The sequence below is a fragment of the Nonomuraea sp. NPDC049480 genome (assembly GCF_044465905.1).
In the GTDB taxonomy this organism is placed as follows: Bacteria; Actinomycetota; Actinomycetes; order Streptosporangiales; family Streptosporangiaceae; genus Nonomuraea.
Window position 1 is genome coordinate 359,740 of the sequence record NZ_JBITMD010000001.1, and the last position, 226,171, is coordinate 585,910.

208 protein-coding genes, 1 tRNA gene, 3 pseudogenes and 1 riboswitch (1 of these 213 cut by a window edge) are annotated in these 226,171 nt (G+C 69.8%); of the genes and pseudogenes, 113 read left to right on the top strand and 99 right to left on the bottom strand.

The window, feature by feature from the left end; genetic code table 11:
* Positions 1–323 precede the first annotated feature (323 nt).
* From ACIBX3_RS01700 to ACIBX3_RS01730, 7 genes are all read left to right on the top strand, one after another.
* Positions 324–1,214, top strand: a complete 891-nt coding sequence (locus tag ACIBX3_RS01700) for a serine/threonine-protein kinase (protein WP_397111983.1) — start codon at positions 324–326, stop codon at positions 1,212–1,214.
* A gap of 349 nt (positions 1,215–1,563) precedes the next feature.
* The gene (locus ACIBX3_RS01705) at positions 1,564–2,847 is read left to right on the top strand and encodes an ABC transporter substrate-binding protein (RefSeq protein ID WP_397111985.1); all 1,284 of its coding nucleotides are present in this window, start codon (positions 1,564–1,566) and stop codon (positions 2,845–2,847) included.
* Entirely contained in the window at positions 2,844–3,806 is a 963-nt protein-coding gene (locus ACIBX3_RS01710) for a carbohydrate ABC transporter permease (RefSeq protein ID WP_397111987.1), read from the top strand. Before ACIBX3_RS01705 ends, ACIBX3_RS01710 begins: the two co-directional genes overlap by 4 nt.
* Entirely contained in the window at positions 3,803–4,606 is an 804-nt protein-coding gene (locus ACIBX3_RS01715; RefSeq protein WP_397111989.1) for a carbohydrate ABC transporter permease, read from the top strand. The genes ACIBX3_RS01710 and ACIBX3_RS01715 overlap by 4 nt, the downstream gene beginning before the upstream one ends.
* Positions 4,603–5,964: a GH1 family beta-glucosidase gene (locus ACIBX3_RS01720; protein ID WP_397111991.1), complete on the top strand. Its 1,362-nt coding sequence runs from the start codon at positions 4,603–4,605 to the stop codon at positions 5,962–5,964. Before ACIBX3_RS01715 ends, ACIBX3_RS01720 begins: the two co-directional genes overlap by 4 nt.
* 32 nt (positions 5,965–5,996) lie before the next feature.
* Positions 5,997–6,992: a LacI family DNA-binding transcriptional regulator gene (locus tag ACIBX3_RS01725; protein ID WP_397111993.1), complete on the top strand. Its 996-nt coding sequence runs from the start codon at positions 5,997–5,999 to the stop codon at positions 6,990–6,992.
* A 141-nt stretch (positions 6,993–7,133) separates the two neighbouring features.
* Positions 7,134–8,027 carry a helix-turn-helix domain-containing protein gene (locus ACIBX3_RS01730; RefSeq protein WP_397111995.1) on the top strand — a complete coding sequence of 298 codons (894 nt, stop codon included), beginning with the start codon at positions 7,134–7,136 and terminating at the stop codon, positions 8,025–8,027.
* A gap of 1 nt (position 8,028) precedes the next feature.
* Here ACIBX3_RS01730 and ACIBX3_RS01735 read toward each other — a convergent pair whose 3' ends face one another.
* The gene (locus tag ACIBX3_RS01735) at positions 8,029–8,214 is read right to left on the bottom strand and encodes a DUF397 domain-containing protein (RefSeq protein ID WP_397111997.1); all 186 of its coding nucleotides are present in this window, start codon (positions 8,212–8,214) and stop codon (positions 8,029–8,031) included.
* Positions 8,215–8,631: 417 nt separating this feature from the next.
* Here ACIBX3_RS01735 and ACIBX3_RS01740 point away from each other — a divergent pair, with 417 nt between their 5' ends.
* Both ACIBX3_RS01740 and ACIBX3_RS01745 read left to right on the top strand, forming a co-directional pair.
* Positions 8,632–8,925, top strand: coding sequence for a hypothetical protein (locus ACIBX3_RS01740; RefSeq protein WP_397111999.1), 294 nt, complete (start codon positions 8,632–8,634; stop codon positions 8,923–8,925).
* 23 nt (positions 8,926–8,948) lie between these two features.
* Positions 8,949–9,614: a Crp/Fnr family transcriptional regulator gene (locus tag ACIBX3_RS01745; protein ID WP_397112000.1), complete on the top strand. Its 666-nt coding sequence runs from the start codon at positions 8,949–8,951 to the stop codon at positions 9,612–9,614.
* A 267-nt stretch (positions 9,615–9,881) separates the two neighbouring features.
* On the opposite strand, the gene ACIBX3_RS01750 is transcribed toward ACIBX3_RS01745, so the two are convergent.
* Positions 9,882–10,643: an SDR family oxidoreductase gene (locus ACIBX3_RS01750; protein WP_397112002.1), complete on the bottom strand. Its 762-nt coding sequence runs from the start codon at positions 10,641–10,643 to the stop codon at positions 9,882–9,884.
* Positions 10,644–10,727: 84 nt separating this feature from the next.
* On the opposite strand from ACIBX3_RS01750, the gene ACIBX3_RS01755 reads away from it, so the two are divergent.
* On the top strand, positions 10,728–11,612 hold the full coding sequence (locus tag ACIBX3_RS01755) for a LysR family transcriptional regulator (protein WP_397112004.1): 885 nt from the start codon (positions 10,728–10,730) through the stop codon (positions 11,610–11,612).
* 98 nt (positions 11,613–11,710) lie between these two features.
* On the opposite strand, the gene ACIBX3_RS01760 is transcribed toward ACIBX3_RS01755, so the two are convergent.
* From ACIBX3_RS01760 to ACIBX3_RS01780, 5 genes are all read right to left on the bottom strand, one after another.
* The gene (locus ACIBX3_RS01760; RefSeq protein WP_397112006.1) at positions 11,711–13,219 is read right to left on the bottom strand and encodes a glycoside hydrolase family 13 protein; all 1,509 of its coding nucleotides are present in this window, start codon (positions 13,217–13,219) and stop codon (positions 11,711–11,713) included.
* 4 nt (positions 13,220–13,223) lie between these two features.
* The gene (locus ACIBX3_RS01765) at positions 13,224–14,093 is read right to left on the bottom strand and encodes a carbohydrate ABC transporter permease (RefSeq protein ID WP_397112008.1); all 870 of its coding nucleotides are present in this window, start codon (positions 14,091–14,093) and stop codon (positions 13,224–13,226) included.
* Positions 14,094–14,113: 20 nt separating this feature from the next.
* Positions 14,114–14,980 (bottom strand): carbohydrate ABC transporter permease, encoded by an 867-nt coding sequence (locus ACIBX3_RS01770; RefSeq protein ID WP_397112010.1) that lies wholly within the window; start codon positions 14,978–14,980, stop codon positions 14,114–14,116.
* A gap of 5 nt (positions 14,981–14,985) precedes the next feature.
* The gene (locus ACIBX3_RS01775) at positions 14,986–16,230 is read right to left on the bottom strand and encodes an extracellular solute-binding protein (RefSeq protein ID WP_397112012.1); all 1,245 of its coding nucleotides are present in this window, start codon (positions 16,228–16,230) and stop codon (positions 14,986–14,988) included.
* Positions 16,231–16,419: 189 nt separating this feature from the next.
* Positions 16,420–17,439: a LacI family DNA-binding transcriptional regulator gene (locus ACIBX3_RS01780; RefSeq protein ID WP_397112014.1), complete on the bottom strand. Its 1,020-nt coding sequence runs from the start codon at positions 17,437–17,439 to the stop codon at positions 16,420–16,422.
* A gap of 202 nt (positions 17,440–17,641) precedes the next feature.
* Between ACIBX3_RS01780 and ACIBX3_RS01785 the strand changes: the two genes are divergently transcribed.
* Positions 17,642–20,893: a discoidin domain-containing protein gene (locus tag ACIBX3_RS01785; protein WP_397112016.1), complete on the top strand. Its 3,252-nt coding sequence runs from the start codon at positions 17,642–17,644 to the stop codon at positions 20,891–20,893.
* Here ACIBX3_RS01785 and ACIBX3_RS01790 read toward each other — a convergent pair.
* Entirely contained in the window at positions 20,890–21,762 is an 873-nt protein-coding gene (locus tag ACIBX3_RS01790; protein WP_397112018.1) for a sugar kinase, read from the bottom strand. The two genes, ACIBX3_RS01785 and ACIBX3_RS01790, sit on opposite strands and share 4 nt — an antisense overlap.
* Before the next feature lie 235 nt (positions 21,763–21,997).
* Between ACIBX3_RS01790 and ACIBX3_RS01795 the strand changes: the two genes are divergently transcribed.
* The 4 genes from ACIBX3_RS01795 (at position 21,998) to ACIBX3_RS01810 (ending at position 24,606) form a co-directional block, all read left to right on the top strand.
* Positions 21,998–22,684 carry a hypothetical protein gene (locus ACIBX3_RS01795; RefSeq protein ID WP_397112020.1) on the top strand — a complete coding sequence of 229 codons (687 nt, stop codon included), beginning with the start codon at positions 21,998–22,000 and terminating at the stop codon, positions 22,682–22,684.
* A gap of 140 nt (positions 22,685–22,824) precedes the next feature.
* The gene (locus ACIBX3_RS01800) at positions 22,825–23,511 is read left to right on the top strand and encodes a DUF4344 domain-containing metallopeptidase (RefSeq protein WP_397112022.1); all 687 of its coding nucleotides are present in this window, start codon (positions 22,825–22,827) and stop codon (positions 23,509–23,511) included.
* A 119-nt stretch (positions 23,512–23,630) separates the two neighbouring features.
* Positions 23,631–24,335 (top strand): maleylpyruvate isomerase family mycothiol-dependent enzyme, encoded by a 705-nt coding sequence (locus ACIBX3_RS01805; RefSeq protein WP_397112024.1) that lies wholly within the window; start codon positions 23,631–23,633, stop codon positions 24,333–24,335.
* Between the two features lie 13 nt (positions 24,336–24,348).
* Positions 24,349–24,606: a DUF6343 family protein gene (locus tag ACIBX3_RS01810; RefSeq protein WP_397112026.1), complete on the top strand. Its 258-nt coding sequence runs from the start codon at positions 24,349–24,351 to the stop codon at positions 24,604–24,606.
* Here ACIBX3_RS01810 and ACIBX3_RS01815 read toward each other — a convergent pair.
* Positions 24,577–24,816 (bottom strand): DUF3040 domain-containing protein, encoded by a 240-nt coding sequence (locus tag ACIBX3_RS01815; RefSeq protein ID WP_397112028.1) that lies wholly within the window; start codon positions 24,814–24,816, stop codon positions 24,577–24,579. The two genes, ACIBX3_RS01810 and ACIBX3_RS01815, sit on opposite strands and share 30 nt — an antisense overlap.
* Before the next feature lie 199 nt (positions 24,817–25,015).
* Between ACIBX3_RS01815 and ACIBX3_RS01820 the strand changes: the two genes are divergently transcribed.
* Positions 25,016–25,696 (top strand): TetR/AcrR family transcriptional regulator, encoded by a 681-nt coding sequence (locus ACIBX3_RS01820; RefSeq protein ID WP_397112030.1) that lies wholly within the window; start codon positions 25,016–25,018, stop codon positions 25,694–25,696.
* Here ACIBX3_RS01820 and ACIBX3_RS01825 read toward each other — a convergent pair.
* The 3 genes from ACIBX3_RS01825 to ACIBX3_RS01835 are packed head-to-tail and all read right to left on the bottom strand — an operon-like array spanning position 25,693 to position 27,727.
* A complete protein-coding gene (locus ACIBX3_RS01825) occupies positions 25,693–26,640 on the bottom strand; it encodes a DUF1152 domain-containing protein (RefSeq protein WP_397112032.1) in 948 nt (315 codons plus the stop codon). The two genes, ACIBX3_RS01820 and ACIBX3_RS01825, sit on opposite strands and share 4 nt — an antisense overlap.
* Before the next feature lie 30 nt (positions 26,641–26,670).
* Positions 26,671–26,937 (bottom strand): type B 50S ribosomal protein L31, encoded by a 267-nt coding sequence (locus ACIBX3_RS01830; RefSeq protein WP_397112034.1) that lies wholly within the window; start codon positions 26,935–26,937, stop codon positions 26,671–26,673.
* A 28-nt stretch (positions 26,938–26,965) separates the two neighbouring features.
* Entirely contained in the window at positions 26,966–27,727 is a 762-nt protein-coding gene (locus tag ACIBX3_RS01835) for an SDR family NAD(P)-dependent oxidoreductase (RefSeq protein WP_397112036.1), read from the bottom strand.
* A 162-nt stretch (positions 27,728–27,889) separates the two neighbouring features.
* On the opposite strand from ACIBX3_RS01835, the gene ACIBX3_RS01840 reads away from it, so the two are divergent.
* From ACIBX3_RS01840 to ACIBX3_RS01850, 3 genes are all read left to right on the top strand, one after another.
* A complete protein-coding gene (locus ACIBX3_RS01840) occupies positions 27,890–29,047 on the top strand; it encodes an MFS transporter (RefSeq protein WP_397112038.1) in 1,158 nt (385 codons plus the stop codon).
* Positions 29,048–29,148: 101 nt separating this feature from the next.
* On the top strand, positions 29,149–30,963 hold the full coding sequence (gene recQ, locus ACIBX3_RS01845) for a DNA helicase RecQ (protein WP_397112040.1): 1,815 nt from the start codon (positions 29,149–29,151) through the stop codon (positions 30,961–30,963).
* Positions 30,964–30,965: 2 nt separating this feature from the next.
* Positions 30,966–31,625, top strand: coding sequence for a hypothetical protein (locus ACIBX3_RS01850; RefSeq protein ID WP_397112042.1), 660 nt, complete (start codon positions 30,966–30,968; stop codon positions 31,623–31,625).
* A 293-nt stretch (positions 31,626–31,918) separates the two neighbouring features.
* Here the strand turns inward: ACIBX3_RS01850 and ACIBX3_RS01855 are convergent, their stop codons facing one another.
* Entirely contained in the window at positions 31,919–32,545 is a 627-nt protein-coding gene (locus ACIBX3_RS01855; RefSeq protein ID WP_397112044.1) for a TIGR03086 family metal-binding protein, read from the bottom strand.
* A 514-nt stretch (positions 32,546–33,059) separates the two neighbouring features.
* Here ACIBX3_RS01855 and ACIBX3_RS01860 point away from each other — a divergent pair.
* Positions 33,060–33,398 carry a hypothetical protein gene (locus tag ACIBX3_RS01860; RefSeq protein WP_397112046.1) on the top strand — a complete coding sequence of 113 codons (339 nt, stop codon included), beginning with the start codon at positions 33,060–33,062 and terminating at the stop codon, positions 33,396–33,398.
* Here ACIBX3_RS01860 and ACIBX3_RS01865 read toward each other — a convergent pair.
* Positions 33,369–34,196: a lysophospholipase gene (locus tag ACIBX3_RS01865; protein WP_397112047.1), complete on the bottom strand. Its 828-nt coding sequence runs from the start codon at positions 34,194–34,196 to the stop codon at positions 33,369–33,371. The genes ACIBX3_RS01860 and ACIBX3_RS01865 overlap by 30 nt on opposite strands.
* Positions 34,197–34,251: 55 nt before the next feature.
* Here ACIBX3_RS01865 and ACIBX3_RS01870 point away from each other — a divergent pair, with 55 nt between their 5' ends.
* The gene (locus tag ACIBX3_RS01870; protein WP_397112049.1) at positions 34,252–34,893 is read left to right on the top strand and encodes an alpha-ketoglutarate-dependent dioxygenase AlkB family protein; all 642 of its coding nucleotides are present in this window, start codon (positions 34,252–34,254) and stop codon (positions 34,891–34,893) included.
* Here ACIBX3_RS01870 and ACIBX3_RS01875 read toward each other — a convergent pair.
* Entirely contained in the window at positions 34,877–35,578 is a 702-nt protein-coding gene (locus ACIBX3_RS01875) for a helix-turn-helix domain-containing protein (protein WP_397112051.1), read from the bottom strand. The genes ACIBX3_RS01870 and ACIBX3_RS01875 overlap by 17 nt on opposite strands.
* A gap of 251 nt (positions 35,579–35,829) precedes the next feature.
* Here ACIBX3_RS01875 and ACIBX3_RS01880 point away from each other — a divergent pair, with 251 nt between their 5' ends.
* Positions 35,830–35,994: a hypothetical protein gene (locus tag ACIBX3_RS01880; protein ID WP_397112053.1), complete on the top strand. Its 165-nt coding sequence runs from the start codon at positions 35,830–35,832 to the stop codon at positions 35,992–35,994.
* A 242-nt stretch (positions 35,995–36,236) separates the two neighbouring features.
* Here the strand turns inward: ACIBX3_RS01880 and ACIBX3_RS01885 are convergent, their stop codons facing one another.
* Positions 36,237–37,451, bottom strand: coding sequence for an amidohydrolase family protein (locus ACIBX3_RS01885; RefSeq protein WP_397112055.1), 1,215 nt, complete (start codon positions 37,449–37,451; stop codon positions 36,237–36,239).
* Positions 37,452–37,544: 93 nt separating this feature from the next.
* Between ACIBX3_RS01885 and ACIBX3_RS01890 the strand changes: the two genes are divergently transcribed.
* Entirely contained in the window at positions 37,545–37,973 is a 429-nt protein-coding gene (locus tag ACIBX3_RS01890; RefSeq protein ID WP_397112057.1) for an SRPBCC domain-containing protein, read from the top strand.
* On the opposite strand, the gene ACIBX3_RS01895 is transcribed toward ACIBX3_RS01890, so the two are convergent.
* Positions 37,960–41,148 carry a BTAD domain-containing putative transcriptional regulator gene (locus tag ACIBX3_RS01895; RefSeq protein WP_397112059.1) on the bottom strand — a complete coding sequence of 1,063 codons (3,189 nt, stop codon included), beginning with the start codon at positions 41,146–41,148 and terminating at the stop codon, positions 37,960–37,962. The genes ACIBX3_RS01890 and ACIBX3_RS01895 overlap by 14 nt on opposite strands.
* 90 nt (positions 41,149–41,238) lie before the next feature.
* On the opposite strand from ACIBX3_RS01895, the gene ACIBX3_RS01900 reads away from it, so the two are divergent.
* Positions 41,239–42,726 (top strand): MFS transporter, encoded by a 1,488-nt coding sequence (locus ACIBX3_RS01900; protein WP_397112061.1) that lies wholly within the window; start codon positions 41,239–41,241, stop codon positions 42,724–42,726.
* 49 nt (positions 42,727–42,775) lie between these two features.
* Here ACIBX3_RS01900 and ACIBX3_RS01905 read toward each other — a convergent pair whose 3' ends face one another.
* Entirely contained in the window at positions 42,776–43,135 is a 360-nt protein-coding gene (locus tag ACIBX3_RS01905; RefSeq protein ID WP_397112063.1) for a nucleotide pyrophosphohydrolase, read from the bottom strand.
* Positions 43,136–43,307: 172 nt separating this feature from the next.
* Here ACIBX3_RS01905 and ACIBX3_RS01910 point away from each other — a divergent pair, with 172 nt between their 5' ends.
* Both ACIBX3_RS01910 and ACIBX3_RS01915 read left to right on the top strand, forming a co-directional pair.
* Positions 43,308–45,002, top strand: coding sequence for a protein kinase (locus tag ACIBX3_RS01910; RefSeq protein WP_397112065.1), 1,695 nt, complete (start codon positions 43,308–43,310; stop codon positions 45,000–45,002).
* A 122-nt stretch (positions 45,003–45,124) separates the two neighbouring features.
* A complete protein-coding gene (locus ACIBX3_RS01915) occupies positions 45,125–45,265 on the top strand; it encodes a hypothetical protein (RefSeq protein ID WP_397112067.1) in 141 nt (46 codons plus the stop codon).
* A gap of 12 nt (positions 45,266–45,277) precedes the next feature.
* On the opposite strand, the gene ACIBX3_RS01920 is transcribed toward ACIBX3_RS01915, so the two are convergent.
* Positions 45,278–46,468 (bottom strand): FAD-dependent monooxygenase, encoded by a 1,191-nt coding sequence (locus ACIBX3_RS01920; protein ID WP_397112069.1) that lies wholly within the window; start codon positions 46,466–46,468, stop codon positions 45,278–45,280.
* A gap of 101 nt (positions 46,469–46,569) precedes the next feature.
* Positions 46,570–47,580, bottom strand: coding sequence for a LacI family DNA-binding transcriptional regulator (locus ACIBX3_RS01925; RefSeq protein WP_397112071.1), 1,011 nt, complete (start codon positions 47,578–47,580; stop codon positions 46,570–46,572).
* 143 nt (positions 47,581–47,723) lie between these two features.
* Between ACIBX3_RS01925 and ACIBX3_RS01930 the strand changes: the two genes are divergently transcribed.
* The 16 genes from ACIBX3_RS01930 to ACIBX3_RS02005 all read left to right on the top strand — a co-directional run bounded on the left by ACIBX3_RS01930 (position 47,724) and on the right by ACIBX3_RS02005 (position 64,468).
* Positions 47,724–49,013, top strand: coding sequence for an extracellular solute-binding protein (locus ACIBX3_RS01930; RefSeq protein WP_397112073.1), 1,290 nt, complete (start codon positions 47,724–47,726; stop codon positions 49,011–49,013).
* Entirely contained in the window at positions 49,010–49,969 is a 960-nt protein-coding gene (locus tag ACIBX3_RS01935; RefSeq protein WP_397112075.1) for a carbohydrate ABC transporter permease, read from the top strand. Before ACIBX3_RS01930 ends, ACIBX3_RS01935 begins: the two co-directional genes overlap by 4 nt.
* A complete protein-coding gene (locus ACIBX3_RS01940; protein WP_397113359.1) occupies positions 49,969–50,808 on the top strand; it encodes a carbohydrate ABC transporter permease in 840 nt (279 codons plus the stop codon). The genes ACIBX3_RS01935 and ACIBX3_RS01940 overlap by 1 nt, the downstream gene beginning before the upstream one ends.
* Before the next feature lie 8 nt (positions 50,809–50,816).
* On the top strand, positions 50,817–52,184 hold the full coding sequence (locus tag ACIBX3_RS01945; protein WP_397112077.1) for a glycoside hydrolase family 5 protein: 1,368 nt from the start codon (positions 50,817–50,819) through the stop codon (positions 52,182–52,184).
* Between the two features lie 111 nt (positions 52,185–52,295).
* Positions 52,296–53,129, top strand: coding sequence for an iron uptake transporter permease EfeU (gene efeU / locus ACIBX3_RS01950; protein WP_397112079.1), 834 nt, complete (start codon positions 52,296–52,298; stop codon positions 53,127–53,129).
* A gap of 11 nt (positions 53,130–53,140) precedes the next feature.
* On the top strand, positions 53,141–54,280 hold the full coding sequence (gene efeO, locus ACIBX3_RS01955; RefSeq protein WP_397112081.1) for an iron uptake system protein EfeO: 1,140 nt from the start codon (positions 53,141–53,143) through the stop codon (positions 54,278–54,280).
* Between the two features lie 183 nt (positions 54,281–54,463).
* Entirely contained in the window at positions 54,464–55,705 is a 1,242-nt protein-coding gene (gene efeB, locus ACIBX3_RS01960) for an iron uptake transporter deferrochelatase/peroxidase subunit (protein WP_397112083.1), read from the top strand.
* A gap of 95 nt (positions 55,706–55,800) precedes the next feature.
* Positions 55,801–56,679, top strand: a complete 879-nt coding sequence (locus ACIBX3_RS01965) for a hypothetical protein (protein WP_397112085.1) — start codon at positions 55,801–55,803, stop codon at positions 56,677–56,679.
* A gap of 114 nt (positions 56,680–56,793) precedes the next feature.
* Complete coding sequence (locus tag ACIBX3_RS01970; protein ID WP_397112087.1) at positions 56,794–57,753, top strand: STM4015 family protein; 960 nt, start codon at positions 56,794–56,796, stop codon at positions 57,751–57,753.
* The gene (locus tag ACIBX3_RS01975; RefSeq protein WP_397112089.1) at positions 57,753–58,736 is read left to right on the top strand and encodes an STM4015 family protein; all 984 of its coding nucleotides are present in this window, start codon (positions 57,753–57,755) and stop codon (positions 58,734–58,736) included. The genes ACIBX3_RS01970 and ACIBX3_RS01975 overlap by 1 nt, the downstream gene beginning before the upstream one ends.
* A 40-nt stretch (positions 58,737–58,776) precedes the next feature.
* Complete coding sequence (locus ACIBX3_RS01980; protein WP_397112091.1) at positions 58,777–59,820, top strand: STM4014 family protein; 1,044 nt, start codon at positions 58,777–58,779, stop codon at positions 59,818–59,820.
* Positions 59,821–59,822: 2 nt separating this feature from the next.
* Positions 59,823–60,608, top strand: a complete 786-nt coding sequence (locus ACIBX3_RS01985; protein WP_397112093.1) for an STM4013/SEN3800 family hydrolase — start codon at positions 59,823–59,825, stop codon at positions 60,606–60,608.
* The gene (locus tag ACIBX3_RS01990; protein WP_397112095.1) at positions 60,595–61,860 is read left to right on the top strand and encodes an STM4012 family radical SAM protein; all 1,266 of its coding nucleotides are present in this window, start codon (positions 60,595–60,597) and stop codon (positions 61,858–61,860) included. The genes ACIBX3_RS01985 and ACIBX3_RS01990 overlap by 14 nt, the downstream gene beginning before the upstream one ends.
* A complete protein-coding gene (locus tag ACIBX3_RS01995; RefSeq protein WP_397112097.1) occupies positions 61,854–62,687 on the top strand; it encodes an STM4011 family radical SAM protein in 834 nt (277 codons plus the stop codon). The genes ACIBX3_RS01990 and ACIBX3_RS01995 overlap by 7 nt, the downstream gene beginning before the upstream one ends.
* Positions 62,688–62,738: 51 nt before the next feature.
* Positions 62,739–63,257 (top strand): SigE family RNA polymerase sigma factor, encoded by a 519-nt coding sequence (locus ACIBX3_RS02000; RefSeq protein ID WP_397112098.1) that lies wholly within the window; start codon positions 62,739–62,741, stop codon positions 63,255–63,257.
* Entirely contained in the window at positions 63,254–64,468 is a 1,215-nt protein-coding gene (locus ACIBX3_RS02005) for a hypothetical protein (RefSeq protein ID WP_397112100.1), read from the top strand. Before ACIBX3_RS02000 ends, ACIBX3_RS02005 begins: the two co-directional genes overlap by 4 nt.
* Positions 64,469–64,477: 9 nt before the next feature.
* On the opposite strand, the gene ACIBX3_RS02010 is transcribed toward ACIBX3_RS02005, so the two are convergent.
* The 5 genes from ACIBX3_RS02010 to ACIBX3_RS02030 all read right to left on the bottom strand — a co-directional run bounded on the left by ACIBX3_RS02010 (position 64,478) and on the right by ACIBX3_RS02030 (position 67,384).
* Positions 64,478–65,524, bottom strand: coding sequence for a DUF6745 domain-containing protein (locus tag ACIBX3_RS02010; protein WP_397112102.1), 1,047 nt, complete (start codon positions 65,522–65,524; stop codon positions 64,478–64,480).
* Positions 65,524–65,820, bottom strand: a complete 297-nt coding sequence (locus ACIBX3_RS02015) for a hypothetical protein (protein ID WP_397112104.1) — start codon at positions 65,818–65,820, stop codon at positions 65,524–65,526. Before ACIBX3_RS02015 ends, ACIBX3_RS02010 begins: the two co-directional genes overlap by 1 nt.
* 82 nt (positions 65,821–65,902) lie before the next feature.
* A complete protein-coding gene (locus ACIBX3_RS02020; RefSeq protein WP_397112106.1) occupies positions 65,903–66,247 on the bottom strand; it encodes a hypothetical protein in 345 nt (114 codons plus the stop codon).
* Positions 66,247–66,708 (bottom strand): hypothetical protein, encoded by a 462-nt coding sequence (locus ACIBX3_RS02025; protein ID WP_397112108.1) that lies wholly within the window; start codon positions 66,706–66,708, stop codon positions 66,247–66,249. Before ACIBX3_RS02025 ends, ACIBX3_RS02020 begins: the two co-directional genes overlap by 1 nt.
* Positions 66,709–66,742: 34 nt before the next feature.
* A complete protein-coding gene (locus tag ACIBX3_RS02030) occupies positions 66,743–67,384 on the bottom strand; it encodes a CGNR zinc finger domain-containing protein (protein ID WP_397112110.1) in 642 nt (213 codons plus the stop codon).
* Positions 67,385–67,412: 28 nt separating this feature from the next.
* Between ACIBX3_RS02030 and ACIBX3_RS02035 the strand changes: the two genes are divergently transcribed.
* Entirely contained in the window at positions 67,413–68,294 is an 882-nt protein-coding gene (locus ACIBX3_RS02035) for an arginase family protein (protein WP_397112112.1), read from the top strand.
* Between the two features lie 91 nt (positions 68,295–68,385).
* Here the strand turns inward: ACIBX3_RS02035 and ACIBX3_RS02040 are convergent, their stop codons facing one another.
* The gene (locus tag ACIBX3_RS02040) at positions 68,386–69,939 is read right to left on the bottom strand and encodes a DUF4434 domain-containing protein (protein ID WP_397112114.1); all 1,554 of its coding nucleotides are present in this window, start codon (positions 69,937–69,939) and stop codon (positions 68,386–68,388) included.
* Positions 69,940–70,194: 255 nt separating this feature from the next.
* Between ACIBX3_RS02040 and ACIBX3_RS02045 the strand changes: the two genes are divergently transcribed.
* The 6 genes from ACIBX3_RS02045 to ACIBX3_RS02070 all read left to right on the top strand — a co-directional run bounded on the left by ACIBX3_RS02045 (position 70,195) and on the right by ACIBX3_RS02070 (position 76,253).
* Complete coding sequence (locus ACIBX3_RS02045; protein WP_397112116.1) at positions 70,195–71,322, top strand: ABC transporter ATP-binding protein; 1,128 nt, start codon at positions 70,195–70,197, stop codon at positions 71,320–71,322.
* Complete coding sequence (locus ACIBX3_RS02050; RefSeq protein WP_397112118.1) at positions 71,315–72,409, top strand: ABC transporter ATP-binding protein; 1,095 nt, start codon at positions 71,315–71,317, stop codon at positions 72,407–72,409. The genes ACIBX3_RS02045 and ACIBX3_RS02050 overlap by 8 nt, the downstream gene beginning before the upstream one ends.
* Positions 72,406–73,359, top strand: a complete 954-nt coding sequence (locus tag ACIBX3_RS02055) for a carbohydrate ABC transporter permease (protein ID WP_397112120.1) — start codon at positions 72,406–72,408, stop codon at positions 73,357–73,359. The genes ACIBX3_RS02050 and ACIBX3_RS02055 overlap by 4 nt, the downstream gene beginning before the upstream one ends.
* A gap of 74 nt (positions 73,360–73,433) precedes the next feature.
* Entirely contained in the window at positions 73,434–74,186 is a 753-nt protein-coding gene (locus ACIBX3_RS02060) for a carbohydrate ABC transporter permease (protein WP_397113361.1), read from the top strand.
* A 3-nt stretch (positions 74,187–74,189) separates the two neighbouring features.
* Positions 74,190–74,465, top strand: coding sequence for a DUF2160 domain-containing protein (locus ACIBX3_RS02065; protein WP_397112122.1), 276 nt, complete (start codon positions 74,190–74,192; stop codon positions 74,463–74,465).
* An 18-nt stretch (positions 74,466–74,483) separates the two neighbouring features.
* Positions 74,484–76,253, top strand: coding sequence for an ABC transporter substrate-binding protein (locus ACIBX3_RS02070; protein ID WP_397112124.1), 1,770 nt, complete (start codon positions 74,484–74,486; stop codon positions 76,251–76,253).
* A gap of 54 nt (positions 76,254–76,307) precedes the next feature.
* On the opposite strand, the gene ACIBX3_RS02075 is transcribed toward ACIBX3_RS02070, so the two are convergent.
* From ACIBX3_RS02075 to ACIBX3_RS02100, 6 genes are all read right to left on the bottom strand, one after another.
* Positions 76,308–77,405 (bottom strand): dienelactone hydrolase family protein, encoded by a 1,098-nt coding sequence (locus ACIBX3_RS02075; RefSeq protein ID WP_397112126.1) that lies wholly within the window; start codon positions 77,403–77,405, stop codon positions 76,308–76,310.
* Positions 77,395–78,675, bottom strand: a complete 1,281-nt coding sequence (locus tag ACIBX3_RS02080) for a Gfo/Idh/MocA family protein (protein ID WP_397112128.1) — start codon at positions 78,673–78,675, stop codon at positions 77,395–77,397. Before ACIBX3_RS02080 ends, ACIBX3_RS02075 begins: the two co-directional genes overlap by 11 nt.
* A gap of 10 nt (positions 78,676–78,685) precedes the next feature.
* Positions 78,686–79,975: an ABC transporter substrate-binding protein gene (locus ACIBX3_RS02085; RefSeq protein WP_397112130.1), complete on the bottom strand. Its 1,290-nt coding sequence runs from the start codon at positions 79,973–79,975 to the stop codon at positions 78,686–78,688.
* A gap of 46 nt (positions 79,976–80,021) precedes the next feature.
* A complete protein-coding gene (locus tag ACIBX3_RS02090) occupies positions 80,022–80,792 on the bottom strand; it encodes a carbohydrate ABC transporter permease (protein WP_397113363.1) in 771 nt (256 codons plus the stop codon).
* Positions 80,793–80,871: 79 nt separating this feature from the next.
* Positions 80,872–81,831 (bottom strand): carbohydrate ABC transporter permease, encoded by a 960-nt coding sequence (locus ACIBX3_RS02095; RefSeq protein WP_397112132.1) that lies wholly within the window; start codon positions 81,829–81,831, stop codon positions 80,872–80,874.
* Between the two features lie 213 nt (positions 81,832–82,044).
* Positions 82,045–82,998, bottom strand: coding sequence for a LacI family DNA-binding transcriptional regulator (locus tag ACIBX3_RS02100; RefSeq protein WP_397112134.1), 954 nt, complete (start codon positions 82,996–82,998; stop codon positions 82,045–82,047).
* A gap of 192 nt (positions 82,999–83,190) precedes the next feature.
* Here ACIBX3_RS02100 and ACIBX3_RS02105 point away from each other — a divergent pair, with 192 nt between their 5' ends.
* From ACIBX3_RS02105 to ACIBX3_RS02130, 6 genes are all read left to right on the top strand, one after another.
* The gene (locus ACIBX3_RS02105; RefSeq protein WP_397112136.1) at positions 83,191–84,078 is read left to right on the top strand and encodes an NAD-dependent epimerase/dehydratase family protein; all 888 of its coding nucleotides are present in this window, start codon (positions 83,191–83,193) and stop codon (positions 84,076–84,078) included.
* On the top strand, positions 84,078–84,950 hold the full coding sequence (locus ACIBX3_RS02110; protein ID WP_397113365.1) for a 5-dehydro-4-deoxyglucarate dehydratase: 873 nt from the start codon (positions 84,078–84,080) through the stop codon (positions 84,948–84,950). The genes ACIBX3_RS02105 and ACIBX3_RS02110 overlap by 1 nt, the downstream gene beginning before the upstream one ends.
* Entirely contained in the window at positions 84,947–85,999 is a 1,053-nt protein-coding gene (locus ACIBX3_RS02115) for a mandelate racemase/muconate lactonizing enzyme family protein (protein WP_397112138.1), read from the top strand. The genes ACIBX3_RS02110 and ACIBX3_RS02115 overlap by 4 nt, the downstream gene beginning before the upstream one ends.
* 3 nt (positions 86,000–86,002) lie before the next feature.
* Complete coding sequence (locus tag ACIBX3_RS02120) at positions 86,003–87,907, top strand: DUF6807 family protein (RefSeq protein ID WP_397112140.1); 1,905 nt, start codon at positions 86,003–86,005, stop codon at positions 87,905–87,907.
* Positions 87,908–88,044: 137 nt separating this feature from the next.
* Positions 88,045–89,268: an acyl-CoA dehydrogenase family protein gene (locus ACIBX3_RS02125; protein WP_397112142.1), complete on the top strand. Its 1,224-nt coding sequence runs from the start codon at positions 88,045–88,047 to the stop codon at positions 89,266–89,268.
* A 117-nt stretch (positions 89,269–89,385) separates the two neighbouring features.
* Positions 89,386–90,354, top strand: a complete 969-nt coding sequence (locus ACIBX3_RS02130) for an NAD(P)-dependent alcohol dehydrogenase (protein WP_397112144.1) — start codon at positions 89,386–89,388, stop codon at positions 90,352–90,354.
* A 2-nt stretch (positions 90,355–90,356) separates the two neighbouring features.
* Here the strand turns inward: ACIBX3_RS02130 and ACIBX3_RS02135 are convergent, their stop codons facing one another.
* From ACIBX3_RS02135 to ACIBX3_RS02160, 6 genes are all read right to left on the bottom strand, one after another.
* Entirely contained in the window at positions 90,357–91,280 is a 924-nt protein-coding gene (locus ACIBX3_RS02135; RefSeq protein ID WP_397112146.1) for a DUF6891 domain-containing protein, read from the bottom strand.
* Positions 91,281–91,302: 22 nt separating this feature from the next.
* Positions 91,303–92,094 (bottom strand): polyphosphate polymerase domain-containing protein, encoded by a 792-nt coding sequence (locus tag ACIBX3_RS02140; protein ID WP_397112148.1) that lies wholly within the window; start codon positions 92,092–92,094, stop codon positions 91,303–91,305.
* A gap of 8 nt (positions 92,095–92,102) precedes the next feature.
* Positions 92,103–92,642, bottom strand: coding sequence for a DUF4956 domain-containing protein (locus tag ACIBX3_RS02145; protein ID WP_397113367.1), 540 nt, complete (start codon positions 92,640–92,642; stop codon positions 92,103–92,105).
* Between the two features lie 88 nt (positions 92,643–92,730).
* Entirely contained in the window at positions 92,731–93,393 is a 663-nt protein-coding gene (locus ACIBX3_RS02150) for a response regulator transcription factor (RefSeq protein ID WP_397112150.1), read from the bottom strand.
* On the bottom strand, positions 93,390–94,775 hold the full coding sequence (locus ACIBX3_RS02155; RefSeq protein WP_397112152.1) for an ATP-binding protein: 1,386 nt from the start codon (positions 94,773–94,775) through the stop codon (positions 93,390–93,392). Before ACIBX3_RS02155 ends, ACIBX3_RS02150 begins: the two co-directional genes overlap by 4 nt.
* Positions 94,776–94,787: 12 nt before the next feature.
* Positions 94,788–95,177, bottom strand: a complete 390-nt coding sequence (locus ACIBX3_RS02160) for a hypothetical protein (RefSeq protein WP_397112154.1) — start codon at positions 95,175–95,177, stop codon at positions 94,788–94,790.
* Positions 95,178–95,304: 127 nt separating this feature from the next.
* Between ACIBX3_RS02160 and ACIBX3_RS02165 the strand changes: the two genes are divergently transcribed.
* The 3 genes from ACIBX3_RS02165 to ACIBX3_RS02175 all read left to right on the top strand — a co-directional run bounded on the left by ACIBX3_RS02165 (position 95,305) and on the right by ACIBX3_RS02175 (position 97,719).
* The gene (locus ACIBX3_RS02165; protein WP_397112156.1) at positions 95,305–96,090 is read left to right on the top strand and encodes an SDR family oxidoreductase; all 786 of its coding nucleotides are present in this window, start codon (positions 95,305–95,307) and stop codon (positions 96,088–96,090) included.
* A gap of 7 nt (positions 96,091–96,097) precedes the next feature.
* Positions 96,098–96,925 carry a hypothetical protein gene (locus ACIBX3_RS02170; RefSeq protein WP_397112158.1) on the top strand — a complete coding sequence of 276 codons (828 nt, stop codon included), beginning with the start codon at positions 96,098–96,100 and terminating at the stop codon, positions 96,923–96,925.
* 254 nt (positions 96,926–97,179) lie between these two features.
* Entirely contained in the window at positions 97,180–97,719 is a 540-nt protein-coding gene (locus tag ACIBX3_RS02175; RefSeq protein ID WP_397112159.1) for an HdeD family acid-resistance protein, read from the top strand.
* A 188-nt stretch (positions 97,720–97,907) separates the two neighbouring features.
* On the opposite strand, the gene thiC is transcribed toward ACIBX3_RS02175, so the two are convergent.
* Positions 97,908–99,452 carry a phosphomethylpyrimidine synthase ThiC gene (gene thiC / locus ACIBX3_RS02180; protein ID WP_397112161.1) on the bottom strand — a complete coding sequence of 515 codons (1,545 nt, stop codon included), beginning with the start codon at positions 99,450–99,452 and terminating at the stop codon, positions 97,908–97,910.
* Positions 99,445–99,557: riboswitch (TPP riboswitch) on the bottom strand. (Overlaps the previous gene by 8 nt.)
* A gap of 51 nt (positions 99,558–99,608) precedes the next feature.
* Between thiC and ACIBX3_RS02185 the strand changes: the two genes are divergently transcribed.
* The 4 genes from ACIBX3_RS02185 (at position 99,609) to ACIBX3_RS02200 (ending at position 102,602) form a co-directional block, all read left to right on the top strand.
* On the top strand, positions 99,609–100,220 hold the full coding sequence (locus ACIBX3_RS02185; protein WP_397112163.1) for a class I SAM-dependent methyltransferase: 612 nt from the start codon (positions 99,609–99,611) through the stop codon (positions 100,218–100,220).
* 38 nt (positions 100,221–100,258) lie between these two features.
* Positions 100,259–100,612: a hypothetical protein gene (locus tag ACIBX3_RS02190; protein WP_397112165.1), complete on the top strand. Its 354-nt coding sequence runs from the start codon at positions 100,259–100,261 to the stop codon at positions 100,610–100,612.
* The gene (locus ACIBX3_RS02195) at positions 100,609–101,433 is read left to right on the top strand and encodes a universal stress protein (RefSeq protein ID WP_397112167.1); all 825 of its coding nucleotides are present in this window, start codon (positions 100,609–100,611) and stop codon (positions 101,431–101,433) included. Before ACIBX3_RS02190 ends, ACIBX3_RS02195 begins: the two co-directional genes overlap by 4 nt.
* Before the next feature lie 137 nt (positions 101,434–101,570).
* Positions 101,571–102,602 (top strand): cellulose binding domain-containing protein, encoded by a 1,032-nt coding sequence (locus ACIBX3_RS02200; RefSeq protein ID WP_397112169.1) that lies wholly within the window; start codon positions 101,571–101,573, stop codon positions 102,600–102,602.
* Here ACIBX3_RS02200 and ACIBX3_RS02205 read toward each other — a convergent pair.
* From ACIBX3_RS02205 to ACIBX3_RS02220, 4 genes are all read right to left on the bottom strand, one after another.
* A complete protein-coding gene (locus tag ACIBX3_RS02205) occupies positions 102,599–103,099 on the bottom strand; it encodes a YbaK/prolyl-tRNA synthetase associated domain-containing protein (RefSeq protein WP_397112171.1) in 501 nt (166 codons plus the stop codon). The two genes, ACIBX3_RS02200 and ACIBX3_RS02205, sit on opposite strands and share 4 nt — an antisense overlap.
* Before the next feature lie 91 nt (positions 103,100–103,190).
* Entirely contained in the window at positions 103,191–103,856 is a 666-nt protein-coding gene (locus tag ACIBX3_RS02210; RefSeq protein ID WP_397112173.1) for an AIM24 family protein, read from the bottom strand.
* Positions 103,857–103,970: 114 nt separating this feature from the next.
* Positions 103,971–104,606, bottom strand: coding sequence for a tetratricopeptide repeat protein (locus tag ACIBX3_RS02215; protein WP_397112175.1), 636 nt, complete (start codon positions 104,604–104,606; stop codon positions 103,971–103,973).
* Positions 104,607–104,671: 65 nt separating this feature from the next.
* Complete coding sequence (locus ACIBX3_RS02220; RefSeq protein WP_397112177.1) at positions 104,672–105,064, bottom strand: response regulator transcription factor; 393 nt, start codon at positions 105,062–105,064, stop codon at positions 104,672–104,674.
* Between the two features lie 116 nt (positions 105,065–105,180).
* Between ACIBX3_RS02220 and ACIBX3_RS02225 the strand changes: the two genes are divergently transcribed.
* The 3 genes from ACIBX3_RS02225 to ACIBX3_RS02235 all read left to right on the top strand — a co-directional run bounded on the left by ACIBX3_RS02225 (position 105,181) and on the right by ACIBX3_RS02235 (position 106,283).
* Positions 105,181–105,252: transfer RNA gene (locus ACIBX3_RS02225), tRNA-Arg, on the top strand.
* A gap of 263 nt (positions 105,253–105,515) precedes the next feature.
* Positions 105,516–105,788: a hypothetical protein gene (locus tag ACIBX3_RS02230; protein ID WP_397112179.1), complete on the top strand. Its 273-nt coding sequence runs from the start codon at positions 105,516–105,518 to the stop codon at positions 105,786–105,788.
* A gap of 150 nt (positions 105,789–105,938) precedes the next feature.
* Positions 105,939–106,283, top strand: a complete 345-nt coding sequence (locus tag ACIBX3_RS02235; RefSeq protein WP_397112181.1) for a YbaB/EbfC family nucleoid-associated protein — start codon at positions 105,939–105,941, stop codon at positions 106,281–106,283.
* Positions 106,284–106,321: 38 nt separating this feature from the next.
* Here the strand turns inward: ACIBX3_RS02235 and ACIBX3_RS02240 are convergent, their stop codons facing one another.
* The 3 genes from ACIBX3_RS02240 to ACIBX3_RS02250 all read right to left on the bottom strand — a co-directional run bounded on the left by ACIBX3_RS02240 (position 106,322) and on the right by ACIBX3_RS02250 (position 111,845).
* On the bottom strand, positions 106,322–107,275 hold the full coding sequence (locus ACIBX3_RS02240) for a hypothetical protein (protein ID WP_397112183.1): 954 nt from the start codon (positions 107,273–107,275) through the stop codon (positions 106,322–106,324).
* Positions 107,276–107,288: 13 nt separating this feature from the next.
* Complete coding sequence (locus ACIBX3_RS02245) at positions 107,289–107,717, bottom strand: hypothetical protein (RefSeq protein ID WP_397112185.1); 429 nt, start codon at positions 107,715–107,717, stop codon at positions 107,289–107,291.
* Positions 107,718–108,140: 423 nt separating this feature from the next.
* A complete protein-coding gene (locus tag ACIBX3_RS02250) occupies positions 108,141–111,845 on the bottom strand; it encodes a hypothetical protein (protein WP_397112187.1) in 3,705 nt (1,234 codons plus the stop codon).
* Between the two features lie 215 nt (positions 111,846–112,060).
* Between ACIBX3_RS02250 and ACIBX3_RS02255 the strand changes: the two genes are divergently transcribed.
* Positions 112,061–115,501 (top strand): family 16 glycoside hydrolase, encoded by a 3,441-nt coding sequence (locus tag ACIBX3_RS02255; RefSeq protein WP_397112189.1) that lies wholly within the window; start codon positions 112,061–112,063, stop codon positions 115,499–115,501.
* An 86-nt stretch (positions 115,502–115,587) separates the two neighbouring features.
* Here the strand turns inward: ACIBX3_RS02255 and ACIBX3_RS02260 are convergent, their stop codons facing one another.
* The gene (locus ACIBX3_RS02260; protein WP_397112191.1) at positions 115,588–116,145 is read right to left on the bottom strand and encodes a CGNR zinc finger domain-containing protein; all 558 of its coding nucleotides are present in this window, start codon (positions 116,143–116,145) and stop codon (positions 115,588–115,590) included.
* Positions 116,146–116,313: 168 nt separating this feature from the next.
* Here ACIBX3_RS02260 and ACIBX3_RS02265 point away from each other — a divergent pair, with 168 nt between their 5' ends.
* The 5 genes from ACIBX3_RS02265 to ACIBX3_RS02285 all read left to right on the top strand — a co-directional run bounded on the left by ACIBX3_RS02265 (position 116,314) and on the right by ACIBX3_RS02285 (position 118,821).
* Positions 116,314–116,691, top strand: a complete 378-nt coding sequence (locus tag ACIBX3_RS02265) for an ATP-binding protein (protein WP_397112193.1) — start codon at positions 116,314–116,316, stop codon at positions 116,689–116,691.
* Positions 116,692–116,995: 304 nt separating this feature from the next.
* Positions 116,996–117,862, top strand: coding sequence for a bile acid:sodium symporter family protein (locus ACIBX3_RS02270; protein ID WP_397113369.1), 867 nt, complete (start codon positions 116,996–116,998; stop codon positions 117,860–117,862).
* A 107-nt stretch (positions 117,863–117,969) separates the two neighbouring features.
* Positions 117,970–118,107, top strand: a complete 138-nt coding sequence (locus ACIBX3_RS02275; protein ID WP_397112195.1) for a hypothetical protein — start codon at positions 117,970–117,972, stop codon at positions 118,105–118,107.
* A 124-nt stretch (positions 118,108–118,231) separates the two neighbouring features.
* A complete protein-coding gene (locus ACIBX3_RS02280) occupies positions 118,232–118,684 on the top strand; it encodes a hypothetical protein (protein ID WP_397113404.1) in 453 nt (150 codons plus the stop codon).
* A 5-nt stretch (positions 118,685–118,689) separates the two neighbouring features.
* The gene (locus tag ACIBX3_RS02285) at positions 118,690–118,821 is read left to right on the top strand and encodes a hypothetical protein (protein ID WP_397113405.1); all 132 of its coding nucleotides are present in this window, start codon (positions 118,690–118,692) and stop codon (positions 118,819–118,821) included.
* Here the strand turns inward: ACIBX3_RS02285 and ACIBX3_RS02290 are convergent.
* Positions 118,792–119,082 (bottom strand): annotated as a pseudogene (locus ACIBX3_RS02290) (MBL fold metallo-hydrolase); the annotation flags it as partial. The gene ACIBX3_RS02285 and the pseudogene ACIBX3_RS02290 sit on opposite strands and share 30 nt — an antisense overlap.
* 289 nt (positions 119,083–119,371) lie before the next feature.
* On the opposite strand from ACIBX3_RS02290, the gene ACIBX3_RS02295 reads away from it, so the two are divergent.
* Positions 119,372–119,710 (top strand): MiAMP1 family antimicrobial peptide, encoded by a 339-nt coding sequence (locus ACIBX3_RS02295; protein ID WP_397112197.1) that lies wholly within the window; start codon positions 119,372–119,374, stop codon positions 119,708–119,710.
* Positions 119,711–120,043: 333 nt separating this feature from the next.
* Here the strand turns inward: ACIBX3_RS02295 and ACIBX3_RS02300 are convergent, their stop codons facing one another.
* Positions 120,044–121,117 carry a GlxA family transcriptional regulator gene (locus ACIBX3_RS02300; protein WP_397112199.1) on the bottom strand — a complete coding sequence of 358 codons (1,074 nt, stop codon included), beginning with the start codon at positions 121,115–121,117 and terminating at the stop codon, positions 120,044–120,046.
* Between the two features lie 164 nt (positions 121,118–121,281).
* Positions 121,282–124,785 (bottom strand): tetratricopeptide repeat protein, encoded by a 3,504-nt coding sequence (locus tag ACIBX3_RS02305; RefSeq protein ID WP_397112201.1) that lies wholly within the window; start codon positions 124,783–124,785, stop codon positions 121,282–121,284.
* Between the two features lie 212 nt (positions 124,786–124,997).
* Here ACIBX3_RS02305 and ACIBX3_RS02310 point away from each other — a divergent pair, with 212 nt between their 5' ends.
* The 4 genes from ACIBX3_RS02310 to ACIBX3_RS02325 all read left to right on the top strand — a co-directional run bounded on the left by ACIBX3_RS02310 (position 124,998) and on the right by ACIBX3_RS02325 (position 129,642).
* Positions 124,998–126,086: a DUF5937 family protein gene (locus tag ACIBX3_RS02310; protein ID WP_397112203.1), complete on the top strand. Its 1,089-nt coding sequence runs from the start codon at positions 124,998–125,000 to the stop codon at positions 126,084–126,086.
* Between the two features lie 27 nt (positions 126,087–126,113).
* Positions 126,114–126,416, top strand: a complete 303-nt coding sequence (locus ACIBX3_RS02315; RefSeq protein ID WP_397112205.1) for a hypothetical protein — start codon at positions 126,114–126,116, stop codon at positions 126,414–126,416.
* Between the two features lie 638 nt (positions 126,417–127,054).
* Positions 127,055–127,999 carry an ADP-ribosylglycohydrolase family protein gene (locus tag ACIBX3_RS02320; RefSeq protein WP_397112207.1) on the top strand — a complete coding sequence of 315 codons (945 nt, stop codon included), beginning with the start codon at positions 127,055–127,057 and terminating at the stop codon, positions 127,997–127,999.
* 431 nt (positions 128,000–128,430) lie between these two features.
* Positions 128,431–129,642 (top strand): MFS transporter, encoded by a 1,212-nt coding sequence (locus ACIBX3_RS02325; RefSeq protein WP_397112209.1) that lies wholly within the window; start codon positions 128,431–128,433, stop codon positions 129,640–129,642.
* A 42-nt stretch (positions 129,643–129,684) separates the two neighbouring features.
* On the opposite strand, the gene ACIBX3_RS02330 is transcribed toward ACIBX3_RS02325, so the two are convergent.
* The 4 genes from ACIBX3_RS02330 to ACIBX3_RS02345 all read right to left on the bottom strand — a co-directional run bounded on the left by ACIBX3_RS02330 (position 129,685) and on the right by ACIBX3_RS02345 (position 133,284).
* Complete coding sequence (locus ACIBX3_RS02330) at positions 129,685–130,017, bottom strand: transposase (protein WP_397112211.1); 333 nt, start codon at positions 130,015–130,017, stop codon at positions 129,685–129,687.
* Positions 130,018–130,280: 263 nt separating this feature from the next.
* Complete coding sequence (locus ACIBX3_RS02335) at positions 130,281–131,837, bottom strand: carbohydrate-binding protein (protein WP_397112213.1); 1,557 nt, start codon at positions 131,835–131,837, stop codon at positions 130,281–130,283.
* A 311-nt stretch (positions 131,838–132,148) separates the two neighbouring features.
* The gene (locus ACIBX3_RS02340; RefSeq protein WP_397112215.1) at positions 132,149–132,988 is read right to left on the bottom strand and encodes a phosphatase PAP2 family protein; all 840 of its coding nucleotides are present in this window, start codon (positions 132,986–132,988) and stop codon (positions 132,149–132,151) included.
* A complete protein-coding gene (locus ACIBX3_RS02345; protein WP_397112217.1) occupies positions 132,985–133,284 on the bottom strand; it encodes a hypothetical protein in 300 nt (99 codons plus the stop codon). Before ACIBX3_RS02345 ends, ACIBX3_RS02340 begins: the two co-directional genes overlap by 4 nt.
* Before the next feature lie 194 nt (positions 133,285–133,478).
* Here ACIBX3_RS02345 and ACIBX3_RS02350 point away from each other — a divergent pair, with 194 nt between their 5' ends.
* On the top strand, positions 133,479–133,691 hold the full coding sequence (locus tag ACIBX3_RS02350; RefSeq protein ID WP_397112219.1) for a hypothetical protein: 213 nt from the start codon (positions 133,479–133,481) through the stop codon (positions 133,689–133,691).
* Positions 133,692–134,013: 322 nt separating this feature from the next.
* Positions 134,014–134,295 carry a prolipoprotein diacylglyceryl transferase family protein gene (locus ACIBX3_RS02355; protein ID WP_397113371.1) on the top strand — a complete coding sequence of 94 codons (282 nt, stop codon included), beginning with the start codon at positions 134,014–134,016 and terminating at the stop codon, positions 134,293–134,295.
* 27 nt (positions 134,296–134,322) lie between these two features.
* Here ACIBX3_RS02355 and ACIBX3_RS02360 read toward each other — a convergent pair whose 3' ends face one another.
* Positions 134,323–135,663, bottom strand: coding sequence for an alpha/beta fold hydrolase (locus tag ACIBX3_RS02360; RefSeq protein WP_397112221.1), 1,341 nt, complete (start codon positions 135,661–135,663; stop codon positions 134,323–134,325).
* A gap of 129 nt (positions 135,664–135,792) precedes the next feature.
* The gene (locus ACIBX3_RS02365; protein WP_397112223.1) at positions 135,793–136,938 is read right to left on the bottom strand and encodes an epoxide hydrolase family protein; all 1,146 of its coding nucleotides are present in this window, start codon (positions 136,936–136,938) and stop codon (positions 135,793–135,795) included.
* 63 nt (positions 136,939–137,001) lie between these two features.
* Between ACIBX3_RS02365 and ACIBX3_RS02370 the strand changes: the two genes are divergently transcribed.
* Positions 137,002–138,015, top strand: coding sequence for a helix-turn-helix transcriptional regulator (locus ACIBX3_RS02370; protein ID WP_397112225.1), 1,014 nt, complete (start codon positions 137,002–137,004; stop codon positions 138,013–138,015).
* Positions 138,016–138,063: 48 nt separating this feature from the next.
* On the opposite strand, the gene ACIBX3_RS02375 is transcribed toward ACIBX3_RS02370, so the two are convergent.
* From ACIBX3_RS02375 to ACIBX3_RS02385, 3 genes are all read right to left on the bottom strand, one after another.
* The gene (locus ACIBX3_RS02375; protein WP_397112226.1) at positions 138,064–138,867 is read right to left on the bottom strand and encodes an alpha/beta fold hydrolase; all 804 of its coding nucleotides are present in this window, start codon (positions 138,865–138,867) and stop codon (positions 138,064–138,066) included.
* An 85-nt stretch (positions 138,868–138,952) separates the two neighbouring features.
* Positions 138,953–139,867 carry an RNA polymerase sigma factor SigJ gene (gene sigJ / locus ACIBX3_RS02380; protein ID WP_397112228.1) on the bottom strand — a complete coding sequence of 305 codons (915 nt, stop codon included), beginning with the start codon at positions 139,865–139,867 and terminating at the stop codon, positions 138,953–138,955.
* A 399-nt stretch (positions 139,868–140,266) separates the two neighbouring features.
* The gene (locus ACIBX3_RS02385) at positions 140,267–140,677 is read right to left on the bottom strand and encodes a hypothetical protein (RefSeq protein WP_397112230.1); all 411 of its coding nucleotides are present in this window, start codon (positions 140,675–140,677) and stop codon (positions 140,267–140,269) included.
* Between the two features lie 252 nt (positions 140,678–140,929).
* On the opposite strand from ACIBX3_RS02385, the gene ACIBX3_RS02390 reads away from it, so the two are divergent.
* The 5 genes from ACIBX3_RS02390 to ACIBX3_RS02410 all read left to right on the top strand — a co-directional run bounded on the left by ACIBX3_RS02390 (position 140,930) and on the right by ACIBX3_RS02410 (position 145,453).
* Entirely contained in the window at positions 140,930–141,991 is a 1,062-nt protein-coding gene (locus ACIBX3_RS02390; RefSeq protein ID WP_397112232.1) for a hypothetical protein, read from the top strand.
* Positions 141,992–142,215: 224 nt separating this feature from the next.
* Positions 142,216–142,353, top strand: coding sequence for a hypothetical protein (locus ACIBX3_RS02395; protein ID WP_397112234.1), 138 nt, complete (start codon positions 142,216–142,218; stop codon positions 142,351–142,353).
* A gap of 53 nt (positions 142,354–142,406) precedes the next feature.
* Positions 142,407–143,750, top strand: coding sequence for a ricin-type beta-trefoil lectin domain protein (locus ACIBX3_RS02400; RefSeq protein ID WP_397112236.1), 1,344 nt, complete (start codon positions 142,407–142,409; stop codon positions 143,748–143,750).
* A 355-nt stretch (positions 143,751–144,105) separates the two neighbouring features.
* A complete protein-coding gene (locus ACIBX3_RS02405; RefSeq protein ID WP_397112238.1) occupies positions 144,106–144,522 on the top strand; it encodes a VOC family protein in 417 nt (138 codons plus the stop codon).
* Between the two features lie 136 nt (positions 144,523–144,658).
* Positions 144,659–145,453: a DUF2637 domain-containing protein gene (locus tag ACIBX3_RS02410; RefSeq protein ID WP_397112240.1), complete on the top strand. Its 795-nt coding sequence runs from the start codon at positions 144,659–144,661 to the stop codon at positions 145,451–145,453.
* A gap of 131 nt (positions 145,454–145,584) precedes the next feature.
* Here the strand turns inward: ACIBX3_RS02410 and ACIBX3_RS02415 are convergent, their stop codons facing one another.
* The 7 genes from ACIBX3_RS02415 to ACIBX3_RS02445 all read right to left on the bottom strand — a co-directional run bounded on the left by ACIBX3_RS02415 (position 145,585) and on the right by ACIBX3_RS02445 (position 156,406).
* A complete protein-coding gene (locus tag ACIBX3_RS02415; RefSeq protein ID WP_397112242.1) occupies positions 145,585–146,052 on the bottom strand; it encodes a dihydrofolate reductase family protein in 468 nt (155 codons plus the stop codon).
* Positions 146,053–146,135: 83 nt separating this feature from the next.
* On the bottom strand, positions 146,136–147,536 hold the full coding sequence (locus ACIBX3_RS02420) for an FAD-binding oxidoreductase (protein ID WP_397112244.1): 1,401 nt from the start codon (positions 147,534–147,536) through the stop codon (positions 146,136–146,138).
* 296 nt (positions 147,537–147,832) lie between these two features.
* Positions 147,833–150,517 (bottom strand): AAA family ATPase, encoded by a 2,685-nt coding sequence (locus ACIBX3_RS02425; protein ID WP_397112246.1) that lies wholly within the window; start codon positions 150,515–150,517, stop codon positions 147,833–147,835.
* A 192-nt stretch (positions 150,518–150,709) separates the two neighbouring features.
* Positions 150,710–151,636 (bottom strand): esterase/lipase family protein, encoded by a 927-nt coding sequence (locus tag ACIBX3_RS02430; protein ID WP_397112248.1) that lies wholly within the window; start codon positions 151,634–151,636, stop codon positions 150,710–150,712.
* Between the two features lie 86 nt (positions 151,637–151,722).
* The gene (locus ACIBX3_RS02435) at positions 151,723–154,374 is read right to left on the bottom strand and encodes a LuxR C-terminal-related transcriptional regulator (protein WP_397112249.1); all 2,652 of its coding nucleotides are present in this window, start codon (positions 154,372–154,374) and stop codon (positions 151,723–151,725) included.
* A gap of 105 nt (positions 154,375–154,479) precedes the next feature.
* Positions 154,480–155,907, bottom strand: a complete 1,428-nt coding sequence (locus ACIBX3_RS02440; RefSeq protein ID WP_397112250.1) for a serine hydrolase — start codon at positions 155,905–155,907, stop codon at positions 154,480–154,482.
* Between the two features lie 265 nt (positions 155,908–156,172).
* Entirely contained in the window at positions 156,173–156,406 is a 234-nt protein-coding gene (locus tag ACIBX3_RS02445; protein WP_397112251.1) for a heavy-metal-associated domain-containing protein, read from the bottom strand.
* 186 nt (positions 156,407–156,592) lie between these two features.
* Here ACIBX3_RS02445 and ACIBX3_RS02450 point away from each other — a divergent pair, with 186 nt between their 5' ends.
* Entirely contained in the window at positions 156,593–157,576 is a 984-nt protein-coding gene (locus ACIBX3_RS02450; RefSeq protein WP_397112253.1) for a LuxR C-terminal-related transcriptional regulator, read from the top strand.
* A gap of 157 nt (positions 157,577–157,733) precedes the next feature.
* On the opposite strand, the gene ACIBX3_RS02455 is transcribed toward ACIBX3_RS02450, so the two are convergent.
* From ACIBX3_RS02455 to ACIBX3_RS02465, 3 genes are all read right to left on the bottom strand, one after another.
* On the bottom strand, positions 157,734–159,761 hold the full coding sequence (locus ACIBX3_RS02455; RefSeq protein ID WP_397113373.1) for a WD40 repeat domain-containing serine/threonine protein kinase: 2,028 nt from the start codon (positions 159,759–159,761) through the stop codon (positions 157,734–157,736).
* Positions 159,762–160,105: 344 nt separating this feature from the next.
* Positions 160,106–161,437 (bottom strand): jacalin-like lectin, encoded by a 1,332-nt coding sequence (locus ACIBX3_RS02460; RefSeq protein WP_397112255.1) that lies wholly within the window; start codon positions 161,435–161,437, stop codon positions 160,106–160,108.
* Positions 161,438–161,537: 100 nt separating this feature from the next.
* Positions 161,538–162,761, bottom strand: a complete 1,224-nt coding sequence (locus ACIBX3_RS02465; protein ID WP_397112257.1) for a YncE family protein — start codon at positions 162,759–162,761, stop codon at positions 161,538–161,540.
* Positions 162,762–163,070: 309 nt separating this feature from the next.
* Here ACIBX3_RS02465 and ACIBX3_RS02470 point away from each other — a divergent pair, with 309 nt between their 5' ends.
* A complete protein-coding gene (locus tag ACIBX3_RS02470; RefSeq protein WP_397112259.1) occupies positions 163,071–166,283 on the top strand; it encodes a penicillin acylase family protein in 3,213 nt (1,070 codons plus the stop codon).
* An 85-nt stretch (positions 166,284–166,368) separates the two neighbouring features.
* On the opposite strand, the gene katG is transcribed toward ACIBX3_RS02470, so the two are convergent.
* Positions 166,369–168,600: a catalase/peroxidase HPI gene (gene katG / locus ACIBX3_RS02475; protein WP_397112261.1), complete on the bottom strand. Its 2,232-nt coding sequence runs from the start codon at positions 168,598–168,600 to the stop codon at positions 166,369–166,371.
* A 33-nt stretch (positions 168,601–168,633) separates the two neighbouring features.
* Entirely contained in the window at positions 168,634–169,071 is a 438-nt protein-coding gene (locus ACIBX3_RS02480) for a Fur family transcriptional regulator (RefSeq protein WP_397112263.1), read from the bottom strand.
* 157 nt (positions 169,072–169,228) lie between these two features.
* On the opposite strand from ACIBX3_RS02480, the gene ACIBX3_RS02485 reads away from it, so the two are divergent.
* A complete protein-coding gene (locus ACIBX3_RS02485; protein WP_397112265.1) occupies positions 169,229–169,972 on the top strand; it encodes a class I SAM-dependent DNA methyltransferase in 744 nt (247 codons plus the stop codon).
* Positions 169,973–170,057: 85 nt separating this feature from the next.
* On the opposite strand, the gene ACIBX3_RS02490 is transcribed toward ACIBX3_RS02485, so the two are convergent.
* Together ACIBX3_RS02490 and ACIBX3_RS02495 are read right to left on the bottom strand one after the other, a co-directional pair.
* Positions 170,058–170,849, bottom strand: a complete 792-nt coding sequence (locus ACIBX3_RS02490; protein WP_397112267.1) for a hypothetical protein — start codon at positions 170,847–170,849, stop codon at positions 170,058–170,060.
* Positions 170,850–170,975: 126 nt separating this feature from the next.
* The gene (locus tag ACIBX3_RS02495; protein ID WP_397112269.1) at positions 170,976–173,498 is read right to left on the bottom strand and encodes an ATP-binding protein; all 2,523 of its coding nucleotides are present in this window, start codon (positions 173,496–173,498) and stop codon (positions 170,976–170,978) included.
* Positions 173,499–173,795: 297 nt separating this feature from the next.
* Between ACIBX3_RS02495 and ACIBX3_RS02500 the strand changes: the two genes are divergently transcribed.
* The gene (locus ACIBX3_RS02500) at positions 173,796–174,737 is read left to right on the top strand and encodes a GTP cyclohydrolase, FolE2/MptA family (RefSeq protein WP_397112271.1); all 942 of its coding nucleotides are present in this window, start codon (positions 173,796–173,798) and stop codon (positions 174,735–174,737) included.
* 236 nt (positions 174,738–174,973) lie between these two features.
* Here the strand turns inward: ACIBX3_RS02500 and ACIBX3_RS02505 are convergent, their stop codons facing one another.
* Positions 174,974–175,165 carry a hypothetical protein gene (locus tag ACIBX3_RS02505; protein WP_397112273.1) on the bottom strand — a complete coding sequence of 64 codons (192 nt, stop codon included), beginning with the start codon at positions 175,163–175,165 and terminating at the stop codon, positions 174,974–174,976.
* A 219-nt stretch (positions 175,166–175,384) separates the two neighbouring features.
* On the opposite strand from ACIBX3_RS02505, the gene ACIBX3_RS02510 reads away from it, so the two are divergent.
* Positions 175,385–176,647, top strand: coding sequence for a ferritin-like protein (locus tag ACIBX3_RS02510; protein WP_397112275.1), 1,263 nt, complete (start codon positions 175,385–175,387; stop codon positions 176,645–176,647).
* Positions 176,648–176,860: 213 nt separating this feature from the next.
* On the opposite strand, the gene ACIBX3_RS02515 is transcribed toward ACIBX3_RS02510, so the two are convergent.
* Both ACIBX3_RS02515 and ACIBX3_RS02520 read right to left on the bottom strand, forming a co-directional pair.
* Positions 176,861–177,232, bottom strand: a complete 372-nt coding sequence (locus ACIBX3_RS02515) for a hypothetical protein (RefSeq protein WP_397112277.1) — start codon at positions 177,230–177,232, stop codon at positions 176,861–176,863.
* Between the two features lie 39 nt (positions 177,233–177,271).
* Positions 177,272–178,570 carry an FG-GAP-like repeat-containing protein gene (locus ACIBX3_RS02520; RefSeq protein WP_397112279.1) on the bottom strand — a complete coding sequence of 433 codons (1,299 nt, stop codon included), beginning with the start codon at positions 178,568–178,570 and terminating at the stop codon, positions 177,272–177,274.
* A 155-nt stretch (positions 178,571–178,725) separates the two neighbouring features.
* Here ACIBX3_RS02520 and ACIBX3_RS02525 point away from each other — a divergent pair, with 155 nt between their 5' ends.
* The gene (locus tag ACIBX3_RS02525) at positions 178,726–179,436 is read left to right on the top strand and encodes an alpha/beta fold hydrolase (protein ID WP_397112281.1); all 711 of its coding nucleotides are present in this window, start codon (positions 178,726–178,728) and stop codon (positions 179,434–179,436) included.
* A gap of 247 nt (positions 179,437–179,683) precedes the next feature.
* The gene (locus tag ACIBX3_RS02530; RefSeq protein WP_397112283.1) at positions 179,684–180,187 is read left to right on the top strand and encodes a DoxX family protein; all 504 of its coding nucleotides are present in this window, start codon (positions 179,684–179,686) and stop codon (positions 180,185–180,187) included.
* Here ACIBX3_RS02530 and ACIBX3_RS02535 read toward each other — a convergent pair.
* Positions 180,184–181,413, bottom strand: a complete 1,230-nt coding sequence (locus tag ACIBX3_RS02535) for a cysteine desulfurase family protein (RefSeq protein ID WP_397112285.1) — start codon at positions 181,411–181,413, stop codon at positions 180,184–180,186. The genes ACIBX3_RS02530 and ACIBX3_RS02535 overlap by 4 nt on opposite strands.
* A 154-nt stretch (positions 181,414–181,567) precedes the next feature.
* Between ACIBX3_RS02535 and ACIBX3_RS02540 the strand changes: the two genes are divergently transcribed.
* Positions 181,568–181,810 carry a hypothetical protein gene (locus tag ACIBX3_RS02540; RefSeq protein ID WP_397112287.1) on the top strand — a complete coding sequence of 81 codons (243 nt, stop codon included), beginning with the start codon at positions 181,568–181,570 and terminating at the stop codon, positions 181,808–181,810.
* Here the strand turns inward: ACIBX3_RS02540 and ACIBX3_RS02545 are convergent.
* Together ACIBX3_RS02545 and ACIBX3_RS02550 are read right to left on the bottom strand one after the other, a co-directional pair.
* Positions 181,794–182,495, bottom strand: a complete 702-nt coding sequence (locus tag ACIBX3_RS02545; RefSeq protein ID WP_397113375.1) for a methyltransferase domain-containing protein — start codon at positions 182,493–182,495, stop codon at positions 181,794–181,796. The two genes, ACIBX3_RS02540 and ACIBX3_RS02545, sit on opposite strands and share 17 nt — an antisense overlap.
* Positions 182,496–182,577: 82 nt before the next feature.
* Positions 182,578–182,922: pseudogene (locus ACIBX3_RS02550) on the bottom strand (AAA family ATPase); the annotation flags it as partial.
* A gap of 167 nt (positions 182,923–183,089) precedes the next feature.
* Between ACIBX3_RS02550 and ACIBX3_RS02555 the strand changes: the two are divergent.
* On the top strand, positions 183,090–183,386 hold the full coding sequence (locus ACIBX3_RS02555; RefSeq protein ID WP_397113376.1) for a hypothetical protein: 297 nt from the start codon (positions 183,090–183,092) through the stop codon (positions 183,384–183,386).
* The gene (locus ACIBX3_RS02560) at positions 183,386–184,486 is read left to right on the top strand and encodes an NlpC/P60 family protein (protein ID WP_397112289.1); all 1,101 of its coding nucleotides are present in this window, start codon (positions 183,386–183,388) and stop codon (positions 184,484–184,486) included. Before ACIBX3_RS02555 ends, ACIBX3_RS02560 begins: the two co-directional genes overlap by 1 nt.
* Before the next feature lie 22 nt (positions 184,487–184,508).
* Here the strand turns inward: ACIBX3_RS02560 and ACIBX3_RS02565 are convergent, their stop codons facing one another.
* Positions 184,509–185,117, bottom strand: a complete 609-nt coding sequence (locus tag ACIBX3_RS02565) for a TetR/AcrR family transcriptional regulator (protein ID WP_397112291.1) — start codon at positions 185,115–185,117, stop codon at positions 184,509–184,511.
* Positions 185,118–185,263: 146 nt separating this feature from the next.
* Here ACIBX3_RS02565 and ACIBX3_RS02570 point away from each other — a divergent pair.
* The 3 genes and pseudogenes from ACIBX3_RS02570 to ACIBX3_RS02580 form a co-directional block, all read left to right on the top strand.
* Positions 185,264–185,659, top strand: a pseudogene (locus ACIBX3_RS02570) (M14 family zinc carboxypeptidase); the annotation flags it as partial.
* A 124-nt stretch (positions 185,660–185,783) separates the two neighbouring features.
* Positions 185,784–186,455 (top strand): hypothetical protein, encoded by a 672-nt coding sequence (locus ACIBX3_RS02575; protein ID WP_397113407.1) that lies wholly within the window; start codon positions 185,784–185,786, stop codon positions 186,453–186,455.
* A 432-nt stretch (positions 186,456–186,887) separates the two neighbouring features.
* Positions 186,888–187,238 carry a DoxX family protein gene (locus tag ACIBX3_RS02580; protein WP_397112293.1) on the top strand — a complete coding sequence of 117 codons (351 nt, stop codon included), beginning with the start codon at positions 186,888–186,890 and terminating at the stop codon, positions 187,236–187,238.
* A 178-nt stretch (positions 187,239–187,416) separates the two neighbouring features.
* On the opposite strand, the gene ACIBX3_RS02585 is transcribed toward ACIBX3_RS02580, so the two are convergent.
* Both ACIBX3_RS02585 and ACIBX3_RS02590 read right to left on the bottom strand, forming a co-directional pair.
* Complete coding sequence (locus ACIBX3_RS02585; RefSeq protein WP_397112294.1) at positions 187,417–188,073, bottom strand: response regulator; 657 nt, start codon at positions 188,071–188,073, stop codon at positions 187,417–187,419.
* Positions 188,063–190,120 (bottom strand): sensor histidine kinase, encoded by a 2,058-nt coding sequence (locus ACIBX3_RS02590; RefSeq protein ID WP_397112296.1) that lies wholly within the window; start codon positions 190,118–190,120, stop codon positions 188,063–188,065. Before ACIBX3_RS02590 ends, ACIBX3_RS02585 begins: the two co-directional genes overlap by 11 nt.
* 159 nt (positions 190,121–190,279) lie before the next feature.
* Between ACIBX3_RS02590 and ACIBX3_RS02595 the strand changes: the two genes are divergently transcribed.
* The 3 genes from ACIBX3_RS02595 to ACIBX3_RS02605 are packed head-to-tail and all read left to right on the top strand — an operon-like array spanning position 190,280 to position 195,525.
* Positions 190,280–190,951, top strand: a complete 672-nt coding sequence (locus ACIBX3_RS02595) for a hypothetical protein (RefSeq protein ID WP_397112298.1) — start codon at positions 190,280–190,282, stop codon at positions 190,949–190,951.
* Positions 190,952–191,005: 54 nt separating this feature from the next.
* Positions 191,006–192,724, top strand: a complete 1,719-nt coding sequence (locus tag ACIBX3_RS02600) for an RNA ligase family protein (RefSeq protein WP_397112300.1) — start codon at positions 191,006–191,008, stop codon at positions 192,722–192,724.
* A complete protein-coding gene (locus ACIBX3_RS02605; protein ID WP_397112302.1) occupies positions 192,724–195,525 on the top strand; it encodes a poly(A) polymerase in 2,802 nt (933 codons plus the stop codon). Before ACIBX3_RS02600 ends, ACIBX3_RS02605 begins: the two co-directional genes overlap by 1 nt.
* Before the next feature lie 3 nt (positions 195,526–195,528).
* Here the strand turns inward: ACIBX3_RS02605 and ACIBX3_RS02610 are convergent, their stop codons facing one another.
* Entirely contained in the window at positions 195,529–196,629 is a 1,101-nt protein-coding gene (locus tag ACIBX3_RS02610; RefSeq protein WP_397112304.1) for a sensor histidine kinase, read from the bottom strand.
* Positions 196,630–196,762: 133 nt separating this feature from the next.
* On the opposite strand from ACIBX3_RS02610, the gene ACIBX3_RS02615 reads away from it, so the two are divergent.
* Positions 196,763–197,095 (top strand): hypothetical protein, encoded by a 333-nt coding sequence (locus ACIBX3_RS02615; protein ID WP_397112306.1) that lies wholly within the window; start codon positions 196,763–196,765, stop codon positions 197,093–197,095.
* 49 nt (positions 197,096–197,144) lie between these two features.
* Here the strand turns inward: ACIBX3_RS02615 and ACIBX3_RS02620 are convergent, their stop codons facing one another.
* On the bottom strand, positions 197,145–198,074 hold the full coding sequence (locus tag ACIBX3_RS02620) for a CHRD domain-containing protein (RefSeq protein ID WP_397112308.1): 930 nt from the start codon (positions 198,072–198,074) through the stop codon (positions 197,145–197,147).
* A 227-nt stretch (positions 198,075–198,301) separates the two neighbouring features.
* On the bottom strand, positions 198,302–199,105 hold the full coding sequence (locus ACIBX3_RS02625; protein WP_397112310.1) for a class I SAM-dependent methyltransferase: 804 nt from the start codon (positions 199,103–199,105) through the stop codon (positions 198,302–198,304).
* A 250-nt stretch (positions 199,106–199,355) separates the two neighbouring features.
* Between ACIBX3_RS02625 and ACIBX3_RS02630 the strand changes: the two genes are divergently transcribed.
* From ACIBX3_RS02630 to ACIBX3_RS02645, 4 genes are all read left to right on the top strand, one after another.
* Entirely contained in the window at positions 199,356–200,210 is an 855-nt protein-coding gene (locus ACIBX3_RS02630; RefSeq protein WP_397112312.1) for an SMP-30/gluconolactonase/LRE family protein, read from the top strand.
* Between the two features lie 146 nt (positions 200,211–200,356).
* Positions 200,357–200,764 (top strand): hypothetical protein, encoded by a 408-nt coding sequence (locus ACIBX3_RS02635; RefSeq protein ID WP_397112314.1) that lies wholly within the window; start codon positions 200,357–200,359, stop codon positions 200,762–200,764.
* 67 nt (positions 200,765–200,831) lie between these two features.
* A complete protein-coding gene (locus tag ACIBX3_RS02640) occupies positions 200,832–201,500 on the top strand; it encodes a transcriptional regulator (protein WP_397112316.1) in 669 nt (222 codons plus the stop codon).
* Complete coding sequence (locus ACIBX3_RS02645) at positions 201,497–202,465, top strand: threo-3-hydroxy-L-aspartate ammonia-lyase (protein ID WP_397112318.1); 969 nt, start codon at positions 201,497–201,499, stop codon at positions 202,463–202,465. Before ACIBX3_RS02640 ends, ACIBX3_RS02645 begins: the two co-directional genes overlap by 4 nt.
* Positions 202,466–202,576: 111 nt before the next feature.
* Here the strand turns inward: ACIBX3_RS02645 and ACIBX3_RS02650 are convergent, their stop codons facing one another.
* On the bottom strand, positions 202,577–203,830 hold the full coding sequence (locus ACIBX3_RS02650) for an erythromycin esterase family protein (RefSeq protein WP_397112320.1): 1,254 nt from the start codon (positions 203,828–203,830) through the stop codon (positions 202,577–202,579).
* Positions 203,831–203,974: 144 nt separating this feature from the next.
* Between ACIBX3_RS02650 and ACIBX3_RS02655 the strand changes: the two genes are divergently transcribed.
* The 3 genes from ACIBX3_RS02655 to ACIBX3_RS02665 all read left to right on the top strand — a co-directional run bounded on the left by ACIBX3_RS02655 (position 203,975) and on the right by ACIBX3_RS02665 (position 206,097).
* On the top strand, positions 203,975–204,679 hold the full coding sequence (locus ACIBX3_RS02655; protein ID WP_397112322.1) for a hypothetical protein: 705 nt from the start codon (positions 203,975–203,977) through the stop codon (positions 204,677–204,679).
* Positions 204,680–204,775: 96 nt separating this feature from the next.
* Positions 204,776–205,150 carry a BlaI/MecI/CopY family transcriptional regulator gene (locus ACIBX3_RS02660; RefSeq protein ID WP_397112324.1) on the top strand — a complete coding sequence of 125 codons (375 nt, stop codon included), beginning with the start codon at positions 204,776–204,778 and terminating at the stop codon, positions 205,148–205,150.
* Complete coding sequence (locus tag ACIBX3_RS02665; RefSeq protein WP_397112326.1) at positions 205,147–206,097, top strand: M56 family metallopeptidase; 951 nt, start codon at positions 205,147–205,149, stop codon at positions 206,095–206,097. Before ACIBX3_RS02660 ends, ACIBX3_RS02665 begins: the two co-directional genes overlap by 4 nt.
* 6 nt (positions 206,098–206,103) lie before the next feature.
* Here the strand turns inward: ACIBX3_RS02665 and ACIBX3_RS02670 are convergent, their stop codons facing one another.
* From ACIBX3_RS02670 to ACIBX3_RS02700, 7 genes are all read right to left on the bottom strand, one after another.
* Positions 206,104–208,404, bottom strand: a complete 2,301-nt coding sequence (locus ACIBX3_RS02670) for a xanthine dehydrogenase family protein molybdopterin-binding subunit (RefSeq protein ID WP_397112328.1) — start codon at positions 208,402–208,404, stop codon at positions 206,104–206,106.
* The gene (locus ACIBX3_RS02675) at positions 208,401–209,366 is read right to left on the bottom strand and encodes an FAD binding domain-containing protein (RefSeq protein ID WP_397112330.1); all 966 of its coding nucleotides are present in this window, start codon (positions 209,364–209,366) and stop codon (positions 208,401–208,403) included. The genes ACIBX3_RS02670 and ACIBX3_RS02675 overlap by 4 nt, the downstream gene beginning before the upstream one ends.
* Entirely contained in the window at positions 209,363–209,818 is a 456-nt protein-coding gene (locus ACIBX3_RS02680) for a (2Fe-2S)-binding protein (protein ID WP_397112332.1), read from the bottom strand. The genes ACIBX3_RS02675 and ACIBX3_RS02680 overlap by 4 nt, the downstream gene beginning before the upstream one ends.
* Before the next feature lie 166 nt (positions 209,819–209,984).
* Positions 209,985–210,611 carry a dihydrofolate reductase family protein gene (locus tag ACIBX3_RS02685; RefSeq protein WP_397112334.1) on the bottom strand — a complete coding sequence of 209 codons (627 nt, stop codon included), beginning with the start codon at positions 210,609–210,611 and terminating at the stop codon, positions 209,985–209,987.
* Between the two features lie 64 nt (positions 210,612–210,675).
* Positions 210,676–211,956 carry a BtrH N-terminal domain-containing protein gene (locus ACIBX3_RS02690; protein WP_397112336.1) on the bottom strand — a complete coding sequence of 427 codons (1,281 nt, stop codon included), beginning with the start codon at positions 211,954–211,956 and terminating at the stop codon, positions 210,676–210,678.
* 290 nt (positions 211,957–212,246) lie between these two features.
* Positions 212,247–213,467 (bottom strand): RNA polymerase sigma factor, encoded by a 1,221-nt coding sequence (locus ACIBX3_RS02695; RefSeq protein WP_397112338.1) that lies wholly within the window; start codon positions 213,465–213,467, stop codon positions 212,247–212,249.
* A gap of 2 nt (positions 213,468–213,469) precedes the next feature.
* Positions 213,470–213,829, bottom strand: a complete 360-nt coding sequence (locus ACIBX3_RS02700; protein WP_397112340.1) for a YciI family protein — start codon at positions 213,827–213,829, stop codon at positions 213,470–213,472.
* Positions 213,830–214,137: 308 nt separating this feature from the next.
* Here ACIBX3_RS02700 and ACIBX3_RS02705 point away from each other — a divergent pair, with 308 nt between their 5' ends.
* On the top strand, positions 214,138–214,512 hold the full coding sequence (locus ACIBX3_RS02705; protein WP_397112342.1) for a hypothetical protein: 375 nt from the start codon (positions 214,138–214,140) through the stop codon (positions 214,510–214,512).
* A 10-nt stretch (positions 214,513–214,522) separates the two neighbouring features.
* Here ACIBX3_RS02705 and ACIBX3_RS02710 read toward each other — a convergent pair whose 3' ends face one another.
* The gene (locus ACIBX3_RS02710; RefSeq protein WP_397112344.1) at positions 214,523–214,921 is read right to left on the bottom strand and encodes a hypothetical protein; all 399 of its coding nucleotides are present in this window, start codon (positions 214,919–214,921) and stop codon (positions 214,523–214,525) included.
* A 16-nt stretch (positions 214,922–214,937) separates the two neighbouring features.
* Complete coding sequence (locus tag ACIBX3_RS02715) at positions 214,938–217,106, bottom strand: hypothetical protein (RefSeq protein ID WP_397112346.1); 2,169 nt, start codon at positions 217,104–217,106, stop codon at positions 214,938–214,940.
* Between the two features lie 181 nt (positions 217,107–217,287).
* Here ACIBX3_RS02715 and ACIBX3_RS02720 point away from each other — a divergent pair, with 181 nt between their 5' ends.
* Entirely contained in the window at positions 217,288–218,475 is a 1,188-nt protein-coding gene (locus ACIBX3_RS02720; RefSeq protein WP_397112348.1) for a hypothetical protein, read from the top strand.
* Here ACIBX3_RS02720 and ACIBX3_RS02725 read toward each other — a convergent pair.
* Together ACIBX3_RS02725 and ACIBX3_RS02730 are read right to left on the bottom strand one after the other, a co-directional pair.
* Positions 218,465–219,415 (bottom strand): helix-turn-helix domain-containing protein, encoded by a 951-nt coding sequence (locus ACIBX3_RS02725; RefSeq protein WP_397112350.1) that lies wholly within the window; start codon positions 219,413–219,415, stop codon positions 218,465–218,467. The genes ACIBX3_RS02720 and ACIBX3_RS02725 overlap by 11 nt on opposite strands.
* Positions 219,416–219,516: 101 nt before the next feature.
* Complete coding sequence (locus ACIBX3_RS02730; protein ID WP_397112352.1) at positions 219,517–220,059, bottom strand: hypothetical protein; 543 nt, start codon at positions 220,057–220,059, stop codon at positions 219,517–219,519.
* 207 nt (positions 220,060–220,266) lie between these two features.
* Between ACIBX3_RS02730 and otnK the strand changes: the two genes are divergently transcribed.
* Complete coding sequence (gene otnK, locus ACIBX3_RS02735) at positions 220,267–221,493, top strand: 3-oxo-tetronate kinase (protein ID WP_397112354.1); 1,227 nt, start codon at positions 220,267–220,269, stop codon at positions 221,491–221,493.
* 46 nt (positions 221,494–221,539) lie between these two features.
* On the opposite strand, the gene ACIBX3_RS02740 is transcribed toward otnK, so the two are convergent.
* On the bottom strand, positions 221,540–224,308 hold the full coding sequence (locus ACIBX3_RS02740; protein ID WP_397112356.1) for an AAA family ATPase: 2,769 nt from the start codon (positions 224,306–224,308) through the stop codon (positions 221,540–221,542).
* A 101-nt stretch (positions 224,309–224,409) separates the two neighbouring features.
* On the opposite strand from ACIBX3_RS02740, the gene ACIBX3_RS02745 reads away from it, so the two are divergent.
* Both ACIBX3_RS02745 and ACIBX3_RS02750 read left to right on the top strand, forming a co-directional pair.
* Positions 224,410–225,024, top strand: coding sequence for a LysE family translocator (locus ACIBX3_RS02745; protein ID WP_397112358.1), 615 nt, complete (start codon positions 224,410–224,412; stop codon positions 225,022–225,024).
* A 5-nt stretch (positions 225,025–225,029) separates the two neighbouring features.
* The gene (locus ACIBX3_RS02750) at positions 225,030–225,569 is read left to right on the top strand and encodes a TetR/AcrR family transcriptional regulator (RefSeq protein WP_397112359.1); all 540 of its coding nucleotides are present in this window, start codon (positions 225,030–225,032) and stop codon (positions 225,567–225,569) included.
* Here the strand turns inward: ACIBX3_RS02750 and ACIBX3_RS02755 are convergent.
* Positions 225,566–226,171, bottom strand: partial view of a flavin-containing monooxygenase gene (locus tag ACIBX3_RS02755; RefSeq protein WP_397112361.1) — the final stretch only. 849 nt of this gene lie beyond the right edge of the window; the window shows 606 of its 1,455 coding nt (coding positions 850–1,455); the start codon falls outside the window, past its right edge — the gene reads right to left on this strand; its stop codon occupies positions 225,566–225,568. The genes ACIBX3_RS02750 and ACIBX3_RS02755 overlap by 4 nt on opposite strands.

Below are 226,171 nucleotides of genomic sequence, written 5' to 3' on the forward strand. Positions count from 1 at the left end.
TGCTCATGGCCTCACTCCGTGAGGCGGCTCGGTCGCCATACGCCGCCGCCTGCTCATGGCCTCACTCCGTGAGGCGGCTCGGTCGCCATACGCCGGCGCCTGCTCATGGCCTCACTCCGTGAGGCGGCTCGGTCGCCATACGCCGCCGCCTGCTCATGGCCTCACTCCGTGAGGCGGCTCGGTCGCCATACGCCGCCGCCTTCCCCCGCTCTGGTCGCTCCGCTCCCGCCGCTCCTCCAGACGACGGCACTCCCTCGCCGTCCTAACACGGTAGTTTTTTCCGGATGTAGTAATTTCCCTTGAAAGACTGCGGGGAGGGGCGAATGGTCATCGGCGACCGCTATGAGCTCGACGACCTCCCCCTCGGGCAGGGCGGCATGGGCGCGGTCTACGCCGGTCACGATCGCCACCTGGACCGCCGGGTGGCGGTGAAGCTGCTGAGGCTGCCCAGCGGCCCGGATCATGAGCTGGAGCGCCGGTTCATTCGCGAGGCCCGCATCCTGGCCAGGCTGGAGCATCCGGGCGCGCCGGTCCTGTACGACTTCGGCACCCACGAGCAGCGGCTCTACCAGGTGATGCAGTTCATCGAGGGCGTCACGGTGGCCGACGTGGTGAGCGAGCACGGCCCGCTGCCGGTGCCGTGGGCCGCCGCCATCGCGGCCCAGGCGTGCGCGGTGCTGTCGGCGGCGCACACGCTGTCGATCTGCCATCGCGACCTCAAGCCGACGAATCTCATGCTCTGCCCGGACGGCAGCGTGAAGGTGCTCGACTTCGGCCTGGCCATGCTGCGTGACGCGGACGTCACCACGTTCACGAGGATCGGGCAGATCCTGGGGACGCCGGCGTACATGGCTCCCGAGCAGATCCAGCACGGCGTCGCAGAGCCGCGCAGCGATCTCTACTCCCTCGGGTGCGTGCTGCACGAGATGCTGACCGGCCGCCAGCTCTTCACCGGGCCGACCGACTACGTGGTCTTCGAGAAGCAGGTCAAGGAGCGCCCGCCGGCCGTTCCCGGCATTCCCGCGGAGCTGGGCGCGCTGCTGTCGCAGTTGCTGGAGAAGACGCCCGACGACCGGCCCGCGGACGCGAACGAGCTGTACGGGCGGCTCGACCCGTTCGCGGTCGAGTTGCCCATGCTGCCCGGCTTCCTGACCAAGGCCCCGAGCCCGGGCCGAATGTACGCCCGCATGGCGGGCCGGGCCCTCAGCGGCTGAGGCGACGAGAGAGCGGGTGGGGGGTGGTGGGGGTGGCCCCCCACCCGCGAGCAACTCCATGAAGGCCCGTATTACGCGGTGCCGCTCGCCGCGGCGTTGACCGCCTCGACCTTGCGGACCGCGATCTCCATGCGGACCTCCTCCCGCGGAGTAGACGGATCAAATGTGGTCCCCGGCCCCATAAATTCGCCATACGCGCGCCATACGCGAGTCTCCACATGCGAGAACGCGCTCTCTCGATAACAATGATCGTTATTTAACACCCGTTGACAGGCCCGCGTTAGCTCCATGAATCTCTTGAGAGAGCGCTCTCTCACCCTATCCTCACGCTGCAACCCAGGAGGGTTCCATGACCCCTCGGATCCGGCTCGCCGTACCCCTGCTCGCCGCGGCCCTGCTCACGGCCGCGTGCGGGAGCGGAGGGAACACGGCCACCCCCGCGAGTGCCAAGCCGGGAGAGAAGATCAAGCTGACCGTCGGCCTCTTCGGCGACTTCGGCTTCAAGCCGCTCTACGAGGAATACAAGAAGACCCACCCGAACATCGAGATCGTCGAGAACGTCACGCAGTTCAACGACCACCACAGCAACCTGGTCAAGCGCCTGGCCACGAACGCGGGCGCCGGGGACGTCGAGGCGGTCGAGGTCGGCTACATCAGCACGTTCACGGCGCAGCCAGGCAGGTTCGCCGACCTCAAGCAGTACGGGCTCGACAAGCGTCAGGCCGACTACCTGGACTGGAAGTGGCAGCAGGGCCTCAGCAAGGACGGCACACAGGTTCTCGGGCTCGGCACGGACGTCGGCGGGCTGGCCATGTGCTACCGCAAGGACCTGTTCAAGAAGGCCGGGCTGCCGACCGACCGGACCGAGGTGGCGGCGCTCTGGCCGACATGGGAGCAGTACATCGAGACCGGCAAGAAGTTCGCGGCGGGCGACGTGGCCGGCGCCAAGTTCGTGGACTCCCCCGGCGAGATCTTCCGCGCCATGGTCAACCAGGCGCCGGTCGGCCTGTACGACGCCCAGGACAACATCATCGTCGCCTCCAACCCCGACGTGAAGAAGGCCTGGGACCTGTCCAACAAGCTCACCCAGGAGGACCTGACGGCCAAACTGGCGGCCTTCTCGCCGCCGTGGAACACCGGCTTCGCCAAGGGCTCGTTCGCCACGATCATCTGCCCGGCGTGGATGACCGGCTTCATCCAGGAGCAGGCCAAGGACGCCTCCGGCAAGTGGGACATCGCGACCGTGCCCGGCGGCTCCGGCAACAGCGGCGGCTCGCACCTGATGGTGCCCAAGCAGAGCAAGCACCCGAAGGAGGCCGCCGAGCTGATCGACTTCCTGACCTCGAAGGAGAACCAGGCCAAGGTGTTCAAGGAGGAGGGCACCTTCCCGTCGATCCCCGCCCTCTATGACGACCCGTCGATCCAGAACTTCACCAAGCCGTTCTTCGGCGACGCCCCCATCGGCAAGATCTACTCCGAGGCCGCCAAGGCGCTCAAGCCGCAGCACCTCGGTCCCAAGGAGGGCGACGTCCGCGTGGCCATCGGCAACGGCCTCGGCCGCGTCGAGCAGGGCAAGCAGACGCCGGACGAGGCGTGGGCGCAGGTGCTCGAGGACGTCAAGAAAATCAAATGAGCACCCTTCACCTCGCGATCACGCGACGGCGTAGGCGCAGCGTGCGGCACACCCTCGACGTGAGGGTGTCGCCGTACGCCTACGTGGCGCCGTTCTTCCTGCTGTTCTGCGCTTTCGGGCTGTTTCCGCTGGTCTACACGGCCTGGGTGAGCCTGCACGAATGGACGCTGCTGTCGGAGACGCAGGAGTTCGTCGGGCTGGGCAACTTCGCGACGCTGCTGGCCGACGAGTACTTCTGGAACGCCACGGTCAACACACTGTCCATCGGCGTGCTGTCGACCGTGCCGCAACTGGTGCTGGCCATCTGGCTGGCGCATCTGCTCAACCGGCGGCTGCGGTTCCAGACGCTGTTCCGGGTCTCGCTGCTGCTGCCGAACGTCACCAGCGTGGTGGCGGTGGTCGTGATCTTCAGTCAGCTGTTCGGCCGGGACTTCGGAATGATCAACTGGGTCCTGTCGTGGTTCGGGGCCGGGAACATCGACTGGGCGGCCGGCACCGCGACCTCGCACATCGCCCTGTCAGTGATGATCATGTGGCGCTGGACCGGCTACAACGCGCTGATCTTCCTGGCCGCCATGCAGGCCGTCCCGCGCGAGCTGTACGAGGCCGCCACCCTCGACGGCGCGAGCACCCTCAAACAGCTGCGCAGCATCACGATCCCGATGATCCGGCCGACGATCGTCTTCGTGGTGATCGTCTCCACGATCGGCGCCATGCAGATCATCGCCGAGCCCATGCTGTTCGGCCAGAGCAGCGGCGGCGGGGGCGGCATCGCCACCGGCGGCCCCGACCGTCAGTTCCAGACGCTGGCGCTGTTCGTGTACGAGCAGGGCTTCGCGAACTCGACGTTCGACTTCGGCTACGCCTCGGCGGCGTCCTGGCTGATGTTCCTGGCCGTGGTGATCGTGGCCGGGATCAACTTCCTGATCACCCGCAGGATGAAGGGCGGGCTGGTGTGAGGCTGCGCTATCTGACCCTGACCGCGGTGGCGTTCTTCTCGGCGTTCCCGCTCTACTACAGCGTCGTGGTGGCCTCCCGGCACAACTCGGCGCTGGCCCAGGTGCCGCCGCCGCTGGTCCCCGGCGGGAACTTCTTCGCCAACGTCGCCCGCGTCTTCGACACCGTTCCGTTCGGGCTCGCGCTGGTCAACTCGGTCATCGTGGCCGGGTCGATCTCGATCGCGGTGATGTTCTTCTCGACGCTGGCCGGGTTCGCCTTCGCCAAGCTGAAGTTCCGGGGCAGGAACGCCATGCTCGTGATCACGGTCGCGACCATGATGGTGCCGGCGCAGCTCGGCATCATCCCGCTCTACATGCTGATGGTGAAGCTGGAGTGGACCGGCACCAACTACGCGCTGATCGTGCCCGCGCTGGTCAACGCGTTCGGCGTGTTCTTCATGACGCAGTACCTGTCCCGCGCCCTGCCCACCGAACTGCTGGAGGCGGGGCGGGTGGACGGCTGTTCGACGTGGGGGCTGTTCTGGCACGTCGTCCTGCCCGCCGCCCGGCCGGCCGCGGCCGTGCTCGGCATGCTGACGTTCATGTCGGCCTGGAACGACTACTTCTGGCCGCTGGTCGTGCTGAGCCCGGACAACCCGACGGTTCAGGTGGCGCTGTCGACGCTGGCCAGCGGGTACGTCAACGACTACGTGCTGGGCCTGGCGGGAACGGCGATCGGCACGTTGCCGCTCGTGGCGGTCTTCGCCCTGTTCGGCAAGCACATCATCGGCGGAATCATGCAAGGAGCCGTGAAGGGATGATCTTTCCCGAGGACTTCGTCTGGGGCGCCGCCACGGCCTCCTACCAGATCGAAGGGGCGGTCAAGGAGGACAGGCGCGGCCAATCGATCTGGGACACCTTCTCCCATACTCCCGGGAACGTGGCGGACGGCGACACCGGAGACGTGGCCTGCGACCATTACCACCGCTACCGGGACGACGTCCGGCTGATGCGGGAGCTGCGGCTGGCGGCCTACCGGTTCTCGATCGCGTGGCCGCGCGTCCAGCCCGACGGCGCGGGGGCGGCCAATCCGCGTGGGCTGGCGTTCTACGACCGGCTCGTGGACGAGCTACTCGCCGCCGAAATATCCCCTTATGTCACCCTTTACCACTGGGATCTTCCCCAGGCGCTCGAAGACCGTGGCGGGTGGACGAACCGGGACACGGCCTACCTGTTCGCCGACTACGCGCAGGCCGTACACGACCGGCTCGGCGACCGCGTCCGCAACTGGGCGACGCTGAACGAGCCGTGGGTGGCCGCGTACCTCGGCTACGGCAACGGCGTGCACGCGCCGGGCCGCCGTGACCCCGCCGACGCCCTGCGCTCGGCTCACCATCTGCTGCTCGGCCACGGGCTGGCGGCGCGGCGGCTACGTCCCGGCAGCGTCATGCTGGTGGTCAACTCCTCGCCGGTCCTCACCCCCGCCCAGGTCAACGACCCGTCGGCGGTGGCCGGCGACGCCGACGCGGCCGCCGTGCACCGCATTCACGCGCTGCTGACCAGGCAGTTCCTTGACCCGGCCGTGTACGGCACGTACCCGCCGGAGGTTCTGGCGGCGGCCGAGCGGAACGGCGGGACGGGCCACATCCGGGACGGCGACCTGGCGCTGATCAACGCACCGATCGACCTGATCGGGATCAATTACTACAACCCGTGCATCGTCGAGTCCGGCCCCGGCCTGCCCGCGGACGCCGCCTGGCCGGGGTCGGAGGACGTCCGGTTCGCCGCGGCGGACGCGCCCACGACCGCGATGGGCTGGCCGATCGTGCCAGACGGCCTGTCGCGGCTCCTCGTCCGCCTCTCGCAGGACTATCCGCAGGTCGGCCTGATGGTCACGGAGAACGGCGCGGCCTTCGACGACGTGGTCGAGAATGGGCGGGTGCACGACGGGGACCGTGTGTCGTACCTGGACGGGCACCTGCGCGAGGTGTGGCGGGCCGTCGAGGCGGGCGCGGACCTGCGCGGCTACCTGGTCTGGTCGCTGCTGGACAACTTCGAGTGGGCCGAGGGCTACCGGCGGCGGTTCGGCATCGTCCACGTGGACTACGCGACGCAGACCAGGGTGCCCAAAGACAGCGCACTCTGGTTCCGCGACGTCATCGGCAGGAACGGCCTGTAGATTTTCTCCGTGCTCTCCTTTCTGGTGCCGTCATGAGACGTCCGACCTTGGAGGCGGTCGCCGCGAGGGCAGGGGTCTCGCGGGCCACCGCCTCCCGCGTCGTCAACGGGCAGACGACCGTGGCGCCCCACATCCGCGACGCCGTGCAGCGCGCGATCGACGAGCTGGGCTACGTACCCAACTCGGCCGCGCGCAGCCTGGTCACCCAGCGCACCGACTCGATCGCGCTCGTCATCAGCGAGCCCGGCACCAGGGTCTTCTCCGACGATCCGTGGTTCTCCATGGCGATCAGGTCGGCGTCGATGGAGCTGGAGGAGGCCAACAAGCAGGTCGTGCTGATGATGGCGGCCAACGCCAGGAGCCACGCCCGGGTGGAGCGCTACATCGCGGGCGGGCACGTGGACGGGGTCATGCTGATCTCCATGCACGGCGCCGACCCGCTGCCGGCCGCGCTGTCCCGGCTGAGCGTCCCCGTGGTCTCGTACGGGCGGCCGGCCGTCCCCGTGGACATCCCGTACGTCGACAACGACAACGTGGGCGGCGCGGAGGCCGGGGTCCGGCACCTGGTGGAGACGGGGCGGCGCAGGATCGCCACGATCGCCGGCCCGCAGGACATGATCGCCGGCCAGGACCGGCTGGCCGGCTACCGCAACGTGCTGCGCGACTCCGACCTCCGCTCGATCGTCGCGGTCGGCGACTTCACCCGTGAGTCGGGCGCGATCGCGATGCGCCAGCTGCTCGGCGACGACCCGTCCCTGGACGCCGTCTTCGTCGCCAACGACCTGATGGCGGTCGGCGCCCTGCAGTCCCTCCGGCAGGCCGGGCGGCGGGTGCCCGACGACGTGGCCGTGGTGGGCTTCGACGACATCGAGGCCGCCAAATACACCGAGCCGCCGCTGACGACGCTCCGGCATCCGGTGATCGAGCAGGCGGCCGCCATGGTGCGGCTGCTGCTGGGTCTGTTCGAGGGTGAGCCGGCGGAGCCGGTGATCCTGCCGACGGAGCTGGTCATCCGCGAGTCCGCCTGACCCGTCATGCTCATTCGGCCCTGCGCGAGGTCAACTTTTCGATGAAGTGGCGTGCGAGTCACTCACCGGTCTGCTAGTTGTCACCTAACGTCTTTACACAGCGCCTCCTGTCAGCCATCGACCGACTCCACGAGAGCCACTATGTCTACCGGTGCCCCATCTCCTGGCTTTGCGCTCTACGGGCCTCGCCTTAGGAAACAACTGCGGATGTTGCGGCGTCAGGCCGACCTCACGCAGGAGGAGGTCGCCCGGGACATGGATTGGTCGACTTCCAAAGTCATTCGCATCGAGGGCGGCGACGTCCGCATTTCCGTGACGGATCTGAGAGCACTTCTCGCGCTTTACCACATAACCGATAAAGGTCAGGTCGAAGCGCTTGTGCACATGGCGAGACAGGCCAGGAGCAGACCCTGGTGGAACTCTTATCGGGGCATCATCGATCAGCCCTACATGGAGTACATCGCCTACGAGGACAGCGCGACCAGCATTCAGACTTTCGAGCCGCTGGTGATTCCAGGGCTGCTGCAGACCCGAGAGTACGCTGAATCCGTTGTGCAGGAACTCAACAGCCCGCGCGTGCCGGCGAACGTCGCCAACATGACCGAAATAAGAATGGAGCGGCAGAAGATTCTGCAGAAAGGGCCGTCCGCGCCCCGCCTGACGTGCGTGATAGACGAATCGGTGATTCGCCGGGACACCACGGAACCTCAGGCGATGGCGCGGCAGCTCAAGGCCATTCTCGAACTCACACAGCAGATCGATCTCACCGTTCGCGTGACCCCGTTCACAGCCGGGTTCCATCCCGGTCTGTCAGGCCCGTTCATCATTCTTGGACTGCCCGGCGATCATGAAGATGTGCTCTTCAGAGAAACCTGGAAGGGAATGGAACAGAAGGATCACTTCACCGGAGAAGACGACCCGAACCCGCACGTGATCGAGCACAAGCAGATCTTCGCCGAAATACTCGAGATAGCTCTTCCCGCAGAGGCGACAAGAGACCTCTTCGAGAAGAGAATAGCAGCGATAGAGGCCTGAATCATGGCCTCTTTATCTGACGCAGTAGATCACTCCACTCCGCGCGGGTAAAGGCCAGCACCGGCCCGTTCCGATCCCGGGAGTTCCTGACCAGCACATGATCGGCCGTAGCCGATACCTCGACACAATTTACATCTGCGCTTTTACTGCTTTTGCGCCAGGCTATGAGCGGCCTGTGGTGTTCCATGCGGCTGGTCCCTCCGACCCGCGATGACGTGTGAGGAGAGGTTATAGCAGAGAGCGCGTTCCTGGCGAGCACTCCAGTGGTATGTCGTTTCGAAGGCGGTCAGCCTGCCAGGAAGCCGGCCGGATGATGGCCGACGGCCAGGACTCAACATGCCACCTGGCAGATTTCGTCCGGGCGGGTCGACAGCTTGCCTCCGGCCTCCTGTCCAGGTGCTTGCACACAGAGCGCTACGCACCAAATCACGGAGATTCCCTTTATTTGCAGGACAAGACGTTTCCGCCAGCGATCCTGCGTAGTAGGTCCACGACGGGGACCATGCCTCTTTCTCCAGCTAGCGGCCTTCTTCGCATGCCTGGCCGACTTCTCCTCCGATAATCGACACCTGACATCCTGCCAGGTGGCAAAGAATGCACGACCGTGCAATACCTTCTCTCCACGATGACGGCGGGTTACCTTTCTATTAATCGGCACACACACGAACACGGCAAGATCGTACAAGCGGAGGGGCGGGGTGACCCGAAGATGCAGGAGACGACGTTTCTGGCGATAGTCGTCGCAGCCATTGTCGCTCTCACGGGACTGGTCATCGCGGCCTACGCCATTCGCAAACTAGCAAAAACGGCCCCAGGCAGGCTCGTCGCCGTCCTGGGTGCGCTCACCGCTCTGCTGGGAGCACTCCCCGCCATTTTCCGGGCGCTGCTGGGAGCGTGACCATGCTCTGCCCAGAGGGGATCATGGACAAGCTGAGCGAGCAAGACAGGGCTTTCGTCGAGCGGGCCGGCCACCATCGTCTGCACGCGAGAGGCAGCGCGATCGTGAGCCAGGGCCAAGCGTCGGGACCAGCACTGATCGTCGAGGAGGGCTGGTTGAAGAGCGCTCACGTCTCTGCTCATGGAGCACAAGCGCTGCTTGGCATCATAGGCCCCGGCGCTGTCGTCGGCGCATTGCAGATTTTGACGGATACGCCCCACACCGGCGAGGTCACCGCGCTGACCGACAGCCAGGTACTTCACATCACGAAGCCGCGTTTTCTCCAATTGCTGGCCGAACGCCCCGCCGTGGAACACGCTGTACACCGGTCGTTGTTCTCGCGTGCGAGAGACGCGGAAGGCCACTTGGCCTCTATCTGCTCGCTCCCACCCGAGCAGCGTCTGTGCCGGCTGATTCTGTGTCTCGTCCAGGGGTACGGCGAACGGACCGGATCGGGACTAGAAATATGCATCCCCCTGTCCCAGCTCGACTTCGCGGCGTGGGCCGGGGTCTCGATCGAGACAGTACAGCGAATCCTGCGTACCTGGCGGCGTCGCGGCATCATCAGCACAGGACGGCAAAGGATCACCGTCCTGGATGCCACATCGCTGAGCCGGATCACGTGCGTGAATGGCCGAGCGAGTCGCTGACGTCGCGAGAAAGGATCGCGGAAACCTTTCCGGAAAGATATTTAATGATGAAGCCCTCCCTCTGCGGCCGGCGCGGGTGCCCACGGTGACCGCGCTCGGGCGGCCGCGCCTCACGGAGGTGCTGCGACGACTCCTTGAACCCACGGTCCGACCTGCAGGGGATGTGTACGACGGTCCCGCCGAGCGACTGGAGGGCGATGCGGTACAGGCCCACGGGGACGCGCATCCGAGCAACCCGGGCGTGGCTGCGCGACCCCTGACCGGACGTCAGACGGGCACCACGCCTCCGCTGGGGCCGAGGAAGTAGCCGCCGGTGACGTCCAGGACGTGGCCGGTGATCCAGCGGGAGTCCTCCCTGGCGAGCAGGGCCACCGCGTCGGCGATGTCCTCGGGGCGGCCGATGCGGCCCAGGGCGGTGACCTCGGTGACTCGCCGCTCGGCGGCGCCGTCGTGGTCGTCGCGGAGCCAGGCGTTCATGTCGGTCTCCGTGACGCCCGGCGAGACGGTGTTCACGGTGATGTTTCTGGCGCCGAGGATCGGGGCCAGGCTGAAGCCGAGGGTGTCGAGAGCGCCCTTGGTCATCGAGTAGACGATGTCGGGGAGGGCGATGCGGACGACGGCCGAGGAGATGTTGATGATCCGGCCGCCGTCGTTCAGCAGCGGCAGGGAGCGTTCGATGATGAAGTACGGCGCCCGCACGTTCACGGCGAAGACCTGGTCGAAGCGCTCCTCCGTCACCGTGCCCAGGGTCCCGGCCAGGATGGCCGCGTTGTTCACGACGATGTCCAGCCTCGTGTCCTGGAGGCCCGCGAACAGGGCGTCCACGCCATCCTCGAACTCCGCCCGCACCGCGTACGCCTGCCCGCCCGCCGACTCGATGGCGGCGACCGTCTCCTTGGCCAGGTCGTCGTTACGCGCGTAGTGGACGATCACGCGGGCGCCGTCGGCGGCCAGGCGTTCGGCGATGGCCCGTCCGATGCCGCGCGAGGCTCCGGTGACCAACGCGGTCTTGCCCGACAAATCACTCATGGTTCCGCTCCTCAGATGGTTGGGGCTCCATCGTGGGATGCGGCGCACGTGCTCGTCCAAGACCGGCTGTTATAGCTTCTTGCTATGGATGCCCATATCCGGGATCTGCGGTATTTCGTGGCGGTCGCGGAGGAGCTGAGCTTCACGCGAGCGGCCGCGGAGCGGCTGTTCATCTCGCAGCCCTCGTTGAGCAGGCAGATCAGGCAGCTCGAGCTGTCCATGCGGGCGAAACTGTTCGAGCGCGACCGGCGTACGGTGGCGCTGACCGCGGCGGGGGCGGCGCTCCTGCCGGAGGCGCGGCGGATCATCGAGCAGTGGGAGGGCGCGCAGCGGGCGGTGGCGGCGGCGCGCGAGGATCGCATCCTGGTCGTCGGCTTCCAGACCCGGATCGGGCGCGGGCTGGTGCCGTCCATCACGGCCGCCCTGCCCGAGTGGGATCTGCGATTCCGGCAGGTGCCGTGGAGCGATCCCACTGTGGGGCTGGGTGACGGGCGGGTCGACGTGGCCGTCGCCTGGTTGCCCATGCCCGGCGACGTGGACTGCTCCTGGACGGTGGTGAGCACGGAGGACCGGTGGGTGGCGTTGCCTGCCGCGCACCGGCTGGCGTCGCGTTCCGAGGTGGACTTCGCCGAACTGGCCGAGGAGCCGTTCGTCGCCCTGCCGGCGTCGGCCGGGCCGATGCGCGCCTTCTGGCTGGCCGACGACCAGCGCTCGACCCCCGCCGTGGTGGGCGCCGAGGCCGAGACCGCCGAGGAGGCGTTCGAGCTGGTCGCCTCGGGGCGGGCCGTGGCGCTGGTGTCGGCAGGCAACGCCGACCTCTACCGCCGGGACGACGTGGTCTGCCGGCCGGTCGCGGGGCTGCCGCCGAGCAGGCTGGCCATTGTCTGGCGGCGGGGCGATCGGCGGCAGGCCGTGCGGGTGCTGGTGGAGAAATTCATCAGCTGTATGTGCGGCCAAATGCTTCGGTGAATGGGTGACCGGGAGGTCGATCCCGGGCTCGCCGAGACCTGCTGCACGACAGCGATGCCGATTTCACACGACGCGGGCCGGCCCGTGGAGTGATCGCCTCACGTAAGCCACGCCGTGGTGTCGGCGGGCAGGGCGCCGTCCACCAGGCGACCACTGGCGAGGACGACCTCGCCCGCGGGCAGGCGCACCGGGTCGGCTCCCAGGTTGGCGACGCAGGTCAGGCCGGAGTCGCGGCGGAAGGCCAGGACCTGCTCGCCCATCGGCAGCCAGGTCAGGGCCCCGTCACCCAGGCACTCCCGGCGGAGGCGCAGGGCCGCGCGGTAGAGGTTGAGCATCGACCCCAGGTCCGTGCGCTGGGCCTCGGCCGTCAGCTTGCGCCAGCCCTCGGGTTGCGGAAGCCAGGGCGTGCCGGCGCCGAAGCCGAACGGCGGCTCCTCCCCCGACCACGGCAGCGGGACACGGCAGCCGTCCCTGCCTGGGTTGGTCCCGCCGGATCTGGCGTACATCGGGTCCTGGCGGAGCTCGTCCGGCAGGTCCTCCACCTCCGGAAGGCCCAGCTCCTCCCCCTGGTAGACGTAGACCGACCCGGGCAGCGCCATCGACAGCAGCGCGGCCGCGCGGGCGCGACGGTAGCCGAGCTCCGGGTCGGACGGGGCGCCGTGGAGGCGGCCGCCATGCTCGAACGCGGTGTCCGCGCGGCCGTAGCGGGTGACCGGCCTGGTGACGTCGTGGTTGGACAGCACCCACGTCGGCGGGGCCCCGATGGGGGTGTGGGTGGCCAGGGTCAGGTCGATGACGCGGCGCAGCTCGGCCGGCTCCCACGGGCAGGACAGGAAGTCGAAGTTGAACGCCGTGTGCAGCTCGTCGGGGCGCAGGTAGCGGGCGAAACGCTCCTGGTCGGGCAGCCAGACCTCGCCGATCAGAACGCGCTCGCCGTACTCCCCGGCCACCTGGCGCCACCGGCGGTAGACGTCGTGGACCTCGTCGAGGTCCTCGTAGCCGGTGTCGGACTTGAACAGCAGGGCCGCCGAGTCGATGCGGAAGCCGTCCACGCCGCGCTCGAACCAGAAGCGCAGCACGTCCTCGAACTCCCGGCGCACCTCGGGGTTGGCCCAGTTGAAGTCCGGCTGCTCGGGGGCGAACAGGTGCAGGTACCACTGGCCGTCGGGGACCTGGGTCCACGCCGGGCCACCGAAGATCGACTGCCAGTCGTTCAGCGGCTCGTCGGCGAACCAGAAGCGGTCGCGGGCCGCGGGGTTCGCCAGCGCCTCCTGGAACCAGACGCTCTGTGTGGAGCTGTGGTTCGGGACCACGTCGATGATGACCTTGAGGCCGAGCTCGTGCGCCTCCACGACAAAGTGCTCGGCCTCGGCGAGCGTGCCGAAGACCGGCTCGATGTCCCGGTAGTCGGCCACGTCGTAGCCGCCGTCGGCCATCGGCGACGGATACCACGGGTTGAGCCAGATCGCGTCGATCCCGAGGTCCTTCAGGTACGGCAGGCGGGAGCGCAGCCCGGCGAGGTCGCCCACACCGTCGCCGTTCCCGTCGGCGAAACTCCGTAGGTAGACCTGGTAGATCGCGGCCCCCCGCCACCACGTTTGCGACATGCTCTCATCCCTTGATGCTCCCGGCGGTGAGTCCCGCCATGATGTGCCGTTGGAAGACGAAGAAGACGATGATCATGGGGATGCCGGCGATGACCAGCCCGCCCATGACCTGGTTCTGGGTCACCGCCCCGGCGGTCTGCGACAGGCCCACGCTGATCGTCATCTTCTCGCTGTCGGTCATGACCAGCAGCGGCAGGACGAAGTCCTTGAACGCCGTGACGATCGTGAAGATGGACACCACGCCGAGGATCGGCCGGGAGACCGGCAGCACGACGGACCACAGCACCCGCAGTGGTCCCGCCCCGTCGATCTGCGCCGCCTCGATCAGCTCCCGCGGAATGGAGTCGAAGAACCGCTTGAGCAGGAAGATGTTGAACCCGTTGGCCGCCGCCGGGAACCACAGCCCCCAAGGATTGTTCAACAATCCCAGGTCCACGATCGTGACGTAGAGCGGGATGAGGATCACCATCGGCGGGATCATCAGCGTGGCCAGCATGGCGCCGAGGATCAGGTTGCCGAACATCGGCCGCAGCTTCGACAGTGCGTACGCGGCCGCCACGTCCACCGCCATGGAGAACGCCCAGGCACCCAGCGCGTAGTAGGCGGTGTTGGCCAGCAGCGTGCCGATGTCGAACAGGTCCCACGCCTCGAAGAAGGCGTCCAGCGCCGGGTCGGCGGGGACGAGCGACGGCGGCATCTCGGCGATCTCCTCCGGCGTCTTCATGGCACCGGAGATCATCCAGTAGAGCGGGAAGACGAAGGCCAGGGTGAAGGTCACGACGACCGCGACGAGCACCAGCCAGTAGATCCGCCGCCCCCACCTGCTGTTGAGCTGGTGCGGCGAGACGATGGTGCGGAACTGGACTGTGTTCATGGCCTCACTGCGTGAGGCGATCATGCAGAATCCTCCCGTGTCGTACGGAGCTGGACGGCGGCGAAGACGAGCAGCGCGAGCATGAGCATCATGCCGAGCGCGCCGGCCTGGCCGTAGTTCATCTGCGAGAACGCGAACTGGTACATCAGGTACGCGACGCTCACGGTCGCGTTTTCCGGCCCGCCACCGGTCAGCATGTACGGCTCGATGAACACCTGCATGGTCGCCACGATCTGCAACATGAGCATGAGCAGCAGAATCAGCCGGGTCTGCGGGATCGTGACGTGCCGGATGCGCTTGAGGATGCCGGCCCCGTCGAGCTCGGCGGCCTCGTACAGCTCGGGCGGGATGTTCTGCAGCGCGGCCAGGTAGATCAGGGTCGCGCTGCCCATGTTCATCCAGGTCGAGACGAGGACCAGCGAGATCAGCGCGGTCGAGGAACTGTCCAGCCAGGCCAGCGGCGGCAGGTGGAGGAAGCCGAGTATCTGGTTGAACAGCCCCGGCCCCGGATCGTAGAACCACCGGAACAACAGCACCGCGACGATCGGCGGCAGCATGACCGGCAGGTAGACCACGAACCTGAGGTAGGCCCTGGCGTGGCGCAGCTCGTTCAGCACGAGCGCGACGACGAACGGCACGGCGTAGCCGCACAGCAGCGCGAGCACCGTGAACTCCACGGTGTTCAGCCAGGCCTCCCCGAAGGCCGGGTCCTGGACGGCGGCCGTGAAGTTGTCCAGTCCCACCCAGGTCGGCGGGTTGATCAGGTCGGTCTTCTGGAAGCTCAGGACGAACTCCCTGACCATCGGATACCAGGCGAACACCGCGAAGCAGAACAGCGCCGCGCAGAGGAACCCGTAGGCCGTCAGGTTGCGCCTCACGATCCCCATCCAGGTCAGCCCTTGGCCGCCAGCATCGCGTTGGCCTTGGTCTCGGCGTCGGCCAGCAACTGGTCAATGTTCGCGTCCTGGCGGCTCAACACGCCGGACATGACCACGTCGAGGATGGCGTACAGCTCCTGGGCGTGCGCCGGCTCGGCCTTCGGCGGAATGGCGGCGGCGGCCCGCACGTACGGCTCGTAGTTCGCGACCGGCAGCGAGGCGTTCTTGACCCGCTCCTCCTGGAGGGCCTTGCCCGTGGACGAGTCGCCGTAGACGTCGTTGTCGGGCACACCGACAGGGTTGCCGTTGGCCTTGCCGCGGGCGAAGTCGAACCGGCCCTTGCCGACCGTGTTGAAGCGGAAGTCGATCCACGCCATGCCGGCCTCGACCTGCTCGGGGGTGGCCTTGGGGTTGATCATGTACGCCTCGCCGCCGCTCAGCGACGCCTTGGCCTCGGGGAAGCCGGTGATGCCGTAGTCGGCGACGTTGCCTCTGAACTTGTTGACCACGTCGGTCACCACGTCCGGGGCGCCGAGCATCATGCCGACCTTGCCGCTGCCCATCGCCATCATCAGCGACTCCCAGCCGACCAGGAGCTTGTTGCCCATGCTGTTGTCGACCCAGCGCATGTCGTGCAGGTTCTGCAGCACGGCTTTGCCCTCGGGCGAGTTGAACGCGGCCTTCTTGCCGTCCAGGGTCAGGATGGCGCCGCCGCGGCCGTAGATGGCCTGGGTGAAGTGCCAGCCGCCGGTGTTGCCGCCGGAGTACTCGCCGTAGCCGACGTGGCCGGGGCCGAGCGCGGCGATCTTCTTGGCCGCCTCACGGACCTCGGCCCAGGTCTGGGGCGGGGTGTTGGGGTCGAGGCCGGCCTTGGTGAACAGGGCGCGGTTGTAGACCAGGCCGACGCTGTAGTGGACGTTGGGGACGCCGTAGACCTTGCCGTCCTTGGTGACCAGCTCGCGTACATCAGGGCGCAGGTCGTTCCAGTTCTTGACGGCGCTGGTGTATGGGGTGATGTCGAGAGCCTGGCCCTGGCCGATCACGTCGGCGTAGTTGGTCACCGGCACCACGAAGACGGTCTCCATCTGGCCGCCGGCCAGCTTGGGGCCGAACGTCTTGGGGTCGAAGCACGGCTGCTGGTCCGTGCTCTTGACCGTCACGCCGGGGTGCGCCTTCATGAACGCGGCCACGTCGTCGTCCCAGGCCTGCCGCTCCTTGGGGGCGGACTTGGCGGGCTGGCAGGCCACCGTGATCGTCACGGTGGACGCCGACGACCGGGGGGATTCGGTGGAGCCGCATGCTGCGGCTGAGGCGGCGAGCACGGATGTGAGTAAGAGTCCGGTGGATCTCCGCATGATCTGGCCCTTCTGCTGCGAGGTGCCCACACCATAGGATCGCCAACCGAAGCGCGCAATATTTCGACGGAATAATGCAAGATAACGACTACATCACGTCCGTCGGGCGCGGGCCGTTGAGGCGCGGACCACCAGCTCCGGCTCGAACAGCAGCTCGTCCGCCGGCACCACCGCCTTGTCGATCTGGGCGACGAGCAGCTCGACCACGGCCCTGCCCATGGCGTCGATCGGCTGGCGGACCGTGGTCAGCGGCGGCTCGGTGCAGTTCATCAGCGCGGAGTCGTCGAAGCCGATGACCGAGACGTCGCCGGGCACGGCCAGCCCGGCGCGGCGGGCCGCGCGCACCGTGCCGAGCGCGAGCAGGTCGCTGGCGCAGACCACACCGGTCACCCCCCGTTTGACCAGCCTGGCGGCCGCCGCGTGTCCGCCCTCCAGCGAGAACATCGTGTGCTCGACCAGCTCCTGGTCGCCGCCCTCGGCCAGGAACGTCTCCAGCTTTCGCCGCGAGGGCATGTGGTCCTTCGGCCCGAGCACCATGCCGATCCGCTCGTGCCCGAGCGCCCGCAAGTGGGCGACGGCCATCTCGGCGGCCACCGCGTCGTCGCACGACACTTGCGGGAAGTCGAGGTGCTGAACGGCCGCGTTGACCAGGACCGTGGGCAGCTTGCGCTCGTGCAGCAGTTCGTAGTGCCCGTGCGCGGCGTCTGCCTGGGCGTACAGGCCGCCGGCGAAGACGACGCCGCTGACCTGCTGCTGGAGCAGCAGATCCACGTAGTCGGCCTCGGAGACGCCGCCGACCGTGCGGGTGCACAGGACCGAGGTGAAGCCCTGCTGGGCCAGGGCGCCGCCGACCACCTCCGCGAAGGCGGGGAAGATCGGGTTCTGAAGCTCGGGCAGCACCAGGCCGACCAGCCGGGCGCGGTCGCCGCGCAGCTGGGTGGGGCGCTCGTAGCCGAGCACGTCGAGGGCGGTCAGCACGGCCTCCCGGGTCGCATCGGACACCCCCGGCTTGCCGTTGAGCACGCGACTCACGGTCGCCTCGCTCACCCCGACCTTCCTGGCCACCTCTGCGAGTCGTCGTGTCATGCGCAAACTATACGACCTGGAGCGCAAGCGCTTGCAATGGTTTGCACGGATCGAACGTCATATCTTGCGTTCGCGCCGCGACGGCCTCTTACATGCCTGACCAGCGGGAAAGGCACCAGGAACACTCCTCCATATAGTCAATTCTTTGCGAAATTTCGTCGAAATATTGCCGCTATCTGCTCGACATCCTATGGTTCGGCCATCCGCCTCAGCTGAAGGGCCCACCCCCATGAGAGCAGTTCTCGCCGCCCTTGCGTTAGCCATCGGACTCCTGGCCGCGCCCGCCCAGGCCGCGGCCGACACGAATCTCGCGGCAGGCAAGACCGCCACCGTGAGCAGCCACAACGGCGTCTACTCCGCCGCCAATGTGACCGACGGCGACCAGGCCACCTACTGGGAGTCGGCCAACAACGCCTTCCCGCAGTGGGTCCAGGTCGACCTCGGCGCGAGCGCGAGCATCAACAAGCTCGTGCTCAAGCTGCCCTCCGGCTGGCCGGGCCGCACCCAGACGCTGAGCGTCCAGACCAGTGCCGACGGCTCGGCCTTCACCACTCTTGTCGGCTCCGCCACCTACACCTTCGCCCCAACCGCCACCATCACGCTCGCCACCACCACGGCCCGTCACGTCCGACTGAACATCACCGCCAACACCGGCTGGCCGGCCGGGCAGATCAGCGAGTTCGAGATCTGGGGCCCGGGCGCCACCGGCGGTGCCGACCTGGCCGTCGGCAAGCCGATCACCGGGTCCTCCCACACCCACACGTACGTGGCCGCCAACGCCAACGACAACAACCTGCAGACCTACTGGGAGGGCGGCGCCTACCCGAACACGCTGACCGTGCAGCTCGGCGCGAACGCGGACCTCACCTCGATCACGCTCAAGCTCAACCCCGACCCGGCGTGGGCCAGGCGCACGCAGACGATCCAGGTGCTCGGCCGCGAGCAGAGCGCGACCGGCTTCACCAGCCTCGCCGGCCAGGCCACCTACACCTTCGACCCGGCGACGGGCAACGCGGTGACCATCCCGGTGACCGCAAGAGCCGCCGACGTCCAGCTGCGGATCATCGCCAACTCCGGCGCGCCCGGCGGCCAGGTCGCCGAATTCCAGATCTTCGGCACCGCCGCCCCCAACCCCGACCTGACCGTGGCGAACCTGGCCTCGAACCCGGCCGCCCCGGTCGAGACGGACGCGATCGCGCTGTCGGCCACGGTCAGGAACGCCGGCACCGCGGGCTCTGCCGCGACGTCCGTGAGCTTCTACGCCGGTGACGCCAAGGTGGGCACTGCCGCCGTGGGGGCACTGGCCGCGGGAGCGTCGACCACCGTGTCCGCAAATATAGGGACAAGAGAGGCCGGCACGTACCAGCTCTCCGCCAAGGTCGACGAGGACGACAAGGTCGTCGAGCAGAACGAGACCAACAACACCGCCACGGCCACGCTGACCGTGAAGCCGGTCGACACGGCCGACCTGGTCGCCTCCCCGGTCTCTTGGACGCCCGGCAACCCCGCCGCGGGCGCCACGGTGACGTTCACGGTGGCGATCAAGAACCAGGGCACGGTCGCCTCCGGCGGCGGCACCCACGGCATCACGCTCACGGTCATCAACCAGTCCGGCACCGTGGTCCGCACGCTGACCGGCTCCACAAGCGGCGCGATCGCTCCCGGCGCCACCACGGGCCCGGTGAACCTGGGCACGTGGACGTCCGCCAACGGCAGGTACACGGTCAAGACCGTGCTCGCCGACGACCCGAACGAGCTGCCGGCCAGGCGCGCCAACAACACCAGCGAGCTGCCGCTCTTCGCCGGCCGCGGCGCGAACATGCCCTACGACACGTACGAGGCCGAGGACTCCGTGATCGGCGGCGGCGCGGCCCGCGTCGGCCCGAGCAGGGAGATCGGCACGATCGCCGGCGAGGCCTCCGGCCGGCGCGCGGTGACGCTGAACCAGACCGGTGCGTACGTCGAGTTCACCACGGGGGTGCCCACGAACACCCTGGTCACCCGCTTCTCCCTGCCGGACGCCCCGGGCGGCGGCGGCCTGAACTCCACGCTCAACGTCTACGTCGACGGCACCTTCCTCAAGGCCATCCCGCTGACCTCCCGCTACGCCTGGCTCTACGGACCGGAGGCGAGCCCGGACAACAACCCGGGCTCCGGCCCGCCCAGGCACATCTACGACGAGGCGAACCTGCTGCTCGGCACCACCGTGCCGCGCGGCAGCAAGATCAGGCTGCAGAAGGACGCGGCCAACACCAGCACGTACGCCATCGACTTCGTCGACTTCGAGGAGGCCGCACCGGTCGCCAACCCGGATCCGCAGAAGTACGCCGTACCGGCCGGCTTCACCCACCAGGATGTCCAGAACGCCCTCGACAAGGCCCGCATGGACGCCGCCCTGACCGGCGTCTACCTGCCCGCCGGCGACTACCAGACCTCCTCGAAGTTCCAGGTCTACGGCAAGGCGGTCAAGGTCGTCGGCGCCGGCCCCTGGTTCACCCGCTTCCACGCGCCGTCCGGCCAGGAGAACACCGACGTCGGCTTCCGCGCGGACGCGTCGGCCGACGGCTCGACGTTTGCCGGCTTCGCCTACTTCGGCAACTACACCTCGCGCATCGACGGCCCGGGCAAGGTGTTCGACCTGTCGAACGTGGCGGACATGACGATCGACGACATCTGGGTCGAGCACCAGGTGTGCATGTTCTGGGGCTCGAACACGGACAACATGACGATCAAGAACTCGCGGATCCGCGACGTGTTCGCCGACGGGCTCAACATGACCAACGGAAGCACCGGCAACCACGTCACCAACGTCGAGACCAGGTCCACGGGCGACGACAGCTTCGCGCTGTTCTCGGCCACCGACAACAACCCCGGCGAGCAGCACGGCAACGTCTACGAGAACCTGACCTCGCTGCTCACCTGGCGGGCCGCGGGCGTGGCGGTCTACGGCGGCTACGACAACACCTTCAGGAACATCTACGTGGCCGACACGCTCGTCTACTCCGGTGTCACGATCAGCTCACTCGACTTCGGCTATCCGATGCACGGGTTCGGCGCCGCCCCGCCGACGGTCTTCGACAACATCTCGCTGGTCAGGGCGGGCGGCCACTTCTGGGGGCAGCAGACGTTCCCAGCGATGTGGCTGTTCTCCTCCTCCAAGGTGTTCCAGGGCATCCGGCTCAGCAATTTGGACATCGTGGACCCGACGTACAGCGGAATCATGTTCCAGACCGGCTACTCCGGCACCACGCCGCTGAACCCGATCAAGGACACGGTCTTCACGAACGTGTCGATCAGCGGGGCTCGGAAGAGCGGTGACGCCTTCGACGCCAAGTCGGGCTTCGGGATCTGGGTCAACGAGATGCCCGAGGAGAACCAGGGCCCGGCGGTCGGGTCGGCCACGTTCACCGGTCTCAGGTTCGGCGGCAACGCGCAGAACATCAAGAACACGACCTCGACGTTCACGCTGACGATCAACTAGAGCTCGGCCCTGGTGGGCAGCCCCTGCCAGTCACTGATGCTGGTCACCGCGGCGGCGCTCAGCAGCGCCCCGCGGTGCAGGCGTTCCGGCGGGGTGAGGCCGTCGAGCGCGGCGCTGATGTAGCCCGCCGCGAACGCCTCCCCCGCTCCCGCCGTGTCCACGACCGGCACCTGCCAGCCCTGCACGTCGTAGCGCATGCGGTCGGCGCGCACACTGGCGCCCTTCGCGCCGCGGTCCACCACGACCTCGCGCTCCGGCGTGAGGGCGAGCTTGACCAGGTCGAGCTCGTCCTGGCGGAGGAAGAGCAGGTGCGCCTCGCAGGCCAGCTCGCCGAGCACCTCCTCGGCCTCGCGTACCGACGGCCACAGCTCGGGGACGTACTCGACGGAGAAGGAGATCATCACCTCGGCGTTCTTGGCGGCGCTGATGGCGGCGTACACGGCGTCGAGCGCGTCCCTGCTGAGACCGGCCGTGATGCCGGTGAAGTGCAGCATCTTCGAGGCGCCGATCCGGTCGATCGGCACGTTCCCCGGCGAAAGCCGGGACCCCGCGGAGCCGGCGCGGTAGTGCGTGACCCTGAGGTCGCGCGCCAGGCGGGTCTCCCTGAGCAACAGGCCCGTGTGCAGTGCCTCGGCCACCCGCAGGTCGGCCACGTCCACGCCCTCGCCCCTGAGCACGGTCAGCGCCCTGGCGCCCAGCTCGTCGTCGCCCACCTTGCCCAGGTACGCACACTGGTGGCCGAGCCTGGCCAGCGCCACGGCCAGCGTGAACTCGGGACCGCATACGTCCAGCCGGGCCTCGTTCTCGTGGCGGACCCGGCCACTGGAGACAACCCCGAGCGGCTCGCCGAGCGTGTAGACGTCCGTCATGAAACAGACTGTAGTGGGTCAAGTCCACCTAAAAAGGATTTTTCCACATAAGGCCAGGTTAAGACCGTGATCAAATTTTTCTCGTAACTTTAGCCAACCTTTTCCCCATCCAGTGCCTCAAAGTAGTAGAGGGCCGGCCACCCCGGGCCGGCTTCAACGCGATACGGGGAGAGGAATCAGCACCCTCATGAGAAAGATTGCACTAGGTATCGTCTCCGCCCTCGTGGGCGGGGCAATGTTGGTGACTGGGGCGGGGGCCGCCTCCGCTACCAAGGTAGACACGCAGCTCAAGATCCGCGACATCACGCCGAACCCGGTTGTGGTGAAGGCCGGCGCGGAGACGACTGCTTACTTCGACATCGGGGCCAGCTCCGACGTCCAGAAGGTCGAGCTGAGCGTGGCGCCCGCCGAGGGCTTCCGCACGATGCGCGCCAAGGACGTCAAGGACCTCGAGGGCTGGCGCTTCGCGATCGGCTTCAACGAGAACGACCCGGCCGGCAAGTGGAAGGCCACGGCCGTGGCCTTCGACGCCAAGGGCAAGGAAGTCGCCAAGGACACGGCGTTCTTCGCCGTCGAGATCGAGAAGGGCAAGGCGGAGACGCGCATCTCGCGCTTCAGCGCCGACCCCTGGAAGGTCCGCAAGGGCAAGTCGATCTACTTCTCCGGCCGTCTCCAGGTCAATGACGACGGCTGGGAGGGCGTCCGCGGCGAGAAGGTGAACATCTACGTCCGCACCAGCGGCTCCAGCGGCTGGAAGTGGGTCGGCTCCGACTGGACCGACCGGCGCGGCAAGTTCTACGCCAAGACCAAGGCGTACCGCAGCGGCTTCTTCCGCGCTGTGTACGCCGGCGACGACGAGCTCGAGGGCTCCACGAGCCGCAGCGACTACGTGCGGGTCTACGGATCCTGGTGGCGTCGCTGATCAACAAACCTGAGGCCCGGTCCCTTCGTGGGGCCGGGCTTCCGGCTTTTCTGGAACTTTTGGCTTCTCCCAGGTTTATCGATCACTCCAATGCAGCATGGTCAGTCCCATTGCCGTGATCGCCCTGGAAGGAGCCCCGCATGCCGCATCCCCTCCTCGCTCTCGTCCTGAGCTTGACGAGCACGCTGGGGGCGGCCCCTTCACCCGGCCTGGCCGTGAAGTACGAGCCCGCCGGCTCACCCCGCGCCGAGCAGGCCAAGAAGCTGCTGGAGGACAGCGGCGCACTGAAGACGAAGATCAAACTGCCCAAGCCGGTCAAGGTCGTCGCCCGCGACTGTGACGACGCGAAGGCCACCTGGGACGGCGCGGAGCGCCGGATCACGATCTGCTACTCCCTGGTCGACAAGGTGCACCGCACGCTGACCGGGATCTCCCAGACCGAGGAGGCCGACGCCCGCACCACGACCCGGCGCATCGACGCCGCACTCACGGTGCTCTTCCACCACCAGCTCGGCCACGCCCTGGGCGCCATGAACGGCCTTCCCGACGGGGAGGGGCAGGCCGACCAGCTCGCCGCGCTTACGCTCCTGTCCGACGCGCCCAAGCGCGTGGTGGCCGCCGCCGAGGCCCGTCACCTGCTCGCCGGGCACGCCGGGATCGACCACCTCTCCGGGGTAGAGGAGTCGGCCACGTTCGCCTGCCTGCTGTACGGCGCCGACCCCGCCAAGTACGGCCGCATCGCCCAGGGCGGCTGGGTTCCCGCCGAACGGGCGCCTAACTGCGCCGACGAGTACAACCGGGTCAAGTCGGCTATCGGGTCCATGTGAGGGAGTGCCGTAGCCCGAGGCCATGAGCAGGCGACGGCACATGGCGACCGGGCCCGCCTCACGCAGTGAGGCCGTGAGCAGGGCTGTGAAAGCCGGGACGTAGGGGGTAGCTCCGGGGTATGGCTGTGGACCTGCTCCGAGACTTCGACCCGTTCGACATCTTCGACGCCGAGGCGGCGAGGCTCGACCGCTTCTTCAGCGGGCTCGACGAGAGCGGCTGGCAGCGGCCCTCCCGCTGCGCGGGCTGGTCGGTCCGCGATGTCCTGGCGCACCTGGCGGGCGAGGAGATGTACAACCACGCCTGCCTGGACGGCACCGTGCAGGACCTGATGACCCGGCTGACCATCGAGGGCGTGGCGGGGTTCAACGACTTCAACGAGTGGTGCGTACGCCAGCGCCGCCGCCTCCCGGTGGAGGAGGTGCTGACGGAGTGGCGCGCGCAGAACGGCGACACGCGGCGGCGCATGCGGGAGCTGGGTCGCGACGCCCGGATCGACACGATGGCGGGGCCGTACCCCAACGGGCTGCAGGCCTTCCACTACGACTCCGAGTACGCCACCCACGCCGACGACGCGGGTGTCCCCGTGACCGACGAGGAAGCCGACGACAGGACGTTGTGGCGGGTCGCGGTGGGCCGGTTCGTGCTGGCGGAGCAGGAGGCCAAGGTGCAGGTGGAGCAGACGGCCGAGTACATCTGGGTTGCGGTGAACGGCACCACCGCGACGCTGTCGTACCCGGAGTTCGTGGAGGCCACGGTGGGGCGGCTGCCCGCCTCGCACCAGGTCGACCCGCGCGTCGCCGCGGCCCTGAGATGCCTGGCCTGAGAGGAGATCGATCATGTGGCTGCGTAACCGCGAGGGCACGGAGCCACTGAGCGCGCGCAGCCCGTTGCGCGCCCGGCGGGTCCTGTCCCTGGTGGCGCTGGTGCTCGGCGTCGCGGCGGCGGTGTTCTTCGTGACGCGCGCCATGAGCACGGGCGAGGAGGTCTGGCGCTGGGAGGCCGCGATCGCGGCGGCGGTGGCCGTCATCGCCGCCGTCGACCTGGCCGTGCTCCGCCGCCGCCGCTCAGGTGGTCAGCACGGCAAGCAGCAGTAGCACGATCACCACCGCGCCGACCGCGAAGATCACCCAGACGTGGGCCAGCGCCCACATGCGCAGCCGGTCGCCGTAGGCGTGCGGGAAGAGGTCCCCGCCCGCCTCGATCCTGTTGATGGCCGCAACGCGCTTGGCCAGCTCGGGGTCGTCTCGCTCGAGGGCCAGTTCGATCTGAGCGAGAATGCGGCGTTCCCTTCCGGAGAGACTCATCACACCACCACTGCTGCTGCTCTCACGCCGGTTCAAGCCACGTACCCAGGGGCGGCGCCGCCATGCCCACCGGTGAGACGGTGTTCCCGTCCTCGCCCGGCGCCTTTTCGGCGATGGCCACACACGGTCGTTATGGGCTCTAACCAACGGATGGATGATGACGCTAGGTGCCGACTTCGGAACTCCCGATAATGAGAGGATGTCCACACCGCGACAGCGCTACCGGGAGCAGGTCAGAAACGAGATCAAACAGGCCGCGCTCGCCCAGGTCGGCGACGGTGGAGCCGCGGCCCTGAGCCTGAACGCGGTGGCCAGGCAACTGGGGATGACAGGGCCCGCCCTCTACAAGTATTTCGGCAGCCGCGACGATCTCCTCACCGAGCTGATACTCGACGGTTTCGACGGCCTGGCCGCGGCCGTACGGGCCGGGGTGCGGGAGGGCGCGCCGCGTACCCGCCTGCACGCCCTGGCCGGGGCCTTCTTCGCGTGGGCCGTGGCCCATCCCCACATCTTCGAGCTGCTGGCCGGCACGCCTTCGCCCGGCTACCGGGCGCCGCCGGAGAGCGTGCGGCGGGCCAGGGAGGTGCTGGGACCGTTCCTGCCGGTCTTCGGTCAGGGCCGGTGCGGGCCCGCGGCCGAGCCGTTGCGGGAGGAGATGCGGCGGTGGGTGGAGGAGACGCCGGCGGTGGCCGAGTGGGTGCGGGCCTTCGCGTCCGAGGGCGACATCGCCACCGCGCTGGCCGGGACCATCATGGTGTGGTCACAGCTCCAGGGCATCCTGAGCCTGGAGGTCCAGGGCCGTTTCGAGGGGATGGGGCACCGCGCGGCCACGCTGCTGACCGTCCAGATGGAGTCGCTGGCCGACACCATGGGCCTCTAGTGCGGGAAAGCCTTGGGCGGGCGGGGTGTGACCTCTTCGCGGAACGCCTCGATGACGGCGGCGATCTGCCGTGCGAGCACGGTGTCCTCGATGCGGTCGAGATAGAGCGAGCGCCGGGCCAGCCCGTCGAGGTCCACGACGAAATAGATCGCCATGAGCGGATTGATGAACAGCTCGCTGCCGCGCGTCCGCTCGGTGAAGCGCACGTCGCCGAACTCGCCGCGCACCGCGGCCGCGATCGAGCCGTTCACGATGCTGGGATAGTCAGGCATCTCGGCCTGGGCATGGGCGACCGCGTCGAGATAGAGCGCGCCGGGCTTGGCGGCCCTGGACAGCGAGAACGCGCCCAGGTAGGCGCCGTCGCGCTCCAGCGCCGCGAGGTTCTCCAGAGCCTGCGCGTGGTTGACGCCGTGGTAGGCGTCGACGCCGAAGCCGAGGCAGGCGACGATCTTCTCCGGCACGTCGAGCCCGTGCACGGCCGCCAGACTCGCCATGTCCTCGACCGGCGTGCCCAATCCTGACTCGTCGCCGCGCATGAGGATGTCGGTGCCGCCGTCCACGAGCACGATCGCGTCGAGGCCGAGGTGGGCGACGAGCCTGGCGTACGCGGCCCGCAGCGGCCGGACGCCGGCCTTGGGGAACGCGTACACCGTCGCGGGCATCCCCTGACCATCGAGCCATCGGGCGAGGGCGCGCTCGGGGAGATACCAGTCGCGGGAGTGCGTGTCCGGGCCGACGGCGGCGACGTCCTCGGCCAGCCAGACGTCGAGGTCCAGGGCGTCCAGGCGGCTGAACGACAGGTTCGCCAGGTGGACCTCCTTGCCCTGATCGCGCAGGGCGAGGGCGAGCGGTAACCCGGCGTACACGTCGAAGCCCCCGCCCGCGCCGGCCACGAGGATACGGCCGGACGCCTCGAGGCGGGCGGACAGGAGCGAGTCGAGCATGCGTCACATCTTGCCGCAGGTACGGGTTCGTTACCTGCGGTGCGCCGCTGAACCAGCCTCACCGTAGCGCTGCTTGAAGCGCTCGACGCGGCCGGCGGTGTCCAGGATGCGGCCGCGGCCGGTGTAGAAGGGGTGGCTCGCCGACGACACGTCCACGTCGACGACCGGGTACGTCTTGCCGTCCTCCCACTCGATCGTCTTGTCGCCGGTCAGCGTCGAGCGGGTGAGGAAGGTGAAACCGACGCTCGGGTCGCGGAAGACCACGGGACGGTACGCGGGGTGCAGGTTCTTCTTCATGACCCGCTCAACCAAGCGACAACGGTTTTCATTCCCTGGCTTCGGGGTCGAGCCCGAGGACGGTGCGACCGCCATCCACAGGGACCGTGGCGCCGTTGACGAACGCGGCGTCGTCCGACAGCAGGTACGCCACGACGGCGGCCACCTCGGCGGGCGTGGCGACGCGACCCAGGGGGTGGAGCGTGGCCAGCTGCTCCTCCACGGCCGCGGCCTCCTCCGGGGTGCGGGAGGCGAGGAACGACTCGTGACGCTCGGTGGCCACCGTGCCCGGGGCGACGGCGTTGACCCGGATGCCGCGCCTGCCGTACTCGACGGCCAGCGCCCTGGTCAGCCCCTCGGTGCCGGCCTTCGCCGTCGCGTACGGGAGGCTGCCGGGCACCGCCCTGGTGGCCTGGTGGGAGGTGATGTTGACGATGGCGCCGGAGGTGCCGGCCGCGAGGAAGCAACGCACGGCGGTGGCGCAGCCGACGACGGCCAGATCCAGGTTGACCGCGATCAGCGTCCTGACCACGGCGATCGGTGCGGAATGCACGGAGGCGTCACGGAAGACGGCGGCGTTGTTTACCCAGCCCTTGAGGGTGCCCGACTCCTGGGCCAGGCCGGCGGCCCGGGCCGCGACCTCCTCGTCGGCCGCGTCGCCGATCACGGGCACCACCCGGGGGCCGGCCCAGGAGAGCGCGCCGGGGTCGCGTTCGATGGCGACGACGGTGTCCTCCTCGCCGAGGAGCCGTTCGACCACAGCCTTGCCGATGCCACGCCCGCCGCCGGTTACCACGTACGAAAGAGTCATGAGTCGATGGTCGCGTACCACGCCTTTCGGGGCCCGCGTCGCCGCACCGCCGCGTCGAACCGGGCACTCCGGGTGACGTGACGCTCATCACCGTATTTCCGGCTGATGAACGGGAACGATGGGGAAGTGATCGCCGTATCCGGTCCGAAGGCGCCCGCGCGCATGATCGGGGCACTCGCGATCACGCAGACCGCCGGATATGGCGTGCTTTATTACGCGTTCTCGGTGTTCATTCCGCCGATGTCCCGTGACCTGAACGCCGGCGTCGCGCAGCTCACCGGCGCGATCACGCTGGCCGTCCTCGTGTCGGGGGTGGTGGCGCCGGCCATCGGACGCTGGCTGGACCGGCGCGGCGCGCGCGGGCTGATGACGGCGGGCTCCCTGCTGGGCGCCGCCGCGGTGCTGGCGTGGTCGCAGGTGCAGTCCGTCGCGCAGCTGTACCTCGTGTGCGGGGTGCTGGGCCTGGCGTCGGCGATGGTGCTGTACGAGGCCGCGTTCGCGGTGATCGTGGCCTGGTTCGACGCGGCGCGGCGGGCGCGGGCGCTGCTGGCGGTGACCGTGGTCGCCGGGTTCGCCTCCAGCATCTTCCTGCCGCTGACCGGCTTCCTCGTCGATCGGTACGGCTGGCGGCAGGCGCTGGTCATCCTGGCCGCCGGGTACGCGGTCACCACCGTGCCCCTCCACGCGCTGGCAGTGCGCAACCGGCGGGGGCCTCCCCGCGCGGACCGGGGCGAGATCGTCGGCGCGGCCCTGCGCGAGCGGCCGTTCTGGCTGCTGGCGACCGGGTTCCTGACCCAGACCGGGGCGGTGTCGGTCATGGGGGTGCTGCTGGTCACGTACCTGATCACGCTCGGACATCCGCCGGTGTTCGCCGCGAGCGTGGCCGGGCTGCTCGGGGTGTTGTCGGTGACGGGCCGGCTGGTCACGACGGGGCTGCAGGAGCGGTGGCCGGTGGCGTTGATCACAGCGGTGATGTTCGCGCTGCAGGGGCTGGCGGCGCTGCTGCTGCCGCTGGTCGGCCGGAGCGTGGCCGGGGCCGTGGCCGCGGTGGTGCTGTTCGGGCTGGGGTTCGGGGTGGCGACGATCGCCCGGCCCGCGCTGATCGCCGACCGGTACGGCACGGCCGCGTACGCGTCGCTGAGCGGGGCCCTCGCGCTGCCGATCATCGTGGCGAAGGCGATCGCGCCGCTGGGGGCTGCCGGGATCGCGCAGTTCGCCGGCTATCCGGCGGTCATGGGGGCGGTCGCGGCGGCCTGCGTCGCCGGAGCCTTGGCGCTGGTGGCTTACGATAGGTCGCGTTCGGCGGCCTGTCACGAGTAGCCGCGGCAGGCCTGAGGGTGGCCGCATGGACGCTTCCCCTGGCTCCGATCGCCCTCCGCGAACTCACGAGACGCCCGCCCGCGAACACGTAAGGTAGCCGCATGGATACCGCCATCGAGGTTCTCCACCGCGTGTTCGGCTACGACTCGTTCCGGGCGGGTCAGCAGGAAATCATCGATCATGTCGTGGCCGGTGGGGACGCACTCGTCCTCATGCCCACCGGTGGCGGCAAATCGCTCTGCTATCAGATCCCCGCCCTGGTGCGCCCCGGCGTGGGTGTGGTCGTCTCGCCGCTCATCGCGCTGATGCAGGACCAGGTCGACGCGCTGCGGGCGCTCGGCGTGCGGGCCGGGTTCCTCAACTCGACCCAGGACTTCGACGAGCGCCAGATGGTGGAGGCCGAGTTCCTGGCCGGCGAGCTCGACCTGCTCTACCTCGCGCCGGAGCGGCTGCGGGTGGAGGCCACGATGCGGCTGCTGGCCAAGGGTGACATCTCGATGTTCGCCATCGACGAGGCGCACTGCGTGGCGCAGTGGGGCCACGACTTCCGGCCCGACTACCTCGCGCTCTCCGAGCTGCGCGAGCGCTGGCCGGAGGTGCCGCGCATCGCCCTGACCGCGACCGCCACCCCGGCCACCCACACGGAGATCTCCTCCAGGCTCGGCCTCGACCAGGCGCGCCATTTCGTCGCCGGCTTCGACCGGCCCAACATCCACTACCGCATCACGCCCAAGAGCGAGCCGAAGAAGCAGCTGCTGGAGTTCCTGCGCACCGAGCATCCGGATGAATCCGGCATCGTCTACTGCCTGTCGCGTTCCTCGGTCGAGAAGATCGCCGAGTTCCTGGTGGACAACGGCATCGCGGCGGTCCCCTACCACGCGGGGCTCGACGCCCGCACCCGGGCCGCGCACCAGGCCCGTTTCCTGCGGGAGGACGGGCTGATCGTGGTGGCCACGATCGCGTTCGGCATGGGCATCGACAAGCCGGACGTGCGCTTCGTCGCCCATCTCGACCTGCCGAAATCGGTGGAGGGCTACTACCAGGAGACCGGGCGGGCGGGGCGCGACGGGCTGCCGGCGACCGCGTGGATGGCGTACGGGCTGCAGGACGTGGTCCAGCACCGGCGCATGGCCATGGAGGGCGACGACGCGCACCGCCGCCGCCAGGTGCTGCACCTGGACGCGATGCTGGCACTGTGCGAGACCGTGGGCTGCCGCCGGGTGATGCTGCTCGACTACTTCGGGCAGAAGGGCTCCGAGCCGTGCGGCAACTGCGACACCTGCCAGACGCCTCCCGAGTCGTGGGACGGCACGGTCCCGGCCCAGAAGGTCCTGTCGACCGTGCTGCGGCTGGCGCGTGAGCGGCGCCAGAAGTTCGGGGTGGGGCAGGTCGTGGACATCCTGCTCGGCAAGAAGACCGCCAAGGTGCTGCAGCACGGGCACGACTCGCTGACGGTGTTCGGGGTGGGGACGGAGCTGGGCAACGCGGAGTGGCACGGGGTGGTGCGGCAGCTCCTGGCGCAGGGGTTGCTGGCGGTGGAGTCGGACTACGGGGCGCTGGTGCTCACGGACGCCAGCACGGCGGTGCTGCGCGGGCAGCACGAGGTGCTGCTGCGCCGCGACACCATGCGGCCGGCCCGCGCCAAGCTCGCGGCCCCGGCGAAGGCCCAGCCGGCGGCCGAGCTGCCGGCGGAGGCCGCCCCGGTGTTCGAGCGCCTGCGGTCGTGGCGCGCCGCCACCGCGAAGGAGCAGGGGGTTCCGGCGTACGTCATCTTCCACGACGCCACGCTGCGTGAGATCGCCACCCGCGCGCCCTCGACGCTGGCGGAGCTGAGCTCGGTGAACGGCGTCGGGGAGAACAAACTGGCCAAATACGGAGAGCAGGTCCTCCAGACGCTCGCCGGCGGTGAGGCCTGATCGTGACCGGTGACGGTGTCTGGGATCCCTTCGGCACGCTGGGCAAGGCCCTGTGGATCGGCGGCGGGCAGTGGGCCGGCAAGTCCACCGTCGCCCGGCTGCTCGCCGGCCGCTACGGGCTGACCGCCTACCACTACGACTACCACGACGCCCGCGGTCACGATGATCGCCGGATCGCCCGGCGCGTCAGGCTGGGCCTGTCGCCCGATCCGCCCCCTCCGGACGAGGTCTGGGTCAAGACCACTCCCGAGGAGATGGCCACCGCGGCGCTGGAGCAGTTCGCCGTGCGCTTCGAATGGGCGCTGGACGACCTGCGGGGGCTGGTGTCCGGACGGCCGGTGCTCGCCGAAGGGTGGGGACTACGCCCTGACCTGGTCGCGCCCCTGCTCTCGGACCTGCGCCGGATGGTCGTCATGGTTCCCACGGAGGACTTCCGCGAACGGCAGCTGCGCGAGCTGCCGCGGGCGGTCTCCCTCGGCCACCAGGTCAGCGACCCCGAGCGGGCGCAGCGCAATCGGGTCGAGCGGGATCGCATCCTGGCGGACGACGCTGTGCGGTCCGCCCGGCGGCTCGGCATCCGGGTCATCGAGGTCGACGGGTCCCTGGACGCCGCGGCTGTGGCCGAGATCGTCGCCGAGTGGTTTCGCCCCTGTTTGCCGTAGGGAGTGCGGCGGCGTTGCCGCGGGGCGGGTGGTGGCGACGGCCGCACGAAGAACGGTCGTCGCCACCACGTCGGTCGGCCTGGTCTCGGCGTTTCACCGGCGCCGCGCCGCCGATCGACCGGCCGTACGTGTTAGTCGGGCCCCCTGGCACGGTGAGTGCGTGCCCGCTCACGATCTTCTCACCGTATCGGCCGAGTCGTTGCGGGTTCGCGGGACTGTCTTGGCTTACACGGTGATCGTACGATGCCGGCGCGAGATGTGCGGGGGCGGGTAGAGCGTACTGACCAGTAAGGTTAGGGACGGCAGGACGGCCAGTCCGGATGGCGGCCCAGGTAGGCGAGCAGGTGGTCCTGGGCGGGCGCGTCGGCGGGCACGGCCAGCCGCGCGGCGAACCGGGCGGGGCGGTCGGCCGGCGTGACGAACAGGCGGGCCAGATCCAGCAGTTCCTCGGCCATGAGTGGTGGGATCGGGCGGTGCTCGCCGCAGGTCCTGGCCACGTCCCAGCCGTGGACGGCGATCTCGATCGCGCCGACCGCGGCCACCATCGGGCTGGTCAGGTGGTGGTCGTGGACGGTGATCACGTCTTGGGCGAGCGTGCCCGCCCACGTGCCGAGGACCTCGGTGGCGTCGTCCCTCAGGTGGAGTGCCGGGTTGCCGGCCCGGGCCATCCGTCGTCTCGCGGCCCGCAGGCGGTCCATTCGCCTGGCGTGCGGGCTGATGTGGCCGGTGGCGGCCTCGTTCAGGGTCCTGAGGGAGTCGTTCACGTGGTCGAGGAGCTTCTCCAGGGTCCAGCCGGCACAGGGGGTGGGGCGGCAGAGGGTCGCCGGGGTCACGACGCGCAGGCTGCCCAGCGTGTACTCGATGGCCCGCTCCAGCAGCGCCACACCCGCCGTCAGCGCCAGTCCTCGCTCGCCGTTCATATCGCCTCCTTTGTACATGCAGACCCGGAGGCGGGGAGAAAATCATCGTCCTGGCGACGAATTCCTCCCGTCCTCCCTCAACCACCGCCTCCCACCAGGCGCTCGCTCAGGCGATTTCTCTCCAGGCCATGCTCCAGACGCTCCCGAACAGGCCCCTCGCTCCGGGACTCCCCCGGCCTTCTCCGGGGTCTCGCCAGGTTCATCCCCGCTGCTCTCCCGCTTGCCGTGCGCACGCGGACGACGCGGTTCGCGATCTCGTACGATCACGCCGGTTCTCGGCGGTCACGGCAGGGGAACCTTCTGGCGCCGGTCGGAGTATGGAGAGCGAGGAGGTTTGATGAGGCCGATGGCGGTGCCGCTCCTGATGGCCGGGGCTGTGGCGGTTTCGGGGTGCACCGGGGCGGATGAGCGGCCTGCGGCGGCGCCGACACCGGTCATGAGCATCAGTATGGGTTCGGCCCCGTTCCCGAGCCCGAGTCCCGTTGTCACCGGCAACGGGTGCAACGGAACTTCGGTGTACCTGGGTAACGGATTGGCCGAAGTGCGAGGGACGGCGGAGAACGCCGAGCTGTGGGGATTGTTGTTCGCCAAGGCTCCGCCGCCGCTCCGCCGGGCCGAGGAAGTCAAGATCGTGTGGCGGATGACCGGAGAGGGGCCGCTGCAGGTCAAGGCCACCCTCCCGGACGGCACGCGGGCGAAGCTCATCTGGGGTCCTGAGCGGCATGGCGGGTCGAACTGGCGGCGGCCCGGCCAGGAGTGGGGCACCGGGTTCGTCTTCCCGAAGGACGGCTGCTGGAAGATCGAGCTGACCCGCACACGCGGCTCAGGACACGTGTGGCTCCTGGTCCGCTAGAGCACGGTCGACGAAGGCCGTGACGTCGTCCAAAACCTCGTCCTTGTTGGTCTCGTTGAAGACCTCGTGCCTGGCCCCGGGGTAGATCCGCTCGGTCAGGTCCGTGCCGCGGACGGCGTCGATGCCGGTCCGGCTCGGCCCCAGGGGCACGAGCTGATCGTCCTCCCCGTGCACCCAGAGCGTGGGCAGCGCCCCGAACGTCCCGCCCTTGGCGATCGCGGCCAGCGTCGTGGCGAGCGCCTCCAGCGTGGCCCGCTTGAACGGCCCGTGCCAGACCAGCGGGTCGGCGGCGTACGCGGTGCCCACGGACGGGTCGCGGGAGAGCGTGGCCGGGTCGATGGGGATGTCGGGGATCTCGTCGAGCGCCAGCAGGGCGGGGATGACCTCCCACTCGCCGATCACCGGGCCGGACAGCACGAGCGCGGCCAGACCGGCACCATGGCGCTGCGCGTAGCGGGCGGCGATCATGCCGCCCATCGAGTGGCCGATCGCCACGACGGGAACGCCGGGGTGGTCGGCCCTGGCGCGTTCCTCGACCGCGTGCACGTCGGTCACCACGTCCTCGAAGTCCTCGATCAGCACCCGGTCGCCTTCGGACCTGCCGTGCCCGACGTGGTCGAGGCCGTAGACGGCGGCGCCGTGCCGGACGAGCCGGTCGGCCACGTATTCGTAGCGGCCGATGTGCTCGCCGTACCCGTGGATCAGGATGACCACGTAGCGCGGATGGTCATGCGGCCATTCGCGGACCGTGTTGAGTCCTCGGACGCCGGCGAAGGTGTGCTCTCGCGACTCGGCCATGGTGGTGAGCGTACGTGTCGGGCTGGCCCGCCGACAACCACCGTACGCTGGAACCATGATCCCGCTGCCGATGAGGGAGATCGCGCCCGGAGCCGTGCACCTGCCCGGCTGGCTCACGATGGACGAGCAGCGGCGCCTCGTGCGGGCCTGCCGCGAGTGGGCCAGGGGTCCGGTGCCGATGCGGCACACGGTGCTGCCCGGGGGCGGCGTCATGTCCGTGCAGACGGTGTGCGTGGGCTGGCACTGGCAGCCGTACCGGTATACGCGGCTGGCCCACGACGTGAACGGGCGCAAGGTGGCCGGCTTCCCCGGCTGGCTCGGTGAGCTGGGCCGCCGCGCCGTGGCCGACGCGTACGGCCGTCCCGGCGAGGACTACGAGCCCGACACCGCGCTGATCAACTTCTACGACGGCGAGGCGAAGATGGGCATGCACCAGGACAAGGACGAGAAGTCGGACGCCCCGGTGGTGTCACTGAGCATCGGCGACACGTGCCTGTTCCGCTTCGGCAACACCGAGACGCGCGGCAAGCCGTACACGGATGTGGAGCTGGCCTCCGGCGACCTGTTCGTGTTCGGCGGCCCGTCGCGCCTGGCCTACCACGGCGTGCCGAAGATCTACCCGGGGACGGGCGGCCCCGCCACCGGCCTCGCCTCCGGGCGGCTCAACCTCACGATGCGGGTCACCGGCCTCCGGTGACGTAGTCGAAGTCGTCGTCGGAGAGCGTACGCCGCAGGGTCCGCAGCACCTTGGCGGGGTCGTCCATCGGCCCCTCCATGTAGAAGGGCTTGCCGTTGCGCCCGAACGTGATCGCCGAGCCGCCCTCCCACTTGCCCAGCGCCTCGGCCGCGGGCGCGAAGTCCTCGTGCGGCTCGAACCCGAGCGTGCGGGCGTGGTCGACCGATCCCAGCACCAGGTGCCTGACCAGCTCGAACGGCGCCTCCTGCCAGCCGGCGTACTCGCCGAAGAAGTATTCGCGGAAACGCCGCAACTCGCGATCGTCCATCACATCGGGGCCGATGGCGTTCTTGACGCCCAGGCAGTAGACGTCGGCCAGGAAGCCGCAGACCTTCACCCGGTCCCAGGTGTGCCGCCGGGCGACGAGCACGCACACCATCCCCTCGACGCCCGCCTCGGGCGCCTCGTCCACCCATCCGAGTGCCGGGTCCACGCCGAGCCCGGCACTCCAGCCGACGTTGATCCAGGAACCGACCACCTCGGGCTCGGCGGTGTCGGCGGTCTCGGCGGCGGTCTCCGCGGCGATCTCCCGCACCAGCGGCGCCACGGCAGAGGGCGGCACCTTGAGCGCGCGGGCGATCTCCTTGGGGGATTTGCCCTGTGCGCGTAGCTCGCGTACCCGGTCCTTCAATTCCGCTGTGTCCACCGGGGCAGCCTAGCGGGGGCGCACGTCGAGCCACCACCAGCCGCCGGCGAGCTCGAACACGACCACGGCCGGCACCGCTCGACCGCGTCCGGCCTCCCCAGAGCCGGCCGGACTTTCAGAGGATGAGCAGGAGCATGGCGATAGGCGCGGGCGCGCAAAGACCAACGACAACACGGGACGAAAAGGAGTGGCCATGGACGTGGAGAGCCGTGACACGGGACCGTCGGCAGCGCTCATGTCGGCGATCGTGAGTGTTGTTTCTGAGCAGCATTTCCCGCATCCGGGGCTACTACCGCACGCTCGACCCGGAGGCGGCGCGCTACTTCGCCAGATGGGAAGCGGGTGAAGGGGAGACCGACGACGCACTTGGCTCGCCGGCGGTCAAAGCGGGCCCGATGAACATCACCGCTACCTGAGGGTCCAGCGCTGAGCCACTCGGGCGGCTGGGATCAACGCGATCGACTGGCTGACCCGCGCGGGCCGCGGCGTGTCAGTGAGCCGCTTCCCGGCGCGCCGATGCCTGCGCTGACCGCGTGGCAAGGCCGGCATCACCAGGGATTGAGGCGGCGGGAGCTGCCGCCGTCCACCCAGATGGCCCGCATCGACCGCAGCCCTCCTTCAGATCGGCGGACCAGGGCAGCATGGCTCCCTCCAGAGCTCAGCCGACGGACGCGGTGACCGTGTCCACCCCTGTCTGCGTGACAGCGCGTCCGGAAACCAGGACGAGCGCGAGGTTGCGCAGGTCGGCGATGCGGTCGAGCGGGTCGCCGTGGACCGCGATGAGGTCGGCCCGCTTGCCGGCCTCCAGCGTGCCGGTCACGTCGCCCACCCCGCAGGCGTCGGCGGCTCGCACGGTGGCCATCTCGATGATCTCCGCGTTGCCGAACCCGGCGTGCGCGAACACCTCCAGGCCGGCCACGTATCCGTCGAGGCGGTTGTCCACGCCTGCCGAGCCGAACCCGCCGTCGGTGCCCGCGATGAGGCGCACCCCGGCCTCCCGCATGGCCACGACCCCGTTCAGCCAGTCGTCGATCATCTTGGGGCCGAGCACGTCGCGTAACCGCCAGAACACTCCGTGCACGGTGGGGCAGACGTACGTGCCGCGGGCCGCCACCAGGTCGGCCAGTTCGGCGTCGTAGCGGTGGCCGGTGGCGGTGAAGAACGAGCAGTGTTCGAGGGTGGCGACGCCGGCCTCGACGCAGCTGCGGATCGCGGCGTGCGCATGGGCGTGCGCGGCGACGCCCTTGCCGCGCGTGGCCGCCTCCTCCACGACGGCGCGGATCTGCTCGGTGGTGTACTGCGGCACCCAGCTGGGCGGCGCGCCCGGCGTCATCTGGCCGCCGGAGGCCATCACCTTGAGGCAGTCGGCGCCCGCCCGCAGATTTTCCCTGGCCACGCGGCGGATGGCGCTCTCGTCGTCGGCCTCGCCGCCCATGTACCAGCAGTGGCCGCCGGTGATCGTGATGGGCCTGGTGGCGGCCAGGATGTGCGGGCCGACGGCCAGGCCCTCCTCGATCGCGTCACGTAGCACGATGTCGAGGAAGCCGCGCCCGCCGAGGTCGCGGGCCGTGGTGACGCCGGCGGACACGAGCTTGCGGGCGTTCTCGGCCATGCGCAGCAGCAGGTGGTGGTCGCTCTCGGCGCTGCGCCGCGTCACCGGGTCCACGCGGGCGTCGAACCCGAGGTGCACGTGCGCGTCGATCAGCCCCGGCAGCACCGTGTGCCCGGAGAGGTCGAGGATCTCGTCGGCCTCTCCGGCGCTGCCGCGCGGCCCTGTGGAGATGATCGTGGCACCGTCCACGGCGACCTCGCCGTCTTGGATCACCTCACCGGCACGCCCGGTGAGCACCTTCGCCGCGCGAATGATCCGCATGAACCCACACTGCCATAAGGCGGCGGGAAGGGGATCGTAAGCGCGGCCCGGCACCTTGGGGACATCGGAATCCGAGCACGAAGGACGGCAGCGATGACCCAGACCGTCGAATTCGAGATCACCCGTGTCCTCGACGCGCCCCGCGAACTGGTGTGGGCCGCGTGGACGGAGCCCGAGCGGTTCTCCCGGTGGTTCGGCCCCCGGATGATGGCCACGCCGGTCGGCCGGATCACCCTGGACGCCTGGCCCGGCGGGCTCTGGCGGGCCACTCTGGTGGGCGGCGAGGGGTTCGAGGTGCTGCTCGACGGCACCTACCGCGAGGTGCGCGCGCCCGCGCGGCTGGTGTTCACGACGGGCGATCCCGAAAGTCCGGGCGACGGGCCGGCGTCCGTGGTGACGATCGACTTCACGGACGCGGGAGGGAAGACCGAGATGCGCTTCCGCCAGCGCGGCGTCAACGTCGAGCAGGCGGGCTGGATGGAGTTCTTGGACCGCCTGGCCGAGCACGTCACAGCAGGTTGAGGGCGTCGTCCAGCTTGAGCGCGGCGCCGTCGGCGTACGCGGCGGCGAACGCCTCCTCCCCCAGCGCGTCCCGTGCCAGGGCCGTCATCCGCTCGACCTCGGCCCGCTCCCACGGTCCCAGGGGCGTCTGGTGGTGGTCCCTGGCGGCCGCCGCCAGCCCGAGCAGCCTGGCGGCCTTCTCGGTCGGCCCTGAGGCCGAGGCCGCGCCCTCCACCACGTACGCGGCCGACCTGGGGTCGCCCATCCGCTGGGAGGCCACCAGCGCCTCCCGCTGCAGCGCCAGCGCCTCGGCCGGGTCGCCGCGCACCTCCGCCAGGCGGCCCAGCTCGGTGAGCACGTCCGGCAGGAACATGGCCGGCTCGACGTCCGGGCCGCGCGGCACCCCTTCCAGCATGCCGAGCAGCACCGTCTCGGCCAGCTCAAGCCGGCCCGCCCGGAACGCGGCGAAGGCCAGGCCCAGCTCCGCCTGGGTCACGCCGTCCCGGTACCCCTGGTCGGTGGCCAGTTTCCTGGCCCGCTCGGAGATCTCGATGGCACGGTCGTAGTCGCCGCTCTGCATGGCGATCCAGCCGAGCCAGGCGGTGTGCGTGGCGACCGAGGGCCACAGGCCGAGGTCCTCGGCCATCCGCAGCCCCTCGCCGAACAGCCGGTTGGCCCGCTCGGTGTCGTAGGCCATCTCGGCCACCGTCGCCAGCCACTCCGTGGCCCGCAGTATCCCCCAGCGGTCGCCGAGCTCGGTGAACAGCCGGACGCTCTCCCCGGCCAGCCGCTCCAGCGCCTCGACGTCCCGCTGCGTGAACGCGTCCATGGCCTGCCTGGAGAGCGCCACGGCCACGCCCCACTGGTCGCCGACGGCCCGGAAGGTGGTCAGCGCCCGTCGCATCAGCTCCTGCCCGGTCGCCATGTCCGGCACATGCATGCTGATGAACAGCTCGGCCCTGGCCCGGTCGCCGGGCTCCTCGACGGCCTCGAGCGCGGGGCGCCACTCGACCTGCTCGCCGAGGGTGATCGCGAACCCGGCGAGCCAGGCCGCCGCCCTGGCCCTGGGCGCGGAGAGCTCTCCTGCCACGGACAGCGCCGCCGCCAGCGACCGCCTGCCCTCGGCCAGCCTGCCGCGCAGGAACCAGTACCACGACAGGGCGTTCACCAGCCGGGCCGCGCTGTCACCGTCCGCGCGGGCGATGGCCGTGTCGAGCGCGGTCCGCATGTTGGCGGCCTCGGCGTCCAGGCGCAGCAGCCAGTCCCGCTGCTCGTGCCCGCGCAGTCCTGGCTCGGCGCGTTCGGCCAGCGTGAGGTAGTGGCGCAGGTGCGCGTGGCGTACCCGGTCGAGCTCGTCCGCGTCGGACAGCCGGGCGACGCAGTACGCCGACACCGACTCCAGCAGCCGGTACCTGACCCCCGCCGGGGAGTCCGCCACGACCACGAGCGAGCGGTCGACGAGCCGGGTCAGCAGGTCGAGCACGTCGAGGCCAGGCTCGCCGAAGTCCGGGTCACCGCACACCGCCTCGGCGGCCTCCATCGTGCAGCCTTCGGCGTGCACGGCCAGGCGGCGCAGGACGCGGCGCTCCTCGTCGGACAGCAGGTCCCAGCTCCAGTCGATCACCGCGGTCAGCGTCTGCTGACGGGCCGGCGCGCCGCGCTGCCCCGAGGCCAGCAGCCGGAACCTGTCGTCCAGCCTGGCCACCACGCCGTGCACGCCCAGCGCCCGCACCCGGGTCGCGGCCAGCTCCAGCGCCAGCGGGATGCCGTCCAGCCGCCGGCACAGCTGGACGACGGACTGCGCGTTGCCCGCGTCGAGCGCGAAGCCGCGGGCGGAGGCGGCGGCGCGGGTCACGAACAGCCTGACCGCGTCGGAGCGCGCCATGACCGTCAGGTCGGCGCTCGCGGGCACGTCGAGCGGCGGCACGCTCCACAGCACCTCGCCGTCCACGGCCAGCGGCTCCCTGCTGGTGGCCAGGATCCGCAGGCCCGGGCAGGCCCGCAGGAGCAGCTCGGCCAGCTCGGCGACGGGCTCGACCACGTGCTCGCAGTTGTCGAGGACGAGCAGCATCCGGCGCTGCCTGAGCGCGCCCGCCAGCTGGCCCGTCACATCGGCGGAGTCCGTGCCTTCCCTGATGTCCAATGCCGCCATGACTGCCTCCGCGGGGGTGCGCGACGGCTGATGCGGCTCCGCGCCGGACGCCTGGTGCAGGTCGACCTGGACCGCCTGATCGAGCTCGACCAGCCACGCGCCGTCGGCGAAGCCGTCCAGGAGCCGGTTCGCGGCCTCCAGCGCGAGGCGGGTCTTGCCGACCCCGCCGCTGCCGGTGAGCGTCACCAGCCGCTCCTCCTCGAGCAGCGCGCACACCTCCGCCAGCGCCTCGTCCCTGCCGATCAGCTTGCTGACGGCGGCGGGCAGGTTGGTCAGCGGCCGGTCGGCGGGCACGCTCAGCGACGGGTCCTGCCCGAGTATCGCCTGGTGGAGCGCGACGATCTCGGGCCCGGGGTCGAGGCCGAGCTCGTCGGCCAGCCGCTCACGCAGCTCGGCGTAGCTGGCCAGCGCCTCGCTCTGCCGGCCCGCCCGGTAGAGGGCACGCAGGTGCACGGCCCGCAACCGCTCCCTGAGCGGGTAGCGGGCCACCAGGTCGCCCAGCTCGCCCACGAGCAGCCCGTGCTCGCCCAGCTCCAGCCTGGCCTCGGCGTGCTGCTCCAGCGCCGACAGCCGCTGCTCCTCCAGCCGGAGGATGGCCGACCGGGTGTACTCCTCGTCGGCGAAGTCCGCGTACGCGGGCCCTCGCCACAGCGCCAGCGCCTCACCCAGCAGCCTGGACTTGGTCCGCGGGCTGTCGGCGGCCTCGGCCTGCGTCAGCAGCCCCGCGAAACGCTCGGCGTCCAGGGCGCCGGGGTCGGGGCGCAGCAGGTAGCCGGGGGCGCGGGAGACCACGAGGTTCTTGCCTCCGGCCTCGGCGTCCTCGAGCGCCTTGCGCAGCTGCGAGACGCGTACCTGCAGCGCGCCCGCCGGATTCCCTGGCGGCTCCTCGCCCCATAGGTCGTCGACCAGCCGGTCCACGGAGACCGGATGGCCCTCGTGGACGAGCAGGTCCACGAGCAACGCCCGTACCTTGAGGCCGGGAATCGTGACGGCCTCACCGGCGTCCGTCCACACTCCCAGCGGGCCCAGCACCCCAAAACGCATGCTCGTCACCTTATGTGCGGCCTTAAGCCCGCGAAAAGAACATCGGAAGCCCCTTCGAGCACCGTGAAGCCAAACGGAAAGGGGAATGAGATGAACACCGAGATCAGCGATATCCGCGCCGGGCGACGCGAATGGACCGGACTGGCGGTCCTGGCCTCCGTGGCGCTTTTGCTCTCCGTCGACGTGAGCGTCCTCTACCTGGCGCTCCCGCGCCTCAGCGCCGACCTCGGCGCCACCGCCTCGCAACAGTTGTGGATCATGGACGTTTACTCGTTCATGCTGGCCGGCTTCCTGGTCACGATGGGCACGCTGGGGGACCGGATCGGGCGGCGCAGGCTCCTGATGATCGGCGCGGCGGCGTTCGGCGCGGCGTCCGTGCTGGCCGCGTGCTCGGTGAACGCCGAGATGCTGATCGCCACCCGGGCGCTGCTCGGGGTCGCCGGGGCGACGCTGCTGCCGTCGTCGCTGGCATTGATCAGGAACATGTTCAGGGACGGCAAGCAGATGGGCACCGCGATCGGGCTCTGGTACGCCTGCTTCATGCTCGGCATGGCGATCGGTCCGCTGGTGGGCGGGGTGCTGCTGGAGCACTTTCGGTGGGGGTCGGTGTTCGTGATGGGGGTGCCGTTCATGGTGCTGGTGCTGGTGGCCGGCCGTACGCTGCTTCCGGAGTACCGCGACCCGGGCGCCGGCCGCCTCGACCTGGCCAGCGTCGCCCTGTCGCTGGCGACGATCCTGCCGGTCGTGTACGGGCTCAAGGAGGTCGCCAGGAGCGGCTGGGACCCGGTGGCCGTCGCGGCGATCATCGCCGGTGCGGCGTTCGGCGTGGTGTTCGTCCGCCGCCAGCACCGTCTCGCGGACCCGCTGCTCGACCTGCGCCTGTTCGCCAACCGCGCCTTCGCCGCCACGATCGGGATCATGCTGCTGGGCGGCATCGTCATGGCGGGCACGACGCTGATGACCACCCAGTACCTGCAGACCGTCGAGGCGCTGTCGCCGCTGGAGGCGGGGCTGTGGCTGCTGCCGCAGAACATCGCCATGATCGTGGCCCTGACGGTGGCCCCGGCGATCGCGCGTCGCGTCGATGCCGCGTACGTGATGGCGGGCGGGCTGGCGCTGGGCGCGGCAGGCCTTTTCCTGCACACGTTCGTGCCCAGCACGGGCGGCACCGGGCTGGTCGTGACCGGTCTCGTCCTGGCCTCCGCCGGCATCGCGCTTCCGATGGGCGTGGGCAGCGGCGTGATGATGACGGTCGCGCCTCCGGAGAAGGCCGGGTCCGTGGCGTCGCTGTCGGAGACGGGCGGCGAGTTCGGCGTCGCGGTGGGCGTGGCCGCCATGGGCAGCCTGGGCACCGCGGTCTACCGGGGCGAGCTCCCCGACCGGCTGCCGGTGGAGGCTGCCCGCGAGAGCATCTCCGCCGCGGTGACGGCCGCCAAGGACCTGCCCGACGTGCTCGAACTGGCCCGCGCCGCCTTCACCACCGGGCTCAACACGGTGGCCGCGGTCAGCACGGTCGTCTTCGTCAGCCTGGCCGTCGTCACGATCGCGGTGCTGCGCCGGCACGACGCCACGGCGTGACCCTCCGACGCGGTCGCCGGACCGGCCTGTTCGGCCGTTCCGGCGATCTTCATGTCTCCGGCGAGGGCGGCGCCTTCCTGGCCGAGCCGCGATAGCGCGCGGCGTCGTAGCGGCGGTCGTTGTCGTCGAGCTTGTCCCGCGCCGCCGCCACCAGGTCCACGCCCAGCACGTCCGCCAGCCGGACCAGATAGAGCGTCACATCGCCCAGCTCCGTCCGCATCCTGGCCAGCGTGTCGGGATCGGGGCTCCTGGACTCGTCGGCGGTGAGCCACTGGAACTCGGCCACCAGCTCCCCCACCTCGCCCGCCAGCGCCATCACCAGGTTCTTCGGCGTGTGGAACTGCTCCCAGTCCCTGGCCCGGGCGAACTCGCGCAGGCGTACGGCAAGGTGCTCCAACTCCGTCGTCACGTCGCACGACCCTACCGACCCCCGTGGGCAAGGGTCCTGAAGGTGAACGGGGTGGAGCTGTTCTTGCTGGGCCGGCCGCCATCGCCCGGCTTCGGCCGGCGGGCGCGGTGCTCGCCGGCACCGCAGCGTGGTCGCACGGCCTGATCACGGCACACCGTGTACGCTTCCGCGCGTGTCCGAATTATCCGTGCCCGGCTACGAGATCAAGGGCGTGCTCGGGCAGGGCGGCTTCGGGGTGGTGTATCTCGCCCGGCAATCGGCCGTCGGCCGCGAGGTCGCGCTCAAGGTCGACAACCGGGTCCTGCTGTCCGACCGTGACCGTCGCCGCTTCATCCGCGAGGTCACCGCGGCCGGCGCGTTGTCCGGCCATCCCCACGTGGTGCCGGTCTACGACGCGGGCCTGCTGCCTGACGGGCGGCCGTACATGGTGCTCGAGCTGTGCCCCGGCGGCTCGCTGGCCGGGCGCAGGGTCGGCCCGGCGGACGCCCGCGACGTGGGCGTACGCATCGCCGACGCGCTGGCCGCCGCACACGCCCAGGGCGTCCTGCACCGCGACGTGAAGCCGGGCAACATCCTCATCAACCGGTACGGTCAGGTCGCGCTGTCGGACTTCGGCCTGGCCACCATGCCCGCGTCCGGGCCCGACGCGTCGGTCACCCGCGAGTCCCTGACGCCGTCGTACGCGCCGCCCGAGGCCTTCGAACTGGCCGAGCCGAGCCCCGCCGGCGACGTGTACGCGCTGGCGGCCACCGTCTACGCCCTGCTGTCCGGCCGCCCGCCCCGCTTCCCGGAGAGCGGCGTGCCGAATCTGGCCATGATCCTGGCCCTGCACCGCCTCCCGGTCCCGGACATCCCGGGGGTGCCGCCGGAGCTGAGCGCCGTGCTGCGGCAGGCGCTGGCCAGCGACCCGCGGGAACGCACCCCGAGCGCCGCCGCCTTCCGCGAGGCCCTCGCCGCCGTTTCCCTGGACGCGCGCTCGGGCCGCCACGCGGCGCCACCCGCCCTTCCCCTCAACCAGCACGCCGCGCCATCCGTCCCGTCGCACGCCGCACCGTCCGCGGCTTCGGCCGGCCATCGCGCCGCGCCGCTCAGCTCACCCTCTGGCGGCCACGCCGAGCCGTACGCCCGGTCCGTGCCCACGCCCGTCAGCCCGCCGATGTCCCCGCAGGCCGGCACCCCGTTTCCGCCGCAGTTCCCGGGGGGCATGCAGCAGCACACGAACCCGCCACCGGGCAGCCGGCCGGACACCATGCCGCCCCCGCCGCGCGGCGTCAACAAGGCCCTGGTCGCGATCATCGCCGCCCTGTCCCTGGTGATCGTCACAGCCGGCGGAGTGATCATCTACAACCAGTTCATCCAGCAGGGGCCGGAGACCGGGCAGGGCCGGCCCGGCGCCACGGCGACGACCACGGAGAAGAAGGCCGCGCGGAAGCCGGCCGGCGTGTTCACGGGGCTGGACACGTACACGGAGAACTGCCCGGCCGCCAGGGTTCGCGGCGCCGGAGCGGCCTGCGTGCGGGAGTCGGAGTGCTGGGGCGGCCTGGTCATCATCGCGGGCGACACGAAGGCCAGGCGGCTCGGCTGCGAGGAGACGCATGCGTGGGAGACGTTCGCGGTGGCGCCGATTCCCAAGGACGCCGAGACGTACGTGCAGCAGGACCTCGCCAAGCACCCGACGGTCAAGCGGGCGTGCAGCCGCACGGTGCTGCTGGCCAGCCGGGTCGGCACGGCCAGGAACATCGCGGCCGCCGGGTGGCGGGCCGACGTCATGCCGCCCTCGCAGGCGCAGTACGAGGACGGGGTGCGCTTCTACCGCTGCATCGGCAGCCTGACCGGCCGGCAGCCGCGCAGGTCCTTGTTCCACTGACCGCGCCGAAGGGCCGGAGTGCCGGGCTCAGCGGAGACCGGCCGCCGGTACTCTGGGCACACCTACGGTGAGCTGCACAAACGCTGCGCGAAGCCCCCGCCGAACCCCCGGAGTAAGACGTCATGAGCGAGCACGTCCACGTCCGCGTCCGCGACGGCCTGGCGATCACCGAGGAGGGTGAGCTGGTCGAGGAATACCGCTGCGGGTGCGGCGCCACCTGGACCCGCGTCCACCGGGCCGACGACGGTCGTCCGGAAGCCTGACAAACCGCGCGATCACCTCCGGGCGATCTTCGAGCCCAGCCAGTCGGTGAGCCTGTGCAGTGACAAGAGATGCCCGGCCGTGCGGTCGATCCGGTAGTACAGCCGTGGCGGGACGTGCGGGAGCAGCACGGAGTGCCGCTGGGTGAGCAGCGCGAACACTTCCTCGGGAGGAAGGTCGATGTAACGCGGAAGGTTTTCGTACCACTGGGCGCTGTGGCGGGCCGCTCTCTGAGTGCGGCGGATCGCGGATTTGCGCTGCCGCTCGTAGCGGGCGAGGGCGAGCTCGAGCCGCGAGTCCCCGTGCAACGCGCCGACCAGGGAGACGGCGTCCCCCAGCGCGAGGGCGGTGCCCGCGCCGACGGAGTAGTGCGTGGTGTGCGCGGCGTCCCCGATCAGGACGAGGTTGCCGCGGTGCCACGTCCGGTTGGTCAGGGTACGGAAGTTCTGCCAGCGTGCGCCGCCGCCTGCGCTCGCCTGGCCGATCAGCGGGTGCCCGTCCAGTACGTCGGCGAAGAGCTTCTCCAGGAGGGCCAGGTTGTCGGCCTCGTTCGCCTCGTGGAGCCCGAGTCCCCGCCAGGTCTCGGGAGAGCACTCGACGACGCAGGTGCTGTGGTCCTTGCTGAATTCGTAGCCGTAACACCAGATCCAGCCGTGTGCGGTCGGCGTGAAGGCGAAGACGAAGGAGTCGAAGACCTTGGTGGTGCCGAGCCAGACGTACATGTTCCGCCCGACCGCGACCTCGGTGCCGAAATGGCCGGCGTGGCGCTCACGCAGCGTGCTGTTGATACCGTCACCGGCGACGACGAGGTCGGCATCGGCCAGCTCCTCCTCACCGGCGATCTCGCGCTCGAACTCGATGCGTACGCCGAGGGAGCGCGCTTGCCCGGCGAGGATGCCGAGCAACTGACGCCGGCCGATGCCGTAGCCCACCTCTCCCTGCTCCGCCGTCACCGTCGCGCGGTCGCGGACGTGCATGACCCAGCTGTCCCAGCGAAGCGAGCTCTCGCTGATGGCACGCGCGGACTCGGGATCGGCGGCGTGGAGAAGGGCGAGCAGTTCGTCCCAGTAGGTCACGCCCCAGCCATAGGTCGACCCGGCCGGGTTCCGCTCGTAGACGGTGATGTCATGGGACGGGTCCACCCGCTTCATCAGGATGGAGAAGTAGAGGCAGGCGGGTCCGCCGCCGACGCAGGCGATCTTCACAGGACCTCCCGATATGACACACAGTAATCTTTATGTGTCACACAGTAACAGAGAGTGTCCGGCGGAACGGTCCGCGCCACAGTCGACCACAGGCGGACCGGTTACGCGTACCTGGCGGTGCTCTCGCGGACGATGAGTTCCGTGGCCAGCTCCACCCGCTTGGTCTCCGGCACCTCTCCCCGCCCCATGGCCAGCACCGTACGGGTGGCCAGCGCCGCCATCTCCTGCAGCGGCTGCCGTACCGTCGTCAGCGGCGGCCAGGCCGACTTGGCCAGCGGCAGGTCGTCGAAGCCGACCACGCTCAGGTCCTCCGGCACGCGCAGCCCCCGCTGACGGGCGGCCTCGAACACGCCGAACGCCATCAGGTCGCTGCCGGCGAAGATGGCCGTGGGCGGCTCGTCCAGGGACAGCAGGGCGTGACCTTCGTCGTGACCCGATTCCACCAGGAACGTCCCCCGCCTCACCAGCTCGGGCGCGAGCGGGGCACCCGCCGTCTCCAGCGCCGCGCGGTAGCCGTCGATGCGCGCCTGGCTGCACAGCATGTCCGCCGGTCCGCTGATCATCCCGATCCGCCGGTGACCCAGCTCCAGCAGGTGGCGCGTCGCGGCCAGCCCGCCGTTCCAGTTCGTCGCCCCCACCGAGACCACGCCGGGAGCCGGCTCGCCCTCCGGATCCACCACCGCGAACGGCAGCGACCGCGAGCTGAGCTGGGCCTGGATGCCGGTCGACAGGCGGGAGGCGACGATCACCACGCCGTCCGTACGGCGGGCGGCCAGGCGCTCCAGCCAGTCACGGCCGGGGCCCGCGTGGGTGTGCAGGACCGAGATGACGACGCTGGCCCCTGCCTCGTGGGCGGCGCTCTCGGCGCCGCGCACGATCTCCATGGCCCATGGCGACTCGATCTCGGCGAAGACCAGGTCGACCAGGCCGGCCGGAGTGTCGTCCTGACTGACGCGGCGTTGGTAGCCGTGCTCCTGGAGCAGTCGTTCGACCCGGTGGCGGGTCGCCGGAGCGACCTCCGGGCGTCCGTTGATGACCTTGGAGACCGTGGGGATGGACACCCCGGCCTCTTCCGCGATCACTGCGATCGTGACCCGCCTCTTCGCTGACACGATCGGGAGTGTATCCGAAAGTTTCGGTTTGGCGTCGCTCTCCCTCGAGGTGTTGACGCTTTACATCACGTTTACCTAAGCTCCGGCTGAAGAAACTATCGGGGGGTTCACGAAACTTTCGCCACGCCGAGAAGGGGCCCCTAATGAAACGCTGTTTGGTCTTGATGGCGACCGCCGTGCTCGTGGCCGGCTGTGGTGGTGGCGGCGGGGGAACCGCGTCCTCACAGCCGAACCAGGGCGGCGGCTCGCCCGCGAAGGTCACGCTCGAGTGGTGGCACCTGTCGACCTCCGAGCCGCTCAAGTCCCTGTGGGCCCAGCGGGCCAAGGAGTTCATGGCCAAGAACCCCAACGTCACCATCAAGGCCACCGTCCTGGAGAACGACGCCTACAAGGCGAAGCTCACCACGATCACGCAGTCGGGCAAGGCGCCCGACCTGTTCGCGACGTGGGGCGGCGGCGTGCTGAAGCAGCAGGTCGACGCGGGGCTGGTCAAGGACATCTCCAACGACGTCGCCGACGTTCTGCCGACCTTCACGCCGGCGGCGCTGAGCGCGTACCAGATCGACGGCAAGACGTACGGACTGCCCACCGACATCGGGATGGTCGGTTTCTGGTACAACAAGAAACTTTTCGAGAAGGCGGGCATAACCCAGCCTCCGGCCACCTGGGCGGCGCTCCTTGAGGACGTCAAGAAGCTCAAGGCGGCCGGCGTCACCCCGATCGCCCTGGCCGGCAAGGAGAAGTGGCCCGGCCACTACTACTGGGCCTACCTCGCCATGCGCATCGCCGGCCTGGACGCGCTCAAGCAGGCGGCCGTGGACAAGGACTTCACCAAGCCCGACTTCATCGCCGCGGGACAGCAGGTCAAGGCGCTCGCCGACCTGCAGCCGTTCCAGAAGGGCTACCTCGGAGCGGGCTACGGCACCCCTGACGGGCAGGCCGCCACGATGGGCAACGGCAAGGCCGCCATGGAGCTGATGGGCCAGTGGGCGCCTGTCGTGCAGGCCGACGCGGGCAAGGGCCTGGGCGACGACCTCGGTTTCTTCCCCTTCCCGGCCGTCGAGGGCGGCAAGGGATCGGCCGCGGACGCGTTCGGCGGGGGCGGCGGCCTGGCCGTGGGCGCGGACGCGCCGAAGGAGGCCGTGGAGTTCGTGAAGTTCATGACGGAGATGGGCAACCACTCCAAGGCCGTGGAGTCCGGCGGCGTGCTGCCGGTGCTCAAGGGCGAGGAAAGCGCGGTCAAGGACGAGAACCTCAAGCAGGTGGCGACCATGCTGGCGAGCGCCGGCGGCTACCAGCTCTACCTGGACCAGGCGTACCCGCCCGCCGTCGGCCAGCAGGTCAACGACAGCGTGGCCGAACTGATCGGCGGCACCAAGACGCCGGAGGAAGTCGGCAAGGACATCACCGAAGTGGCGAAGACAGAAGAATGACGACACTCATCCGAGGGCCGGAGGCGGTCATGCTTCCGGCCCCCGCCCCCGCCGCCAAGCGGCGCGGCCGGTGGCTGACGATCACTCTGTTCCTGCTGCCCGCCCTCGTGCTGTTCCTCCTGCTGGTGGTGGCCCCGATCCTCGTGGCGATCTACTCCAGCGCGTTCCGGTGGAACGGGTTCGGGGGCCTGCCCACCAACTTCATCGGGTTCGACAACTTCACCCGGCTGTTCAGCACGGAGATCTTCCGGCAGGACCTGTGGCACCTGCTGGTGCTGGTCCTGCTGTCGGTGTGCATCCAGCTGCCGTTCTCGCTGGCCATCGCCATGCTGCTGAACCAGCGCATCCGCGGGCGGGCGCTGTACCGGGTGGTGTTCTTCGCGCCGTACGTGCTCTCCGAAGTGATCACGGGCGTGCTGTTCTCGCTGATCCTCTCGCCCGGCTCGGGCATTGCCAACGAGCTGCTGTCGGTGTTCGGGATCGAGTCGGAGTTCCTGGCCGATCCCGGCACCGTGATGCCGTCGTTGTTCCTGGTCATGACGTGGAAGTACTTCGGCTTCCACATGATGATCTATCTGGCCGGCCGGCAGAACATCCCGAACGAGCTCATCGAAGCCGCACAGATCGACGGCGCCTCGACCTGGAAGACGTTCCGGCACATCACGCTGCCGCTGCTCGGGCCGACGATCAGGATCAGCATCTTCCTGACCGTCATCTACACGATCCAGCTGTTCGACCTGGTCTGGATCCTCACCCAGGGCGGGCCGTCGCACTCCTCCGAGACGATGGCCGTGACCATGATGGAGTACGGCTTCAAGCGCTCCCAGGTCGGCTACGCCAGCGCGATCAGCGTCGTGATGTTCGTGCTCAGCCTCGTTTTCGCCCTCTTCTACCAGCGTTTCGTGATGCGCCGCGACCTGGCGGGCGCGACCACCACCATGGGAGGCCGCCGGTGATGCATCGGAAGAAGTCCCAGGCCGGGAAGAACACGCTGCCCCTGCACGCGATCGCGTGGATCGTCGGCGCGTTCATCCTCATCCCGGTGGTCTACGCGTTGCTCGGCGGGTTCAAGGAGAACAGCGAGCTGTCCGCCAACCCCTTCGGGCTGCCGGAAGCGTGGGTGACCGCGAACTACACCGAAGTGCTCGGCTCTGGCTCGTTCTGGCTGCAGATGTGGAACAGCACGTTCATCGCCGTCATCACGACCGTGCTGACCGTCGGGTTCGCGGCGCTGGCGGGGTTCATCTTCGCCAGGTACGCCTTCCGCGGCAGGGAGGCGCTGTTCACGCTGTTCACGGCGGGGCTGATGTTCCCGTTCGCGGTGGCGATCCTGCCGATCTTCGTGCTGCTGCGCACGTTCGGCCTGCTGGGCAACCCGCTCGGCGTCATCCTGACGCAAGCCGCTTTCGGGCTGCCACTGACGATCATCATCCTGCGCGGCTTCTTCAGGAGCATCCCGGGCGAGATCGAGGAGGCGGCCATCATCGACGGCTGCAGCCCGTTCGGGTTCTTCTGGCGGATCCTGCTGCCGATGGCCCGGCCGGCCATCGCCACCGTCTCGGTCCTGGCCATCGTGGGCAGCTGGAACAACTTCATGCTGCCGCTCGTGGTCTTCAGTGAGGAGGCGAGCTGGACGCTGCCGCTCGGCATCCAGCAGTTCCAGGGCCAGTACGCCTCCGACACCGCCCGCATCCTGGCCTACCTGGTCCTGGCCATGGTCCCGGCGCTCGGGTTCTACGCCATCGCGGAACGTCACCTGGTCGGTGGTCTCACCGCCGGTGCTACGAAGGGATGACCTCTTTCATGCTGCATGTGTCCGGAACCCATCTCGTCACGGACGACGACCAGCCGGTACGGCTCCGCGGGGTGGGCCTCGGGGGCTGGATGAACATGGAGAACTTCATCACCGGCTACCCGGCCAACGAGACCTCGATGCGCACCGCCGTGCGCGGCGTCCTGGGCGAGGAACGGGCGGAGTTGTTCTTCGACCGGCTGCTGACCTCGTTCTTCACCGAGCGGGACGCCGACCTGCTGGCCGGGCTGGGCATGAACTGCGTGCGCATCCCGGTCAACTACCACCACTGGGAGGCCGACGACCGGCCCTTCGAGATCGACCAGCGCGGTTTCCGCCACCTGGACCGGGTGATCGGGCTGCTCGGCGAGCGCGGCATCTACAGCGTCATCGACCTGCACGCCCTGCCCGGCTCCCAGAACCAGCACTGGCACTCGGACAACCCCACGCACGTGGCGGCGTTCTGGCAGCATCGCCACTTCCAGGACCGGGCGGTGCACCTGTGGGAGGCCATCGCCGACCACTACCGCGACCACCCATGGGTGGCCGGTTACAACCCCGTCAACGAGCCCGGTGACGTGTCGGGCAAGGTGATCGGCCCCTTTTACGACCGCCTGGTGAAGGCCGTGCGGGCCGCCGACCCGCACCACATCCTGTTCCTGGACGGCAACACGTACGCCACCGATTTCTCGATATTTCGAGAGATGTACGAGAACACCGTCTTCGTCATGCACGACTACGCCCTGGCCGGCTTCGCCCACGGCGGGCCCTACCCCGGCTACACCCGCGGCGAGTGGTGCGACCGGAACGAGCTGGAGCGCACGTTCGCCAAACGCTCCCGCTTCCAGCGCGAGACCGGCACGCCGCTGTGGGTGGGCGAGTTCGGGCCCGTCTACACGGGAGATCCGGCGGTGGACGAGCAGCGGTACCAGATCCTGCGCGACCAGCTGGAGATCTACGACGGCCAGGACGTGGGCTGGTCCCTGTGGACGTACAAAGACGTGGGGCTGCAGGGGCTGGTGCACGCCGCGGGGCCGTACCTGGACAGGTTCGGCGGCTTCATCGCCAAGAAGCGGCGGCTCGGCGCGGACCGCTGGGGCTCCACCATGGAGGAGGCCGCGGACGTGGTCGCGCCTCTGCACCGGCTGATCGAGGCCGAATTCCCCGGCTGGGATCCGTACCCGTGGGGCGCCCGCTACCAGAGCGACGACCTGATCAGGCACATCTTGATCGCGCAGGCGCTGCTGCCGGAGTACGCCGGGCTGTTCCGCGGGCTCGGCGACGACGAGCTGGTCGCGCTGGCCGACTCGTTCCTCCTGGAGCACTGCGTACGTCGCGAGCCCCTGCTCGAACTGCTGGCCGGCAATCTCGGAGGGTGACGAGTCACACACCACCGAGTCATAACCAGACTGTCGCTTTCCGGTGCTTGCCCTGAGTATGCTTCGGCTGCCCTAATTAGGTAAGCCTTTCCTCAGCCCGCGGGAGTGACGGTGTTCGCCAGCTACCTCATCGGCCTTCGCGAGGGCCTGGAGGCGTCGCTCGTCGTCTCGGTCCTCATAGCCTTCCTGGTCAAGAGCGACCGCAAGGACAAGCTCCTCCAGGTATGGACCGGCGTCGGCGTCGGCGTCGCGCTGTCCATCGGGTTCGGGGCGCTGCTGACCTTCACGGCAGCGCGCCTGGAGTACACGAGTCAGGAGCTGTTCGAGGCGATCGCCTCGCTGCTGGCCGTCGTGTTCGTCACCTGGATGATCTTCTGGATGCGGCGGGCGGCCCGCGCGCTCTCCGGGGAGTTGCGGGGCAAGCTCTCCGAAGCGCTCAAGGTGGGCTCGACCGCCGTGATCATCATGGCGTTCCTGGCCGTCGCCCGCGAGGGGCTGGAGACGGCCCTGCTGTTCTTCGCCTCCGCCCAGGGCGCCTCCACGACGGCGCAACCGCTGATCGGCATCACACTGGGGGTGCTCACCGCCGTCCTCATCGGCTGGGGGATCTACCGCAGCGCCATCAAGATCAACCTGTCCAGGTTCTTCACCTGGACAGGACTGCTGCTGATCCTGGTGGCCGCGGGGATACTCAAGTACGGGGTCCACGACCTGCAGGAGGCCGGCGTGCTGCCGGGCCTGAACACGTACGCGTTCGACATCAGCACCGCGCTCCCCGCCGACTCCTGGTACGGCGCCCTGCTCGCGGGGATGCTGAACATCACGCCGCAGCCGAGCGTCCTGGAGGTCGTGGCCTGGGCCGCGTACCTCATTCCCACCCTCATCCTCTTCCTCCGCCCGCAGCGGGCCAAGACCACCCCGACGCCCGCGTCGTCCGCGGCGTGAACAGGAGCATCATGCGTACCGCCATTCGTCTGTCCTTCGGCGCGCTCGCCCTCGCCGGCCTCACCGCCTGCGGGTCCGGCGGCACCACCGCCGCCCCCGCCTCGTCAGGAGCCGCCAAGCCAGGGAAGATCGCCGTGGCCGCGTCCGACACCGAGTGCAAGGTCACCACGTCGGAGGTCGCGGCCGGCACCACGACGTTCGCCATCACCAACGGCGGCTCCAAGGTGACCGAGTTCTACGTGTACGCCCCCGGCGACCGCGTCATGGCGGAGGTCGAGAACATCGTGCCGGGGCTGACTCGCGAGCTGATCGCCGAGCTGCCCGCGGGCGCGTACGAGACCGCGTGCAAGCCCGGCATGGTCGGCAAGGGCATCCGCAACCCGCTCAAGGTCAGCGGCGAGCACAAGAAGCTGACCGCGGACGCCAAGCTGGCCGAGGCCGTCGCCTCCTACAAGCGCTACGTGAAGTCGCAGAGCGACACGCTGCTGGTCAAGACGCAGGAGTTCGTGGACGCGGTCAAGGCCGGCAAGATCGATGAGGCCAAGACACTGTTCCCGGTGTCGCGTACGTACTGGGAGCGCATCGAGCCGGTGGCGGAGATCTTCGGCGACCTCGATCCGGCCATCGACGGCCGCGAGGCTGACCTGGCCGAGGGCGACGAGTGGACCGGCTTCCACAAGATCGAGAAGGACCTGTGGATCCACAAGGACGTCAGCAAGAGCGGCCCGATGGCCGACAAGCTGATGACCGACGTCAAGACCATCGTCGAGAAGGCGAACGCCGCCGAGCTCACCCCGCTGCACCTGGCCAACGGTGCCAAGGAGCTGCTGGACGAGGTGGCCACCGGGAAGATCACCGGCGAGGAGGACATCTGGTCGCACACCGACCTGTGGGACTTCGCGGCCAACCTCCAGGGGTCCAAGGCGGCCGTGCAGTCGCTGCGGCCGGTGCTGGAAGAGCGGGCTCCTGACCTGGTCAAGACCCTGGACGAGAAGTTCGCGGCGGCCGAGGCGGCGCTGGAGGTGCACCGGAAGGGCGACGGCTGGCAGCTGCACAACGAGCTGTCCAAGGCCGAGCTGAAGACGCTGTCGGATGCGATCAACGCGCTCGGTGAGCCGATCAGCAAGATCGCCCCGGTGGTGGCGAAGTAGCGGGAGGTAGGCGCGATGTCGAAGTCGACGGAACCCGAGCGTCCCCCGGAGGACGTGACGCCGGAGGACACGACGCCGGAGGACGCGGAACCGCGGCCTGCCGCGTCGCCGGCCGCGGAAGCCGGGCGTTCGCCGGCGGAAACCGGAGGTTCGCCGGCGGAAACCGGGGCAAGCCGCCAGCGGATGAGCCGGAGGAGCCTGTTCGGCCTGGGCGCGGCCGGTGCCGCGGTCGTGGGCGCCGGGGCGGTGGCGGCGAGCTCGCTGCTCGACGAGCCGCCGGTCGCGCACGCCTCCTCGACCTCCGACCCGTACCCCTTCTACGGCGAGCACCAGGCGGGCATCGTCACGCCCGCCCAGGACCGCCTGCACTTCCTGGTGTTCGACGTCACCACCGACAAGCGGGCCGAACTGGTCGATCTGTTGCAGGAGTGGACGGCCGCGGCGGCGCGGCTGACGCAGGGCAAGGAGGCGGGGTCGTTCGGTGCGGTGGGCGGCGCCCCGGAGGCCGCGCCGGACGACACGGGTGAGGCGCTCGGGTTGCCGGCCTCGGGGCTGACGCTGACGGTCGGCTTCGGGGCGTCACTCTTCGACGACCGGTTCGGGCTGGCGGCCAAGCGTCCGGCGGCCCTCGCCGACCTGCCGAAGTTCCCGGGAGAGCAGCTCATTCCCGAAATTTCCGGCGGCGACATCTGCGTGCAGGCGTGCGCCCACGACCCCCAGGTCGCCGTACACGCCATCCGCAACCTGGCCAGGATCGGCTTCGGCCGGGTCTCCGTACGCTGGTCGCAGCTCGGCTTCGGCCGGACCTCCTCCACGTCGCGGGCGCAGGCCACGCCGCGCAACCTGATGGGCTTCAAGGACGGCACCAACAACATGAAGCTGGAGGACGCCGACCTGGTGCGCGACCAGCTGTGGGCGGCGGCCGGGGACGGCGCGGCGTGGATGGCGGGCGGCACGTACCTGGTCACCAGGAAGATCCGCATGATGATCGAGACCTGGGACCGCACGTCGCTCCTGGAGCAGGAGCAGATCATCGGCAGGGACAAGGGCGAGGGCGCGCCGCTGGGCAAGAAACGCGAGTTCGACACGCTGGACTTCGCCGCCAAGGGATCGGACGGGCAGCCGTCCATCGCGGCCGACGCCCACGTCCGCCTGGCCCACCCGAGCTTCCACGGCAACGCGCATTTGCTGCGGCGGGGCTACAACTTCGTGGACGGCTCGGACGGGCTCGGGAGGCTGGACGCGGGGCTGTTCTTCATCGCGTACCAGCGGGATCCGCGCAAGCAGTTCGTGCCGGTGCAGATGCGCTTGGCCAAGATCGATCCGTTGAACGAGTACATCAAGCACGTCTCCAGCGGGCTGTTCGCCTGCCCGCCCGGAGTCCGGGACGCGGGAGACTATTGGGGGAGAACGCTCTTCGGCTAAGCGTCTTCCCACGGGTCACGCGAGGCGCGGCGAACTCGCCACCTTGTTCGACCATTTACTCACACAGAGAGTCATCGGCTGGTAACGTTTCGCACATGCCTTCCTCCCGGCACGAGGCACTCCATCGCATCTTCCGCGACAACCCTGGACTGTTCTCTCACGCCTTCAAGATACTCAAGATCGACTTCCCGGCCTCGTCCGAGGTCGCTGTAATCGACACCGACCTGACGGAGATCAAGCCGATCGACCGGCGCTGCGACACGATGATGCTGTTCAAGACCCCCTGGGGCTCCAAGCAGGTGGTCATCATCGAGTCGCAGATGCAGAAGGACGATGGCAAGGTCGCCGCGTGGGCGCACTACATCAGCTACGCGCACATCAAGTACGAATGCCCGGTGCTGCTCCTGGTGATCTGCCAGGACGAGACCACGGCCAGGTGGGCCCGCGAACCGAAGCGCATCGGCTTGCCCGGCCGCCCGTGCCTGGTCATCTACCCCATCGTGCTCGGCCCCGGCAACGTGCCCCGGATCACCGATCCGGAAGAGGCGTCCAAGGACGTGGTGCTCGCCATGTTCTCGGCGGTCACGCACGCACACTCTCCCGAGGTCGATGCCATACTGGAAGCCCTGGACGTCGCGCTGGACACGGTCGACACCGACACCGCCAATTACATCGCCGAGCAAACGGAAATAGGTCTCGGAGCCGGCCCGGCTCGACAGACTTGGAGGCGCCTGATGACCATGCAGAACTACCGATTCAAGTCCGAGTTCGCCGAGATGCTCCGAAACGAGGGACGAATCGAGGGTGAGGCTCGGGGCGAAGCGAAGTCCGTGCTGAGGATCCTGAAGCGGCGTGGCATCCACGTAACGGAGTCGGCCCGGGAGCGCATTCTGAGCTGCACGGACCTCGCCCTGCTCGAGACCTGGCTCGACCAGTCGTTCGAGGTCACCACAGCTGAGCAGCTCTTCGACTGAAGATCCCGGCTCGGGCGGGAGACTGCTGGGGGAGAAAACTTTTCGAGTGATCGAAGTGTCGGCGGGGTCTGGTAGGACAGGACGCGTCAATCCCGCGACCAAGGACTCCCCCCAATGATCGAGTACGACGCGAGCGACGGCTACCGGCGGCACTACGCCGGACTCCCATTAGCACACCTGACGGACTCCCCCAAGGCGGATCCGCCGCCCGGCGGCGCGGTCGCCTGGCGGATCAGCGCGAGCGAGTGGGGCCCCGGCGGGCACAAGAACATCGAAGACGCCTTCGACGCGTTCTTCGACGAGGCCGACGCCTCCCTCGTCACCGCGATCGTCATCGGCGAGTGGGAGGAGTGCTACCAGAAGCCGTCGGACGGCATCGTCGAGCGGCTGGCCGAGGAGGCTGCCCGGCTGCCCGCGCTGCGCGCGCTCTACCTCGGCGCGATCAGCCAGGAGCAGGCCGAGATCTCGTGGATCCAGCACTGCGACGTCACGCCGCTGCTGGAGGCCTACCCGCGGCTCGAGCGCTTCGAGGTCCGCGGCGGCTCCGGGCTGCAGCTGCGCCCCATCCGGCACGAGGCGCTGCGCATGCTGCGGATCGAGGCCGGTGGACTCGACGGCTCGGTGGTGCGTGCCGTGGCCGGCAGTGACCTTCCCGCGCTCGAGCACCTGGAGCTGTGGCTCGGCGTCGACGAATACGGCGGCACCACCACGATCGCGGACCTCGACCCGATTCTCCGGGGCGAGCGGCTGCCCGCGCTACGCCACCTGGGGCTGCAGAACAGCGAGATCCAGGACGACATCGCCGCCGCCGTGGCGTCGGCGCCGGTCGTGGCCAGGCTGGAGACACTGGCCCTGTCGATGGGCGTGCTCACCGACCAGGGAGCCGAGGCGCTGCTCACCGGCCAGCCCCTCACCCACCTGCGCCACCTCGACCTGCACCACCACTACCTCGCCGACGAGATGATGCGGCGGATGGCCGAGGCCCTGCCCCGTGTGGAGGTCGACCTGTCCGAGCAGGAGGAGCCGGACGAGGACGACGGCGAGGTATGGCGTTACGTGGCGGTGAGCGAGTGATGGAAACGATGATCAACTACACCGAGCAGCCTGACCACTATGAGACCTACGGCGAGGAATACGCCGGGCTGCCCGTCGCCCAAGCGGCGTGGTCGGAGGAAGACGAGGAGGAGGAGGAGCCGCTGCCGGAGGCCGGGTCCGTGGCCTGGCGGCTCGCCGGGAACGAGTGGGACCCCGACATCCCCGAAACCGTCTCCGAGACCCTCGACTGGTTCTTCGAGCACGTCGACACGACCAAGGTCGCCGCCATCGTCGTCGGCCAGTGGGAGGACTGCTACGAGACGAGCGCCGATCACATCGTGGCGCGGCTGGCCGGCGAGGCCAAGCGTCTGCCCGCGTTGCGCTCGATCTTCCTCGGCGCGATCTCGCCGGAGGAGTCCGAGATCTCCTGGATCCAGCAGGCGGACGTCACGCCGCTGCTGGAGGCGTTCCCTAAGCTCGAACGCCTGGAGGTGCGCGGCGGGAGCGGGCTCAGGCTGCGGCCGGTACGACACGAGGCGCTGCGGATGCTGCGGATCGAGGCCGGCGGGCTCGGCGGCGACGTCGTCCGCGGGGTGGCCGGATGCGACCTGCCCGCTCTGGAGCTCTTGGAGCTGTGGTTCGGCATCGCGAACTACGGCGGCGACGCGACGGCCGGCGACCTCGCGCCCATCATGAGCGGCGAGCGACTGCCCGCGCTGCGTCACCTGAGGCTGCAGAACGGCGAGTTCCAGGACGAGGTCGCCGCCGCCGTGGCCGCCGCGCCGATCGTGGCCAGACTGGAGTCGCTGAGCCTGTCGATGGGCTCGCTCACCGACGCCGGGGCGGAGGCGCTTCTCAGCGGCCAGCCGCTCACCCACCTGCGGTGGCTCAACCTGGACCACCATTACCTGTCCGCCGCGATGATGGAGCGCATGGTCAAGGCCCTGCCTGGGGTGGATGTCGTGCTCACCGACCGGCAGAGCCGCGAGGACGCCTGGCGGCTCGTAGCGGTGAGCGAGTGACGTGCGGGACGACTCCGTTCTGAACGGTCAGGGAGAGGCGGTGCGCTTCGCCGTGGTGGGGATCCCCGGGGATCGGCGGGTGACGATGTTCCGCGACGCGGTGGTCGCCGCGGGGCTGGCGGAGCCGCACGTGATCTCCTGGCGGGACGTGCTGGCAGGGCGGGAGATCGGCGCGCCCGAGGGCGCGTTGCTGCGGGTGGACTCGCCGGGCGAGGACGCCGAGACCGACGCCTTGTTGCGCGGGCCCGGCGATCCGGCGCGGGTGGGCGGGGGCGCCGCCTGGTACGCCGGGTTCACGGCCGGGCTGGAGCGGGTCGCCGCGATTCCCGGTGTGCGGCTGCTAGGGGACACCGGTGAGATCGGGGTGATGTTCGACAAGCGGCGCTGTCATGCGGTGCTGTGGGAGGCGGGGGTGCCGGTGCCCCCTGCCTTCGAGGCCGGGTCGTACGCCGAGTTGCGCGTGGAGATGGTCCGCCGGGGGTGGCCCCGGGTGTTCGTCAAGCCCGCGCACGGCTCGTCGGCGTCCGGCGTGATCGCGGTGCAGACACACGGCGACCTGGTCAAGGCCGTTACGTCCGCGGCCTGGGGTGCTGACGGCGGGCTGTTCAATTCGCTGCGCGTGCGCACGTACACCTCCCACGAGGAGGTGCGGCGGATCGTGGACTTTCTCGCCGGCGACGGGCTGCACGTGGAGCGGTGGTTTCCGAAGGCGTCGGCCGGCGGAAAGGCGTTCGACCTGCGGGTGGTGACCGTGGCCGGCGTACCGACGCACGCGGTGGTGCGGACGAGCAGCACTCCGATGACCAACCTGCACCTCGGCGGGCGGCGGGGGGACCTGGAGGCGGTGCGGTCGCGGGCGGCGCTGTGGGAGCGGGTGCTCGACGTCTGCGCGCGGGCGGCGGCGTGCTTTCCCGGGAGCCTCGCCACGGGGATCGACGTCATGGTGGGCGCGGGTTGGCAGTCCGTGGCGGTGGCGGAGGTGAACGCGTTCGGGGACCTGTTGCCCGGTTTGGGAGATATTTCAGGAAACGGGCGGGATACCTATGCCGAGCAGGTCCGGGCGGTCCTGGCAGGTGTCCCATGAATATGAACGACCTTGTGGGCAGCCACGACATCCTGCTGGTCACGCTCGACACGCTGCGCTACGACGTGGCCGCGAAGCTGGCCGGCGCCGGGCAGTTGCCCAATCTGCTGCCGCCCGGCATGACCTGGGAGCGGCGGCACAGCCCGGGGAGTTTCACGTACGCCTCCCACGCGGCCATGTTCGCCGGTTTCCTGCCCACGCCGGTGACGCCGGGGCCGCATCCGCGACTGTTCGCGGCCACGTTTCCCGGGAGCGAGACCACGGCCGCGGACACGTGGGTGTTCGACGCACCTGACCTGCCTGCGGGCCTGGCGCGGGCCGGATACCACACGGTGTGCGTGGGCGGCGTCGGGTTCTTCAACAAGCTGACGCCGCTCGGGTCCACGCTGCCGAGCCTGTTCGCGGAGAGCCACTGGGAACCGGAGTTCGGGGTGACGAATCCCACGTCCCTGGAGCGCCAGATCGACCGGGTCACCGAGGTGCTGCGACACGTCCCCGGGCGGGTCTTCCTGTTCGTCAACGTGTCGGCGCTGCACCAGCCCAACCACTTCTACCTGCCCGGCGCCACCGGCGACTCGCCGGCCAGCCACGCCGCGGCCCTGCGGTACGTCGACCGGCACATCGGGCGGCTCTACGGGCTCATGCGCCGCCCGTGCCTGGTGATCGTCTGCTCGGACCACGGCACGGCTTACGGCGAGGACGGGCACGTCGGGCACCGGATCGGCCACGAGGTGGTCTGGACGGTCCCATACGCGGAGTTCGTACTGGAGGATCATGCGGCCTTATGAGGGCTACGTCTACGCCTATCCGCACAAGACCGCCTATCGGCCGCTCGATCCACGGCCGCCGCTGAAGGAGGTCTGGGCCGGTGAGCGGCCGGGCGCCTTGTACGTGCACATCCCGTTCTGCGAGATGCGCTGCGGGTTCTGCAATCTGTTCACCCGGACCGGCGCCCCGGAGGAACTGGTCACGGCCTACCTCGACACGCTGGAACGCCAGGCGGTGCAGGTGCGGGACGCGCTGGCGGAGACCGGTTTCACCACGGCGGCGTTCGGGGGCGGCACGCCTACATACCTCAGCGCGGGCGAGCTGGCCAGGCTGATCGATCTGACCGAGCGGACGATGGACGTCGATCTCGCGCGGATCCCGCTGTCGGTGGAGACCTCCCCCGCCACCGCCACTCCGGACCGCCTGTCCGTCCTGGTCGAGCGCGGGACCTCGCGGATCTCCATCGGCGTGCAGAGCTTCATCGACGAGGAAGTCCGCTCGGCCGTGCGGCCGCAGAAGCGTGCCGAGGTGGAGGCGGCGCTCGACGCGATCCGGGCGGCCGGCGTGCCGGTGCTCAACATCGACCTGATCTACGGCATCGACGGGCAGACGGTCGAGTCGTGGCTGCACTCGATCGAGGCCGCGCTGGCGTGGCGACCCGAGGAGCTCTACCTCTACCCGCTGTACGTCCGGCCGCTCACCGGGCTCGGCAAGCAGGGGCGGGCGTGGGACGACCAGCGGCTGGAGCTCTACCGGGCCGGGCGCGACCGGCTGGCGGCGGCCGGATACGAGCAGGTCTCGATGCGGATGTTCCGGCTGCCCGGCACCGGGGCGTCCACGGAATACCGCTGCCAGACCGACGGCATGGTGGGGCTCGGGTGCGGCGCGCGGTCGTACACGAGCGGGCTGCACTACTCCTTCGAGTACGCCGTGGGGGCGCGGCACGTGCGCTCGATCATCGACGACTACGTGGCCAGGGAGGACTTCGGCGTGGCGAACGTGGGGTTCGGGCTCTCGCTCGACGAGCGCAAGCGGCGGCACCTCATCCAGTCGCTGCTGCAGGCGGAAGGACTGTCGCGCGCGCTCTACCTGGACCGGTTCGGCACCGACGTGCTGGAGGACTTCCCGCTGGAGGCTTTGGCGGACTGGCTGCGCGTGGACGCCTCGACGGTCGGGCTGACGGCCGAAGGGCTGGCCCATTCGGACGCGATCGGGCCCGCGCTCTTCTCGCCGCAGGTCAGGCGGCTCATGGACGAGTACGCGCCGTGCTGACCATCCTCTACCGCGGCCCTCTCGCGAGCTGCGACTACGACTGCGCCTACTGCCCGTTCGCCAAGCGGCGCGACACGCCCGAGCAGTTACGGGCCGACCGGTCCGCGCTGGAGCGGTTCGCGAAGTGGGTGGCCGCGCAGCCGTTCCAGGTGTCGATCCTGTTCACTCCGTGGGGCGAAGGGCTGGTCAGGTCGTGGTACCGGCGGGCGCTCGTGGAGCTCTCCTGGCTGCCGAACATCGCCAAGGTCGCCATCCAGACGAACCTGAGCTGCCGTACCGAGTGGCTGTCGGCGGCGTCGGACCGGGCCGCGTTGTGGGTGACGTACCACCCGACACAAGTCTCCTACGACTGGTTCCTCGCCAAGGTCCGCTCGCTCCCGGTGCGCCACAGTGTCGGCGTCGTCGGCGACCCCGCGCACCTGGCGGACGCCCGCCGGCTCCGGGCCGATCTGCCTGCGGCGACGTACCTGTGGGTCAACGCCGAGGAAGGCCGCCTCTACACCGACGCCGAGGCCGCCGAATGGTCCTTGATCGACCCGCTCTTCCGCTACAGCCGGTTCCCGCATCCGAGTGCGGGACTTCCGTGCCGTACCGGGGACAGCGTGATCTCGGTGAGCGGCGATGGCACGGTGCGGCGCTGCCACTTCATCCCGGAGGTGCTGGGCAACCTGTACGACGGCTCCTATCGCGCGGCGCTGCGCCCCCAGCCGTGCCCTGCCACGGCCTGTGACTGTCATATCGGATATGTCCACCTAGAACCGCTCGGCCTCTACGACGTCTTCGCCGGCGGCATTCTGGAACGCATCCCAGCGGCCTGGCCCCTCTGACTCAACCTTTCGCCCCGTCACCCGCGTCGGTAACGGGTGAAAGGAGTCGTCTTGGACCGCAATGACAGCTTCCGCGAGTTCGTCGCGACGCACCAGCGGTCGCTGATGCGTACCGCGTACCTGCTCACGGGAGACGCCCACCTCGCCGAGGACCTGCTGCAGAGTGTGCTGCTCAAGGTGCTCAGGCGCTGGCCCAAGCACGTCGCCAGCCCGCAGGCGTACGCGCGCAAGGCGCTGGTGAACCAGTACATCTCGTGGCGGCGCCGCCCCGCCAGAGCCGAGCTGCCCAGTGCGGAGCCTCCGGAGCAGTCGTATTCAAGCGAGGATTCCACGGTCGTCAAGCTCGCCGTACGGCAGGCGCTCGCGCAGCTGCCGCCCCGGCAGCGAGCGGTCATCATCCTGCGCTACTACGAGGATCTCACCGAGCACGAGACCGCCAAGCTGCTGAACTGCTCGATCGGCACGGTCAAAAGCCATGCCCACCACGCAATGGCCCGATTACGTGTGCTCGCACCGGAGCTGGCGCCGAAGTTCGCCGAGGTGGAAGCGCTGAAGGAGGCACACCGATGACGTGGCTGCGGAACGTACTGGACGACCTGGCCGACGAGTCCCCCCACGTGGACCTGGCAGAACAGACGATCATGATCCGGGAACGACGGCGGCGTACCACCCTCTCCGTCGCCGCAGCCGCCGCGGTCGTCGTCACCGCGCTCGCCGCGACGGCCGCCGTACGGCTGTTGCCGGGCGAGCCGGACGCGGCCTCCACTCCAGGGCAGGTCGCCGACCTGCCGACGCGCGGGGTCGAGCCGCTGAGCCATGCCTACCAGACCTTCTGCCGCCCGGAGGAGGGAAAGGCGCCGCCGGGTTGCGTGGACGGGGGCTGGCGGGTGGTCACCCGGAGCGGCAGGACCTACCGCGTGGCGCAGGCGCTGCCAAGCCTCAACCGTTACCGGGGTTTCGGCCTGCGGGACAGTCCGCTGGCGATCAGCGGGGACGGCCGCAAGATCGCGTACTACAGCGCCAAGGCGGGCACGTTCGCGGTGCGCGACCTCGCCTCCGGCAAGGAGCAGACGGCGCCGGCCAAGGTTCCCATGCACTGGCTCGGCACCATCTCGCACCTGCTGCTGTCCGACGACGGCCGCTTCCTGGCGTTCACCAAGAAGCCGGAGCTGAAGGATCCGGCCATGCTCATCGACATGCGCGAGCGGATGGTCCGGCCGCTGCCGAACGGCTGGAACCCGATCGGCCTGTCGGCGGACGGCGGGACGATCACCTTGGCACAGTATGCGCCGAAGTCCCGGCTGCAGACGATCACCCGCCTGTGGACGACGTCCACAGCGGGCAACGCTAGGACCGTCGACCTCGCCCAGGAATACCGCACCGGCCCGCTCGCCCCCGACGGGAATACCGTCGTCGCGATCGAGAACCTCAGCACGGCGGCCGAACCCTGCCGGCTGGGCGGCAAGCTCGTGACCCTCGACCCGCAGACCGGCAAGGTGCTCAGGACGGTCACCGTGCGCGGCATCCCCATGGAGACGCACCAGGTCGTGTTGCGCGGCTGGCGCAGCGGGCACGAGATCACCGCCATCTCCACGCCCAGCAGATGCCGGCCGGCTACCGACGAGGGCCCGGAGCCGCCCAAGGAGCAGCTGGACCCGGCCTACGTGCCCATCACGGCGTATGCGATCGACATCAGAACCGGCAGGGCCAGAAAGATCGATACCTACACCGCCCAGGGCTTCTTCGAGCTGGTGATCCCCGGGTTTCCCGGCACTGTCTGACCGGGGGGCTCAGGTCTCGCGCTCGGGCTGGTAATCCTCCTCGGCGACACCGAACGTCCAGGCCACGCCCTCTCGCGCCCGCCGCACCCACGGCGGCACCCGCAGAAAGTAGGTGCGGCGGGTGCCGTCGGGCTCGGGCGTGGAGTTGACGACCTCGACCATGGTGACCGGCTCGTCGTCGGGCAGCTCGATGCGCCATAGGACGCCGGTCTCGTCCTTGTGCAGGGGCTTCGCTCCGGACTCGGCCAGGTAGCGGTCGTAGCCGAAGTGCTCCAGCATCACGCGCCGCAGCTCGGCGTTGTCCTCGCGGCGGATGCGCTCGGGCGTGAGGTTCCGCATTGAGGCCCCGAATTCGGCAGGAACCGGCATGCCGTGCCAGGCGTACAGGGCGAAACCGTCGGCGTAGGCCATGGCGGGTCCGTCCGCGCGATGCAAACGTCCCAGGTCGTCGAGGTGCAGCTCAACGGGCCGCGCCGTGACGATCGCGATCCGCTCGTACGGCCACCACCAGCCCGTACTCTCCGAGACCCGCTTGAGCCCGTCGAGTCCGTCGAACGCCGCCAGCCACGGCGCGTCGTGCTGCCCCAGCACCGCGTCCAGCGTCGCCTGCCGGAGCGCCTCGCCGCCGAGGTCGCCGATGCCCCGGCGGATGGCGGTGACGAGCTGGTCGACCTGCGGCCAGAGCCGCCCGCCGGTCCGCTCCCACAGCGCCGCCCACCCGGCGGGCCCGAGCTCGGCGTGAACCTGCGCCCTGGCCCGCTCCCACGGCGTTGTACGCACCGCGTCCCGCACCGACCGCCCCGGCTCGCCGAGCTCCCGTAACGCCGCGAACAGCGCCTCGGGTAACCCGCTCCCGGCCTCCTGCAACGCCTTGCGCCGCGAGCCGTCACCGGTCAGCCAGAACGCCGCGACGGCCCCGGCCGCCGGCGAGGACAGCACGAGCACGTGCTCCGGCTCCGTCAGCCCGGACTCCCGGTACGCCTGCCGGACGACCGCCCCCGCGTCGCCGCCCGGTCCGGTGGCCTTGGCGACCCGCTCCCACGTCAGGGTCTCCATCAGTCGGCAACCACCCGGTAGGAGCCCGGCACGTATTCGCGCTGCCGGATCACCCGATACCAGCCCTTGGGCAGCGAGATCGCGTCATGCTCCTCGTGCACGAGCCTGCCGCCCTCGGGCAGGTGCAAGAAGCCGCCGGAAAGAGTGCCGGGGCCGGGAATGGCGTGGCAGTGCCCGGTGGCCTCGCCGTGCGCCAGCACGAGCCGCCCGCGGGCATCCCGCGGCTCTGGGCGCAGGGTGTGCGGGGCGGACTCGTCCGGAATCGGCATGATCAGGATGTCGCCCTGTCGATACATCGACCAACCTCCATCGTCGGGGGGATGATCGCAAGCTATCGACCGTGACCGACAATTCCGGGGCCGAGAAAAGCGGCTCGGGTCAACCTCGCCTGTCGGTCTGCTTAGGGTGGCCGGTCCCGGCGCGGGTGATCCATAGAGTGCGCTCCTCATCGTCGATCGCGTACCACAACCGGCCGCCGGACGTGGCTTCGTACTGCCACTGCTCCAGAGACGCGCCCCCGACTTTGACAACACCCAGCGAGCCCTTGAGCGGATGTTGTCGGCAGTCCACACGTCGTGGATCGCTGGTGATGGCCACCCACGCCCGGTCAAGGTTTTCCGGAGCCTGGGCGAGCAGGTGGTTCCAGCCTTCGGCGGCACGCCGGTCGGCGAATCGAACGCGCCACGGGTTGGGCCGCGGAACGTCGTCTCCCCTGCCGACCATCAGGAATCGCCCTTCGGACGGACGACCTCCGGTCCATCGCCGGAGAAGGGACCCTGCAGTTCGCGGGCGAGCTGTGGGTCGCTCCAGACCACCGCGGTGGAGCGCCACGATGTCAGCGATCTCGCGAACGGCAGCAACTCTCCCGTGTCCGCCCCGGCGATCAGGTGGGCGAGCAGCTCGCGGACGCACTCGTGACGCTCCGCGTCGGGCAGCCAGGTGAGCCAGGGGAGCTCCTCGGCGAGAACATCCTCAGCGAGGTCGCTGTTACGGCGAGCCACGATGGCCATCGCGCGAGCGGCGATGCGCAGGCTGGCCGCCCCCGCCTCGAAGCGCTCCGCGCGCATCAGGATGAGGTTCTCGTCGCCGCGTCGTTCGAGGATGACATCGGCGGTGTCCAGCGTAGGCAGCACCTCAGAAGGGCCTCTGAGGAACGCGCTGTACGAAAAGCTCTTGGTCGCCATGAGAGAAGGATATCTGAAGTAGTTCAGATATCCGTCACCTGCGGCGGGCCCGGGAGGCGGCGGCGTGGGCGCGGTTGGCGCAGCGGGTGGAGCAGAACTGGCGGCTGCCCGGGCGGCTGCGGTCCACGAAGGCGTCCTGGCACGGCCTGGCCGCGCACAACCGCAGGCGTTCCCAGTCGCCGGACGCGGCGAGGTCCAGCAGGTCGGCGACGGACCGGACGGCGAGGCGTTCCCCCAGCGCGGCCCTTTCCGACGCCGCGAGCCGTAGGCGAGGGACGCCGTCCGAGTCCTCCACGGTCGCCCGGACCGGAAGCTCGGCCGTCCACCGGGCCAGCGCGCGCGTGCGCTCGGCGGGCTCGCAGGCCAGTACGGCGCGAAGCCGCTCCCGCACCCCACGGACCACGTTGAGGTCGCCGGTATCGATTCCGCCGTCTTCGCCTCCAGCGCCCCCCGCGCCGTCGGTACTGTCCGCACTGTCCGCACTGTCCGCACTGTCTGCGCCTTCTGCGCCTTCTGCGCCTTCTGCGCCTTCTGCGCCTGTGGCACCTTCTCCCAGCTCACGGCAGAAGCGGCGCAGCTCCGTCACGTCCGGCAGGCGCTCGGGATCGTCCAGCCATTCGTCCCACGTGTTGGCCAGGTCGATCGCCACGAGCCCCGTCTCCGCGAACTGGCGCATTCGCCCTCCCCTTGCTAACGTCACGAGTATGAACATATTAACCCCTGACAAAGATCTGGTCGTCCTCGACGCGCCGTCCAACCTCGGGCTGCGCCCGCTCTCCCCCGGCACCGTCCCCGGCTGCTACAAGGCGCCCTGGGCGTTACGGGACGCCGGCCTGGTCCAGCGCCTCAATGCGAAGGACGCGGGCGCGGTCGTGCCGCCCCGGTACGTGGCCACGTGGAAGCCGGGCGACGGCGTGCGCAACGGCCCGGCGATCGCCGCCTACGCGCGCAAGCTGGCCGGACGGGTGGAAAGGATCAGAGCGGACGGCGGCTTCCCGGTGCTGCTCGGCGGTGACTGCTCGATCCTGCTCGGTCCCGCCCTCGCCCTGCGCGGGAGCGGACGGTACGGGCTGGCGTATCTGGACGCGCACAGCGACTTCCGGCACCTCGGCAACTCCCCGTACGTCGGCGCGGCGGCCGGGGAGGATCTGGCCTTGGCGACCGGACGCGGTGACGACTACCTGACCGACATCGACGGTCTGCGGCCGTACGTCAAGGACGAGGATGTGATCGTGCTCGGCGTCCGGGATGAGGAGGATTTGCAGGATTTTTCGGATAGTGGGCTGACGTTCATCCCTGGCACCGACATCGACGTCGACCGGGCCAAGGACGTCCTGGTCCGGGACGAGCTGGACGGGTTCTGGATCCATGTGGACGCCGATGTCCTCGACCCGGCCGTGCTGTCCGCCGTCGACTCCCCCACCCCCGGCGGACTCGACGCCGCCCAGCTCACCGAGCTGCTCCGGGGCCTCCTCGCCCTGCCGGGAGCGGCGGGTCTCGACGTGACGATCCTGGATCCGGATCTGGACGAGGACGGCAGCCAGGCGGCCCTGCTCGCCGACATCCTCGTGTCGGCCCTGTCCTGATCGCTACGGCGCGGTGGGGCACAGACGGCCGGGATCAGCCCAAGGCACCTTAGCGAGACAAATCCCGATTTGTCCGGCGCCTCCGGGATGCCTAAGGCATCACGTACGGACTCGTGCTGGTCTGCCCGGCCTCGTTCGTGGCGGTGATCGAGGTCCATGGCGCCGTCGGCACGTACGGCACCCACGCCGAGTCGAGGCGCCCCCGCCCGTACCACTCCTGATCGACGGCCACCCCCTGCGGGTCGAAGCGGAGCGTGCCGCCGCGCAGGTGGTAGCCCTCCACGAGGACTCCGGGACGCCCGTTCATCTCCTTCCGCGTCGCGCTGACGATGATCGGCTGCTGCCACCCGTTCGCGATGTCGTCGGCCAGCGAGGGGGTGTCGTAGCGATCCTGGCAGGTGAAGAAGGGCTCCCACCCGTACGAAATGATCTTCGTGGCCTGGGTTCCCACCGCCATCACCTGCCGGTCCAGCCGGCTCTTGGACGTACGCCCGCGCAGCGGCAGCGGCTCGACCCGCCCGCACTCCCCCTCCACCGGAGAGGGCTCGAACCCCTCCACGTTCACCCACAGCTCCACCCCGGACGGCACCCGCCGCGCCGCCGTCTCGATGTAGTCGCGCGTGGACCCGTAGTACGCCTGCCCGTAGGTCACCTCCCCCACGACCGGCACCAGCCGCGCCTCCACCTTGGCGTCCCGCTCGTTGATCCCGTACACCGGGACCTTCCCCGTCCCCCGCCCGTCCTGCACGGCGACGGCCATCGGCAGGCCCGCCCGGGTCGCGGCGATGTCCGCGAGCCCTTCAGGAGCCTGCGAGGGCGGGAACCCACGCCCGCGACGCGCGTCGATGTAGGGGCTGACCAGGATCTTCTTGCCTGGCAGCGCGGAGGCTACGACCGCGTGCTGGGCCTCGTACAGCTCGATGATCGGGTCCTTGGACCCGCGATCCCGCATGGCCAGCTCGAACGACTGGTAGACCCCGGCGAACGACGCGCCGAACCGCGTCCGGTAGTCGGCGAGCACCCGCGCGGTGAAGGCGTTCAGTGCGCCGGTGTGCGCGAGGTCCGGCTCCCACGGCTTGCCGGCGAGCTGCGGCGCGGCGGGCAGTCCGGGATACACCGCCATCCCGTACACCGCCGCCTCCCTCATGAGGTTGCCCACCCCGTCGCCGTCCGTGGAGACGATCACCAGATCGTGCACGGGGTCGTCGCAGGACGCGGCCAGCGACACCCGGTAGAAGATCCGCCCGTCGCTCTCGGCCCGCCGGTCGAGGCCGGGGCAGCGCAGCAGGCCGGCGCCGAACTCCTCGCTCGTCGCGTACGTGTAGACCTGCCGGATCTCCTTCCCCGGCACCTCGGCGCACGGCCGCCCGTCCATGAGACAGCCGGGGTCCTGTCCCACGCTGAACCGCGGCCCGAACGTGACGAGCGTGTCCCCGCCGATCGCGTGGATCGCCTCGACCATCCGCCGCGTCACGCACGGATCGGCCCGCGGGATGACCCAGTAGCCGGAGACCGCGTACGGGGCCACGACGCGGGCGTCCCGGGGCGCGCACTCCTCCTGCCGCTCCCCCGAGTCGGAACCGGATGGCACGACGAGACCCACCACGAAGGCGATCGCCACGACGACCCACAGGATCCGGTGCACTCACGTCCCTTCCACGCCGTCCCTCAGCCTACGCATCCGATCGACCCCGGCGTGACCACACCGATGCCGTGCGGGCGACGCGGGCCGGTCTCGACAGAAATTCTGGGAATGACCCTATGCCACGGAAATCGGCTTCGCCGCTTGCCCTCGCCATGACCAGGAAGGACGCCGTGACGGTGATAGGGATTACCTTTCACGGCGGTATCGATCTCCATTTCCAGACTTGTCTGGCCCCCTTGCACGCGGTTTCAGATCATGTTAGATGGAGGGAAGAAGAGAGGACCGGAGAACGTGACGCTGATTCTCGATGGCGTCTCCGTACGACAGCGCGGGGAGACCTGGCTCGATGACATTCGCTTGGAATTACCGAATGGATTGACCACAGTCGTCGGTCCGATGACCGCGGGAAAGACGACGTTGATGCGCGTCGCGGCCGGTTTGCTGACACCGGATTCCGGCCGGGTGGTGGTGAACGGAAAAGACCTCACCGGCATTTCCGTACGGAAAAGATCGGTCGCGTTCGTCTACCAGCAATTCATTAATTATCCGTCGCTGACGGTCTACGAGAACATCGCCTCCCCGCTCCGCCTGGACCAGAGGTTCCGCCGCGAGGACATCGACCGGCGGGTGCGCGAGGTGGCCGAGCTCATGGGCATCGCCGGCCTGCTCGGCCGCCGGCCGGCGGAGCTGTCGGGCGGCCAGCAGCAGCGCACCGCCATCGCCCGCGCGCTGGCCCGGCCGGTGGACGTGCTGCTCCTCGACGAGCCCCTCGCCAACCTGGACTTCAAGCTCCGCGAACAGCTGCGGGCCGATCTCAAGACGATGTTCGCCGACGCGCAGGGCGTGGTCCTCTACTCCACGGCCGACCCCAACGAGGCGCTGACGTTCGCGGCGCCGACCGTGGTGCTCGGCGAGGGCAGGGTGCAGCACTCGGGCGACGTCGCCGACATGTACGCGCACCCGCCCACGCTGGCCGTCGCCGCGACGCTCAGCGATCCCCCGCTCAACCTGCTGCCCGGCGTCGTCCGCGACGGCCGCATCGAGTGCCTCGGCACGTCGTTCCCGGCGCCCCGCGCGCAGGCCACCGGGCACAACGTCATGCTCGGGATCCGCCCTCACCAGGTGACGATCGGCCGCAACGGGCCCGGCGCGCTCGAGCTGCCCGCCGAGATCAGGCTCGCCGAGGTGACCGGCAGCGCGACCTTCCTGCACCTGCTGCTGAAGGGTGAGCGCCACCTGGTCGCGCACCTGGCGGGCACCCAGCTCTTCACACCCGGGGAGTCCACGGTCGCGTACGTGGAGCCCGCGCACATCTTCGTCTTCGACGAGGCCGGCGGGCGGCTGCTGGCCACCAGCGCCGCGGAGGTCGACCTGCATGGCTGACATTCGCCTGGAGGGCGTGGGACACAGCTACGACGGCGGCGAGACGTGGGCGCTCAAGCCGATGACGTGGACATGGCGCACGGCGCGGGCGTACGCGTTGCTCGGCCCGAGCGGCTGCGGCAAGACGACGCTGCTGAACATCATCTCCGGCCTGATCACGCCTACCGTGGGCCGGATCTTCTTCGACGACCGCGAGGTCACCGGCGTGCCCACGGCGGGCCGCAACATCGCGCAGGTCTTCCAGTTCCCGGTCCTGTACGAGGAGATGTCGGTCTACGACAATCTCGCCTTCCCCCTCCGGAACCGGAAATATCCCAAGAACGAGATCGACCAGCGCGTCCGCCAGGTCTCCCAGTTGCTGGGCCTCGACCACCTCCTGCGCCGCAGGTCCCGGCGGCTGGACCCGGGCCGGCAGCAGATCGTCAGCCTGGGCCGCGGCCTGGTGCGCTCCCAGGTGGCGGCGGTGCTGCTGGACGAGCCGCTCACGGTGGTGGACCCGGCGCTGAAGTGGACGCTGCGCAGCAAGCTCAAGGAGATCCACCGCGACACCGGGCACACACTGATCTACGTCACGCACGACCAGACCGAGGCGCTGACGTTCGCCGACGAGGTGGTGGTGCTCAAGGACGGGGCGATGGTGCAGGCAGGCGAGCCGGCCGAGCTGTTCCTGTCGCCCGCGCACGAGTTCGTGGGGCACTTCATCGGCTCGCCGGGCATGAACGTGCTGCCCGCCGAGATCGTCGGCGGCGTCGTACGTGTCGGGGAGGCGGACGTCGGCTCGGCCGCGGACGACCTGCCTGCGGGGCCGGTGCGGATCGGGGTGCGGCCGGAGTTCGTGGAGATCGGCGGCGCGCGGACCTCGCCCGGCGTGGCCGCCCGGGTGACCGGGATCGACCGCATGGGCGCGTACGACCTGGTCCACACCATGGTCGGCGACCACCCGATGATCGCCAGGACCGCGGCGGGCGCCGCCTACCAACCGGGCGCGGTCGAGTTCCTGCACTTCCCCGCGGACCGGACGTTCCTGTTCCGCCACGAGGTCAGGTGCGGCTCGCTCGCGCCGCTGAACGGAAGGGGCACGGGGTGACCACCGACCAGACCACCGTCGCGGGCAGCCAGGTGAGCGGCGAGGTCGTCACGGCCGCGCCCGCCGAGCCCCAGGAGACGCGCACCGAACTCAAGCGCAAGGACAACCGGGCCTGGTGGCTGGTCCTGCCGGTGGTCGTGTCGGTGGCGTTCACGGCGATCATCCCGCTGATGACCGTGGTCAACTTCTCGGTGCAGGACGTCTTCAGCCCCAGCGACCGGGTGTTCGTCGGCCTGGACTGGTTCTACGAGGCCGTGCGGCGGCCCGAGAACCGCGAGGCGTTCGTCAGGACGCTGCTGTTCTCGGCGCAGGTGCTGCTCGTGGAGATCCCGCTCGGGGTGGCGATCGCGGTGGCGATGCCGCGGCGCGGGTTCTGGGTGTCGGTGGCGCTGGTGCTGGTCGCGCTGCCGCTGCTCATCCCGTGGAACGTGGTGGGCACGATCTGGCAGATCTTCGCCCGCGGCGACATCGGGCTCGGCGGCTGGACGATCAACAACGTGCTGGGCATCGGCTTCAACTACACGCTCGACTCCACCGACGCCTGGATCACGATCCTCGTCATGGACGTGTGGCACTGGACGCCGCTGGTGGCGCTGCTGGCGTACGCGGGGCTGCGGTCGATACCCGAGCCGTACTTCCAGGCCGCGCAGATCGACGGCGCCTCGGGGTGGGCCACGTTCCGGCACATCCAGTTGCCCAGGCTGCGCGGGGTGCTGACGATCGCGGTCCTGCTCAGGTTCATGGACAGCTTCATGATCTACACCGAGCCGTTCGTGGTGACCGGGGGCGGGCCGGGCAACGCGACCTCGTTCCTGAGCATCCTGCTGTCGAAGATGGCCGTCGGGCAGTTCGACGTGGGGCCGGCGGGCGCGTTCTCGCTGATCTACTTCTTGATCGTGCAGGTCCTCTGCTACGTCTTCTTCACCGTGCTGACCAGGTCGGGGAGGTGAGCGCGATGGCCAGGACCACCGGACGGCGGCTCCCGTGGGCGCGCACGGTCTTCTGGCTGTACGTGGCCACGCTCATGCTGCCGCTGCTGTGGATGTTCGGCATGTCGATCCGGCCGAACGAGGACATCCTCGGCAGCTTCTCGCTTCTCCCGCAGCGCGTGACCTTCGACAACTACGTGACGTTCTTCACCGACGTGTCGTGGTATTCGAGCTACCTCAACTCCATCGTCTACACGTCGCTGAACGCGGTGATGTCGCTGATCGTGGCGCTGCCCGCGGCGTACGCGTTCTCGAGGTTCCGGTTCGCCGGCGACAAGCACCTGTTCTTCTGGCTGCTGACCAACCGCATGGCGCCGCCGGCGGTCTTCCTGCTGCCGTTCTTCCAGATCTATCAGAGCGTGGGGTTGTTCGACACCCATCTCGGCGTCGCCATCGCGCACATGCTCTTCAACGTCCCGCTCGCGGTATGGATTCTCGAGGGATTCATGTCGGGAATTCCCCGGGAAATCGACGAGACCGCGGCGATCGACGGCTATTCGCTGCCCCGGTTCTTCGTCCGCATATTCCTGCCGATGATCCGCTCCGCGATCGGCGTGACGCTGTTCTTCTGCTTCATGTTCAGCTGGGTCGAATTGCTGATAGCGCGGACGATCACGTCGGTGAACGCGAAACCGATCGCCGCGACGATGACGAGAACGGTGAGCGCGGCCGGCGTGGACTGGGCACTGCTGGCCACGGCCGGCGTCCTGACGATCGTCCCGGGCGCCATCGTCATTTGGTTCGTACGGAACTACATCGCCAAAGGATTCGCACTCGGGAGGGTTTAGCGAATGCTCGAATGGATGGTCTGGACCCTCCCCACGGCCCTGGTGTTCGTCGGACTCGCGCTGCTGCTCGTCGTCATGGCGATCTGGGCCCGCGTCTCCCCTCCCGTGGCCAGGCGAGGTTTCCTGCGCATCGAGACCGACCGGGGCGACCGGCTGTACATCGGCCTGATCAGCGCCGCGGTGGTGCTGGCCGGCTGGATGGCCGTCACCGACCTGTCCATGTGGCTCGCGCTCGGGTGCGCGGTGCTGGTGGTGGTCGTGATCGGGATATGGGGTTGACAGAAGGGAAGCCATGCGATGACGCATCGGGCAGGCAGGTCCGCGGCCGTTGGTCTGGCCGCGTTCATACTGGTGGTCGCCGGTTGCGCCCAGGGCGCGGAGCGGCCGTCGAGCGACTTCAGGGAGGCCGACGGGAAGGCTGCGGCGCAGCGCTGGGTGTCGCAGGAGTTCACGCCGAGCACGCTGACCAAGGACCAGCAGATCGCCGAGATGGACTGGTTCATCAAGGCCGCGGCGCCGTACCGGGGCATGCAGATCAATGTGGTGTCCGAGACGATCACCACGCACGAGTACGAGTCGCAACAACTCGCCAAGGCGTTCACCGAGATCACCGGGATCAAGATCAAGCACGACCTGATCCAGGAAGGTGACGTCGTCGAGAAGCTCCAGACCCAGATCCAGGGCGATCAGAACATCTACGACGCCTACGTCAACGACTCCGACCTCATCGGCACCCACTCGCGCGGCGACTACGTGGTCCCGCTGTCGGACTACATGGCCGGGGAGGGCAAGGGCGTCACCTCCCCCACGCTGGACCTGAACGACTTCATCGGCATCAGCTTCACCACCGGCCCGGACAAGAAGGTCTACCAGCTGCCCGACCAGCAGTTCGCGAACCTCTACTGGTTCCGCTACGACTGGTTCACCGACCCGGACATCAAGAAGCAGTTCAAGGCCGCCTACGGGTACGACCTCGGCGTCCCGGTCAACTGGGCGGCCTACGAGGACATCGCCGACTTCTTCACCAACAAGGTCAACGGCAACGGGACCATCGAGGGCAAGAAGACCTACGGTCACATGGACTACGGCAGGAAGGACCCGTCGCTGGGCTGGCGCTTCACCGACGCCTGGCTGTCCATGGCCGGCAACGGCGACCCCGGCATCCCCAACGGCCTGCCGGTGGACGAATGGGGCATCAGGGTGGAGAACTGCCGCCCGGTCGGCTCGTCGGTCACCCGCGGCGGCGACGTCAACGGCCCGGCGTCGGTCTACGCGCTCACCAAGTACGTGGACTGGCTGAAGAAGTACGCCCCCAAGGAAGCCGCCGGGATGAACTTCAGCGAGGCCGGGCCGGTGCCCGCGCAGGGCAACATCGCCCAGCAGATCTTCTGGTACACGTCGTTCACGGCCGACATGACCAAGGAAGGGCTGCCGGTCGTCAACGGCGACGGCACGCCCAAGTGGCGGATCGCGCCGAGCCCGCACGGCTCGTACTGGAAGGAGGGCAACAAGCTCGGCTACCAGGACGCCGGCTCGTGGACGCTGCTGAAGAACACACCCAAGGACCGCAGGGCCGCGGCCTGGCTGTACGCGCAGTTCGTCACGTCGAAGACGGTGTCGCTGAAGAAGTCGATCGTCGGGCTGACGTTCATCAGGGACTCCGACATCAAGAGCGAATACTTCGCCGAGAACTCCAAGAAGTACGGCGGCCTGATCGAGTTCTACGGTTCCCCTGCCCGCAAGCAGTGGACGCCGACCGGGACGAACGTGCCGGACTACCCGAAGCTCGCCCAGCTCTGGTGGCAGAACGTGGCCACCGCCGTGACCGGCGAGACCACGCCGCAGCAGTCGATGGACAACCTGGCCAAGCAGCAGGACGACATCCTGTCCCGGCTGGAGCGGCGCGGCTACGGCGGGAACTGCGCGCCGAAGCTGAACCCGGAGCGGCCCGCCCAGTACTGGTACGACCAGCCCGGCGCGCCCGCGCCGAAGCTGGCCGACGAGCGCGGCAAGCCGGCCACGCTGGACTACGACAAGCTCATCGCCCAGTGGAAAGCGGGTGACTGAAGGCCGGGGAACAGGGTGGGCGCCGCCGCCCGGGGCAGGCCGGGCGGCGGCGGGTCATTGGAGGTGGCGGGCCAGCCAGTCGAAGGCCCGCTCCTGCATGGGCACGTCGAAGCTGTGCGGCACGTCGGCGAACACCGCCTCGTACGCGCCGTCCCGGTAACGCTCGCTGATCATGGCGTGGGCGCGGCGCATGCCTGATGCGGGGAACAGCTCGTCGCGCATGGCGTACTGGACCATCAGCGGCTGGGGCGCGCGGGCCGCCACCAGGTCGGGCCAGTCGCCGAGGCGCGGCAGACCCGGCGGGTACAACATCCAGGTGTGCTTGGCGACGTGCGCGTCGATCATGTCCAGGTACGAGGAGACCATCGCGGCCACGACGACCGCCCGGATCTCCTCGTCGAAGGCGCCGAGCAGCGCGGCCCGCAGTCCGCCGCCCGACAGCCCGGCGCACCCGACCGGCCCGACGTCGGGCCGGGAGCGCAGATAGGCCGCCGCGGCCAGGTCCTCGCCGGCCACCACGCCCGCGAACGACGTGCCGAGCACCGCGCAGTGTTTGGCGACCACGTGCTCGTGCTGCGCCGCGGCGCGGTCGTAGCGATCGGCCTCGCTCGGCGCACGGTGGCTGGGGGTGGAAGGCGGTGGGGTCGTTCCGGTGTCCAGAGGGAAGCGGCGGCTGCCCCACGCGAGAACGTCGTGCGCCAGCACGGCGAAGCCGCGGCGGGCCAGCTCGTTGGCGAAGGCACGACCGCCGTAGATGGCCTCGCGCAGCCGCCGGACCTCCGGCGAGGGACCTTCGGGGCCGTCGGCGATCTTCTCCTTGCCTGCCCACTTCATCCCGGCGTGGCAGTGCAGCGCCACCACTCCGGGCAGCGGTCCGGCCGCGTCCCTGGGCCGCAGCAGGAAGGCACGGGTCCGGGGGCCGAAGCCGACCGACCAGGACAGCTCCTCGCCGGCCAGCTCCCCGTCGGCCCAGGTCCGCTCCACGCGCACGTCCTCGGCGCGCAGGTCGAGCACCCCGAGCGCGTCCCGCGCCGCCACCCGCAGCCCGGGACCCGCCTGCGGGTACGTCCCGAGCTGCGCTTGAGCGATCCCGGCCAGCTCGGCGAACACGGATCCGGCCGGGTCAGCGGCCCCGGCCGGGTCAGCCGACACGGGTCCCGTCGTCCGTCAGGTGGACGGGTGCGCCGCTCGCCGCCGACAGGTTGGCTGCGACGCCCGTCAGCACGCTGCGGATCCCGTCCCGGTAACCCGCCTGCCGTGCCAGCGGGTCGTTGTCGGGACCGCGGAAGACGTCGTTGAGCAGCAGCTTGTCGCCGCCCCCGTGCCCGCCGGCCCCGGTCTCGATGGGCACCTCCTCCGGCCTGCTCCAGTGCCGGTGCAGCGTGAGCCGCTCCCAGGAGCCGGCCGCATGTTCCTTGGCGGTCGCGCTCGGGTCGATCGCGGCGTGCGGCGACGTCCACTCACGCTCGACCACGTCAAGCTCCAGCCGCCCGGCCGTGCCGTTGAAGGCCACCCGGTAGCCCTCCCAGGGGGCGTGGGCGTGCAGGGAGTAGGTGAGGATCGTCCGGTTGGCGTAGCGGACGAGCACCGACATGTTGTCGTCGATGGTGATGCCCTCGCCGAACACGTCCTGGTCCCGGATGTAGCCGTCCTCGTGCTCGGCGTCCAGGTAGAGCCGCTTGAGCCGGGGGTCGGTGGAGATGTCCAGGATGAACGGATCGGTGCCGAGCCCGGGAGCGCCCTGCCCTCGCTCGGGGCGCTCCTCAAGGCCGCGCTTCCTGGCGTTGCCGGCGCCGTAGAAGCGCAGGTCGGTCTGGGCGAAGACGAGCTCGGGAGCGGTCCCGAGCCACCAGTTGACCAGGTCGAAGTGGTGGGTGGACTTGTGAACGAGCAGCCCGCCGGAGTTGGCCCGGTCGCGGTGCCAGCGGCGGAAGTAGTCGGCGCCGTGGATGGTGTCGAGCGTCCACTCGAAGTGCACGGAGGTCACTTCGCCGATGGCGCCCTCCATCAGCAGCCGGCGCACGGCCGAGTTGCGCGGCGAGTACCGGTAGTTGAACGTCACGATCAGCTTGCCGGTGCTGCGCTCGGCCGCCGCGGCGATGGCCGCGCAGCCCTCGGCGTCGACCGTGAGGGGCTTCTCCACGATGACGTCACGTCCCGCGTCGAGCGCCGCGCACACATAGCGGGCGTGCGTGGCGTCGACGGTCGTGACGATGACCGCGTCGGCGAGCTCGAGCACCTTGTCGAACTCCGCGGGCGCGAAGCACGGCACCTCTTGACCGATCCGCTCGACGTAATAGTCCATGCGGGTCCGGTTGGTGTCGCACAGGGCGACGATGGTGCCGGCGTCGCGCCACTCCCCGAGCAGCGCGTCGACGTACATCTGCGCGCGGTGCCCAAGCCCGACGAACGCGTACCTCATGACTCTCCTTTTAGCCTGCGATCGAGGCGTTGGCCTCGGTGATGAACTTCTGGACGGCGTCGTCGGGCGTCATGCGGCCGAACATGACCTCCTCGGAGTAGCGCGTGAGGATCTCCTCCATGGCGCTGGAGCCCTTCGGCGGAGCGGGGGGCGGGTCGGCCAGCTCGCTCTTGATCTTGTCGATGAACTCCAGCGTCTTCTTGTCCGCGTCCGGCAGCTTGTCCTTGACCGCCGCCAGCACCTTGGAGCTCGCCGGGAGACCGCGGTCGCTGAGGATGATCTGGCCCGCCTCCGGGTCGTTGATCATGTAGTCGATGAACTTCGCCGCCTCGGCCGCGTGCGCCGACTTGGAGGAGGCGGAGTAGAACATCGCCGGCTGCAGGAACATGCCACCGGTCGTGGCGCCTTCCGCCTTCGGCATCCGCAGCAGGTCCAGCGGCTGCCCCGACGCCTTGGCGGCCGCGCCGAGCTGGTTGCTCCACCACATGCCCATCGCGCCGGTGTTGGTGCCGAGCAGCGACTGGTCGATGCTGGTCGCGCCGATCTCGGTGCTCTTGGCCGCGTCGGGGGAGCCCTTGACCTTGATCATGTTCTGCATGATGGCCCACCAGTCCTTGATCGTCTGGGGGGACATGCCGAGCTTGTTGCCGTTGTAGAAGGGCTCGCCCTTCTGCGCGGCGTAGATCTGGAGGTACGCGGGGTTCCAGCTCAGCTGCGTTCCGGTGACCTTGCCACCGCTCCCTTCGGTGATCTTGGCGGCCAGGTCGACGTAGTCGTTCCAGGTCCACTTGGTGTCGTCGGGCAGCTTCGCCTTGCTGCTCTCGACCAGGGCGGGGTTGACCATCAGGGAGAAGGCGTTGACACCGGTGGGGACGGCGAACTGCTTGCCGTCGATGGCACCGGTGCCCAGCACCTTGGCGTCGATGTCGGCGGTGTTGACCTTGCTGGCCAGGTCGGCGAGCGCGCCGCGGTCGGCGTATTCGCGCAGGCCGCGGATCTCGATGGTGATGACGTCGGGCGCGTCGTTGGCGGCGACCTTCGTGGCGAGCGTCTCGTAGTAGCTGGCCCAGTCGGAGAACTCACCCTCGACGTCGATGGTGGGGTTCTTGGCCTCGAACTTCTTGATCGCCTCTTCGGTCATCTTCTGCCGCGCGTCGCTGCCCCAGTAGGAGAAGCGCAGCTTGATCTTGCCGTCGGTGCTTTCGCCTCCGCCGCCGCCGCCACTGCCACAGGCCGCGGTGACCGCCAGCACAGCGGTGGCCAGCAGCGCTGCCGACCACATCTTCTTGCCAGAGCTCACGGCTCTACCTCCTAGAGGGTTTTCTTGTTGGGGGGTGGGGGTGGAACTACTTCAGTCCCGTGGTGGCCACACCACGGATCAGATACTTCTGGCCGACCAGGAAGAACCCGAAGATCGGCCCCAGCGCGACGATCGACATGGCGAACATGGGTCCCCAGGACGAGTCGCTGCTGGCGTCGAGGAACGTGCGCAGCGCGACCGGGACGGTGAAGTTGTCCGGGTTGTTGAGGTAAAGGAGCTGGCTGAGGAAATCGTTCCACGTCCAGATGAACGTGAAGATGGCCGTCGTGGCCAGCGCCGGCATGCAGAGTGGCATGACGACCCTGATGAAGATGCGCCAATAGCCCGCTCCGTCGATTTCGGCGGCCTCGTCGAGCTCCCTGGGCAGTGTACGGATGAACTGCACCATCAGGAAGATGAAGAACGCGTCCGTCGCCAGCACCTTCGGCATGACCAGCGGCCAGATCGTGTTGATCAGGCCGAGCTCGGAGAACATGATGTACTGCGGCACGATCACCACGTGGTGCGGCAGCATGATCGTGCCCAACATGATCGCGAACCACAGCTTCTTGAGCGGGAAGTTCAGCCGGGCGAAGGCATAGGCGGCCAGCGAGCAGGCCACCAGGTTCGCCACCACCGACAGGGCCGTGACCACCGCGGAGTTCCACAGGTAGTAGCCGAAGGGGTGCTTCAGCGCGGTCCAGCCCTCGGTGTAGTTGTTCAGCGTGACCTGGCTGGGCCACAGTCCGGGCTCCCGGAAGATCAGCTCCTCCGGCTTGAGCGAGCTGGAGATCATCCAGAGCAGCGGATAGAGCATGACCAGGCCGAAGCCGATCAGCAGGATGTGCTTGGCCACCGGTCCGCCCTTGAACGGGCGGAACAGCACCGGGAGCGGCCTACTTGGTGTCGCCATAGAAGACCCAATACTTAGACGCGAGGAAGTTCACTCCGGTCAGGGCGGCGATGATGACGAGCAGGACCCACGCCATCGCCGCGGCGTAGCCCATGTCGTAGTTCTTGAATCCCTTGAGGTAGAGGTAGAGCGTGTAGAAGAGGGTCGAGTCGGCCGGGCCGCCCTTGCCGCCGCTCACGATGAACGCCTGCGTGAACGACTGGAACGATTTGATGATCTCCAACACCAGGTTGAAGAAGATGATCGGTGTCAGCAGCGGCAGCGTGATCGAGCGGAACTGGCGGACGATACCCGCCCCGTCCACCGCGGCCGCCTCGTAGTAGCTGCGGGGGATCTGCCGCAACCCCGCCAAGAAGATGATCATCGGGGCGCCGAACGTCCAGACGTGCAGGAGGATCAGCGTCCCGAGCGCGGTGTCCGGGTCGCCCACCCAGCCGGGCCCCTGGATGCCGAAGACCGCGAGGATGGCGTTGACCAGGCCGTCCGCGCCGAAGACCTTGCGCCACAGGATCGCGATCGCGACGCTGCCGCCCAGCAGCGAGGGCAGGTAGAAGATCGAGCGGTAGAACGACAGTCCGCGCAGTCCCCGGTCGAGCACCAGGGCCAGCGCGAGCGCGAAGGCCAGCTGCATCGGGACCGAGACGACCACGTAGATCGTGGTCACCTTCAGCGAGGCGATGAACCTCGGGTCCTCGGTGAACATCGTGATGTAGTTGTCGAACCCGACCCACTTGGCCTCTTCCAGAAGGCTGTAGTCGGTGAACGACAGATAGAGCGAGGCGAAGATCGGGCCGACCGTGATGACGAGCAGGCCGACGAACCAGGGCGCCAGGAAGAGGTAGGCGGCCCTCGCCTCACGGCGGGAGCGTTTCGTGGAGCGGTGACCGTCGCGTGCGGGTTTGGTCGCCGCGGGCCGAGACTTCACCGCCACCGAGTCAGCCATGACGGAACTCATTCGTCATCACGGACCTTCCGGCGAAATGTGAATGGATAGCGCTTTCCTATAGCCGCCAGGAAAGTTACGTCAACCCTTTGCAGACGTTACATAGCCGTTACCGATATATCGCAACGGCGTTTTCGCAGGTCGTAGCTTCGACCGCCGGAGAAGTCAGATGAATTTGCGTCACGATTAGTACAACCGGTTGCAGCGGCGAGGCTATCGTGGAGCCGCGGTGGAGTCCCTGATCACGAGCCGGGTCTCCAGCGACGTGGTGGCCGTGACCTCCTGGATCAGCAGGTCCACCGCCAGCCTGCCCGCTGCGGCCGTCGGCATGGCCACCGTGGTCAGCTTGGGGCGGTTCAGCCGCCCAGGAACGATATCGTCGATCCCGACGACGCTGAGGTCTTCCGGCACGCTCAGCCCGAGATCGCCGAGCCCCTCGATGAGCCCTATCGCCACCAGGTCGTTGTAGGCGAGCACGCCGGTCACCCCCGAGTCCCGCACCCGCTTGGCGGCGGCGAGCCCGCCCCGCTCGGTCGGCGCGTTGGGGCCGATCACGACCAGCTCCACGCCGGCCACCTGCTCGGCGGCCACGCGGATCTCCGAACTCGTCCACGAGCCGGACGGTCCCGACACCAGCGCCACGCGGCGGTGCCCGAGCTTGGCCAGGTGGTCGACCGCCAGCCTCGCCCCGTGCCCGACGTCCATCAGCACCGTGGCGGCGCCGCGCAGCCGGCGGTTGATCACCACGAACGGCACCCGCTCGGCCAGCCGTTCCAGCGCCTTGTTGGAGGAGCGGGGGCTGCACAGCACCAGGCCGTCCACCTGCTTGGAGAAGGCCTGCACCAATTCCTCCTCGGCGGCCGGCTCCTCGTCGGTGTCGGCCACGAACAGGTGGTAGTCGCGCTGCCGCGCGGCCGCGTGCGCGGCCTTGATCAACGGGGGGAAGAACGGGTTGGCGATGTCGGCCACGATCAGCCCGAGGTTGTGGGTACGCCCCGTCGTCAGCGCCCGCGCCGCCCGGTTCGGCCGATATCCCAGCTCCTCGGCCACCGTCAGCACCCTGGTCCGGGTGGCGGCGTTCACCATGTGCGGCGCGGAGAACGTCCGCGACACGGTGGACACGTGCACGCCGGACGCCCGGGCCACATCACGAATCGTCACTGTCACAATCGCACACCCTAACGCAACCGCTTGCAGCACCCCTGGGTAGGCTGAAAGCGCTTGCCGGTCTACGCCATACCGAGACCGATCGGGAATCCCCAGGTGGCGCTAGGGGTATGAAATCACCTCTTGACGCCCCGGCCCCGGTGACACAAAGGTTTAGTGCAACTGTTTGCAGTCTTGAAGGAGCCCCTCACGGTGAGCAGAGTCCTCGTCACCGGAAGCGCAGGACGCCTCGGCCGCAGCGTGGTCACCACGCTCGCGGCGGCCGGGCACGAGGTCATCGGCGTGGACAACGCGCCCGGCACGCCCGTGGAGGCCGCCGCCGTCTTACCGGCCGACCTCACGGACACGGGACAGGCGTTCGAGGTGATCGCCAGGTTCCGGCCGGAGTCGGTGATCCACCTGGCCGCCATCGCCACGCCGTTCAGCCGGCCTGAGTCGGTGATCTACAAGGTCAACACGCAGCTGGCGTTCAACATCTGCGAGGCGTCGGTGGCCCTGGGCGTGGAGAGCGTGGTCGTGGCCAGCAGTCCCACCGTGATCGGCTATGGCGCGCCCCGTGGCTGGGCGCCGTCGTACCTGCCGATCGACGAGGACCACCCGGTGCGACCGTGGAACGCGTACAACCTGTCCAAGGTCGCCGCCGAGCAGACCATGAAGGCGTTCGCCGAGGCGGGGACGACGAAGCTGGCCGCGATCAGGCCGTGTTTCGTCATTCCGCCGGAGGAGTGGGCCGGCGCCCCGACGCAGTCGGGGCACACGGTCACCGAGCGGCTGGACCGGCCGGAGCTGGGCGGGGTGTCGCTGTTCAACTACGTCGACTCCCGTGACGCCTCCGACATGGTGGCCGTGCTGGTCGAGGCGCTGCCCGACCTGCCGAACGGCGAGGTGTTCTTCGCCGGCGCCACGGACGCGCTGGCCAGGAAGCCGCTGGCCGAACTGCTTCCCCAAGTGGTGCCCGGCACCGAGCCGTTCGCGGCCGGGCTCACCGGCACCGCTCCCGCTTTCTCGACCACCAAGGCCGAGCGCCTGCTCGGCTGGCAGGCCAAGCGCAGCTGGCGTACCGAACTCAAGGAATCATGATGAATCTCAGCGGTGTGCTGTTCTTCCCCGTGACGCCCTTCGACGCCGGCGGCGGGCTCGCCGATCAGGTGCTGGCCGAGCACATCCGGCAGGGCATGGAGCACGGCCCCGGCGGCGTGTTCGTGGCCTGCGGCACCGGCGAGTTCTCCGCGTTGTCGGAGGCCGAGCACCAGCGCGCGGTGCGGGTGGCGGCCGAGGTCGTGGGCGGCCGGGTGCCGCTGTTCGCCGGGGCGGGCGGGCCGCTCGGCGCGGCGCTGAACCAGGCGCGGGCGGCCAGGGAGGCGGGCGCGGACGGGTTGCTGCTCATGCCGCCATACCTGGCCAAGGGGCCAGGGCACGGCTTCAGGGCTTATGTAGCGGCGGTGGCCGCGGAGTTGCCGGTGATCGTCTACCAGCGTGACTCCGTGGTGCTGGAGCCGGACACCGTGGTCGAGCTGGCCGGGATCCCCGGAGTGGTCGGGCTCAAGGACGGGCTGGGCGACATCGACCGGATGCAGCGGACCGTGCTGGCGGTGCGCGAGAAGTACCCGGACTTCCTGTTCTTCAACGGGCTGCCGACGGCGGAGCTGACCATGCCCGCCTACCGGGGCATCGGCGTGGAGCTGTACTCCAGTGCGGTGTTCGCGTTCGCGCCGGAGATCGCGCTGGCGTACCTGAAGGGCGACGAGCGGCTGCTCACCGAGTTCTACGCCCCGCTGGTCCGGCTGCGCGGCAAGGTGCCCGGCTACCCGATCTCCTTGGTCAAGGCCGGGGTACGGCTGCGCGGCCTGGACGTGGGCGCGGTACGCCCGCCGCTCGTGGAGGTGACCGACGAGCACCTGGCCGAGCTGGAGGCGCTGATCAAAACCGGGCTGGCGGTGGCGGCCTCATGACGGTCGCCGACCTGCGTACCGAGCTCCGCACCGCCCCGCTGCCCCGGCCGTGGGGCGCGGACGTGCCGGCCAACCATGTGATCGTCACCCACGTCACGCTCAAGGACGGGCGCACCGGCACCGGGTTCTCGTGGACGCCGCAGATCGGCGCACACGCCGTCAAGGCGCTGCTGGACCACGACCTGCGGGAGGCGCTGATCGGGCTGCCCGCGCACCCCGAGGCGGTGTGGGACCGGCTGTGGAGGCATACGCGCGAGGCCGGGCCGGGCGGGATCACCACGATCGCGCTGGCCGGGATCGACCTGGCGCTGTGGGACCTGCGCTGCGGTGAGCTCGGCCTGGCCGACGTGCTCGGGCGGCGGCGCGACGAGGTCCCGGTGTACGGCAGCGGCGTCAACCTGCACTATCCCCTGGAGGAGCTGGTCGAGCAGGCCAGACGGTGGGTGGCGGCCGGATACCGGGGTGTCAAGATCAAGGTGGGCCGTCCCGACCTGGCCGAGGACGTCGCGCGGGTGGCCGCGGTCCGCGAGGTCATCGGGCCCGACCGGCTGCTGATGATCGACGCCAACCAGCGGTGGGACCTGCACCGGGCCCGGCGGGCGATCGCCGCGCTGCGGGAGTTCGGCCTCCACTGGATCGAGGAGCCGCTGCCGGCCGACGACGTGGCCGCGCACGTGGAGCTGCGCCGCTCCATCGACGTGCCGGTCGCGGTGGGCGAGAACGTCTACACGACCTACGGCTTCCGCGACCTGCTGGCGGCCGGGGCGTGCGACGTCGTGCAGCCGAACGTGGTGCGGGTCGGCGGGATCACGCCGTTCCTGCGGATCGTGGAGCTGGCCAGAACGTACGATGTGCCGGTGTACCCGCACCTGCTGGGTGACGTCTCCGGGCAACTGGCGCTGGCGCTGCCGCTGCCGGTCATGGCCGAGGACGTCGAGGACGCCTCGTTCGCCGCGCTCGGGCTCCTGGCGGAGCCGTACCCCGTGGAGATTTCGGGCGGGGTGCTGCGCGCGGGCGAGCACGCCGGACTCGGGCTGAGGTGGAAGTAAGTGATGAAGGTCGTACTCGCCGGAGCCCACGGGCACGGGCGGCACCACCTGGGCAAGCTGCGCATGCTGGCCCACCGGGGTGAGATCGAGCTGGCCGGGATCTGCGACGTGCGTCCGGTGGAGGTCGACTTCGGCTCCCCCATGCAGTCGTCCGACCTGGGCGCGCTGATCGAGAAGACCGGCGCGGAGATCACGATCATCTGCACGCCGATCCACACGCACGCCGACCTCGCGGTGACGGCATTGCGCGCGGGCTCGCACCTGCTGCTGGAGAAGCCTCCCGCGGCCAGCCCGGCGGAGCATCGGCGGATCGCCGCGGCGGTGGCGGAGACCGGGCTGTCCTGCCAGGTCGGGTTCCAGTCGCTGGGGTCGGCGGCCGTCCCGGCGCTGCGCGAGCTGATCGGCTCGGGCGCCATCGGCCGCGTCCGAGGCATCGGCGGCGCCGGCGCGTGGGAGCGCCCGTCGGCCTACTTCACCCGCTCCTCCTGGGCGGGGAAGCGCCGTCTGGACGGTGTGGACGTGGTGGACGGAGCGCTGACGAACCCGTTCGCGCACGCCGTGGCCACCGCCCTGGCCCTGGTCGACGGCGGGATCGCCGACATCGAGACCGAGCTCTACCACGCCCACCCGATCGAGTCGGACGACACGTCCTGCCTGCGGATCCGGATGGCCGACGGGCTCGTGATCACGATCGCGGTGACGCTGTGCGCGCAGGAGCGGCACGAGCCGTACCTGGTGGTGCACGGCGACCAGGGCCGCGCCACGCTCGTCTACACGCAGGACCAGGTCAAGGTCGAGCTCACGGACGGCTCTGTCACGACGACCGTGTACGAGCGCACCGACCTGCTGGAGAACCTCGTCGACCACATCCGCACGGGCGCCGGGCTGCTGGTGCCGCTGGCCGCGACGGAGACGTTCACGCAGGTGCTGGACGCGGTGCGGCTGGCGCCCGAGCCGCTGCCGATCCCCGAGCGTCACCAGATCGTGAAGCGGGACCAGTTGGGCGAGGTCAACCACCGGTTCCTGCCCGGGATCAGCGACCTGACCGCCCGCAGCGCGGACGAGCTGGCTCTCTACTCGGAGCTGGACGTGCCATGGACGCGGGTGGAGCTGCTGGTCGCAGGCCGGGGCGTGGCACGGTATGAGCTGAATCCCGACCTGCCGGCCACCGACTCCCCCAGGCCGTACCTGCATGGGGTGCGGACGCTGGGCGGCGTCGAGGTCACCGAGGTCCGGCCCGAGGACCACGTGCACCATCTCGGGGTCGGGGTGGCGATCTCCGACCTGGGCGGGGCCAACTTCTGGGGCGGCCGCACCTTCGTCAAGGATCAGGGCCCGGCCTGGCTCGGCGATCACGGCGTCCAGCGGCACCGGGCGTTCTCGCGGCTCTCCGACGACGGCTTCGCCGAGGAACTGGAGTGGATCGGGCCCGGCGGGCGGCTGATCGCGCGGGAGCAGCGTACGGTCCTCGCGCGGCCGGTCGGGGAGGCCTGGGCGCTGGACTTCACGTTCACGCTCACCAACCTCACCGGCGCGCCCGTGGAGATCAACAGCTCGGCCACGAAGGGCCGCGTGGGCGCCGGCTACGGCGGCTTCTTCTGGCGCGCGCCCGGCACCTCGACCGCCAGGACGACGCTGCCAGGGGACGAGCGGGCCGTGCACGGCGGCCGGGACCCGTGGATCGCGCTGTCAGGGACGGATCCGGACGGGCGGGACTGGACGTTGGTGTTCGTCCAGGAGGACGACCCGTGGTTCGTGCGGGTCGAGGAGTATCCGGGCGTGGGGCAGGCGCTGGCGTGGGACCGGCCGCTGGTCGTCGAGGACACGCTGACCCGGCGGGTCGTCACGGTCGTCGCGGACGGGCGGCTCACCCATGAGCAGGCGGCGGCGCTGGCCGCCGAGGTTTGACCCGCGGTTTCGCGGCGCATACCTGGCCATCGGCGTGGGCATGTCCTGGGCCTTCGCCTCGCTGCGCAGACCCGCCTGAGATGGCCCGGCTCCCGCGTGGGCCTTGTGCGGACTTTCACCGAGAGTAATTTCGGGGAATGGCGATCGATTTCACCCTCGCTCCCGAGCACGAGGAGATCCGCAAGCGCGTCCGCGCCTTCATCCAGGGCACCGTCGTCCCGGCTGTGGAGGAGGTGAAGGAGCGCGACCGGGACGCGTACCTGCGGACCCTGTTCCGGCTCCGCGAGCAGGCGAAGGCCGAGGGCCTGTGGCTCCCCCACATGCCGAAGGAGTGGGGCGGCATGGGGCTGGGCCACGTGGAGCTGGCCATGGTGCAGTCCGAGGCGGCCAAGACCCGCGTCGGCCCATGGGTGCTGAACTGCATGGCCCCCGACGAGGGCAACATGCACACGCTGCTGCACTGGGCGACGGACGAGCAGAAGGAGAAGTACCTGCGGCCGCTGCTGGAGGGCACGCAGATGTCCTGCTTCGCGATGACCGAACCCGAGGTGGCGGGCTCCGACCCCACCCTGATCCGCACCGAGGCCGTGCTGGACGGCGACGAGTGGGTCGTCAACGGCCACAAATGGTTCATCTCCAACGCCCGCCGTGCCGACTTCGCGATCCTCATCGCGCGCACGGAAAAGGACGTGCCCGAGGGCTCGCGGGGCGCCAACACCGCGTTCCTGGTGGACCTGCCGAGCCCGGGCTGGAACGACGTACGCGAGGTCGAGACCATGCACGGCTCGACCGGGCACAGCGAGATCGTCATCGAGAACCTGCGGGTGCCGGACGGCCAGGTCCTCGGCGGCCGGGGCAACGGGCACCGCCTGGGCCAGTACCGCCTGGGTCCGGCCCGGCTCGCCCACTGCATGCGGTGGATCTCGCAGGCGGAGACGGCGCTGGACATGATGGTGGACCGCGCGCTCAACCGCTACAGCCACGGCTCGCTGCTGGCCGAGAAGCAGGGCATCCAGTGGATGGTCGCCGACTCGGCCATGGAGCTCTACCAGTGCAAGCTGATGGTGCTGCACGCCGCGTACAAGATCGACAAGGGTGAGGACTTCCGCACCGAGGTGTCGATGGCCAAGCACTTCGTCGCCAACAGCCTCAACCGCATCCTGGACCGGGCGATCCAGGTGCACGGAGCGCTCGGGTATTCGACGGACACGCCGCTGGCGAGCATGTTCCAGCACGCCCGCTGGGCCCGCTTCGCGGACGGGGCGGACGAGATCCACCAGATGCGCATCGCCGAGCGCACGATCGCCGCCTACCAGTCCACGGGCTCCACGAGCGCCGCCACCGGCGGCCTGCCCCTGTAGCCCTCGGCCATCCCGCCCCGGAACGACCTCGTCGTTCCGGGGCTTCCCATGTTCAAGGCCGAATGTTACGGTGACACCTGTCAGAGATTTATTACAGGCGAAACGAAAAGGAGACACATGAAGGCCCTCCGCTACTACGCCTACGGCCCGCCCAGCGTGCTGACGCTCCAGGACGTCGGCCTGCCCACGGTCGGGGACGACGACGTCCTGGTCCGCGTCCGAGCGGCCGGCGTCAACGCCGGGGACCTGCATTACCTTCGTGGCACGCCGTACGTCTTCCGCGCGATGGCCGGCCTGTCGCGGCCGAAGGACAACGGGCTGGGCGCCGACTTCGCGGGAGAGGTCGAGGCCGTCGGCAGGAACGTCACGGCTTTGCAACCGGGGGACGAGGTGTTCGGCTGCGGCAAGGGAACGCTGGCGGAATACGTCAGCGTCCGCCACGACGCCGCGGTGCTGAAGAAGCCGGGCAACCTGACGTTCGAGCAGGCGGCGGCCGCGCCCACAGCGGGGATGACCGCCTTGACGGGCATTCGCGACAGAGGACGGGTCCAGCCCGGGCAGCGGGTGCTGATCAACGGCGCCGGGGGTGGCGTGGGCACGTTCGCGGTGCAGATCGCCAAGTCCCTGGGCGCCGAAGTGACCGGCGTGTGCGGGGCCGGAAAGGCGGAGACGGTCCGGTCGATCGGCGCCGACCACGTGCTCGACTACACCAAGGAGGACTTCACCCGCCGGTCACAGCGCTACGACCTCATCCTCGACATGGGCGGCACCCACTCGCTGGCGGCCTGCCGGCACGCCCTCACCCCCCGGGGGGCGTACATTCCCAATGCGGGCACGGGCGGGCGCTGGTTCGGCCCCATGAGGCGGATCATCGGGGGCCGGCTGATGTTCCTGTCCACCTCCCAGAGGCTGGTCTCCTACGTCGCGCTCCCGAGCCGGGACAGCCTCGCCGGCCTGCGCGACCTCCTCCAGGACGGGAAGATCACGCCCGTCATCGACCGGACGTATCCGCTGAGCGAGGCCCCCGAGGCGATCCGCCGCCTCGAAGAGGGCCACGCCAGAGGCAAGGTCGTCGTCACCATGTGAGCTCAGTCCCAGGGGACGACCTGGAGCTTCCCGAGATCCGCCAGCGCGACGCGATCGTCCCTGGCGATGGACGTGACCAGGGCAAGCGCCTCGTCCACGGTCACGTGCCGCCCGTGCGAACACCGCTCGGCCACGTCGGGCGTCTCCGCCCAGAGCCGGAACCCCTCCTCCCACATGAACTGCACAGTGGCGCCCGACCGCCCTTCGTAGGAGACGAAGTTTCCGGCGTACGGGGTCAGCCGGAGCAGCAGGTCCCGGCAGTCCCGCGCCGACATCGCCACCGCCTGGTCGTGGGAGCGCGTCGTGTAGTCGCAGAAGGCGGCCTGCGCCTCGGGTGAGGATCCCTCCGCCCCCGGATAGGCCGCCAGCCGGCCGGAACGCCGCCGTCGCCAGTCGACCTCCACGTGGATGCGCTGCCCCGCGTCCCCACTCCACGTGACCGCGAGCCCGCGACGCCCGAGCGCCTGCACGATCTCGGCCCCGATCGCGGCGACGTCCTCGTCCCCGCCGAACGCCAGGAAGACACCGCCGCCCTCGGCGGCTCGGTCGGCGTCCTGCTGGTGGTAGAAGACATAACCCCGCACGCCGCCGAGACCGGCGACCTCCCTGCTGATCCCGTCGACCCCGCAGCCGGTGCAGCACATGTAACACTCGCGTGGCACGATCCCGGCCATCGCGAGCTCCAGCATGGCCATGCTCAGCCGATCGCAGTCGGTGACCTCCGGCCAGCGGGCCTGTGCGGCGAGGTGACCGGCGAACTCGCGGGCGGCGATCTCCCTGACCGCCTCCGCCAGCGGCGCGGGGTCGTCGACCTCCTCGGCCCAGCTCTCCACGACGTCCTCGACCAGCTGCGGGAAGTCCAGGCGCCCGACGGACACCGCCACCCGGACGTCCTCGGCGAGCTCCTCGCGGGTTTCCTCGTCCATGGCGGATCACTATGCCAGTCGCCTACGACAGGTCACCAGGAGATCCGCAACGGCCGCTTCTTGAGAGATAGCGCCGCAGAACCGGGCGCCAGCGGTTGGCCGGGCGGTCGCGGAGGGCGGCGACGGCGAGGCAGTATTTGCTCACGCTCACCGGCCGCACCCCCATGCCCCGCAGCACCCGGTCGACCGCCGCCTTCCCGTCCCCGGACTTCGACTCCAGCAGCACCAGGTCACGCCGGGCGGGCACGCCGCGGACGGCGTCGCGGCAGATCAGGCCGGTGTCGCAGGTGAGCCGGGCCGTCCCCGCCCGATCGACGAGCGTCACCCGCCGGTAGTCGGTGGACAGCACCGGCCCCAGTGCGTCCGGCACGGGGAGCCGCAGCTCGCTGAGCAGCGTGTCGCTCACGAAGTCCATCGCCTCCCTGGTCAGCGCCTGCGCGGGCGCGTCGTCGTACGGGATGCGGTGTTTGTCCGTGCTGCCCCGCGCCCCGCTGAGCTTCAGCTCCAGCCACCGGCCGCCGCCGTCCAGATAGGTCCGGGTACGGAGCTTGAACCGGCGCCGCCGATCCTGGCGATGCTGCCGGAAGGTCAGCAGATCCGGCGTGTCGAAGTAGGTGGAGCTGTAGCGGAACTGACGCCGCCCCCCGATCCGCAACACCCCGAACCGGTCCCCCAGCTCGGTGGTGAGCCTGACCATGGTCGAGGCGGTCACGATGTACTTCGAGTCCACCCGGCTCATCAGCTCCGGCACGTCCTCCAGCCCGATCGGCGCCACCCCCGCGGCGATCCCGGCGAGCACCACGTTCGCGTCCATGTCCGCCGTCACCGCACCTTCACCCGCGCGTTCGGCGCCACGTAGCGCACGTCCACGACCGTCACGTCCCGCACGTAGTCGATCTGCGTGACCACGCAGTGCAGCACCCGGGCCCGCAACCGGCTCTCCAGGTCCACCCGCAGCAGGTCCGGGTCCGCGTGCACGACGTCCAGGGTCACAACCTGGTGCCGGGCGCGGCCGAACAGGCCGGGGTGGTCGGCGACGTACATCACCGCCAGCAACACCGCGTCGAGCCCGAGCGCGGTCAGCGGCCACGCTGCCGCGAGCCCGTTGACCAGCCCCAGCACGATCGCGACGAAGTAGTACGCGATCTCCTGCTGGGTGATCTCGCTGGACCGCAACCGGATGATCGACAACACTCCGAACAACCCGAACCCGACGGCGATGTCGATCCGCTGGACCAGCAGCAGCGACACCACCGCGAAGATCCCCACGTTCAGCGCCACGTACGCGAACAGCAGATCGCGCCGGTGGTGCCGCCGATAGTAGAGGCCGTAGGCCAGCAGGACGACCGCCACGAGATCCATCGCCAATCCGGTGACCACAATCGCTCCTTCCGTTGTCCCGTTGATGAACAGCCTGGACGCGGGCGGTGAAGCGGCTGTGAGGCGATGATTAGGCCACTCTCATGCGGTATCCGGTGCCGCGGACCGTCTCGATCCGGTCGGCGCCGATCTTGCGCCGCAGGTACCTGACGTACACGTCCACCACGTTCGACCCGGGATCGAAGTCGAACCCCCAGACGTGGCTGAGCAGCTGCTCACGTGTCAGCACCTGATCCGGGTGCCGGCAGAAGATCTCGGCCAGCGCGAACTCCCGCGTGGACAGATCCACCGCCCGATTCCCGACATAGGCCCGCCTGGTCCGTAGATCCAGCGACAAGTCGGACACCCGGAGCACGGTCACCTCGGGCGTACGCTCGGCCCGCAGCCGCAGCCGCACCCTGGCCAGCAACTCATCGAAGGCGAAGGGCTTGGCGATGTAGTCGTCCGCGCCCCCTTCCAGCCCCGCCACGGTGTCGCTCACGCTGTCCCGGGCGGTCAGGATGATCACCGGCAGGGTCACCCTGGACTCTCGCAGCCGCCGCAGCACCGTGAACCCGTCGCTCAACGGCAGCCCGATGTCCAGGATGAGCAGGTCGAACCCGCCCGCGCACGCGAGGTCGTACGCCGCGACCCCGTCCCCCACCACGGCGGTCACGAAGCCGTTGGCCCGCAGCCCCTTCTCCACGAAGGAGGCGATCCTGGCCTCGTCCTCAGCGATCAGAATTCGGTTCACTGCACCTCCCACAGCGGGATGGAAATGACAAAGCAGGCCCCGCCGCCCGGAGCCTCGGTCACGTGCACCCGGCCCCCATGGGCCTCGGCGATGGATCTGACGATGGCCAGGCCGAGCCCGGCCCCGTCATGGGCGCCGGTACGGCCTGCGCCGCGCATGAACCGCCCGAAGATCCGCTCTCGGTCGGCCGGCGCCACCCCTGGGCCGCTGTCGCGTACCCACAGCTCGACCTGCCCGTCCCGGACGGCGGACCCCACGGCGATCAGGTCGCCGTCCTGCGTATGTCGAACGGCGTTGGCCACCAGCTGCATGAGCGCCTGCGTGAGCCGCTGGCGGTCGGCCGGCACACGGGCCTCGGCCACCTCGTCCACCCGCCACCTGCGCTCGCCGAGCGCCCGCGCCTTGGCCACCACGCTGACCGTGAGGTCGGCCAGCTCGACGGTGTCCACGGACAGGAACCCCGGCTGCTCAGCCTTGGCCAGCGTGAGGAGGTCGTCGACGATGCGGTTCATGCGGTCGAGCTCGTCGGTGACCAGGGCGAGCGTCTCGACGCGGTCGTCCGGGTCGTCGCTCATGAGCTCCAGGTGGCCGCGGATGACGGTGATCGGCGTACGCAGCTCGTGCCCGGCGTCGTCCAGGAAGTGCCGCTGCACGACGAAGGCCCGCTCCAGCCGGTCGAGCATGTGGTTGAACGTGGCGGCGAGCGCGGCCACGTCGTCGTCGCCCGGCACGTCCAGCCGGCGGGTGAGGTCGGAGGAGTCGGTGATCTGCTCGGCCGTCTGGCTGACCAGCCGGACCGGGGCCAGCACCCGCCCGGCCACGAACCACCCGGCCGCCCCCGCCAGCCCCATCGCGGCCAGCGCGGACAGCCCGAGGACCCGCACCGCGTCCACGATCTCGTCGCGGTGTATGTCATAGAAGATCGCCACCACGAAGTGGGCAGAGCGGCGGTCGGCGGTCACCTTGACGGGGATCACCGCGTACTTGACCGTTCCCGCGACGGTCTCGACCTCGTCGCTGACGTTCTCGGTGGCCTTGGCCATCCGCGCGACCAGACCGTCGTCGGTGTCGAGCGGCACGGGCGGCGTGACCCCGGTGACCCTGTGCGCCCGGCTGTCGACGATGCTGAAGAACGTCTCCCACCGGTCCGGCGCGTTGATCGCGAGGTAGTCCTCGAGCAGGACCTCGACGTTCGTGACCCCGTCTCCGGCGGTGCGGGCGTACTGGCGCAGCTTCTCCGCTTCGTTCTCGAGCTCGTGGCTTATCCGGTCGTCGAGCCGATTGAGGAGGATGGTCCAGGTCGCGAAGATCGAGACTGACAGGGCGAGGCCGACGACGGCGAGCATCCACCCCACGATCCGGGCGCGGGCGCTCACCCGCATGCGGTCTCCCGGTCAGTCGTCGTCATCGTCCCCACCATCGTCGTCATCGTCGTCGCCACCGCCGCCGCCCGGCCGGGGAGAGGGCGGCTTGACCGGCTCCGCCTTGGTCTTGCGCGGAGCGGGCGTGCTCTTCTTGGGGGTGCTCTCGTCAGGCGTGCCGACCGCACTCTCGTCAGGCGTGCCCACCGTACTCTCCCCGCCGTTCCCTGTCGGACCAGGCGGGCTCGGGCGGGCGGAGGACGACGACGTGGGCGACCGTTCGGAAGCGGGCTCCGGAGGCGGGGAGACCACGACGGGGTCGCCCAGGTCGGGGCCGCCTGCGGCCCGCCCCCATCCCACCGACATGAATCCGGCCGCCGCCGCGCCCAGGACGAGCAGGACCACCAGTGCCCGATGTTTCATGCCGTCGACCTTGTCGCCTTTCGAGGAGACCATGCTGAGGCCCAGATGAGAAACCTCTCATCTGATGAGGTCGAAGCGCAGTAGAATCATATTCTGATACCGGCCGGTCGGTTCAGGAGGAGCAGCCATGCAAGTGCGGGACAAGGTCGTCGTGATCACGGGCGCAGCCGGCGGAATCGGCCGGGCGATGGCCCTCCGGTTCGCCGCGGAGGGCGCCGCCGGGGTGGTGGTGGCCGACCTCGACGAGACCGGCGCGACCGCGGTGGCCAAGGAGATCGGCGACCGTGCGGTCGCCGTACGGGCCGACGTGACCTCGGAGGCGGACGTCGCCGCCCTGGTGGAGACCCCGTTCGGCCCCGTGGACCTGTTCTGCTCCAACGCGGGCATCATCGCCGGACACGGCCTGGACGCCACTGACCAGGAGTGGAGCAGCCTGTACGCGGTGAACGTGCTGGCCCACGTCTACGCCGCCCGCGCCGCCGTCCCCTCCATGATCGCCCGCGGCGGCGGCTACCTGCTGAACACCTGCTCGGCGGCCGGCCTGGTGAGCTGCCCGGGGGATGCGCCGTACGCGGTCACGAAGGCGGCGGCGATCGCGTTCGCCGAGTGGGTCGCCATGCACTACGCCTCGCAGGGCGTCAAGGTGAGCGTGCTGTGCCCGCAGGGCGTGCGGACCGCCATGCTGGAGCGCGGCGAGGAGGAGGACCACCTGACCGCCCGCGCGGTGGGCGCCTCGGGCGCGATCCTCGACCCCGCGGACGTGGCGGCCGCGGTCGTGGAGGGGCTGGCGGCCGAGCGCTTCCACATCTTCCCGCACCCGGAGGTGGCCGAGTTCGTCCGCCGCAAGGCCGAGGACCCGGACCGATGGCTGGCCGGGATGTCCCGCTTCATCGACTCCCTGACGAAGGCGTGAGCGCCCGATGAACCTCGCAGCCGCCCGCCGCGCCTGGCGCCGCCTGGAGCCGCTCCATGGCATGATCTACTTCGTTCCCGAGGCCGCCGACCGCTACGCCAAGCTGGGGCTCACCGGGATGTCCGGATATTTCGCCTCACGGGGCGCCGCGTTCGGCCGCGCCTCCGCCGACCTGGTCATCGCCACGTTCTACAACTTCTGCCCCGACCTCGTACGCCGTTCACTGCCCGCCGCCTGGGACCTGGTGACGCCGGAGCAAGTGCTCCAAGCCCGCCTGGAAGCCGCCACCGAAGCCCTGCACAGGGCGGGCATCCCCGGTCTCCCCCACTTCGACGAGACCCTGACCCTGGCCCGCCGAGCCGCCGAGGCGGCCTGCGACCACCTCCAGGGCCGCCCCCTCTTCGCCGCCCACGCCGCCCTCCCCTGGCCGGACGACCCCCTCCAGCAGCTCTGGCACGCGCAAACCCTGCTGCGCGAGTTCCGCGGCGACGGCCACGTGGCCGCCCTTCTCACGGAAGGCGTCAGCGGCCTCGAAGCCCTGGTCCTGCATGCCGCCAGTGGCGAGGTCCCCACCGCGTTCCTCAAGATCAGCCGCGCCTGGCCCGAGGACGCCTGGACCGCCGCGGAGGCCGATCTCCGCACCCGCGGCCTCCTGGACGAGGGCACCCTGACTCCGGAAGGCGCGGCATTGCGCCGGCACATCGAGGACCGCACGGACAGGCTGGCCATGCCGGCGTACGGGGCACTGGGCGAGGACGGCTGCGACCGCCTGGCCGAACTCGCCCGGCCCTTCGGCCGCCGGGTGGTCGAGGCAGGCCTGCTCAGCCTCGGCTGACACCGCCGCCGCTCGTCCCCGATGACCTGGAGTCGCGGGTGTGAGCGGAGACGTGGTCCCGCAGCCGCCCGAGTCCCGGATGTCCGACGCGAACCGTGAGCAGCGGGCCGGACGGCTGCTGGTCCGGCGGCAGCGCCGGTTTCTGGCGGTGGCGCCGGCGACCTGGCACATGGAGGTTCTGGAACTGCTCCAAGAAGCGGTAAGGAGACGTCGCAGGCCGAATGCGGGCCCCTTCCCCGGGCAGGAGCGGCATCGTGATCGATGACTATCTGGGACATTGGTGGGTGCTCACCCTGCGTGGCGCGCTCGCCCTCATCTTCGGCGTGATGGCCGTGGCCTGGCCGGGCATCACGCTGCTGGCGCTGGCCGTCGTGTTCGGCGCGTACGCGATCGTCGACGGCGCGCTCGCCGCCGTCGCCGCCACCCGCGCGGCCAAAGGGCGACGAGCCCCGCTGATCCTGCTGGCCGTCGCCGGGCTGCTGTTCGGGATCATGTGCTTGGTCTGGCCGGGGCTGACGGTGCTGGTCGTCACGCTGCTGATCGGCATCTGGGCGATCGTGACCGGCGTCATGGAGGTCATGGCGGCGATCAGGATGCGCAGGGAGATCCGCGGCGAGTGGCTGCACATCATGGCGGGGGCGTTGTCGGTGCTGTTCGGCGTGCTGGTGCTGGCCTGGCCGGCGACCGGGGCGCTCACGATCGCGCTGATCATCGGGATCTACGCCATCCTGGCCGGGATCACGCTGATCATCCTCAGCCTGCGGGTCCGCCGGCTGCGGGGGAGCACCCCCTGACGCGGCGCAGAGGGTGCCCGAGAGACCTAGCGGCCGGTCTCGGTGGACCAGAGCGGCGTCTTTCCCCGGTAGAGGACCAGGTTGCCGTCGGTCTGCTGGTGCAGGGTGTACTCACCGCCGCCGTCCGGCGCATCCGTCGTCCCCGGGCCGGTGTGGACGCCACCGGTCCCGGGACGACGGCGGGCCGGCTATTCGACGTAGAGGGTGCCGCCGAGCTGCCGGAACTCGGCGGCCTTCTGCGCCATGCCGGCGTCGCGGATGTCGTGGCTGATCCGCATGGAGCAGAACTTCGGCCCGCACATCGAGCAGAAGTGCGCGGTCTTGGCGGGCGCGGCGGGCAGGGTCTCGTCGTGGAAGGCCCGCGCGGTGTCCGGGTCGAGCGACAGGTCGAACTGGTCCTCCCAGCGGAACGCGAACCGCGCGTCCGACAGCGCGTCGTCCCGCTCCTGCGCCCGCGGGTGCCCCTTGGCGAGGTCCGCGGCGTGGGCGGCGATCTTGTACGTGATCACGCCCGTCTTGACGTCGTCCTTGCCGGGCAGGCCGAGATGCTCCTTAGGAGTGACGTAGCAGAGCATGGCGGTGCCGTACCAGCCGATCATGGCGGCGCCGATGCCCGAGGTGATGTGGTCGTAGCCGGGCGCGATGTCGGTCACCAAGGGCCCGAGGGTGTAGAAGGGGGCGTCGTCGCAGAGCTCGCGCTGCAGGTCGACGTTCTCCTTGATCTTGTGCATGGGGACGTGGCCGGGACCCTCGATCATGACCTGCACGTCGTGGGCACGGGCGATCCCCGTCAGCTCGCCGAGCGTGCGCAGCTCGGCGAACTGGGCCTCGTCGTTGGCGTCCGCGATCGAGCCGGGCCGCAGCCCGTCGCCGAGCGAGAACGACACGTCGTAGCGGGCCAGGATCTCGCACATGTCGGCGAAGTGCTCGTACAGGAAGCTCTCCCGGTGGTGCGCCAGGCACCACGCGGCCATGATCGAGCCGCCGCGCGAGACGATGCCGGTCTTGCGCCCGGCGGTGAGCGGCACGTACGCCAGCCGCACCCCCGCGTGCACGGTCACGTAGTCGACGCCCTGCTCGCACTGCTCGACGAGCGTGTCGCGGTAGACCTCCCACGACAGCGCCTCCGGACGCCCCTTGACCTTCTCCAGCGCCTGGTAGATGGGCACGGTACCGACCGGGACCGGCGAGTTGCGGATGATCCACTCGCGGGTCTCGTGGATGTCGGGGCCGGTGGACAAGTCCATGATCGTGTCGGCGCCCCACCGGGTGGCCCACGTCATCTTCTCGACCTCCTCCTCGATGGAGGAGGTCACGGCGGAGTTGCCGATGTTGGCGTTGATCTTCACGAGGAAATTGCGGCCGATGATCATCGGCTCGGACTCGGGGTGGTTGACGTTGGCCGGGATGATGGCCCTGCCTGCCGCGACCTCCTGGCGTACGAACTCGGCGTCCAGGCCCTCCCGGACCGCCACGAACTCCATCTCCTTGGTGACCAGCCCCTTTCTCGCGCACCCGGCCTGGGTTACGGGCTCGCCGGCCGCGCGGCGGTCGCGTACCCACTGCTCGCGCAGGCGCGGCAGTCCTCGCGTGAGGTCGATGTCGGCGGCGGGGTCGGTGTACGGGCCGGACGTGTCGTACAACGTCACCGCCGAACCGTCCGACAGGCGCACCCGGCGCATCGGGACGCGGAGGTCCCCCGAGTAGATCTTGGAAAAAGGCGCGTCACTCATCGCGCAAACTCCCTTCGCCGGCATTACCCGGAGCAGGTTCTGGCGGTCGGCGGCTGTCAGCCGTCCTCTCAGCCCGGTCCGCACCGGGCTCCCGCGTTGGACGGCGGTGATCGTACCCACCCATGAACCGGCGCGAAACATGGCATGATCGACCGAGTGGACGATCCCGTCTCCCGCACCACCGCGAGCTACGACCGCATCGCACCCGTCTTCGCCGAACGCACCAGCGACCCCGACGACGGCTTCCTGGCCTTCCGGCGGCGCTTCGCCGACGCGGTGCCGGTCGGGGGCGCGGTCGCCGACCTCGGCTGCGGGCCCGGGCGGGACGCCGCGTGGCTGCTGGAGCGAGAGCTGCTGGTCACCGGGGTCGACCGCTCGATCGAGATGGCCAGGCTCGCCGCCACCCGCGGAGTGCCCACCGTGCTGGGCGACCTGCGCCGGCCGCCGTTCGCCCCGGGTTCGCTGTCGGGCCTGTGGTCGGTGGCGGCGCTCCTGCACGTGCCCGCCGCGGAGACCGAGCCGACCTTGCGCGCCTGGTCGACGCTGCTGCGCCCGGGCGGCGTGCTGGGGCTGAGCACCTCGGCCGGCGACGGGGAGGGGTGGGAGCCGATCTCGTACGACGCCGAGCTCACCCGCTGGTTCGTGCACCGCGACCCGGACACGCTGCTGGCGACCCTCGAAACGGCCGGGTTCGAGGTCCTGGAGCACGGCCTGAGCACCACGCACCGCACCTGGCTCAGCGTGCTGGCGCGCCGCTGCAAGGTTTGACGATCGCCCTCAGCGGTACGGTCCTCATCAGGGGGAACATGAAAAAGATCGCCGCTGTCGCAGGACTCGTTGTGGTGGCCGCGTTCGGGGCGACCACCGCCTCCGGGGATGGCTTCGAACAACACGAAGTGAGCATGGAGCAATACCAGACCCTGCTCGCCCAGTGCCGCTATGCCAACACGGGGAAGGCGCGAGCGGAGTGCCGCGCGGAGGTCAAGCAGAGGTACCGCATCGGCAAAGCCGACGCGTCGCTCGACTGCCGCACGTATTCCGGCATCTCCGTGTGCGGCACGCTGAAGCTCAGCAGGTCCGAGCGCCAGTGCACTCAGGATTCCACCGACAAGGGCCTGCCCTTCCGCCGGGCCGAAGTGGAGTGCTACGCGTTGTCATGATCGTCGTTGGCGTGGACGGGTCGCGCACCGGGCTGGAGGCGGCGGGATGGGCCGCCGCCGAGGCCGCCCTGCGCCGCACCCCGCTGACCGTGGCCCACGCCGTGCCGAAGTGGGTGTGCGAGGAGAGCGGCTGGCGTTACGCCGAGGTCGGCCGGTGGATGCGCGAAGGCGCCGAGAACGTGCTGGCGGCGGCCGAGGACCGGGCACTCCGGGAGCATCCGGAGGTCGAGGTGACCCGCAAGCTGCTGCCCGGCGACCCCCGTACCGCCTTGATCCACGCCGCCGAGGACGCCGTGCTGCTGGTCGTGGGCAGCCGTGGGATCGGCGGCGTACGCGGACTGCTGGTCGGATCCGTCGCGCACGGGGTGACCACGCACGCCCGTACGAACGTCGTCCTCGTCCACGAGCTGCCCAGGTCGCCGCACGGGGAGATCGTGGCCGGGGTGGACGGCTCCCCCAGCGGGCTGCGGGCGCTCGACTTCGCCCTGGCCGAAGCCGGAATGCGCGGCATCCGGGTGCGTGCCGTCCAGGCGTGGGCCTGGCCGCAGCCGACCGGTTTCGAGCCGGCCGACAGCGAGAGCGAACAGGACACCCTGCGGGCGCTGCGGGCGCTGGTGGCCGGGCGGAATCCCCAGGTCGAGGTGGTGACGGAGGTCATCCACGGGCATCCCGTCGAGGTGCTGAAGGAGGCCGCGGCCGGCGCCGACCTGCTGGTGGTCGGCTCACGCGGGCACGGGCAGCTGGCCGGGATGATCATGGGCTCGATCAGCCAGGCGCTGCTCCACCACGCGCCGTGCCCGCTCGCCGTCGTCCGCCGCTGAAAGTTACATACGTCGTCGCAGGTCACCCACCCCTCCAGACCCGTTTTCCTTCCCGTCCACTCGGTCGCGCTCTTACGATCTCGCCAGGCGACGACGGGAGATCGGACTCTCGCCTGGCGACGACGGGAGATCGGACGATGCGGAAGACCAGCGCCTTACTGGCGGCGTTAGCGGCACTGGCCGGAGCGGTGTTGTTCCTGACGAGCACGCCGGCCCACGCGGCCGCCACCAGGATCATGCCCCTGGGCGACTCGATCACCGGATCCCCGGGCTGCTGGCGGGCCCTGCTCTGGAACAAACTGCAGAGCGCCGGTTACACCGACATCGACTTCGTCGGCACCCTCCCCGCGCAGGGCTGCTTGGTCGCGCATGACGGCGACAACGAGGGACACGGCGGCTTCCTGGCCACGAACGTGGCCAACCAGAACCAGCTGCCCGGCTGGCTCGCCGCGACCCGGCCCGACATCGTCATGATGCACTTCGGCACCAACGACGTGTGGAGCAACATCCCGCCCGCGACGATCCTCAGCGCGTTCACCACGCTGGTGAACCAGATGCGGGCCAGCAACCCCAGCATGAAGATCCTCGTCGCCAAGATCATCCCCATGAACCCGTCCAGCTGCGCCGAATGCGCCCAGCGCGCCGTGAACCTGAACAACGCCATCCCCGGCTGGGCCGCCACCACCTCCACCCAGCAGTCGCCGATCACGGTGGTGGACCAGTGGACGGGATTCAGCACGAGCGCGGACACCTACGACGGGGTGCACCCGAACGCCGCGGGCGACCAGAAGATCTCCGACAAGTGGTACCCGGCCCTGGTGAACGCCCTGTCCGGCGTCACCCCGACCCCGACCATCACCCCCACCGACTCCGGTGGTTGCACGGCCACCTACAAGGCCACCGGCCAGTGGCAGGGCGGCTTCCAGGGTGAGGTCACCGTCAAGAACACCGGCACGGCGCCGACGAGCGCGTGGACGGTGCGATGGACGTTCGCGAACGGGCAGCAGATCAGCCAGCTCTGGAACGGCACGCTGAGCGCGAGCGGCGCCGACGTGACCGTACGCAACGTGAGCTGGAACGGCTCCCTGGCGCCCGGCGCCACGGCCACGTTCGGCTTCCTGGCCTCGTGGAACGGCACCAACACCGCTCCCGCGCCAACCTGCTCCTAGCTCATCGTGATGGGCTCGATCCGGGGTGCGGCCAGCCGCACGTAGTCCTCGGTGGCCAGGGCGACGGAGCGGTCGAGCCTGGCCGCGTTGAAGTACAGCTCGGGCTGGTCCAGCAGCGACGGGTCGGCGACCAGCTCGAGCCGCGGGTCGTAGCTGAACGGCAGCACGGTCCCGCTCACGCTCCCGGCCAGTTCCTCGGCCTTCTCCTTGGCGGCGAAGGCGACGTACGTGCCGTCCAGCAGCGCCTTGACCGCCTGCAGGTCGAGCCGGGCGTCGCCGGGGACGACGGCCAGGACATGACGGGTCTGCTTCTTGCCGATCTTGACCATCACGATCAGGCATTTGGCCGCCTGTGACATGTCGTGCCCGCGCAACGCGCTGACCAGCTCCGTCCGCCCTTCGGGGGCGTGATCGATCAACCGGTAGCGGGCGCCGGCAGCGTCCATGTCGGCGATCAGCCGATCGTAGGGGCTGGTGGTGGTCAATTCGTCATTCATCCTGTGCAAGGGGCTTCCTTGGTCGTGGCGGGAGATCCGGGTACCCCTCGCGCGCCCTCGTGTGCCGGGCACGCCGGGAACATCATGGGTCCTACGACGTGGTCACGATGGGAGCGCCCTCACTGGCCTGCACCAACACGAACCCCTGCCCTCTGAACGCCAACTGCATGGCCTCCCCGCTCCCCCGCCCGATCAACGCCCCCACCTTCATCGTCCTGTTGACCCCGACCTGCAACCCCGTGCTCCAGCAAACCGCCGACTGCCCATCGGCGAACGTCGGCATGCGGGCCACGTCGAGCAGCACCGGCGTGCCGTGCGTGGTCACCGCCACCCACCCGGTCCCCGTGACCGTCGTGTTGAACAACCCGCCGGCCGCCACCCCGGCCCCCTGAACCCGCTGGATGTCCCAGGTCAGTTGCGGCTGAAACGCCAGCAGGTTGCGCCCGTTGACGGTCAGCCCATCGTTCTCCAGGTAGAACAAATGGATGTCGTCGGCATTGTCGGCGAGGTAGAGCAGCCCTTCACCGCGTACCCGCATCAGCGACGCGCCCTCGCCCGTGACGGCCTTCTTGAACAGCTTGCCGAGCCCTCCGGACCCCTCGTAGTCGAAGTCCATCTGCCCCTGGAAGGCGACCATCGAGCCTTGCTTGGCGAGCACCTCGTGAGGCAACTGCACCCGCAACATCTTGCGGTTCTCCAGGGCGAACCCACCGGGCAACGGCTGACCTTCGAGGTTGCCGAAAACTGAGCTGCGCACGTCTCAAACCCTTCGAACGGGAGCGTTGCCGCCAGCGTACGGAAGAACCACTGCATCTGCGCACGCGCCACTTCCACCAACCACTACACCTGCGCGCGTCTCTTCGACCAACCACTACACCTGCGCGCGCGCCTCTTCGACCATCCGCAGGATCCCCATGGCGCCAGTGGTCTCGGCCAGCGCGTGGGCCTCGTCGAGCAGCCGCGCCGCGTCGTCCGGCCGCCCATCCCCCGCCGCGATGTACGCCAGCCCCACCAAATTGGCCGCCACGCCGGGCAAGAACCCGATCTCGCGCCGCAGCCGTACGGATTCCTCGAGCCGTTGCCCGGCCGCCTCCAGCCGTCCCGCGACGTGCTCGGCGAAGCCGAGGTGGCGGAGCACGTACGAGTGCGTCAGCCGATCATCGGCCCGCACCGCGAGTTCCTGGGCCCGCTCGAAAACCGGCACCGCCGTCCCGTGATCCCCCCGAACGACCTGATGGAATATCCCCACCCACAGCAGCGCCTCCGCCTCGCCCCGGACATCCCCCACCGCCCGGTACAGCTCCGCCGCCCGCGCGAACAGCCCCAGCTCCCCCGCGTCCTCCCCCTGCCCGTCGAGGAACCGCGCGTGCGCGATCCGCCCCCTCGCCAGCGCGAGATCCGCCTCGACCCCGTTCAGCCCCCGGTCGGCATCGTCCAGCCCGCCCGCGTCACCCCCGAAGACCGCCCGCTCGTACAGGTCCCTGGCCCGCTCGATCCGCTCGTCCACACCGACCACCATCCCGCCCGAGCAACCGCATCAGGAAACCATCAGGTCCATCACCCAGGGGGCGATCATCGCTGAGCTTGGGCCCCAGCGGCCAGATCCCGCACCACCTGGATCAACTCCGCCGGATCGAAAGGCTTGGTCAAGTAGGCATCAACCCCGATCCCCTGCCCCCGCCTCTTGTCGTCATCCTGTGCCCGCGCCGTGATCAACACCACCTTGATGTGGCTGGTGTCCTCCTCCGTACGCAACTTCTCCGCCGTCGTCCACCCATCCAGGAACGGCATCATCACATCCAGCGTGATGACATCGGGCATGACGTCCCGCACGCGATCAAGACAGTCCTGCCCATCGGTGGCGGTCTCGACCTCGAACCCCTCCAGGTTCAGGTTGACCGCGATGAGCTGACGGATGACCTCGTCATCGTCCACGACCAGTACTTTGCCAAGAACCTCGCCCACGGGCGCAAAGTTAACGTGTAGCGGGGCCGTCACGGGTGGTTTTCACGGGATGTGTTCGACGAGCGTTATCTGGTGCAGAGTGGTGCTGAGATGCTGGTAGCCTTGTCACGCATCGAGCCCCGTTAGCTCAGGGGATAGAGCACCGGCCTCCGGAGCCGGGTGCGCAGGTTCGAATCCTGCACGGGGCACGCGGCAAATCTGCGCAGCGGGCACTCTTCCCATCCAGGGACAAAGAGTGCCCGCTACTGCTTTGTCGGGGTTGATTCGCCAGGATCCTGCGGGCAATCTCAGGCTGTTTGCCGTGGATCATCGTCGTGCCGGATCGGCTCGGCGCCGGCAACGTGCCGCACTCCACCACATTGATCAAACTGGTCAGGCGGGCAGGGCCGGAGCGCCACCATCGCGACCCACACGCTCACCGATGTGACCGCGATGATCCGCAACGCCCGCCGTGCCGTGGCCCGCCGCCCGTCAGGCCGCCCCCGCCACCTGGTGGCCCACCTGGAGCGGACGGTCGCCGGAGCACCCCATCCAGTTCGGCTACACCGTCCTGATCGCCGAAGACGATCGCGGATGCATCGCCTTCCCCCAGGTCAGCAAAGGCAACCCGGCAGACGCCGGCCAGCTCTCACCCGCCGTCGAAGGCGTCATCGAGGCGATCGGCCGCATCCCGGCAACGGTGGTCGGCGACCGAGGCTTCGGCGCGGCGACCAAAGGCGAATGACCTCACCACAGTCCACGTGACCTGCACGGTCATGTCGATGGTCGATGACCGCGTCGCGACTGCCGATGCCGGCTCCGGACTCCCGTTATGTCAGGAACTATATCTTTGTGGCTGTTGCAACTTATGTGACTATTGGATGGATAATGCCTCATGGCTGAACGCGATCTTCACACCGGAGACCTCGAACTCGACCGGCTCATGGCGGAGTTCAAGGCGAACTCCCGGGAGTTCTCCGATGTCATCGGCATGGCCGGAGAGGTGGTCGGCCAGGCGGCGAGTCCAGATGGCAAGATCAAGGTGAAGGTCTCGTCCTCGGGAGAGCTGATCGCTCTCCACATCGATCCCAGGGCGATGAGGCTGGGCTCGCAGGAGCTGGCCGACGCGATCATGGACCTGTCGCGCCGGGCGACAGCGGAAGCGGCGCGGCGTCTCATGGAGGTGACGCGGCCCTACCTCGAGGACGACCGGCCGGGTGAGCCACGCCGACGCCGATAGCCGGCGTGGGCTCGCGGTCCGGACTCAGGCCTCATCACTCATTTGATACGCGGGATGAAGCTGCGCGTCCCATGAATGAGGAACTTCTGGTACATCTCCTCCTCGGTAAGCCCGCTCTCCGAACCGGGCAGGGGATTGTCCCCGTGCTGCGCGTCCAAGGCCATCGAGTACGTGGTCGAGGCAGCCATCCGGGGGACGAAGCTCCCGGTGTTCAGTACCATCCCGTTCGACAGGGGGACGTTGGTGGCGACGGACCGCAGCCCCGGCACCTTCGCCATCAGCGCTGTCCCGCCGTCGATGACCCCGTCGAAGACCATGTTCGCCACGAAGTGCTCGCGGAACGCGGTGAGGTTGTAGCCGGCCGACCTGACGTCGTTGCCGGACAGGTCTGTCTTGATCCCGCCCAGGTAGTTGAGCCCTAGGGGCAGCGCCACCTCGCCCGTGGCATACGCCACGCTGTCGGCGACCCAGTAGGAGAAGGTGGGCAGTAACAGGGTGACGAAACGGTGCGCGGTCAGCCTGAGCAGGATCGCCTGTCTCTTCATGATGGCCTGAAAGAGCTTCCAGGTGAGCACCTGGTATCCGATGGTGAACATCATGTCCACGGTCATGATCCAGCACAGCACGTTCAGCGCGTGGTTGATCTTCTCGATGACATCGGCGTAGGCGCGGCAGGCATTGGCCGCGTCCCGATGTTTCATGGAGACCGCGAAGACCGCTGGGCCGTATTCCTCACTCCAGAACTTCTTGAAGGCGTCGACCGCTTCGTCGGAGCTTTTCTGCCAGACGATCTCAGCGGCCGCGTTCGCCTCCCGGAAGTGCTGGTCGATCGCATCGGCGATCTCGTCCAACACGTCGGCCGCCTCGCGGATCTTGTCCGGATCGCCTTCGAGATAGGAGACGCCGAACAGGAACTCGGGCGCCAGCGCCCCTGCCAAGCCGGCACCGGCCATTCCGCCTAGGGCGACCTTGGCCCCGAGCCCGATGGGCATATCTGTCTCCCTCTCAAGCCCGCTCTACCGGGGTGGTGGGTACGCTGATCTTGTCGTTCTTGCGCTTAGCGAACTCGACCAGGTCCTTCAGGAATTCGTTCTTGTCGACCATGCTGGCCCAGTCGGCCGCCTTCACGTTCTTGCTCATCGCCACGACGGCGGAGCCGATGTGCTTGTACGCCTCGCCGAGGTTCTCCAGGGCCTTGCTCAGGTCCTCGGAGGCACTGTCGAAGCCTGGGTGACCGTCCCGGCCCCTGCGGAAAATCTGGGCCGCCTCGTCGCTCGCCGGGTTGCCGAAGTAGGGGATGAGCGGGTCCAACTGCGTGCGGAGTCGGCTGACACTCCGGCCGAATTCACCGCCCTCAGTGTGAATCGCCTTGCCGCTGCTCTCCATGCTCGAATGGTCGATTTCCATGGTGGCCCCCTCCACGATGTTGATCACGGCCAGTCTCTGAACGCCTTATTACAACGAGATGACCCTTCGGTTGCCATTGTGCCCTGTGTGATCCAGGAGGTGCCAGTGTCCTCGGCAGGCCAGCCCTCCTCAGCCGCCGGCCGCGAGATCGGGGGCCTGAGGAACGCCGGGGAATGAGGAGGGCGAGCCGCTCGGCGATCTGCTGCCGGCCCAGGTTGATGCGCCGTACGGCCCCGCCGCTGCCCGACGATCTATACATAGGTGTCCGGACTCAAGATCGGTCGTCCCGCCGTCGACCATGACGAGAGCCGAGGTGGAAGCAGGGTGCTGGCTACCCCTGAATGACGCCGCCACCGAGCTGATCAGAAGACGTGCCGGTGGCCGTCGCTCATGAGTTCACGGTCCTTGAGGTCGTTGACTTCGGCGGAGAATTCTGGCCGCAAGGGTGGACTAGGGGCACACCTGCCGGAATTCCTCCCCGTGGACATGGTGCTGCCACTCGGCGCGGGTGAAGGAGCGGCCCGCGATGGCGCATACCCTGGCGGCGGGGTCGGCGGGCGCGGCGACGTTCCACAGCCGCAGCGTCCTATCGGCGCTCACCGTGGCAAGCGTGGTCCCGTCCGGGCTGTAGGCGACGTCGACCAGGTTTTTCGTGTGACCGGTCAGCGGGGGGCCGATCTGGTGGAAAGTCCGTACATCCCAGAGTCGTACGGTGCGATCCGCCGAGGCGGTCACAAGGGTCGTGCCGTCGGGGCTGAAGGCCATCGCGGCGACGGCGTTGGCATGACCGGTCGGAATGGCTCCGATCTGACGATGGCCCGCCACGTCCCACAGTCGTACCACGCTGTCCGATCCCGTGGTGGCCAGGAGCTTTCCGTCGCGGCTGAAGGCCAGCGCAGTGTGGAGGGCCGTGACGCCGACGGGCAGAGGGGCTCCGATCTGGCGGTGCGTGGCCACGTCGAACAGCCGTACGGTCCGGTCGTTGCCCGCCAGTGCCAGGATGGCGCCGTCGGGACTGAACGCCTTCGCGAAAACGAGATCCGTGTGGCCGGGGACGGTGATGCGGGGACCGATCTCGCGGCGGCCCATGACGTCCCAGAGTCCGATGGAACCGCCGGGTATCGAACCGGCGTAGAGCCTGCCGTCGGGGCTCAGCTCTCCGTTCGGGCGAAGGGTGGCGGCGGAGCCGGTCTGCCGGCGGGTGGTGGCGTCCCACAGCCGTACGGTGCCGTCGGTGCCGGCCGTGCTGAGCGTCCTGCCGTCGCGGCTAAATCTGATCTTGATGATGCCGGCCCAGTCGTCGGGCGCCGGGTCGTCCTCGGGTTGCAGGCGGCGGCCGGATTCGCGCCAGGTGGCGATGTCGTAGAACCGGGCGGCGCTGTCGTCGAGGCCGGTGCCGATGGCGACCGTGGGGTCGGAGGCGGCCAGGGTCTTTCCGTCCGGGCTGAAGGCGACATCGTACGTGGCGGGCATCGCGACGCCGATCTGCCGGTGCACCCTCGGGTCCCACAGCCACACTTGGCCGTTCATGTCGGCGGCCGCGAGAGTCGCCCCGTCCGGGCTGAACGCCATTTTCTTGGCGCTGAACCGCCTGCTGGTCAGGGGGTCGCCCACCTGTTGGCGGCTGGTGGTGTCCCACAGCCTGGTGTAGCCGTCTCCCCCGTTGGTGGCCAGCCTCGTCCCGTCCGGGCTGAAGGCGACCGCGTCGAAGCCGAGGCTGCTGCCGGTACCCCGCAGGACGCCGCCGATCTGTTCGCGGGTGGTCAGGTTCCACAGCCGGAGGGTGTCGTCCGTGCTGATCGTCGCAAGGGTTCTGCCGTCCGGGCTGAGGGACATGCCGGTGATGCCGTTGGTGTGCCCGGTGAGCGCCTTGCCGATCTGGCGGTGACTTGCGGTGTCCCAGATTCGTACGGTGCCGTCGGCCCCGGCGGTGATCAGACGTTTCCCGTCCGGGCTGAAAGCCATCTCCCTGGTGGAGCGGTCGACGGACTTGCGGGCGCGGCCCAGGGCGGCTCCGGCCTGACGGCGGGAGGTGGTGTCCCACAACCGTACGGTGCCATGGGGAGTCGAGGTCGCGAGGGTCCTGCCGTCGGGGCTGAACGCCAGCGCCGTCACTCCTTCCTTGGTGTCCATCGGGCCGCCCAGCGGTCGGCGGGTGGACACGTCCCAGAACACGACGTCGGTGAAGCATGCCGTGGCCAGGACCCTGCCGTCGGGGCTGAAGGCCGCCTCGAATCCCAGGGCGCACAGCCCCTCATGGGTGATCGGGTCGCCGAGTTGCCGGCGTGTCGCCGCGTCCCATAACCGCACGACACCGCCGTTGTCTCCGGTCGCGATGATCGAGCCGGCGGGGTTGAACAGCAGCTGGGTGATGAGTCTGGTCTGCGCGGAGAAAATCCCCCGGTCCGCGTGCACCGCCATGTCGAGCAGGCGGTGACGGGTCCCGGGAGTTCGGGCCAGCCGCCACGCCGTCACGGCCTGCAGTGCGGACGTGACCGGATCGTCGGTGACCTCGCTCTCCGCGTCGAGCTGGCGCGATACCGCCAGTTGTCGCTGCTGGACCGCCAGCCGGCGCTGCTGGTCGGCGTCGTTCGCGGCGTTCACGGCGACGCCGGCGGCGAGCAGGGCGACCACCGACAGCGTGGCGAGGCCGGCCATGATGGCGGCGCGGCGGCGGCCCGCCCGCCGTGCGGCCCGGGCGGACGCCGCGACGAAGCCGTTGACGGTGGGGCCGGGCGGCGGGAAGCTGCCGGGGTCACGGTCCCAGCGGGGCCTGCTGTCCTGTACGGCCAGCAGCCGGGCCCCGCGGTAGAGGAAGGCGGGGTCGCGGTGGTGCTCGGCCCATCGCGCGGCGTCCTCGACGAGCTGGTCGTAGACCGCATGCGCGGTCAGGTCGGGTTCGAGCCACTGCCGCAGGGTGGGCCAGGTGGTCAGCAGGGCGTCGTGGGCGATCTCGACGCTGTCCTCGTGCAGCGTGAGCAGGCGCTGGTCGGCGAATGCCGATAACAGCTCCTCGACCTGGGCACGCCGCTGCGCCGAGTGCGCGGACGCGGCCGCGTGGATCTCGGCCGTCGTCACCCGGCGCCGCGTCATCCGCCCGCCCGCGGCGATCACCGTCATCCGCCGGAAGATCCGCAGCGCGGCCTTGCGGTCCTCCGGTGGCAACCGCTCGAGCACCTCGTCGGCCGTGCGTTGCACCGAGTAGCGGACCTGGCCGGAGTCCTCGTACCCCCGGATGGTCAGCCTGCCGTTCTCGCGTCTCTTCCAGGTGTTGAGCAGGGCCTGTGACAACAACGGCAGGGAGGCGGCATCGAACCCGTCATCAGGGGAATCGCCCGTGGCGCGCAGCTCCCGCAGGATGGTCTCCACGAGGCCGGGTTCGATCTCCAGGCCCACCGCGGAGGCGGGGCCGGTGATGGCCAGCCGGAGATCCGGCTCCGTCATCGGCTCGACGATGACCTGGCCGTCCTGGATGGCCTCGGCGAACTGGGGGTAGGCGGCGCAGCGGTCCCAGTAGTCCGCGCGCACTCCGATGATCACTGCGGCTTCGGGGCCTTCGGCCATGGTGTGCAGGACCCGTACGTAGGCCTGGCGCTCCCGTTCGTCCCTCACCACGGTGAACAGTTCCTCGAACTGATCGACCACCAGTACGAAGCGCCCGGTCTGCGCGAGAGCCGCCTGCGGGTCGTCCCGAAGCGTCTCGTACACGGTCTCGGGGTGCCCGCCATGCGTCTCGGCCCATTTCCCGGCCAGCGCGCGCAAGGGGGTCGAGGTCGGCGTGACCAGCAGCCGCGGCCACGCCTGTGACTCGGGCACCGGCAGCGTCCCCTCCGCCAGCGCCGGCATCAGCCCGGCTTGCAGCAGCGACGACTTGCCCACCCCAGAGGCGCCCGACACCAGCAGCACGCACCCGCGCTCCCGCAGCCGCGGGGCGAGCCGCTCCAGCAGGTTGCGGACCGCCCTCCGGCGCCCGAAGAACAGCTCGCTCCTGTCGCTCTCGAACGGCACCAGTCCCTGGTACGGACACACCCCGTCCTGTTTCGGGGACGAGCGCCGCCGTACGCCGGGTGCCTCCCGCCGCCCAAGCCCTTCCACGACCTGTGCCCGCACCCGTGCCAGCGCTTGCCGCAGGCCGTTCAGCTCCCCCTTGGCCATGGTCCTCATTCTCGCCACGCACGACCACGCCGATCAATCGTGCTGTGTCTTCATCGAGAGCCGTCGCGATGCGTCCGCTGTTGCGGGTCGTTCCGCGCCTTCCGCCCTGACAAGTCACGACTTTCTTCGATTTCTGGCGAAAGAGTATGGGCAAGTCGAAAATCTCGCTTTATATTACGGCGCAGAGCAGCGTTAATCCATTCACGTTCCAGCGAATGAGACCCGGCATCCGCCGATGGATCGCAGCCGTCCCGGCGATGCCGTACCCCCACACCAACGCCGAACGCGGCACCCTCACCGAGTTGGGACAGGTCATGCGGAAATTACCCCTGTTATCCGTCTTGCTGATCATCGCGCTCTCGTGCCTCGTCGTACCCGCTCAAGCGCACGCGGCGGTCCCGCCGCAGGAGCCGGGCATCACCCTGCGCACCTACGACGTCCAGGTCGAACTGTCCAAGCTCTGCACGCTCAAGCCCGGTCAGACGCCCAACGTGGACAAGCTGATGCCCACCATCGACTGGGCCTCCGACGCCGACTTCGGCCTGGGCGACATGTTCGTCACCGAGGCCATCGGCAACATCGACATCCCTGCCGCAGGCACGTACGAGTTCCGGCTCACCAGCGACGACGGCTCCCGGCTGCGCATCGACGACACTGTCGTGATCACCAACGACGGGCGGCACGGGCCGGTCGCCGTGGACGGCACCATCACTTTGACCACCGGCTACCACGCGCTGCGCGTCGACCACTTCGAGCACCTGTACGGCCAGCAGCTCAAGCTGGAGTGGAAGCCACCTGGATCCGCGGAGTTCACCCTCGTACCGAACTCGGTGCTGAGCACGGACGCGGACGTGGTGCGGGTCACCGCCCCCGGGCGCAAGGAGTGCGAGAGCGGCGCCGACTCCCCCGGCGACGGGCTGCCGCTGGAGTCGGTACACCCCGACTTCACGCTCACCGACCTGCGCCCGAACGGTTTCCAGCCGCAGGTGACCGCGATGGACTGGCTGCCCGGCGGCCGGTTGGCGATCGCCACGTGGGGCGGCTCGGAGACCAAGCTCGGCGAGGTCTATCTGCTGGGCAACGTCACAGGCAAGACCTCACCCGCGCAGGTGACCACCAAGAAGATCGCCGGCGGGCTGCAGGAGCCGATGGGCATCAAGTACGTGGACGGCAAGCTCTACGTCTCGGAGAAGTCCCGGCTGGTGGAGCTGAACGACACCAACGGCGACGAGGTCGCCGACAACCTCAGGACCGTGGCGAGCTGGCCGTTCGGCGGCAACTTCCACGAGTTCGCGTTCGGGCTGCTCTACCGTGACGGCCACTTCTACATCAACCTCTCCGTCGCCATCAACTACGGCGGCGCCACCACCGACCCGCAGCCGGCGAGGGACAGGGGCACGACCATCAAGGTCAACAAGGCCACCGGCGAGGTCGAGTACATCGCCGGCGGTCTGCGCACGCCCAACGGGCTCGGCTGGGGTCCGGCGGGCGAGCTGTTCGTCACGGACAACCAGGGCGGCTGGCTGCCCGCCTCGAAGCTGGTGCACATCAAGAAGGACCGGTTCTTCAACCACTACACCAACCCCGAAGGCCCGTTCGACGACAACCTGGTGAGCCCGCCCGTGCTCTGGCTGCCGCACAACGAGATCGCCAACTCCCCCAGCACCCCGCTGGTCATGAGGCGGGGCAGGTTCGCGGGGCAACTGCTGTTCGGCGACGTCACCTACGGCGGGATCCAGCGGGCCTTCCTCGAGAAGGTCAACGGCGAGTACCAAGGCGCGGTCTTCCGCTTGACTCAGGGACTCGAGGCAGGGGTCAACCGGATCAGCCTGGGTCCCGACGGCGCCATCTACGCCGGAGGTCTCGGCGCCGGCGGAAACTGGGGCCAGCCGGGCAAGCTCACCTACGGCCTGCAGAAGCTGACCCCCGGCGGCGACGAGGCGTTCGACATCCTGAAGATGCGCGCCATCGAGGGCGGCTTCGAGCTGGAGTACACCCAGCCGCTGTCGGCGGAGACCGCCACGTCGCTGAAGGCCAAGTATCAGGCCACCCAATGGCGGTACGCCGCGGCCTCCACCTATGGTGGCCCCAAGGTGGACGAGGAGCCGCTGACCGTCACCTCCGCGAAGCCGGCCTCCGGCGGGAAGAAGGTCACGCTCAAGATCGCGGGCCTCAAGCCGGGGCGCGTGGTGCACCTGCGGTCACCGCGTCCGTTCAGCTCGGCATCGGGGCAGTCGCTGTGGAGCACCGAGGCCTGGTACACGCTCAACTCGATGATCGGCGGCCCGACGACGGACACCACGTACGAGGCGGAGAGCGCGTCACACAGTGGGGGCGCGAAGCTGGGCACCGACCATCTGAGCTACTCGGGAAGCGGCTTCGTCGACGGCTACTGGACCGCGGGAGCGACCACGCGGTTCGCCGTACGGGCAGCCGAGGCCGGCACGTACCACGTGGGCCTGCGCTACTCCAACGGCCCGGACCCCGCACCCGGCACCAAGTCGCTGAGCGTGTACGTCAACGGGACCAAGGTCAGGCAGGTGCCGCTGCCCACGACGGAAACGTGGGACCTGTGGGCCACCCGGATCGAACCGCTCGTGTTGAAGGCGGGCGCCAACACCATCGCCTACAAGTACGACAGCGGCGACGCGGGCAACGTCAACCTGGACTCCATCACCGTGGCCGCGCGACCGGTGCTGGAGGCGGAGAACGCCTCGCTGCGCGGTGGCGCGAAGGTGAGCACGAACCATCAGGGCTACACCGGCAAGGGCTACGTCGACGGCTACACGACCGCGGGCGCGAGCACGTCGTTCACCGTGCGGACGGACGCACCCGGCACGCACAACATCGGACTCCGCTACGCGGCCAACGCCGGCATGTCGGTGAGCGTGTACGTCAACGGTGACAAGGTCAGGCAGGTGCGGCTGGCCGGTACCGGCGGCTGGGACGCCTGGGCCGTCCAGACCGAGGCGCTCAACCTGAAGCGGGGTTCGAACAGGATCGCCTACAGGTACGACTCCGGCGACACGGGACAGGTCAGCCTCGACCACCTCACCGTGTCGAAGGCACAGCGGATCACGCTGTTCGACGGGTCCAGCCTGGCGGCGTGGGAGAAACGGGCCGGCGGGGCGGCGACCTGGCCGATCGCGAACGGCTCCATGGAGTCCTACGGCGGCGACATCCGCACCCGGCAGACGTTCGGCGACTTCAAGCTCCACGTCGAGTGGTACGAGCCGGACTACCCGCCGGACGTGACCGGGCAGCAGCGCGGCAACAGCGGCGTCTTCCTCCAGGAGCGCTACGAGGTGCAGGTCCTCGAGTCTTACGGTGACACCACACCGGCCGCCAACGAGGCGGGCTCGATCTACTCCAAGCGCGCGCCCGACCGCAACATGGCCACCGCCCCGGGCACGTGGCAGACCTACGAGATCACCTTCCGCGCGGCCCGCCACACCAGCGCGGGAGTGAAGGTCGACGACGCGCGGGTGACGGTCGTCTGGAACGGCGTGGTGGTGCACGACGACGTGGCCATCGACGGCGGCACAGGCGACAACATCCCGGAGAGCGCGGCGTCGGGCGGGATCCGCCTCCAGGACCACGGCGATCCTGGAGAGAATCCCCGTTTCCGTGACGTGTGGATCGAACCCGTCTCCTGACTTCATCCGGCGCGGCAGGCCGTCCCGCCTCTGAGCGTGGCCGGCCTGCCGGGCCATGAGAGCGCCGCGCTGACCACTGCGCGGGATCAGGTCGCGGCGGCTGTCTGCGCCTTCTTCTTGCGAGCTCGGTAAGCAGCCGCCTTGATCTTGTTGCCGCACGACTCCATGCCACACCACTCCCGGCGCCCGCCCCGAGACCGGTCGATGAAGATCTTCGTGCACTCGGGGTTGGCGCACTCCTTCATCAGCGGCACCTCCGGCCCGCTGAGCAGCTCGATGGCATGCCGGGCCACCGTGGACAGCGCCTGCGCCGGGGTCGCCTCCACCCATCGCCCCTCGGCCGTGAGCTGGAGGGCCGCCGGCGGCTTGCGTGCCGTCTCGTTCACCAGCGCGAGCGCCTCGCCGTCATATCCGTCACCGGCGAGCCGGGCGGTGACCAGCGCATAGATGGCCTCCCGCACCGCCACCGCCTCGACCAGGTCCGCTTCCCGGCAGGGAGACAGGGCGTCGACGATGCCGGACTCCACGTACCACGCATCGAGCCGGTCGGGGGCATCGAGCGTCTCGAAGCGCGCGGTGCGACGCGCGTGGAGCGTGCAGGCGAGGTCGAGCGCGGGATTGCCGCACAGAAACACGTGCTTCACATCACCAGTTTGATAGGTGACTCAATACCATGCAATCGCCCGGTCCGAGACACAGGCACACCGCCCTCCAGCGCCTGCTCCGGCCGCAATCCGTTTACAGTCACGTGCCTGGGTTACACGATAGGACCGCGCATTACGACAATCTGCGGCAGATGGGACAGGATCACCATGAGGGAGCTTGAGTTCCACGTTCCCATCAACGGCGATCTGGCATCCCTGCGCGCTCTCGTACGCGAACTCGCCATGAAGACCGGGCTGTCCGATGAGCGGACGGATCTGGTGGTGCTGGCGGTCAACGAGGCCGTCACCAACGTGCTTGACCACGCCGGCGGTGATGGCATTCTGCACGCCCGCAGCGACCACCACGGCCTGACCATCACCGTCACCGACAGCGCCGGCGCCTTACAGGCCCGCGATCTCCACAACACCCCTCACCCCAATCCTTCCCGGGGCATGGGATTGTGGGTTGTTCGCCGCGTATGCGACCGTGTCACGCTCGATCACCCTGATGGCCACTCCCGCCTGCGGCTGTTCATCGACGCCTAGCGCGATGACGCACAGCTCTCCGTCGAGCAAGGCGACCAGCAACCGCAGGCGGCCGGGATCGGACAGGAGCCCGAACACAGGTCAGACGCCTCAGTGCCACCACGGGGGCCATGGCCGGGCACTTCACGCGACAGACCGATGTGGACCGGTGTGTTGTGGCGGGAGCAGGAGCAAGCACTTGGGGAGGTCACAAAAGGGGGCGCATGTATTGATCGGTGCGGGATCGGACTGTTAGACAAGGTCAGCGGTTCTCGCCCTTGAGGAACGGTGGTCCCCCGTGCAGCAGTCCGTTCTCACCACAGTCATGCTTCCGGCCGCGCTCGTGTTGATCATGTTCGGACTGGGCCTCTCCCTCGCACCGCGAGACTTCGCCCGGATCGCGACCCGCCCCAAGGCGGTGGTCATCGCGCTGGTCGCGCAGGTGCTCGTGCTGCCGGCCGTCTGTTTCGGGCTGGTCGTGCTGTTCGGATTGGAGCCGTTGCTCGCCGCCGGCATGATGCTGTTGGCAGCCTCGCCCGGCGGGACGACCGCGAACCTCTACAGTCACCTGTTCGGCGGCGACGTGGCGCTGAACGTCAGCCTCACCGCTGTGAACTCGGTCCTGGCCGCGTTCACCCTTCCCGTCGTGGTCAACCTGTCGCTGGACCACTTCGTGGGATCCGGACCGGACATCGGGCTGCAGGCCGACAAGGTGGTGCAGGTCTTCGCCATCGTGCTCGTGCCGGTCGCGGTCGGCATGATCGTACGACGCTTCAGCGTGACGTTCGCGGACCGGATGGACAAGCCGGTCAGGATCCTGTCGGCGATCGTGCTGGCCGCAGTGATCATCGGGGCGATCGCCCAGGAGCGGGAGCGGCTGGGCGGCTACATCGCCTCCGTCGGTCTGGTGACGCTGCTGTTCAGCGTGATCAGCCTCACCATCGGCTACTGGCTGCCGCGGCTGTTCAACGTGGAGCGTCGTCAGGCGATCGCGTCCGGGATGGAGATCGGCATCCACAACAGCACACTGGCCATCACGATCGCGCTCAGCCCGTCGCTGCTCGCCAACTCGACGATGGCGGTGCCGCCCGCTGTCTACGGCGTGCTCATGTTCGGCACCACGCTGGTCTTCGGCTACCTCGTCAGACGCCGCGTCACCGAGCCCGGCGAGCAGGTGACGGCAGGCACCTGAACGCCAACCCCATCATGGCTGCTCCATGGCAGGAAAGGCGCGAAGGTTGGCTGTCAAGCCTCTCCTCCCGCGCGCATGCGCAACGCCATAGTTGACGACGAAAGACTGTGTTGGAGATCGGACACTCCATCGCCGCCTCGGAGCACCTTTTCGACGTCGGTCTGATCGCCGGCTCGGGCATCGGACGGCTGCGCATAATGCGCGGCGGCCGGATCACCGCGGCCAAGGCCATTATTCTGCTCTAATAGCCGGGTCTGGACCTGCACTCCGGCGGCCAGGCCCGAAGCCTTCTCCATCGGTCGGCGTTTCGATCACCGATGTGACCGTGCGTTCAGCTCATTGATGAGTAGTGGAAGAAATGAGGAAAGCATGTCGACTGAGGAACTCCAATCGGCCGTCAGCAGTGCGAACTCCCGCTTATTGGAGGACTGCCTGGCGGAATGGTCACTGCAGAGCGGGATCGCCGTGGAAGTGTGGGCGCTGCCGAACGAGCGGCTTCCCTCCCATATCGCTGAGATTGTCCAAAGCACCGTCCGGGACGTTCTTCAGGATGTGGAACGGCAGGCGCGGGCCCGTACCGTTTCCGTCGCCCTCACCGTGGCACCCAGGGGCCTGCGGTTGACGATCAGCGAGGACGGCGGCGGCATAGCAGGTGAGCAGCTCAGCACCCTTACCGGACAGATGAGCATCAGGAGTGCCGGACTCGCAGCGCTGGGCGGCGGCCTCAGCATCAACAACGTGCCGGGGGAAGGCATCACGGTGAGCGCGGCCGTGCCTCGAAAGGCTCTCGCCTCCGAGTCCGGCGACACTTCGCGATCATAGTTGCCGTGGGTGAGCCCGATCCGGCCTTCGGCGAATGGCGGATTTCGAGGGACCACAAGCTCCGCGCCGACGGCCGCGAGCTTGCGGAAAGCACGCAGCTTCTCCTCGCGGTCGAGGTTGAACACACCGGGGAATGACCTGCCCATCCAGGCCACGGTGTCCCCCCTGAACAGCACGCCTGGTCCTGGAAGGTGGATCGCGATGCTTCCGTCCGTGTGCCCCGGGGTGGCGATCACCCGGGCCCCGCCGCCGAAGTCGATCAGATCGTGGTCCTCCAGTTCGCGATCGACACGGCATGGTGGCGCCGGGGGCAGCAGGTGAGCGCCACATGGGACACCGGGAAACCGGCACGTCAGCGGCCATGTCCAACAGCAATCCGCAACAGGTTGACAACCCACAGTTGTTTATCCGTGGCTTTACGCGCAGTGACGTGTGGTGTAACCGGGGTGCAAGTGACGGCCAAGTGTTGATCTATATGTTCCTCTCATCAGGAAAACCTACGAGAGGGACGGTCCCTTGCCCCGCTCCTGCGGCGAGTCCGAGCTTGTCGCCCGCTACCGAGCAGTCCGCGGCTGCGGCGTTCGGGCTCTCTGCCCGCGCGATCGGTGAGCGTCCTAGGAATTCTCTACTCGAAGTGATGTTACGAATACTTTTGGTAATAAGTTGAGACGCATCCGGAGGATCGCCGTGAAGAGCATCAAGAAAATCGCCCTCATCTCCGCCATCTCGGCCTCCCTGGTCACCGTCATGGGCGGTGCCGCCAACGCCTCGACGTCTGCGACCCCCGGCTCGATGTACGTGGCCTACGAAGGACCGGGCTTCACCGGCCGGACACAGGTCATCAGCACGTGCGGCACGACCAACCTCCGCTACCGCGGGTCGTACAAGTGGTACGGCTCCGGCCAGGCCGGCCGGATGCACAACCAGATCAACGCCAGAGGGCCGGTGCACTTCAAGCTGCCCACCAAGGGCAACGTGCAGCAGAAGACGGCCGTCGGCTGGAAGAGCATCTTCAAGGTGTGCTGACGCCCAGTAGTGGGCGTCAGTCCGTAATCCTCAAGGTGCCCGGTTTCGAACCCTGTGTTCATGCTGCGAAACTGTGAAATTGGTTCTGCATGGGGACACGGTTCGGCATTCCGGGCGCCCTTGAGGTGGTGCGTGATGAGGTCCCGGTGGCGTCGGTTCTGTCGCCTTGCGAGCCAATTCCGCCGCCGGTCTCACAGCCCGGCGATCGGCCCGCCATTCTGTTCGTCTGCGGTGACTGGCATGGAGCCGAGGCCTGAGCGCCGCCGAAGTGGTGTACCGCGCAGGAAGCCGAGATGGGCGAGGAGCAGGCATTGCCGGGGTGCGTCGGTGTTGTCAGCGGCGCTTGACCGTCCGGCGGTAGTCGCGCGGTGACACACCTCGCCGTCTGACGAAACGCTCCCGCAGAGCGCTGTCAGAGCTGAAACCGACCTCCACGGCAATCTTCCGGATCGGCAGGTCGGTGGTCCGTAAAAGCTCCTCCGCGCGGTCAAGCCGCTGTTCCAGTACCCATGCGTGCGGCGTGGTCCCGGTGGCTTCCCGGAAGCGACGGGCAAAGGTACGAGGGCTCATCATCGCCTGTCGGGCCATGTCGGCGACCGACATCGTGCGATCAAGGCGGGTGAGCATCCACTTGAGCACCTCGGCCAAGCGGGCGTCATCGCCGTCCGAACGTGCAGCGGCGGCATCTGCCGGAACAAGGCGCAGACAATGGACGTGACCGCTACCGCGACGCGGCGCGATCATCGCTTCCCTCGCCACGGCATCGGCTACCGCGGAGCCGTGCTCACGGCGCAACAGATGCAGGCACATGTCGATGCCCGCAATGGCCGCGGCGCCCGTCACGATGCGGCCCTCATCAACGTACAACGCTTCCGGGTCGACGGTGACCGCCGGATGGAGGCGGGCCAACTGTGCCGCGAACCCTCCGTTCGTGGCGGCTCGGTGCCCATCCAGCAGGCCGGTGCCGGCCAGCAGGACCGTACCCGTGCAGTACGCCGCGACGATGGCACCCCGCTGGTAGGCGCTTCTGATCGCCTCGACGACCGGCGCTTGCAGCATGAGCGGCCGGGAGTCGCTCGGCAGCAAGATGATCAGATCCGCGCTCGCCATCGCCTCAGGGCCATCGGTGATATGCATGAGCAGGCCGAGATCGGTGCGCAGCGGCCCGATCCGATCGGAGCAGACGGTGAATTCGAACGCCGGCAAACCCAACCGGGTCCAGTCGGCGAAGATATTGCTCACCGCGCTCACCCCGAATGAGCTCACTTGCTGCGTCGCATAGGCGACGACAGAGCGGAACGGTTTACGCGGCTCGGCGAGGTGGTACCGCCGCTGTATCAGCCTTGCGGTCGATCCGTGGGCAAGCACGTAGAAACCTCCTTTAAGGGCATATTCCGCGGTCACCACGATGCGAGCGTTCCGGCTGACGGCGCGGGCAGTGGCGCATGATGGCGCAGGCGCTGTGCGTCAGGCGTAGTGAGGCTCGACGGCGGAACGACTCCCCTATCGTTCACTTTTCAATGACCAACCCACGCCGAGCGTAACCACGCCCTGCCGGCTGTGCAGCAGTTTCAATCCTGCCTGAAACCGGGCTCACCGGCTTCAGGGCTCCCGATCACGGCGAAAAGGGCATTCGCCTGGCGCTGGAACGACATCGCGGCGGACCCGTCCCCCAACTCGTCCAGCGCGTCGCCGAGCGCTCGCAGAGCCCGTGCCTCACCCAGGCGGTGGCCGGTCTCGCGATGGAGCCGGAGTGCCTCGGTGGCCGGGGAGACGGCTTCGGAAGCGGCGGAGCGGGCCAGCCGGGCCCGAGCCAGCGCGGTCAGGGCGAGCCCTTCCAGCACCCGCAAAGAGCGGTCATGGGCGATCGCGCGGGCTTGTTCCGCGTGGACGGCGGCCTCGGCCGGGTCGCCGAGGCTCGTGCGGGCCTCCGCCAGGCCGATCAGGCTCACGACCTCGGCGTAGCGATTGTCTCCGCGCCGGGTGACCTCGAACGCCCGCTGGTGGTACTCCAGCCCCTCGCGCGGCCGGCCGTTACGGCGGTGGACCTCCCCGAGGACGTTCAGCGCATTCGCCTCCGCCAGGAGGTCGCCCATGTCCTCGCTCATCGCCAGGGCCTGCGTCGCGAGTTTGATCGCCTCGGCGTAATGGCCGAGATCGCGGTGCACAGCGGCGAGCACGTCCAGGCACGCCACCTCGACGCTGCGATCACCCCACTGCCTGGTGATGGACAACGCCTCGCGGGCATGCTTGATGGCCTCGTGGAGACTTCCGAGATCGTGGAGTGCCTCGCCGATGTTGCAGATGACGGGTCCGGGGTTGTCCTCGGTGAGATCGCGCACTCTCTCGAGGCGCTCGAGCGCCGGCTTCAGGCGCCCGAGCTGAAGATACACGGCACCCAGGTTGGTGAGGTACGACACCGGCTCCGTCCCCGGGTTGTGCCGTCGAGAAAGGGCGATGGCTTCTTCGAGGTGCTCGGCTGCCTGTCGCGGTCGTCCCAGGCGGTAACTGGTGTACGCCAAACCGCTGAGGATGGAGGCTTGGCACTGCCACCACGCCAGCCGCTCCCCCAGGCGGAGAGCACGCGTGTACAGCACTGTCGCCTGCTCGAGACGGTCCTGTTGGGTGTGGGCGTTGGCCAGGCTCGTCAAGAGCACGGCCTGGGCCGCGACCTGCCCTTCTGCCTCGGCCAGGGGGAGGGCCGCCTCTGCGCAGCCGAGCCAGTCGTCCAGCCGCCTGCTGCCCCAGAAGTGGCCACGCAGTGCGTCCGTCATCCGCCATGCCGTCTCAGGGGGGCCGTGCCGCACCGCGTGCCGGATCATCGCGACCAGGTTGACGTGTTCGGCCTCCAGCCAGGCCACGGCGCGTTCCTCGTCGTCGAAGTCCGCGGGTGTCACCTCACTCGTGAGCGGGGGCGGTGGCAGCCGTACGAAGAGGGGGTGCAGCAGGTCGGCGGCGGCCACGACGCTGTGGAGATACCACGCGCGCATGCGCTCCTGGGCCTGTCGCAAGTCGTCGGGGCTCTCATCGGCGTGGGCATGTTCGGCGGCGTACAGGCGCAGCAGGTCGTGGAAGGTGTAACGGCCTGGCCCGTACGGGTCGATCAGATGGAACGCAGCGAGTCTCTGCAGCCCTTGCCGCGCGTCCGCGACGCTGCAGCCGGCCAGCGCGGCCGTCACCGCGGGAGTGAAGTCCGTGCCCGGTATGAGGCCCAGAAGGCGGAACAGCCTGCGCTCCCCATCGGACAGCGCGGTGTAGGACAGGTCGAAGGTCGCGCGGATGGCGGCCGCCTCGTCGTCACCGGCCTCCAGAACGGCGAGCCGGTTACCCTGGCGCAGCTCCGTCACGTAGTCGGCGATGTTCAGGTGAGGGTCGGCGTCGAGGTTGGCCGCGGCGATCCGGAGCGCCAGGGGAAGGTGGGCGCACAGGTCGCCGAGCTCCGCATCCGCCTCCGGCGCTGCGCTGATGCGCTCCTCGTCCAGGAGCGATGCCAGCAGCAACCGGGTCTCGTCCGGCGAGAAGACGTCGATGGTGAGACGGTGCGCGCCGTCGCGGGCGGCGAGTCCGAGCAGCCGGCTGCGGCTGGTGATCAGCACCATGGACCCCGCGCCGGGCAGCAGGGGACGCACTTGCGCCTCATCGCGGGCATTGTCCAGCAGGATCAGCATGCGGCGCTCGGCCAGCACGGTGCGCAGCAGAGCAGAACGCCCGTCCACGCCTGCGGGCAGCCGCTCGGCCGCGATACCCAGCGCCCGTAACAACGCCTCCAGGGCGGCGGAGGGCTCCAGCGGGGCACCGGGCCCGAATCCCCGCAAATCCAGGTATAACTGCCCGTCCGGGAACCGGTCCTGAACCCTGTGGGCCCAGTGGACGGCCAGCGCGGTCTTTCCCACACCGCCGCTGCCGCCGATCGCGGCGATCACTACGCGGTGCGGCCGGCCGTCGGAGCCGGACAGCAACTTGTCCAGCGTCGCCAGCTCCGCGTGGCGGCCTGTGAAATGCGCGATGTCGGCGGGAAGCTGCCGCGGCCGCGTCGCAACGGCCTCGGCTGGAGACGCGGGCGGCGCGAGGTCGCCGGTGGGACCGGCACCGACCTCCTGGCGAAGGACGCGTATGTATGCGTCCTGGAGCTCGGAGCTGGGCTCGATGCCGAGGCTTTCCGCGAGCCGGTCGCGAAGATCGTCGTACAACCGCAGAGCGGCCGCCTGCTCCCCCGAGGCGGCCAGGGCGAGCATCATGCGCGCGTTCAGCCCCTCGTGCAGCGGCTCGATGTGGATCACGTCGCGTAGCCGCTCCAGGGCGGAGTGGTGGTGTCCGCGGCTCAGGGCCAAATCGGCGTAGTCCAGGACCGCGGTCAGGCGCTGCTGGGACAGGGCCACCACGACCGGGTGGTGCCGCGGGTGCGGAACGAGATCGGCCAGCGCCTCGCCCCGCCAGATCGACAGCGCCTCGGCGTAGCCGGCCTCGGCCGCATCGAAGTCGCCGGCGAGGTGGTGAGCCGCCGCCTCCGCCGCGATGTCCGCGAACTCCAGCTGATCGCTTTGCGCACTGCTCAGGGACAGGCGGTAACCCGCGCTGGTACGGCTGATCAGCGTTCCGGACACGCCGTGGCCGTCGAAGAACTTCCGCAGGCGCGACACGTACGTGTGGATGAGGTTGGAGTACGTCGCCGGAATCTGCTCTCCCCACAGGAAGTCGACGATCTCCGCCTGGGTGACGACGGCGTTGGCCCGCAGCGCGAGCAGCCCCAGGAAGCGGCGCTGCATCGCGGATCCCAGGTCGAGGGCCCGTCCATGCACATGAACGGCCAACGGCCCCAGCACGTCGATCCGCAGGAGCGCCTCTGTGGCCCGTCGCGACCCGATCCGGCCGTCTGCCGCCACTAGCTCGAGGTCTGCGGCGGACAACCCCGCCGCCTCGGCGAGCTTGAGAACCGAACGGGCGTGCGGGCGTTTGACCGTACCCTGCTCGATGCCGCGCAGCGTGCGGACGCTGACTCCCGCGCGGCCGGCCAGTTCCTCCTGCCCGATGCCTGCTCTCTCGCGGTACGCGCGCAGCAGTTCGCCCAATATCATGCGGTCCCTCAACGACCCGGCCTCGCCATGTTGACCAAGCTAGCTTTTCCAGCCCCATAACGCTTTGAATCTGCCGGTGTTTGCTGGCTTTCCCGCGATTCCGGCTCTGTCGGCGCAGGTCCGAGGGGGTGTCGCGCCGGAAGGCCGGCGTCAAGGTCGCGTCCAGTATCCGGCCAGGCCGTCCTCCTACGATCGACACATTGATGGGAGACATGATGTTGCGCATTCATTTCTCGACCGAGGACCTGCTACGGGTGCGCGTTCAGGCAGAGCCGGACGTGATGTGGGAGATCCTGCTGAGCTCACACATGGCACAGGAGAGGCATGCCAGCAGGGTGTTCGGCCCGTGGCGGCATGCGCTGCGCTCTGGGCCACCGGCGTCCTCTGCCGGGCTGTTGCGCACGTTGAGCAGGCCATCGGGATACTCACCGGACTTCCTCACCCCGCCGTCCGGCGCGACCGATCTCGAAACCGGGCTCGACCTGGTCATGAGCACGCCTCGCACGCGGCTTCGGGCGGACATGGGCCACCTGACGCGGCAGACGGGCCTGCCCCGGTGGGCGTCGGATGTCGCCGTGGGTGAGCCGAAGATGATGCGGCGGCTGGGTGACGCCCTCAGGACCTACTACGCGCGGGCCCTGCAGCCGTACTGGACCAACATCCGCGATCACGTGCGCGCGGATCGGCACAAGCGCATGGAGGCGATGGCGGACAAAGGACTGGAGCACCTGTTCCAGACGCTGCACACGATGGTGCGCTGGACAGCGCCCGTGCTCGAGGTCGACTATCCGGTCCAGCAGGACCTCCACCTGGAGGGGCGCGGGCTGACCCTCGTACCGTCAGTGTTCTGCTGGCCGGGCCCCATCACGCTGCTCGCCCAGTCCGGAACCCCTGTCCTGATCTACCCTGTCGAGCAGAGCCCAGCCTGGCTGTGGACAGCGCCAGGCGAACACGCCGGGCAGGACGGGCCGGCCGAGTCACTGATCGCGCTCCTGGGCCAAACCAGAGCCGAGGTCCTGCACGCGATCAGGGAGACGGACCAGGTGAACACCACCGACCTGGCCAGGACGCTGGGCATCTCGCTGGCCGGCGCCAGCCAGCATGCCTCCATCCTGCGCAATGCCGGCCTGGTCGTCACCGCCCGGCGCAAGGGCTCGGCCATGCACCAGATCACCGACCGCGGCGCCGCCCTGCTCTCCCGTGCGGCCCCACAACTGGCGATTCCGGACAGTCACCAGCGACGTCACTCCACCCGTGCCCGCGGCGAACAGTTCGTCCGCTCCTGCACGCTCAAGGAGTGACCGTTCGGTACGGCGGCCTCACCGACCATGGCCCGCATCAGTCTGGAGCCACATCACGGCGTTGAATCGCCGCCGCAGATCCGGCATGGCAGGAAGAAGGCGAAAAGTGGCACTTCTGCCTCTCCCCGGACGGCAGCGATGACTGGAATTCTTGTGATCACCCTTGCTCGCCTATCGGAGGAAACCATGCGACGTCTCATCGCAACATTGATTACTGCTGGAACCATCACCGCAGGTCTGGCGGCTGTCACCGCCGGGCCGAGCGCAGCCGACAGCGTGCGCATCACCGGCGAAAGCCCCGGCACAGGGACCGACAACCGCGACTTTTAACTAGTAAGCGCGCATTCGAGAAGATCGTTTGCGCGGGATCTCACCCATGTGTCCCCGGGTTTCTCAATCGCAACACCGAGCTCCACGTCATGAGGAAGCGGCCCTCGGCGTACCAGTCAGGCCTTCCCGCAGCGCCGCCGCCGTGGGCGTCGCGATGTCCCGGGTGGCGTAGCCGGCGATGTCCAGGACGAGTTCAGCGCCTCGCTGGGAGGTCTCGCCCAGGGCGACTCGGGCATGCCCGGCCTGTGTCCGCTTGGCAGCGCAGCCTTCCTAGGCAAGCCGACGTGCGCGCGCCTTTTCTCCCGTGGTCTCGGATGTGCGGCCAGGAGGCCATCAAATCCGCTCGCCGTCGACTCCCGCCAGCGGACTGGTGTTGTCCCGTGGCCGCCCCTCCCCCCCACCCCGATAACTGCCTGATCTCAGCTCGAATGCGCTTAGATCCAGACCAGAACGGAGTAACCGGCACTCACGTCGAGAATGACGATCCGCTGTTCAGGCGTGGCGATCGCTGCGCCCTGAAACGCTGTACAAGACGCATCTCGGCGTCCGCCGACTCCCCTGAATCAGCTCGTGCGCGATCACCCCATCGCGAAGCGCTCCAGCAGGCCCGACGCTGTAGGGCTCAGTAGCCTGTGGATGTGAATCTTGTGCAGCGTGCCGTTGGCGCGGTCGTCGGCTCGGCTGTGGGCGACGCACTGGGCGCTCCTTTCGAGTTCGGCCCGGCAGGCGCGTTCTCCTCCCGCTTTCCCGTACCAGGTGCCGGCGGTGAGATGAGCGGAGGCGGCGGCTGGGACGCCGGGGAGGCCACCGACGATACGCAGATGGCCGTTCATGTTGCCGAGTCGCTGCTGGAGCGTGACGGTCTGGACCTGCCGGACGTCTTCGCCCGCTTCCAGCGGTGGGCAGCCGATGAGCCCAAAGACATCGGACTGCAGACCGAGGACGTACTGACCCGCGGCCTGCCCTGGGATCAGGCCGCCGCCGCCCACTACCGGAGCAGCCACCGAGCCGCAGGCAACGGCGCGCTCATGCGGGCCACCCCGTCAGCGGTGTACTTCGCCCGCGACGGGCGGCAGGCGACCATGGACGCCGCTCGGAACATCGCCGCACTCACCCACGGCGACCCGGCGGCATGGGAAGGCAGCGCGATCTTTCATGACCTGATACGCGTCGCCTTGGACGGTGCGGATCCCTTAGATCACCTCTCCCAGACCCTCGCCGCTGTCCATCCCCACCATCGTGAGCGCTACGCCGCGATCCTGGCCCCTGGCTGGCATCCCGACCAGGCCACCGAATTCAACGGCGCCGTCTGGCCCTGCCTCGGCTCAGCCGTCTGGGCCCTGCGCACCACCCGCAGCTATGAGGAGGCGATCCGCGCCGCGATCGATCTGGGCGGCGACACCGACACCGTCGCCGCGGTCACCGGCGGCCTGGCCGGAGCCGTGTACGGACCGGCAGCGATTCCAACCAGCTGGACCGAGCCGTTACACGTTCCGTTACCGGGAAGCGGCGGCCGAACCCTGCGCCTGCCCCACCTACTCGACCTCGCCCGTGACCTCGTAGAACGTCCAAGTTCAGGCTGACGGCGAAGCCTGGCCCGCCAGAATGCGATGACCGTGCCTTCGACGCCGTCATCCGCTGTCCGCCGCGCCTTCGGAGTCTGACCCTGAAGACTTCGACGAGGAGTACCTGCCCGACGGTACGTGGGCGAACTACCTGACGGGCGAACGCGTCGAAGGCGGGCGCCGGCGCACCGAGACACATGGCTTCACCTTGATGTCGATCTACGTGCGCGAAGGCGCCGTCCTGCCCGTCGGAGCCAGGGAGATCGACCGGACTCATGCTCTCGTTCCGGCCGCTCCCCTGTCGCGCGGACTGCGATGGGGTCGGAGTATCGGGTATCGGGTGAGGGCTTTGTCCTCATACGATCACTTTCATCACCTATACGTACGCTTGGTGAGCACCGATGCCCAGAACTGCCTGGACATCCGAACCCCCACGGAGACCTATCTACATGGACCTCGCCACGCGCCGGCGCCGGCAGGCGCTGTTCCTGTTCTTCTTCCTTCCAGGAGTCGCGATGTCGTCATGGGTGACCCGCACCCCGGACATCCGCGACCGGCTGGAGGCGTCCACCGGCCAGATGGGCTGGGTGCTGTTCGGCCTGTCGCTCGGCTCCATGATCGGAATTCTGTGCTCCGGACGTCTCGTCTCCCGTTACGGGACCAGACCCGTCATCGGCGTGGGAACCGCGCTGGTCATCGTGAGCATGGCCGTCATCAGCGCCGGCAGTCTCATCTCGTCCGCGCCGCTGGTCATGGCGGGCCTCTGCGCGTTCGGCGCGGGCATGGGAGCAGCTGACGTCGCCGTCAACGTCGACGGCGCCGACGTCGAACGGATCAGTGACACGACGACGCTGCCCACCCTGCACGGCTGCTGGAGCCTGGGCACCGTCATCGGCGCCTGCGCGGGCATCGCCGCCACGGCCGCCCGCCTCCCGGTGCACTGGCATCTGGCAGCGGTCACCCTGATCGCGGCCGCGACCTTCTGCTACGCCATCCGCTTCGTCCCCGCAGGCACCGGAGTCCTCACAGCAGACCAAGCCGGCACCGGCGCCGACCATCCGAGGCCGAGACTCTGGAAGGACCGCAAACTCCTCCTGATCGGTGTGATCGTGCTGGCGATGGCCCTGGCCGAGGGATCCGCCAACGATTGGCTGCCGCTGCTCATGGTGGACGGACACGGCCTGGACGCCGTATCCGGATCCCTGGTCTTCACCGGGTTCGCCGCCGCCATGACCATCGGCCGCTTCAGCGGCACGTTCTTTCTCGACCGCTTCGGCCGGACCACCGTCGTGCGGGCCAGCGCCGTCTCGGGGGCAGCGGGCCTGATCCTGGTGATCTTCTCAGACAACGCCGTGCTGGCCGGAGCGGCGGTTCTGTTCTGGGGACTCGGCGCATCATTGGGCTTCCCCGTCGCTCTGTCAGCTGCGGGGGAATCGGGACCGGAGCAGACCGCCCGCGTGAGCCTGGTGGCCGTGATCGGCTACATCGCCTTCCTCGTGGGCCCGCCCGGCCTCGGCTTCCTCGGCGAGCACTGGGGCCTGCGCCCAGCCATGCTGGTGGTGCTCGCCTTCGTCGCCTCCGTCGCCTTCCTGGCGCCTGCGGTCGACACACGCCGCCGTTCCGCTACGGCAGCAGCCGTACACGCTGACGACACTCCCTGAACCAGGCGAGGCGTTGGGGGGAACGCCTGCCGGTGTCCGTCGTCACCCTCGATCAGTCCAACAACCTGGCGGGCAACGAGCGGATGAGTGGAGGTGCCCAAATTGCTCCGTCCCACGATCGCCCGCATTTGTCCTGCCGGGCGCGGGAGGTTGGTCGGCTCGGGCTTGATCGAGGGCTTGCGGGAGCGGCCGCGGGCGCACGGTGAGCTGACGGCCGTCTTTCGTGGCCGAGGTGCACAAGTGCCGCATCGGACAGGGTTGGCAGGCCTCGCCGCGGAACCTGTTGACGATCGCTCCGGTGCCGCGTTGGGTGCACGGACTCCATGAGGCGCTGAGGTGGCCTTGCGGATGGCTTCCTGCGCCGGCGCATCCCACTGTTCATCCGCCGCGGCATCACCCGCCCGTAACCACCTTTGCCGGCGCCGTGGCAGCGGCTCTCATCTCGGGCGTCAACGTGTACCTGCTGCGACAGCTCGTCTTCGGCTGAAGCGAGGCGTTTCGAGGCGGAGGAGACGCTGGACGGCCTGGCCGGCTCATCAGGAATGAACCGGCCAGGCCCCACCGCCGGCCCTGACGCCGTGGACGGGGTCGTCGACCTGACGCCACGTTCGGCGGCGGAGTCTGTTACGGCGTTACCGTCAGCCGCCGAAGGTCACGACGAGACGGCCATCCGCGGCGAACGACCAGTTCAGGCCACCGGTGTAGGACGAGCACCTGGATCCGTTCGAGCCGGACCAGAACTGGTTCGAACCGTCGGCGTCACCGACGATCCTGTCGTTGGTCCCGCTGCCGCTGCGGCACGAGGTGTTGTTGCGGAACACCGAACTGCCGGCGTCGAAGGAGAAGTTACGCTCGGTATTGTCGATACTGACGTTGTTCGACACGGTCATCGTGCCGGGGTTCCTGTTGTAGGTGAATCCGTGCTTGCCGTTGTCGTAGGCGATGTTGCGCCGGATGACGTGGTTGACCGGGACATCCTCGCCGCCGAGCTTGTAGCCGTTGCGGTCACCGGCCGTGTTCTGGGTGCCGTCGCTGAGGGTGCCGTTCTCGTAGGAGAGGGAGTCCTCGATGGTCACCGCGCCGATGGGTCCCTCGTCAGCGTAGGTGTAGAGGTCCCAGCCGTCGTCGATGTTGTTGTGCGCCACGGCGTAGCGGAAGACGTTGCCGGGGCCGGAGGTCAGCTTCGCGGCGAAGCCGTCGGCGTCCTCTCCGTCGGAGTCGGCGTTGTCGTGCGACACCGCGCTCAGGATGAGGTTGTTGGACGGCCACTGGTCGCGAGGGGTGGTGGAGGTCATCCGCGACAGTTGCAGCCCCGTGTCGCGGTTGAAGCGCGTCACCGTGCGCTCGAAGATGTTGTTGTGGCCGCCGACGAAGATCCCGTTGTCGCCGGCGCGCTCGACGACAATGCCGTGGACGTGCCAGAACGACCCGTTCACGGCAAGCCCGCGGTTCGCCGAGGCCTCGCTCTGGGCCGAGAAGTTCAGCACCGGAGTCTCACCCGGGTAGGCGGACAGTTTCTTGCGGGCGCTCGACGTGCCGTTGTTGCCCGCCGCGATGGTGACCGTCTGCGAGAAGTCGTAGCGCCCGCCGCGCATGAGGATCGTCCCGCCGGGAGCGACGCGGGTGATCGCCGAGGTGAGCGTCGTCGGGTTCGACTGCGTCCCGGCCGCGCTGTCGCTGCCGTTCGGCGCCACGTACAGCGTTCCAGGCGGCGGGGGTGGTGTGTCGCCCGCTTCGGCGTCGATGTAGTCGATGTTGGGCAGGCCGCCCGAGGTCGTCGGGTTGAAACGGATGGTGTTGCTTCCCGAGTTCACCGACACGGTCAGCGTCTTGGTGACCCAGGTGTTCCACGCGCCGGCGGCCTCGAAGGAGACACTTTGGACGGTGGACCCGTTGACGATCAGGTCGGCGGGCCGGGCACTCGTGGTTCCGTTGGCGAACCGCACGCCGATCGTCGCCGTCCCGGCCGCGCCGGCGTTGACGGTGAACTGCGCGTAGGCGCCGGTGGCGTTGTTGGCGTTGCAGAATCCGCTGCCCGAGTACCCGGAGTGATTGCTGTCGATGGTGCCGGTGCAGACCGCGGGCGAGCTTTCCGCCTCGTACCGCGTCGGGGCGGCATGGGCGGCGGGTTGTGACAGTGCGACGAATGTGACGGCCAACAGGCCGGCGCAGGTGAGGACGGCTTTCAGCCGCATCATTGTTCTCCCATGGTGTCGGTACGGCGGCGTGGGCGCATGTTGAGGCGCCAAGACGCCGTGTACGAGGTCGCCTTGTGTGTCGTTGCCCGGGCGAAGCATGGAAACATCGATGAAACCGACGCCACAGTAGGAAAGCGCTTTCCTTACGTCAACTGCCGGTGAAACTTTCATGGCGCCACCTGAGCCGAGGTCTCTTGAGCGCGCAGCCGCCGGCGCGGAGAACGATCTCGATTGCAGTGGTGAAGAGAAATTTCCAATGGAAATACCACTGACCTGGGATCATCGCGATCGGGCGGGATCTCGTCGTTTCAGGGTTTTCGAGCCGCGTCCGCGCGGGTGCCGGCCTGCGGCTTCCCTGCTGCTGTTCGCCGGCGCTCGGCGAGGCGGCCCCAGGCTGAGACAACAGCGATGGAGGCGGCGAACAGCGCGACGCTTCCGGCGATGTCGAGCACGTAGTGGTTCCCCGTGATGAGCACGACCACCGCCATACCCAGCGGGAAGGTCCACGGCAGCAACGCCGATCGCGGATGGGAGCCCCGCAGAGCGAACCACCCGGCATAGCCGCACCACAACGACCATCCCACGTGCATGCTCGGCATCGCAGAAAACAGGTTCCGGCCGCTGGTGACGTCTCGTGTGGCATGGCCGCTGCCCAGAATGTCATGCCCGGCGAGGATGTCGACGATGCCCGGCAGGGCGAACCGCGGGGGCGACATGGGCAGCGCCCAGAAGACGGGGAGGACGAGGAGGGTCATCACGACGAGGGTCCAGCGGACCTTGGCGTAGGACTCGGCATGCCGGACGAAGACCCACACGAGCACAGCGATGATCACGATGTAGTACAGGCGGTAGTAGTACACCGCCGGCATGATCAGGGCCGGATGGTCGGTCAGCCACCGGTTCGCCCCCAGCTCGATGTCCAGGTGGAGGGCGCGCTGGACGGATTGCAGGGTATGTGCGTTGGCGGTGGCGGCCGCCGCCACGTCCTTCCCGGCGGCGGCATGCAGCCGCGAGAAGGTCAGGATCACGAGAAGCAGACCGGCCACTTCGACGAGCGGGGCGGGGCGCCCGCCCACTCTTCCGACCAGTACGGCTGCCCGGGTACGGGCGGCCAGGCGGGATAATCGGCCGTCGTGCCCGGCGATCACCTGGCCCAGCTCGCTCTTGCGGCAGGTGACTCGCCGCCGATCGCGGCATGGGTGAGTTGACCGATCTGTTCCGGGCTGGATTGCACGAAGTCGTTGATCGAGCGCAGGTGGAGCCGTCTGCCAAGGTTGTGACCGGGTTCGTTGGCGGTGGCCGCCTTGGGCGCGTGACCGTCGAAGGCGATTTCCAGACACCAGCCGTCACGCTGCAGGATGACGACAGGGCCGGAAGATCGCGGGATGGTCTGTACGTCCCAGCCGTGCCGATGTGCCCGGTGGGCAAGTGCGTGCGGATTCACCGAGTCGTACTCCTTGTATCGAAAGGGGATGATCCAGCGGAGTTGGCCTGCGGGCTGTCACGGGACGGATGCGGTGGGTAGGCGGTCGGCAGATCCCTTCTATTGAGGGGACGGTCGGAGGTCCGGTTCGGGTTCCATCGCGGGCTTGCCGCGGTCCGAGACTCTCACTGATCCGGGCGGCGGGACACGCAGACTTGACGGCCTGCCGGCTCGGCCACGGAACCGATCACCGGGCCAGAACGCACCGCGACACAACGGACATCACCGACGCCGGATGGCAGGCCATCGAGCCGCTGATGCCCTGGCAGGCCGAAGGGCGCGACGCCGAACCCACCGCGGCGATCATCGGCTCCCAGGCGGTGCCCCATGCCGACGCGAACCGGGTGGATCGAGCACTGGGCGTTTGAGGTGGTGAAGGTCGCCGGTGTAGCGGGCGGCGGGGCGGGGATGTCGTCGATGTGGCGGCGCAGGCCGTTGTTCAGCGTCCACTTTGACGCTCTGCGGGACGGGTGCGGCTGTGCCGGGGCTTGGCCAGTGAAGGAACTACGGGGTGAGTTCGTGGTGGTGAAGGACGCGCACACCGGTCCTGACCAGCAGGAAGTTGACCTAATTCCAACGGATCTGCCCGACATGCGGCGATCGGGGAGACGAAGGGTCCGGGAGTAGGCGCCGACCGATCCGCTCAATCCAGAAGAGCCGCACCCGAGTGGAGGGGCCACCAGGCAGGCGATCGCCCGCTGGGGCGACTGGTTCAACCAGGAGCTGTACGGCAGTCCGACCACGTTGCCGTGGGGCCTGGAGATCGACCAGGCGCACGGCGGCGAGCCAGGCGTGCTCTACCACCCGACGTTCCTGTACGAGTCGTGGACCTCGATCGTGCTGTTCGTCGGCGCGCTGGTCCACCTCTGGGTGACGCGTGACGAGGACACCGAAGAGATCGTGGTGCCTGCCTCGCACAAGGGGGACGGCGGGGAGGCCGCCGAGGAGAAGCAGGTCGTGCCGGAGAAGTAGAACGAGTGATGAGCGGGCGCGCGGGGATCAGGCGGGGCCTCGGTAGCCGGAGGGCGGGCCCTGGCCCTCGTAGGCGGGCACCGGACGGCCGGCCAGAAACGCCCGCAGGAGGCCGAGATACCTCTCGCTCTGGTACGTGCTGCCGCCGAGATAGGCGAGCGTGGCCGAGGGCAGCGCCCGCTGGAACTCCATGGCCGACGCCCAGCTCTGCTCGTCGCACTGGCCCTTGACGATCAGCACGGGCGCCGTCGCCTTGGTCAGGCTCAGCCGGAGCGAGCCCGGCGCGGCCCGCCCACTCAGGCCGACATACCCCCCGGAACCGGTTGCGGCGGCGGGGCAGGGATGCGGCGCTCTCCGGCGGACGAGGTCGAGGTAGGCGTCCAGCTCGCGGTCACCCGCAAACGCGTGCGCCGCCCGCGGGTCCACCCGCAGCAACGTGGAGATGGCGAGCAGGCGCGGGTCCGGCGTCCCGTCGCGTCCGAACACCGCCGCCGCCTCGACCTTCCCGTCCGTCCCTCGCGCTTGGGGCTCCCAAGCGGGTGCTCCCTGAGACGGCTCGGTGGGAGAAGCAGAGAAGGTCGCGGTGGAGGACCCCTGGGACGGGTCGGAAGGAGAAGCAAGGACCGACGCGGTGGAGGCCCTCTGGGAGAGTCCAGCGGGCGAGGAGAGCACCGTCCTCGCGACCCGGTCCGGGTGCGCGGCCAGGTAGGCGGCCGCGAGCTGGGCGCCGTAGTCCTGGGCGATCAGGTTCAGCCGCCCGGCGCCCATGGCCTGGCGGATGGCCTCGAGGTCCTGTACGTCGCGCGTCAGCCCGTACCCCCGAGGGTCCCGCAGCCGCGCCGAACGCCCGGCCCCGAGCTGGTCATAGACGTACACCTGGTACCCGTCCGCCGCCAGTTTCCCGAAGAATGCCGAGGACGCCGCCAGGTCCGCCACGCCGGGCCCGCCGTGCAGGAACACCACGGGATCTGGCCGGGTGACCCGCTTCGGCGCAAGCCGTACGTACGCCAGCTCCGAGCCCGTCGGCAGCCGCCACTCGCGCTGCCCGGCCACCGGCGCCAGGGAGGTATGGGACGGAGCCGGACGCAAGGTGGCCACGCTGACCTGCCAGACCACCGCCGCCTCCACCCCGAGGACCACCACGGCCCGCAACCATCGCCCCCACGCCACCCTCGGCCTCGGCACGCACAGCAGCAGGCCCAGAAAGAACATCGACGCGAAGACGGCCAGGCCCGTCACCGCGAAAGCCGTCGGCTCCGCGCCCACCATCGCCATCCCGGCCAGCGTGGCCAGCCCCAGGACCGGCGACAGCGCCAGCACTCCGGCACCCGCCACCACGCGCCCGGTCAGCCTGGCGAAAGTAGCCATAAAGGGACGCTAGTGCACGCACCGCGCTCCTCGCTCCCCCCTTCGCTACTGTTGCGAAGGTCCTTCGCCGGGTCGTACGAGTTCTTCACAACATCGGGACCCGCGGCTCGGGCGTGGTGGTTCAGAGCCTCAGCGGACCTTCCGGAAGAACGCCCGGACGTCGTCGACCAGCAGTTCGGGGGCCTCCATGGCGGCGAAGTGGCCGCCCCGGTCGAATTCCGACCAGTGCACGACGTTGTGCTCGCGCTCGGCGATCCGCCGGACGCCCGCGTCGCCGGGGAAGACGGCGACGCCGTGCGGCAGCGCCGAGTACTCGACGGCGGCGCCCCATGACCTCTGCGTCTCCTTGTAGAGGCGGGCCGACGATGCGGCGGTCCTGGTGAACCAGTAGATGCTGATGTCGGTGAGCAGTTGGTCGACGTCCACCGCGTCCTCGGGCAGTTCCCGCGCCGGGTCGGTCCACTCCTTGAATTTCTCGGCGATCCACGCCAGCTGCGCGGCGGGCGAGTCGTGCAGGCCGAACGCCAGGGTCTGCGGCCGGGTTGCCTGGATCACCGCGTAGCCGGCACTGTCCTCGTCCTGGTATTGGCCGAGCCGGGCGAGCTCGGCCTCGGTGAGCCCTTCGAACTCGGCCGGGTCGCCGCTCGGGAAACCGAGGGCGCCGTTGACGTGCACGCCCGCGACGTGTGCCGAGTCGGCGCGGCCGAGCATCGGCGAGATGACCGAACCGCTGTCGCCGCCTTGCGCGCCGTACCGGTCGTAGCCGAGGCGACCCATCAGCTCAGCCCATGCCCGGGCGACTCGGTTCAGATCCCAGCCGGGCGCAGTGGTCGGCCCGGAGAAGCCGAACCCGGGGATCGACGGGGCGACGACGTGGAATGCGTCGGCCGGCTCGCCGCCGTGCGCGGCAGGGTCGGTGAGCGGCCCGATGACCTTCATGAACTCGGCGACCGAGCCGGGCCAGCCGTGCGTGATGATCAGCGGGAGGGCGTCCGGCTCGGGGGACCGCACGTGCAGGAAGTGGATGTTCTGGCCGTCGATCTCGGTGGTGAACTGCGGGTACTCGTTGAGCGCCGCCTCGTGCTTCCGCCAGTCGTATCCGCCGCGCCAGTACTCGGCCAGCCGCTGCACGTACGAGACCGGGATGCCGTACGACCAGCCGACGCCGGGCAGCTCGTCGGGCCAGAGGGTGCGCGCCAGCCGGTCGTGCAGGTCGTCGAGCGCGGCCTGCGGGATGTCTATGCGGAACGGGCTGATCTCCGTGGTGAACGTCATGGAGAACACGCTAGGGACGGGTTAGGACAGGTTCAGTCCTAGGAGTGAGGCAATCTGGAGGACATGTTGGAGACATCGGCCCGGTTGCTCAGACTGCTCTCGCTCCTGCAGACCCACCGGGAGTGGTCGGGCGTGGAACTGGCGGAGCGCCTCGGCGTGACCGCGCGGACGGTCCGCCGTGACGTCGGGCGGCTGCGCGAGCTCGGCTATCCCGTGCACGCCACCGCGGGCGCGCCCGGCTACCGGCTCGGCGCAGGCACGGACCTGCCGCCGCTCCTGCTGGACGACGACGAGGCGGTGGCGATCGCGGTGGGGCTGCGGACGGCGGCCGGGGGCTCGGTGTCGGGGATCGAGGAGACCTCCGTACGAGCGCTGGCCAAGCTGGAGCGGGTGCTGCCGTCCCGCCTCCGGCATCGTGTGCACGCGCTGCAGTCGATGACCGTGCCGATGGGACGGCCGGGTTCGGCGGTGGACGCGGCGTCTCTGACCGCGATCGCCGCCGCCTGCCGCGACCACGAGACCCTGCGGTTCGGCTACCGGACGCACGACCGGCAGGAGAGCGTCCGCGCCGCCGAGCCCTACCGGCTCGTCCATTCGGGGCGACACTGGTACCTGCTGGGCTGGGACACCGGCCGGGCCGACTGGCGCACCTATCGGGTCGACCGCCTGAGCCTGCGGACGCCGAACGGACCGCGGTTCGTCCCCCGTGACCCGCCCGACTCCGACCTGGCGGCCTACATGTCACGGTCGATCTCCAGCGCGCCCTATCGGTACCAGGGCCGCTTCACGATGCACGCTCCGGCCGAGGTCGTCGCCGAGCACATGCCGGCCACGATGGGGACGATCGAGCCGATCGACGAGCGGTCCTGCACGTTGTCCACCGGCGCGAACGACCTTGACGAACTCGCCGTCTGGGTCGCGCTGCTGGACATCGACTTCGAAGTGCACGAGCCGCCCGAGCTCGTCGGCCGTATCCGCGCCCTCTCCACCCGCCTGGCCGGCGCCACCCGTGCCGGCGCAGAGCCGAGGCGACCGTCGACCTCGACCCCGCCCTGGCCTGGTCCGTCGACCTGCTGAGTCACAACGCCGCCGTCGCGGACCGCCGCCGTCCATCGGCCGGAACCGTCATGCCGAACGATCCGGAACGCGGGCGGATGCGGCGATGAGGGCGGCGACGGCGTCGGGATCGTCGGCCATGGGGACGTGGCCGCAGCCGGGAAGCGACCCGACGCGGGTGCCGGGTGGGAGTTGGTCGACGTGACGGGCCCAGGGCACGAGGAGGAAGTCGCGGGAGCCGAACGCGACGGTCGTCGGAATGCTGAGGGGTGGTCGTGGTCCCGGCTGGTAGCAGCGTCTGACGGTGGCCTGGTAGGTGGCGGGTAAGCCGGGGCAGCGGGCCATGTCCTGGATGCTTGTGCGTGCCTGGTCAGGGGTCATCCGCGCGGGCCGGCCGTGGGTCTGGCCGAGGACCATGATGCGTCCCAGACGGTGGTTCACCAGGCGGGACAGCAGACCCGTGGCGTGTTCGGCGAGCCATCGGGTGGTGCGCAGGCTGACCCGCTGGTAGATCGGTGTGGCGCCACGCCACAGCCCGGCCGGTGAAAGCAGGGTCAGTGAGGCCGACGGGCGGATGTGGGCGAGTTCGAGTGCCACCCATCCGCCGAGTGAGTTGCCCACGATGTGCGGGGTGGTGATGCCGAGATCTTCGAGGAAACCCGCCACGACCGCCGCCAGGGCCGCCGGTAACGGTTCGACGTGCTCCGGCAAGGGCTCGGAGTCCCCGAACCCCGGAAGGTCGACGGCCAGGACGTCGAAGCGCTCGGCGAGAGTGGGGATGACGGGGTTCCAGGCGTGGCGCGAGGATCCGAGCCCGTGCAACAACACCAGGGGCGCGCCGGTGCCGGAACGGGTGAACGCGAGTGACGACACGTGCCTTCCTCCTTCAGGGCTTCCGGTCGGGCTTGCGCGACCTGCGGATGTCTTGCTCTGCGGGATTCGCCCGCAGCGGTGCGCATTACCAGTTGTGTGCGACCCGACGGAGTTTGCCGGGATTGACCACGAAGTCGATCTCAGTGATCAGATTCCCGGCCACGGTGAACCCCATCACCCCGACGACGGTCCCACCGGCTTCGAAGACCAGACCGGTCGCGCCGTTGACCGTGCTGAGCCGCGGCGTGACGGCGTGTCTGGCCGCGACGCCGAGCAGCAGTCGTGCGACGTTGGCCGCGCCGGTGACCGGGCGGCGCGCCACGCCGGGGACCAGGCCGCCGCCGTCGGACCGCAGGACGACATCCGGGTCCAGGACACAGATCAGTTCCTCGACGCTTCCGTGGAAGCATGCCTTCACGAACGCCTCGACCGCATGGGCGTGCTGGCGGCGGTCGGGGGTGAAGCGGGGCGCGCGGCGCCGGACATGGCCCCGGGCCCTGACCACCAGCTGCCGGCAGGCCGCCTCACTGCGGCCCACGACCGCCGAGACTTCCTGGTAGGACAGGCCGAAGACCTCACGCAGCACGAAGGCGGCCCGCTCTGCGGGGCTGAGCGATTCGAGCAGGACGAGCATCGCCATGCTGACCGACTCGTCCAGGGTCACCCGGTCCTCCGGGCTCGGGCTCGGAGACGACAAGACACGGTCCCCGGTGGTACCGACGAGCGGCTCGGGCAGCCACGGGCCGACATAGCTCTCGCGCCTGGCCCGGGCGGAGCCCAGCTCGTCCAGGCAGATCCGAGCGACCACCGTGGTCAGCCACGCCCGCACATCCCGCAGATCGTTTCCCCGCGCACGGGTGAACCGCAGGTAGGCCTCCTGAACGGCGTCCTCGGCGTCGGTCAGTGTGCCGAGAATCCGGTAGGCGACCTCGTTGAGATGAGCGCGGTGCCGTTCGAACTCGGCCCCCAGGTCACCGGTGTCCCCTGTGCTGGTGTCCACTTCCGTGTCTTCTTTCCCAGGCCTTCCCTTGCGAGGGCCGGCCGTCGGCGTGCTGGGCGCGGCGGGCGCCTGCGGACTGAAATCGGCGGGTTGCCAGGTGGTCACAAAGATCTTCATGACCGCTCTCGTTTCATCGAATCAGTTGCCGCGGCCGTGACAGGTAGCGCGACGACCACATACCAGTAGGACGAGGAAGCTGGTCTGGTTGTGACACGGGATCGTCTCAGGGCATCCCCGCTCGGTATCGCGGTACGCGCGGGGCCCGCCGCCCGCGGAGCCGTCGAGCCGTGCCTGGCACGTGAGAATGCCGATGACGCTCGAACGGCTACCCGCGAGCAAGTGCTTGCGGGTAGCCGTGTCCACGCTGGTCACCGACCATGGGTGAGCCGAGCAGAACGCTTAGCACCACTTCGGCTTGTTGTACTTGGCGATCCCCTTGAGCCTGTTGTACTCGAACTTGGCGGTTTTACCGAAGGGGATGTTCTTGCACTTCGGGTCGAAGCCCCGCTTGACGTCGATTGAGGCCTTCCTCTTCTTCGCGTGGCAGTTGAGGATCGTCACGATGCCGGTGCCGCCGAAATTGGCATCTTTCTCGCCCATGAAATAGAGCTTCTGCTTGCGCCAGGAACAGGGCCGGTCGAGGGCGCCGGCCGCGACCGACGCTTTCGTCAGCCCCGGTAGGTCCGCCGCGGCGTGGTAACTGACGCTCGTCGCGTCAGCCTGCGCGGAGCTGCCCGCCAACGTGGGTGTCGCCGCGAGCAATGTCGTCGCCAACCCGCCGATCACCGTCGCCGTGATCTTGCGTATCATGGTTCCTGCCTTTCAGCCGGGGATGTGGTTCTCGGACGAGTTCGAACGTAAGGGCGGGGCACGCGACGGGGCCATAATTCTTCGTCCAGTCAATGTCCGCTGGACATTGGACAATTGAAATTCCTGGTCAGCGGCATTCCTCGTGCTTGTCCGACGGTTATGCGGCCGTGGATGGGGATGGAAGTGCGGCGCCCGATCTCCGGTTCAGGTGTGCCGGCGCGTCCGAGCCGGAGAACCCTTAAGGTCTTGAGCGTGGAGAGGATCTTGGCGGCGGCCTCGGCGGTCTTGGGCAAGAGGGTCAGCCGGCCGATTGATTTGGGCGGGAGTTCGCGCACCCACGTCCTGCGGTGTGAGACCGGCGATGGTGGCACGGTGGTGGTGAAGGCGTACCAGGACGCCGGGGGCTTCGCGGCCGAAGCGGCAGGGCTGTCGCTCGGTGGCGGGTTCGGGCCCCGGTTGTTGGCTGTGGACCCGTCCTTCCCGCTCGTCGTGATGTCGGATCTCGGCATCGCGCCGAGTCTGGCCGATGTGCTGCTGGGGGAGTCTGCGGAAGCGGCCCGGGAAGGGCTGCTCACGTGGGCGCGAGCGTACGGGCGGATCGCCGTGGCCGGCGCTGGGCGACAGCAGGAGTGGAAGCGCTCTCTGGCCGCCTACTCCAGACAGGATGCGCAGTGGCGGCTCTTCCACGACGTAGGCGAACTGGGAGAGGTGTTACCCGTTGTGCCTGCCGGGCTTGACGGCGAGTTGACGGCGCTGGAGGCGAGCAATGAGCGGTACCCGGTCTTCTCGCCAGGTGACATCTGCCCGGACAACAACCTGCTGACAGCGGACGGGCTGCATGTACTCGACTTCGAGAGCGCGGGGTATCACTCGGCTTTTCTGGAAGCGGCCTACGTACGCATGCCGTTCGCGACGTGCTGGTGCGTGTTCCGGCTGCCGGAAGGGGTGGAAGCCGAGATCGAGGACGCCTACCGCAAGGAGGTGGTCGCCGTCCATCCCGAGTTGGCCGATGACGAGCTCTGGGAAGCGGGGGTACGGCAGGCCGTGGCCACCTGGACGATTCACATGACATGGGTCTTGTTGCCGGGAGCCCGTAAGCAGGATCAGCCCATGCATCCCACCCGGACACCGGTGCCGAGCAAGCGCCAGCTGCTGCGCTACCGGTGGGGCCGCCTCCTGGACGAACTCGACCAGGGCGGGGACGAGTTCCCCGCTGTACGGGAAGTCGTACGGGCATGGCTCGAGGAAACCGCAGAGTGGGACGTCGCCGAGTTGCCCCGCTACCCTGCCTTCACCTCGGCCGGGCCGGCCTGAGCAGCAAGGGAGGGCGCCGGCCACAATGCCGCCCGGCGACGTCGGCGCAGCGGCCGCCGGCCGTACTGCGTCATTTCCTGAAAAGTTGTGAAGAGCGCTTGTCAGATTCGGTGTGATCACCAACAATCTAGGCACTCGCCGGTGGGCCGGGTAGGCGTACTTCTCCGGGAAGCCACGCTTTCCACCGACGTGAGTTCTGTCACGCCTACCCGCATGGGGGTTCAGTGAGACGCTCACGCCCTGCCTCGGCCCTCTGCGGCTGCGGCACGAAGCGCACCACCTGGAACGCCGACGGAACCCCCGGCTTCGGAATCCCGGTCCGCCTCGGCGTCGCGCTGCTCTCCCTCTCCGGCGAGCAGTAGCCCTCCTCCGAGCGGGCGCGATCGTGCGCCCGCCCCCTCCGGAAGGAAACCACATGTCCATCCGCGTCCCCCTGCTCACGGCTGCCTTGAGCCTCGTCTTAACGATGGTCGCCCCCTCCGGGGCGACCACGGCCCACGCGGCGTCCTGCCCCCAAGGCACGTACGAGATCAAGACCGCCCGCCACGTGATCTGCACTCACGGCCCCGACGCTCCCCCGTCCGGCCTGGACATCAAACGCCGGGTCCCACCCGTATCCCAGACCGCGGCGGCCGCGGGCCTGCCCGTGTGCGAGGGCGACGGCGTCAGCGGAAAGCGCGTGGAGGTGCTCTACATCCACGGCTCCACCAGCCGCTACCAGCAGTACTTGGAGACCTTCCGCACCCTCGCGGAGGGCGTTGACACCATTTACAACGCCAGCGCCGCCGAGACCGGCGGCGAGCGCCACATCCGCTTTGTCACCGAAACGGTCAACGGCTTGTGCCGTCCCGTCGTCCGTGACGTGCAGATCTCCGACTCGGCACTCAACGCCAACGACTGGGCGCCGCTGCTCAACGCCGTGCAGGCCGCCGGCTACACCCGGACCGACCGCAAGTACCTGCAGTTCGTCGACGCCCAGGTGTACTGCGGCATCGGCGGCTTCGCCGGCGACACCTCCAAGAGCGACGCCAACCGCTCCAACGTCGGCCCGGAATACGCCCGTGTCGACAGCGGCTGCTGGGACTCGGCCGTGGCCGCCCACGAGGTCGGCCACACGCTCGGCGCGGTCAACAACAACGCGCCGCACGCCTCCGGCCACGCCCACTGCGTCGACGAATACGACGTCATGTGCTACAAGGACGCCCCCGAGGTCACCCTGATCTACAACTGCCCCGACCGGAGCCACGACCGGCTCCTGGACTGCGGCCACGAGGACTACTACCACACCAACCCGTCGCCCGGAAGCTACCTGGCGACGTACTACAACGTCGCGGACAACCTCTTCCTCATCAAGGGCGGCGGAACCTCACAGCCGCCGACCACCTTCCGCCTGACCAACGCCGCCTCCGGCACCTGCCTGGACGACCCCAACGGCAGCACGACCAACGGCGTCCAGCTCACCCTGCGAGGCTGCAGCGGCGGGACCGGCCAGACCGTGACCCAGTCCGGCTCGACCCTGCAGATTCTCGGCAAGTGCGTCGACGCCTACGGCACCGGTACCGCGAACGGAACCGCGATCATCCTGTGGACGTGCAACGGCGGAGCCAACCAGCAGTGGACGATACGGCCTGACGGCACGATCGTCGGCGCGCAGAGCGGCCGTTGCCTCACACCCGCCAACGGCGGCACGGCGGACAACACTCCCATCGTCTTGTACGACTGCGGCAGCCAGTCCTACCAGCGCTGGACCCGTACCTGAGCACGATGCGGTACCGGGCCCGTGGGCGCGCCGGGTAAACGCTCCCGGGCCCGGTACACGTTCGACAACATGGTTAGCGCTAACATTTCCGCTTGCAACGACAAGAGCGAATCTTCATAAAGCGTTTTCGGTACGGTAAATCGACGTAACCGCCTATGTCAATGGGACGATTTCAACGTCAAGCGAAAAGGTTTTCTGTGACCTCTGCCGACGTGCCCCGCCTTCAGGGTTCCACCGTCGCCAAGGTGTCCCAGGCGGCCATCGCGCAGGTGATGACGGCTTCCAGATCGGCGCGGCGAGAATGGCGTCCGAGGGCATCGGCACCCGGCCAGAGCCCCACAGTTCAGGAGAAATCATGTTCTCTCGGCTGAACCCCTACCTCACCTTCAACGGCAACGCCCGCCAGGCGATGGAGTTCTACGCGAGCGTGTTCGGCGGCAGACTCGCCTTCAACACCTTCGCCGAGTTCGGCGCCACGGACTCGCCGGACGCCGACAAGATCATGCACGCGGTCCTGGAGACCGACGCCGGTTACACGATCATGGCCGGCGACGTCACCAGCGACATGCAACACCAGCCCATGACGGGCTGCTCGGTGAGTCTCAGCGGCGACGACGCCGACCTCCTGCGCGGCTACTGGGCAAAACTGTCCGCGGGCGGCACCACCACGATGCCCATGCAAAAGCAGATCTGGGGTGACGAGTTCGGCATGTGCGTCGACCCGTTCGGCGTGTCGTGGATGGTCAATGTCAGCCCGTCCCAGACCCAGTAGGGGCAACTGGCCGCCAGCGGTCCCCGTGCGCGACCGGCCGACCGACGCCGAGCCGGATCTCATCCGCGCCGCCCGCCTGAGACAGAAGTGACCGATGGGCACATAGTGCGACATCGGGCATGGCAACATCTCTGGAGTGAATGCAGTCAAGCAGGCGCCTCGGGGCGGGGATCGGCTGATCCGTGCGTCGATGACGGTCGTGGTGCTGGCGGTCGCGGCGGTGGCTGCGTGGGTGTCGTACTGGCATGCAGTGGCAGTGATCGAGAAGTACGGTGCCGAGGACGAGTTGTCGGCGCATCTCGTCCCGGCGACGGTGGACGGCATGATCTACGCCTCCTCGATGGTGCTGTTGTGGTGTGCCCGTTACCGTCTGGCGGTGCCGGCACTGGCCCGCTGGGCGCTGGCGCTGGGAGTCGCCGCGACGCTGGCGGCGAACATCTTGCACGGTATCGAACGGGGACCCCTGGCCGCGGCGCTGGCCGCGTGGCCGGCGATCGCGTTGGTGATCTCCTACGAGCTGATCATGTGGGTGGTCCGCTCAGGTCGCGAGCTCGCCGATCGCACGCATGACCAGGGACAGCCGGTGCGAGCGCTCGCCGAGCCCGCACCCCCGAGCGTCGTCTCAGACCAGGCGCCGCGGGTGCCGAAGCCGGGACCGGTGCCGCAGGTCGACCAAGGCGAGCCGACGCGGGAAACCGGCGAGCGCCGGTCAGCGTCCGCCGAGCCCGAACCGGCGGCCACACAGGCAGGCCAAGACGCGCCGGCAGGCGAGGCCCGGGACGACAGCGACCGGCGAGCCCAGGTGGCGGCCCTGCTCGCTCAAGATCCGAACATGACCGGGACCGCGCTCGCCCGTGCGCTCGGGGTACACGAGTCCACCGGGCGCAAATACCGCCGCGAAGCACTCAACGGCAACGGCCGCTCCGCATAGCGCCGAAACCGGGGCTCAGCGCGGGCGTGGCGCCGTGCCCCATGCGAGACGCTGACCGCGGACCACGCCGGTCTGCTCACCGCCGCCGGCCACCCGAAGGGGCGATTCTGGTTTCGCCGCGGAGGGACTGCTCAGCTCTTCGCGACGTCGTATACGAGGTGCGTCACGCGGTCCCCCTGAATGACCTGCGAAGGGTTGTCGAGCAGGATCGGAGCGTCCAGCGGGCCCGTCGCGAAGAACGGGCGGCCCGATCCGAACAGCACGGGGACCAGATTGACGACGACCTGATCGATGAGACCGAGCCGCAGTGCCTGGCCTCCGATCTGGCCCCCGGCCACGTCGACGACCCGGTCGCCGGCGCCGGCGTAGGCCTGGGCGGCGCTGATGGCCTCCTCGACGCCGTTGACGAACGTGAACGGCGCCGTGCCGGCATGCTCCCAGTTCGCCGGCGGTTCGTGGGTCACCACGAAGACGTGCTCGCCTGCGGCGGGCTTGCCGTTCCAGCCGTTCGTCAGGTCGAAGAGCGGCCCGACCTCGTCGCGGTCGTCGGCCATGAAGCCGTCCAGCGAGACCGCCGCATACATGATTGTCTTGCCCATCACGAATCTCCTTGCCTCGCTCGTCGAAGCCTGTTCAACCGCGTAAGCCGTGTGGCCGCGCTCCGAAGTGAGAGCGGCGGGTGTCACGGCCCATCGGGGCGGATGTTGTGGTTGTGGCGGAACACGTTGTCCGGGTCGTATCGACGCTTGAGCGCGGTGAGGCGGCGTAGCTTGCCGGGGCTGTAGGCCCGCCGCAGCCCAGACTCGCCGTCGTCGGCAAGCACGTTGACGTATACCCCGCTGGCGAACGGCTCGATGGCATCCCCGTAACGCCGAGCCGCCGCCATCCGGGCCTCGTCTTCGCCGGGATCCGTCCAGCGGGCACTGGCCACGAACTCCACCGCCGTCTCGCGGTGGCTGAAGGCCGTCTCGTCGTCGGCGACGTCGCGAATGGCTCCGCCGTACGCCTGGAGGCTGGCTGCCGGTAGCCGGCCGAGATCGGTCTCATCCTCGATCTCCCCGCCGACTCCGCGGGAGATGAAGGCGTCGATGGCCCCATCGGGGAGATCGCGCAGGTAGTGGCCCTTCCAGTACCGGCGCCAGCGGTGGCCTTCGGTGCTGTCGTCCATCGTCTGCAACTGCAGGTAGGACAGCTCCCTTACCCGCTGCGCCGCAGGTGGGACCGCCGCTCGTACCGAATCCAGCAGTCCTGCGCCCTGCGCGGGGTCGCCCACCCACACATACCCCAGGCTCACCAGCCCACGGTTATGGAGGTCCGGCGACAAGTACGACTGCGCTTCGGCCGTGCCCGTCCAGGCGGTGAGCGTGGCCTCCCTGGGGGCGTCGGGCAGGAGATCCCACCATCGCCGCATGGCCTCGTGGGCGTCCCGCGGCCGGTAGAACAGTTCGGTCAGGAGGGCGGACGTCCCGACCGGGTGAAGATGGAATTCGAAGGCCGTCACCACGCCGAAGTTGCCGCCACCACCGCGTAACGCCCAGAACAGGTCGGCGTTCTCCGCGGCACTGGCCCTCACCACGTCGCCATCCGCGGTGACGACCTCGAAGCCGGCGACGTTGTCGCAGGTGAGCCCGTACCGGCGGGCCAGCCAGCCCATGCCCCCGCCCAGGGTGAGACCACCCACGCCGGTGTGCGAGACGTTGCCGGCCGTGGTGGCCAACCCGAACGGCTGAGTGGCCCTGTCCAGCGCACCGAGCAGCGCGCCCCCTTCGACCCAGGCCCGACGCTGCTCGGGGTCGACGCGCACCGCGCCCATCGGGGACAGATCGACCATGACTCCGCCGTCCGGCACCGAGAGTCCGACGACGCTGTGCCCCCCGCAATGCACGGCGAGGTCGAGGTCGTGCCGCCGGGCGAATCGGACGGCGGCGATGACGTCGTTCCGGTCCGTGCACCTGGCGATGAGGGCGGGTCGCCGATCCACCATCGCGTTCCAGACCTGGCGGTGCCGGTCGTAGCGGCTGTCGCCCGGGACCAGCACGTCGCCGGAGAAACCATGGATCACCTTGGGAAAGACCTTTGCCATGTTCGCCTCCCAGCCATATCTGACGAGAACTTCGATTGATAGGTCGCCATCGGTGTTCGGATCGCGCCCACCACGCCACGGCACGCTCCGTCAAGACTGTGATCCCTGGCCGCCGGCCGGTCGACAACGCAACCACAGGACGCCGGAGCGGCGTTCACGGTGACCATGGTGTGGTTGATGAGCCTTCCCATCGCTGTCTCCTTCACGAATCGTGTCGTCGACGCTACGAGCCGGAAGGTGAACACGGCATCTGTCAAACGACGGGTGCCGGACCGCGCCGCGTATCCGAGGGAGGCTCACAGGCTGAGCCTCCCGAGCTGGGATCGCCGGCTGACGCCCAGCTTCGGGTAGGCCTTGTACAGGTGGTGGCCGACGGTGCGCGGGCTGAGGAACAGCTGGGCGGCGATCTCGCGGTTGCTCAAGCCGAGGGCCGCACGTCGTACGACCTGTAACTCCTGTGGTGTGAGCTGGCCGGCACCGACGCCGCCAGTGGTGTGTGCGTCCGGAACGGGGTCCCCCAGAGCGACGAGCTCCGCTCGGACGCGTTGCCGCCACCCATGGGCGGCGATCCGTTCGAACGTCTCGAACGCTTCGGAGAGCTGCGATCGCGCCGACGTGGGACGGCGATTTCGCCGCAGCCATTCCCCGTACGCCAACTGGGTGCGTGCCCGGTCGTACGGTCCGCACCCGTCGACGCGGAGAGCCGCCTCGAACCGCTCCTGCGTGTCCTCGCCCTCACGCAGGAGTGCCTCGCATCGCAGCATGAGAGCGGAACCCACCGGGCTCGCCGTATGCTTCGCCCACTCGGCGAGCTGAGGAAGGTGCGTACGCGCACGGTCGAAGTCACCGGTTCTGACCGCGGCCTCGACGTGGTCCGGTATCGCTCGAACGGTCACGTCTCGGCTGGGCGGGCCGTGGCACACGTCGTCGAGACGGTCGAGCGCGGCGCTCGAGTCACCGGTCATGAGATCGATCAGGGCCAGCGCCCAGGTTGCAAGGGCGGCGGCCATCCGGTGGTTTCTGGCATCGCTCAGCACCAGCTGGGCCCGTTCGCGGCTGGTGACAACGTCGCCTCGAACCGCGGCGAGCCAGGCCGAGATGGAGCTGAGCACCACGGTCTGCATGCCCTGACCGAGCTCGGCGGCCAGTGTCATGGCTTCGGCCACGTTGGCTTCCGCGTCCTGGAGCCGGCCGGTGACCAGCTGAGCGAGCGCGAGGGGCTCTTGCGCATACGGTAGCCATCCGAGCGCCCCCTGGGTGCGAAGCGCGGCGACCTCGCTGTCGAGCATGGCCAGTGCAGGCGCGTCCGCGCCGATCAACAAGCCCATGAACCCGGCGGTCAACCGCTCGAACGCTCCGTCCACATGTCCCTCATCGGTGGCGAGGAACAGTTCCCGCATGGGAGGGACCCCCGCGCCGATGTCGCCCCGCAACAGGTCCGTGAAGCCCACCAGAGCGTCGAACATCACAGTCGGACCGTCTCGCACGGACCGCATCTGGCCCGCGCAACGACGAAGCAGCTCGGGGTCGGCCGCGTCACGTGCGCACCAAGTCGCCTCGGTCAGCACGGCCACAGCCTGGTCCGGGTCGATCGAGAGGATCGGCGCCGCGGCGTCGAGGGCGAGCGCACTCGCCTCGGTAGGAGAGCCGCGCTCGTACGCGACTTGGGCCAGCACCCAACCGGCCTCCGCTTCCTCGCCCGGTCGTTCGGTCAGCGTGCCCCCGGCCGAAGCCAGGTCCGCGGCCCAATCGAGCTGACCGGCGTCGTAGGCGGTGCGAGCGGCCTCGACGAGACGCCTGGCTCGGTCGGCGCGCCCGACGCTCAGCCGCGCCGCCCGCTCCAGCGCTCGCGCGGCACCGGCCGGAGCACCGCGGACGACGGCACGCCGCGCCGCCGCCTCAAGCTCGGCTGCGGCGTTGTCGTCGGTACCTGTCGCCGCCGCCGCGAGGTGCCATGCCCGCCGGTCGGCATCACGTGGGTCGGACAGCGTCGCCGCCAGCACCCCGTGCGCGGCCGCTCGCCGGGCCAGCGGTGCGTCCTGGTAGGCCGAAGCCCGGATCAACGGATGCCGGAACTCCACGGCGTCGGATGTCACTCGGACGAGGTGACGGTGTTCGGCCGGCTCGAGGTCGGAGGCGTGCAGACCGAGACGCGCCGCGGCGTCCGAGAACGACCGGAGCTCCGAGCGATCGTCCGCCGCCGCGAGCAGCAGCGCCAAGCGGGTGCGCTCGGGCAGCGCGCGAATCTGATTCCGGAAGTGCTCCTCCAGCCGGCCGGTGGCGGGAAGCGGGGCCACCGGCGCCGGACGATGGGCCGCGCCATCGTTGGCCGCAAGTTCGAGGATGGCCAAGGGATTGCCGCCAGACTCGAGGAGCACGCGCTCGGCGATCTCACCCGGCAGCGTCCGGACGCTTGCCAGCAGACGAGCGGAGTCGGCCCGGTCGAGGCGCCGGAGCGTGAGACTGTCGACGCCGGCCGCGGTGAAAAGGCGCTCGCCGTCCCGCGCCGCGAGGATCGTCGCCACCGGATCCGTGTGAAGTCGCCGGACCGCGAACAGCAGGGCGTCGATTGACGACTGATCGAACCAGTGCACATCGTCGACCAGGCACAACACCGGCCCTTCCTCGGCCAGTTCGGAGAGCAGAGTCAGCACCGCCGCACCCACCAGCAGCCGCTCACCGGACGAGGAACTCGCGCCCAACGCCGCCCGCAACGCGTGAGCCTGCGGGCCGGGCAGCGCGTCGAACCGGTCGGCGAAGCGGGCGAACAACAACTGGAGACCGGCGAACGGGATCTCGGCCTCGGACTCGACCCCGACCACGCGGAGCACGCGCATGCCGCCGGCGACGTCGGCCGCGTAGTCGAGCAAAGCCGTCTTGCCGATGCCGGCCTCGCCGCGCAACACCAGCGAACGACTCTGGCCGTGCTTGGCATCGGCGATCAGGCGATTGAGCCGCGACCGTTCGGCAGATCGCCCCATGATCACCAGGGCAGTCTAACAATCCGACCGGCCGACGGCTTCTGTCGTCGGCTTCATATCGGCTTCATGGCCGAGACGTTCGACGATGACGGCACCGGCGACGGCAGGGCCTGCCCGTCGAATCGAGGTTCTGGCCGGCCGAGCAGGAGGGGGGCCAGATCGGCCGGCCATGATCATGATCCGTTCGGCTCGCTAGTAGAGCATGTGGTTGTAGAGGCCATACATGCCCTGGACGAGTGGCGGGTTGTACCAGCCCTTGCCGTGGTCGTCCAGGTTGCGCCACTCGGCGTCGAACGCCGTGGCCTTCTCGGTGCGCATCTCGCTGTGGCTGATGGTGTCACCGTCTGAGGCCTTGTCGTACACAGCGGCATGGCTGACGTCGCTGTCCCAGTTCTTCACCGCTGACTCGCCGTCGACCGTGTCGTCGTGGGCGGAGCCGAGCAGGGTGTAGTCGGTGCCCATCGCGGAGGACTTCAGCCCGCCGAGCCAGGACAGGAAGCCGCTACCACCGCGCATGTCGCTGCACTGTTCGTGCGTGAGCGCGCACCCCTCCAGAATGCCGTCGATTCCCTTGTGCGGGGTGCCGAGGGTCACGATGTCCTCGATGTACAGGTACGGCGGCCACCCGCTGGGCCACGCGGCGATGCCCGCGTCGGCCAGCGCATTCACCTGGGGCAGGTCGGCGGTGGACACCGCGGCGCCGTATCTGCGTACCCCCTCGATCGCGGCACGGGAGACGAGCCCGCCCATCGAGTGGGCCATGATGTCGATCGCGACATTTTGGCTCGACCAGAAGTAGTAGACCGTCCAGGCGAGTTGGCGGCCGACTTCCTGGATACGTGTGTCGGTCGTGCCGTCAACCTTCACGTCGCAGTTCGTGGCGCCGGTGTAGTAGCCGAAGGTGTAGACAGTGGTCCAGCCGTTGGCGACCAGCAGATCCTTGGCGGACTTCCAGCCGCCGGCGCAGTTGGGGTCGGCTTCCCGATCGAAGCCGTGGACCAGCAGGGTGATACGTTTCCCGTCCGCCCTGGATGGAGCGGCGTGCGCGGGCTGGCCGGTGAAGGCCACGGCGGAGATGACAAGGATGAGGGCAATGCCGAGTCTGCGGAGCTTGTGCATGCGCACTCCGTTCGGTGGGGGTGGCTGCACGGTACTTCGCTAACGATCACTCCCGTATCCGCCGGTATGACCTAAATCCGCGCGTGTCATCGGGGCGCCATATCCGTCATCAATCCGGCCAGTTCCTCGCGTGAGGCGATCCCCAGCTTGCGGAACGCATTCGACAGGTGATGGCCCACCGTCCGAGGGCTGAGAAACAGCCGCGCGCCGATCTGCCGGTTGGAGAGCCCCTCGGCCGCCAGCAGCGCCACCTGCCGTTCCTGCGGAGTCAGGGACTCCACCCGCCTGCCCCCGGCCGACGGAGCGGTGACGCCGGTGGCTTCCAGCTCCGCGCTCGCCCGTGCCCGCCACGCACCGGCACCGAGCTGGTCGAACAGTTCTTGGGCCATCCGCAACTGCCGGCGGGCGTCGCCACGACGGCGTTCCCGCCTGAGCCACTCACCGTAGAGCAGGCGTGTGCGGGCCGTGCGGAACGGCTGATCCGCGGCGACGCCGAGCGCCTCCTCGAAATGGACTTGGCGGTTTGCCGTGATGGCCTTGAGGCGCGCGGCGACGGATGTCGCCCAGGGCCTGTTCACCGCCGCGGCCCATTCCTCGAATCCGAGCGCCGCCTTCTCGGCAGGCCGTCCGCTCCGGACCGTCGCTTCGACCAGGTCGGGTGCCGCGAACAAGCCCACAATGGGGTGCTTGGCCGACACCTCCACGAGGTGCACGCGGGCTTGCTCCCAGCGGCAGGCGGCCAGGTGGTGCAGGCCCACGGCCCACGTGGCGATCGCCTGGACGGAAGGCACATCCCGGCTTGCCCGTTCAGCCAGATCGAGGCAGGACTCCGTGTCGCCGCGGACTGCGGCCAGCCAGGCGAGCACGCCGCTGATCTGACCGACCCGGTGTTGCTGGTGGGTGTCACACGAGATGGCCAGCGCTTCCTGTGCCGCCGCATGCGCTTCCGCGTGCTGATCGCCCAGCATCTGGGCCTGGGCCAGCAACGCCAGCGCGTCCGGCAGAACGCCGATCCAGCCGCCGTCACGGCATCGGGCCACGAACTGCGCGGCGAGGTCGCGCGCCGTATGCTCCTCGCCGGCTATGAGACTCAGCGAGCTGGCCAGCGGCAGCATGGCCGGGCTGGTGGCGAGCTGGACGGCCGCCGTACGCAGGTCGGTCAGGTTCGTGACCGGGTCGCCCTCGATGAGGCGGGTGACCGTGGCCATGCCGCGCGCCTGGACCCGCAGCAGCTCGGAGGCAGGCAGCGCGAGTGCACGCAGGGTGGCCTCGGCCTCACGAGCGATCGTCGCGTTCCCGCCCAGGGAGGCGGCCCGGATCGCGTCGCACAGCAGTTGGGCCGCCACCTCCGGGTCGGCCACACGGCGGGCTCCCTCGACAAGGCTGCGGGCCGCGTGACACGGATTGCCACGTTCGCCAGAGGTCCAGGCGTTGACTCGCGCCAGCCGAGCCGGGTCCGCCGTGTCCTCGACCCGTGCGGCCAACCGTTCGACGCGCGGGAGCTGCCCGGCGTGCATCGCCTGCTCGGCGGCGGACAGCACCAGTTCGGTACGCCGGCCGGGCACGGCGGTGAACTCCGCGGCCCGCTCGAACGCGGCGGAGGCGGCCGCGGCATCCTGTTGAAGTTTCGCGCGTACGGCTACACCCGCCAATTCCTGGCTGAGACATTCGTCGGGCGCCGGTCTGCCGGCCGCGCGGTGCCAGGCTCGCCGATCGGTGTGGCTGTCGTCCAGAACCTCGGCCAGAGCGAGGTGCGCGGCCTGGCGGCGGAAATAGGGTGCGGCGTGATAGGCGGCGCTTCGGATCAAGGGATGCCGGAAGCTCACCACGCCGTCGGCCGTCACGTGGATCATGGTGGCGCGCTCGGCGGCCGCCAGGTCCGCGGCGTCGCAGCCGAGTCGCCCGGCCGCTCGAAGCAGCACAGCCAGCTCGCCGGTGTCGTCGGCGGCGACGACCAGCAGGGCGGTCTGGGTGGCCTCGGGAAGGGCCATGATCTGCTCGCGGAAGACCCACTGGACGCTGCGGGTCGGTGCCCCGGCATCGACATAGGACGGCAGTGCGCCTAATCGGCCCTCTCGCTGGCGGGGCGTGAGCTGCGCCGACAGCTCCAGCAGGGCCAGGGGGTTGCCCTGCGCCTCGGCGATGATCCTGCGGCGGACCTGAGGCGGCAGGTTCTCGGCCAGCAGCGCGGCCGCCGCCTCTTCAGCGAGCCCGTCCAAAGGCAGCTCCGCGATGCCGTACGCGGACCCGCTGCCGCGGCCGGCGAAGATCATGGTAATGCCCTCGGCGTGCAGCCGCCTGGCGGCGAACAGCAACGCATCCAGCGAGGAGCGATCCATCCACTGCGTGTCGTCGATCAAGCACAGGACCGGCTCGTCACCCAGCTCCGACAGCAAGGTCAGAGCGGCCAGGCCGACGAGGAAGCGGTCGCATATCGCCGACATGGTCAACCGGCAGGCGCCGCGTAACGCGATCGCCTGGCCGGTGGGGAGCTTGTCGATCTGACCCAGCACCGGGCGGAGCAGCATCTGGAGCGCGCCGAAGGGGATGGCCGCCTCCGACTCCACCCCGCGCGTGCGAAGCACCCGCCAGCCGATTGCCTGGGACTCCGCGTAGTCGAGCAGCGCCGACTTGCCGATGCCCGCGTCACCGGTGACGAGGAGGGCGCCGCTGAGGCCGGCCTTCGCACGGCCGAGCGCACAATCGATCTCCCGCTGCTCATCGAGCCGCCCAAGCACGCCATCCAGTATGGAGCCAGCGAGTTGTAACGGGGGAAGTCAGGTGTCCGTGACTGAGGCAGCCTGGTGGAACGCGTTGTGCCCCCGGAGTCACGGCGAAACCGTCTACATGCGGCGCTGCTTCTCGTACTCGTCGATGGCCTTGCCCAGTTTGGCCAGCTTCTCGGTGAACCAGACGTTCTCGGCGCCGGTCGGCGGGCGGTTGGAGTCGACGTACTGGTAGCCGAGGTTGGAGAACATGGCGATGATGTAGGTGCGGCCTCCCTTGCCGGGGAGGGCCTTCACGATGCCCGCGTCGGCGCCGGAGTTGCTCACCCAGCCGTTCTTGTGGGCGAACGTGACCTCGGCCGCGTTGTTGCACGGCCGCACGTCGCGGCCGTACGCGATGCCCTGTCCGGGGATGGTGGCGGTGCCGTCGGCGCCGATCCAGCGCGACGGCGTGAGCTGCGGGATGCCCTGGGCGGGATAGGGGGCGCCGCACCAGTTGGTGGTCGACAGGGTGACGTTCATGCCCTGGTCGCTCAGCTTGCTCCTGAAGAACGTGCGTGAGGCGTTGCTCAGGACGTCGGCGGTGACCTTGGTGCCGTTGGGAGCCGTCCACAACGTGCCCGCGCCGCCGTTGACCAGCATCAGGAGCTTGGCCGTGTCGAGCGAGCTCATGGTGACCGGGTTGCCCCAGCGGGCGCCGTTGGCCGGGTTGGTGTTCTTCAGCTGCAGCGTCTCCAGGCCCAGGTCCTGGAAGGTTCGGTTGAGGCCGTCGACCGCGGCGTGGTCGTGCAGCAGCTTGACCATGGCGCAGGAGGCGGCGTTGGACGACCACGTGAGTGAGGCGTCGAGGTAGTTGCGGACCGTGTTGCTGCCGGCCGGGCCGCACAGCGAGCTGATCGTCGTGGGCTGGTAGGCATAGGTGTCGTCGAGCGAGATCACGCCCTGGTCCACCAGCCGCAGCACGCCGAAGGCCACCATCAGCTTCAGCACCGACGCGGGGTAGGGAAGCATGAAGTCGGTGGAGGCGTTCTCACGGCCCGGCACCACGTCGATGGTGCCCTGACCGTGGTTGGCGTACCAGCCGGCGTCGTCCCACTGCCGCCAGCGCACGTCGGTGGTGTGCAGGTTGCGGTCCACCGGCACGATCTTCCCGTTCGGGTACTGCGGGCTCATCAGCACGGTGCCGGAGGACACGGCGCGGCCGCGACCGTTCAGCTCGATGACGGTCACGTCGAGCTGCGGCTGCTGCGAGATCGGCTCGGCAGCCGCGGCCGCGGCACGCAGGTCTGCCGCCCTCTGCGGCTTCTCCGCTTCCTTGTCGTGACTGCGCTGCCTCAGCAGGTTCAGCTCGGCGGTGCTCGTCGGCGGGTCGGTGTCCAGGACCTGCTCGAACCGCAACTGGTCGAGCGTCTGCCGCAGGTGCTGCGCGAGTTCGCCCCTGGCGCCGCCTTCCGACGCGACCGCCTGTGGCGGTGCGGCGAGGCCGCCTAACAGCACGACCGCGGCGGCAACGGCGGATAGGGCGATCGTATGGCGAGCAACCATGGCATCTCCTGTACGGCATCCAACATCGGCGTTGACTTGGCGTCGTGAATTCAGTCGAACATATCGAAGATCTTGTCAGCCGCGCGAAAACGATCTCACCGTGTCGCACCGTTGAGTGTCCATCACCGGCCATAGGCGGACCAGGACGAGGACAGGACATTGACCGGACATCATCGCGGTGGGGAGTGGCCGGCAGGGCCGGGACGAGCGGGAACACGGCCCCGGATCCGCCACCCGACGGTGGCGGACCTCGGCGGCCTGCGGGTCAGGAGTCCTCGACGGTGCAGCCGGCCGCCTCCATGGCCGTGAGTACCCGCGCCTCGTCGACGGGACCGTCGGTGAGAATGCTCACGCGGGCTTCCGCCGGGTCGACGTCCACTCCGACGATGCCCGGCACCTGGATGAGCTCCAGCTTGATGGCGGCCAGGCAGTGCTCGCACGTCGCCGGTGACAGACCGGTGACGCGATAGGAGACAAGACTGTAGGCAACGGTGATCAACCGGATCCCTCCTTCTCGTTCACGGCGATGCTGTTTCGCCTCGCTGGAAGCGATGGTGATGCACGCAGGCGCCTCATGGAGGACGGAAAAGCTTCCGAAGTACGACATGGCGGAAACCAGAACCTTTTGCCGACAAAGGGCCGAATATGTCAATGTTCAGCGTTGACCCAAGGGGGAGGGAGTCCTGTGGACGGGGGGCCGCATCCGGCGAAGGGCAGTGTCGCGCGTTCTCTGTACGCCCGGATGCAGGAACGAGGCGAGTCGCTGCCCGAGGCGGCAGAGCAGCTGAGCCTCGCGGGGGCGGACATCGAGCTGGCCCGCGATCAGCTTTCCCAGCTCAACCTGCTGGACCCGGAAACCCAGACCGCCGCCGACGTGGCCGCAGCGCTCAACCGCAGCCTGCAAAGCAGCCATCGGCTTCTCGACAGCCTCGTCGAGCAGCACGTCAGGACAGCAGTCCTCGCCAAGCACTACCTCGACCTGCCCAGACAGGCGGACAGCCGCATCCACGTCGAATTCTTCTCGTGGCCCGCCCGCAGCGAGCACCTGTCCAAGCGCATTGACGAGCTGGCCGAACTGACCGAACACGAGGTGCTCGGCATGCACCCGGTCGCCGCGTGGACGCGCGAATCCCTGGAGGAGGGGCTCGCCCGCAGCCAGACGACCATGCGCAACGGCGTACGAATGCGTGCCCTGCACGCGCAGATCGCCCTGTCGAATCCCCTGATACGCGAATACATGGGCCGATGGCGACAGCACGGCATCGAGATACGAGTCGCCCCGGTCATCCCCACCCGCATGCTGATCTACGACCGCCGGACCGCCGTCGTCCAGGCCGACCCCGAGAACCTGCAGGCAGGCACCCTCCTGATCCGCGGCGGCAGCGTGGTGAAATCCCTCGCGGCGATCTACGACTACTGCTGGACGACAGCATCCGAACCCGATGAGGTACCGAGATCTGCCGAGGGCGGTCCCCTCACCGATCAGCAACGGGCGGTGCTGCGCATGCTGGCCGCCGGCGCGAAGGACTCCGCCATCGCCCGCAGCATGGGCGTCTCCACCCGCACCGTCACCCGCCTGGTCAGCGAGCTGACGGCGATGCTGGGGGCAACCAGCCGCTTCCAGGCAGGCGTACGCGCAGCACGGCTCGGCTGGCTCGACACCAGCTGACGTTCCGCCCAGCCGGCCACCCTCCGCCGCATGTCCCTCCCGACGCGGGGACACCGGACCCTTGATGCTCGGCCGCGGTGACGCAGACAGGACCGCACGAATGATCGGCGTGGCGTCGGAGCAGGCGGCCGAGGCGATCGTGCGCTGAGGGGCGTGATCAGCCGGTGAGGTTCCAGATGCGGATGGTGGTGTCCCGGCCGGCGCTGGCGATCTTCGTTCCGTCAGGGCTGAACGCGACGGTGTGCACCTGGCCGGAGTGGCCGACCAGGGTCGCGCGGATGCGCCCGTCCGCCACATCCCACAGGTGTACGACGTTCCCGTGGCTCCAACTGGCGAGCGTTTTGCCGTCCGGACTGAACAGGACGTCGGTCACGAGACCGTCGATGCGGTCGAAGGCGGCCTGGCTGCGGCCGGTGGCCACGTCCCAGAGCCGGAGGCTGTACGTGCCGTCGGAGTCGGCGGCTGCGAGGGTCCTGCCGTCGGGGCTGAAGGCCACGGCCTGACCGGTCGTGTCGGTGATCGTACGGACGGTTCGCCCGGTGCCGGCGTCGGACAGGCGGATCTCATGACCGCGGCCACCGCTGACCAGGAGCGCGCCGTCCGGGCTGAACATCACGTTACGGAATCCGTCGCTGTCCGGCAGACCGATCTTGACCTGCCGGGTCCTCACATCCCACAGCTTGACGGAACCCGTGTGCGTCACCCCCGCGATCGTGCGACCGTCGGGGCTGAACGCCAGGGACTTCATGATCGAACCACTTTGGGACAGCGCTCCGATGAGCCGCCGGTCGGCGACGTTCCACAGCCGGGTGCTGTCGCCGAGGAAGTTGCCGCCGCTGGCAAGGAGCCTGCCGTCCGGGCTGAACGCCACGATCTGCGCCGAGGCGCCTCCATGTCCCGGCGGGCCGAGCAGCGTGGTGATGAGCTTCCCGCTGGCCGCGTTCCACAGGCGGGTCTTGGGTCTCGGCGTGAGATCGTCGTCTCCGCTGGCCAGTAGCGTGCCGTCGGGGCTGAACGCCACCGAGGTGACGCTCTTGCGATGCCCGTTCAGCCGGATGTGGTCGACGATCTCGGCGGGGGCGGCCGGCTCGGTCGTGCCGCTCTCCTCGATGGTGCCGCTCGGCTCGGGGGCGCGGCTCGTCTCCGGGGAGCCGCTCGGACCGGGTGTCTCGGCCGGCCGAAGTGCCTGGCCCGGATCGTTCCGGCCTGATATCCACACCGCGGAAGGAACGCCGATCGCCACGAGGGCAGCGGCGCCGCCGAGGAGTATCGTGCGCCGCCGGACGCGGCCGCGGCGGGTGGGCATTTCGCTCACCGGCGACGGGGGGACGGTGTAAGGCCCGGCCTGTCCTGCGACGGGAGCCGGAACGATCATGGCGGGCGGACCCGATCCGGCCGCGGCGGACAGGAGATGGGCGGTCTGCTCCGCGGTCGGCCGCTGCGCCGGGTCCTTGCGCAGCAGAGCCATCAGCAGAGACGTGAGGCGTCCCGCCCGTACCGGAGGGCGAGGGTCTCTGGTGAGCAGCGCGGACAGCACCGCGAGGAAGTCGTTGCCGTCGAAGGGCGGACGGCCCTCCACCGCCGCGTACAGCGTCGCACCCAGCGACCAGAGGTCCGACGCCGGCGTGGCGGGTTCACCATGCGCCTGCTCGGGGGCCATGAACGCGGGCGTCCCCATGATCATGTTCGACCTGGTCAGCTGAGGATCGCCGGCCAGGCTCGCGATGCCGAAGTCGGTGATCACGACCCGGTTGCCGCCCAGCAGGACGTTGGCCGGCTTGAGGTCACGGTGCACGATCCCGTTCTGGTGTGCGACCAGCAAGGCGTCGAGCATCGCCAATCCGATGCCCGCGACCTGCTCGACGGGCAGACCGCCCCGCGTCCGGATGGCGTCGGCCAGGGAACCGCCCCGGACGAACTCCATGACGATCGCCGGAGCATCGTGATGCTCAACGACGTCGTACACGGTCACGATGCCGGGATGGTTCAGGCGGCCGGCGGCGCGGGCCTCCCGGATGGCGCGCTGGGTCACCGCTTCCCGCTGCCTTTGGTCAAGATCGGGCGGCAGCAGAACTTCTTTGATCGCCACTTCGCGGCCGATCAATTCGTCATGGCCGAGCCAAACCCGGCCCATCCCTCCCGCACCCACCACCTTGATCAACCGGTAGCGCTGAGAGATCAACATTCCATCCGACTCGGGCACGAACAAAATTCTAGAGTTGATTTGCCGATCAAATCCGGCACTGCCCGACTTATCCGGAAATCAGCAATTTCATGAATCACGCGTGTGCAAAGATTCCAGCGCCCGCCGGGCGAAGCACACCCGGCAGGAGCCGCCCGGCGAGCATGTCGCCGTGGCCGGATCGTCGGAATATGATCCACACCAGAAGCCTGGTCAACGACGGGAGCGCGGCTTTCCTGATACGGGGAGCGGCCTAGATGAAGCGCCGATCCATTGCATCCAGGTCAAACGACGCAATCTCTGGACGATCTCCATACACACCAGAAATGTGGTGTGCTTACCTCACATCAGATCGGGGTGTAGATCACGCCGAGTTTGTCGACCTCATCGCCGGAGCGGCCGTGAAAGCCACTGATCTTCCAGCCTGACGGGGCGGTGAAGGTGGCCTGGGTGCTGGTCTGGGTGCCCACGCTGAGGGTGCGGCCCAGGTTGGTACGGGCGGTGAGGGCGAAGATCCGGGTGTGGCCGTTCCGCTGGCCCGACCACAGGGTGAGCTGGGTGAGGTGCTCCCCCGCGCCCAGGTCGAGCGAGCGCGCCGTGCCGCCGGTGCCGCCGTGCGTCAGTGTCCGGCCCGTGCCGTACTCGATGCCGACCTGGTCGACGCGCGAGCCGGCCCGGACGAGCAGGCGACGCACCTGGGTCGCGGCCGGCAGGGCCGCCACATCGGTGAACGGCGTTCCGTGCGGGCCTCCGAACTGTTCGCTCATCCGGATGCCGGAGTCCAAGCTCCAGGAGAACCTGGCCAGGTGCGGGTAGTGGTCGGAGAGCGGCGCGCCCGCGCCGTCGAGGAACCTCGCGTTCTCGTTGTGGTAGCCCAGCAGGTCGAGCCGGACGAACCGGTTGCCGCGATAGAAGATCTTGTCGACGACCTCGCAGTCGTCGGTGACGTTCGCCGGGTCGCACACCAGGGCCGGGTCGCCGGCCGCCGGGGGCACGCCCCCGCGCACGGCCTGCACCCAGGCGTCCTTCAGCCCGTTGTCGTCGACCAGCGTGCGGATGTTGTCGCCGGTGCGGGTGTAGCGGGTGTTGGTGTCGCCCATGACCACGACGGCCTGGCCCGCGGAGTAGGCCTGGATGAACTGCGACAACTGAGTGATGTTCGCCCGGCGCGCCGCGAGGTCGGCGGACTCGCTGCCGGCGTTGGCGTGCACGTTGTAGAAGTCGACGTACACACCCTCGGCGAACCGGATACGGGAGAACGTGAAGCCTTTGGGCGTCAGGCAGTCGGTGCCGTTGCACTGGTTCCACTTGACGCGCTGGAAGTCGCTGTAGGGGAAGCCGGACAGCGTGTTCAGCCCGTCGCCGAACGGAACCCCGCCGCTCGTGGGCGTGCGATGCGGGTGGGTGTCGGCCGCGTAGAGGGCCGCGTGGTAGTTGAAGTCCTCCTGGACGTGCACGACGTCGTACGGGCCGAGGCGGGCGCCGATCAGCGGGGTGTTGGTCGCGGGGTTCCCGCTGGACAGCGGCTCGGGGAGTCCGGCCACGTTGTAGGTGAGCACGGAGAAGGCGCCGTTCGCGCCCGATCCCGCCGCCGCGGCGGCATTGGCCGGGACCACCGCCAGGAGGAGGGCGAGAACGAGCAGGACGACCGGCCGCCGGACAGACGCGGTGACAGACATGTGCGACTCCAAGGGGGCATGCCCGAGGGCAAGAAAGTGAGTCGCACTCATAATCTTGCCCTCGAGATCGCCTGTCCAGGCCTGCTTACCGTGAGGGGTGTCAGCCGCCCGCGGGGCCGGTCCAGCCGGCCGGTACGCGGCCGAGGCGGACCCGCTGAGGGTGATCCCCGACCGGAATCGACGCCACCTTCTGCCCCGTGGCGAAGTCGATCGCGGTGACCCGGTCGGCGCCGCTCTCGGAGACGATGCACGCCCTGCCGTCGCCGCTCACGGTCGCCCAGTACGGCTTGGACGCGGTGACGAGCGGCCCTTCCCGGAGCGTCGCGCGGTCGACGATGGTCGCGTAGTCGTCCATGGTCCCCGCGACGCACAGCTTGTCGCCGCCGGGGCTCATCGACACGCCGTGATGGCGGGAGTCGTTGATCCAGTCGTTGCGGTTCTTGCTGGTCGAAGGGTTCTCCGGCAGGGTCTTCACCCGGGTGATCCGGTCGGCGGCCACGTCGTACTCATAGAAGCCGTTGAAGAACGAGACCTGGAAGTAGAGCAGGGACTCGCCGGGGGCGAACACGGCAGGCCGTACGGCGTCCGAGACGTTCGTGTGCCCGAAGGCGTCCAGCCGCTGGCGCATGTCGATGGTCTTGACCTGCTTGAACGTCGAGGTGTCGATGACGGTGATGCGCCGGTCGCCCTTCGTCCAGTCCAGCCACGGATCGTCGAGGTCGGTGTTCACCTCGCCGATCGACATGTTCCACAGGTATCTGCCGTCGCGCGTGAACACGTTCTCGTGCGGCTTGTCGCCGGTCTTGACCGACCCGGCCTCCCTGCCGGTCTGGATGTCGAGGACGTGGACGGTGTTGGACGTCGACGCCGACACCGCGACGCGCCTGCCGTCCGGCGAGACCGCCATGTGGTCCGCACGGTAGCCCGATACCGGGAACCGCCACTTGATCCGGCCGGTGGCCAGGTCGATCGAGACGACGTCGGCGAAGCTCGGCCGCGACACGACCACGGCCGTGCCGTCGGGCGTGGTGTACATGTCGTCCACGAACTGGTCGTGCCCCTCGCCCACGGTCTCCCGGATGGCGAGGAAGTAGGCGAGCTTGATCGGGTTGAGGTAGATCTCGCTCAGCCGCTGGTCCTTGTCGGGGATGACGTTGACGCGGCCGATCTTGGCGAAGCCGCCCGTGGAATCGATGACGTCGGCCGTACCGTCCCAGTTGTTGCCGACGAACAGCACCTCCCGTAAGGCAGAGGCGCCCGCCTGCCGTGTGACCGCTGCCGCCGTACCAGAACCCGCGACGGCCAGCGCCAGCGCGACCACCATCCCACCAAGGATCAGCCGCCGCGAGTTTCTGTTCTTGCCTGAGGACATCGTCGCCCCGCCTTTCGCATCGGTCGGGTCATCACCTGCGAAAACGCGCGCATCCGCACGCTGAGCACCGCCTAGAACTTGTTCTAGGCGGGTGGTTACTCGAGAGTAAACATGGCTCCTCGCCCCCACAAGACCCGCCGCGCCAGTGCGATCGCGGAGCAGATCGTTGACCGGCGGTCTACTGGAGCGTAACTTGCGAGCAGCGAAACCTGAGTAGGGCTCGTGTTCTCGGGATTCGACCTTCGACCCGGAGAGGATGCCATGCGCGTCTTAGCTGCGGTCGCGACGGCCACCGCCCTCGCCACCCTCACAGCGGTCCTCACCGCACCCCCCAGTGCCGCCTCCACCTCCAGCTCCACCACCGCCTCCAGCCTCACCGCGGCGCTCGACGAGATCCGCGACGACTACTGTCTCGGGCAGTGCTCGGACGTCCTCCCGCCCGGGCAGAACGGCAACGCCACCCTCGTCGAGGTCCTCGGCAACCAGGCGTTCGGCACGCTGCCCGCGCACAGCGCCGACCAGCTCGGCAAGTACGCCGGCCTGATCAACGCCTACAGCGGGCTCACCGACGACCAGATCGAGAACTTCTTCAACGACGCCTCCTTCGGCGTGCCCGCGGGCCAGGTGGAGAGCACGCTCTCGCCCCGCTCCGACGTCACGATCACCCGGGACAAGGCGACCGGCGTGCCGCACATCAAAGGCACCACCCGGGACGGCGCGATGTTCGGAGCCGGGTTCGCCGGCGCCCAGGACCGGCTGTTCCTCATGGACCTCATGCGCCACGTCGGCCGTGGCGATTTGACCACCTTCGCCGGCGGCGCCCAGGGCAACCGCGAGCTGGAGCAGAGCGTCTGGCGCAACTCCCCCTACACCGAGGCCGACTTCCGGGCCCAGCTCGACCGCTTGCGCGCGAGCGGCCCGCGCGGCGCCCAGCTCTACGCCGACGTGGAGAACTACGTCGCGGGCGCGAACGCCTACATCGACCGGTGCATGTCCCGGCGTGACTGCCCCGGCGAATACGTCCTCGCCGGGCACCTGGACTCCGTCACCAACGCCGGCGGCCCCAAGCACTTCACGATCACCGACCTCATCGCCATCTCCGGCGTCATCGGCGGCCTGTTCGGCGGCGGTGGCGGCATGGAGATGCAGTCGGCGCTGGTGCGGGTGGCCGCACGGGCCAAGTACGGCACCGCGGCCGGCGACCAGGCATGGCAGGCGTTCCGCGGCCGCAACGACCCCGAGACCGTGCTGACGCTGCACGACGGGCAGAGTTTCCCCTGGGGCAACCCGCCTGCCGGGGCCACCGGCGTCGCGCTGCCCGACCTCGCGACGACCCGGCCGGTGAGCGTGGTCGAGGGGGCGACCGGCTCGGCGGTCATCCCGGAGACCGAGGCCGAGGGCGTACTGCCCGGGCTGCGCGTGGAGCCGGGGCAGGCGTCCATGTCCAACGCCGTCGTCATCTCGGGGGCCAAGTCGGCCACCGGGCACCCGATCGGCGTCTTCGGCCCGCAGACCGGCTATTTCGCGCCCCAGCTGCTGATGCTCCAAGAGATCGAGGCGCCCGGCATCAAGGCCCGCGGCGCCGCCTTCGCAGGACTCAACATGTACGTCCTGCTCGGCCGGGGCCCGGACTACGCGTGGAGCGCCACGTCCAGCAACCAGGACATCACCGACACGTACGCGCTCACGCTGTGCGAGCCCGCCGGCGGCACCCCGACCCAGAACTCCGCGCACTACATGTTCCGCGGGCAGTGCGTCGCGATGGAGAAGCTGGAGCGTACCAACTCCTGGAAGCCCACCACCGCCGACAACACCCCCGCCGGCTCGTACAAGCTGGTCATCCATCGCACCAAGTACGGCCTGGTCACCTGGCGGGGCACCGTGAACGGCACCCCCACCGCGTTCGCCGTCCTGCGATCCACCTACATGCGGGAAGTGGACTCCGCGATCGGCTTCATGATGTTCAACGAACCCGGGCAGATGGGCACCGCGGCCGACTTCATGAACTCCGCGGCCAACATCTCGTTCAACTTCAACTGGTTCTACGTCAACTCGGCCGACGCCGCCTACTTCCTGTCCGGGGACGTGCCGGCGCGCTCGGCGGTCTCCGACCCGGACCTGCCGATGGCGGCCGATCCGGCGCATGAGTGGCAGGGCTGGAACCCGGCGACGAACGTCGCCACGTACTTGCCGGTCGCCCAGCGTCCCAAGTCCGTGAACCAGGACTACTACGTGAGCTGGAACAACAAGCAGGCCAGGGACTTCGGCGCGGCGGACGGCAACTTCAGCTTCTCCGCGGTGCACCGGGGCGACCTGCTGGACAAGCCGGTCAAGGCGGCGCTGGGCGGCGGCGGCAAGCTGGACCGCGCGGGCACGGTGAAGATCGTCGCCGAGGCGGCGGTGACCGACCTGCGCGGCAAGGATGTCCTGCCCGAACTGCTCCGCGTACTCGGCACGGTGAACGATCCGGCGCTGTCGTCCGCCATCGCCAAGCTGTCGGCCTGGCGGCAGGCGGGCTCGCTGCGCAAGGAGACCGCGGCGGGCAGCAAGGCCTACGCCCACGCCGACGCCATCCGCGTCATGGACGCCTGGTGGCCCAAGCTGGTCCGCGCCCAGTTCCGCCCGGGCCTGGGCGGCGAGCTCTACCAGGCGCTGGTGAACGCCCTGCAGATCAACGAGTCGCCCTCCGGACACCAGAGGGGCGACGTGTCCTCCTACCCGTCCTCCGCCAACGGCGCTCAGCCGCACAAGGGGTCCGCCCTGCAGTACGGCTGGTGGGGCTGGGTGGACAAGGATCTGCGGGCGGTCCTCGGTGACCCGGTGGCCGGGGCGCTCCCTCGTCGTCACTGCGGTGACGGGACCGTCGCCGGGTGCCGGCAGGTGCTGCTCGCCAGCCTCACGGAGGCGCTCGCCGAGCCGGCGGCGACCACGTACCCGGGCGACGACGTGTGCTCGGCGGGCGACCAGTGGTGCGCCGACACGATCCGGCAGGCCCCGCTCGGCGGGATCAAGCACGCGCTGATCTCCTGGCAGAACCGGCCGACGTACCACCAGGTCGTCTCGTTCCCCGCGCGGCGCGGTGACGACGTGGCGAACCTGGCGCGCGGCCGTACGGTGACCGTGTCGAGCGCGGAGGGGTCATTGCCGGGCGCCCGGGCCGTCGACGGCGATCTGGGCACCCGCTGGGGCAGCGCGCACAGCGACAACCAGTGGATCCGCGTGGACCTGGGCTCCGTGCGGCGCGTCGGCAGGGTGATCCTGCGCTGGGAGGCGGCGTACGGCAAGAGCTACCGGATCGAGGTGTCGAAGGACGGCAGCTCCTGGTCGACCGTGCACACCACCACGGCAGGAGACGGAGGCGTCGACAACGTCACGTTCCCGGCGGTCGACGCCCGCCACGTCAGGATGAGCGGCGTCCAGCGCGGCACCCAATGGGGTTACTCGCTCTGGGAGCTCGGGGCCTACAGCCGCTGACGCCTCCGCGGGATCCGGCAGCGGTCCCGCGGGGCGAAGATCGTCAGGTCCAGGCCGGCCGGTGCGGCCGGCCTGGACGTCGTGATCAGACGAGGTCGAACCGGTCCAGGTTCATCACCTTGTCCCACGCCGCGACGAAGTCCTTCACGAACTTCTCCTGCGCGTCATCGCTCGCGTAGACCTCCGCGAGCGCCCGCAGCTCGGAGTTCGACCCGAAGACGAGGTCGACCCGGGTGCCGGTCCACTTGACCTCGCCCGTGGCGTCGTCGCGGCCCTCGAACGCGTTCGCGTCCTCGGACGTCGCCTTCCACGTCGTGCCCAGGTCGAGCAGGTTGACGAAGAAGTCGTTGGTCAGCGACCCGGGGGTCGCGGTGAAGACGCCGAGCGGCGACTGCTGGTAGTTGGCACCCAGGACGCGGAGGCCGCCGACCAGGACCGTCATCTCGGGGGCGCTCAGGGTCAGCAGGTTCGCCCGGTCGAGCAGAAGGTACTCGGCCGGCAGCCGGTTGCCCTTCCCGAGGTAGTTGCGGAACCCGTCGGCGGTCGGCTCGAGCGCGGCGAACGACTCCACGTCGGTCTGCTCCTGCGACGCGTCCACGCGGCCCGGCGTGAAGGGGACCTGGACGTCGAAGCCGGCGTTCCTGGCCGCCTGCTCGACGCCCGCGGCGCCGGCGAGCACGATCAGGTCGGCGAGCGAGACCTGCTTGCCACCGGACTGGGCGGCGTTGAAGGTCTTCTGGATGCCCTCCAGGGTGCCCAGCACCGTGGCCAGCCGGTCGGGGTCGTTGACCTCCCACCCGATCTGCGGCTGCAGGCGGATGCGCGCGCCGTTGGCGCCGCCGCGCTTGTCGCTGCCGCGGAAGGACGAGGCCGAAGCCCACGCGGTGGACACGAGCTGGGACACCGACAGGCCCGAGGCGAGGATCTGGCCCTTGAGAACGGCGATGTCCTCAGCGTCGATGAGCGCGTGCGTCACCCCGGGGAGGGGGTCCTGCCACAGCAGCGGCTCGGACGGGACCTCCGAGCCGAGGTAGCGCACGATCGGGCCCATGTCGCGGTGGGTCAGCTTGAACCACGCGCGGGCGAAGGCGTCCGCGAGCTCGTCGGGGTGCTCGAGCCAGCGCCGCGTGATCTGCTCGTAGACCGGGTCGAACCGGAGCGAGAGGTCGGTCGTCAGCATCGTCGGGGCGTGGCTCTTCGACGAGTCGTGGGCGTCGGGGACGGTGCCCGCCCCGGCGCCGTCCTTCGGCCGCCACTGGTGCGCGCCGGCGGGGCTCTTGAACAGCTCCCACTCGTAGCCGTACAGGATCTCGAGGAAGCTGTTGTCCCACGTCGTCGGGGTGTTCGTCCAGATGCCCTCAAGACCGCTGGTGATCGTGTCGCCACCCTTGCCGGTGCCGAAGGTGTTCGCCCAGCCGAGACCCTGCGCCTCGATCGGAGCGGCCTCGGGGTCGGCGCCGACGTGCTCCGACGGGCCCGCACCGTGGGTCTTGCCGAAGGTGTGACCGCCCACGATCAGGGCGGCCGTCTCCTCGTCGTTCATCGCCATCCGGCGGAACGTCTCACGGATGTCGCGGGCCGCGGCGAGCGGGTCCGGGTTGCCGTTCGGGCCCTCCGGGTTGACGTAGATAAGGCCCATCTGGACCGCGCCGAGAGGGTTCTCCAGCTCCCGGTCGCCGGTGTAGCGCTCGTCACCGAGCCAGGTGGTCTCGGGACCCCAGTAGACGTCCTCATCGGGCTCCCAGACGTCCGCACGGCCACCGGCGAAGCCGAAGGTCTCGAAGCCCATCGACTCCAGGGCGACGTTGCCGGCGAGGATCATGAGGTCGGCCCACGAGAGCTTCTGGCCGTACTTCTTCTTGACCGGCCACAGCAGGCGGCGAGCCTTGTCGAGGTTCCCGTTGTCCGGCCAGCTGTTGAGCGGGGCGAAGCGCTGCTGGCCGGCCCCGGCGCCGCCGCGGCCGTCGCTGATCCGGTAGGTGCCGGCGCTGTGCCACGCCATCCGGATGATGAACGGGCCGTAGTGGCCGAAGTCGGCCGGCCACCAGTCCTGCGAGGTCGTCAGAACCTCCTCGATGTCCCGCTTCACGGCCGGAAGGTCGAGGCTCAGGAACGCCTCGGCGTAGTTGAACTCCTCGCCGAGGGGGTTGGCCTCGGCGGGGTTCTTGGCGAGGATCTTCAGGTTGAGCCGCTCCGGCCACCACTGGCGGTTCCCGCCACCCTGAGTCGGGTGCAGGGCGCGCCCGTGCGCGACCGGGCAGCCGCCTTCGCTCTCCATCTTCGGGTCTGTGACGATTGCGTCAGGGTTCTCAGACATGGAAATCCTTCTCAACTATGCGGATCACGGTGCTCAGGAAGTGCGGGCAGTGGAACAGCCGGGGCACAGGCCCCAATAGATGACCTCGGCCTCGTCGATCGCGAAGCCGCGGTCTTCGGACGCGGTCAGGCAGGGCGCGTGGCCGACCGCGCAGTCGACGTCGGCGACGACACCGCACGACCGGCACACGAGGTGGTGGTGGTTGTCCCCGACGCGTCCCTCGAACCGGGCCGGGCTGCCGGGCGGTTCGAGGCGGCGTACGAGTCCCGCGGCAGTGAGCGCGTGGAGGGCCTCGTACACGGCTTGAAGGGAGATGTGGCCTACGCGATCGCGCACCCCTGAGGCGATCGCGTCGACGTCGAGGTGATCACCGTCGCGGACGGTCTCGAGCAGCGCGACGCGGGCGGCCGTCACCCTCAGGCCGGCACCGCGCAGCTCATCGGCGGTGGCCGGGGTCTGGGATGCGGTCATGGCACCCAACCTATCCCCCAAAACGCGAACAGTTCAACTAAATGAATACCCCAAGTTTAGTAGCGCGTCAGGCAACGCCTGCCCTGTCGGGCGTGACGCCGGGGCCCGGGCTGAAACCCGCTGGCGGTGTGAAGCGATTCGCATGATGCTGGGTGTCATGCCGGACGCTCTCTTCGACGCGTGGATAGCCGAGCGGTATGAGGTTCTGTGGCCGGAGCTCTTCGATCCCGCGGTGGTTGATCCCGCCGTGGGCTTCCTCGCGGAACTGGCAGGAACCGGCGCGGCCCTCGAACTCGGCATCGGCACGGGTCGCATCGCGCTGCCCCTGCGCCGGCGAGGGGTTCGCGTGCACGGCATCGAACTCTCCGGCGCGATGGCCGCGCGGCTCCGAGCGCAGCAGGGCGGCTCGGACATCGGCGTGACGATCGGCGATTTCGCGAGCGCCACGGTGGGCGCGGCATTCCGGCTGGTATACCTCCTGCGCAACACGATCACCAACGTGACGACCCAGGACGAACAGGTCGCAGCCTTTTGCAACGCCGCCGCCCACCTCGAACCAGGGGGCTGTTTCGTGATCGAGAACTACATCCCCGAGCTTCGGCGCTTGCCGCCGGGTGAAACCATCCACGTCTTCACCTCGACACCCGACCATCTCGGCTTCGAGGAATACGATGTCGCCTCACAAATCGCGTACTCCCATCATCACTGGGTGATCGACGGTCAACTCAAGATCTTCTCTTCGCCGCATCGGTACGTGTGGCCTTCCGAGCTTGATCTCATGGCGCGCCTGGCCGGGATGACCCTCCGCGAGCGATGGAGCGGCTGGAACCGGGAGCCCTACACGAGCGAGAGCCGCAGCCACATCTCCGTCTGGGAGAAGCTCCGGCAGGCGTCGCACTAGGTCAAGACAATCGGCGTGTTGATGACGGCAGGGCTTGACGAGAGTGCATCGATGATCTCCTGGCGGGCGGAGAGCGTGCGTGTCTTCATCGCGTCGCCGGCTGGTGGTGCGGGTCGGCGAGGTCGTGGGCGGAACGGGCCAGCCAGATCACCATCAGGGCGTCGACGGCCGCCGCGGCGTCGATGTAGGGGCTCCCCGCGCGTGCGAGCGCCCAGCCCACCAGCGCGAGAACGAACGGCACCACCAGGGCGGCGATGCCGTACATGATGGTGGCCCGCTGCCAGCGGCCGTCCCGCCGCTGCGCCCGCAGCACCAGCACCGTCCAGATCAGGCTCGCCAGGCCGCAGATCAGGGGCAGCCAACTGGGCAGGTGCAAATCGAGGAGGTCGAGCGCCTCGACCGCGGCGAGCCCTCCGTACGCCAGCACACCCGCGGCCCGCACACGATCGGCACGCTCCAGATTACGTCCCAGCACCGGCTGGAACAGCACCACGACCACCCACATCACCACGGCGTCGACCACCGCCCACCAGGGCCAGAACGGCAGGAGGCGGTAGAGCAGCCACGATGCCGCGGCGGCGTACAGCGCGACCCGGAGCCGCCGCGTGTCCCGGTCCAGCTCGGGCGGCGGCCCCTCCAGCGGCCCGCGCAGACTCTGCCACAGCGCCCACGCCCACGGAATGCCGGCCAGGACCAGGATCAGCACGTTCGGCCACGTCACCGCGACGCCTTCGCCCACCTCCGTGAACAGCGTCAACCGCCACAGCGCAGTGAGGTCGCCGGCGGTCAGCGCGATCACGACGGCAACCGCCAGCGCGACCACGTACACACCTATGACGAGCAGGGCGGGAATGCCTAAGCGATGACGACGGGGCACGCGGCACTTCCTGAGGGCGAAGGGGATCGAGCGCCTACTTTAGCGAGCCGTCGCCGGGAAATCGATCAAGCATCCCGCCGGCCGGGCAACGTGTTGAGGGGCCGATTTTCCGGCTTTGACACCCGATCACGGCCTGGACTCGTCTGGGATTGCCGGCGGAGGGTTCGCCGGATCGAGGCGGGCGAGGTGAGTGCGGATGGTCGCGACGTCGATTCCTCTTTCGTCCATCCGGTCGATGCCGAGGGCGTTCATGATGGTCAGCGCCTGGGTCCAGTGCCGCTGGGCCGGGTCGTGCTCGCCGAGTGCGGCGTGGGCATGGGCGAGGCCGTCATGGGCGCGAACCTGGTCGCTCGGCTGGTCGAGGCCCGAGGCGAGCCGGAGCGCCTGGCGGTGGCTGTCGAGCGCCTGATCGTAGCGGCCGCAGTCGTGCTGGAGGCGCCCCATGCCGTGGATGGCCTCGAACTGCCAGTTGCGGTTGCCGATCTCGCGCGCGTGGTCGATGACCTGCCGGTAGCAGTTGCGGGCCTGCTGGTGCCGGCCCTGAATGCGGTGCAGGTGGCCGAGCCCGGTGAGGCTGCTGAGCTCGCCGATTCGGTGCTCCGTGTCGCGAGCCAGGCTCAGGGCCTGCGTGAAGTAGTCGGTGGCCGGCCCAGGCTCGCCTCGTCTGAGATGCACGTAGCCGAGGCCGATCAGCGCCCGCAACTCACCGGTACGGTGGCCGATCAAGCGGGCGATGCGCAGCGCCTGCGCGAGGTGCTCGATGCCCTGCTGGTACTGTCCCATCGCCCGATGGACGTTGCCGGAAGTGATCAATGCGTCCAGCTCGCCGGTACGGTTGCCGACCGCTTGCGCGATGGTCAGAGCCTGCGCGACGTACCAGGCGGCCGGGCTGCGCTCTTCGCGCCCGATATGGATGCAGGCGAGGCTGTTCAGCGCTCGGAGCTCGCCGGAGCGGTGGCCTATGGCGCGGGCGATGTCCGAGGCACGCGTGGCATCCTCGATGCCCATGTCGTAATGGCCCTGTATGCGGTGGATCTCGCCGAGTCCTAGGAGAGCCTCCATCTCGCCTGCGCGGTCCGCGGCGGTGCGGGCGGCGGACAGCGCCTGCGTGTGGAGGGTCTCGGCTTCGGCGTAGCGGCCGCGGGTGCGCAGGCACCGATGCAAGGTGGCCGACAGGTGCTGGATGTGTGTGGAGAAGCCGTGATCGGCGGCGTGCCGGGCGAGGGAGAGCAGGTTGGCCAGTTCCGCGTCCAGCCAGGTGGTGGCCGTTGCCGTGTCCGGCATGGAGGCGGTCCCGGAGGGAGGGCGCGGGCGGGTGTCGGCTTCGTAGGGGTAGAGGCGGTCCATCGCCGCCGAGGCGGCCTGGCTGTAGTGGTCCAGCAGCCGGGTCAGTGCGGCACGCCGGTCGGATTCGCTCTCTTGGCCGGCGGCCGCCGTGGCGGCGTGGGTGCGGATGAGGTCGTGGAAGCGGTAGCGGCCGGGAGTCGGCTCTTGCAGGAGGTGGATCTCCAGCAACCGATCCAGCAACATCGCGGCCTGCCCAGTGGTGGTGGCCAGCAGCGCGGCGGCCGCGTCGGCCGCGATGTCCGCCCCGGGGTGCAGCCCCAGCAACCGGTAGGCGCGTTGCTCGGCGGCGGCCAGCTCCTGATACGACAGATCCAGCGCGGCGGTGACACTCCGCTGCCCGGCATGCAGTTCACTCAACAGGCGCTGATGTTCCTCCAGCCGCTCCAGCAGATGCCCCACGTTCCAGGTCGGATGGGCCTTCAGCCGGGTTGCGGCCAGCCGGATCGCCAGCGGTAACAGCCCGCACCGCCGCACCACCTCGGCCAGCACCTCCCGCGGCGCGTCCGCGACCCGCTCCTCGCCTGCTGTGCCGGAAAACAACGCGATCGCATCCGCCGGCGGCAACACATCCACCGACACCGTACGGGCCTCGTCCAGGCCGAGCAGCCGCCGCCGGCTCGTGACCAGCACCAGACAGCCTGCCGTCCCCGGCAGCAGTGGCCGCACCTGCGCCTCATCGGCGGCGTTGTCCAGCACGATCAGCATCCTGCGGTCGGCCAGCACGCTGCGATACAGCGCGGCCCGGTCGTCGACATGCTGGGGGATCGACTCTCCGGGCACCCCCAGCACCCCCAGCATCCGGGCGAGCGTGTCGGCCGGGTCCACCGCGGCCATGCCCTGGGTGTAACCGTGCAGGTCGACGAAGAGCGCACCATCGGGAAAGCGAGAAGCCAGCTGGTGAGCGGCATGCACGGCCAGCGCGGTCTTCCCCACCCCCGCCATGCCGTCAATGGCGGTGATCACCACCGTGGCCGCGTCACCGCCCTCGCCCACGTCACCGAGAACGGTCAGCTCCCGCGCCCGGCCGACGAACGCCGCCACATCGGCGGGCAACTGCTGCGGCGTGGTCCGCATCGGGCGAGAGCTTTCCTGGCCCACGTTCGCGGCGCGGGCCAGGATCGACAGCTCCTCGTCATTCAGGCGCAGCGCTTCGGCCAGCGACCGCACCGACGCGCCGCGCGGGCGCCACAGCCGACCCGCTTCCAGCCGGCGGATGGTCCGGACGTTGAGCCCCGCCCGCACCGCCAGCTGCTCTTGGGTGAGCAGCGCCCGCTCACGCCAAAATCGCAGCAACGCCCCCAAAGCCGGCTCCTCCGCCGAAGAGCCCCCCTTGGCACCGTCGCTCATTCCTGACGGCATGAACACATCTCCCGCGGTCACCTGCCGGATGAGGGAAGACACTATGCCATATGGCCTTGACGGCCATGACAGAAGACTTTCAAGGCGCACATGCCTGCCAGGCTGACCCTTACCTGAATATGGCACATCCTTATGTCCTGCCAATGTCCTGCCGACGACCTGGCCTGCCGTGGCTCAACCGTGGACAGTTAGCGGACATGGGCCGGCGAGCAGGCGAACTCTCCTGGGCAAAGGAATATCATGACGGACCTTACCGCGTCGCCACAGACTTATTCCGACTCCTTCTATGACGTACCCGGCCAAGCACCGGCCGTGCGTATCGCACTCCCCTCCGTACGCATTCACCGCCAGCACATTCCTCTCTATGTGAACGACGCGCTGCTCGGCGGATTCATGCCGCTGATGGGCGAGGTGGAGGCCGAGGTGTCGCTCAACGCCCGGCAACGGGGCATCCACATGTCCCGCATCGAAGAGGCCTTCCAGCACGACGGCCGGCAGTCGATGGCGGAGATCTCGCTCGCCATCGCCGAGAGAATCCGCCGAACGCAGCAGCAGGAGACAGCGCGGGTACATTTACGGGCTCTGGCCCCCATCGTCACCTCCACGCCGGTGACCGGATTGCCCTCGCCCGACACCGTGGAGATCTCCGCGACCGCCGTGGCCGGCCCCAACCCCTCCGTCACGCGCTCGGTGGCGGCGACCATCATCACGGCGTGCCCCTGTATGCAGGGATACGCGCTCACCGAACTCGTCGGGGAACTTGGGCTGCCCGCCCAAGAGGGGCTACGGCTGCTCGGCCGCGTACCGATCGCGACTCACAGCCAGAAGGGACGGGTGTCCCTCGCCGTCAGCGCTCCCGACCTGGCCGCCCTGCCCGGACTTCAGCTCCTCTACCAGGCCATCGCCGACCACACCATCCTCACCCAGGAACTACTCAAACGGCCGGACGAATACGCGATGGTCCGCCGAGCCCACCTGCGTCCGCAGTTCGTGGAAGACGTGGCCCGTGACACCGCCGCGGGCCTCGCCCGCCAACTCCTCGCCCACGGCCACGACCTCAGCCCGCTCACCATCCGCGTCACCGCGGACAGCCACGAATCCATTCATGGCCACGACATCCAGGCCTCTCTCGAAGTCGCCGCCGCCGAGCTTGCTCATTTGGGTGCCGCGCACGACGAATAAGGCTGATGCCTCAACCTTCGGGCTCGGCATCTTCATGTCGGGACTTTCTCCGAAGCGACGGCCTCTTCATAAGCTTGCTACGTCGAGGACTCGGCCGGGAAATCGACTGGGCCCCGCACAGCGAGGACGGTCATTCCTGTATTGAGTGAACGCCTTGGCCGGCTATCTCCTCCCGGCCGAAGGTGATCACGATGTATCTGCCGTTGGCATAGCTGACCACAGGCCGCTGGAGCATGTCACCCACCCTGCGGGCGACCCCCCTGGAACAGCTCCGTCATCTCCGGGGTGTCGGCGGTCACCCTGAACCGTCCGTTGGCGAGGAGTTGCTGGGCGACCAAGGGAGAGAAATTCGCCTCGCCTCGGGCCTTCTCCTCCGCGCTGAGAGGGGTGCGCCGGAACGCGGGCTGCGCGCCGAGAGGGTGCGTCATCGCTGATCTCCTCGTGATCGCCGTCCACCTAGGATGCCATCCTCGTCCCACGGCGTCATCGCGGCGACAGCGCCGCGCAAGCGACCTCTGCGACAGTCGGCTCCGAGCACCTCGACGTCCTGCAGAAAGCCCGTAAGGAGACATCATGTTCGCACGCGCGGAAACCGGCGCCGGCCAGCAGGAAGAGGCAGACGCGGCCTCATGTGTAATTCTGTAAACATGACTGAGCCCCCCATCGTCATCGAGCATCGCGGACACGTCTGGTACCTGCTCGTCCAGGCCTCCCAGCTCGAGCATATGATCATGTGCCAGTACCTCTTCGCGGAATTCAGCCTCAAGACCGACGGCCTCACCGCCGAGCAACAAGCCGCCGTCGACCGCTGGCGCCACGAACTCCACGAAATCGCCGTCCAGGAAATGCTCCACCTCGCCCTGGTGGCCAACCTGATGGCGGCCATCGGCGCCGCCCCCACTTTCGGCCGTCCCAACTTCCCGCAATCCTGCGGCGCCTTCCCGCCGTCCCTGCAAATGCGGTTATTACCCTTCGGCGAAGCCGCCCTGACCCACTTCCTCTTCCTCGAACGCCCCGAAGGCATGGACCGCGCCGACGACGCCGGTTTCATCTCCTGCGACCCGCCGCCCAGCCCCATCACCCCCGGCGAGATCTTCCCCCGCGCCCAGGAGTTCGCCACCGTCGGCCACCTCTACCGCGGCATCAAGGACGGCCTGACCACCCTCGCCGCCACGCATGGCGAACAGCAGGTGTTCTGCGGCACGCCCCGGGCCCAAGCCACTCCCGAGCGGTTCCACTGGCCGGAGATGATCGCGGTCACCGACCTCGCGTCGGCCTGTGCCGCCATCGACGAGATCATCGAACAGGGCGAAGGCGCCCAGGGCGACTGGCAGGACGCCCACTACGGCCGCTTCCTGAAGATCTGGGAGGAATACACCGCGCTGCGGGCCGCCGACCCGCACTTCCAGCCCGCCCACCCCGCCCTCGGCACCTTCACTCGCCAGCCCTTCGACGTATCCGAACCGCAGCCGCTGATCGGCGACCCGGACACGCTGACGCTGGCCGAGCTGTGCAACCTCGCCTACGAGGCCATCCTGTGGATGCTCACCCGCTTCTTCACCCACACCGACGAGAGCGAGGACGAGCTCGACGTCCTGATCAACGGCGCGATCACGATGATGGCCGGTGTGCTGGCCCCGCTCGGCACCGAACTCACCCGCCGCCCGGCCGGCCCCGCACACCCCGGGCACACCGCGGGACCGGCCTTCGAGATGTACTACCTGATGGACAACGTGGTGCCCTGGCGGCAGGCGGCCTGGACGGTCCTGTCCGAGCGACTGCACCAGATCGCCGACCGGTGCGCCGCGCACGCCGCGGCCGACCCGGTGATCGCCACGGCCGCGCAACGCGTCGCCGCGGTGGCCGGCACGATCGACGCCGCCCGGATCAAGAGCGCCGAGCCCATGTGACGTCAGGCACTCGACCTCTCAGCCGGCAGGCCTCCGCACCGGGTCGTCGAGAGGCATCGCGGTAGGAGAGATCGTCGACGTCGGCGGCGTTCGGCCGGCGTGCCGGACAACCGGCGACGTCGACGCTCCGCCTCCGATTGGGCGATACGCCCGCACCCGGAGGTCGTCTCCACGCCTCAAGTGCCAACCGAGCCGACACGGAATCAGCCCGGTTCAATTCCCGCCTGCCGGGGCTGCCAGATGGGGTGGGACGTCGGTTACCGAGATCTGGCGATCCCGCACACATAGATGTCCCGCCCCCCCGTGCCCGGCGACCAGTGCGGCCGCGGCGGTGTCCGCGAACATGCCGTATCCGTTCTTGTCGATGACGGCGGTCGCCTTCTCCGCATGCGGGCGGAGTTCGTCGACGATGTCGATCTGCGGTGACTCCATGCATTCCGTCCAGCCGAGCAACCGCTCGTACGGGGAGCCTGGATAGTTGATATACCGGGTGAACACCACATCATTCCCCGCCGACGGCCAGCGGGTGGCGAGGCCGGCGATGACCGGGACCTCGCGGCATGTCCCTCCCCATGGGGCCACCATCCGCTGCCCCTGAGCCCGGCCAGCTGCACCGCTGCTCATTCAGGCGGGCAGGCCGAAGCGGGCCAGCACCCTCCTGCCGTCCGTCACGATGATCCCGAAGCTGTCCCCGCCGTGAACGAAGGCGAGCTCGTCGTCCCCGTCGCCGTCGTAGTCCCCCGCCGCCAGCGGTGCGGCCCGGCTCACCCCGTCGATTCCACCGCCGGCGCGCAGGCCGCCTGAGCCGCCCCAGAAGATCCGGACCGGACGGGCCGGGGAGCGGTTCGCCCCGCCGAAGGCGAGGTCGTCCCGCCCGTCCCCGTCGAAGTCGCCGGAGACCGCCGGGCCCGCGGTGCCCCTGAACACCTCGGTACGGCCACTCCCGTAGTAGACGGTCAACGTCCTGTCGACCGAGGGCGGTTCCGTCTCGTAGCCGGGTTCGTCGTTGCGGCCGCCGTCGTCGCCGACGGCCACGTCCCTGGCGTCGTCGCCGTCGAAGTCGCCGAACGCGGCCGACATCCCCGCGTTGAGCTTGCGCCCCGCCTTCGACAGGCCGCCGGGCCCGGCGGTGAGCAGCCAGCCGGAGGTCTGTTGTCCGTCGTCGCCCTCGTACACGATCAGCCCGGTCGCGCGCCGCCCGTCGATCCTGTCCACCGTCATCCGCCAGAACTCCGCACCGGTCGGCGACGGCTGGACGCTCTGGCGGCTCGGGACCCCCTGACGGTTGAACGGGCCGTACAGGACCGCCAGGTTCGTGTCACTCTGGCCGCCGGCGGGCGGGCTGGACATCGCCACGTCGGCGGCGCCGTCCCCGTTGAAGTCGCCGGCGACGGCCCGGTACGCCGCCACGTCGCTCTCCACGGGCAGCGGCACCGGGGTCGGAACGGCCCTGGCCTCGATGCCGCGCGGGCCGCCCCAGAAGATGTGCGGGCGCATCCGCTCGTCGCGGCCGCCCGGCCGGCCGTATCCCAGGATGTCGCCGAAGCCGTCGCCGTCGAAGTCGGCCCTGATGCCCACGTCGATCAGCCAGGAAAAGAACGTGTCGGGCGAGACGATCGTCCGCGTCCCCTGGTCGAGGCCCCGGGACGAGCCGTGGACGATCGCGAGATACCGCAGGTCCCTGCGGGGCAGGTCGACCTCGACGACCAGGTCCGCGCGGCCGTCGCCGTCGACGTCGTCGGCGCGCCGCCGGTCACCCTCGGACGCGCGAGGCGTGGTCGCCGGGACCGGGGCGGGAGTGGAGGCCGTGGGAGTGGAGGCCGTGGGAGGTCGCGAGGCCGTGCGGGGCTCGGGCCGGGGTTCGTCGCCGCATCCCGCGAGCAGGAGGGTCAACGCCAGCCAGATCATCACCCTTCGCGGCACAGGGACAGAGCTTAGTGCGCCGGCCACGTCGCACACAGCTCCGGCGACACCGGGCAGGCCGGCGGAAACAGGTGTTGAGCAGACCCGTGGCCATTCGGAGACCCGCAGGCCGGTACGCCCCGGGCGTTGTCGGTGGCCTTGGCTAACCTCGGGCCATGGACATCATCCTGATCCCCGGTCTGTGGCTCGACGGCTCGTCGTGGGACGAGGTCGTTCCCGCCCTCGATCAGGCGGGACACCGCACGCACCCGCTGACACTGCCCGGCATGGAGTCGAAGGACGCCGACCGCTCAAAGATCACCCTGCGCGACCACGTCGACGCGGTGGTCGAGGTGATCGACTCCTTCGCCCCTGCCGACGGCAAGGTCGTGCTCGTCGGGCACTCCGGCGGCGGGGCGATCGCCCATGCCGCGGCCGACGCGCGACCCGACCGCGTCGCCCGCGTCGTCTACGTCGACAGCGGACCCCTGGGCGACGGCGGAGTCATCAACGACGAGCTCCCGGTCGAGAACGGCGAGATCCCGCTGCCGGACTGGTCGCTCTTCGAGAAGGAAGACCTGGTCGACCTCGGCGACGAACTGCGCGCGGCATTCCGCGAGCGCGCGATCCCGTCGCCCGCGCTCGTCGCGAGCGATCCGCAGCGGCTCTCCGACGAGCGTCGATACGACGTGCCCGTCACCGTCATCGCGTGCGAGTTCCCCAGTGCGATGCTTCAGAAGTGGGTGGAGGAGGGACATCCGTACACTCGGGAGCTGGCGAAGATCCGCGAAGTCGAATACGTCGACCTGCCCACGGGACACTGGCCGCAGTTCACCCGGCCCGGGGAGCTCGGACAGGCGATCCTCGCGAGCGTCGGACCGGCCTGATCTGGTCCTGGACGTCCGGAGACGACGAGGTCCACCGGGACTACTCCCGCTGGGGTATGCCCGTGACGAGCTCTGACCTGGCCGTTCGTCTTCCCCTAGGGCACACCCCTGAGGCCTGGGGCGGTACGCGCCGGCCCCTTCGTACGTGTGACGATGTAGACCAAGTGTCTCCGCCGGCCTGACGTTCTCCCCTGCCGATTTCGCGAGTCTGAACCCAGACGAAAACGACATCGGCAGGGAGCACGAAATGACCTCCACCATCGAGAACACGATCGCCAAGCTGGCCGCCTGGTTGTCCCGGCACAGCATCGACGTCCTGCGCGTCAGCCTCGGGCTGGTCTTCGTGGCCTTCGGAACGCTCAAGTTCTTCCCAGGAGTCAGTCCGGCGGAGGCACTGTCGGTCGCCACGCTGGAGAAGCTGTCCTTGGGGATGTTGTCGGGATACGCGGCCCAGTTCGTGATCGCCGGCATGGAGGTCTTCATCGGCCTCACGCTGGTGACGGGCAAGCTGCTGAAGACCGGCCTGGTCGTGATGACCGGGGCGCTGGCCGGGTTCTTCGCACCGTACGCACTGTTCTTCACGGACCTGTTCCCCGGCACGCCGACGCTGGAGGCGCAGTACATCTTCAAGGACATCGTCCTGGCCGCCGCTGCCATGGTGATCGGCGCCCGCGCCCTCGGCGCCCGCCTGGTCCCGGCCCACGAGCGCACGGAGCGGGTTCATGACATCCGCCGGCGCGTGGCAGCCTAGCCCGCTACGACTGTGCCTCCCGGAGCTGGTCCGGGAGGCACAGTCGTGCATGCCCGGGCGATGAGCCGGGCGGCACGTCGTACCTCCGTCTCTGTGCTCCAGCGGCCCAGCGACAGGCGCAGCGCCGAGCGTGCCCGCTGATCGGGCAGGCCCATGGCGGTCAGCACCGGCGAGGGGGCGTCGACGCCTTCGTGGCAGGCCGAGCCGGTGGAGGCGGCGATCTCGGGGACGGCGGCCAGTAGGGCCCGCCCGGTGACGCCGTCGATGCTCACGTTCAGCGTGCCGGGCAGGCGTTCGGTGGGGTGGCCGTTGAGCCGTACGCGACCGGGCAGCAGCGCTTCGAGCTCGGTGTGGAGGAGGTCGCGCAGGCCGGCCAGGCGGGCGGCGCCGGCGGGCAGCTCGCAACGGGCCACCTCGGCGGCGCGGCCGAGGGCGGCGACGAAGGCGACGTTCTCCGTCCCGGCGCGCAGGCCGCCCTCCTGGCCGCCGCCGTGGATGATCGGCTGCAGCGGGGTGCCTGCACGCACGTAGAGGGCGCCCACCCCTTTGGGGGCGTACATCTTGTGGCCGACCAAGGTCAGCAGATCCACGCCCAGCGCGGCCACGTCCAGGGGGACTTTGCCGGCGGCCTGGGCGGCGTCGGTGTGGAACAGCGCCCCGGCCGCGCGGGCGAGGGCGGCCAGCTCGGCGATCGGCTGCAGGGTGCCGGTCTCGCTGTTGCCGTACGCGATCGTCACCAGCGCGGTCGGCTGTTCGCTCAACGCCGCTCGCAGGTCGTCAGGGTCGGCGCGGCCGCGGCGGTCCACCGGCAGCAGCCTGACGGCGAATCCCGCCGCGCGCAGGCTCTGGCAGGACTCCAGGACGGCGGGATGCTCGGTGGCCAGGGTGATGATCTGCCGCCTGAGCGGGTCCAGGGTGGCGATCGCGGCGCCGCGGACGGCCAGGGTGTCGGCCTCCGATCCGCCGCCGGTGAAGACGATCTCGTCCGGAGCGGCGCCGAGCAGCGCGGCCACCTGACCGCGCGCCCGGTCGAGGGCCTCGCGCGGCGCGCGGGCGTAGTGGTGGCCACTGGAGGGGTTGCCGAAATGCGTGCTCAGGTACGGCAGCGCGGCCTGGAGCGCCGCCGGGTCGACCGGGGTGGTGGCGTTGTAGTCCAGGTAGATGGGCCCGTCGGCCGGCGCAAAACAGGTCACGGTGTCCTCGTTGTCGCTCATTCCCTCGTCCATGATGCCTCCCCCGGGAGGTTCGGCCAATCGCCGTCGCGAGCCCGCACTTCCGCGGCCACGTCCCGCGACGCGCTCGGCCAGCGTCGCCGGGCCGGCATGAAGTCGGCACACGGTCAACGCCATGTCAGGAAGCAGCTCGGCGTAATCGCGGACGGTGTCGTCGGAGTCGGCCTCTCCGGAGACGATCAGGCACTGCGCCCCGGCCGCGCGATATCCGGCCGGGGGCGGCGCCTGGCTGGGCGGGCTGGCCCTCGGCGCCGGATACGGGTACGTCTCGCCGCTGTGGATCGGCGCCGGGGTCACCGTGGCCGGACTCGTCGTCCTGGTGGCCGGGTCGATGCGCCCGCACCGCCGGGTGCCGGGCGCCGCTCCCGCCGCCGTCACGGCTTCCGGATGACGACCTCCAGGTAGTCCATCCGGAGCACCAAAGTGTCGTCTCCGGAGACGTTGAAGCGCCTGACCACCTCCACCATGTCGGCCCTGAGGGCGTCGGCGCGGTCGGCCTCCAGGGCCGCGAGCGCCTTGGTGACGGGACCGTAGAAGGTGGCGAAGAACTCGGCCTGGTGCTCGGGCGACGGGAACCGCCACAGGAACCTCCGCCGCGGGGCCGAGATGGTCACCTCGCCGCCGAACAGCTCGCGCAGCCGCTCCTCGCTGCCCCAAAGGACCGGCGGCCGGAGCCCGGCCGGCGGTGGCAGGTAACGGCCGATGGTGGCGAACAGTTCGCCGACGTAGCTGCCGGGAGCCCAGTTCACCATGCCGATCCGCCCGCCGGGCCGGCAGACCCGCAGCAGCTCACGGGCGGTCTGCTCCTGGTCGGGGGCGAACATGGCGCCGCAGGTGGACAGGACCACGTCGAAGGAGTCGTCGGGGAAGGGCAGCGCTTCGGCGTCGGCCTCCCGGAAGGACGCCTCCAGTCCTTCGGCCTCGGCGCGCCGGCGGGCGCGGTCCAGCAGCGCCGGCACATAGCCCACGCCGGCGACCTGGCAGAACCGGCGGGCGGCGGCCAGGGCGGCGTTGCCGCTGCCGCAGGCCACGTCCAGGACCCGCTCGTCGGCGCGCAGGTCGACGGCCTCGCACAACAGTTCGCGCCGCCTCGGACAACGGTTCCAGGCGTAAGCGCCGCACCGCATCCGCGGGCAGCCTGCCGACCACGCTTTGGAGGGGGTGGTCGGCCGTCAGCTCGTCGTCGCGGTAGGTGACGATCAGCAGCGCCCTGGTCCGCGCCATCCGCCGCCCCAGGAACGCCAGCAGCTGCGCCAGCCGGCCGCCCGTCTGGCGTCCGAGATCATGCAGCGGGCCCAGCGCCCGGGGCGTCAGCAGCGGGTCGCAGGCCCCGTGCAGGAATCTGGCGTCCGCCGCGTGTTGCTCCGTGAACCGCCTGACGAGAGCCGAGTTCCCGATGCCGGCCTCGCCCGCCACCAACACGACGCGGCCGCCCGCGGCCGTCGCGGTCAGCACGCCGCCCAGCTCGTCCAGCAGCGAAGAGCGCTCGAGCAGATCCGTCACAACCGAACGCTACGCCCCACGGCCGCCGAGAGGGAGAGCGCGGCGACGTTCACGAACAGGGACCGCACGGGTCAGGCGATCTCCATGAGGCGGATGCGCTCCGAGGGGCATTCGGGCAAGATGGGCACGGCAGGAAACGTCACGACGAGTCCGGGGGATGGGTGTCGATGGCCGACCTTGACCTTCACTTCCAAGCGCTCGAGGACTGTGCGTCAGCGGCGCGCAAGGTGGCGAGGGAGCTCGCCGACGTGGTCAGCACGTATCCCGCCAAGAGCACCGATTCCTCGATCTTCGGAAAACTGACCGGTTCGTCCGGCCTCGCCGGTGTCATCGACGAGGTCGAAGGCATGGTCGACGGCGAGCTCGGACACGCCAAGAGCAAACTCGAAGGTGTCGAGCGCGCCCTGGACAAGGTGCGGGACAACGTCCGCACGGCCAACCAGGCCAGCGGAGCGGCCGCGTAATGGGGGTGGCGGAGGAGATCGCCCAGTTACCGGGCGGCGGCCCGGAGCTCGCCGAGATCTTATTGAGCGTCAGCGGCAGTCCCGACACCATCCGCGGCATCGCCACCCGATGGCGGAGCGCGGCCGGCAAGGCGCACGACCACGCGGGCCGGATCAACACGGCGGTCCAGGACGTCGACGATGCCTGGCAGGGCGGGTCGGCCGACGCCTTCGACACGTACATGAGCGCGTACGGCAGGGCGGGATACGCGCTCCACACCGCGCTCGAAAACAGCGCGAGCTCTCTCGACTCCGCGGCCGAGGCGCTGGAGACGGCGAAGTCGAAGATCGACTCGATCTGCGGCGGCCTGCTCGAGGACGTGCGGGCCTACAAAGACGATCATCCCGAAGCCGGGCCCGAGGCGTACACCAAGGCCGTCTCCCCCATGGTGACCAGCGCGATCTCCGCCGCCAAGACGCCCAAGGACACCGCGAGTTCGGCCGTGACCCAGGCCATGAACGACATCAGGGGCCACCTGCGCGGCAGGGAGCCGACCTTCGCCGCCATCAAGGCGCCCGGCGACCAGACCTTCGTGCCGGCGCCCGGCCACACCGTCGACTGGAAGCCCACACCCCTGCCGGAGGTCCGGCCGACGACGTTCCAGAGCGGAGGGAACGGGCACCCCTCCCCCGCTTCCAATGGCCCCTCCGCCGGGTACGCGGGCGGTTCCGGAGGCGAGGCGCCGCAGCCCCTGCCGTTCGCGCCGGGCACCGCCACCGGGGAGCGCATCGTCGAGGCCGCGCGGCAGCACCTCGGCAAGCCGTACGTGTGGGGTGCCAACGGGCCGTCGGCCTTCGACTGCAGCGGGCTCGTCTTCTACAGCCTGAACCAGGCCGGCATAAAGATCGGTGACACGACGGCCGCCGGATACCAGGCGAGCGGGCAACCGGTCACCTCTCCACAGCCCGGTGACATGGTCTTCTTCGGCCACCCCGCCGGCCACGTGGGCATCTACATCGGCGACGGCAAGATGATCCACGCGCCCCGGCCGGGGTCCGAGGTCACGGTGGCGACCGTGGCGGCCGACGGACGGCCGGTCAGCTACCGCCGCTTCACCTGACCGCCACCCGCACGAGCCGAGGTCAGGACGGCCCGAGCACGTCCGAGGTGATCAGGGCGCGGGCGGCCGCGGCGAAGTATTCCTCCGGAGCACTGTCCGTCAGCCCCAGGACGACGCCCTGGCTGAGGCCGACGAGAAGTCCCCGCAGCGCCGTGGCCAGGCGGCGCGCTTGTCTCGGGGTCAGCGCGACCCCGTCGTGGAGCCTGCCGGCGAACAGCCCGGCCAGCCGTTCCTCGTGGGCCCGGACGGACGCGGCGAGCCTGGGCCGCAGCTCCGGGTCGCGCAGGGCGAGGTCCTGCAAGCTGATCTCGAACGAGAGATGACGCAGCGCGCCGGGGTCGTCGCACAGCCCACGGTAGTGGCGGGCGACGGCGCCGACCGCCTCGGCCAGCGTGAGGCCGGCGGGAACGGCCCGCTCCATGCCGTCGTAGTGGGGGCCGAGGTAGTCGGTGACCAGAGCGATCATCAAACCGTTCTTGCTGCCGAACAACGAGTAGACGGCGCCGGTGGTCAGCTCGGCCCGTTCGGCGATCTCCTCCAGCCTGGCCCGGTAGCCGTCCCTGGCGACGATCTGGCGCGCCGCGTCGAGCAGGGCCCGCCGGTTGCGCTCCTTGGTATCCGCCCTTGTCATTCTCATAACCTCATTATTACCGTAATCACATTATGAAAGTTGCCAAGTACATGAGTCAGGTGCCCGGCTACGCCGCGTTCCCCTCCGTCGACGCCCTGCGGGCCGAACTGGAGGACGTGGCCGCCGCCCATCCCGGCCTGGTCAGGATGCGCCGCATCGGCGCCTCGCGGCTCGGCGAGCCGCTGCACGCGCTGAGCGTCGGCGACGGCCACACGGACGCCGTCGTCATCGGCGGGCCGCACCCCAACGAGCCGGTCGGCGCCCTGACGATCATCGCGCTGGTCAAGCTGCTGTGCGCGGACCCGGGACTGCGGGCGGAGCTGGGCTGCCGCTGGCACTTCGTCCCGTGCGCGGACCCGGACGGCGCCCGGCTCAACGAGGCCTGGTACGCCAGGCCGGGCGACCGCCGCGCCTACGCCGAGCACTTCTACCGCCCCGACCTGGCCGACCAGGTGGAGTGGACGTTCCCGCTGGACGGCGCGGACTACTCCTTCGACCGCTCGCTGCCGGAGACGAAGGCGCTGATGCGGCTCATGGACGAGGTACGCCCGTCCCTCGTCTACTCCCTGCACAACGGCGAGTACCACGGCGCGTTCTTCTACCTCAACCGCGACGACGGGGCTCGCCGAGCGGCTGGCCGGTCTGCCCGGCCTGGAGGGCATCCCGTTGCATCACGGCGACCCCGAGCTGCCCGGCGCCGTGCCGATGGCGCCGGCCGTATTCCGGGTACCGGACGGGGCGCGTGTGGGCGCCGTGTTCGGCGCGGGCGGCAGCAGCGCCGACTACGCGGCACGGTTCGGCGCGCTGCACCTGGTGACCGAGGTGCCCTCCTGGGTGGACGACCGCGTGTCCGACCGGAGCGAGACGGGACGGCCGTACCGGGAGATCGTCACCGCGGCGGCGGCCGCCCGGCGGGAGGCGATCGAGACGCTGGAGTCGGGCCTGCGGGACGTCACCGGCGACCTGACCGTACACTCGCCGTTCCGCCGCTCCACCGAGGGCACGCTGGAGGCCTTCCGCAGGTTCGGCGAGCTGGAAGAGTCCGTGCCCGGCCTGGATCGGCCGGCCACGGTCGCCGAGGAGTTCGGCCATCGGCAGGCCGTTCACCTGGTGCGGCTGCGCCTGCTCGGGACGTTCCTGCGCATGCTGGACGCCGAGCTGGCCGCCGGCAACCCGACTCCGGCCATCCGCGAGCAGCGCCGCCTGCTGGGTGAGCGCTTCGACCTCTGGTACGCCCAGGCCGAGGCCGACTCCCCAGGGCCGCCGGTCGAGATCCGCCGGGTGGTCGCGGTGCAGCTGGGCGCCGCCCTGGTGGCGGCGGAAAGGGCCGTGTCATGACGAACGACCGTTGGCCGGATCTTCCACGAAAGAGCACGACATTGGACATCAAGACCGCGGGCGCTGGGTCACGATGTGGTCCATGGCCTGGACATCACGGTCGCCCTCGGCATCGGCCGCCAGGTCCCCGCAGAACGGCTCCGTCTCCTCCTGGTCGCCTACGGCCGGAAGCTGCCACCGGGACGTCTCCACGACTCGGCGCGCGATCGTTACATCGCCGCCTGAGGACGTTCCCAGGCCCGGGCGCCACCACGACCGGGCCTGGGAACCTGCAGTCCACCGGCGCCCGGCCCCCGGCTCTCGATCGGCCGGCCGGGCGTCCGCCACCTGGCGGCATGTGAGCCGGATCACACGCGGGTCATGTCACGCCGTCCATCCCCTCATCCGTCTGGGGGTGTCCACCGCGATTCCGGCTGAGGGGATGCCAAACCAATGTTCAGCGCTTACGTCGTCGTCACCGTCATGACGATCGCGGCCAACGCCTGGGCCGCCGCCGCCGACTTCTCGCGGGCCGGATTCGTCCTCGCCAACTCGGGTGAGCTGGGCATCTCGCCGTCCTGGATCCCGTTGCTCGGCGCCTTGAAAGCCGCCGGCGCCGGAGGGCTCCTCCTCGGGCTCCTCGGCGCTCGGCCCATCGGCGTGGCCGCCGCCGCCGGGCTCGTCCTGTTCTTCGCCGGCGCCGTCACCGTCCATGTACGCGCCCGCGTGTTCCACAACATCGCCGCGCCCGGAGGCTTCTTGGTGCTGGCCATCGCCTCTCTCGTCCTCGCCACCGCACGCTGAGAACGCGGATCGCGTTGCGGTCGACGGCCGGCGCGCCCGTCAACGCGTGGTTGTAGGTGGGGCACGATCTTGTCCACTGCTGGGGAGGCGCGGTGGTGCGGGCCGATGGCGTGGCCCCGGTCCACGGCGAAATGCACGGATCACGGTGCCGGTCACGGGTGCGGCCCCGGCTGAGGGGTCACCGGCCCAGGCCGGCGTCGCGGGCCCGGACGATGGCCTCGGCGCGATCGGCGACGTGCAGCTTGGCGAAGATGTTGGAGACGTTGTTGCGCACGGTCTTCGGCGACAGCACCAGCGCGGCCGCGATCTGCGGATTGGTGCGGCCGGCCGCGATCAGCGACAGGATCTCCCGCTCGCGCGGCGTGAGCTGCGGGAACGCGGTGTCGTCCGGCGCGGCCGCGGCCGGCCCCGCGAAGAACTCGGCCACACGGCGGGCCACCGCCGGCCCGAAGATCGCCTCGCCGTGGCAGACGGCCTGGATGGCCCGTACGATCTCCGCCTGGTTGGCACCCTTCAGCAGGTAGCCGCGGGCGCCGGCGCGCATGGCGGCGAAGAGCGTGGCGTCGTCCTCGGCCATGGTGAGCATCAGGACGCCGATGTGCGGGCTGTCGGCGACGATGCGCCGGGTGGCCTCGATGCCGTTGAGCCCGGGCATGCCGACGTCCATGACCACGATGTCCGGCTGCAGGTCGGCGGCCTTCTCCACCGCTTCCGCCCCGGTCGCGGCAGTGCCCGCGACGTCGATGCCGGGGATCGAGCCCAGCAGCAGGGCGAGCCCGTCCCGGTAGACCGGATGGTCGTCGGCCAGCAGCACGCGGATCGGCTCATCGAACACCAGTCGCCTCCATCATCTGCTCCAGCGGCAGGCGGGCGCGGACCAGCGTGCCGCCGCCCGGCGGGCAGCTCACCTGGCAGTCGCCGCCGAGCTCGGCCGCGCGTTCGCGCAGCGACAACATGCCGACCCCGGCCGCGACGTCGGGACCGATGCCCGAGCCGTCGTCGCGTACCTGGACCGTCAGCGCGCCGTCGGCCACGGTCAGCTCGACGTCGCAGCGGGCCGCGCCCGCGTGCTTGACGACGTTGGCCAGCGCCTCCGACACGATACGGTACGCGGCCACCTCCACCGCCGCGGGCAGCCCCTCCAGCGCTTCGCCGGCCGAGACGGCGACGTGCAGGCGGCCCGATCGGACCCGGTCGGCCTGCTGCTGGACGGCGCGCACCAGGCCGAGCTCGTCGAGCGCCGGCGGGCGCAGGTCGTGCACCAGGCGGCGTACGTCGGCCAGCACGACGCCGACGTCGGCGGCGGCCTGCTCCAGGAGACGGTCGGAATCGGCGGGGGCGGCGGCGGCCAGGTTCCTGGCGGTCTCGATGCGCAGCGCGACCGCGCCCAGGCTGGGGCCGAGGCCGTCGTGCAGGTCGCGGCGCAGCCGGCGGCGTTCCTCCTCGCGGGTGGTCACCAGGCGGGCGCGGATGCGTTGCAGGTCGGCGCTGAGCTCGCTGGCCCGGGCCGCGGCGGCGGCCTGGCGTACCAGGTCGCCGAGCAGGCGCTGGTCGCGTTCGGTGAGGTCGGCCCGGCACAGCACCAGGCGGCCCACGGCCTCCTCGCGGTAGGAGACCGGCAGGGACACCGCCGGGCCGCGCGGGGAGCCGTGCTCGACCACCGAGCGTGCTCCGCCGGGCCGTTCGATCTCCACCCGCACGTACGGGAGCCGGAACGCCTCGGTCACCGTCCTGGCCAGCGCCATCAGCTGCGCGTCGGGGTGGGTGGCCAGTTCGAGGCGCTGGGCGAGCGTGGAGACCATCGCGTACGGGTCGTCGCGCTTGCCGCGTACCAGCCGCCGCGCGGCCCGCCACAGCCGCTCGCGCAGCGGCGCGTAGGCCACCGCGACCACGGCGACCGCCACAAGGGCCGAGTCGCGTTCGCCCAGCACGCTGCCGGCCACCGTGAACACGGCGACGTCGATCACCACGACCAGGGCGGCGAGCACGCCGTACAGGAACGTCGCGGGCAGCAGCCGGTCGATGTCGTACAGCCAGTACTTGGTCACCGCGACCAGCACGGCGAACGAGGTCAGCGTGACCGCTGCCCACAGCATCACCACGCCGAACCCGCCGGGCAGCAGCCGCGCCAGCAGCAGCACGAACATGTCCAGCAGCGCCGCCCAGGTCAGCCAGCGGATCTGGGCCCGCCGCTCCGGGCCGGCGGCGCGGTAGCGGCGCACCAGGACGGCGAACGGCACCACCAGGCTCACCGGCATGGCCGCGTAGGCGACCTGCATGATCGGCAGCCAGGCGTCGTACGGCAGAGGGATGCTGACCGGGTCGAGAGCGAGCCGGGCGATCTCCGGGGGCAGCGGCGTGGCGTGGTAGCGGGCCATCGTCGACGTCGGCGCGAACACGTTCACCAGCGGCAGCAGCGCGGCGAGCGCGAGGCCGGCGATCGACAGCCGTCGCCACGCGGGCGCGGACGGCAGGCGGCCGTCGGGGAACAGCAGGATCAGCAGCGGCAGCCCGATCAGCAGCGTGGCGCCGAAGCGTTGGTAGAACCAGTAAGCGGCCGAGGCACCCGGCGCGCCCGGCGAGACGTAGATCGCGTACACCGACCAGGCGGACGCGAAGCCGTTCAGCGCCCACTGCACGCCGGAGGCGGTCAGCACCCAGGCGACCGGGTGGCGCGGCAGCCGCCGCAGCAGCAGTGCCCCGGGCACGATCTGGGCCAGGCCGGACAGGGCCGACGGCCAGCCGTACCAGTCCAGCGCGCTCGCAGGCGCCGCCACGGCGCCGGCGTTGTGGACGTCCAGCGCCACCGCGCCGGCCGCGAGCACGGCCACGAAGCCCACCAGCACCCCGGCCAGGCGAGCCGGCGTTCCCTTTTCTGTCACGCAGAGCATTGTCGCCCTCTTTGTGTCCCTCTGTCCCGGGACACGTGTCCCAGGACACGTGCGACAGGCCGAGGACCGAATCAGGGACCGGTGGCCCTGCCGGCCCGGGACGGCAGACGCGGATCGTAGAGCCCGCAACGAGATGAGAAAGGAACCTCGATGAACGCGCACATCACCAACGAACCCGCCAGGGCCCGCACAGACGTCCCCGCGCCCGGCGCGCCCACCACCCGCCCCACCCCGATCAGTGCGGACGGCGTGCGGCGCCTCGGCCTGGGTCTGACCGCCGGCGCGCTGTCCTGGGCGGCGGCCACCTTCGTCTTCGGCCCGGCCGGCGTGGGAGTGGGCGGGCGGATCGGCGACCTGACCGGGCTGCTCTTCCAACTGGGCGTGTTCTGCCTGCTCTGGGTGCAGTTCCGGACGCGGGCCCTCGGCTCCTCGCGCGCCGTCTCGGTCGCGCTCACGATCGAGGCGGTCGTGCTCGGCCTGGCCGGCGTCTGGTCCCTGCTGCACGGCGTCCTGCCGGATGGCGTCCAGGACGACACCTGGCTGGCGGTGCTCGACATCTGCTGGCCGCTGTCCATGCTGGGCATGTTCGCGATCAGCGTGAAGCTCGCCTTCGCCGGCCGGTGGCGAGGCCTGGCGCGGTGGTGGCCGCTGGTCGCCGAGAGCTGGGCGCTCGTGACGGTCCCGTCGTTCGTGCTGTTCGGTGAGGGCCTGTCCAGGTGGGTCGGCGGTGGGCACCTGCTCATCGGGTACGCCGCGCTCGGGCTGCTGCTCGCCACCCGCCCGGAGCTGGTCCTCCCGTCTCAGGGTCCTGATATTCGATAGATCCGCTTTCCTGGCCGCTTGTACAGTGACGCCAGGCGTCAGGGGGAGGGGATCATGCGCGTGCACTATCCGCGGACCCCTCATCTGCCCTGGTCGCCGGGCGCGACCCCGGACGACGTGCGCACGGGCGACCTGTCCGGGCTGCGGGGCCGCGAGGTCGTGGTCACCGAGAAGCTCGACGGGGAGAACACCACCCTGTACCCCGACGGAATGCACGCACGATCCCTCGACTCCGCGCACCACCCATCCAGGGCGTGGGTGAAGTCCCTGCAAGGGCGGATCGGCGCGCGCATCCCGGCCGGATGGCGGGTGTGCGGGGAGAACGTCCACGCCCGGCACTCCCTCCCGTACCAGGAGCTGGAGAGCTGGTTCTACGGGTTCTCGGTCTGGGACGGCGATCGGTGCCTGGACTGGGATCGCACGGTCGTCTTCCTGCGGCGGCTGGGCGTTCCGGCGCCGCCGGTGTTGTGGCGGGGGGTGTTCGACGAACGGGCGCTGCGGGGGCTGCGGCTGGACACCGAGCGGCAGGAGGGCTACGTCGTCCGGACGGTCGACGGGTTCGGGCGGGACGAGTTCGCCGGGCGGGTGGCCAAGTGGGTGCGACGGGAGCACGTGCGGACTGACACGCACTGGATGCACGCCACCGTCGTGCCGAACGGCCTGGGCCCGGCCGCGGCGCTGTGGTCGGTGCGTGCGGGGGCGGACGCCGACGTGGCCGCCCTGCTGGGCGCGGTGGGCGTCGCCGTCACGGACCCGGCCGGAGCCCAGGCGGCGGTGGCCGACGTGGCGGGCAGGCTGGACGTGCTCGGACGGTACGGTGACGCCCGGCTGGCGGGGGTGCTGGCCGCCGCGCTGCACGCGATGCCGCGCGCCTGGCTGGCGGCCCGGCTGGCGGGGCCGCTCGGCTTGCCGCTGGCCCGGCGGGTGGCGGATCTGGTGGGGCTGCACGCCGGCCTGCGCCGGCCGTTCCCCGACGAGGACCGGCGGGCCGGGCTGGCGCGCATGGCGTTCGCCGCCGATCTCGGGGTGCTGCACGCCGTCGCCGCGGCCGTGCCGGACGGCGCGGACGACCAAGCACGTGAGCAGGTCGAATGGTCGGCGCTGCACGCCGAGGACGCCGGGTTGCTCAGGCCGGACCCGTTGGAGCCGCTGCGGGCGGGGCTGCGGGAGGCGCTCGCCGGGCTCGAGCCGGAGGCGGCCGACCGGTGCTGGGCGGAGGCGCGCGAGGCGTACGCCAGGGGGCGGATCGCCACGGTCGAGGAGGCCGTGGCGGCGACCTGGCGGTGGCGGCCGGGGCGGTTCTCCCGGCTGGTACACCTGGTCGGGCCGTCGGGCAGCGGGAAGAGCACGTTCGCGGCGAGCCTGCCGGGGATCGACGCGCATCTGTCGCTGGACGACCTGCGCCAGGCCCGGGGATCGCGGGCGGACCAGCGGGACAACCGGCAGGTGCTCGGAGAGTGCCTGGACCGGCTGGACGCCGCGCTGGCCGGTGGCGGCACCGTGGTGTGGGACGCGACGTCGCTGAACCAGCACCAGCGCTCGGTGGTGCACGCCGTGGCGCGCCGCCGCGACGCGCTGACGACCCACGCGGTCGTGCTGGTGGAGGAGGACGAGTTGCATCGGCGCAACGACCGGCGGGCCCACCCGGTGCCGCCGCACGTGCTCGCCGCCCAGGCGCGCCGGTTCGTCCCGCCGTACCCCGGGCAGGCCCATCGCACCTGGTACGTCGGCGCGTCAGGAACCGTCGAAGACGTGGACGGGGTCCTGGCGTGATGCGTACCAGTGAGGAGATCTACCACCGGGTCCGCTGGGACCCGCGGTTCGATCCGTCGCGTTTCGTCCTGGGCGTCAGCCAGCGGGGCGCCGCGCCCGAACGTATTCCGCTGCCCGCCTTCGCCCCGGGCGGGGACATTCCCTGGCACCGCGTGCTGTTCGTCGAGGCGGACGGGGAGCTGGTGTGGGACCGCGCCACCGGCCTGGACCGGGTCGACACCTGTGCGGCCGGCCGGGCCCGGGACCCGCGCAGTCTGCGGGCGCCGTTCTTCACGGCCAGGGCCCCGCACGCCTGGGATCCGGCCGTCGGGTGGCGGCCCGGTCCGGGACCCGCGGCGCCCGCGGCCGGCCTGCGTGTTTTGACGTGGAACACGCTGTGGGATCGTTACGACGGCGAGCTCATCGACACCGCCCGGCGCCGGCCCCTGCTGCTGGCGGCCCTGGAGGAGGCCGACGCGGACGTCATCGCGCTGCAGGAGGTCGAGCCCGCGCTGCTGGACGTGCTGCTGGCGGCTCCCTGGGTACGCGCCCGCTACACCGTCGGCACCGACCCGGACGGCGCGGACGTGGACGACAGCGGGCTGCTGCTGCTCAGCCGGCTGCCCGTACGCGAGGCGGCGTGGCACGAGCTCGGCCCGCACAAGGCGGTGGCCGCCATCGTCGTGGACACCGCCGGCGGTCCCCTCGTGGTCGCCGTCACCCATCTGACCAGCGACCACACCGATGACGGCGCGGCCAGGCGGCGGGCCGAACTGGCCCGGATCGCCGAGGGGCTGGCCGGGGTCGACGGTGACCTGGTCCTGGTGGGCGACTTCAACGACGGCACCGACGCCCCCGCCGCCGCGCTCGGGCTCCGGGACGCCTGGACGGAGGCGCACGGGTCCGGCGACCGCACCCCCACCTTCGATCCGCGCGCCAACCCGCTGGCGGCGATCTCCTCGCTGTCCGGGCGCGCCGGTCGGCTGGATCGGGTCCTGGTACGCGGCCGGCCTCGGGTGATCTCGGCGACCCTGCGCGGTGACACGCCTGGCTCCGACGGGCTGTACATCTCGGACCACTACGGGGTGGAGGCGGTCCTCGACCTCACGGGGGACGTGGTCGCCGGGGTGCTCGACGTGGCGCCGACGGCACGGACGGCCGTGGCGTGGGTACCGCCATGGGAGTTGTGGCCGCCGATCCAGGAGGTCCGCCGGGAGCACGATCCGCGGGCCGACCGGTGGCCCCCGCATGTCAACCTGCTCTTCGGTTTCGTGCCCGAGTCGGAGTTCGAGGCGGCGGCGCCGTTGCTGGCCGCGGCGGCCGCCGAGGTCGAGCCCTTCTCCGTGCGGCTGGAAGGGGTTCGGTCCTTCCGTCACCGGGACGACGCGACCGTCTGGCTCGACCCCGCCGCCGACGACCCGGCGCCGTGGCACCACCTGCGCCGGGCGCTGGAACAGCGCTTCCCCGGCTGCACGGGGCGCGCGGAAGGGTTCATCCCGCACCTGACGCTCGGGCGCGTCGAAGATCCGCGACGTCTCGCCATCCGGATCGACGGGATGACCGCGCAGGTCGGGGACGTGGTGCTGTTGTCCCGCCGGGCGGACGAGCCCATGCGCCCACGGGCGATGATCACCTTGGGAACGGGCGAGATCCGGTGGGCGGCCGAGACCCGCGTGCCGGCCCCGGAGACCCCGGACCTGGCGGCCCTGGCCGGCCGGGTCGCGCAACGCCTCGCGGAGGCGCTGCGTCCGGGGATCCTGCACGTCGCCGGATCACGGCGCATGGGATGCGAGCTCCCGGCGGCGGACCTGGACCTGGTGGCGGCGCTGCCCGGCGAGACGGACATGGCGCAGGTCGAAGCCCGGGTACGTGCGGCGCTCCCCGACGCCGCCCGGGTGCGGCAGGTGATCGGCGCCAGGGTGCCGGGCCTGCGCTTCCACGTGGACGGCCTGGACGTCGACCTGACGGTGGTGGCCACCGGACCGCTCTCCCCCTCGCTGGCACTGTCCCGCCGCGCCGAGCTGGGCCAGGCGGCCGCGCTCGCCCTGAGCGCGGTAAGCGACGCGGACGCGATACGCGCCGCCGTCGGCGCCGAGCACGCCCGGTTCGCCCGTCTTGCCAGGCAGGTGAAGGCGTGGGCGCGGGCCCGTGGCCTGGACTCGGCGCCGTTCGGCGGACTGCCCGGGCTGGCCTGGACAGTGCTGGCGGCGCACACCGTACGCGACGGCGGCGACCTGCTGGAGGACTTCTTCAGTACCTGGGCCGCCTGGGACTGGCGAGACCCCGTCACCCTGACGCCCGCCGCCCCGGCGGCGGACCCCGCGCCGATGACGGTGATGACTCCGAGCGACCCGATGCGCAACTGCGCGCGCCAAATCTCCGCCGGCGGCCGCGACCTGCTCGCGCAGGAGCTTTACCAGGCATGGGAGCTCACCGAGAAGGGCCGCTCCGCCGACCTGCTCGCGCCGCCGCCCCTCCACCGCCGGCACTCGGCGTGGGCCGTGCTGACCCTGCGCGCCGGCCGGGACGAGGAGTTCGACGCGGCACACGGTCGTGTCCGGGGCCGCATGCTGGAGCTGCTCGCGGCCCTGGAGGAGGCCGGTGCGCCGGACGTGCACGCCTGGCCGCGCCCGTTCGAGTCGAGCCCGCGCTCGGCACGCTATGCCATAGGCCTGGGCCGCACGCCGCCGGCCGCCGACCGGCTCGCCGAGATCGCCGGCGGCTGGGCCAGGGGCCTGCCCGGGGTCACGATCGAACGTGCCGAAGGCGGCGCCGTACCGACACTGGGCCAAGAGGCGCTGGACCGACCATGCGAGGAATGAGGTTCAGGAGGGCCGGACAGGCCATGATCTGACCGGTAGCGGCAGGACGGCGTACAGGCGGTATCCCCCGTCCTCCCGCGGCCCGGCGTGGAGGTCGCCGTTGAACAACGCCACCCGCTCCCGGACCCCGGTCAGGCCGTTCCCCCCTGAGCGGACCACGGCGCCGGCGCGCCGGTCGCGCGGCCCCTCGTCGACGATCTCCAGGCACAGCTCCGTGTCGCCGTGGGTGACGGTGACCAGGACCTCGGTGGGGCCGGCGTGCTTGAGCACGTTCGTCAGCGCCTCTTCGGCGATGCGGTACGAGGACACCTCCAGGCCGGCCGGCAGCGGCCGCGGCGTGCCCTCGATCTGGAGTGCGACGTCCAGCCCGGCCGAACGCACGTGGGCGGCCAACTCGGCCAGCCGGTCCAGGGTCGGCTGCGGGACCGTCTCGTCGCGCTCCGGCGCACGGAGCAGGCCGAGCATGCGGTTCAGCTCGTCCACCGCGCCGCGGCCGGTCTCCTCGATCACGGCCAGCGCCTCCCGCTCGCGCCGCCGCTCCTGGGGCAGCGTCAGCCGTACGCCTCCTGCCTGCATCACCATCACGCTCATGCTGTGCGCGATGATGTCGTGCAGTTCCCGGGCGATGCGGGCACGCTCGCGGGCCGCCGACTCGCGGGCGGCCGGCGCCTGGCTGCGCGCGTCGGCCTGATCGGCCCGCGGCCCGTGCCGCCGCACGACCACCCCCGCGCCCCCGTGCGGGCTGCGCAGCGGGACCGTGGTCAGCAAGGTGAACAGCAGCAGGGCCTGGGTGTACCACTGCCAGGCCCCCGGCGGCTGGTGAGCCAGCAGGAACACCGCGAGGTTGGCCCCGGTGAACACGCACACCGCCGCGACCGGGAACCGCCGCCGCACCAGCACCAGGAACGCCGTCAGCAGCGCGCCGCCCAGCCACCACGCCAGGGCCGGCCGGTCGGGCACGTCCGCGGGGCTCCTCAGCTCCTCGGTCAGCGCGAACAGGCCGATCATGGCGGCGACGAGCCAGTCGATCGCGCCCGGCCACGTCGTACGTCTCCCGGTGCCGCCGTCGGCGACCGCGACCGGGGAAGGGGGAAGGTCGGCCATGAGCGGGAGCCTAGGGACACCGCCCGCGGGCGGTCATCAGCCCAGCGCCGCATCCCGTGTCCCCCTCTGGGCGGATCCGCCTCCTAAGGAACGGGGTGCTCAACCGGGCGCCGGCGTCTTCGTCTGTTCATGTGTGCTTCGACGGCGGGACATCGAGCCCACACTTGTCCGCAAGGCGACCGACCTCCTCGGCGGCGTCCACGACGACCCGGCGACCACGCCGTCGCTTGAGGCGTCGCTTCCCGCGGACGTCACCGTGGCGGCCAAGTCGCTGTCCGTGGACCTGGCGGCGATCGGCGGGCTGCCCGGCAAGATCGAGGGCGTCGCGCTGGTCGACCCGAGAACGATCGCCATCACGAACGACAACGACTTCGGCATGGGCACCTTCGGCGCGGACGGCCGCCTGGTGGACTCCGGGGTCACCAGCCGCATCCTGACGATCCGCCTTCCCCGGCCGATCGGCTGACCCGTCCGGCAGGCCCACGCGCACACGGCGCGTGGGCCCCGGCCGCTTCTTACCAGTCGTTGCCCTCGTAGGTGTCCTCGTAGTCGTTGCCCTTGTAGAGCTGGCCGCGCACCGCGCCGCCGGGGAACTTGGCGTTGTGCAGGTTCGTGTACCAGTTCTTCGGGTTCTTCCAGATGCGCTGGGACACCGCCTCCGAGGTCTTCGCATGGCCCGCGAGGCCGTTGACGCTCGGCGGCAGGCCGTTCTTGGCCTCGAAGAAGGGCACCACGACAGGCCCGTTCTTGCCCTTCGGCGCACGGTGGATGTGCGCCATCACCGGTCTGTCGATCTTCTTCCAGGCGGAGGCGAACCACACCACGTCGTCGGCGGGCTGCACCAGCCACGCGGCGCGGCCGTTGCCGTCGCCGACCTTCGTGTCGGGCGCCGGCACCTCCTGCCGCCCGTCGGCCAGGGTGGTCAGCGTGCGGCCGAAGCCGTGCGCCAGCACGGACTCCAGCGCCACCGGGCGGACGCGGTGCAGCTGGGCCCGTACGGCGCCGCCAGCGAACTCGGCGTTGTGCAGGTTGGCGTACCAGTTTCCGGGGTTGTTGAGAATGCGGGCGAGCAGGTTGGTGTCCTTGACGATGACCGTGCCCTTGACGGCGTGGAGCTGAGGGGGCAGCGCCTCGCCGAAGAACGGGACTCTGACCTCTCCGTTCTCGCCTTCCTCACCCCGGTGGATGTGGAACCCGCTCGGCGCGTTCACCTTGTGCCATCGGATGGCATAGTCGACGCGGTTGCCGTGGATCCGGAACACGGCGAGGGCGTTGCCGTCCGGGTCGCCTACTTTCATGCCCTCGACGGGCACTTCGTTCTCGCCGGTGAGCGACGCCGCCAGGTATATCGGGGTGGTTGCCTGGGCGGCGACCGGGCTGACGGAGCTGGCGACCAGTGCGGTGGCCATGGCCAGGCCGGGGAGGGCGAGGGTGCGCTTGTTCATGATCGGCCCTTTCAGGGTGCCCCATCTGTGAGGCGCAAAAATCGGTTGCTCCCCGGGTGGTACGGGCCACTAACGGGCCGGGTTCAATGGGGACCTGTGAGCTGGGTGGTTCCCAGCGGCATCACAGGCCCCATCCGGCAGCCGACCGGCGGGCGGCGGACACGCGCGACGAGCGACTGCTCCGCGACCACCTGAGGGCGCGCCCAGGCCGCCGCCGGGGACACCGGTCAGCGGCGGATGCCCACGGCCTCCAGGTATTCGCCCGCCGCCAGCACGGTGCCGTCGTCGGCCCGGTTGAACTTCTTCGGCACCTCGGCCAGGTCCGCCGCGAAGTTCGCCAGCGTGGCGTCGTCCATCGTGCTCCCCAGGCGGTGGATCGGCCCGTAGTTCGCCAGGAACCAGTCCGCGAAGTGCTCGGGCGAGCGGTAGCAGAACTCGTACGTCCGCGTGGCGAGCCCCACCCACTCGACCTTGTCGCCGAACAGCTCCCGCAGCCGTTCCTGCGTCCCCCACAACATCGGCGACCTGACCTGCGGAGGCGGCGGGGCGTATGCCCCGATCGCCCGGAACATCATCCCCACCAGCCCGTCGGGCGTCCAACTGGCCAGCCCGAGCGTCCCGCCCGGGCGCGTCACCCGCGCCACCTCGGCCGCGGCACGTTCCTGGTCGGGCGCGAACATCACGCCGACCGTGCTGAGCGTGACGTCGAACGACGCGTCAGGGAACGGCAGCCGCTCGGCGTCCCCCTCCATGAACGTCACATCGAGACGCTCGGCCTCGGCACGCTGCCGGCCCTGATCGAGCAGGCCGGCCACGTAGTCGACGCCGGTCGCCTCGGCGAAGCGCCGTGCGCCGGCGATCGCCGCGTTGCCCTGGCCGCAGGCCACGTCGAGCACCCGCTGCCCGGCCCGCACACCGGCCGCCTCCACCAGCCGCTCCGCCATGATCTGCAAGGTCACACCGACCCGTGCGTAGTCACCCGACTCCCATGCCTGCCGCTGACGTTCCTTGATAGCGGTGAAGTCCGCCATGATCCCTCCCTGTTCCATGAATCGCTTCTCCATCACGGGCGTTCCATCCCGTGACACCACGTGGAACGGTCAGGAAGTTCATCGAATGTGCAAATGCATTCGATGCAGCACCTGTGACGCTATGGCCGGAGATCGCCGCAGCGGCCGACGTGTCCACCAGGACAGCTGAGCCCATTCTGTCGATCTGAGCGATGGGCGTTCGTACAGATGCTGAGACGCCGGCGCCGCGCCGGAGCGGAAAGGATCTGTGATGACCATGAACGAGGTGCGTACGTTGCTCACCGGCCGAGGCCTGGTCGAGTCGCCGCGCTGGCATGACGACCGGTTGTATTTCTCCGATTGGTCCGCCGGCGAGGTTGTCGCCGTTGACCTCGACGGCAACCACGAGGTGATCGCGCGGGTGCGAACACTGCCGCTGTGCTTCGCCTGGCTCCCGGACGACCGGCTGGTGATCGTCTCGTCCGCCGACGGACGGCTGCTGCGCCTGGAGCCGGACGGGTCTCTGGCGACCCACGCCGACCTCGGCAAGGCCGTCTGGAACGACATCGTGGTGGACGGCCGCGGCAACGCCTACGTCAACGCCATCGGCTTCGACATGATGGCCGGTGCGGAGTTCAAGCCCGGTTTCGTCAGCCTGGTCACGGCGGACGGCTCGGTGCGTCAGGTGGCCGACGACATCGCGTTCCCCAACGGGATGGCGGTGACCCCGGACAACTCCACCCTGATCGTCGCGGACTCGTACCGGCACAGCCTGGTGGCCTTCGACATCGACGCGGACGGTGAGTTGTCCAACCGACGCATCTGGGCCGACCTCGGCGAGGGCACCCCTGATGGCATCTGCGTCGACGCGCAGGGGGCCGTCTGGTATGCCGACGTGCCCAACCAGTGGTGCGCGCGTGTCGCCGAGGGCGGCTCGGTGCTGCGGACCGTCGCGCTGGATCGCGGCGGCTTCGCCTGCGCACTCGGCGGTCCCGGCAAGACGACGCTGTTCATCACGGCGGCCGAATGGCGTGGCTTGTCCGAGTCTGAGACGGGACCGGTACCGCCCGGCACCGGTCAGGTGCTCATCACCCAGGTCGACGTACCCGGGGCGGGCTGGCCCTGAGTGGTCGGCATCGTCCGGGAGCCCGCGCCGGATGTGTGGGACTCCTCACCTCCGGTGTGTGGACTCCTGCACAGATCATCGCTTGGAACCTCCGTAATGTCCCTGCTGCCGGAACGACCGGCACACCTGAACGGGGAGAAAATCCAATGCGTAAGACCCTCGCGATCGCTGCTTTCGTCGGCTCGATGGCCGTCACCGGCCTCGCCGTCGCCCCGGCCGCCCAGGCCGCCACCCAGGCCGGCACCACCACCACGACGACCGGCAGCAGCTGGGGCAAGTTCTTCTCCAGCGATCACAACGCCTACACGTTCGGCAAGACCTGGAGCAAAGGCGGCAAGGTCTACACGAAGTGGTACGGGGTCGACAAGAAGGGCGGCAAGAAGGGCTGGGTCTGGTTCGAGTACTACCAGAACGGCGGCTGGCACAAGTTCAACCGCTCCTGGGACGGCAAGGTCGCCGGTGCCTGGAAGGGCCACGGGATCAAGAAGGTCTACACCTTCACCTGCTGGGGCGGCAAGTTCGACAACTGCGGCAAGAAGTACCGCATCTACTAGGATCCCGGGCTTGGACTTTTCATCCAGGCCCTATACATTATGTCCAGACGGTACGTCTGGGGGATCGATGCGGGCGGAACAGGATGCGATCATCACGGCGTTGGCCCCGGTGGTCGACGGCATCGCGGCCACCCTGGGGTCGTTCTGCGAGGTGGTGGTGCACGACTTCCGCCGCCCGGAGCACTCCGTGGTCGCCATCGCCGGCTCGGTCACCGGGCGGAGCGTCGGCGGGTCGATGAGCGAGATCGGCATGAGCATCCTGGCCCGCGGCGACGAGGCGGAAGACGAGCTCAACTACGTCACCCGCACCCGGGACGGCAAGCTCGTCAAGTCCTCCACGATGGTCCTGCGCGACAGCGAGGGCGCCGTGTTCGGCGCCCTGTGCCTGAACCTCGACATCACCGCCGTCACCCAGGCCCACGCGCTGATCGGGGAGCTGGCCGGGCTCGCCGCCCCCGCCGCCACCGTGCCGACCACCACCTTCGGCGACGACATCGACTCCGTCGTCAACGCCATCGTGGACGCCCACCAGCTCGACCGGCACAAGCCCTGGGCCGAGCTCACCCGCGACGAGCGGCTGAAGCTGTTCAGGAGCCTGGACGAGCGGGGCGTGTTCGCCGTGCGCCGGGCGGTCCCGCAGGTGGCGGCCCGGCTCGGCATCTCCCGCGCCTCCGCCTACTCCTACCTCTCGCAGGCACGCACCGGATCCGACACCCCGCAGGAGCAGCACGCATGACGAACCCGCTTCCCGTCACCCTGGACGACGTCCACGACGCCGCGGCCCGGCTCAAGGACGTCGCGCACCGCACGCCCGTCCTGCGCTCGCGGACGCTGGACGCCCTGGTGGGGGCGGAGGTGTTCGTCAAGTGCGAGAACTTCCAGCGGATCGGCGCGTTCAAGTTCCGCGGCGCGTACAACGCCGTCTCCCGGCTCACACCCGAGCAACTGGCCAGGGGCATCGCCGCGTACTCGTCCGGCAACCACGCCCAGGCCGTCGCCCTGGCCGCGCGGGAGCTGGGCAGCACCGCGGTGATCGTCATGCCCGAGGACACGCCCCGCGTCAAGCGGGACGCCACCGCCGGGTACGGCGCCGAGATCGTCACTTACGACCGCTACACCGGCGACCGGGTCGCCATCGGGGAGGCGCTGGCCGCCGAGCGCGGGCTGGCGCTGATCCCCCCGTACGAACATCCGCACGTCATCGCCGGACAGGGCACCGCGACGCTGGAGCTGATCGAGGAGGTCGGCGAGCTGGACGCGCTGCTGGTGCCCATCGGCGGCGGGGGCCTGATCGCGGGCAGCGCCACGGCCGTCAAGGGTCTGCTGCCCGGCGTCCGGGTGATCGGGGTGGAGCCCGAGGCGGGCGACGACACCAAGCGCTCGCTGGCCGCCGGGAAGCGGGTGTCCATCCCGGTCCCGCGGACGATCGCCGACGGCCAGGCCGCGGACATCCCCGGCGAGCTGACGTTCTCCATCAACAAGCACCTGGTCGACGACGTCGTCCTGGTCTCCGACGACGAGATCAGGGAGGCGATGCGGCTGGCGTTCGAACGCATGAAGATCGTCATCGAGCCCAGCGGCGCGACCCCGCTGGCCGCGCTGCTGGCCGGGCGGCTGGAGCGCGTGCCGCCGCGGATCGGCCTGATCGTCTCCGGCGGCAACATCGACGCCCGCCGCTTCGCCGAACTCCTGACAGCTTGAGCCCCTCGCGCAGCCACCGGCTGTAGTGCTCGTTCCAGGCGGCGGACCTCCTTCTCGGTTCGGGAGGGCCATGCCAGGAGGCATTGAGGTCAGCTTCGTGCCGCGATGGGCTCAGAGCGGAGTGACGGGAGTGATCGTCTGCCGGTGCACGATCGCGTCGAACCACTGCCCGAGCGTTCCGCCGGTCATGTGGAAGTCGTCCGGTGCGGCCGGGTCATACCGTCCCACCACGCGGATCTCGGCGGGCGCGTTCAGCCACGCCTTCGCCTCCGGGGTGAGGTTCCTGCGCAGGTCGAGCAGATACTGAGCGGAGCCGGGTGCCCCGAGCGGGGCGTCGCTCCACTCGGGCGGCGGGGGCGGCACGTCTCCGGCCGCCACCCTGCCCTTGGTGAAGGTGAAACCGATCGAGACGTAGCCCCGGCCGTACCACCGGCGCAGGTACGACCCCGCGGCGGCGTAGCTCAGCGGCGCGCCGGGCCCGAGCTGGAGTCGCTGGCCGGGGGCGTTGGCCGTGTGCGAGAGGGCCGCCCAGTAGGCGATCTTGTCGCCGGACACGCGCCGCCACCAGCGCAGGTTCTCGGCCGCCCGCGCGTCACGGTAGGTGTCCATGTCCGACTGTGCGTAGTACTCGTAGAACGAGCGGATCTGACGGGCTTCGTGGAGCACCATCCAATGTGCGTCACCGCCGTCACCTGACCGCGCGACCAGGTCGTAGAGGCCGCGCGCATGCCGGATGTACGGCCGTTTGTCGTCGAATTCAAAGTACGTCCTGGCCCAGGCCCCGATGTCGGCCGAGGGAGGTCTGATGACCTTCAGGTGCCGGTCGGCCGCGCCGAGGCGGGCGGGGGCGTGCTCGGCCACGTAGGCACGGACCGCGTCGTACGCGCTCAGCCCGGTGGCGTAGATCTCGACGCCGACGAACTCCACCTCGTCCTCGTGGGCCGTGTTGTACTCGCGCAGCCACCGCAGCACGCCGGCCACCTCGCGGGTCCGCCACGTTCTGGTCATCCTCCGCATCAGAGCGTCCAGATCGCCCTCTCGCCCCTGGATGTAGGCGTTGACCTGCTGCCCGACCGTCCAGTCCTCCTCCCACGCGATCGTGCGGAAGCCCAGCTCCTCGACGAGATAGCGCAGCGCACGGTGTTTGAGCAGGGTCTCCTCGCGCGAGTCGTGGACCGACTCCCCGAGCCCCACCATGGGGGCGTCGCCCACCACCTTCTCCAGGGGTGCGAGGTCGTCCACGGGGGCGGCCGGGTCTATGGTCGCGAGCGGCACGGCGTTCTCCGTGATCCAGCCGGTGACGGGGTGCGGCGCCATGACGAGTCCGGCCGCGGTCACGACGGCCACCATTCCTGACAACAACATCCATGCCTCCTTGGTCCGGTGATTCCATGACCGATGTTCCTTGCCGGGCAGGTTCGGCGCGTCCGCTGCGAAGCGATGCCTGAACTACGGCGGAGGGCGTAGCACAACGCGGGTCGCGTACGACCCGCCGGTAGAGTCCCGGACGTGGACCTGATCGCCTTCATGGCCGTGTGCGCCGCGCTGGTCTGCGCGTTCCTGCCCAGGGTGCCGATCGTGTGGGCGGTGGCCGCCCTCGCCCATCAGCGGCGCACCCGGGCGGCCGCGGCGCGAACCCGCAGGCCGGCCCGCTGGACCAGCCCCGAGCGCGTCAACCGCTGGGGCAGGTGGGCCACGGTCGTCGCGGTCGTCATCCCCGCCACGTACGACGCCAGCCGCATCGCCTGGGCCCTGGGCTTTCCGCTGGGCATCACCGAGGAGTTCTGGCGATGGCTGGACGAGTCGGGCCTGAGATGGGGCGGTCTGTTCCTCAGCGCCATGGCCCTCGGCGGCGCCGTCCTCACGCTGGGCCTCGTCCAGCGCTGGGGCGAGGTGTATCCGCGCTGGATCTGGTTCAAGGCGGGCAAACGGGTGCCGCCCATGCTGGCCGTCGTCCCCGCCTCCATCGTCGCGGTGGCCGTGACGTCGGCCGGGCTGATGTACTGGAGGCTCCGCTTCGTCCACGGCTTCACGCCCTTGGAGATGTGGGCCACCTGGGCGCCGTCGCTTCTCTGGCCTCTCTGGGGTGTCGCGCTCGGCGCCGCCACCCTGGCCTACTACCTGCGCCGGCGCCAGGACGCGGGTCAGGGCTTGCGGGCCACTCCGTCCCCTCACGTCATGGGTGCCCGACGTACTAGCTCCCTTAGGAGATAGAGCCATCGGCTCGGGTCGCCGGCCGCCGCAGCACGCCCGGACAACACGGCGGGCCGAGCACGGCGCGTGACTACGACGGCCGGTAGGATCGATCGCATGATGCGCGGGTTGGGCGAACTCGAGTCCACGATCATGGATCGGATGTGGGCCAGGCGTCGCCCTGCCTCGGTCCGGGACGTGCTGGAGGAGTTGCGGCGGGAGCGCGACATCGCCTACACCACCGTGATGACCGTGATGGACAAGCTGCACACCAAGGGCCTGCTCAAGCGGCAGGCGGTCGGCCGGGCCTACGTCTACGAGCCTGTCGCCTCGAAAGAGGCCTACACCGCCGACCTGATGCGCAGCGCGCTGGCCGGCAGCGGCAACCAGGCGGCCACGCTCGTGCACTTCCTCGAACGACTCACTCCGGAGGAGACGACCGCGCTGGAGGCGGCCCTGCAGGTGTTCCCGCCCAGGGGCAAGCAGCCGTGATCGCCGCCGCGATTCTGGCCGTCTACTCGATCGGCGCCTCGTTCGGGCTGCCCGCGCTCGGGCGGCGGGCCGCGAGCCGGGCCGACCGGGCGCCCCGCCTGGCGATCGCGGCGTGGCTGGCGGCCTCCGTCTCGGTGGTGGCCTCGGTCGTGCTGTCCGCGCTGGCCTTCGCCGTCCCCGCCGACGTCGTGGGGCACGGCCTGGCGGGGCTGTTCGAGATGTGCAAGGCCATGCTGACCGACGCTTCCCACCTGAGCAGGGCGGGCGTCGCGGCGCTCCTGGCCGCCGCGGTGATCTCGGTCCGCCTGCTGTGGTGCGGCGCGACCGTGCTGGCCAGGACGGGGCGGGAGCGTCGCGAGCACGCGGAGCTGCTCGGGCTGCTCGGCCGGCGCGACCGCGATCTCGGCGCGATCGTGCTGGACCACGAGGAACGGCTGGCGTACTGCGTGCCGGGCCGGCACGCGGAAACCGTGATCACCACGGGAGCGCTGCGCAGCCTGTCGCCTGAGCAGGTCGCGGCGGTGCTCGCGCACGAGCAGGCTCACCTGCGGGGCAGGCATCACCTCGTGCTGGCCGCGGCGGAGGCCCTGGCCAGGGCGTTTCCCAAGGTGCCGGTGTTCGAGGCGGCCCGGGTGGAGATCGCGCGGCTGATCGAGCTGCTGGCCGACGACATGGCGGCCCGCCGCCATCCGCGCGTGCAGATCGCCGCCGCGCTGGTCGGCCTGGCCACCGGCCGGGCACCGGCGTTCGCCCTGGGCGCGGGCGGCGAGACCGCGCTGGTCCGCGTGCGCCGCATGCTCAATCCGGCGTCTCCCCTGAAAAGGGCCGAGCGCCTCGTCGGAGTGCTGGCCGTGGCGGCGTTGCTGGGCGGCCCCGCGATGGTGGCGCTGGTGCCCGGCATCGCGTCGTTCCTCGCCCACCACTGCCATTCGCTGCTGTCGCTCTGACCGGGTTCACAGCAGCTTGTCCGGGGTGATGGGCAGGCTGCGGACGCGCGTGCCGGTGGCGTGGTAGACGGCGTTGGCGATGGCGGCGGCCACGCCGACGATGCCGAGCTCGCCGATGCCCTTGGCGCCGAGCGGGGTCTGCGGGTCGGGCCGGTCCACGAAGCGGATCTCGATGTCCGGGACGTCGGCGTGCGTGGGCACGTGGTAGTCGGCCAGGCTGCGGTTGACGATCCGGCCGGTGCGCTCGTCGAGCGTGGCCTCCTCGGTGAGCGCCATGCCGATGCCCATGATGATGCCGCCGCGCATCTGGCCGGCGGCCTGCTTGGGGTTGACGATCCGGCCTCCGTCGAACGCCCCGGCCCACCGGGTCACGCGTACCTCGCCGGTGAGCTCGTCCACGTGGACCTCGCAGAAGTGCGCGCCGTAGGAGTAGGTGCCGCGTTTGACGGTCTGGTACGGCAGCGCCGACCGCCCCTTCACGGTCACCGACTCCCGCCCCGCCCGGGCCAGGACGCGCTGGTAGCTCTCGCCGCGGGAACTCCCCTGTGCGTACAGGCCGCCGTCGCGGGTCTCCACGTCCTCCTCCGGCAGGCCGGCCAGCGGCGAGTCCGTGTCGCGGACGAGCGCGAGCAGCTCGCGTACCAGCCGGTCGCGGGCGGACCAGATGGCCGAGGCGAGCGTGGTCGTGGCGGCCGAGGCGCCGGGAATGCGGGTGGCGGCCACGTCGGAGTCGCCCTGCTCGAAGCGGATGCGGTCGAGCGGCAGGCCGAGGCGCTGCGCGGCGGCCTGGCTCTGCGCGGTCGAGGTGCCGGCGCCCAGCTCGTTCGTGGCGCTGTGGATCGTGACCGTGCCGTCGGCGGCGAGCCGCAGCGTGACCCCCGCGATCAGCACCGCGTCGGGGTTGATCGCGGCGGCCATGCCGTGCCCGACGAGCCGGCCGTCCTCGCGCAGCGCCCGGGGCCGGTCCGGCCTGGCCGCCCAGCCGAAGGCCTCCGCGCCCAGCGCGTACGCCTCCCGCAGCCCTCGGCTGGTGAACGCCCGCCCGCTGGCCGGATCGCGGCTGGGCTCGTTGCGCAGGCGCAGGTCGAGGGGGTCGAGACCGAGCCGCCACGCGAGCTCGTCCATGGCCGACTCCAGCGCGAACGAGCCGGGCGCCATTCCCGGGCCCCGGAAGAAGGCGTTCTGGATGCGGTCGAGCCGGACCACCCGCTGGTGGGTGCGGACGTTGGGGCAGGCGTACAGGTGCCTGGAGGCGATGGCGGCGGCTTCGGCGAACTCGTCGCGGGTGCACGAGGACAGCGCGTCGTGCTCCAGCGCCGTGAGCCGGCCCCCGGCGTCGGCGCCGAGCGCGACCCGGCTGCGGGTCGGGGCGCGGCCGCCGGTCATGTCGAACATGCCGCCGCGTGAGAGCACGAGCTTCACGGGCCGGCCGGCCAGCTTGGCCGCGGCCACGGCGAGCGAGACGTGCGGCCAGGCCGTCGTCTTGCTGCCGAAGCCGCCCCCGACGTACGGGGCCAGCACCCGGACGTTCCGCTTGGGCAGGCCGAACTTCCTGGCCAGCATCTCCTTGACGCCGTACGGGTACTGCGAGGCGTCGTACACGGTGAGCCGGTCGCCCTCCCAGTGCGCGATCGTGGCGTGCGGCTCCATCGCGTTGTGGTATTCGAGCGGCGTGGTGTAAACGGCCTCCACGGTGGCGGCCGCCGCGGCGAGCGCGGCCCGGGTGTCGCCCCGCCGGGTCACGGGCTCCTCCAGGACGGCGTGCGCCGGCGTGTGCGGCCTGCCCGCGTCCAGCGCCAGCACGGCGGGTTCTGCCTGGTACTCGGCGTGGACGAGCGCGGCCGCGTGCTGGGCCGCCTCCGGCGACGTGGCCACGATGACCGCGATCGGCTGGCCGTACCAGAAGATCTCGTCGGTGTTGAGCACCGGCAGGCTCATGGCGGCGGCCCCGAGCGGCCCCTGCAGGGTCGCGTACGCGGGGGTGCGCTTCATGCGGGGCGCGTTCCGATGCGTCATGACCAGCACGACGCCGGGCACGGCGGCGGCCCGCTCGGTGTGGACGGCGGTGACCCGGCCCCTGGCGACGGTGCTGCCGGCCACGGCCGCGTACGCCAGTCCCGGAAGGTCGTGCTCGGCCGTGTAGCGCACGGCGCCGGTGGCCTTGGCCAGGCCGTCCACACGGTCGGCCGGGCGCCCGATCTCGCCGGGCACCCCGGCCAGCGGGTCCGGCCGCCCGTCGGGGAGCAGGCGGGACAGCTTGCCGAGCACGGCGGAGCCGGCGCTGAAGGCCCTCGAGGCGATGCTCATGAGGTGGTCACCTTCAGGGCGCGGCGGACGAGGCGTGTGGCCAGCTCGGGTTTGAACGCGTTGTGCTCGCGCGGCCGGGCGCCGGCCACGGCCGCCTCCGCCGCCTGCCGCAGCAGGTCGTCGCGCACGGGCTCGCCGGTCAGCAGCCGCTCGGCCGCGTACGCGCGCCACGGCTTGTGCGCCACGCCGCCCAGCGCGATCCTGGCCGCGGCCACCCGCCCCTCCTCCACCCGCACCAGGACGGCCGCGCTGACCAGCGCGAAGGCGTACGTGGCCCGGTCGCGTACCTTCAGATACACCGAGCGGCCCGGCATCTCGGGGAGGTCGATCGAGGTGATCAGCTCCCCCGGCTCCAGCACCGTCTCCACGTGCGGGGAGTCGCCGGGCAGGCGGTGGAAGCCGGCCAGCGGCACGGCGGCGTCCCGGCCGGCGACGTTGACGGTCGCGTCGAGCGCCGCCAGGGCCACGCACATGTCGGACGGATGCACGGCGATGCAGTTGTCGCCCGCGCCGAGGATGGCGTGCATGCGGTTGTACCCGTCCAGCGCGTCGCATCCCGCGCCCGGCACGCGCTTGTTGCAGGCGGCGGCGCGGTCGTAGAAGTAGCCGCACCGGGTGCGCTGCAGGAGGTTGCCGCCGGCGGTGGCCCGGTTGCGCAGCTGCGGCGAGGCGCCGTTCATGATGGCCTGGGCCAGCAGGGGGAAACGGGCGCGGACGCGCGCGTCGCCGGCCACCCGCGCGTTGCGCGCCAGCGCGCCGATCCGCAGGCCGCCGCCGGGCAGATCCTCGATGCCGTCGAGCGGCAGCCGGGAGATGTCCACCACGTGCTCGGGCCGCTCGACGCCCGCCCTCATCAGGTCGACCAGGTTGGTGCCGCCGGCCAGGAACGTCACCGGCCCGGCCGCGGCGAGCCGGACGGCCTCGGCGATGCCGGCGGCACTGGTGTAGGCGAAGGGTCTCATCGGCTCACCTCCTGGAGCGCGGCGACGATCCCGTTGTAGGCGCCGCACCGGCACAGGTTGCCCGCCATGCGCTCCCTGATCTCGGCCGCCGTCAACGTCGCGGAGGCCTCTGCCAGCATCCCGACGGCCGAGCAGATCTGTCCCGGCGTGCAGTAGCCGCACTGCAGGGCGTCGTGCGCCACGAACGCCTCCTGAACCGCCCTCCCGACCTCATGGGACGACATCCCTTCGATCGTCGTGACCTCCGAACCCGCGCACTGGACGGCGAGGATCAGGCAGGAGTTGACCCGCTCGCCGTCGAGGAGCACCGTGCACGCGCCGCAGGCGCCCTGATCGCAGGCCTTCTTGGTGCCGGTCAGGCGCAGGTGCTCGCGCAGGCAGTCGAGCAGGCTGACGCGGGTGTCCAGGTCCAGCTCGTGTACGCGCCCGTTCACCGTCAGTTCCAACCGCATCCTCGATCTCCACATCTCGTACAGTCTTGTACGGGTTATGGGATCCGACTATACCCCCAGTCCGTATTAGGAGCACGACACGACATGCCCTGGATCACCGTCAGCTGATTTCGGCGAGGTCGATGATCACGTGCTTTTGCTTGCCCTTGAGCTCGTAGGACACCAATCACCAATTGCCGGTTTCCGGGCCCATCGCGCCGTACGTGACCTCGCCCGCCCGCTCGTACGTGCTGACCACGACCCCGGTGTTCGACGTCGTGCCGCGGGTGAGCCGCAGTCCGGCCGGGACGGTGCCCGTCGCGAAGAGCCGCTTGCCGGAGCCGACGAGCACCGGGAAGACCAGCAGGTGGAACTCGTCGACGAGGTCGTGGGCGAGCAGCGTCTGCACGAGCCCGCCGCTGCCATGGACCTGGATCTCGCCGCCTTCGCCGCGCTTGAGCTCGGCCACCGCCTCGGCGACGTCGCCGGTCAGCAGCGTCGAGTTCGTCCACTTCACGGTGTCCAGGGTCCGCGACGCGACGTACTTGGGCATGCTGTTGAGCTTCGACCCGATCGGGTCGCCGGCGTCGGCCAGCGGCCAGGTGGCCGCGAAGTCCTCGTACGTCCTGCGCCCGGGCAGCAGCGCGCCGGCCCACTCGACCAGCTCGCCCGATCCCTCGATGAGCTGCCGGTCGATGTGCGGTACGGCCCAGCCGCCGTGCTCGAACCCGCCGTCGCGGTCCTCGTCCGGTCCGCCCGGCCCCTGTACGACACCGTCCAGTGACATGAACGCCATCACCGCAAGTTTCCGCATGTCGATTCCCTTCGTTCGTGCCCTTCATCGACACGACCGACGGGATGAGCGGTAATCGACAGCTTCAGCGGACGAGTTCCGACAGACGGGCGACGGCGGACGTCTCCGCCTCGTAGATGGCACTCAGCCGCACGCTGAGGCCGGCGAAGATCGCTTCCGTGTCGGTGCCGGCGAGGGACTCGTTCGCGGTGGCCCGCGCCTCCCACAGCAGCCGGCCCTGCTCGGCCGCCTCGTCGCCGCCCGCGCCGCCGTCCGCCATGACGCTCTCCTTGACGGCGGCGGTCAGCTCGCGGACCCGTGCGAACGACGCCACCTCCGCCGGCAGCGCCGCCTCGGCCAGCTCGTGCCACAGGGCGTGGATCTCCCTGAACCGGCCGGCCAGCCCGGCCAGCTCCGGCTCCCCCAGCAGCGCGGCGGCCTCGTCGAGCGCGTCGGCGAACAGCCCCCGCAGGCTCCCGCCGTCCATGCCGACCGGCTCGACCCCCTCCCACACCGACAGCAGGGCGTCGGCCAGGCCGCGCCCGTCGGCGAAGACCTTCGGCCAGGCCTTGGCGTTGCGGGTGTCCACCAGCAGCCGCGCCCACTTGCGCCAGGCGGGCAGCGAGAACGAGTCCGAGGCCGCGGACAGGTGCGCCGCGCAGTCACGCAGCCCCTCGCGGGCAGCGCCCGCCAGCGCCGCCTCGTCCAGCTTGGCCTCGCCGAGCACGTGCGTGACGTTCTTGTACGAGGACACGCGCGCCCGCGCGGCGTCCAGCCGCTCCCGGGAGACGCGGATCGGGGCCTGGCCGCGATCGTCGAGGTACACGCCGTTCTCGTCACGCCGGTAGGCGACCACGGGGCCGCCGCCCTGCCCGTCGAACGCGTCAGGCAGCTGCCAGTAGCCCAGGTGGTAACGGTCCGGCAGGATCACGCACGGCCGCCCGGCGTCCAGCTCCGCGGCCAGCCGCTCGCTCGCGCTCCTGGCGCCGGCCGTCCGGTGCTCCTCGTACGGCACCCCGAGCCGGCCGAGCGTCTTGGCCATCCACCGGTCGTGGTACTGCCACTGGTTGCGGAAGCCCAGCGTCACGTGCCGGGACTGGTGTTGCTTGAACTCCCACAGGATGTAGCCCGCGCCGATGCCGCCCCCGGCCAGGAACACCAGCGGCTCACTGACGTCGGCGCCCTGGTTGACCAGGACGGCGGTGATCGCCGCGCTGGACGGATGCTGCCCGCCGGCGAACCGCCAGCCCCCGTCGGAGGACGTCTCCGCCCGGCCGAGGAGGTGGGTGCGGGCCGTGGTGTAGCTCTCACCGGTCTTGGCCATCCGCGCGCGGATGCGCGCCTTGAGCTGCTTCTTGCTGGTCATGACGGCTCTCCCTGCGGCCATCGCCAGGGCCCGGCCCACGCCCGCGGCCCGTGGCGGCCGCGAAGGATCGATCGCCGGCCGTGTCAGACCACCGCCCCCGAGGCTCCTGGCGTCCCCTTTGCCTCCGCGATCGGCGCGTCGCGTGGGGACGCGCTCAGGAGGTTGGGCGGGAGGGTACCGCCTCGCATGGATCGTAGGAATTTATGGGGCATTGCGCAATGGGTCCGGCCAAAGCCGACCAGCAGCACGCGCAGCAACTCGGCGGCGGTGAAGCCGGCAACGCCACCGGCTCATCGCCCGCCCGGAAACCGACCGTTCCCGAACCGGCCGCCGCGGGCGAGGAAGTCTCGTTCGGCCTGTGTGGGCGCCAGGGCGGCGGCCCGTTCGTAGGCGAGCGCGGCCTCCTCGTCGCGCCCCAGCCGCCGCAGCAGATCGGCCCGGGTGGCGTGGTACGGGTGGTAGCCGTCCAGGTCCAGCTCGTCGACCAGGGCGAGCGCGGCGGCGGGCCCGCGTACCTCGGCGACGGCCACGGCCCGGTTGAGCGCCACGACAGGGGTGGGGGCGACGGCGAGCAACTGGTCGTAGAGAGCGACGATCTGCGGCCAGTCGGTTTCGCCGGCGGTCGCGGCGTCGGCGTGCACGGCGTTGACGGCGGCCTGCACCTGGTACGGGCCGGGCCGGCCGCGGCGCAGGCAGCGCCGCAGGATCTCCTGCCCCTCCGCGATCAGCCCCCGATCCCATCGGCTGCGATCCTGCACGCCCAGCGGCACGAGGGCCCCGTCGGCCCGGGTGCGGGCAGCGCGCCGGGACTCGGTCAGCAGCAGCAACGCCAGCAGCCCGGCGACCTCCGGCTCGTCCGGCATGAGCCCCGCCAGGAGGCGCGCCAGCCTGACGGCCTCCCCGCTCAGCTCGCGCCGGGAGAGCCCCGCGTTGTAGACGAGATAGACCACGGCCAGCACGGGAGGCAGGCGGTCGGGCAGCTCGTGGCCGTCCGGCACGCGGTAGGGGATCCGGGCGGCCTTGATCTTGCGCTTGGCGCGGACGAGCCGCTGCGCCATGGCGGGCTCGGCCACGAGGAAGGCCCGCGCCACCTCTTCGGTGGACAGGCCGCCGAGCAGCCGCAGGGTGAGCGCCACCTGCGCCTCCTGGGACAGCGCCGGGTGGCAGCAGGTGAAGATGAGGCGAAGCCGGTCGTCCCGCACGGGTCCCTCCTCCTCTGGCGGTCCGGGCTCGGGCGGCGGGAGCGTCATGGCCGTGCCGAGCAGGTGACGTTCGCGTGCCTCGCGGCGCAGGCGGTCGATGGCGCGGTTGCGGGCGGTCGTGGTGATCCACCCGCCGGGGTTGGGCGGCAGGCCGTCGGCGGGCCATTTGAGCAGGGCGACGGCGAACGCCTCCTGCACCGCGTCCTCGGCGACGTCGATGTCGCCGAACGCGCTGATCAGCGCGGCCACGGACCGGCCGGACTCCGCGCGGAAGATCCGGCCGACCGTGACCTCGTCGACGACCGGCACGGTCAGACCTGGACGTGCGCGAACGGGCGTACCTCGACGGGGATCTGGATGGCCGCGGTGACCTTCGACGCCCAGGCCAGCGCGGCGTCGAGGTCGGGAGCCTGGATGATGTAGAAGCCGCCGAGGTACTCCTTCGCCTCGGCGAACGGCCCGTCGGTGGTCAGCACCTCGCCGCCGGAGACGCGTACGACCGTCGCGGTGGAGGGCTCGTGCAGCTTCCCGGAGAACATCCAGGCCCCGGCCGACCTCATCTCCTTCTCGACGGCGCCGAGCTGCTCCTGCATGCGGCTCATCTGCTCCTCGGTCATCGGGGGCCGTTCCTCGCCCTCGGCGCCGTGCGCGGACAGCAGGTAATGGATCATGGCGTGCTCCTCGTGCCGGCCGGGCCGATCCCGGCTCTCATCCCACTACGAACGGCCCTCGCCCGGATCGACACCCTACGAAGGATTTCATGCGGCGGACAGGGTACGCCTGCCCGCCGCCCCGGCGGCGAGCGGCAGCACGGATCGCGAACGTCCTGCCCGCTCATGCAGGCGTGCGGCATGTCGAACATCCTCACCACGGGTCGTATAAATGGTATGAGGGCGGACAATTCGGGCGAATGTACATCCAGCCCGCGGACGGTAGAGCATCTATCGAGTGCCGATCCCGCACTCGATGCCCGACCCGGGTGGGCGCTCCTGGGACAGAGGACCGCTCACCCGGCCAACCGGACGATCTCGGCGAGGTCACCGGCGATCTCCGCCTGATCGGGGTCAACGGCGACGCGTACGTCACCCGCGCCCACGCCGGCGTCGAGGCCAGGACCGTGAACGGCAGCGTGCGCATCGGCGAGGTCGTACGCGGCTCCGTCGTCCTGACGAGCACGTCCGGCGATCTCGAGGTAGGCGTCCGGCAGGGCAGCGCCGCGTGGCTCGACGTGAGCACGGCCAACGGCAGCCTGCTCAACTCCCTCGACGCGCAGGACGGCCCGGAGACGTTCGACGAGACCGTCGAGATACGCGCCCGCAGCCACGACGGCGACATCGTGATCCGCCGCTCCTGACCCCCGGCCGCTAGCCGATGGTCAGACTGCTGTCCCCGTCGATGAAGTAGAAGAAGTCGCCGTCCCCGCCGACGGACGCGTCCGTGTGGTCACCGCGGTGCGACCACGCGTCGGCGCCGGCCGCGCCCGGCTCGTCGGTGACGGCGGCCGCGCCGGTCTCCCAGCCGCTGTCCCAGCCGTCACCCCAGCCCGCCGCCCAGTCCGCGGGCTGCCCCGTGCCTGCCGGATCGCCGCTCGCGTCGGCTTCGGTGGTCGCCGTCTCCGAGGCCGCCAGGGCCGCGGCGCCCACGCCCAGCGCGGCCGTCGCCGCGATGGCGGCCGGGGTCCGGAAGCGGGCGTCCGACGCCTCGCCGGCATAGGTACGTGACAGATCGCGGGCCCGGTCGAACTGGCTCGTGAAGATCGTCATGATGGGTGCCCCTCGGTCAGAAGTCCAGGAAGCGTGGTGTCCGAACGGTCTCACGGGCGGATCGCAGGTGGTCGGCGATCTCTCCGCGCCGGAGGCGGACCCCGGAGCCGCCCGGGTGGCGCCGCATCACGTCGAGCGTGGCCAGGCGGCGGGCCACCGCGCGCAGGAGCGGCAGCCGGGCGGTCTCCGGGGCGGTACCGATCTCCTGGCCGATGCGGCGCGCGGTCTCCCAGCGCAGAGCGAACACGTTCTCGGTCAGGACGTACGACAAAACGGGCAGTGAGCTGGAGACCAGGGCGTTCCACCGGTCGAGCACGACCGCCCAGCCGCGCTCGGACTGGGCCGTCACCTGCGCCTTGCGCTGCTCCCCCTGGGCGTGCGACGAGTACGCCTGGGAGATCCCGGACACCGCGAACACCGGGTTGAGCAGCGCCGCCGCCCCGAACGACAGTGCCGCCCCCGCGTAGCTCACCTTCGGCAGCGCGCTGGGATCGAGGTCCATCACCCTGGCGAGCTGCGCGGCGAGCTGCCCGGTCTCGGCGGCCACCCGCTGGACCGGGGCGAAGGCCGTACGCAGCCGGGCTTCGCCCGCCTTCAGCCAGTCCGGCTCGGCGCCGCCCGTGACGGGGGCGAGCAGGTGCGCGTCCCGGTGCCGCAGGAAAGCCGGCAGGACGAAGCCGACCTGGTCGAGATGCCCCTGCAGCTCGCTCAGCCCGACCTGCAGCACGGCGGCGACGCGGGAGCGTTCCTCGGGGGTGTCGGGCAGCGTGACCGGCCCGCCCAGGCCGTCGGCGCCGACGTCGCCGAGCAGCGCGGCGTGCAGCTCGTAGAACGGGCCGAACACCGTGTAGAGAAGGTAGTCATCCTCCAGCCCGACCGCCGCACGCAGCATGTCGGGGAGCTGCCGCGCGCTCGCGGACGCGTTGCTCCACGCCTTGACCTCGATGTGCAGGGCCTGGACGAGCTCCGGCTGGGCGACGATCGCGAGCTCCGTACGCTCGCTCTTCAGCCGCATCGTGGCGCGCGGCACACCCGGCTCGCACTCTACGCTCCGGATCCCTTGGTACGGGACCCGCAGGTTGACGCCGGCGCCCTTGACCCGCATGCCCTCGGGGGTGAACGCGCACGCGACCGGCCGCCCGTCGGCCAGCTCGGCGGGCAGGACGCCCGAGGTGAGCGTGCGCTCGGCGGCGGCCCGCAGCTCGGCGTTCTGGTACAGCCGCCGGCCGAACGCCTCCGAGGCGCATTCCACGGTCACCGGCCCGTGCGCCGGGCTGAACACGACGAACCGCTCGGCGGTGCCGGCGATCCGCAGGTTGGGGTCGCCGAGATCGAAGTGGGCGAGCACGCGCTGGGTGTCGGGCGCCTGGAACTCGATGGCCTTCTCACTCAGCACGCAGTCCGCCTTGGCCGCGGCGGCACCGCCCAGGCCGCGGAGCAGCACGGGCGCCGAGGTGCCGACCGTGCCGGGTCCCGGTCCGGCCGCGCGGATGACGGCCAGGAACGCCCGCTGCACCAGCGGCGTCACGAGGTGCAGGGTCGCGCCGGTCAGGAAATGCCCGCCGAGCAGGGCGCCGCCCCGCAGCTCGACCGCGCTCGGCCCGGCGGGAGTCACAGTGATCCGGTTGACCGGCCATTCCAGCGGGATCTTCCCGCGTCTGCGCAGTCGCAGGCGCCCTCGGGCGACCACGACGTAGGCGACCAGTTCCTCCGGAGCGGACTCGTCGTCATCCTCGTCATCCTCGTCCTCCTGCGCGGTCCGGTCGGGCTCGGTTTCGTACCACGGGGTGATGGAGATCGCGCAAGGGCTGATGAAGTCCATGGCCGCGGCGTCGGGCATGAGCCGCCCGCGCAGACCGGTCAGCGCCTCCAGCGCGGGCGCGGGCAGCGGCCCGGAGGCGAGCCGGATCGCCCGTCCCTCCGGCAGCCGCAGGTCGGCCAGGAGCCGGGTGCTCTTGCCGACCAGCTCGATCGTGGCGTCGGGGTCGGCCGCGGGATCGAGCGTGGTGATGACCGGGACGCCGAGTCCTCCGGTGTCGTGCACGTACACCGCGGGACGGTCGGTCAGCAGCACGGATCGGGTCCCGGTCCAGGAGAATCCCGAGGACCACTGCTCCATCGTCATCGGGTGCAGGGAACTGTCGAACACGACCCGTCCCCGCACGGCTCCCCAGGAGACCGGCATGGCTGCTCCCTCCCGCCAGGACTGTCAGGATCGTCCCTTCTGAGAGTCCGGAGGTATAGGGAGAAATACGCATTGGCATCCTTCAACGGAGCGCAGGACATGAAACACAGGGAGCGAGCTCCACTATGCGTTTGATGGGGTAGTTGAGGCAGATGATGATGGTCTGCACCACAATGGGGGTATGGCATACCCTCCGCAGCCTCCGCAGCCTCAACCGCAAGAACCTTGGGGCCCGCAGGCACAAGGAGCACCGCAGGGACCCGGCCAGCCGGGATACGGCCCGCCACCGGGGTACGGCCCCCAACCCGGCCCGGCCGCCCCGCAGCCCGGCTACAGTCCCCCACCAGGGCAAACACCCCAGCAGCCGCCCTATGGCCAGCCGCCGCAGGGACAGGGACCGCCGCAGGGACAAGGACCGCCACAGGGACAAGGACCGCCACAGGGACAGGGACCGCCACAGGGACAGGGACCGCCGCAACCGGGCCACGGCCAGGGCGGCCCGCCGTACGGGCCGCAGCAGCCCTACGGCCAGCCGAATCCCTATGGCCGGCCGAACCCGTACGAGCAGCAGAACCCCTACGGCCTGCCGCCGGCGCAGTACGCCCCGCCGCCCCAGCGCAACAACGCCCTGATCATCGGCCTGTCCGTCGCCCTGGGCGCGCTCGTCCTCGGCGGCGGCGCGATCGGCGCGGTCATCTACCTCAACTCTTCCGGCCCGACGTCGACCGTCGCCCTGGAGAGCCGCGCCCCTACCGCCCCGGCCACGCCGCCGACCCAGTCGGACGACCCGTCGGCCGCGCCGTCCGACGACCCGTCGGACCCGCCTGCCTCCGACCCTGCCGAACCCAGCACGACGCCGACCGGCACTCCGCCTGCCTCGAAGCGGACCACGCCGAACTCGCCGATCACGGACGACGAGTTCGACGACTGGAACTTCGGACTGAGCGGCGTCAAGTTCAAGGCGAACAAGGTCGCCGGCTGGACGTACAACACATGCGACCCGGTGGACGGCAAGGGCGTGCTGGCCAAGTACGGCTGCCGGCGTGCCGTCCAGGTCGCCTACTCGGCGTACGGCGGGCACCTCAAGGCCGTGCAGATCATGCTGGCCTTCCCGAACGACAAGGCCGCCAGCACCACCGCGACCCGGCTGTCCAAGCTCGACTCGGACGCGGTGACGTGGCGTCAGGACAAGGCCCACCGCACGTACGCGTACGGGAAGATCCGATACGGCGCGTCCAAGAGGTACGTGGTCGTCACGATCGTCACCGCGGACAGGTCGGCCAAGGCACAGGCCGAGAAGTTCCACGGCTACCTGCAGGCCGACCACGCGAGCTACTTCCAGCTGCGCGACCTGACGATCACCAGCTAGCCAACCGGCGGAACTCGGCCGGCGGCAGCCCGTACGCGGCGCGGAACGACCTGTTGAACTGCGTCGCGTCGGGGAATCCCCAGCGCGCTCCCGTGGCGCGTACCGGGCGATCCGCCAGGGCGGGGTCGAGCAGGTCGTGGCGGCAGCGCTCCAGCCTGCGCCGCCTGATCCAGTCCGCCACGCCGTACCCCTCGCTCTCGAAGAGCTTGTACAGGTAGCGCAGGGAGATGTGGTGCGCGTCGGCGACGACGGCCGGGGTCAGGCCCGGGTCGCCGAGGCGTTCCTCCACGAACGCGTGGATGCGGGTCAGCAGCGCCCGGGTACGGGCGGCGGGCGGGGTGGCGCCCTCGCGTTCCACGCGGCCGGCCAGGGCCACGCTGAGCAGGTCGAGCATCGCGGCGCTGAGGCGTACCCCTTCGGCGGCCCCCGCCACCTCGTCGAGACAGCCGGGCAGCCGCGCGATGAGGGACGTGACCAGCGCGGGCACCCCCTCGTCCCCCTGGATCGGCACGTCGAGGACCGACGCCACCTCCTCATCGGGCAGCGGCAGCAGTTCCTTCGGGAACGCCACGCAGATGGCGCGCCTGGGCTGGAAGAAGCAGTGGAACGGCCGCGAGAGCTCGGTCAGCACGAACTCCCCCGGCGTCAGCCGGGTCTCCGTCCCGCCCCGGTAGGTGACGGTCTGCCCGTGCGTCATCATGAAGACCCTGTACGAGCCGGCGCGATCCTCACGCGGCCTGCCACGCGCCTCGCCCGGGCTGCGTTCGCGCAGCTCCGTCACGTTCACCCGGCCGAGCCTGCCCAGCACGATCTCGCTGCTGAAGGAGGGTTCGTGGTCGTAGCGGAGGTCCATCGGGGCGACGGACTCGTTGATGATCTCTTGCCAGTAGTCGACGCGCGAGGACACCGGCGCGTCCTCCGCGCGGTAGTGCACACGCATGTTCGCTCGCTCCCCGTCAGAGTGCGCGTCCACCGCGATTATCCGACGGACCCCCGGGGGAGTCTGTGCCGTTGTGCACACTGGTCCATCCGGAACGTCCCTCAGCCGATGCTGAAGTGACCGTTGAAGTCGGCGCTCTTCACCCCGCCGAACAGCGCCCCGGTCGTGCACTTGCCGGTGGCCTGAAGCAGGTTCGTGTCGAACTCGCCGGTGAACGGCCGTCCCGCGAACGGGCCTTCCGTCACGAAACCGGACACCTCGGCCGTGTTGATCTCGGTCTCGTCGATCGTGATGTCGGCCTCGCTGGTCGTCTTGGCGCCGTTCACGTGCCACTGGATGGTGGCGGTGCCCCTGCCGGTGCCGAAGTCCCTGGCCACGCAGCTCAGGTCCACATCCTCGAAGGTCACGCTGATGCGGGCCCTCCTGATCCCCAAGTCACCGAAGTCGACGCAGTTGCTGACCACGCCCTGGTAGGTCACGTGCTGCGACTGCTGGAGCATCGCCACGCCCGGCAGGAAGTGCGTCTGCCCGGCGGCCTCGCAGGAGATCGAGTCGGCGGCGTACGCGGCCTGCGGGGCGGCGAGGAGCAGGGTGGACACGCCGAGCGCGGCGAGAGGGGACAGGGCCTTGGAGAGCGCGGACATGGAACCGCTCCTTTCGAGGGCAGGACGAGACGGCGGCGGGCGGTGTGCGAGCCGCCACCGCCCCCTCCGTTGAGAGGTTCTCGATCACTGGAGGTTACGAGCCGTAACGCAAAGCGCGTTGAAAACGACCGCCTGTGGCTATCAAGAAGTCCGGGGCCGATAACGTCGGCTCATGTCCACGTTCCACCGAACCCGTCCGAGGCATCGATGATCGGCGCCATCGCGGACGACTTCACCGGGGCCACCGACGTCGCGGTCGCGCTGCGCCGGCGTGGGATCCGTACCGTGCTGTTCTTCGGGGTGCCCCGGGAAGAGGCGGGCGCCGAGCACGACGCCGTCGTGATCGCATTGAAGACGCGCACGGTCGCCAGGGACGACGCGGTGGCGCGGTCGCTCTCGGCCCTGGGGTGGCTGCGGGCCCACGGGGTGCGGCAGGTCTACTTCAAGTACTGCTCGACGTTCGACTCCACCGCCGAGGGCAACATCGGCCCGGTGCTGGACGCGCTGGCCGACGCGCTGGACGTGCCCGTGGTGGCCATGACGCCGAGCTCTCCCGAGCACGGGCGCACGCAGTACAACGGCTACCTCTTCGTCGGGGACGTGCTGCTCGGCGAGTCCCCCATGCGGCACCATCCGCTGACGCCGATGACGGACTCGTACCTGCCGCGGGTGCTGGAGGGGCAGAGCGCCTACCGGGCGGGGGTCGTGACGCTGGCGCAGGTGCGGCGGGGCGAGCTCGGGCGGCGGCTGGCCGAGCTGCGGTCCGAGGGCGTGCGTTACGCGCTCGTGGACGCGATCGAGGACGCCGACCTCGCCGCCGCCGGGCGGGAGCTGGCCGACGCGCCGCTGGTCGCGGGCGCCGCCGGGCTGGCCGGCGGGCTCGCCGCGGCCCGCGCCCGGACGGAGTACGACGACACGGCCGGCGCCGTGCCGGAAGGCGCCGCCGCGGTGCTGGCGGGCAGCTGCTCCGCCCGTACGCTGGAGCAGGTCGGCGCCATGATCGAGGCGGGCCGGCCGGCCTACCGGCTGGACGCGCTGGCCGACCCGGATCCCGGGTCGCTCGCCGCGGGCGCGCTGACCTGGTACGACTCCCTCGGCCAGGGCTCCGGCGCACCGCTCGTCTACTCCTCGGTCGAGCCCGCCGCGCTCCGCCACGTCCAGGACGTCCTGGGCGGCGAGCGGTCGGCCGCGATCCTGGAGTCCGCCCTCGGCCGCGTCGCCCAGGGGCTGGTCGAGCGCGGGGTCACCCGGGTGATCTCGGCCGGCGGCGAGACCTCCGGGGCCATCGTGAGCGCGCTCGGGGTCTCCGGCGGCGTGATCGGGCCAGAGGCGGCCCGCGGCGTGCCCTGGATCTTCACGTCGTCGGGGCTGAGCCTGCTGCTCAAGTCCGGCAATTTCGGCGAGCGCGGGCTGCTGCTGGACGCCTCCCGATGAGCGAGGAACGACAGGCGATCATCGCCGCCGCGGTGTCGCGCCCGCCCTACCCCAGCAGCCCTCGCCGGCGGGCCTCCGCGGCCGCCTGGGTGCGGGTGGAGACCTCCAGCTTGGCCAGGATGTTCGACACGTGCACGCTCACGGTCTTCTGCGCGATGAACAGCCGCTCGGCGATCTCCCGGTTGGTCAGCCCCTCGGCCACCAGCCGCAGCACCTCCACCTCGCGCGCCGTCAGACTGCCGTCACCGCCATTGCCGCCATTGCCGCCGTGGCCGCCACCACCGCCGCCGAACCGAGCCCGCCGCCCGAACTCCAGCAGCGCGTTCTCCAGCGGCACCGCCCGCAGCTTGCCCGCGGCCTCCCTGGCCAGCTCCCACTCGGCCTGCGCCGCCTCCCGCTCACCCGCCACGAGCAGCGCCTCGGCCAGCCGCCAGCGGACCCGCGCCACCTCGTAGACGAAGCCGAAGTCGAACGCCGACACCACGCGACGCCACAACTCCACGTCGTGGCGCCCGTGCACACGGTGCCATTCGGCCTCCGCCCGCAGCGCCCACGCGAGCCCCTCCGGTCCCAGATGCCCGCGATCCCCGGTGAGGCCGTGGTCGACGGTGAAGCGGACGCGTTCGAGCAGGTCGTCGGCGCCTTCGGTGACGCCGAGCTCGGCCAGCGCCCACAGCCCGATGGCGGCCAGCCGCAGCACGCCATGCTCGCCCGGGAGCAGCATCGCCAGGACCTCGCGGACGTGCTCCAGCGCCCTGGCAGGCTCGCCGTGCCAGAGGGCGTGCTCGGCGGCCAGGCCCCTGGACATGTAGGCGGGCAGCTCGTCCGTCCAGAACGGCCGCAGCCAGCGCAGCCGGCTCTCGACCACGGGCAGGTCCCGTCCCACCTCGACGAACAGCGCGAACGACGACAAGGTCGCCTCGGAGATCGTGCCGACGCGCACCGGGAAGCTGCCGGCCACCGCCTCCGCCTGGTCCCACTCACCCGCCACGTAGTGGATGAGGAACCGCAGGAAGCGCAGGTCGGTGCCGTAAGTGCTCCATTTGAGCCCGGTGTCGAATGCCAGGCGGATGCCGTCGTCGGCCACCTCGGCGGCCTGGGCCAGGAACCCCTGCTCGTAGTGGATGCGAGCGTGCTGGAAACGCGCACGCAAGTCCATGGCGAGGTCGCCGGTGCTCTCCGCGGAGGCGGCGTGAACCAGCTTGTGGGCCCTGGGCAGGTCACCCTGGTGCCAGACGTAGGAGGCCAGCGTGAGCATCGCGCCCACCTCGGCGTCCCTGGCCCCCGCCGTGCGGGCCGTCTCCAGCGCCCTGGTGGCGAGCGCCTCCACCTCCCGGTGGCGCGGGCTCCAGAACAGCGCGCGGGCGTACGTGGCCAGAGCGCGGGCGAGGGTGGCCGGGTCATCGGCGCTGTCGACCGCGCGCTCGGCCGCCGCGATGGCGCCCGGCTGGTCGTCGGTCTCGTAGAGGTAGTAGGCCAGGCGCTCGCAGACTTCGGACGTCTGCGGCAGCGCCCGCAGCTGGACGACCGCGCGGTGGTTGTCGCCGCTGTCGGCCGCCATGACGGCGCTGCGGAACGCCAGCGCGACCCGGCTCTCCCCGGTCAGCTCGGCCGCCCCGTCCACCCGGTCCCAGAGGCTCAGTGCCTGGTCGTAGTGGCTGTGCGCCTCGGCGGGCGCGCCCAGGCGCTCGGCCAGCCGGCCCGCCTCCGCGGAGGCCGCCAGCGCACCCGCCAGGTCGTGGCCCGCGAGGTAGTGGTGCGCCAGCTCGGCCGGCGAGGTCAGCAGCCGGGCCAGGGCGGCGTGCAGCCGCGTGCGCTCGCCCGGCAGCAGATCGGTGTAGACGGCCTCCTGCAGCAGCGCGTGGCGGAAGGTGTAGCCGAAGCCGTCGACCCTGAGCAGCCCGCGCGAGACGATCTCCCTGACCGCCTCCTCGAACTCCGCGAGCGGCAGCCCCGACACCTCCCGCAGCAGCTCGTCCTCCACCCGCCGCCCGGCCACCGCGGCGGCCCGCAGCACCCGCTGGCCGGCCTCGGACAGCAGCTCGACCCTGGACATCAGCAGGCTGGCCAGCCCGTCGGGCAGGCTGCCGCCCTTTTCCGTGGCCGCGAACAACTCCTCGGCGTAGAACGGGTTGCCGTCGGCCCGCGCGACGATCTCCCCCAGCTCGTGGGCGCCGACCTCACCCAGCGTGGTGAGGTAGTCGGACAGGTCGGCCGAGCCCAGCGGCCCCAGCTCGACGCTCGTCACCGTCGGCAGGCGCTTCAACTCGGCAAGCACCGACCGCAGCGGGTGGCGGCGGTGGAGGTCGTCGGTGCGGTAGGTGCCGACCACGCAGACCTGCTCGGTCTGCACCATGCGGCTGAGGAAGACCAGCAGGTCGCGGGTGGAGCGGTCGGCCCAGTGCAGGTCCTCGATCACGAACAGCACCGGCTGCGCGTCGGCCAGCAGCCCGAGCAGCGAGCCGAACAGCCGCTGCTGAGTGAGCCCCGCCGAGGGGGCGCTCTCGCTGCCGGGCAGCAACTGGCCCAGCACGGGATGGGCGGCGGCGGCCTCCCGCACGGCCGGCTCCGCGCCGCGCAGCGCGTCGGCCAGCGGCAGGTAGGGCAGCGCGTCGCCCAGCTCGGCGCACTGGCCGACCAGCACGTGGACGCCGCGCTCCCGGGCGTGCCCGACCAGCTCGGACACCAGCCGGGTCTTCCCGATGCCCGCGTCCCCGCCGACGAGCGCGACGCCGGCCGTGCCCTCGATGGCGGATTGCAACACCCGCAGGAGCCTGGCCAGCTCAACCGAGCGCCCGACGAGTAGACCGTTCACGCCAGCAACTATGCCATGTCGCGCCGACAGGCCATTGGTCCTGGAAATCGACCGGATATTGGTCCTTAGTGACATACCAAAGCCGTCCTAGGCTTCTGCGCGTGATCTCCTTGACGACTTTCGCCTTCTTCGTCAGCGCCTCGCTCGCTCTCGTGCTCATCCCGGGCCCGAACCACCTCTACATCACCGCCAGAGGGCTCGCCCAGGGCAGGTCGGCGGGCCTGGCCAGCGCGTTCGGCGTGGAGACCGGCACGCTCGTGCACATCGCCGCCGCCGCGGCGGGCCTGTCGTACGTGATCTCGCAGTCGGCCACGCTCTTCGCCATCGTCAAGTGGGCCGGCGTGGCCTACCTCGTCTACCTGGGCATCCGCGCGTTCACCGGCAAGGAGGAAGAGGGCCGGACGCCGCCCCCGCAGCCGCTGCGCAAGGTCTTCCTCGAAGGGGTGCTGGTCAACGTGCTCAACCCCAAGGTGGCGCTGTTCTTCCTGGCGTTCCTGCCGCAGTTCGTGGACCCCGGCGCGGGCTCGCCCGCGCTGCAGATCCTGCTGTTCGGATTGACGCTGCTGCTGCTGGGCCTGCTGTCGGACATCGTGTACGCGTGGACGGCCGGCGCCCTCGCCGGCCGGCTCAACCGGCGGGCCAGGGCCCTGCGGTACGTCAGCGGCGTCGTCTACCTCGGTCTGGGGGTCGCCACGGCGTTCGCCGGGAGAAAATGAACCTCATGGCGCCGAGGAAACAGCAGGAGATCTTCGATGCGACGTTGCGACTGGTCGCGGAGAAGGGCTACGACGGGCTGACCGTCGAGGGTGTGGCCGAGCGCTCGGGCGTCAACAAGACCACGATCTACCGGTGGTGGCCGTCGAAGGCCGCGCTGCTCGGGGCGGCGCTGGTGGAGGCGGACGTGCTGGGGTTCGACGCGCCGGACACCGGGAGCCTGCGCGGCGACCTGGTGGCGCTCGTGGAGGGCGTCATACGGCTCCTCACCGAGCCGCCGGCCAGCGACATCGCCGTCGCCGCGCTCGGCGCCGCCGTACGCCATCCCGAACTGGACGCGCGTCAGTTCTTCGCCGACCGGTTCGCCCGGGAGCGGGAGATCTTCGAGCGCGCGGTGCGGCGCGGCGAGCTGAAGGAGTCGGTCGACCCGATGCTCGTCGTGGACCTGCTGGCGGGGGCGGTGTGGATGCGGGCGGTGTTCAGGGGACTGCGCGTGAGCGACGACTTCGCCGACGAGGCGGTGGCGGCGCTCCTCGACGGCATCTAGTGGATGAGCTCGTAGGCGCGGGGGTTCACCCGCCTCGTACGCGCCCAGTACTCGAAAGTGAAGCCGGGCCAGATCGTCCGGTTCACTCCGTGCTCGTCCAGATACCAGGACCGGCAGCCGCCCGCGTTCCACACCAGCGGGTCGAGCCGCGCCCGCAGCCGCCGGTTGAACGCCCGCTGGGCCTCTGGACGGACGTCGAGTGCCCTGGCCCGGGTTCTGGAGAGCAGGCGCAGGCACTCGACGACATAGCGCACCTGCGACTCGATCATGAACACCACCGAGTTGTGCCCCAGGCCGGTGTTGGGGCCGAGCAGGAAGAACAGGTTCGGGAAGCCCGAGGTCGTGATCCCGTGGTAGGCCTCGACGCCGTCCTGCCAGGCGTCCTGGATCTTCAGCCCGCCCCGGCCGAGGATCCGCCTGCCGGCGAGCGCGTCCACCACCTTGAAGCCCGTGCCGTAGACGATCACGTCGGCCGGGTGCTCGGCGCCCGCGGCGTCCACGATCGAGCGCTCGCGGATCTCGGCGATCCCGTCGGTGACGAGGGAGACGTCGTCCCTGGTCAGGGTCGGGTAGTAGTCGCTGGAGACGATGACGCGCTTGCA

Bases quoted from the DNA above. Each gene is read 5' to 3' on its own strand.
- ACIBX3_RS01700 (WP_397111983.1), top strand. From the start codon at position 324: ATGGTCATCGGCGACCGCTATGAGCTCGACGACCTCCCCCTCGGGCAG.
- ACIBX3_RS01705 (WP_397111985.1), top strand. From the start codon at position 1,564: ATGACCCCTCGGATCCGGCTCGCCGTACCCCTGCTCGCCGCGGCCCTG.
- ACIBX3_RS01710 (WP_397111987.1), top strand. From the start codon at position 2,844: ATGAGCACCCTTCACCTCGCGATCACGCGACGGCGTAGGCGCAGCGTG.
- ACIBX3_RS01720 (WP_397111991.1), top strand. From the start codon at position 4,603: ATGATCTTTCCCGAGGACTTCGTCTGGGGCGCCGCCACGGCCTCCTAC.
- ACIBX3_RS01725 (WP_397111993.1), top strand. From the start codon at position 5,997: ATGAGACGTCCGACCTTGGAGGCGGTCGCCGCGAGGGCAGGGGTCTCG.
- ACIBX3_RS01730 (WP_397111995.1), top strand. From the start codon at position 7,134: ATGTCTACCGGTGCCCCATCTCCTGGCTTTGCGCTCTACGGGCCTCGC.
- ACIBX3_RS01735 (WP_397111997.1), bottom strand. From the start codon at position 8,214: ATGGAACACCACAGGCCGCTCATAGCCTGGCGCAAAAGCAGTAAAAGC.
- ACIBX3_RS01745 (WP_397112000.1), top strand. From the start codon at position 8,949: ATGGACAAGCTGAGCGAGCAAGACAGGGCTTTCGTCGAGCGGGCCGGC.
- ACIBX3_RS01750 (WP_397112002.1), bottom strand. From the start codon at position 10,643: ATGAGTGATTTGTCGGGCAAGACCGCGTTGGTCACCGGAGCCTCGCGC.
- ACIBX3_RS01755 (WP_397112004.1), top strand. From the start codon at position 10,728: ATGGATGCCCATATCCGGGATCTGCGGTATTTCGTGGCGGTCGCGGAG.
- ACIBX3_RS01760 (WP_397112006.1), bottom strand. From the start codon at position 13,219: ATGTCGCAAACGTGGTGGCGGGGGGCCGCGATCTACCAGGTCTACCTA.
- ACIBX3_RS01765 (WP_397112008.1), bottom strand. From the start codon at position 14,093: ATGAACACAGTCCAGTTCCGCACCATCGTCTCGCCGCACCAGCTCAAC.
- ACIBX3_RS01770 (WP_397112010.1), bottom strand. From the start codon at position 14,980: ATGGGGATCGTGAGGCGCAACCTGACGGCCTACGGGTTCCTCTGCGCG.
- ACIBX3_RS01785 (WP_397112016.1), top strand. From the start codon at position 17,642: ATGAGAGCAGTTCTCGCCGCCCTTGCGTTAGCCATCGGACTCCTGGCC.
- ACIBX3_RS01790 (WP_397112018.1), bottom strand. From the start codon at position 21,762: ATGACGGACGTCTACACGCTCGGCGAGCCGCTCGGGGTTGTCTCCAGT.
- ACIBX3_RS01795 (WP_397112020.1), top strand. From the start codon at position 21,998: ATGTTGGTGACTGGGGCGGGGGCCGCCTCCGCTACCAAGGTAGACACG.
- ACIBX3_RS01800 (WP_397112022.1), top strand. From the start codon at position 22,825: ATGCCGCATCCCCTCCTCGCTCTCGTCCTGAGCTTGACGAGCACGCTG.
- ACIBX3_RS01805 (WP_397112024.1), top strand. From the start codon at position 23,631: ATGGCTGTGGACCTGCTCCGAGACTTCGACCCGTTCGACATCTTCGAC.
- ACIBX3_RS01810 (WP_397112026.1), top strand. From the start codon at position 24,349: ATGTGGCTGCGTAACCGCGAGGGCACGGAGCCACTGAGCGCGCGCAGC.
- ACIBX3_RS01815 (WP_397112028.1), bottom strand. From the start codon at position 24,816: ATGAGTCTCTCCGGAAGGGAACGCCGCATTCTCGCTCAGATCGAACTG.
- ACIBX3_RS01820 (WP_397112030.1), top strand. From the start codon at position 25,016: ATGTCCACACCGCGACAGCGCTACCGGGAGCAGGTCAGAAACGAGATC.
- ACIBX3_RS01825 (WP_397112032.1), bottom strand. From the start codon at position 26,640: ATGCTCGACTCGCTCCTGTCCGCCCGCCTCGAGGCGTCCGGCCGTATC.
- ACIBX3_RS01830 (WP_397112034.1), bottom strand. From the start codon at position 26,937: ATGAAGAAGAACCTGCACCCCGCGTACCGTCCCGTGGTCTTCCGCGAC.
- ACIBX3_RS01835 (WP_397112036.1), bottom strand. From the start codon at position 27,727: ATGACTCTTTCGTACGTGGTAACCGGCGGCGGGCGTGGCATCGGCAAG.
- ACIBX3_RS01840 (WP_397112038.1), top strand. From the start codon at position 27,890: ATGATCGGGGCACTCGCGATCACGCAGACCGCCGGATATGGCGTGCTT.
- recQ (WP_397112040.1), top strand. From the start codon at position 29,149: ATGGATACCGCCATCGAGGTTCTCCACCGCGTGTTCGGCTACGACTCG.
- ACIBX3_RS01855 (WP_397112044.1), bottom strand. From the start codon at position 32,545: ATGAACGGCGAGCGAGGACTGGCGCTGACGGCGGGTGTGGCGCTGCTG.
- ACIBX3_RS01865 (WP_397112047.1), bottom strand. From the start codon at position 34,196: ATGGCCGAGTCGCGAGAGCACACCTTCGCCGGCGTCCGAGGACTCAAC.
- ACIBX3_RS01870 (WP_397112049.1), top strand. From the start codon at position 34,252: ATGATCCCGCTGCCGATGAGGGAGATCGCGCCCGGAGCCGTGCACCTG.
- ACIBX3_RS01885 (WP_397112055.1), bottom strand. From the start codon at position 37,451: ATGCGGATCATTCGCGCGGCGAAGGTGCTCACCGGGCGTGCCGGTGAG.
- ACIBX3_RS01890 (WP_397112057.1), top strand. From the start codon at position 37,545: ATGACCCAGACCGTCGAATTCGAGATCACCCGTGTCCTCGACGCGCCC.
- ACIBX3_RS01895 (WP_397112059.1), bottom strand. From the start codon at position 41,148: ATGCGTTTTGGGGTGCTGGGCCCGCTGGGAGTGTGGACGGACGCCGGT.
- ACIBX3_RS01900 (WP_397112061.1), top strand. From the start codon at position 41,239: ATGAACACCGAGATCAGCGATATCCGCGCCGGGCGACGCGAATGGACC.
- ACIBX3_RS01915 (WP_397112067.1), top strand. From the start codon at position 45,125: ATGAGCGAGCACGTCCACGTCCGCGTCCGCGACGGCCTGGCGATCACC.
- ACIBX3_RS01930 (WP_397112073.1), top strand. From the start codon at position 47,724: ATGAAACGCTGTTTGGTCTTGATGGCGACCGCCGTGCTCGTGGCCGGC.
- ACIBX3_RS01935 (WP_397112075.1), top strand. From the start codon at position 49,010: ATGACGACACTCATCCGAGGGCCGGAGGCGGTCATGCTTCCGGCCCCC.
- ACIBX3_RS01940 (WP_397113359.1), top strand. From the start codon at position 49,969: ATGCATCGGAAGAAGTCCCAGGCCGGGAAGAACACGCTGCCCCTGCAC.
- ACIBX3_RS01945 (WP_397112077.1), top strand. From the start codon at position 50,817: ATGCTGCATGTGTCCGGAACCCATCTCGTCACGGACGACGACCAGCCG.
- efeO (WP_397112081.1), top strand. From the start codon at position 53,141: ATGCGTACCGCCATTCGTCTGTCCTTCGGCGCGCTCGCCCTCGCCGGC.
- efeB (WP_397112083.1), top strand. From the start codon at position 54,464: ATGAGCCGGAGGAGCCTGTTCGGCCTGGGCGCGGCCGGTGCCGCGGTC.
- ACIBX3_RS01965 (WP_397112085.1), top strand. From the start codon at position 55,801: ATGCCTTCCTCCCGGCACGAGGCACTCCATCGCATCTTCCGCGACAAC.
- ACIBX3_RS01970 (WP_397112087.1), top strand. From the start codon at position 56,794: ATGATCGAGTACGACGCGAGCGACGGCTACCGGCGGCACTACGCCGGA.
- ACIBX3_RS01975 (WP_397112089.1), top strand. From the start codon at position 57,753: ATGGAAACGATGATCAACTACACCGAGCAGCCTGACCACTATGAGACC.
- ACIBX3_RS01985 (WP_397112093.1), top strand. From the start codon at position 59,823: ATGAACGACCTTGTGGGCAGCCACGACATCCTGCTGGTCACGCTCGAC.
- ACIBX3_RS01990 (WP_397112095.1), top strand. From the start codon at position 60,595: ATGCGGCCTTATGAGGGCTACGTCTACGCCTATCCGCACAAGACCGCC.
- ACIBX3_RS02005 (WP_397112100.1), top strand. From the start codon at position 63,254: ATGACGTGGCTGCGGAACGTACTGGACGACCTGGCCGACGAGTCCCCC.
- ACIBX3_RS02010 (WP_397112102.1), bottom strand. From the start codon at position 65,524: ATGGAGACCCTGACGTGGGAGCGGGTCGCCAAGGCCACCGGACCGGGC.
- ACIBX3_RS02015 (WP_397112104.1), bottom strand. From the start codon at position 65,820: ATGTATCGACAGGGCGACATCCTGATCATGCCGATTCCGGACGAGTCC.
- ACIBX3_RS02020 (WP_397112106.1), bottom strand. From the start codon at position 66,247: ATGGTCGGCAGGGGAGACGACGTTCCGCGGCCCAACCCGTGGCGCGTT.
- ACIBX3_RS02025 (WP_397112108.1), bottom strand. From the start codon at position 66,708: ATGGCGACCAAGAGCTTTTCGTACAGCGCGTTCCTCAGAGGCCCTTCT.
- ACIBX3_RS02030 (WP_397112110.1), bottom strand. From the start codon at position 67,384: ATGCGCCAGTTCGCGGAGACGGGGCTCGTGGCGATCGACCTGGCCAAC.
- ACIBX3_RS02035 (WP_397112112.1), top strand. From the start codon at position 67,413: ATGAACATATTAACCCCTGACAAAGATCTGGTCGTCCTCGACGCGCCG.
- ACIBX3_RS02045 (WP_397112116.1), top strand. From the start codon at position 70,195: ATGTTAGATGGAGGGAAGAAGAGAGGACCGGAGAACGTGACGCTGATT.
- ACIBX3_RS02050 (WP_397112118.1), top strand. From the start codon at position 71,315: ATGGCTGACATTCGCCTGGAGGGCGTGGGACACAGCTACGACGGCGGC.
- ACIBX3_RS02060 (WP_397113361.1), top strand. From the start codon at position 73,434: ATGCTGCCGCTGCTGTGGATGTTCGGCATGTCGATCCGGCCGAACGAG.
- ACIBX3_RS02065 (WP_397112122.1), top strand. From the start codon at position 74,190: ATGCTCGAATGGATGGTCTGGACCCTCCCCACGGCCCTGGTGTTCGTC.
- ACIBX3_RS02070 (WP_397112124.1), top strand. From the start codon at position 74,484: ATGACGCATCGGGCAGGCAGGTCCGCGGCCGTTGGTCTGGCCGCGTTC.
- ACIBX3_RS02080 (WP_397112128.1), bottom strand. From the start codon at position 78,675: ATGAGGTACGCGTTCGTCGGGCTTGGGCACCGCGCGCAGATGTACGTC.
- ACIBX3_RS02090 (WP_397113363.1), bottom strand. From the start codon at position 80,792: ATGCTCTATCCGCTGCTCTGGATGATCTCCAGCTCGCTCAAGCCGGAG.
- ACIBX3_RS02095 (WP_397112132.1), bottom strand. From the start codon at position 81,831: ATGGCTGACTCGGTGGCGGTGAAGTCTCGGCCCGCGGCGACCAAACCC.
- ACIBX3_RS02110 (WP_397113365.1), top strand. From the start codon at position 84,078: ATGAATCTCAGCGGTGTGCTGTTCTTCCCCGTGACGCCCTTCGACGCC.
- ACIBX3_RS02115 (WP_397112138.1), top strand. From the start codon at position 84,947: ATGACGGTCGCCGACCTGCGTACCGAGCTCCGCACCGCCCCGCTGCCC.
- ACIBX3_RS02120 (WP_397112140.1), top strand. From the start codon at position 86,003: ATGAAGGTCGTACTCGCCGGAGCCCACGGGCACGGGCGGCACCACCTG.
- ACIBX3_RS02125 (WP_397112142.1), top strand. From the start codon at position 88,045: ATGGCGATCGATTTCACCCTCGCTCCCGAGCACGAGGAGATCCGCAAG.
- ACIBX3_RS02130 (WP_397112144.1), top strand. From the start codon at position 89,386: ATGAAGGCCCTCCGCTACTACGCCTACGGCCCGCCCAGCGTGCTGACG.
- ACIBX3_RS02135 (WP_397112146.1), bottom strand. From the start codon at position 91,280: ATGGACGAGGAAACCCGCGAGGAGCTCGCCGAGGACGTCCGGGTGGCG.
- ACIBX3_RS02140 (WP_397112148.1), bottom strand. From the start codon at position 92,094: ATGGACGCGAACGTGGTGCTCGCCGGGATCGCCGCGGGGGTGGCGCCG.
- ACIBX3_RS02145 (WP_397113367.1), bottom strand. From the start codon at position 92,642: ATGGATCTCGTGGCGGTCGTCCTGCTGGCCTACGGCCTCTACTATCGG.
- ACIBX3_RS02155 (WP_397112152.1), bottom strand. From the start codon at position 94,775: ATGCGGGTGAGCGCCCGCGCCCGGATCGTGGGGTGGATGCTCGCCGTC.
- ACIBX3_RS02160 (WP_397112154.1), bottom strand. From the start codon at position 95,177: ATGAAACATCGGGCACTGGTGGTCCTGCTCGTCCTGGGCGCGGCGGCG.
- ACIBX3_RS02165 (WP_397112156.1), top strand. From the start codon at position 95,305: ATGCAAGTGCGGGACAAGGTCGTCGTGATCACGGGCGCAGCCGGCGGA.
- ACIBX3_RS02170 (WP_397112158.1), top strand. From the start codon at position 96,098: ATGAACCTCGCAGCCGCCCGCCGCGCCTGGCGCCGCCTGGAGCCGCTC.
- thiC (WP_397112161.1), bottom strand. From the start codon at position 99,452: ATGAGTGACGCGCCTTTTTCCAAGATCTACTCGGGGGACCTCCGCGTC.
- ACIBX3_RS02190 (WP_397112165.1), top strand. From the start codon at position 100,259: ATGAAAAAGATCGCCGCTGTCGCAGGACTCGTTGTGGTGGCCGCGTTC.
- ACIBX3_RS02195 (WP_397112167.1), top strand. From the start codon at position 100,609: ATGATCGTCGTTGGCGTGGACGGGTCGCGCACCGGGCTGGAGGCGGCG.
- ACIBX3_RS02200 (WP_397112169.1), top strand. From the start codon at position 101,571: ATGCGGAAGACCAGCGCCTTACTGGCGGCGTTAGCGGCACTGGCCGGA.
- ACIBX3_RS02205 (WP_397112171.1), bottom strand. From the start codon at position 103,099: ATGAATGACGAATTGACCACCACCAGCCCCTACGATCGGCTGATCGCC.
- ACIBX3_RS02235 (WP_397112181.1), top strand. From the start codon at position 105,939: ATGGCTGAACGCGATCTTCACACCGGAGACCTCGAACTCGACCGGCTC.
- ACIBX3_RS02240 (WP_397112183.1), bottom strand. From the start codon at position 107,275: ATGCCCATCGGGCTCGGGGCCAAGGTCGCCCTAGGCGGAATGGCCGGT.
- ACIBX3_RS02250 (WP_397112187.1), bottom strand. From the start codon at position 111,845: ATGGCCAAGGGGGAGCTGAACGGCCTGCGGCAAGCGCTGGCACGGGTG.
- ACIBX3_RS02255 (WP_397112189.1), top strand. From the start codon at position 112,061: ATGAGACCCGGCATCCGCCGATGGATCGCAGCCGTCCCGGCGATGCCG.
- ACIBX3_RS02265 (WP_397112193.1), top strand. From the start codon at position 116,314: ATGAGGGAGCTTGAGTTCCACGTTCCCATCAACGGCGATCTGGCATCC.
- ACIBX3_RS02270 (WP_397113369.1), top strand. From the start codon at position 116,996: ATGCTTCCGGCCGCGCTCGTGTTGATCATGTTCGGACTGGGCCTCTCC.
- ACIBX3_RS02280 (WP_397113404.1), top strand. From the start codon at position 118,232: ATGTCGACTGAGGAACTCCAATCGGCCGTCAGCAGTGCGAACTCCCGC.
- ACIBX3_RS02305 (WP_397112201.1), bottom strand. From the start codon at position 124,785: ATGATATTGGGCGAACTGCTGCGCGCGTACCGCGAGAGAGCAGGCATC.
- ACIBX3_RS02310 (WP_397112203.1), top strand. From the start codon at position 124,998: ATGATGTTGCGCATTCATTTCTCGACCGAGGACCTGCTACGGGTGCGC.
- ACIBX3_RS02315 (WP_397112205.1), top strand. From the start codon at position 126,114: ATGGCCCGCATCAGTCTGGAGCCACATCACGGCGTTGAATCGCCGCCG.
- ACIBX3_RS02325 (WP_397112209.1), top strand. From the start codon at position 128,431: ATGGACCTCGCCACGCGCCGGCGCCGGCAGGCGCTGTTCCTGTTCTTC.
- ACIBX3_RS02335 (WP_397112213.1), bottom strand. From the start codon at position 131,837: ATGCGGCTGAAAGCCGTCCTCACCTGCGCCGGCCTGTTGGCCGTCACA.
- ACIBX3_RS02360 (WP_397112221.1), bottom strand. From the start codon at position 135,663: ATGGCTACTTTCGCCAGGCTGACCGGGCGCGTGGTGGCGGGTGCCGGA.
- ACIBX3_RS02365 (WP_397112223.1), bottom strand. From the start codon at position 136,938: ATGACGTTCACCACGGAGATCAGCCCGTTCCGCATAGACATCCCGCAG.
- ACIBX3_RS02370 (WP_397112225.1), top strand. From the start codon at position 137,002: ATGTTGGAGACATCGGCCCGGTTGCTCAGACTGCTCTCGCTCCTGCAG.
- ACIBX3_RS02385 (WP_397112230.1), bottom strand. From the start codon at position 140,677: ATGATACGCAAGATCACGGCGACGGTGATCGGCGGGTTGGCGACGACA.
- ACIBX3_RS02400 (WP_397112236.1), top strand. From the start codon at position 142,407: ATGTCCATCCGCGTCCCCCTGCTCACGGCTGCCTTGAGCCTCGTCTTA.
- ACIBX3_RS02405 (WP_397112238.1), top strand. From the start codon at position 144,106: ATGTTCTCTCGGCTGAACCCCTACCTCACCTTCAACGGCAACGCCCGC.
- ACIBX3_RS02415 (WP_397112242.1), bottom strand. From the start codon at position 146,052: ATGGGCAAGACAATCATGTATGCGGCGGTCTCGCTGGACGGCTTCATG.
- ACIBX3_RS02420 (WP_397112244.1), bottom strand. From the start codon at position 147,536: ATGGCAAAGGTCTTTCCCAAGGTGATCCATGGTTTCTCCGGCGACGTG.
- ACIBX3_RS02425 (WP_397112246.1), bottom strand. From the start codon at position 150,517: ATGGGGCGATCTGCCGAACGGTCGCGGCTCAATCGCCTGATCGCCGAT.
- ACIBX3_RS02430 (WP_397112248.1), bottom strand. From the start codon at position 151,636: ATGCACAAGCTCCGCAGACTCGGCATTGCCCTCATCCTTGTCATCTCC.
- ACIBX3_RS02440 (WP_397112250.1), bottom strand. From the start codon at position 155,907: ATGGTTGCTCGCCATACGATCGCCCTATCCGCCGTTGCCGCCGCGGTC.
- ACIBX3_RS02455 (WP_397113373.1), bottom strand. From the start codon at position 159,761: ATGTTGATCTCTCAGCGCTACCGGTTGATCAAGGTGGTGGGTGCGGGA.
- ACIBX3_RS02460 (WP_397112255.1), bottom strand. From the start codon at position 161,437: ATGTCTGTCACCGCGTCTGTCCGGCGGCCGGTCGTCCTGCTCGTTCTC.
- ACIBX3_RS02465 (WP_397112257.1), bottom strand. From the start codon at position 162,761: ATGGTGGTCGCGCTGGCGCTGGCCGTCGCGGGTTCTGGTACGGCGGCA.
- ACIBX3_RS02470 (WP_397112259.1), top strand. From the start codon at position 163,071: ATGCGCGTCTTAGCTGCGGTCGCGACGGCCACCGCCCTCGCCACCCTC.
- katG (WP_397112261.1), bottom strand. From the start codon at position 168,600: ATGTCTGAGAACCCTGACGCAATCGTCACAGACCCGAAGATGGAGAGC.
- ACIBX3_RS02480 (WP_397112263.1), bottom strand. From the start codon at position 169,071: ATGACCGCATCCCAGACCCCGGCCACCGCCGATGAGCTGCGCGGTGCC.
- ACIBX3_RS02485 (WP_397112265.1), top strand. From the start codon at position 169,229: ATGCCGGACGCTCTCTTCGACGCGTGGATAGCCGAGCGGTATGAGGTT.
- ACIBX3_RS02500 (WP_397112271.1), top strand. From the start codon at position 173,796: ATGACGGACCTTACCGCGTCGCCACAGACTTATTCCGACTCCTTCTAT.
- ACIBX3_RS02505 (WP_397112273.1), bottom strand. From the start codon at position 175,165: ATGACGCACCCTCTCGGCGCGCAGCCCGCGTTCCGGCGCACCCCTCTC.
- ACIBX3_RS02510 (WP_397112275.1), top strand. From the start codon at position 175,385: ATGACTGAGCCCCCCATCGTCATCGAGCATCGCGGACACGTCTGGTAC.
- ACIBX3_RS02515 (WP_397112277.1), bottom strand. From the start codon at position 177,232: ATGGTGGCCCCATGGGGAGGGACATGCCGCGAGGTCCCGGTCATCGCC.
- ACIBX3_RS02525 (WP_397112281.1), top strand. From the start codon at position 178,726: ATGGACATCATCCTGATCCCCGGTCTGTGGCTCGACGGCTCGTCGTGG.
- ACIBX3_RS02530 (WP_397112283.1), top strand. From the start codon at position 179,684: ATGACCTCCACCATCGAGAACACGATCGCCAAGCTGGCCGCCTGGTTG.
- ACIBX3_RS02535 (WP_397112285.1), bottom strand. From the start codon at position 181,413: ATGGACGAGGGAATGAGCGACAACGAGGACACCGTGACCTGTTTTGCG.
- ACIBX3_RS02555 (WP_397113376.1), top strand. From the start codon at position 183,090: ATGGCCGACCTTGACCTTCACTTCCAAGCGCTCGAGGACTGTGCGTCA.
- ACIBX3_RS02560 (WP_397112289.1), top strand. From the start codon at position 183,386: ATGGGGGTGGCGGAGGAGATCGCCCAGTTACCGGGCGGCGGCCCGGAG.
- ACIBX3_RS02565 (WP_397112291.1), bottom strand. From the start codon at position 185,117: ATGACAAGGGCGGATACCAAGGAGCGCAACCGGCGGGCCCTGCTCGAC.
- ACIBX3_RS02580 (WP_397112293.1), top strand. From the start codon at position 186,888: ATGTTCAGCGCTTACGTCGTCGTCACCGTCATGACGATCGCGGCCAAC.
- ACIBX3_RS02595 (WP_397112298.1), top strand. From the start codon at position 190,280: ATGAACGCGCACATCACCAACGAACCCGCCAGGGCCCGCACAGACGTC.
- ACIBX3_RS02600 (WP_397112300.1), top strand. From the start codon at position 191,006: ATGCGCGTGCACTATCCGCGGACCCCTCATCTGCCCTGGTCGCCGGGC.
- ACIBX3_RS02605 (WP_397112302.1), top strand. From the start codon at position 192,724: ATGCGTACCAGTGAGGAGATCTACCACCGGGTCCGCTGGGACCCGCGG.
- ACIBX3_RS02610 (WP_397112304.1), bottom strand. From the start codon at position 196,629: ATGGCCGACCTTCCCCCTTCCCCGGTCGCGGTCGCCGACGGCGGCACC.
- ACIBX3_RS02620 (WP_397112308.1), bottom strand. From the start codon at position 198,074: ATGAACAAGCGCACCCTCGCCCTCCCCGGCCTGGCCATGGCCACCGCA.
- ACIBX3_RS02625 (WP_397112310.1), bottom strand. From the start codon at position 199,105: ATGGCGGACTTCACCGCTATCAAGGAACGTCAGCGGCAGGCATGGGAG.
- ACIBX3_RS02630 (WP_397112312.1), top strand. From the start codon at position 199,356: ATGACCATGAACGAGGTGCGTACGTTGCTCACCGGCCGAGGCCTGGTC.
- ACIBX3_RS02635 (WP_397112314.1), top strand. From the start codon at position 200,357: ATGCGTAAGACCCTCGCGATCGCTGCTTTCGTCGGCTCGATGGCCGTC.
- ACIBX3_RS02640 (WP_397112316.1), top strand. From the start codon at position 200,832: ATGCGGGCGGAACAGGATGCGATCATCACGGCGTTGGCCCCGGTGGTC.
- ACIBX3_RS02645 (WP_397112318.1), top strand. From the start codon at position 201,497: ATGACGAACCCGCTTCCCGTCACCCTGGACGACGTCCACGACGCCGCG.
- ACIBX3_RS02650 (WP_397112320.1), bottom strand. From the start codon at position 203,830: ATGTTGTTGTCAGGAATGGTGGCCGTCGTGACCGCGGCCGGACTCGTC.
- ACIBX3_RS02660 (WP_397112324.1), top strand. From the start codon at position 204,776: ATGATGCGCGGGTTGGGCGAACTCGAGTCCACGATCATGGATCGGATG.
- ACIBX3_RS02670 (WP_397112328.1), bottom strand. From the start codon at position 208,404: ATGAGCATCGCCTCGAGGGCCTTCAGCGCCGGCTCCGCCGTGCTCGGC.
- ACIBX3_RS02675 (WP_397112330.1), bottom strand. From the start codon at position 209,366: ATGAGACCCTTCGCCTACACCAGTGCCGCCGGCATCGCCGAGGCCGTC.
- ACIBX3_RS02680 (WP_397112332.1), bottom strand. From the start codon at position 209,818: ATGCGGTTGGAACTGACGGTGAACGGGCGCGTACACGAGCTGGACCTG.
- ACIBX3_RS02685 (WP_397112334.1), bottom strand. From the start codon at position 210,611: ATGCGGAAACTTGCGGTGATGGCGTTCATGTCACTGGACGGTGTCGTA.
- ACIBX3_RS02690 (WP_397112336.1), bottom strand. From the start codon at position 211,956: ATGACCAGCAAGAAGCAGCTCAAGGCGCGCATCCGCGCGCGGATGGCC.
- ACIBX3_RS02700 (WP_397112340.1), bottom strand. From the start codon at position 213,829: ATGATCCATTACCTGCTGTCCGCGCACGGCGCCGAGGGCGAGGAACGG.
- ACIBX3_RS02710 (WP_397112344.1), bottom strand. From the start codon at position 214,921: ATGACGATCTTCACGAGCCAGTTCGACCGGGCCCGCGATCTGTCACGT.
- ACIBX3_RS02715 (WP_397112346.1), bottom strand. From the start codon at position 217,106: ATGCCGGTCTCCTGGGGAGCCGTGCGGGGACGGGTCGTGTTCGACAGT.
- ACIBX3_RS02720 (WP_397112348.1), top strand. From the start codon at position 217,288: ATGGCATACCCTCCGCAGCCTCCGCAGCCTCAACCGCAAGAACCTTGG.
- ACIBX3_RS02725 (WP_397112350.1), bottom strand. From the start codon at position 219,415: ATGCGTGTGCACTACCGCGCGGAGGACGCGCCGGTGTCCTCGCGCGTC.
- ACIBX3_RS02730 (WP_397112352.1), bottom strand. From the start codon at position 220,059: ATGTCCGCGCTCTCCAAGGCCCTGTCCCCTCTCGCCGCGCTCGGCGTG.
- otnK (WP_397112354.1), top strand. From the start codon at position 220,267: ATGATCGGCGCCATCGCGGACGACTTCACCGGGGCCACCGACGTCGCG.
- ACIBX3_RS02750 (WP_397112359.1), top strand. From the start codon at position 225,030: ATGGCGCCGAGGAAACAGCAGGAGATCTTCGATGCGACGTTGCGACTG.